The sequence below is a fragment of the Paenibacillus sp. FSL M7-0802 genome (genome assembly GCF_038004945.1).
Lineage (GTDB): Bacteria > Bacillota > Bacilli > Paenibacillales > Paenibacillaceae > Paenibacillus > Paenibacillus polymyxa_B.
The window spans coordinates 2,133,843-2,362,500 of sequence record NZ_JBBOSD010000001.1 but is presented as its reverse complement, the minus strand read 5'-3'; the positions used below and the strand labels follow the sequence as shown (position 1 = coordinate 2,362,500).

Annotated in this window: 197 protein-coding genes, 23 tRNA genes, 5 rRNA genes, 3 pseudogenes and 3 riboswitches (1 of these 231 running past the window's edge); of the genes and pseudogenes, 147 read left to right on the top strand and 81 right to left on the bottom strand. The window is 46.7% G+C overall.

Annotated elements, in window-relative coordinates:
• The 23 genes from MHB54_RS11120 to MHB54_RS11010 all read left to right on the top strand — a co-directional run.
• Window positions 1–1,540: ribosomal RNA gene (locus MHB54_RS11120) — 23S ribosomal RNA — on the top strand; it begins 1,386 nt to the left of the window's first position.
• A gap of 150 nt (window positions 1,541–1,690) precedes the next feature.
• A 5S ribosomal RNA gene (gene rrf / locus MHB54_RS11115) occupies window positions 1,691–1,807 on the top strand.
• Window positions 1,808–1,843: 36 nt separating this feature from the next.
• Window positions 1,844–1,920, top strand: a tRNA-Ile gene (locus MHB54_RS11110).
• 22 nt (window positions 1,921–1,942) lie between these two features.
• Window positions 1,943–2,018 (top strand) — tRNA-Ala (locus tag MHB54_RS11105).
• A gap of 4 nt (window positions 2,019–2,022) precedes the next feature.
• A tRNA-Asn gene (locus MHB54_RS11100) sits at window positions 2,023–2,098 on the top strand.
• 34 nt (window positions 2,099–2,132) lie between these two features.
• Window positions 2,133–2,206, top strand: a tRNA-Met gene (locus MHB54_RS11095).
• Window positions 2,207–2,209: 3 nt separating this feature from the next.
• Window positions 2,210–2,301, top strand: a tRNA-Ser gene (locus MHB54_RS11090).
• A gap of 32 nt (window positions 2,302–2,333) precedes the next feature.
• Window positions 2,334–2,405: transfer RNA gene (locus tag MHB54_RS11085), tRNA-Glu, on the top strand.
• A gap of 6 nt (window positions 2,406–2,411) precedes the next feature.
• Window positions 2,412–2,487, top strand: a tRNA-Val gene (locus MHB54_RS11080).
• Between the two features lie 30 nt (window positions 2,488–2,517).
• Window positions 2,518–2,591 (top strand) — tRNA-Met (locus MHB54_RS11075).
• A 25-nt stretch (window positions 2,592–2,616) separates the two neighbouring features.
• A tRNA-Asp gene (locus tag MHB54_RS11070) sits at window positions 2,617–2,693 on the top strand.
• Between the two features lie 66 nt (window positions 2,694–2,759).
• Window positions 2,760–2,832: transfer RNA gene (locus tag MHB54_RS11065), tRNA-Phe, on the top strand.
• Between the two features lie 26 nt (window positions 2,833–2,858).
• A tRNA-Thr gene (locus MHB54_RS11060) sits at window positions 2,859–2,934 on the top strand.
• Window positions 2,935–2,938: 4 nt separating this feature from the next.
• Window positions 2,939–3,024, top strand: a tRNA-Tyr gene (locus MHB54_RS11055).
• 19 nt (window positions 3,025–3,043) lie between these two features.
• Window positions 3,044–3,116: transfer RNA gene (locus MHB54_RS11050), tRNA-His, on the top strand.
• Between the two features lie 17 nt (window positions 3,117–3,133).
• Window positions 3,134–3,208 (top strand) — tRNA-Gln (locus MHB54_RS11045).
• Between the two features lie 4 nt (window positions 3,209–3,212).
• Window positions 3,213–3,288: transfer RNA gene (locus tag MHB54_RS11040), tRNA-Lys, on the top strand.
• Between the two features lie 14 nt (window positions 3,289–3,302).
• Window positions 3,303–3,389: transfer RNA gene (locus tag MHB54_RS11035), tRNA-Leu, on the top strand.
• Window positions 3,390–3,395: 6 nt separating this feature from the next.
• A tRNA-Gly gene (locus tag MHB54_RS11030) sits at window positions 3,396–3,470 on the top strand.
• Window positions 3,471–3,480: 10 nt separating this feature from the next.
• Window positions 3,481–3,551, top strand: a tRNA-Cys gene (locus MHB54_RS11025).
• 26 nt (window positions 3,552–3,577) lie between these two features.
• A tRNA-Arg gene (locus MHB54_RS11020) sits at window positions 3,578–3,654 on the top strand.
• Between the two features lie 22 nt (window positions 3,655–3,676).
• Window positions 3,677–3,750: transfer RNA gene (locus MHB54_RS11015), tRNA-Pro, on the top strand.
• Between the two features lie 9 nt (window positions 3,751–3,759).
• Window positions 3,760–3,830: transfer RNA gene (locus MHB54_RS11010), tRNA-Gly, on the top strand.
• Window positions 3,831–4,030: 200 nt separating this feature from the next.
• Here the strand turns inward: MHB54_RS11010 and MHB54_RS11005 are convergent.
• The 3 genes from MHB54_RS11005 to MHB54_RS10995 form a co-directional block, all read right to left on the bottom strand.
• Entirely contained in the window at window positions 4,031–5,134 is a 1,104-nt protein-coding gene (locus MHB54_RS11005; RefSeq protein WP_023986656.1) for a PAS domain-containing sensor histidine kinase, read from the bottom strand.
• Window positions 5,127–5,780 carry a response regulator gene (locus tag MHB54_RS11000; RefSeq protein ID WP_023986657.1) on the bottom strand — a complete coding sequence of 218 codons (654 nt, stop codon included), beginning with the start codon at window positions 5,778–5,780 and terminating at the stop codon, window positions 5,127–5,129. Before MHB54_RS11000 ends, MHB54_RS11005 begins: the two co-directional genes overlap by 8 nt.
• Window positions 5,781–5,923: 143 nt before the next feature.
• Window positions 5,924–6,373 (bottom strand): GAF domain-containing protein, encoded by a 450-nt coding sequence (locus tag MHB54_RS10995; protein WP_028542674.1) that lies wholly within the window; start codon window positions 6,371–6,373, stop codon window positions 5,924–5,926.
• A gap of 299 nt (window positions 6,374–6,672) precedes the next feature.
• Here MHB54_RS10995 and MHB54_RS10990 point away from each other — a divergent pair, with 299 nt between their 5' ends.
• From MHB54_RS10990 to rrf (MHB54_RS10975), 4 genes are all read left to right on the top strand, one after another.
• Window positions 6,673–7,413: a Crp/Fnr family transcriptional regulator gene (locus MHB54_RS10990; protein ID WP_023986659.1), complete on the top strand. Its 741-nt coding sequence runs from the start codon at window positions 6,673–6,675 to the stop codon at window positions 7,411–7,413.
• Between the two features lie 582 nt (window positions 7,414–7,995).
• Window positions 7,996–9,551: ribosomal RNA gene (locus tag MHB54_RS10985) — 16S ribosomal RNA — on the top strand.
• 404 nt (window positions 9,552–9,955) lie between these two features.
• Window positions 9,956–12,881, top strand: a 23S ribosomal RNA gene (locus MHB54_RS10980).
• Between the two features lie 146 nt (window positions 12,882–13,027).
• Window positions 13,028–13,144, top strand: a 5S ribosomal RNA gene (gene rrf / locus MHB54_RS10975).
• The 16S, 23S and 5S rRNA genes sit together here, the layout of an rRNA operon.
• Before the next feature lie 179 nt (window positions 13,145–13,323).
• Here the strand turns inward: rrf (MHB54_RS10975) and MHB54_RS10970 are convergent.
• Window positions 13,324–13,482, bottom strand: a complete 159-nt coding sequence (locus MHB54_RS10970) for a hypothetical protein (protein WP_023986660.1) — start codon at window positions 13,480–13,482, stop codon at window positions 13,324–13,326.
• A gap of 294 nt (window positions 13,483–13,776) precedes the next feature.
• Here MHB54_RS10970 and MHB54_RS10965 point away from each other — a divergent pair, with 294 nt between their 5' ends.
• The 5 genes from MHB54_RS10965 to MHB54_RS10945 all read left to right on the top strand — a co-directional run bounded on the left by MHB54_RS10965 (window position 13,777) and on the right by MHB54_RS10945 (window position 20,058).
• Window positions 13,777–15,108: an extracellular solute-binding protein gene (locus tag MHB54_RS10965; RefSeq protein WP_023986661.1), complete on the top strand. Its 1,332-nt coding sequence runs from the start codon at window positions 13,777–13,779 to the stop codon at window positions 15,106–15,108.
• Window positions 15,109–15,336: 228 nt separating this feature from the next.
• Window positions 15,337–16,227, top strand: a complete 891-nt coding sequence (locus MHB54_RS10960; RefSeq protein WP_023986662.1) for a carbohydrate ABC transporter permease — start codon at window positions 15,337–15,339, stop codon at window positions 16,225–16,227.
• Window positions 16,228–16,232: 5 nt separating this feature from the next.
• Window positions 16,233–17,066, top strand: a complete 834-nt coding sequence (locus MHB54_RS10955) for a carbohydrate ABC transporter permease (protein WP_370671150.1) — start codon at window positions 16,233–16,235, stop codon at window positions 17,064–17,066.
• A 30-nt stretch (window positions 17,067–17,096) separates the two neighbouring features.
• Window positions 17,097–18,893 carry a sensor histidine kinase gene (locus tag MHB54_RS10950; RefSeq protein WP_340981602.1) on the top strand — a complete coding sequence of 599 codons (1,797 nt, stop codon included), beginning with the start codon at window positions 17,097–17,099 and terminating at the stop codon, window positions 18,891–18,893.
• Window positions 18,874–20,058: a response regulator gene (locus tag MHB54_RS10945; RefSeq protein WP_068940999.1), complete on the top strand. Its 1,185-nt coding sequence runs from the start codon at window positions 18,874–18,876 to the stop codon at window positions 20,056–20,058. The genes MHB54_RS10950 and MHB54_RS10945 overlap by 20 nt, the downstream gene beginning before the upstream one ends.
• A gap of 72 nt (window positions 20,059–20,130) precedes the next feature.
• On the opposite strand, the gene MHB54_RS10940 is transcribed toward MHB54_RS10945, so the two are convergent.
• On the bottom strand, window positions 20,131–21,036 hold the full coding sequence (locus MHB54_RS10940; protein ID WP_053324464.1) for a LysR family transcriptional regulator: 906 nt from the start codon (window positions 21,034–21,036) through the stop codon (window positions 20,131–20,133).
• A gap of 160 nt (window positions 21,037–21,196) precedes the next feature.
• Between MHB54_RS10940 and MHB54_RS10935 the strand changes: the two genes are divergently transcribed.
• The 6 genes from MHB54_RS10935 (at window position 21,197) to MHB54_RS10910 (ending at window position 27,910) form a co-directional block, all read left to right on the top strand.
• Window positions 21,197–21,787 (top strand): flavin prenyltransferase UbiX, encoded by a 591-nt coding sequence (locus tag MHB54_RS10935; protein ID WP_023986667.1) that lies wholly within the window; start codon window positions 21,197–21,199, stop codon window positions 21,785–21,787.
• Between the two features lie 28 nt (window positions 21,788–21,815).
• A complete protein-coding gene (locus MHB54_RS10930; protein ID WP_068941001.1) occupies window positions 21,816–23,234 on the top strand; it encodes a non-oxidative hydroxyarylic acid decarboxylases subunit C in 1,419 nt (472 codons plus the stop codon).
• Between the two features lie 41 nt (window positions 23,235–23,275).
• Window positions 23,276–23,500 (top strand): non-oxidative hydroxyarylic acid decarboxylases subunit D, encoded by a 225-nt coding sequence (locus MHB54_RS10925; RefSeq protein ID WP_053324466.1) that lies wholly within the window; start codon window positions 23,276–23,278, stop codon window positions 23,498–23,500.
• Between the two features lie 71 nt (window positions 23,501–23,571).
• The gene (locus MHB54_RS10920; RefSeq protein ID WP_068941003.1) at window positions 23,572–24,033 is read left to right on the top strand and encodes a pyridoxamine 5'-phosphate oxidase family protein; all 462 of its coding nucleotides are present in this window, start codon (window positions 23,572–23,574) and stop codon (window positions 24,031–24,033) included.
• Window positions 24,034–24,197: 164 nt separating this feature from the next.
• A complete protein-coding gene (locus MHB54_RS10915) occupies window positions 24,198–25,358 on the top strand; it encodes a serine hydrolase domain-containing protein (RefSeq protein ID WP_068941005.1) in 1,161 nt (386 codons plus the stop codon).
• 215 nt (window positions 25,359–25,573) lie between these two features.
• Complete coding sequence (locus MHB54_RS10910; protein WP_068941007.1) at window positions 25,574–27,910, top strand: Ig-like domain-containing protein; 2,337 nt, start codon at window positions 25,574–25,576, stop codon at window positions 27,908–27,910.
• A gap of 70 nt (window positions 27,911–27,980) precedes the next feature.
• Here the strand turns inward: MHB54_RS10910 and sdaAA are convergent, their stop codons facing one another.
• Complete coding sequence (gene sdaAA / locus MHB54_RS10905; protein ID WP_013308429.1) at window positions 27,981–28,880, bottom strand: L-serine ammonia-lyase, iron-sulfur-dependent, subunit alpha; 900 nt, start codon at window positions 28,878–28,880, stop codon at window positions 27,981–27,983.
• The gene (gene sdaAB, locus MHB54_RS10900) at window positions 28,870–29,559 is read right to left on the bottom strand and encodes an L-serine ammonia-lyase, iron-sulfur-dependent subunit beta (RefSeq protein ID WP_013308430.1); all 690 of its coding nucleotides are present in this window, start codon (window positions 29,557–29,559) and stop codon (window positions 28,870–28,872) included. The genes sdaAA and sdaAB overlap by 11 nt, the downstream gene beginning before the upstream one ends.
• A gap of 209 nt (window positions 29,560–29,768) precedes the next feature.
• Window positions 29,769–29,884: riboswitch (glycine riboswitch) on the bottom strand.
• A 214-nt stretch (window positions 29,885–30,098) separates the two neighbouring features.
• On the opposite strand from sdaAB, the gene MHB54_RS10895 reads away from it, so the two are divergent.
• The 8 genes and pseudogenes from MHB54_RS10895 (at window position 30,099) to MHB54_RS10860 (ending at window position 38,734) form a co-directional block, all read left to right on the top strand.
• Window positions 30,099–31,688, top strand: coding sequence for a DUF6359 domain-containing protein (locus MHB54_RS10895; RefSeq protein WP_023986672.1), 1,590 nt, complete (start codon window positions 30,099–30,101; stop codon window positions 31,686–31,688).
• A gap of 325 nt (window positions 31,689–32,013) precedes the next feature.
• Window positions 32,014–33,045 carry an ABC transporter ATP-binding protein gene (locus MHB54_RS10890; RefSeq protein WP_053324471.1) on the top strand — a complete coding sequence of 344 codons (1,032 nt, stop codon included), beginning with the start codon at window positions 32,014–32,016 and terminating at the stop codon, window positions 33,043–33,045.
• The gene (locus MHB54_RS10885; RefSeq protein WP_028541233.1) at window positions 33,023–33,949 is read left to right on the top strand and encodes an ABC transporter ATP-binding protein; all 927 of its coding nucleotides are present in this window, start codon (window positions 33,023–33,025) and stop codon (window positions 33,947–33,949) included. Before MHB54_RS10890 ends, MHB54_RS10885 begins: the two co-directional genes overlap by 23 nt.
• A gap of 13 nt (window positions 33,950–33,962) precedes the next feature.
• On the top strand, window positions 33,963–34,931 hold the full coding sequence (opp4B, locus tag MHB54_RS10880) for an oligopeptide ABC transporter permease (RefSeq protein WP_023986675.1): 969 nt from the start codon (window positions 33,963–33,965) through the stop codon (window positions 34,929–34,931).
• A gap of 28 nt (window positions 34,932–34,959) precedes the next feature.
• The gene (locus MHB54_RS10875) at window positions 34,960–35,868 is read left to right on the top strand and encodes an ABC transporter permease (RefSeq protein WP_023986676.1); all 909 of its coding nucleotides are present in this window, start codon (window positions 34,960–34,962) and stop codon (window positions 35,866–35,868) included.
• A 42-nt stretch (window positions 35,869–35,910) separates the two neighbouring features.
• The gene (opp4A, locus tag MHB54_RS10870; protein ID WP_028541232.1) at window positions 35,911–37,731 is read left to right on the top strand and encodes an oligopeptide ABC transporter substrate-binding protein; all 1,821 of its coding nucleotides are present in this window, start codon (window positions 35,911–35,913) and stop codon (window positions 37,729–37,731) included.
• 121 nt (window positions 37,732–37,852) lie between these two features.
• A pseudogene (locus MHB54_RS10865) lies at window positions 37,853–37,972 on the top strand (LysR family transcriptional regulator); the annotation flags it as partial.
• Window positions 37,973–37,978: 6 nt separating this feature from the next.
• Window positions 37,979–38,734: a LysR family transcriptional regulator substrate-binding protein gene (locus MHB54_RS10860; RefSeq protein WP_256704500.1), complete on the top strand. Its 756-nt coding sequence runs from the start codon at window positions 37,979–37,981 to the stop codon at window positions 38,732–38,734.
• A 27-nt stretch (window positions 38,735–38,761) separates the two neighbouring features.
• Here the strand turns inward: MHB54_RS10860 and MHB54_RS10855 are convergent, their stop codons facing one another.
• The 4 genes from MHB54_RS10855 to MHB54_RS10840 form a co-directional block, all read right to left on the bottom strand.
• On the bottom strand, window positions 38,762–39,412 hold the full coding sequence (locus tag MHB54_RS10855) for an amino acid ABC transporter permease (RefSeq protein WP_028541230.1): 651 nt from the start codon (window positions 39,410–39,412) through the stop codon (window positions 38,762–38,764).
• Between the two features lie 14 nt (window positions 39,413–39,426).
• A complete protein-coding gene (locus tag MHB54_RS10850; RefSeq protein WP_023986681.1) occupies window positions 39,427–40,086 on the bottom strand; it encodes an amino acid ABC transporter permease in 660 nt (219 codons plus the stop codon).
• Window positions 40,087–40,157: 71 nt separating this feature from the next.
• Window positions 40,158–40,988 carry a transporter substrate-binding domain-containing protein gene (locus tag MHB54_RS10845; RefSeq protein WP_340981600.1) on the bottom strand — a complete coding sequence of 277 codons (831 nt, stop codon included), beginning with the start codon at window positions 40,986–40,988 and terminating at the stop codon, window positions 40,158–40,160.
• Between the two features lie 41 nt (window positions 40,989–41,029).
• A complete protein-coding gene (locus tag MHB54_RS10840; RefSeq protein WP_028541228.1) occupies window positions 41,030–41,767 on the bottom strand; it encodes an amino acid ABC transporter ATP-binding protein in 738 nt (245 codons plus the stop codon).
• 327 nt (window positions 41,768–42,094) lie between these two features.
• Here MHB54_RS10840 and MHB54_RS10835 point away from each other — a divergent pair, with 327 nt between their 5' ends.
• Window positions 42,095–42,562, top strand: a complete 468-nt coding sequence (locus tag MHB54_RS10835; RefSeq protein WP_068941027.1) for a cupin domain-containing protein — start codon at window positions 42,095–42,097, stop codon at window positions 42,560–42,562.
• Between the two features lie 89 nt (window positions 42,563–42,651).
• On the opposite strand, the gene MHB54_RS10830 is transcribed toward MHB54_RS10835, so the two are convergent.
• The 3 genes from MHB54_RS10830 to MHB54_RS10820 all read right to left on the bottom strand — a co-directional run bounded on the left by MHB54_RS10830 (window position 42,652) and on the right by MHB54_RS10820 (window position 48,155).
• The gene (locus MHB54_RS10830) at window positions 42,652–43,317 is read right to left on the bottom strand and encodes a class D sortase (RefSeq protein ID WP_023986684.1); all 666 of its coding nucleotides are present in this window, start codon (window positions 43,315–43,317) and stop codon (window positions 42,652–42,654) included.
• Window positions 43,318–43,433: 116 nt separating this feature from the next.
• Entirely contained in the window at window positions 43,434–46,949 is a 3,516-nt protein-coding gene (locus MHB54_RS10825; RefSeq protein ID WP_264454267.1) for a collagen binding domain-containing protein, read from the bottom strand.
• 193 nt (window positions 46,950–47,142) lie between these two features.
• A riboswitch (cyclic di-GMP riboswitch) is annotated at window positions 47,143–47,223 on the bottom strand.
• Between the two features lie 50 nt (window positions 47,224–47,273).
• Window positions 47,274–48,155 (bottom strand): AraC family transcriptional regulator, encoded by an 882-nt coding sequence (locus tag MHB54_RS10820; RefSeq protein ID WP_023986686.1) that lies wholly within the window; start codon window positions 48,153–48,155, stop codon window positions 47,274–47,276.
• A 593-nt stretch (window positions 48,156–48,748) separates the two neighbouring features.
• Here MHB54_RS10820 and MHB54_RS10815 point away from each other — a divergent pair.
• Together MHB54_RS10815 and MHB54_RS10810 are read left to right on the top strand one after the other, a co-directional pair.
• Entirely contained in the window at window positions 48,749–50,005 is a 1,257-nt protein-coding gene (locus MHB54_RS10815) for a DUF445 domain-containing protein (protein WP_023986687.1), read from the top strand.
• Window positions 50,006–50,038: 33 nt separating this feature from the next.
• Complete coding sequence (locus tag MHB54_RS10810) at window positions 50,039–50,419, top strand: TIGR02328 family protein (RefSeq protein ID WP_023986688.1); 381 nt, start codon at window positions 50,039–50,041, stop codon at window positions 50,417–50,419.
• 104 nt (window positions 50,420–50,523) lie between these two features.
• Here MHB54_RS10810 and MHB54_RS10805 read toward each other — a convergent pair whose 3' ends face one another.
• Entirely contained in the window at window positions 50,524–51,198 is a 675-nt protein-coding gene (locus MHB54_RS10805; RefSeq protein WP_028541224.1) for an NAD(P)H-dependent oxidoreductase, read from the bottom strand.
• A gap of 189 nt (window positions 51,199–51,387) precedes the next feature.
• Between MHB54_RS10805 and MHB54_RS10800 the strand changes: the two genes are divergently transcribed.
• Complete coding sequence (locus tag MHB54_RS10800) at window positions 51,388–51,771, top strand: winged helix-turn-helix transcriptional regulator (protein ID WP_023986690.1); 384 nt, start codon at window positions 51,388–51,390, stop codon at window positions 51,769–51,771.
• A 98-nt stretch (window positions 51,772–51,869) separates the two neighbouring features.
• Here MHB54_RS10800 and MHB54_RS10795 read toward each other — a convergent pair whose 3' ends face one another.
• The 5 genes from MHB54_RS10795 to MHB54_RS10775 all read right to left on the bottom strand — a co-directional run bounded on the left by MHB54_RS10795 (window position 51,870) and on the right by MHB54_RS10775 (window position 58,828).
• A complete protein-coding gene (locus tag MHB54_RS10795) occupies window positions 51,870–53,117 on the bottom strand; it encodes a stalk domain-containing protein (protein ID WP_053324480.1) in 1,248 nt (415 codons plus the stop codon).
• A 236-nt stretch (window positions 53,118–53,353) separates the two neighbouring features.
• The gene (locus MHB54_RS10790; protein WP_028541222.1) at window positions 53,354–54,097 is read right to left on the bottom strand and encodes a YcnI family copper-binding membrane protein; all 744 of its coding nucleotides are present in this window, start codon (window positions 54,095–54,097) and stop codon (window positions 53,354–53,356) included.
• 31 nt (window positions 54,098–54,128) lie between these two features.
• Window positions 54,129–55,847: a copper resistance CopC/CopD family protein gene (locus MHB54_RS10785; protein WP_264454266.1), complete on the bottom strand. Its 1,719-nt coding sequence runs from the start codon at window positions 55,845–55,847 to the stop codon at window positions 54,129–54,131.
• Window positions 55,848–56,101: 254 nt separating this feature from the next.
• Window positions 56,102–57,952, bottom strand: a complete 1,851-nt coding sequence (locus tag MHB54_RS10780; RefSeq protein WP_209940848.1) for a bifunctional diguanylate cyclase/phosphohydrolase — start codon at window positions 57,950–57,952, stop codon at window positions 56,102–56,104.
• Window positions 57,953–58,234: 282 nt separating this feature from the next.
• Window positions 58,235–58,828, bottom strand: a complete 594-nt coding sequence (locus MHB54_RS10775) for a DUF5317 domain-containing protein (protein WP_068941042.1) — start codon at window positions 58,826–58,828, stop codon at window positions 58,235–58,237.
• A 202-nt stretch (window positions 58,829–59,030) separates the two neighbouring features.
• Here MHB54_RS10775 and MHB54_RS10770 point away from each other — a divergent pair, with 202 nt between their 5' ends.
• From MHB54_RS10770 to nfsA, 5 genes are all read left to right on the top strand, one after another.
• Complete coding sequence (locus MHB54_RS10770; protein WP_028541219.1) at window positions 59,031–60,260, top strand: multidrug effflux MFS transporter; 1,230 nt, start codon at window positions 59,031–59,033, stop codon at window positions 60,258–60,260.
• 116 nt (window positions 60,261–60,376) lie between these two features.
• The gene (locus MHB54_RS10765) at window positions 60,377–60,727 is read left to right on the top strand and encodes a metal-sensitive transcriptional regulator (RefSeq protein ID WP_013308456.1); all 351 of its coding nucleotides are present in this window, start codon (window positions 60,377–60,379) and stop codon (window positions 60,725–60,727) included.
• 58 nt (window positions 60,728–60,785) lie between these two features.
• Window positions 60,786–60,986: a copper ion binding protein gene (locus MHB54_RS10760; protein WP_013308457.1), complete on the top strand. Its 201-nt coding sequence runs from the start codon at window positions 60,786–60,788 to the stop codon at window positions 60,984–60,986.
• A gap of 112 nt (window positions 60,987–61,098) precedes the next feature.
• On the top strand, window positions 61,099–63,555 hold the full coding sequence (locus tag MHB54_RS10755) for a heavy metal translocating P-type ATPase (RefSeq protein ID WP_264454265.1): 2,457 nt from the start codon (window positions 61,099–61,101) through the stop codon (window positions 63,553–63,555).
• A gap of 280 nt (window positions 63,556–63,835) precedes the next feature.
• The gene (gene nfsA / locus MHB54_RS10750) at window positions 63,836–64,579 is read left to right on the top strand and encodes an oxygen-insensitive NADPH nitroreductase (RefSeq protein WP_023986699.1); all 744 of its coding nucleotides are present in this window, start codon (window positions 63,836–63,838) and stop codon (window positions 64,577–64,579) included.
• Window positions 64,580–64,761: 182 nt separating this feature from the next.
• Here nfsA and MHB54_RS10745 read toward each other — a convergent pair whose 3' ends face one another.
• From MHB54_RS10745 to MHB54_RS10725, 5 genes are all read right to left on the bottom strand, one after another.
• Window positions 64,762–65,634, bottom strand: coding sequence for a TatD family hydrolase (locus MHB54_RS10745; protein ID WP_254348728.1), 873 nt, complete (start codon window positions 65,632–65,634; stop codon window positions 64,762–64,764).
• Entirely contained in the window at window positions 65,627–66,577 is a 951-nt protein-coding gene (locus MHB54_RS10740) for an ABC transporter ATP-binding protein (RefSeq protein WP_264454786.1), read from the bottom strand. Before MHB54_RS10740 ends, MHB54_RS10745 begins: the two co-directional genes overlap by 8 nt.
• A 44-nt stretch (window positions 66,578–66,621) precedes the next feature.
• Entirely contained in the window at window positions 66,622–67,398 is a 777-nt protein-coding gene (locus MHB54_RS10735) for an ABC transporter permease (RefSeq protein WP_264454264.1), read from the bottom strand.
• Window positions 67,395–67,688 carry an MTH1187 family thiamine-binding protein gene (locus tag MHB54_RS10730; protein WP_053324485.1) on the bottom strand — a complete coding sequence of 98 codons (294 nt, stop codon included), beginning with the start codon at window positions 67,686–67,688 and terminating at the stop codon, window positions 67,395–67,397. Before MHB54_RS10730 ends, MHB54_RS10735 begins: the two co-directional genes overlap by 4 nt.
• A gap of 431 nt (window positions 67,689–68,119) precedes the next feature.
• Window positions 68,120–69,163, bottom strand: a complete 1,044-nt coding sequence (locus MHB54_RS10725; RefSeq protein ID WP_023986704.1) for an ABC transporter substrate-binding protein — start codon at window positions 69,161–69,163, stop codon at window positions 68,120–68,122.
• Between the two features lie 191 nt (window positions 69,164–69,354).
• A riboswitch (TPP riboswitch) is annotated at window positions 69,355–69,464 on the bottom strand.
• A gap of 270 nt (window positions 69,465–69,734) precedes the next feature.
• On the opposite strand from MHB54_RS10725, the gene MHB54_RS10720 reads away from it, so the two are divergent.
• From MHB54_RS10720 to MHB54_RS10695, 6 genes are all read left to right on the top strand, one after another.
• A complete protein-coding gene (locus MHB54_RS10720) occupies window positions 69,735–70,169 on the top strand; it encodes a pyridoxamine 5'-phosphate oxidase family protein (RefSeq protein ID WP_023986705.1) in 435 nt (144 codons plus the stop codon).
• 220 nt (window positions 70,170–70,389) lie between these two features.
• Entirely contained in the window at window positions 70,390–72,492 is a 2,103-nt protein-coding gene (locus MHB54_RS10715; RefSeq protein WP_264454262.1) for a bifunctional 2',3'-cyclic-nucleotide 2'-phosphodiesterase/3'-nucleotidase, read from the top strand.
• A 275-nt stretch (window positions 72,493–72,767) separates the two neighbouring features.
• Window positions 72,768–73,829, top strand: a complete 1,062-nt coding sequence (locus MHB54_RS10710; RefSeq protein ID WP_264454261.1) for an EAL domain-containing protein — start codon at window positions 72,768–72,770, stop codon at window positions 73,827–73,829.
• A 396-nt stretch (window positions 73,830–74,225) separates the two neighbouring features.
• Entirely contained in the window at window positions 74,226–75,239 is a 1,014-nt protein-coding gene (locus MHB54_RS10705) for a zinc-dependent alcohol dehydrogenase family protein (protein WP_053324489.1), read from the top strand.
• Window positions 75,240–75,392: 153 nt separating this feature from the next.
• A complete protein-coding gene (locus MHB54_RS10700; RefSeq protein ID WP_023986709.1) occupies window positions 75,393–76,550 on the top strand; it encodes an SMP-30/gluconolactonase/LRE family protein in 1,158 nt (385 codons plus the stop codon).
• A gap of 18 nt (window positions 76,551–76,568) precedes the next feature.
• On the top strand, window positions 76,569–77,357 hold the full coding sequence (locus MHB54_RS10695; protein WP_075153607.1) for an SDR family oxidoreductase: 789 nt from the start codon (window positions 76,569–76,571) through the stop codon (window positions 77,355–77,357).
• 307 nt (window positions 77,358–77,664) lie between these two features.
• Here the strand turns inward: MHB54_RS10695 and MHB54_RS10690 are convergent, their stop codons facing one another.
• A complete protein-coding gene (locus MHB54_RS10690; protein WP_023986711.1) occupies window positions 77,665–78,756 on the bottom strand; it encodes a hypothetical protein in 1,092 nt (363 codons plus the stop codon).
• A 272-nt stretch (window positions 78,757–79,028) separates the two neighbouring features.
• On the opposite strand from MHB54_RS10690, the gene MHB54_RS10685 reads away from it, so the two are divergent.
• On the top strand, window positions 79,029–80,726 hold the full coding sequence (locus tag MHB54_RS10685) for a glycoside hydrolase family 13 protein (RefSeq protein WP_069080464.1): 1,698 nt from the start codon (window positions 79,029–79,031) through the stop codon (window positions 80,724–80,726).
• A 71-nt stretch (window positions 80,727–80,797) separates the two neighbouring features.
• Here MHB54_RS10685 and MHB54_RS10680 read toward each other — a convergent pair whose 3' ends face one another.
• Window positions 80,798–81,565 carry an HAD-IIB family hydrolase gene (locus MHB54_RS10680; protein ID WP_053324493.1) on the bottom strand — a complete coding sequence of 256 codons (768 nt, stop codon included), beginning with the start codon at window positions 81,563–81,565 and terminating at the stop codon, window positions 80,798–80,800.
• 161 nt (window positions 81,566–81,726) lie between these two features.
• Window positions 81,727–82,524, bottom strand: coding sequence for a delta-lactam-biosynthetic de-N-acetylase (gene pdaA / locus MHB54_RS10675; RefSeq protein ID WP_023986714.1), 798 nt, complete (start codon window positions 82,522–82,524; stop codon window positions 81,727–81,729).
• 263 nt (window positions 82,525–82,787) lie between these two features.
• Between pdaA and MHB54_RS10670 the strand changes: the two genes are divergently transcribed.
• Window positions 82,788–83,810 carry a methionine ABC transporter ATP-binding protein gene (locus tag MHB54_RS10670; RefSeq protein WP_023986715.1) on the top strand — a complete coding sequence of 341 codons (1,023 nt, stop codon included), beginning with the start codon at window positions 82,788–82,790 and terminating at the stop codon, window positions 83,808–83,810.
• The gene (locus tag MHB54_RS10665; protein ID WP_023986716.1) at window positions 83,807–84,472 is read left to right on the top strand and encodes a methionine ABC transporter permease; all 666 of its coding nucleotides are present in this window, start codon (window positions 83,807–83,809) and stop codon (window positions 84,470–84,472) included. The genes MHB54_RS10670 and MHB54_RS10665 overlap by 4 nt, the downstream gene beginning before the upstream one ends.
• Here the strand turns inward: MHB54_RS10665 and MHB54_RS10660 are convergent.
• Window positions 84,469–84,843 (bottom strand): MerR family transcriptional regulator, encoded by a 375-nt coding sequence (locus MHB54_RS10660; protein ID WP_023986717.1) that lies wholly within the window; start codon window positions 84,841–84,843, stop codon window positions 84,469–84,471. The genes MHB54_RS10665 and MHB54_RS10660 overlap by 4 nt on opposite strands.
• 99 nt (window positions 84,844–84,942) lie before the next feature.
• On the bottom strand, window positions 84,943–85,923 hold the full coding sequence (locus MHB54_RS10655; RefSeq protein WP_023986718.1) for an aldo/keto reductase: 981 nt from the start codon (window positions 85,921–85,923) through the stop codon (window positions 84,943–84,945).
• Window positions 85,924–86,198: 275 nt separating this feature from the next.
• Here MHB54_RS10655 and MHB54_RS10650 point away from each other — a divergent pair, with 275 nt between their 5' ends.
• The 4 genes from MHB54_RS10650 to MHB54_RS10635 all read left to right on the top strand — a co-directional run bounded on the left by MHB54_RS10650 (window position 86,199) and on the right by MHB54_RS10635 (window position 94,621).
• On the top strand, window positions 86,199–89,615 hold the full coding sequence (locus MHB54_RS10650) for an S-layer homology domain-containing protein (RefSeq protein ID WP_340981597.1): 3,417 nt from the start codon (window positions 86,199–86,201) through the stop codon (window positions 89,613–89,615).
• 161 nt (window positions 89,616–89,776) lie between these two features.
• The gene (locus MHB54_RS10645; protein WP_075153612.1) at window positions 89,777–92,920 is read left to right on the top strand and encodes an ATP-binding protein; all 3,144 of its coding nucleotides are present in this window, start codon (window positions 89,777–89,779) and stop codon (window positions 92,918–92,920) included.
• 156 nt (window positions 92,921–93,076) lie between these two features.
• Window positions 93,077–94,228, top strand: a complete 1,152-nt coding sequence (locus MHB54_RS10640; protein WP_069080461.1) for a response regulator — start codon at window positions 93,077–93,079, stop codon at window positions 94,226–94,228.
• Between the two features lie 240 nt (window positions 94,229–94,468).
• Window positions 94,469–94,621 carry a hypothetical protein gene (locus MHB54_RS10635; protein ID WP_167348614.1) on the top strand — a complete coding sequence of 51 codons (153 nt, stop codon included), beginning with the start codon at window positions 94,469–94,471 and terminating at the stop codon, window positions 94,619–94,621.
• A 163-nt stretch (window positions 94,622–94,784) separates the two neighbouring features.
• Here MHB54_RS10635 and MHB54_RS10630 read toward each other — a convergent pair whose 3' ends face one another.
• Window positions 94,785–96,554, bottom strand: a complete 1,770-nt coding sequence (locus MHB54_RS10630) for an alpha-glycosidase (RefSeq protein ID WP_071559414.1) — start codon at window positions 96,552–96,554, stop codon at window positions 94,785–94,787.
• A 151-nt stretch (window positions 96,555–96,705) separates the two neighbouring features.
• Between MHB54_RS10630 and MHB54_RS10625 the strand changes: the two genes are divergently transcribed.
• The 5 genes from MHB54_RS10625 to MHB54_RS10605 are packed head-to-tail and all read left to right on the top strand — an operon-like array spanning window position 96,706 to window position 101,228.
• Window positions 96,706–97,380 (top strand): response regulator transcription factor, encoded by a 675-nt coding sequence (locus MHB54_RS10625; RefSeq protein ID WP_023986723.1) that lies wholly within the window; start codon window positions 96,706–96,708, stop codon window positions 97,378–97,380.
• Window positions 97,380–98,810: a sensor histidine kinase gene (locus MHB54_RS10620; protein ID WP_053324498.1), complete on the top strand. Its 1,431-nt coding sequence runs from the start codon at window positions 97,380–97,382 to the stop codon at window positions 98,808–98,810. Before MHB54_RS10625 ends, MHB54_RS10620 begins: the two co-directional genes overlap by 1 nt.
• Window positions 98,811–98,869: 59 nt before the next feature.
• Window positions 98,870–99,787, top strand: a complete 918-nt coding sequence (locus tag MHB54_RS10615; protein ID WP_023986725.1) for an ABC transporter ATP-binding protein — start codon at window positions 98,870–98,872, stop codon at window positions 99,785–99,787.
• Entirely contained in the window at window positions 99,784–100,500 is a 717-nt protein-coding gene (locus MHB54_RS10610; protein WP_264454258.1) for an ABC transporter permease, read from the top strand. The genes MHB54_RS10615 and MHB54_RS10610 overlap by 4 nt, the downstream gene beginning before the upstream one ends.
• On the top strand, window positions 100,500–101,228 hold the full coding sequence (locus MHB54_RS10605; RefSeq protein WP_075153614.1) for an ABC transporter permease: 729 nt from the start codon (window positions 100,500–100,502) through the stop codon (window positions 101,226–101,228). The genes MHB54_RS10610 and MHB54_RS10605 overlap by 1 nt, the downstream gene beginning before the upstream one ends.
• A gap of 72 nt (window positions 101,229–101,300) precedes the next feature.
• On the opposite strand, the gene MHB54_RS10600 is transcribed toward MHB54_RS10605, so the two are convergent.
• On the bottom strand, window positions 101,301–102,257 hold the full coding sequence (locus tag MHB54_RS10600) for an L-lactate dehydrogenase (RefSeq protein ID WP_023986728.1): 957 nt from the start codon (window positions 102,255–102,257) through the stop codon (window positions 101,301–101,303).
• Between the two features lie 537 nt (window positions 102,258–102,794).
• Here MHB54_RS10600 and MHB54_RS10595 point away from each other — a divergent pair.
• From MHB54_RS10595 to MHB54_RS10585, 3 genes are all read left to right on the top strand, one after another.
• Entirely contained in the window at window positions 102,795–103,619 is an 825-nt protein-coding gene (locus MHB54_RS10595) for a MerR family transcriptional regulator (RefSeq protein ID WP_069080456.1), read from the top strand.
• A gap of 144 nt (window positions 103,620–103,763) precedes the next feature.
• Window positions 103,764–104,585 (top strand): serine/threonine protein kinase, encoded by an 822-nt coding sequence (locus MHB54_RS10590; protein ID WP_069080455.1) that lies wholly within the window; start codon window positions 103,764–103,766, stop codon window positions 104,583–104,585.
• A 114-nt stretch (window positions 104,586–104,699) separates the two neighbouring features.
• Window positions 104,700–104,819 (top strand): hypothetical protein, encoded by a 120-nt coding sequence (locus MHB54_RS10585; RefSeq protein WP_013369112.1) that lies wholly within the window; start codon window positions 104,700–104,702, stop codon window positions 104,817–104,819.
• A 179-nt stretch (window positions 104,820–104,998) separates the two neighbouring features.
• Here the strand turns inward: MHB54_RS10585 and MHB54_RS10580 are convergent, their stop codons facing one another.
• The 4 genes from MHB54_RS10580 to MHB54_RS10565 all read right to left on the bottom strand — a co-directional run bounded on the left by MHB54_RS10580 (window position 104,999) and on the right by MHB54_RS10565 (window position 109,055).
• Window positions 104,999–105,184 carry a hypothetical protein gene (locus MHB54_RS10580; protein WP_071559410.1) on the bottom strand — a complete coding sequence of 62 codons (186 nt, stop codon included), beginning with the start codon at window positions 105,182–105,184 and terminating at the stop codon, window positions 104,999–105,001.
• A 92-nt stretch (window positions 105,185–105,276) separates the two neighbouring features.
• Complete coding sequence (gene gntK / locus MHB54_RS10575; protein ID WP_028541194.1) at window positions 105,277–106,824, bottom strand: gluconokinase; 1,548 nt, start codon at window positions 106,822–106,824, stop codon at window positions 105,277–105,279.
• 42 nt (window positions 106,825–106,866) lie between these two features.
• Window positions 106,867–108,228, bottom strand: a complete 1,362-nt coding sequence (locus MHB54_RS10570; RefSeq protein ID WP_025722432.1) for a GntP family permease — start codon at window positions 108,226–108,228, stop codon at window positions 106,867–106,869.
• 131 nt (window positions 108,229–108,359) lie between these two features.
• Window positions 108,360–109,055, bottom strand: a complete 696-nt coding sequence (locus MHB54_RS10565) for a GntR family transcriptional regulator (protein ID WP_069080452.1) — start codon at window positions 109,053–109,055, stop codon at window positions 108,360–108,362.
• Window positions 109,056–109,248: 193 nt separating this feature from the next.
• Here MHB54_RS10565 and map (MHB54_RS10560) point away from each other — a divergent pair, with 193 nt between their 5' ends.
• Complete coding sequence (gene map / locus MHB54_RS10560; protein ID WP_013308498.1) at window positions 109,249–109,995, top strand: type I methionyl aminopeptidase; 747 nt, start codon at window positions 109,249–109,251, stop codon at window positions 109,993–109,995.
• A 319-nt stretch (window positions 109,996–110,314) separates the two neighbouring features.
• Here map (MHB54_RS10560) and MHB54_RS10555 read toward each other — a convergent pair whose 3' ends face one another.
• The 3 genes from MHB54_RS10555 to MHB54_RS10545 form a co-directional block, all read right to left on the bottom strand.
• On the bottom strand, window positions 110,315–110,812 hold the full coding sequence (locus tag MHB54_RS10555; RefSeq protein ID WP_023986735.1) for a CcdC family protein: 498 nt from the start codon (window positions 110,810–110,812) through the stop codon (window positions 110,315–110,317).
• A gap of 165 nt (window positions 110,813–110,977) precedes the next feature.
• Window positions 110,978–111,454: a disulfide oxidoreductase gene (locus tag MHB54_RS10550; RefSeq protein ID WP_053324504.1), complete on the bottom strand. Its 477-nt coding sequence runs from the start codon at window positions 111,452–111,454 to the stop codon at window positions 110,978–110,980.
• Window positions 111,438–111,590: a hypothetical protein gene (locus MHB54_RS10545; protein WP_023986737.1), complete on the bottom strand. Its 153-nt coding sequence runs from the start codon at window positions 111,588–111,590 to the stop codon at window positions 111,438–111,440. The genes MHB54_RS10550 and MHB54_RS10545 overlap by 17 nt, the downstream gene beginning before the upstream one ends.
• A 99-nt stretch (window positions 111,591–111,689) precedes the next feature.
• Here MHB54_RS10545 and MHB54_RS10540 point away from each other — a divergent pair, with 99 nt between their 5' ends.
• Window positions 111,690–112,316 carry a nitroreductase family protein gene (locus tag MHB54_RS10540; protein ID WP_023986738.1) on the top strand — a complete coding sequence of 209 codons (627 nt, stop codon included), beginning with the start codon at window positions 111,690–111,692 and terminating at the stop codon, window positions 112,314–112,316.
• 106 nt (window positions 112,317–112,422) lie between these two features.
• Here MHB54_RS10540 and mprF read toward each other — a convergent pair whose 3' ends face one another.
• A complete protein-coding gene (mprF, locus tag MHB54_RS10535) occupies window positions 112,423–115,065 on the bottom strand; it encodes a bifunctional lysylphosphatidylglycerol flippase/synthetase MprF (protein WP_023986739.1) in 2,643 nt (880 codons plus the stop codon).
• 212 nt (window positions 115,066–115,277) lie between these two features.
• Between mprF and MHB54_RS10530 the strand changes: the two genes are divergently transcribed.
• From MHB54_RS10530 to MHB54_RS10520, 3 genes are all read left to right on the top strand, one after another.
• The gene (locus tag MHB54_RS10530) at window positions 115,278–116,039 is read left to right on the top strand and encodes an AAA family ATPase (RefSeq protein WP_023986740.1); all 762 of its coding nucleotides are present in this window, start codon (window positions 115,278–115,280) and stop codon (window positions 116,037–116,039) included.
• A 247-nt stretch (window positions 116,040–116,286) separates the two neighbouring features.
• Window positions 116,287–117,489: an MFS transporter gene (locus MHB54_RS10525; protein WP_028541191.1), complete on the top strand. Its 1,203-nt coding sequence runs from the start codon at window positions 116,287–116,289 to the stop codon at window positions 117,487–117,489.
• A 222-nt stretch (window positions 117,490–117,711) separates the two neighbouring features.
• Window positions 117,712–118,764, top strand: a complete 1,053-nt coding sequence (locus MHB54_RS10520) for a lactonase family protein (protein ID WP_053324505.1) — start codon at window positions 117,712–117,714, stop codon at window positions 118,762–118,764.
• A gap of 119 nt (window positions 118,765–118,883) precedes the next feature.
• On the opposite strand, the gene MHB54_RS10515 is transcribed toward MHB54_RS10520, so the two are convergent.
• Window positions 118,884–119,840: an ArsR/SmtB family transcription factor gene (locus MHB54_RS10515; protein WP_023986743.1), complete on the bottom strand. Its 957-nt coding sequence runs from the start codon at window positions 119,838–119,840 to the stop codon at window positions 118,884–118,886.
• Window positions 119,841–120,111: 271 nt separating this feature from the next.
• Window positions 120,112–121,077 carry a hypothetical protein gene (locus MHB54_RS10510; RefSeq protein WP_340981595.1) on the bottom strand — a complete coding sequence of 322 codons (966 nt, stop codon included), beginning with the start codon at window positions 121,075–121,077 and terminating at the stop codon, window positions 120,112–120,114.
• 273 nt (window positions 121,078–121,350) lie between these two features.
• On the opposite strand from MHB54_RS10510, the gene MHB54_RS10505 reads away from it, so the two are divergent.
• A complete protein-coding gene (locus tag MHB54_RS10505; protein WP_023986745.1) occupies window positions 121,351–121,983 on the top strand; it encodes an NAD(P)-dependent oxidoreductase in 633 nt (210 codons plus the stop codon).
• A gap of 33 nt (window positions 121,984–122,016) precedes the next feature.
• Window positions 122,017–123,732, top strand: coding sequence for an NAD(P)H-hydrate dehydratase (locus MHB54_RS10500; protein WP_340981594.1), 1,716 nt, complete (start codon window positions 122,017–122,019; stop codon window positions 123,730–123,732).
• On the opposite strand, the gene MHB54_RS10495 is transcribed toward MHB54_RS10500, so the two are convergent.
• Window positions 123,716–124,210, bottom strand: coding sequence for a hypothetical protein (locus tag MHB54_RS10495; RefSeq protein ID WP_023986747.1), 495 nt, complete (start codon window positions 124,208–124,210; stop codon window positions 123,716–123,718). The genes MHB54_RS10500 and MHB54_RS10495 overlap by 17 nt on opposite strands.
• A 170-nt stretch (window positions 124,211–124,380) precedes the next feature.
• On the opposite strand from MHB54_RS10495, the gene MHB54_RS10490 reads away from it, so the two are divergent.
• A complete protein-coding gene (locus tag MHB54_RS10490; RefSeq protein WP_023986748.1) occupies window positions 124,381–125,217 on the top strand; it encodes an HAD hydrolase-like protein in 837 nt (278 codons plus the stop codon).
• A gap of 184 nt (window positions 125,218–125,401) precedes the next feature.
• Here MHB54_RS10490 and MHB54_RS10485 read toward each other — a convergent pair whose 3' ends face one another.
• From MHB54_RS10485 to MHB54_RS10475, 3 genes are all read right to left on the bottom strand, one after another.
• Window positions 125,402–127,153, bottom strand: a complete 1,752-nt coding sequence (locus MHB54_RS10485; protein ID WP_023986749.1) for a methyl-accepting chemotaxis protein — start codon at window positions 127,151–127,153, stop codon at window positions 125,402–125,404.
• Window positions 127,154–127,317: 164 nt separating this feature from the next.
• Complete coding sequence (locus MHB54_RS10480) at window positions 127,318–128,349, bottom strand: ribonucleotide-diphosphate reductase subunit beta (RefSeq protein WP_023986750.1); 1,032 nt, start codon at window positions 128,347–128,349, stop codon at window positions 127,318–127,320.
• 20 nt (window positions 128,350–128,369) lie between these two features.
• Window positions 128,370–130,703: a ribonucleoside-diphosphate reductase subunit alpha gene (locus MHB54_RS10475; protein ID WP_028541188.1), complete on the bottom strand. Its 2,334-nt coding sequence runs from the start codon at window positions 130,701–130,703 to the stop codon at window positions 128,370–128,372.
• Window positions 130,704–131,229: 526 nt separating this feature from the next.
• Between MHB54_RS10475 and MHB54_RS10470 the strand changes: the two genes are divergently transcribed.
• From MHB54_RS10470 to MHB54_RS10460, 3 genes are all read left to right on the top strand, one after another.
• Window positions 131,230–131,577, top strand: a complete 348-nt coding sequence (locus tag MHB54_RS10470) for an MTH1187 family thiamine-binding protein (RefSeq protein WP_013308518.1) — start codon at window positions 131,230–131,232, stop codon at window positions 131,575–131,577.
• Between the two features lie 73 nt (window positions 131,578–131,650).
• Window positions 131,651–131,722, top strand: a tRNA-Thr gene (locus tag MHB54_RS10465).
• A gap of 256 nt (window positions 131,723–131,978) precedes the next feature.
• A complete protein-coding gene (locus MHB54_RS10460; RefSeq protein WP_340981592.1) occupies window positions 131,979–133,400 on the top strand; it encodes a transcriptional regulator in 1,422 nt (473 codons plus the stop codon).
• A gap of 318 nt (window positions 133,401–133,718) precedes the next feature.
• Here the strand turns inward: MHB54_RS10460 and MHB54_RS10455 are convergent, their stop codons facing one another.
• Window positions 133,719–134,894 (bottom strand): MFS transporter, encoded by a 1,176-nt coding sequence (locus MHB54_RS10455; protein WP_076158847.1) that lies wholly within the window; start codon window positions 134,892–134,894, stop codon window positions 133,719–133,721.
• Between the two features lie 24 nt (window positions 134,895–134,918).
• Window positions 134,919–135,737 carry a MerR family transcriptional regulator gene (locus tag MHB54_RS10450; RefSeq protein ID WP_023986754.1) on the bottom strand — a complete coding sequence of 273 codons (819 nt, stop codon included), beginning with the start codon at window positions 135,735–135,737 and terminating at the stop codon, window positions 134,919–134,921.
• Window positions 135,738–136,046: 309 nt separating this feature from the next.
• Between MHB54_RS10450 and MHB54_RS10445 the strand changes: the two genes are divergently transcribed.
• Window positions 136,047–136,107, top strand: a tRNA-Thr gene (locus MHB54_RS10445).
• A gap of 298 nt (window positions 136,108–136,405) precedes the next feature.
• Here MHB54_RS10445 and MHB54_RS10440 read toward each other — a convergent pair.
• On the bottom strand, window positions 136,406–136,924 hold the full coding sequence (locus MHB54_RS10440; RefSeq protein WP_023986755.1) for a DUF3231 family protein: 519 nt from the start codon (window positions 136,922–136,924) through the stop codon (window positions 136,406–136,408).
• A gap of 291 nt (window positions 136,925–137,215) precedes the next feature.
• Between MHB54_RS10440 and MHB54_RS10435 the strand changes: the two are divergent.
• From MHB54_RS10435 to MHB54_RS10425, 3 genes and pseudogenes are all read left to right on the top strand, one after another.
• Window positions 137,216–137,865: pseudogene (locus MHB54_RS10435) on the top strand (glycosyltransferase).
• Between the two features lie 494 nt (window positions 137,866–138,359).
• Complete coding sequence (locus tag MHB54_RS10430; RefSeq protein WP_254348740.1) at window positions 138,360–139,241, top strand: glycosyltransferase family 2 protein; 882 nt, start codon at window positions 138,360–138,362, stop codon at window positions 139,239–139,241.
• Between the two features lie 146 nt (window positions 139,242–139,387).
• The gene (locus tag MHB54_RS10425) at window positions 139,388–139,495 is read left to right on the top strand and encodes a hypothetical protein (protein WP_023986758.1); all 108 of its coding nucleotides are present in this window, start codon (window positions 139,388–139,390) and stop codon (window positions 139,493–139,495) included.
• A gap of 276 nt (window positions 139,496–139,771) precedes the next feature.
• Here MHB54_RS10425 and MHB54_RS10420 read toward each other — a convergent pair whose 3' ends face one another.
• From MHB54_RS10420 to MHB54_RS10410, 3 genes are all read right to left on the bottom strand, one after another.
• A complete protein-coding gene (locus MHB54_RS10420; RefSeq protein ID WP_076295426.1) occupies window positions 139,772–140,893 on the bottom strand; it encodes an SPRY domain-containing protein in 1,122 nt (373 codons plus the stop codon).
• Between the two features lie 184 nt (window positions 140,894–141,077).
• A complete protein-coding gene (locus MHB54_RS10415) occupies window positions 141,078–141,719 on the bottom strand; it encodes a hypothetical protein (RefSeq protein WP_076295425.1) in 642 nt (213 codons plus the stop codon).
• Window positions 141,720–141,997: 278 nt separating this feature from the next.
• On the bottom strand, window positions 141,998–142,993 hold the full coding sequence (locus MHB54_RS10410) for an SPRY domain-containing protein (RefSeq protein ID WP_023986763.1): 996 nt from the start codon (window positions 142,991–142,993) through the stop codon (window positions 141,998–142,000).
• 292 nt (window positions 142,994–143,285) lie between these two features.
• Here MHB54_RS10410 and MHB54_RS10405 point away from each other — a divergent pair, with 292 nt between their 5' ends.
• Complete coding sequence (locus tag MHB54_RS10405; RefSeq protein ID WP_081047439.1) at window positions 143,286–143,579, top strand: hypothetical protein; 294 nt, start codon at window positions 143,286–143,288, stop codon at window positions 143,577–143,579.
• Between the two features lie 196 nt (window positions 143,580–143,775).
• Window positions 143,776–144,591, top strand: a complete 816-nt coding sequence (locus MHB54_RS10400; RefSeq protein ID WP_023986765.1) for a DUF2935 domain-containing protein — start codon at window positions 143,776–143,778, stop codon at window positions 144,589–144,591.
• Window positions 144,592–144,725: 134 nt separating this feature from the next.
• On the opposite strand, the gene MHB54_RS10395 is transcribed toward MHB54_RS10400, so the two are convergent.
• From MHB54_RS10395 to MHB54_RS10385, 3 genes are all read right to left on the bottom strand, one after another.
• A complete protein-coding gene (locus tag MHB54_RS10395) occupies window positions 144,726–145,625 on the bottom strand; it encodes an alpha/beta hydrolase family protein (RefSeq protein WP_264454251.1) in 900 nt (299 codons plus the stop codon).
• A 77-nt stretch (window positions 145,626–145,702) separates the two neighbouring features.
• The gene (locus MHB54_RS10390; RefSeq protein ID WP_025721907.1) at window positions 145,703–146,068 is read right to left on the bottom strand and encodes a cupin domain-containing protein; all 366 of its coding nucleotides are present in this window, start codon (window positions 146,066–146,068) and stop codon (window positions 145,703–145,705) included.
• A 17-nt stretch (window positions 146,069–146,085) separates the two neighbouring features.
• Window positions 146,086–146,628, bottom strand: a complete 543-nt coding sequence (locus MHB54_RS10385; RefSeq protein WP_264454250.1) for a GNAT family N-acetyltransferase — start codon at window positions 146,626–146,628, stop codon at window positions 146,086–146,088.
• A gap of 160 nt (window positions 146,629–146,788) precedes the next feature.
• Here MHB54_RS10385 and MHB54_RS10380 point away from each other — a divergent pair, with 160 nt between their 5' ends.
• From MHB54_RS10380 to MHB54_RS10370, 3 genes are read left to right on the top strand one after another with little or no spacing between them, the layout of a single operon-like run.
• A complete protein-coding gene (locus MHB54_RS10380) occupies window positions 146,789–147,643 on the top strand; it encodes an aminoglycoside 6-adenylyltransferase (RefSeq protein ID WP_264454249.1) in 855 nt (284 codons plus the stop codon).
• Window positions 147,627–148,220, top strand: a complete 594-nt coding sequence (locus MHB54_RS10375; RefSeq protein WP_264454248.1) for a dienelactone hydrolase family protein — start codon at window positions 147,627–147,629, stop codon at window positions 148,218–148,220. Before MHB54_RS10380 ends, MHB54_RS10375 begins: the two co-directional genes overlap by 17 nt.
• A gap of 58 nt (window positions 148,221–148,278) precedes the next feature.
• Window positions 148,279–149,433, top strand: coding sequence for a hypothetical protein (locus MHB54_RS10370; protein WP_264454247.1), 1,155 nt, complete (start codon window positions 148,279–148,281; stop codon window positions 149,431–149,433).
• A 23-nt stretch (window positions 149,434–149,456) separates the two neighbouring features.
• Here MHB54_RS10370 and MHB54_RS10365 read toward each other — a convergent pair whose 3' ends face one another.
• Complete coding sequence (locus tag MHB54_RS10365; RefSeq protein WP_264454246.1) at window positions 149,457–150,146, bottom strand: ArsR/SmtB family transcription factor; 690 nt, start codon at window positions 150,144–150,146, stop codon at window positions 149,457–149,459.
• 98 nt (window positions 150,147–150,244) lie between these two features.
• On the opposite strand from MHB54_RS10365, the gene MHB54_RS10360 reads away from it, so the two are divergent.
• The 11 genes from MHB54_RS10360 (at window position 150,245) to MHB54_RS10310 (ending at window position 161,956) form a co-directional block, all read left to right on the top strand.
• On the top strand, window positions 150,245–150,874 hold the full coding sequence (locus tag MHB54_RS10360; protein WP_264454785.1) for a flavin reductase family protein: 630 nt from the start codon (window positions 150,245–150,247) through the stop codon (window positions 150,872–150,874).
• 152 nt (window positions 150,875–151,026) lie between these two features.
• Complete coding sequence (locus tag MHB54_RS10355) at window positions 151,027–152,319, top strand: homocysteine synthase (RefSeq protein WP_264454245.1); 1,293 nt, start codon at window positions 151,027–151,029, stop codon at window positions 152,317–152,319.
• A 190-nt stretch (window positions 152,320–152,509) separates the two neighbouring features.
• The gene (locus MHB54_RS10350; protein ID WP_264454244.1) at window positions 152,510–154,162 is read left to right on the top strand and encodes a CoA-disulfide reductase; all 1,653 of its coding nucleotides are present in this window, start codon (window positions 152,510–152,512) and stop codon (window positions 154,160–154,162) included.
• Window positions 154,163–154,299: 137 nt separating this feature from the next.
• Complete coding sequence (locus tag MHB54_RS10345) at window positions 154,300–154,629, top strand: hypothetical protein (protein ID WP_023986776.1); 330 nt, start codon at window positions 154,300–154,302, stop codon at window positions 154,627–154,629.
• A 339-nt stretch (window positions 154,630–154,968) separates the two neighbouring features.
• A complete protein-coding gene (locus tag MHB54_RS10340; protein WP_023986778.1) occupies window positions 154,969–155,091 on the top strand; it encodes a hypothetical protein in 123 nt (40 codons plus the stop codon).
• 99 nt (window positions 155,092–155,190) lie between these two features.
• Window positions 155,191–155,499: a hypothetical protein gene (locus tag MHB54_RS10335; protein ID WP_023986779.1), complete on the top strand. Its 309-nt coding sequence runs from the start codon at window positions 155,191–155,193 to the stop codon at window positions 155,497–155,499.
• A 784-nt stretch (window positions 155,500–156,283) separates the two neighbouring features.
• The gene (locus MHB54_RS10330) at window positions 156,284–157,786 is read left to right on the top strand and encodes an HD-GYP domain-containing protein (RefSeq protein ID WP_023986780.1); all 1,503 of its coding nucleotides are present in this window, start codon (window positions 156,284–156,286) and stop codon (window positions 157,784–157,786) included.
• A gap of 172 nt (window positions 157,787–157,958) precedes the next feature.
• Window positions 157,959–159,404 (top strand): ATP-binding protein, encoded by a 1,446-nt coding sequence (locus MHB54_RS10325; RefSeq protein ID WP_264454243.1) that lies wholly within the window; start codon window positions 157,959–157,961, stop codon window positions 159,402–159,404.
• Window positions 159,405–159,450: 46 nt separating this feature from the next.
• Complete coding sequence (locus MHB54_RS10320; RefSeq protein WP_264454242.1) at window positions 159,451–160,170, top strand: NAD(P)H-binding protein; 720 nt, start codon at window positions 159,451–159,453, stop codon at window positions 160,168–160,170.
• 217 nt (window positions 160,171–160,387) lie between these two features.
• The gene (locus MHB54_RS10315; RefSeq protein ID WP_013308546.1) at window positions 160,388–160,768 is read left to right on the top strand and encodes a RidA family protein; all 381 of its coding nucleotides are present in this window, start codon (window positions 160,388–160,390) and stop codon (window positions 160,766–160,768) included.
• A gap of 123 nt (window positions 160,769–160,891) precedes the next feature.
• Window positions 160,892–161,956, top strand: a complete 1,065-nt coding sequence (locus MHB54_RS10310) for an undecaprenyldiphospho-muramoylpentapeptide beta-N-acetylglucosaminyltransferase (protein ID WP_316243232.1) — start codon at window positions 160,892–160,894, stop codon at window positions 161,954–161,956.
• Window positions 161,957–162,054: 98 nt separating this feature from the next.
• Here the strand turns inward: MHB54_RS10310 and MHB54_RS10305 are convergent, their stop codons facing one another.
• On the bottom strand, window positions 162,055–162,810 hold the full coding sequence (locus MHB54_RS10305) for a tryptophan-rich sensory protein (RefSeq protein ID WP_053324525.1): 756 nt from the start codon (window positions 162,808–162,810) through the stop codon (window positions 162,055–162,057).
• A 244-nt stretch (window positions 162,811–163,054) separates the two neighbouring features.
• Here MHB54_RS10305 and MHB54_RS10300 point away from each other — a divergent pair, with 244 nt between their 5' ends.
• The 3 genes from MHB54_RS10300 (at window position 163,055) to MHB54_RS10290 (ending at window position 166,080) form a co-directional block, all read left to right on the top strand.
• The gene (locus MHB54_RS10300; protein ID WP_023986785.1) at window positions 163,055–164,005 is read left to right on the top strand and encodes a bile acid:sodium symporter family protein; all 951 of its coding nucleotides are present in this window, start codon (window positions 163,055–163,057) and stop codon (window positions 164,003–164,005) included.
• A 250-nt stretch (window positions 164,006–164,255) separates the two neighbouring features.
• Entirely contained in the window at window positions 164,256–165,380 is a 1,125-nt protein-coding gene (locus MHB54_RS10295; RefSeq protein ID WP_264454241.1) for an NADH-dependent flavin oxidoreductase, read from the top strand.
• A gap of 112 nt (window positions 165,381–165,492) precedes the next feature.
• A complete protein-coding gene (locus MHB54_RS10290; RefSeq protein ID WP_071559390.1) occupies window positions 165,493–166,080 on the top strand; it encodes a GNAT family N-acetyltransferase in 588 nt (195 codons plus the stop codon).
• On the opposite strand, the gene MHB54_RS10285 is transcribed toward MHB54_RS10290, so the two are convergent.
• Window positions 166,046–167,680: a response regulator transcription factor gene (locus MHB54_RS10285; protein WP_053324528.1), complete on the bottom strand. Its 1,635-nt coding sequence runs from the start codon at window positions 167,678–167,680 to the stop codon at window positions 166,046–166,048. The two genes, MHB54_RS10290 and MHB54_RS10285, sit on opposite strands and share 35 nt — an antisense overlap.
• 7 nt (window positions 167,681–167,687) lie before the next feature.
• Window positions 167,688–169,502: a sensor histidine kinase gene (locus MHB54_RS10280; protein ID WP_340981590.1), complete on the bottom strand. Its 1,815-nt coding sequence runs from the start codon at window positions 169,500–169,502 to the stop codon at window positions 167,688–167,690.
• Window positions 169,503–169,710: 208 nt separating this feature from the next.
• Here MHB54_RS10280 and MHB54_RS10275 point away from each other — a divergent pair, with 208 nt between their 5' ends.
• The 3 genes from MHB54_RS10275 to MHB54_RS10265 all read left to right on the top strand — a co-directional run bounded on the left by MHB54_RS10275 (window position 169,711) and on the right by MHB54_RS10265 (window position 172,952).
• Window positions 169,711–170,592 (top strand): carbohydrate ABC transporter permease, encoded by an 882-nt coding sequence (locus MHB54_RS10275; RefSeq protein ID WP_023986790.1) that lies wholly within the window; start codon window positions 169,711–169,713, stop codon window positions 170,590–170,592.
• Window positions 170,593–171,429, top strand: a complete 837-nt coding sequence (locus tag MHB54_RS10270; protein WP_025721894.1) for a carbohydrate ABC transporter permease — start codon at window positions 170,593–170,595, stop codon at window positions 171,427–171,429.
• 227 nt (window positions 171,430–171,656) lie between these two features.
• Window positions 171,657–172,952, top strand: coding sequence for an ABC transporter substrate-binding protein (locus MHB54_RS10265; RefSeq protein ID WP_264454239.1), 1,296 nt, complete (start codon window positions 171,657–171,659; stop codon window positions 172,950–172,952).
• Window positions 172,953–173,034: 82 nt separating this feature from the next.
• Here MHB54_RS10265 and MHB54_RS10260 read toward each other — a convergent pair whose 3' ends face one another.
• A complete protein-coding gene (locus tag MHB54_RS10260) occupies window positions 173,035–173,574 on the bottom strand; it encodes a dihydrofolate reductase family protein (protein ID WP_023986793.1) in 540 nt (179 codons plus the stop codon).
• Window positions 173,575–173,680: 106 nt separating this feature from the next.
• Here MHB54_RS10260 and MHB54_RS10255 point away from each other — a divergent pair, with 106 nt between their 5' ends.
• The 9 genes from MHB54_RS10255 to MHB54_RS10215 all read left to right on the top strand — a co-directional run bounded on the left by MHB54_RS10255 (window position 173,681) and on the right by MHB54_RS10215 (window position 183,953).
• Window positions 173,681–174,634, top strand: coding sequence for a helix-turn-helix transcriptional regulator (locus MHB54_RS10255; RefSeq protein ID WP_340981589.1), 954 nt, complete (start codon window positions 173,681–173,683; stop codon window positions 174,632–174,634).
• A 157-nt stretch (window positions 174,635–174,791) separates the two neighbouring features.
• Entirely contained in the window at window positions 174,792–177,917 is a 3,126-nt protein-coding gene (locus tag MHB54_RS10250) for a DEAD/DEAH box helicase (protein ID WP_340981588.1), read from the top strand.
• A 20-nt stretch (window positions 177,918–177,937) separates the two neighbouring features.
• Entirely contained in the window at window positions 177,938–178,663 is a 726-nt protein-coding gene (locus MHB54_RS10245; RefSeq protein WP_071559387.1) for a phosphoribosylglycinamide synthetase, read from the top strand.
• 151 nt (window positions 178,664–178,814) lie between these two features.
• Window positions 178,815–179,720: a M15 family metallopeptidase gene (locus MHB54_RS10240; RefSeq protein WP_071559386.1), complete on the top strand. Its 906-nt coding sequence runs from the start codon at window positions 178,815–178,817 to the stop codon at window positions 179,718–179,720.
• Window positions 179,721–179,810: 90 nt separating this feature from the next.
• A complete protein-coding gene (locus MHB54_RS10235; protein ID WP_226887799.1) occupies window positions 179,811–180,368 on the top strand; it encodes a hypothetical protein in 558 nt (185 codons plus the stop codon).
• Entirely contained in the window at window positions 180,368–180,706 is a 339-nt protein-coding gene (locus tag MHB54_RS10230; protein ID WP_023986799.1) for a hypothetical protein, read from the top strand. The genes MHB54_RS10235 and MHB54_RS10230 overlap by 1 nt, the downstream gene beginning before the upstream one ends.
• A 1-nt stretch (window position 180,707) precedes the next feature.
• Window positions 180,708–182,141 (top strand): glutathionylspermidine synthase family protein, encoded by a 1,434-nt coding sequence (locus MHB54_RS10225; protein WP_071559384.1) that lies wholly within the window; start codon window positions 180,708–180,710, stop codon window positions 182,139–182,141.
• Between the two features lie 94 nt (window positions 182,142–182,235).
• The gene (locus tag MHB54_RS10220) at window positions 182,236–182,649 is read left to right on the top strand and encodes a DUF350 domain-containing protein (RefSeq protein ID WP_023986801.1); all 414 of its coding nucleotides are present in this window, start codon (window positions 182,236–182,238) and stop codon (window positions 182,647–182,649) included.
• A gap of 227 nt (window positions 182,650–182,876) precedes the next feature.
• Window positions 182,877–183,953, top strand: coding sequence for a Gfo/Idh/MocA family protein (locus tag MHB54_RS10215; RefSeq protein ID WP_071559383.1), 1,077 nt, complete (start codon window positions 182,877–182,879; stop codon window positions 183,951–183,953).
• Between the two features lie 166 nt (window positions 183,954–184,119).
• On the opposite strand, the gene MHB54_RS10210 is transcribed toward MHB54_RS10215, so the two are convergent.
• Both MHB54_RS10210 and MHB54_RS10205 read right to left on the bottom strand, forming a co-directional pair.
• Window positions 184,120–184,620, bottom strand: a complete 501-nt coding sequence (locus MHB54_RS10210; RefSeq protein WP_076158748.1) for an NAD(+) diphosphatase — start codon at window positions 184,618–184,620, stop codon at window positions 184,120–184,122.
• Between the two features lie 135 nt (window positions 184,621–184,755).
• On the bottom strand, window positions 184,756–186,225 hold the full coding sequence (locus MHB54_RS10205; protein WP_068941241.1) for an MFS transporter: 1,470 nt from the start codon (window positions 186,223–186,225) through the stop codon (window positions 184,756–184,758).
• A gap of 164 nt (window positions 186,226–186,389) precedes the next feature.
• On the opposite strand from MHB54_RS10205, the gene MHB54_RS10200 reads away from it, so the two are divergent.
• On the top strand, window positions 186,390–186,815 hold the full coding sequence (locus MHB54_RS10200; RefSeq protein WP_023986805.1) for a MarR family winged helix-turn-helix transcriptional regulator: 426 nt from the start codon (window positions 186,390–186,392) through the stop codon (window positions 186,813–186,815).
• A gap of 94 nt (window positions 186,816–186,909) precedes the next feature.
• On the opposite strand, the gene MHB54_RS10195 is transcribed toward MHB54_RS10200, so the two are convergent.
• Window positions 186,910–187,488 carry a TetR/AcrR family transcriptional regulator gene (locus tag MHB54_RS10195; protein WP_023986806.1) on the bottom strand — a complete coding sequence of 193 codons (579 nt, stop codon included), beginning with the start codon at window positions 187,486–187,488 and terminating at the stop codon, window positions 186,910–186,912.
• Between the two features lie 188 nt (window positions 187,489–187,676).
• On the opposite strand from MHB54_RS10195, the gene MHB54_RS10190 reads away from it, so the two are divergent.
• On the top strand, window positions 187,677–188,900 hold the full coding sequence (locus tag MHB54_RS10190; RefSeq protein ID WP_068941243.1) for an MFS transporter: 1,224 nt from the start codon (window positions 187,677–187,679) through the stop codon (window positions 188,898–188,900).
• A gap of 17 nt (window positions 188,901–188,917) precedes the next feature.
• Here MHB54_RS10190 and MHB54_RS10185 read toward each other — a convergent pair whose 3' ends face one another.
• Window positions 188,918–189,346, bottom strand: a complete 429-nt coding sequence (locus MHB54_RS10185; protein WP_071559378.1) for a DUF3995 domain-containing protein — start codon at window positions 189,344–189,346, stop codon at window positions 188,918–188,920.
• Between the two features lie 21 nt (window positions 189,347–189,367).
• On the bottom strand, window positions 189,368–189,922 hold the full coding sequence (locus tag MHB54_RS10180; protein ID WP_264454235.1) for a TetR/AcrR family transcriptional regulator: 555 nt from the start codon (window positions 189,920–189,922) through the stop codon (window positions 189,368–189,370).
• Between the two features lie 554 nt (window positions 189,923–190,476).
• Between MHB54_RS10180 and thrS the strand changes: the two genes are divergently transcribed.
• Window positions 190,477–192,390 (top strand): threonine--tRNA ligase, encoded by a 1,914-nt coding sequence (thrS, locus tag MHB54_RS10175; protein ID WP_053324540.1) that lies wholly within the window; start codon window positions 190,477–190,479, stop codon window positions 192,388–192,390.
• A 144-nt stretch (window positions 192,391–192,534) separates the two neighbouring features.
• Here the strand turns inward: thrS and MHB54_RS10170 are convergent, their stop codons facing one another.
• The gene (locus MHB54_RS10170) at window positions 192,535–193,335 is read right to left on the bottom strand and encodes a GTP pyrophosphokinase (RefSeq protein ID WP_061829985.1); all 801 of its coding nucleotides are present in this window, start codon (window positions 193,333–193,335) and stop codon (window positions 192,535–192,537) included.
• 274 nt (window positions 193,336–193,609) lie between these two features.
• Between MHB54_RS10170 and MHB54_RS10165 the strand changes: the two genes are divergently transcribed.
• Genes MHB54_RS10165 through MHB54_RS10155 form a run of 3 tightly spaced genes read left to right on the top strand, consistent with a single transcriptional unit; the run spans window position 193,610 to window position 195,757 of the window.
• Window positions 193,610–194,071, top strand: coding sequence for an S-ribosylhomocysteine lyase (locus tag MHB54_RS10165; RefSeq protein WP_029515967.1), 462 nt, complete (start codon window positions 193,610–193,612; stop codon window positions 194,069–194,071).
• 5 nt (window positions 194,072–194,076) lie between these two features.
• Window positions 194,077–194,847 carry an SDR family NAD(P)-dependent oxidoreductase gene (locus tag MHB54_RS10160; protein ID WP_165178874.1) on the top strand — a complete coding sequence of 257 codons (771 nt, stop codon included), beginning with the start codon at window positions 194,077–194,079 and terminating at the stop codon, window positions 194,845–194,847.
• 25 nt (window positions 194,848–194,872) lie between these two features.
• Window positions 194,873–195,757, top strand: coding sequence for a MetQ/NlpA family ABC transporter substrate-binding protein (locus MHB54_RS10155; protein ID WP_023986814.1), 885 nt, complete (start codon window positions 194,873–194,875; stop codon window positions 195,755–195,757).
• Window positions 195,758–195,920: 163 nt separating this feature from the next.
• Here MHB54_RS10155 and MHB54_RS10150 read toward each other — a convergent pair whose 3' ends face one another.
• On the bottom strand, window positions 195,921–196,760 hold the full coding sequence (locus MHB54_RS10150) for an AraC family transcriptional regulator (protein WP_340981586.1): 840 nt from the start codon (window positions 196,758–196,760) through the stop codon (window positions 195,921–195,923).
• A gap of 239 nt (window positions 196,761–196,999) precedes the next feature.
• Here MHB54_RS10150 and MHB54_RS10145 point away from each other — a divergent pair, with 239 nt between their 5' ends.
• Window positions 197,000–199,183, top strand: coding sequence for an alpha-galactosidase (locus MHB54_RS10145; RefSeq protein WP_023986816.1), 2,184 nt, complete (start codon window positions 197,000–197,002; stop codon window positions 199,181–199,183).
• Window positions 199,184–199,425: 242 nt separating this feature from the next.
• Here the strand turns inward: MHB54_RS10145 and MHB54_RS10140 are convergent, their stop codons facing one another.
• Window positions 199,426–200,319 (bottom strand): AraC family transcriptional regulator, encoded by an 894-nt coding sequence (locus MHB54_RS10140; protein ID WP_071559375.1) that lies wholly within the window; start codon window positions 200,317–200,319, stop codon window positions 199,426–199,428.
• 157 nt (window positions 200,320–200,476) lie between these two features.
• Here MHB54_RS10140 and MHB54_RS10135 point away from each other — a divergent pair, with 157 nt between their 5' ends.
• Entirely contained in the window at window positions 200,477–201,382 is a 906-nt protein-coding gene (locus tag MHB54_RS10135; protein ID WP_071559374.1) for a DMT family transporter, read from the top strand.
• A 56-nt stretch (window positions 201,383–201,438) separates the two neighbouring features.
• Entirely contained in the window at window positions 201,439–201,771 is a 333-nt protein-coding gene (gene csaA / locus MHB54_RS10130; protein ID WP_053324545.1) for a chaperone CsaA, read from the top strand.
• A 266-nt stretch (window positions 201,772–202,037) separates the two neighbouring features.
• On the opposite strand, the gene MHB54_RS10125 is transcribed toward csaA, so the two are convergent.
• Window positions 202,038–204,464, bottom strand: a complete 2,427-nt coding sequence (locus tag MHB54_RS10125; RefSeq protein ID WP_076295408.1) for a UvrD-helicase domain-containing protein — start codon at window positions 204,462–204,464, stop codon at window positions 202,038–202,040.
• Between the two features lie 311 nt (window positions 204,465–204,775).
• Here MHB54_RS10125 and MHB54_RS10120 point away from each other — a divergent pair, with 311 nt between their 5' ends.
• Window positions 204,776–205,627 (top strand): zinc ribbon domain-containing protein, encoded by an 852-nt coding sequence (locus tag MHB54_RS10120; RefSeq protein WP_025719789.1) that lies wholly within the window; start codon window positions 204,776–204,778, stop codon window positions 205,625–205,627.
• Between the two features lie 65 nt (window positions 205,628–205,692).
• A complete protein-coding gene (locus MHB54_RS10115) occupies window positions 205,693–206,481 on the top strand; it encodes a TrmB family transcriptional regulator (protein WP_340981585.1) in 789 nt (262 codons plus the stop codon).
• A gap of 7 nt (window positions 206,482–206,488) precedes the next feature.
• On the opposite strand, the gene MHB54_RS10110 is transcribed toward MHB54_RS10115, so the two are convergent.
• Window positions 206,489–207,121 carry an NUDIX hydrolase gene (locus MHB54_RS10110; RefSeq protein WP_053324547.1) on the bottom strand — a complete coding sequence of 211 codons (633 nt, stop codon included), beginning with the start codon at window positions 207,119–207,121 and terminating at the stop codon, window positions 206,489–206,491.
• Window positions 207,122–207,293: 172 nt separating this feature from the next.
• Between MHB54_RS10110 and MHB54_RS10105 the strand changes: the two genes are divergently transcribed.
• Window positions 207,294–207,587, top strand: coding sequence for a hypothetical protein (locus MHB54_RS10105; protein WP_023986824.1), 294 nt, complete (start codon window positions 207,294–207,296; stop codon window positions 207,585–207,587).
• Window positions 207,588–207,659: 72 nt separating this feature from the next.
• Window positions 207,660–208,361 carry a histidine phosphatase family protein gene (locus MHB54_RS10100; RefSeq protein WP_023986825.1) on the top strand — a complete coding sequence of 234 codons (702 nt, stop codon included), beginning with the start codon at window positions 207,660–207,662 and terminating at the stop codon, window positions 208,359–208,361.
• 85 nt (window positions 208,362–208,446) lie between these two features.
• Here the strand turns inward: MHB54_RS10100 and mscL are convergent, their stop codons facing one another.
• Window positions 208,447–208,941, bottom strand: a complete 495-nt coding sequence (mscL, locus tag MHB54_RS10095) for a large conductance mechanosensitive channel protein MscL (RefSeq protein ID WP_023986826.1) — start codon at window positions 208,939–208,941, stop codon at window positions 208,447–208,449.
• A gap of 151 nt (window positions 208,942–209,092) precedes the next feature.
• Between mscL and MHB54_RS10090 the strand changes: the two genes are divergently transcribed.
• Both MHB54_RS10090 and MHB54_RS10085 read left to right on the top strand, forming a co-directional pair.
• Window positions 209,093–209,536: a carboxymuconolactone decarboxylase family protein gene (locus tag MHB54_RS10090; protein ID WP_023986827.1), complete on the top strand. Its 444-nt coding sequence runs from the start codon at window positions 209,093–209,095 to the stop codon at window positions 209,534–209,536.
• A gap of 18 nt (window positions 209,537–209,554) precedes the next feature.
• Complete coding sequence (locus MHB54_RS10085) at window positions 209,555–210,514, top strand: sigma-70 family RNA polymerase sigma factor (RefSeq protein WP_028541124.1); 960 nt, start codon at window positions 209,555–209,557, stop codon at window positions 210,512–210,514.
• 56 nt (window positions 210,515–210,570) lie between these two features.
• Here the strand turns inward: MHB54_RS10085 and MHB54_RS10080 are convergent, their stop codons facing one another.
• The 4 genes from MHB54_RS10080 to MHB54_RS10065 all read right to left on the bottom strand — a co-directional run bounded on the left by MHB54_RS10080 (window position 210,571) and on the right by MHB54_RS10065 (window position 213,803).
• A complete protein-coding gene (locus tag MHB54_RS10080) occupies window positions 210,571–210,909 on the bottom strand; it encodes a DUF4870 domain-containing protein (protein WP_023986829.1) in 339 nt (112 codons plus the stop codon).
• A 348-nt stretch (window positions 210,910–211,257) separates the two neighbouring features.
• Window positions 211,258–211,539: a hypothetical protein gene (locus MHB54_RS10075; RefSeq protein WP_023986830.1), complete on the bottom strand. Its 282-nt coding sequence runs from the start codon at window positions 211,537–211,539 to the stop codon at window positions 211,258–211,260.
• Window positions 211,540–211,570: 31 nt separating this feature from the next.
• On the bottom strand, window positions 211,571–212,722 hold the full coding sequence (locus tag MHB54_RS10070) for an MGDG synthase family glycosyltransferase (protein ID WP_023986831.1): 1,152 nt from the start codon (window positions 212,720–212,722) through the stop codon (window positions 211,571–211,573).
• A 43-nt stretch (window positions 212,723–212,765) separates the two neighbouring features.
• The gene (locus MHB54_RS10065) at window positions 212,766–213,803 is read right to left on the bottom strand and encodes a serine hydrolase domain-containing protein (RefSeq protein WP_071559370.1); all 1,038 of its coding nucleotides are present in this window, start codon (window positions 213,801–213,803) and stop codon (window positions 212,766–212,768) included.
• Window positions 213,804–214,168: 365 nt separating this feature from the next.
• Here MHB54_RS10065 and MHB54_RS10060 point away from each other — a divergent pair, with 365 nt between their 5' ends.
• Window positions 214,169–214,357: a hypothetical protein gene (locus MHB54_RS10060; protein ID WP_007428354.1), complete on the top strand. Its 189-nt coding sequence runs from the start codon at window positions 214,169–214,171 to the stop codon at window positions 214,355–214,357.
• A 105-nt stretch (window positions 214,358–214,462) separates the two neighbouring features.
• Entirely contained in the window at window positions 214,463–215,245 is a 783-nt protein-coding gene (map, locus tag MHB54_RS10055) for a type I methionyl aminopeptidase (protein ID WP_080751590.1), read from the top strand.
• A 66-nt stretch (window positions 215,246–215,311) separates the two neighbouring features.
• On the opposite strand, the gene MHB54_RS10050 is transcribed toward map (MHB54_RS10055), so the two are convergent.
• Window positions 215,312–216,598 (bottom strand): hypothetical protein, encoded by a 1,287-nt coding sequence (locus MHB54_RS10050; protein WP_254348754.1) that lies wholly within the window; start codon window positions 216,596–216,598, stop codon window positions 215,312–215,314.
• 147 nt (window positions 216,599–216,745) lie between these two features.
• Here MHB54_RS10050 and MHB54_RS10045 point away from each other — a divergent pair, with 147 nt between their 5' ends.
• Entirely contained in the window at window positions 216,746–217,258 is a 513-nt protein-coding gene (locus MHB54_RS10045) for a GNAT family N-acetyltransferase (RefSeq protein ID WP_254348755.1), read from the top strand.
• Here MHB54_RS10045 and MHB54_RS10040 read toward each other — a convergent pair.
• A complete protein-coding gene (locus MHB54_RS10040) occupies window positions 217,247–218,506 on the bottom strand; it encodes a DUF438 domain-containing protein (protein ID WP_028541119.1) in 1,260 nt (419 codons plus the stop codon). The two genes, MHB54_RS10045 and MHB54_RS10040, sit on opposite strands and share 12 nt — an antisense overlap.
• A gap of 14 nt (window positions 218,507–218,520) precedes the next feature.
• Window positions 218,521–218,748, bottom strand: coding sequence for a DUF1858 domain-containing protein (locus tag MHB54_RS10035; RefSeq protein ID WP_160788823.1), 228 nt, complete (start codon window positions 218,746–218,748; stop codon window positions 218,521–218,523).
• A gap of 235 nt (window positions 218,749–218,983) precedes the next feature.
• Between MHB54_RS10035 and MHB54_RS10030 the strand changes: the two genes are divergently transcribed.
• The 6 genes and pseudogenes from MHB54_RS10030 (at window position 218,984) to MHB54_RS10005 (ending at window position 223,888) form a co-directional block, all read left to right on the top strand.
• Complete coding sequence (locus tag MHB54_RS10030; RefSeq protein ID WP_254348756.1) at window positions 218,984–219,703, top strand: hypothetical protein; 720 nt, start codon at window positions 218,984–218,986, stop codon at window positions 219,701–219,703.
• A 41-nt stretch (window positions 219,704–219,744) separates the two neighbouring features.
• Window positions 219,745–220,146 carry a GntR family transcriptional regulator gene (locus MHB54_RS10025; RefSeq protein WP_340981583.1) on the top strand — a complete coding sequence of 134 codons (402 nt, stop codon included), beginning with the start codon at window positions 219,745–219,747 and terminating at the stop codon, window positions 220,144–220,146.
• A 41-nt stretch (window positions 220,147–220,187) separates the two neighbouring features.
• Window positions 220,188–221,123, top strand: coding sequence for an ATP-binding cassette domain-containing protein (locus MHB54_RS10020; RefSeq protein WP_081376928.1), 936 nt, complete (start codon window positions 220,188–220,190; stop codon window positions 221,121–221,123).
• 2 nt (window positions 221,124–221,125) lie between these two features.
• On the top strand, window positions 221,126–222,028 hold the full coding sequence (locus MHB54_RS10015; protein ID WP_023986841.1) for an ABC transporter ATP-binding protein: 903 nt from the start codon (window positions 221,126–221,128) through the stop codon (window positions 222,026–222,028).
• The gene (locus MHB54_RS10010; RefSeq protein WP_264454227.1) at window positions 222,021–223,340 is read left to right on the top strand and encodes an ABC transporter permease; all 1,320 of its coding nucleotides are present in this window, start codon (window positions 222,021–222,023) and stop codon (window positions 223,338–223,340) included. Before MHB54_RS10015 ends, MHB54_RS10010 begins: the two co-directional genes overlap by 8 nt.
• Window positions 223,341–223,586: 246 nt before the next feature.
• Window positions 223,587–223,888, top strand: a pseudogene (locus MHB54_RS10005) (recombinase family protein).
• Between the two features lie 316 nt (window positions 223,889–224,204).
• Here the strand turns inward: MHB54_RS10005 and MHB54_RS10000 are convergent.
• Genes MHB54_RS10000 through MHB54_RS09990 form a run of 3 tightly spaced genes read right to left on the bottom strand, consistent with a single transcriptional unit; the run spans window position 224,205 to window position 226,921 of the window.
• Window positions 224,205–225,482, bottom strand: coding sequence for an MFS transporter (locus tag MHB54_RS10000; RefSeq protein WP_264454226.1), 1,278 nt, complete (start codon window positions 225,480–225,482; stop codon window positions 224,205–224,207).
• Window positions 225,483–225,535: 53 nt separating this feature from the next.
• Window positions 225,536–226,015 (bottom strand): GNAT family N-acetyltransferase, encoded by a 480-nt coding sequence (locus MHB54_RS09995; RefSeq protein ID WP_028541114.1) that lies wholly within the window; start codon window positions 226,013–226,015, stop codon window positions 225,536–225,538.
• A gap of 54 nt (window positions 226,016–226,069) precedes the next feature.
• On the bottom strand, window positions 226,070–226,921 hold the full coding sequence (locus MHB54_RS09990) for an MBL fold metallo-hydrolase (protein WP_053324553.1): 852 nt from the start codon (window positions 226,919–226,921) through the stop codon (window positions 226,070–226,072).
• Window positions 226,922–227,109: 188 nt separating this feature from the next.
• Here MHB54_RS09990 and MHB54_RS09985 point away from each other — a divergent pair, with 188 nt between their 5' ends.
• Window positions 227,110–228,021 carry a LysR family transcriptional regulator gene (locus MHB54_RS09985; protein ID WP_264454225.1) on the top strand — a complete coding sequence of 304 codons (912 nt, stop codon included), beginning with the start codon at window positions 227,110–227,112 and terminating at the stop codon, window positions 228,019–228,021.
• The last annotated feature ends 637 nt before the right edge of the window (window positions 228,022–228,658 follow it).

Sequence of the window (228,658 nt, the reverse complement as noted above, 5' to 3'; positions counted from 1 at the left end):
TCGGGACCTAAGGCGAGGCCGATAGGCGTAGTCGAAGGACAACAGGTCGAAATTCCTGTACCACCGTAATCCGTTATGAGCGATGGGGTGACGCAGTAGGGTAGTGACGCGGACTGATGGATGTCCGTCTAAGCAGTGAGGCTGGTGTGTAGGCAAATCCGCACATCGTTAAGGCTGGGCTGTGATGGGGAGCGAAAATTGTAGTAGCGAAGGTCATGATCTCAGACTGCCAAGAAAAGCCTCTAGCCAGGAGAAGGTGCCCGTACCGCAAACCGACACAGGTAGGCGAGAAGAGAATTCTAAGGCGCGCGGAAGAACTCTCGTTAAGGAACTCGGCAAAATGACCCCGTAACTTCGGGAGAAGGGGTGCCTCGGTAGGGTGAATAGCCCGAGGGGGCCGCAGTGAAAAGGCCCAAGCGACTGTTTAGCAAAAACACAGGTCTGTGCGAAGCCGCAAGGCGAAGTATACGGGCTGACGCCTGCCCGGTGCTGGAAGGTTAAGGGGAGTGGTAAGCCTTCGGGCGAAGCTATGAACCGAAGCCCCAGTAAACGGCGGCCGTAACTATAACGGTCCTAAGGTAGCGAAATTCCTTGTCAGGTAAATTCTGACCCGCACGAATGGCGTAACGACTTGGGCGCTGTCTCAACGAGAGATCCGGTGAAATTTTAATACCTGTGAAGATGCAGGTTACCCGCGACAAGACGGAAAGACCCCATGGAGCTTTACTGCAGCTTGATATTGAATTTGGGTACGATCTGTACAGGATAGGTGGGAGCCGTTGAACTTTGAGCGCCAGCTTGAAGGGAGGCATCCTTGGGATACCACCCTGATCGTATCTAGGTTCTAACTTGGTACCGTGATCCGGTGCGAGGACAGTGTCAGGTGGGCAGTTTGACTGGGGCGGTCGCCTCCTAAAGAGTAACGGAGGCGCCCCAAGGTTCCCTCAGAATGGTTGGAAATCATTCGAAGAGTGCAAAGGCAGAAGGGAGCTTGACTGCGAGACCTACAAGTCGAGCAGGGACGAAAGTCGGGCTTAGTGATCCGGTGGTACCGCATGGAAGGGCCATCGCTCAACGGATAAAAGCTACCCTGGGGATAACAGGCTTATCTCCCCCAAGAGTCCACATCGACGGGGAGGTTTGGCACCTCGATGTCGGCTCATCGCATCCTGGGGCTGAAGTAGGTCCCAAGGGTTGGGCTGTTCGCCCATTAAAGCGGTACGCGAGCTGGGTTCAGAACGTCGTGAGACAGTTCGGTCCCTATCTGTCGTGGGCGTAGGAAATTTGAGAGGAGCTGTCCTTAGTACGAGAGGACCGGGATGGACGTACCGCTGGTGTACCAGTTGTTCCGCCAGGAGCACCGCTGGGTAGCTATGTACGGAAGGGATAAGCGCTGAAAGCATCTAAGCGTGAAGCCCCCCTCAAGATGAGATTTCCCAATTAGTAAGACCCCTTGAAGACGACGAGGTAGATAGGTTGGGGGTGGAAGTGCAGTAATGCATGGAGCTGACCAATACTAATCGGTCGAGGGCTTATCCTAAATAAAACGCAAATGAGTTTCGGATCCAGTTTTCAGGGTGTAACCTTGAAGGTATGTACAAGTGACATACGACAAGCGCATGGCTATTCATTCACACGATATGTGATGAAGCGAATAACCGTACGATAGAATTTACGATGTAAATTCATGTTTGGTGGCGATAGCGGAGGGGTTCCACACGTACCCATCCCGAACACGACCGTTAAGCCCTCCAGCGCCGATGGTACTTGGACCGCAGGGTCCTGGGAGAGTAGGACGTCGCCAAGCGATATCCTTTAAAGGATGATGAAGTTTTACATGTTAGGGCCTTTAGCTCAGCTGGTTAGAGCGCACCCCTGATAAGGGTGAGGTCGGTGGTTCGAGTCCACTAAGGCCCACCACTTCTAGAATAACAAAAAGATTGGGGCCATAGCTCAGCTGGGAGAGCGCCTGCCTTGCACGCAGGAGGTCAGCGGTTCGATCCCGCTTGGCTCCACCAATATTCCCTGATAGCTCAGTTGGTAGAGCACTCGACTGTTAATCGAGTTGTCACAGGTTCGAGTCCTGTTCGGGGAGCCATGTTTTGAATATTTCTGACTTTTATATATAAGGTGGCGGCGTAGCTCAGCTGGCTAGAGCGTACGGTTCATACCCGTGAGGTCGGGGGTTCGATCCCCTCTGCCGCTACTCGGAGAGATACCCAAGTGGCTATAAGGGGACCCTCTGCTAAGGGGTTAGACTGCGAAAGTGGTGCGAGGGTTCGAATCCCTCTCTCTCCGCCATAAATTTATTGGAATCAGAACTTATTTTGTAAGGCCCGTTGGTCAAGGGGTTAAGACACCTCCCTTTCACGGAGGTAACAGGGGTTCGAATCCCCTACGGGTCATAATATGGAGGCTTAGCTCAGCTGGGAGAGCATCTGCCTTACAAGCAGAGGGTCGGGGGTTCGAGCCCCTCAGCCTCCACCATAAGAAAATTTGATAAGTCCCTTTTAATGTCGCGGGGTGGAGCAGTTCGGTAGCTCGTCGGGCTCATAACCCGAAGGTCGTAGGTTCAAATCCTGCCCCCGCAATTAATTTCCTATTGGAAATGCCTCTGGAACTGTGGTGTAGAGGCCTAACATGCCTGCCTGTCACGCAGGAGATCGCGGGTTCGAATCCCGTCAGTTCCGCCATTTTAATCTCATATATAGTTGACATATATAGTGTGGATTATATGGTGTAGTAATAAAACAAAATATGGCTCGGTAGCTCAGTCGGTAGAGCAGAGGACTGAAAATCCTCGTGTCGGCGGTTCGATTCCGTCCCGAGCCACCTTTCAAGTGGGAAATGAGTAATGTGCCGGTGTAGCTCAACTGGTAGAGCAACTGACTTGTAATCAGTAGGTTGGGGGTTCAAGTCCTCTCGCCGGCACCATTTTGGAGGATTAGCGAAGTGGCCAAACGCATCAGACTGTAAATCTGCTCCCTTACGGGTTCGGTGGTTCGAATCCATCATCCTCCACCAGTCTTTTCATAATCATATGGCGGTCGTGGCGAAGTGGTTAACGCACCGGACTGTGACTCCGGCATTCGTGGGTTCAAGCCCCATCGGCCGCCCTTTATTCTTAATTTATTGGGGATTAGCCAAGCGGTAAGGCAACGGACTTTGACTCCGTCATGCATAGGTTCAAATCCTATATCCCCAGCCATTAAGAGCCATTAGCTCAGTTGGTAGAGCACCTGACTTTTAATCAGGGTGTCGAAGGTTCGAGTCCTTCATGGCTCACCATTTATAATTATTTTGCGGTCGTGGCGGAATTGGCAGACGCGCACGGTTCAGGTCCGTGTGGGCTAACCCCCGTGGAGGTTCGAGTCCTCTCGACCGCACCATATTTTGCGGACGTGGCTCAGCGGTAGAGCATCGCCTTGCCAAGGCGAGGGTCGCGGGTTCGATTCCCGTCGTCCGCTCCATTATCCATACGGCGCCATAGCCAAGTGGTAAGGCAAAGCTCTGCAAAAGCTTCATCCCCAGTTCAAATCTGGGTGGCGCCTTGACTGCTCATTATGGATTTAAATATGCGCCCTTAGCTCAGCTGGATAGAGCGTTTGACTACGAATCAAAAGGCCGGGAGTTCGAATCTCTCAGGGCGCGCCATTTCTTAAAAAAAGTATAATGTCGGGATGTAGCTCAGCTTGGTAGAGCACCTGGTTTGGGACCAGGGGGTCGCATGTTCAAATCGTGTCATCCCGATACTGATTTGCGGGTGTAGTTCAATGGTAGAACTCCAGCCTTCCAAGCTGGTAGCGTGGGTTCGATTCCCATCACCCGCTTTTTGCTATAGCGGATTCTTGTTGCCTCAGTGGTGACACCTTATAAATAAAGAGAGCCTGTCTGGGGACAGAGCTCTCTCTTTTTTTGTATTTATCTTCATGTACCCACAATGTATTGATTATTCATAATCTCGGTATCGGTGTATATCGTTCTGATCATACAACTGGTATACACCGATAACCGATCTAGTGGACAGTTTTTACACGGGAATGGTCAGCTGGATGGAGGTTCCCTCATCTGGAGCAGAGGTCATGCTCATAAATCCCCCTACCCCTCTAGCTCGTTCTTCCATACTGAACAATCCAACTCCCTCTCCTTGGGACTTTCCAGAGAATCCAATGCCCTCATCCCGAATGGTCACTTGTATCATTTCATCTTGATCCTCAACGTCGACATATGCCTCCGCTACATCTGCGTATTTGGCTACATTCGTTAATGCCTCCTGTACAATCCGATAAATTGCTATTTCCTTGCGAATATCAAGGCGTTTACGTAGAGTGCATTGAAAATGCACCTCAATCCCGTAATGAGAACAGAAGTTTTCAATATAGGTTCTTATAGCTGGGACGACACCCAAATCATCCAGAACTGAGGGACGAAGTTCCCACGCTAGACCACGAACATCTTTGATGATGTCGGTCACCTGCGAACGAAGACTCTCCAGAGCAGCACTAGGTTGTTCGGCAAGTTGGCTATCTAACTGAATAATAAGTGAAAACAAGCTTTGTCCTATCCCATCATGTAGCTCTCTTGAAAAGCGTTTACGTTCTTCTTCCTGTATTTGCATGACTTGCGTCATCATAGACTGGAGTTCTGCTTCTACTTTCTTCAGTTTAGTGACCTCATTGCGGATCGCTAAGTACTGATAGGGTTTACCTTCCTCGTCCATAAACGGAACGATCGTAGTATTCACCCAGTAGTAGCTGTTATCTTTAGCACGATTACGTATTTCTCCTTGCCATACCTCACCTGAACGGATTGTAGTCCACAGGTTTTTCATGAAGGCAGGGGTATGATAGCCTGAATTAATGAGACGATGATCCTGACCGATCAGCTCTTCACGACTGTATTGCGAAATCTCACAAAACTTGTCGTTCACGTACTGAATAATACCTCGATGATCGGTCAAAGCAACAATGGAAGACGTATCTAGAGCAAATTTTAGATTGGATAGTTGGTGGAGTGAGTTACGTAGTGCATGGAGAAAAGGGGACTCTGGTATATAAATTTCTAGATCATTCAGCAATGTATCGGTTGATTCACCAAAGGCATGCTGCAGTAAAGGATTAGAAGGTTCATTCATAATGGAGCAGCCCCTTTTTTAGTGCGAATTTGACTAGCTCAGGTCGTGTTTTCAAGTTAAGCTTCTCCATAAGGTTACTTTTATGGGACTCTACGGTTTTGACGCTAATCACTAGGTGCTCGGCAATTTCCTTGTTGGCATATCCTTTGGCTACCCACGATAGAATCTCCTTTTCCCGCTCAGATAGGGATTCATAGGGTCCGGCTATGCCTTCCTGTTTGATTTTGTCCAGATATTCACTCATCAGTCGTTTGGTTGCATTCGGGTACAAATAGGCACTACCCTCGGCTACAGACTGGATGGCAGCGAGCAACTCCTCGTGAGGTGCGCTTTTTAAAATATATCCGGATGCTCCAGCCTGAATGGCCCGGAACAGATATTCTTCATCATCATGCATTGTTAAAATAAGGACTTCTGTGTCGGGCAACTTTTTTTTTAATTCAGTGGTTGCCGTGAGACCATCTTTGCCAGGTGGCATGCTAAAATCCATGAGCACCACATTAGGTTGTAGCTCCACTGCCTTGTGGATTGCCTCATCCCCGTCTGCTGCATCTCCTACTACCTTGATACCGTTTTTGCCGTCCAATAGGGCCATGAGGCCAGAACGTACGACAACGTGATCATCCACTACTAGTATACGAATCAATTTGTCATCCCCTCGAACGGTAAAAAAACCGTGCGTTTTGTCATAATCATAGCAAATTTTAGGGATTTCAATCAACAAAGATAGTTAGGGACAGTCATATCAAGTATTTTATGAGTTTCATTATCTACAGAAACATTGTTGATCTATGGAGTAAGAGGGTAAGCACATAGTTGGCTAAGGCGTTGAGCGACTTGAGTGGCCTCGGCTACATCAGACTCTGTGAACATCCTCACATCACGATTACCAAGAAGCAGCACACCGTTGGGCAGATCCCCTGTGCTGGAAAAGGGAATAGCAACAGCAGAGTGAAGCTGCTCGGCCAGCATTAGTGCACATTCCTGACGCAAACGTATACTACCTGATAGCAAAGCACTTACAGTCACGGTACGTCCCAAGCGAACAGCCATCCCGGCAATACCATGGCCAATCTTAAAAGAAATAAGACGATAGCGATTGCTTCGGCTACCGGAGGCGTAATACCAATGCAACTTACCACCCGACTTGGACATAAATGCAAGGGCAGTGAGATCACCATAAATAGTATCTCTCAACTGATTCAGTTCTTTTCGCATTTCATCCGTTATTTGTAGCATAGAAGACACATCCTTTTTCATAACCAAACTATATCTCTAATTCATTGTAGTTCCGACAGTTACAAAAGTAGATCAGGGAACCCCCTGATCTATAGGCGCAGGAAACACTGACTTTTCATCTGGTCGGGTAAGGAGTAGGGAAAAGGCCGATAAATGGGGCATTAGCTTACCTCGGAAGTGATATTTATCACAGTAAATCAGGGAGTAGGAAGGTATAAAATCAGGTGTTCTCCCGATAACAACCCAGGCATTAAAACATTATGATATAGATATCAGGTAAACACGAGGAGGACGCTAACATGCAAGCCACTTGTATGGAACGGTTTGGGGACGAAGCGGAACGCACGGGAATTCAGATTTATTTGACAGAAGAACATTTGGATCTGCTAAAAGATATTATGTCCTGGAAGAAGGTAAAGGCAGGCGTTATGCTTTTCCGAGAGGGCGATGATGCAGAGCAGCTTTATTATATACATTCAGGTCATGTTAAACTTCGTAAATCGACAGAAGATGGTAAAGAACTGATTCTGACCATTCAGCATCAAGGTGACTTAATTGGGGAATTTAGCGGGATAGATGGAGAAGAGTATAGCTGCACTGCGGAAACAGCCGATGTGTGTGAGTTAGGCGTCGTGCTTGTTAAGGATCTGGAGTCGCTCTTGTCCAAAAATGGGGAAATGGCACTTCAGTTCATCCAGTGGATGGCGATGAAGCAACGCATTATGCAATCGCGCTTTCGGGACTTACTGTTGTATGGTAAAACTGGAGCGCTAGCGTCTACATTGATCCGTGCTAGCAATACATGTGGCGTGGCTGTGAAGGATGGCATTTTACTAAATATGAAGCTTAGTCACTCCGAATTAGGTGAGATGATTGGAGCGACACGAGAGAGTGTGAACCGGATGCTGAGCGCGCTGAAAGAGCAGGGAACCCTAGATACAAGGGATGGAAAGATTGTCATTCACGATCTCAAGGTATTACGTGGCATGTGCTGCTGTCCTTCGTACGGCCAATGTGCCCATGAAATTTGTCGCCTCTAATATTATGAATACCATTAGGCGGGGTCCAAGAGGCTTCGCCTTGTTGCATGTCTTCTAACAATCTAGCACATGGGGTAACGGGGTTAACGAACAAAATAGATTACAAAAAAACTAATTAACGTCGTATAGCGGTTAATTACCAATAATATATTTATATTAAATGGAACTGAACACATGACATTTTATGAACTAGCTGTTTTGAAATAACATTGGAGCTAATAATGGTTGACTAAACGGTGAAAGGGATTTTAAGTTTGAAAAAGGGATTATTTACAAGTTGCTTTCTTTTGCTGAAAATGATATATTATTTGAGCTGACAATAAAACAGCAGTTTCAAAAGCGAAAAACTTGGGTGAAACGATCTTCAAAAAAAGAAAAAATAACCCTTGTATTTTTGAAACGAACATGATATGATCTTATAGCTGCTGAAAAACGCAGCGAAAGAGAAATGTTTGATCTTTGAAAACTGAACAACGAGTGAGTAAAACGATTTTGTTCGCAAAATCAAACAAGAGATATTTTTATCTCGTCAGTTTCAAAATGAGCTTATCGCTCTTTCTATAAACCAACTTCGGTTGGTCTTTAATGGAGAGTTTGATCCTGGCTCAGGACGAACGCTGGCGGCGTGCCTAATACATGCAAGTCGAGCGGGGTTGATTAGAAGCTTGCTTCTAATCAACCTAGCGGCGGACGGGTGAGTAACACGTAGGCAACCTGCCCACAAGACAGGGATAACTACCGGAAACGGTAGCTAATACCCGATACATCCTTTTCCTGCATGGGAGAAGGAGGAAAGACGGAGCAATCTGTCACTTGTGGATGGGCCTGCGGCGCATTAGCTAGTTGGTGGGGTAAAGGCCTACCAAGGCGACGATGCGTAGCCGACCTGAGAGGGTGATCGGCCACACTGGGACTGAGACACGGCCCAGACTCCTACGGGAGGCAGCAGTAGGGAATCTTCCGCAATGGGCGAAAGCCTGACGGAGCAACGCCGCGTGAGTGATGAAGGTTTTCGGATCGTAAAGCTCTGTTGCCAGGGAAGAACGTCTTGTAGAGTAACTGCTACAAGAGTGACGGTACCTGAGAAGAAAGCCCCGGCTAACTACGTGCCAGCAGCCGCGGTAATACGTAGGGGGCAAGCGTTGTCCGGAATTATTGGGCGTAAAGCGCGCGCAGGCGGCTCTTTAAGTCTGGTGTTTAATCCCGAGGCTCAACTTCGGGTCGCACTGGAAACTGGGGAGCTTGAGTGCAGAAGAGGAGAGTGGAATTCCACGTGTAGCGGTGAAATGCGTAGATATGTGGAGGAACACCAGTGGCGAAGGCGACTCTCTGGGCTGTAACTGACGCTGAGGCGCGAAAGCGTGGGGAGCAAACAGGATTAGATACCCTGGTAGTCCACGCCGTAAACGATGAATGCTAGGTGTTAGGGGTTTCGATACCCTTGGTGCCGAAGTTAACACATTAAGCATTCCGCCTGGGGAGTACGGTCGCAAGACTGAAACTCAAAGGAATTGACGGGGACCCGCACAAGCAGTGGAGTATGTGGTTTAATTCGAAGCAACGCGAAGAACCTTACCAGGTCTTGACATCCCTCTGACCGGTCTAGAGATAGACCTTTCCTTCGGGACAGAGGAGACAGGTGGTGCATGGTTGTCGTCAGCTCGTGTCGTGAGATGTTGGGTTAAGTCCCGCAACGAGCGCAACCCTTATGCTTAGTTGCCAGCAGGTCAAGCTGGGCACTCTAAGCAGACTGCCGGTGACAAACCGGAGGAAGGTGGGGATGACGTCAAATCATCATGCCCCTTATGACCTGGGCTACACACGTACTACAATGGCCGGTACAACGGGAAGCGAAATCGCGAGGTGGAGCCAATCCTAGAAAAGCCGGTCTCAGTTCGGATTGTAGGCTGCAACTCGCCTACATGAAGTCGGAATTGCTAGTAATCGCGGATCAGCATGCCGCGGTGAATACGTTCCCGGGTCTTGTACACACCGCCCGTCACACCACGAGAGTTTACAACACCCGAAGTCGGTGGGGTAACCCGCAAGGGAGCCAGCCGCCGAAGGTGGGGTAGATGATTGGGGTGAAGTCGTAACAAGGTAGCCGTATCGGAAGGTGCGGCTGGATCACCTCCTTTCTATGGAGAATCGTTTCCTGCAATGGAAACATTCAAATAAGCAAGTACAATGTACCTGCGACCGGATATTCAATTCGGTTCATCACGTTCGTGTGAATGAAATGAATATCCTTAACTTACTCACTCGTTGCTCAGTTTTGAGAGCTCAAACTCTCAAGCTTCGACGAATGTTTCATTCACACATCCGTGTGGAATCGAAATATTCATCGGATTTCGCTTCGAAGAGGCGAATTGCACCTTGAAAACTGGATACCGAAACGAAATTGCGTTTTAGAATATTCCTTTAAGCTGATCTTGTGTAAACAAGTGAAATAAAGGTAGCAGGTAAGGAAAGATCTTTTGCCTTTGGCAAAAATCATTCTTTATCGAACATCGACATTTTCTTTCTTTGAAAGAAAAGTCTAGGTTAAGCTACAAAGAGCACACGGAGGATGCCTAGGCGCCAGGAGCCGACGAAGGACGTGGCGAACAACGATAAGGCCTCGGGGAGCTGTAAGCAAGCTTTGATCCGGGGATGTCCGAATGGGGAAACCCGGCTGTCTTCATCGACAGTCACTTTCTGCTGAATACATAGGCAGAATAGAGGCAGACCAGGGGAACTGAAACATCTAAGTACCCTGAGGAAGAGAAAACAATAGTGATTCCGTCAGTAGCGGCGAGCGAACGCGGATTAGCCCAAACCAAGGAGCTTGCTCCTTGGGGTTGTGGGACGTCTCACATGGAGTTACAAAGGAACCGGTTAGATGAAGAGGTCTGGAAAGGCCCGCCAGAGAAGGTAAAAGCCCTGTAGTTCAAAACTTGTTCTCTCCGAGACGGATCCCGAGTAGTGCGGGGCACGTGAAACCCCGTATGAATCCGGCAGGACCATCTGCCAAGGCTAAATACTCCCTGGCGACCGATAGTGAAGCAGTACCGTGAGGGAAAGGTGAAAAGCACCCCGGAAGGGGAGTGAAATAGATCCTGAAACCGTGTGCTTACAAGAAGTCAGAGCCCGATCTATGGGTGATGGCGTGCCTTTTGTAGAATGAACCGGCGAGTTACGTTCCCGTGCAAGGTTAAGGTGAAGAGCTGAAGCCGCAGCGAAAGCGAGTCTGAATAGGGCGAATGAGTACGTGGACGTAGACCCGAAACCGGGTGATCTACCCCTGTCCAGGGTGAAGGTGCGGTAACACGCACTGGAGGCCCGAACCCACGCATGTTGAAAAATGCGGGGATGAGGTGGGGGTAGCGGAGAAATTCCAATCGAACCCGGAGATAGCTGGTTCTCCCCGAAATAGCTTTAGGGCTAGCCTCGGAAAAAAGAATCGTGGAGGTAGAGCACTGATTGGGTGCGGGGCCCGCAAGGGTTACCAAGCTCAGTCAAACTCCGAATGCCATAGATTTAGTTCCGGGAGTCAGACAGTGAGTGCTAAGATCCATTGTCGAAAGGGAAACAGCCCAGACCATCAGCTAAGGTCCCCAAGTGTGTGTTAAGTGGGAAAGGATGTGGAGTTGCACAGACAACCAGGATGTTGGCTTAGAAGCAGCCACCATTGAAAGAGTGCGTAATAGCTCACTGGTCGAGTGACTCTGCGCCGAAAATGTAACGGGGCTAAACACACCACCGAAGCTATGGCTTGATGCTTGCATCAGGGGTAGGGGAGCGTTGAATGCGGGTTGAAGGTGTACCGTAAGGAGCGCTGGACTGCATTCAAGTGAGAATGCCGGTATGAGTAACGAAAAGATCTGTGAGAATCAGATCCGCCGAAAGCCTAAGGGTTCCTGAGGAAGGTTCGTCCGCTCAGGGTAAGTCGGGACCTAAGGCGAGGCCGATAGGCGTAGTCGAAGGACAACAGGTCGAAATTCCTGTACCACCGTAATCCGTTATGAGCGATGGGGTGACGCAGTAGGGTAGTGACGCGGACTGATGGATGTCCGTCTAAGCAGTGAGGCTGGTGTGTAGGCAAATCCGCACATCGTTAAGGCTGGGCTGTGATGGGGAGCGAAAATTGTAGTAGCGAAGGTCATGATCTCAGACTGCCAAGAAAAGCCTCTAGCCAGGAGAAGGTGCCCGTACCGCAAACCGACACAGGTAGGCGAGAAGAGAATTCTAAGGCGCGCGGAAGAACTCTCGTTAAGGAACTCGGCAAAATGACCCCGTAACTTCGGGAGAAGGGGTGCCTCGGTAGGGTGAATAGCCCGAGGGGGCCGCAGTGAAAAGGCCCAAGCGACTGTTTAGCAAAAACACAGGTCTGTGCGAAGCCGCAAGGCGAAGTATACGGGCTGACGCCTGCCCGGTGCTGGAAGGTTAAGGGGAGTGGTAAGCCTTCGGGCGAAGCTATGAACCGAAGCCCCAGTAAACGGCGGCCGTAACTATAACGGTCCTAAGGTAGCGAAATTCCTTGTCAGGTAAATTCTGACCCGCACGAATGGCGTAACGACTTGGGCGCTGTCTCAACGAGAGATCCGGTGAAATTTTAATACCTGTGAAGATGCAGGTTACCCGCGACAAGACGGAAAGACCCCATGGAGCTTTACTGCAGCTTGATATTGAATTTGGGTACGATCTGTACAGGATAGGTGGGAGCCGTTGAATCTTGAGCGCCAGCTTGAGAGGAGGCATCCTTGGGATACCACCCTGATCGTATCTAGGTTCTAACTTGGTACCGTGATCCGGTGCGAGGACAGTGTCAGGTGGGCAGTTTGACTGGGGCGGTCGCCTCCTAAAGAGTAACGGAGGCGCCCCAAGGTTCCCTCAGAATGGTTGGAAATCATTCGAAGAGTGCAAAGGCAGAAGGGAGCTTGACTGCGAGACCTACAAGTCGAGCAGGGACGAAAGTCGGGCTTAGTGATCCGGTGGTACCGCATGGAAGGGCCATCGCTCAACGGATAAAAGCTACCCTGGGGATAACAGGCTTATCTCCCCCAAGAGTCCACATCGACGGGGAGGTTTGGCACCTCGATGTCGGCTCATCGCATCCTGGGGCTGAAGTAGGTCCCAAGGGTTGGGCTGTTCGCCCATTAAAGCGGTACGCGAGCTGGGTTCAGAACGTCGTGAGACAGTTCGGTCCCTATCTGTCGTGGGCGTAGGAAATTTGAGAGGAGCTGTCCTTAGTACGAGAGGACCGGGATGGACGTACCGCTGGTGTACCAGTTGTTCCGCCAGGAGCACCGCTGGGTAGCTATGTACGGAAGGGATAAGCGCTGAAAGCATCTAAGCGTGAAGCCCCCCTCAAGATGAGATTTCCCAATTAGTAAGACCCCTTGAAGACGACGAGGTAGATAGGTTGGGGGTGGAAGTGCAGTAATGCATGGAGCTGACCAATACTAATCGGTCGAGGGCTTATCCTAAGAATAAAACGCAAATAAGTTTCGGATCCAGTTTTCAGGGTGTAAGTTTTGTATTGTATAAGCTCAAGTAGCTTATATGAAACAAGCGAACACACAGCATTTGGCGATGCTGATTCCTGTTAAAGAATTTACAATGTAAATTCATGTTTGGTGGCGATAGCGGAGGGGTTCCACACGTACCCATCCCGAACACGACCGTTAAGCCCTCCAGCGCCGATGGTACTTGGACCGCAGGGTCCTGGGAGAGTAGGACGTCGCCAAGCAAGATAAAAGAGCACAGCCTTAACGGGCTGTGCTCTTTTTCCTATAACCGATTCATTTATCATTCACATGAAAGACCATTATCGTGGATTCGGTCAAAAGTTTTATGGTATTCTGGTTGTCCTTTGTATAGTGGTGCCTAGTCAGCTTTTTTAACTGAGGACAGTATTAACTGGGGAAGTTAATCTATTTCAACCTGTTCTGTCTGAAGGACACTCAAGGTTTGAAGTTTACGGGTAATTTCTTTTTGCCACTTTGTATCTCCGACTTGTACGGCAAGATTGAGAAGATCCAAATAATCATCAATATGCAGGGAGGTTTTATTAAAAGTTTCTTTCACTGCGGTCCTGCCTCCTTTAAAGTCTATGTGTATTTATCATTTAATAATGATAATCATTATCAAACTATGATCTTATTCATATTATGCCTGTGTTCTAGATAAATTGCAAGTTATGATATGAATGAATTTTGAAGCACGCAAATGAGGGCTTGAAAAAACAAACCCTTCTCCTTAAGTTCACGCATTGTTCACGTCTTTTCTATGGAACATAATGAAAAGAACAAGCGGGCATTGAGTGTCCACCAATAAGGAGGGCAAATTGCGCAATGCTTCAACAAGAGGAGGAAAAAGACCATGAGCAGAACAAAAATGAAAGCGTTTGCCATTGTGATGGCGAGCGCCTTGGCATTGACGCTGGCAGCTTGTAATAACGGACAAAGCGCAAGTCCGGGAAATTCAGGAGAACCGAGCAGAGGCACCGCAACGAAAGATGTTACGATTACCTTTCAGAACATTAATCCTGATCCGAGCACCCCTTCGTACAAAATGATTAAGCAAATTGTAGGTCAATACGAGCAGGATCATCCTCATGTCAAAATTGAATTGGATTCGCTAAATACAGATCAACAAAAGCTTAAGCTGAAAACACAGGCAGCGGCGAAGGAAGTACCTGATATCACGATTGTAAACCCAGCTGCACAGATGAAGCCATTCGTAGATGCCGGGCTGCTGGCTCCATTAAACGATGTGGCTGATAAAGAGGGGTTAAAAGATACGTTTCAGAATGGACTTCTTAATTACTATAGCTTCGACGATAAGCTCTATGCTTTTCCGGACGGTAACAATATAGAAGTGGTGTTTTACAATAAAGAACTGTTCAAGCAGGCGGGAATCCAGAAGTTGCCGACCACCTTTGACGAGCTGATTACGACGGTCAAGACGTTGAAGGCGAAGGGAATTACTCCGATTGCCATTGGGGAAAAGGATTCATGGACGGGTTCCCTCCTTTTTATGAATATTTTGTTGCGTACAAATGAAGGGCCGAATTTTCTCAATGATGTACTGGACGGTAAAAAGACGTTTAACGACCCAGCTTTTGTGGAAGCGGTGGATGCATTTCAGGAATTGGTGCAGGCAGGAGCTTTCCCGGATGGAGCTACATCTATTGACTATAATGCAGGCGGTAATATTTTTAAAACAGGAAAAGCCGCGATGTATATCATGGGTACATGGGAAACGGGGTCAATTGATGCTTCTTCGGTAGCAGGTAAGGTAGGAGCGTTTCAATTCCCTACGGTGAATGGCAAGGGTGATGTGAATGAGTATGTAATTGCGCCGGGCAGCGCATTTGCGGTATCTGCGAACAGTGAACATTTACAGGAGACGAAGGATTTTCTGCACTATTTTATTACGGAGATGCCCAAAATTCAGTTTGATCTGAAAAATGCGATTGGCAGTGGTCAGAAAATGAAAGGTGATCTGAAGGAAGCGGGCTACTCCGAGTTAGCGATTAGTCTTAATGAGCTGTTCAAGAATGTAAAAGGGGGCGATCTCGCTTTTGATAATACGATGAATCCGGCTATTGCGCAGGCGCATCTGAGTAGCATTCAAAACCTGTTCGTGCAAAAAGAAGACTCTGCACAAGTTGCCAAGGAACATCAGAACACTTTTGAAGCGAATAAATAAGTGAGGATTTTGCAAAAATCCAATAAGCGACTCCCAATGAACAATATATAGATCGAAATGGCCTAGTTCGTCTAGATATTGCACTTTGGAGCGACTGGAATCGAATTTTGCAAAATCCTGAAGTAGCTGACACTAGGGAGGGGGCAGAGTGCTCCTTCCCTGATTGGAAATCATGTAGGTTGTGCATCCTCAGAAGATGTTCAGAATCAACACAAAGGAGATTAGAGCATGAATGTACTGAAGGTGCCAGCACGTACCATTGCCGTTTTCGTGCTACCCTGCCTGTTGTTGTATACCTGTATGGTATTTGTTCCGATTCTGGTGTCGGTGTATTGCGGATTGCTGGATTGGAACGGAATCGCCGAGGCAAAGTTCGTGGGGCTGGCTAATTTTGAACGGATTTTTACAGCAGATTCAGTGTTCTGGCCGTCCGTGAAACGGACTATGATGTTCGCTGTGTTTTCCATGCTGGAAATTCCGTTCTGTCTGTTGCTGGCGATCTTGCTTAATCGTTATGTGCGTAAGGCCAATACGCTGGTTACGATGTATTTTCTGCCGGTTATTCTATCGGTGGTCATTATCGGGCAGCTGTGGAAGACGATCTATAATCCAGCTTCGATGGGTGGAATGCTGAACGGTATTTTGCTGGCGATTGGGCTGGAAAGCTGGACGCGCTCATGGCTGACGGAACCGCAGATAGCGATGTACGCCCTCTATTTTGTATCGTTGTGGCAGTATTTTGGCTATCATTTACTTATCCAGTTTACCGGTGTACAAAATATACCGAATGAGCTGTACGAAGCAGCCAAAATTGATGGAGCTGAAGGATTCAAAGCAGACCGCTATATTACGCTGCCGCTCATTGTACCTATTTTCAAGATATCAATTGTATTAGCATTTATCGGCTCCCTGCAATCGTTTGATTTGATCTGGGTGATGACGGGTGGAGGACCAGCTCATGCAACGGATACAGTATCTACGTATATGTACAATATGTCCTTTTTATCGATGAAATACGGATATGGCAGCGCATTAGCTTCAATTCTCGTAGTGATTTGCTTGTCATTTACAATTGTGATAAATTTTGTTTTCAAACGAATCGAAAATAAGGTAAGCTAAAGGAGATGGAACTGTTGAATGCCTTAAAAAAAACGGGAGTCTTTTCCTTATTGGCAATCTTAATTGTCACGCAGCTGTATCCACTCTTTTGGCTGCTGACCTATTCGTTGAAGACGAATGAAGAGATATTGAGCTCAAGCTTCTTTGCACTCCCTCAAGTGCCCCAGTGGCACAACTATCAGGAAGCCTATGAATCAGGGAGCTACTTGCGTTATTTAGGAAACAGTGTACTGGTGACCGGGGTTACGATGATTTTCGTCATTTTGTTAAGCTCAATGGCTGCTTATGCGATTACACGTTTTCGTTGGCGCTTCGGGGCTGTTGTGCTGACTTTGTTTCTGATCGGGATGATGATCCCGATGCAAGCTACGCTGCTGCCGCTGATGGTGATGTTTAAAAACGTCCATATTCTGAATACGTATTTCTCACTGATTTTACCCTACATTGCTTTTCAGACACCGATTGCGGTCTTCATCCTATCCGGCTTTATGCGGTCCATTCCCCACGAAATTGAAGAATCCGCTTACATTGACGGAGCAAGCATTTATCGTATTTTCCGCAGTGTAATCTTACCCATCTCGATTCCGCCTATCATGACGGTATGTATTTTAACTTTCATTAACATCTGGAATGAATACATTATGGCTGCCACCTTTATCTCGTCCGAGAAGCTCAAAACTCTCCCTTTCGGCGTATATACGTTCGTCAGCCAGTATTCTGTGAACTACGGTAATATTGGTGCTTTTCTAGTCATGGGTGCCTTACCGGTCATTATTATTTATTTTGTTCTGTCCGAAAATATCACCAAGGGCATGGTTGCGGGAGCGGTTAAAGGATAGGCGGCCGATGCGAAAGGAGCGCACGGAGGTATGCTGCGCCGTTTTCAATCCATTCAATACCGCTTGTTTGTTCTGTTCCTGTTGAGCATGTCCGGCATTGTGCTGGCGGTCAGTCTATTATTTTACAACCGTACTACGGTGCAGTTCCATGATAAGGTCAGCGAGCTGGCGCGTAAAAATGTATCCCAGACGGCAGGCCTGTTCGAATTGCTACTCGGCAGCTATAACAGTCTCTCCAAATCGATCAGCAACAATATGGATTTGGTTCGTCTGTTGACGACGGATAGTAGTGATTTACCTGCTGTCAATTACATCAACGAACGTACGATTACGAATATTCTGGGCGCTATCTATTATTCGCGTGAGGATCTGATTGGCATCCATGTCATCACAGACACAGGCAAGGTATATAACTATGGCAATTATATGAATGTCATTGATACTCATTACGAACATACGGAATGGTATAAGGAAATTCGAAAGTCGGCGGGCAAAATTGCATGGCTGGGCGTGTATCCTCACTCTGTCATTGATCAGGTGGAAACCAGACCCGTGTTTGCGTTTGGACGGCAGCTCTATGATCTGGATGAACACAAGCCGATTGGTATTGTCCTGTTTGAGGCTGAGCCGCGTTCTGTTTTGTCCGCTCTCCACAATTTGCGGTTAGGCACCAATAGTCAGGTATATTTGTTGGGTCATGAAAATCGAATTGTGTCGGCCACTTCCTCTGATCCGCCACCGGATTTGCAAAATCTAGAGCAGCAGGTACCGGAGGAGGATGTTATTGTAAATCGAAGTAATGAAAGAGTTGTAATCGCTTCCAAGTTGCCGTTTGCCGACTGGTCTGTGATTAGTGTGACACCTAGTGAGGATCTGAACGTGGAGTTGGTGCAAAATCAAAGGTACTTATTTATCGTGGCACCTATACTTATTATTGTGTCGGCGTTAATTGCATCTATCGTCTCCAGAGGCATTTCCCTTCCACTCAAGCGAGTCATTCGGGAAATGAAGCGGGTAGAGACAGGAAATTTCCGTCATACGGTAAACACCAAATCCTATGAAGAAATCAACCAACTAGCTACCTCTTTTAACCATATGGTAAGACGGATTGCAGAGCTAATCGAGCTGGTGCGTATATCATCGGTCAGTGAAAAAAATGCGGAGCTGCACGCGCTACAGACGCAGGTCAATCCACATTTTCTGTATAATACGCTGGATATGATCTATTGGATGCTGGATGAAAAGGGACAAGATCAGCTCGGAGAGGTGGTTCTCTCCTTATCCCATATGTTCCGTTACAGCAGCCATTGGGAAGAGGGGGCCGATGTAAGCCTTCGTGAAGAAGTGGAGCAGGTTGGGCACTATCTCACCATTATTCAAACTCGGCTGGAGGGTAGGGTATCTGTAGACATTAGCATTGATGAACGATGGATGGATATCCGCCTGCCGAAAATGACCTTACAGCCATTGATTGAAAATGCAGTGAAGCACGGACTGGAGCCTCTTCATGCGGATACAGGTGGCAAGCTGCTCGTCAGAGCGGAGGAATATGGCGGTGTATTGAGCCTGCACATCATCGACAACGGTGCAGGGATGGAGCACGAACGATGGGAGGTGGTCCAGGTCGCTTTGGCAGAACCCGGCAAACAGGCGGGCAGCGGGCAGGCGGGAGGCATCGGCCTGCAAAACCTAAATTTACGGCTACGGCACATGTTCGGAGAAGAGTACGGCCTACGGATCTCTAGCGCACCTGGGGCCGGAACAACAGCCACTGTAAGTGTGCCTCTGCCACAGAAGGAGGAGAAACATGAATATTCTGATAGCTGACGATGAAAATATGATTCGGCAGGGGATTCGGCGTACCATTGGCCAAGCTCTACCAACCTGCGGCATTCATCTCGCTGCTTCCACCGAGGAGGCAGCAGGCATTCTGGCGGAGCATCCTGTAGATATTGTATTAACTGATATCCTGATGCCCGGTATGGATGGTCTGGAATTCATGCGTATTTCTAAGCGAAAGCATCCTCATCTGCAGTGGGTTGTCATTTCGGCCCATTCCGACTTCCATTATGCACAAAGAGCAGTAAAGCTGGGTGCCAAAGACTACCTGTTAAAGCCGATTGGTAAAAGAAAGCTGCTGGAATGCATTGAAATACTGGCAGCCGAAGCGCTTGTGGCCTCGCAGCAGGCGAACGAGGGTAGGCTTCTCAAATCCAATATGGTTTATTTGCGTGAAGCCGTTTTCCAACGCTATGCCCTTGGACTGGATACGGGCAAGCTGGATATACAGCCTTTTGTCGAAAATTATCCGGAATTCCATCTCTTCATGGTTCGCATGGAACCTGATCACAAGCAGACACATCTGGAGCATTTTATGATTGAAAATGTACTGTCCGAGCTCATTGAGGCAGGAGGCAGCGGCTTTGTCGTCAGTCTAGACCGCCATAGTCTGCTGGGCATTGCAAGGGTAAGAGATGAGGCAGAGGCCGCACGGCTAGAGACGTTGCTCGAATCCCATTTGAAGCGTTATGTGAAGGTGCCCCTACAAATTACACGTTCGGGTGTTCATCACAATTTTGCCTCCATACCTGAAGAGGTGGCGCGACTAAGACGTACGCCAGAGGAGATTGCAGCCGCAGCAGCGGATACAGGAGAATGTCTCCGCAAAGGCATGCATACGGTAGATGTGGCATTGCAATACATTCGGGCTCACTTTACAGAGGAGCTGTCGCTGGAGAAGGTGGCTTCAATCGTATTTTTGAATCCGGTGTATTTCAGCCAGTTATTCAAGCAAAAGACGGGACAAGGCTACAAGGATTACGTCATTTGCTTGCGTATGGAGGAGGCGAAGCGGCTGCTCAGTGATCCTCATCTGCGGCTGGCTGATATTTCAGAGCGGATCGGTTATCAGGATATGAGGCATTTTACACAGGTATTCCGGCGCAAATGTGGAATGACTCCAACCGAGTATCGACATCAGGGAGTCAAATAAGGCGGTATCAACGACCGAATGAAGGAAGTTTTTCAAGCATCAGACTGTTTCAGGAGTAGAGCGGTGGAGCATCTACTCGGGAACAGTCTTTTTCGTGTCTCCAGCTTGTAGCAGTTCAACAAATTTGCGAGCTGCATTGGATAAATAACGATCCTTGCGCCATACGACGGCAGGCTGTGTGAAGGGGAATGGCTCCTTAATGGAGAGTGTGCGAAATCTGTCCCCGTATTCTTGTCCCAAGCCAGCGTCTGGAATAATGGTAATTCCCATGCCTGTGGAAACGAGCGAGAGAATGGTCGATATTTCTGGACAGTCCAGTACGACGTGCGGAATAAGATGGTGTTCCTGAAATTTGCGGATGACGGTTTCGTATAGTCCGTGTCCTTCTGTTCGACGTCCCAACAAGAGGTCATAGCTGGCAGCTTCCTGTAAGGTAATTTCCCCACTGGGATGGCGATCTGCCCATTCACACGGAAGAACCGCAACAAAAGAAACTCCCTCCAGTTCAATCGTATGGTACGATTTGTCATCTACCGGAAGCAGCAGCAGGGCCAGATCCACTTTATTTTGGTGCAGCAGTTCTTCCAGATGATGTGTGTCTCCGTGTCCTATTTTAACGTATACCTCTGGAAAATCCTGATGAAAGCGGCTGAGTTGTTCAGTAATCAGAGACATACAGGCGGATGACGTGCCTATGGAAAGTGTACCAGTTACTTTGTTTTCAAACTCCCCAATTTCTCTACAGGTGTCCTCCATTTCAGCCAATAATCGCTTGGCGCGTGTATACAGTGTATATCCGGCCTCGGTTACCTCCCACTTCTTTCCTTCACGGTAAATCAGCTTTACGCCAAGCTCGTCCTCCATATTTTTGAGTTGTTGACTCAGCGGAGGCTGGGCCATGTTGAGCGTTCTGGCGGCCTTGGTGATTTGCCCTTCCTCCACGATGACGCAAAAGTAATGCAGATGCTTCATGTCCATTGGGATTCCTCCTCATTTCTAAACAATGCTTCAACTTGAATACTTTTAAAGTATGTATTCCATATATTATATATATTTTTCGTGTGCAAGGAACAAGCGTATAATTTTTGACAGTAATGCATGGGTGAACATAAAACGATGGGATGGAAGGAGGGGACATATGAAGAAAATCATTGTAGGAATATCGGGAGCGACAGGGTCGATCTTTGGTATCCGTATATTACAACAATTACGAGAGGCTGGAGTCCAAAGCCATCTGGTGCTATCCCCGTGGGCTATTGCGAACATTCCCTATGAGACAGGCTACACGGTGAAGGAAGTGGAGGCAATGGCGGATGCAGTCTACTCGTATAAGGATCAGGCTGCGCGTATTTCCAGCGGCTCCTTTCGAGTAGACGGCATGGTCGTCGCTCCTTGCAGCATGAAGACCCTTGCCTCTATTCGTATAGGTATGGCGGACAACCTGCTTACCCGATCAGCGGATGTGATGCTGAAGGAGCGAAAGAAGCTGCTGCTCATGACCAGGGAAACACCATTAAGCAGTATCCATCTGGAAAATATGCTGGAGCTGTCACGTATGGGCGTGATGATCCTGCCGCCGATGCCTGCCTTTTATAATCATCCTGCAAGTATCGAGGAATTAGTGGATCATATTGTTTTTCGTGCATTGGATCAGTTCGGTATTGTCACAACCGCAGCCAAACGCTGGGATGGAATGAAGCAGAATGACTCCAGGCTGCACCAGAATTGAGAAATCGAAAGACGAAGGAGAATGAACAATGGCTTATAAAGACTTTCGCGATTTTCTACACACCTTGGAAAAGGAGGGACAATTACTCACGATCAGCGATAAGGTAAAGCCGGAGCCGGACCTCGCAGCAGCTAACAGAGCATTAAACAATCTTGGAGATAAGACGCCTGCTCTCTTTTTCAACAACATCTATGGATATACGGATGCTCGTATTGCAATGAATGTGATGGGCTCCTGGCCCAATCATGCCCTCATGATGGGAATGCCCAAAAACACGCCGCTCAAGGAGCAGTTTTTTGAATTTGCCAGACGCTATGAACAATTTCCGGTGCTCGTGAAGCGGGAAGAAACCGCTCCTTTTCATGAAGTCGAGATTACAGAGGATATTAATTTGTTTGATATTTTGCCGTTGTTTCGTTTGAATCAGGGGGACGGAGGGTTTTATCTGGATAAAGCAATTCTAGTTTCACGCGATCTGGATGACCCTGACACCTACGGTAAGCAAAATGTCGGTTTGTACCGGATGCAGGTAAAAGGCAAGAACCGTTTGGGCATCCAGCCTGTACCACAGCATGATATTGCGATCCATATCCGTCAGGCTGAGGAGCGCGGCGAAAATCTGAAGGTCGCTATTGCCCTCGGATGTGAGCCTGTGATTACAACGGCTGCTTCTACGCCGCTGCTGTACGATCAATCCGAATATGAGATGGCGGGCGCCATTCAGGGTGAGCCTTACCGTGTGGTCAAAGCGAAGGATGCAGATTTGGATCTGCCTTGGGGAGCTGAGGTCATTTTGGAAGGCGAAATGTTAGCAGGTGAACGTGAGTATGAAGGTCCATTCGGTGAATTCACAGGTCACTATTCCGGCGGTCGCGCGATGCCAGTCATTCAGATTAATCGTGTATATCACCGCAAACAGCCTATCTTTGAGCATCTGTACATCGGGATGCCTTGGACGGAAACGGATTATATGATCGGTGTGAATACAAGTGTACCGTTGTTTCAGCAGCTTAAGGATGCTTTTCCTAATGAAATCGTAGCCGTTAATGCCATGTATACGCATGGGCTGGTCGCTATTATTTCCACGAAAACCCGGTATGGCGGCTTTGCAAAGGCTGTGGGAATGCGTGCGTTAACGACTCCGCATGGATTAGGGTATTGCAAGCTGGTCATTGTGGTGGATGAGGATGTCGATCCGTTCAATCTGCCGCAGGTCATGTGGGCTTTATCCACCAAGCTTCATCCAAAGCATGATGCTGTCATTGTTCCTGGCTTGTCTATTTTACCGCTTGACCCCGGCTCTGATCCGGCAGGTATGACGCACAAAATGATATTGGATGCGACGACACCTGTAGCACCGGATATTAGAGGACATTACTCGCAGTCGCTCGATTCCCCGTTGGGTGTAGCAGAATGGGAGAAAAAGTTGAGCCAAATGCTTCGTTGAATATTTTTAAAAACAAAAAAAGATTAAAGGAGTGCTGACAGATGCATATTTGTCCCCGTTGTGAATCTAATCGTTCGGAGGTTGTTACCCGCTCGCCAGTTAAAGGCGCCTGGGAGGTTTTGTTGTGCCCTGTATGCCTGTTCACATGGCGGACCTCAGAACCGGATAGCATTACTGATCCAGCAAAGTATAAATCGGCGTTCAAGGTAAACCCCAAAGATATTCCGAATGCTGCTCATGTTCCTCCTATTCCAGAGCGGATATAGGGTCGTTCGTAAGTAGCCGTAAATTATGGTACTTTGAAGTTATAGGCCAAATGTAAAGGGGATTATACTTCATGCAGACACCAAGGATCGGTAAGGAACTGTTCACGCTACTGGACGGTAAGGTATTGGAGGACAAGCAGCATGAAGCAATGATGCTGCTGACGGTCACGGAAGATCAGTGGCCGCACATAGCGATGATTAGTGTGGGCGAAGTTGTAGCGCTGGACGAGGGGAATTTGCGTCTGGCACTATGGCCAGGCACGACCACGACGGGCAACATGATTCGTACCGGGAAGGCGACGCTTGCGGTGTTTACCGGGGGGAAGGCGCATTATGTGCGGTTGTCGCTGGAACATCTGCCTGCTTTGCCCGAAGCCAAGCATGTACGTGAGCGATTTGCGGCTCATGTTGTTGCATCCAGAGAAGATTCGGCCCAATATGCGGATATCTTGACGGGTGTCACGGTCCGTCTCAAGGAACCGGAATCGGTGATCCATCGTTGGAAGGAAACGGTGGCCGAGCTGTTAATGTAAAGCCATCTGATTATGACAAATAATCTATGTATTTACCAAGTTTACCGTTAAAATAAATGCGGGGAATAAGCGCTTACAAGGGATCGCGCTGAGCTTGTTGGAACAGGAAATTAGAGCGCGAGGGGAAGCCTGTTTCTTTTGAAGGAAAAATAGGAGGGATGAATATGTCTCGTTTTGACAAAGTAGATCAGCTATTGAAACATTTCGTAGCAAATGGGCCAGCAGGTTGCGGTTGTGCCATTGCCCAGAATGGTAAAGTGTTGTATGAAGGGTATCATGGATATGCTGATCTGGAAGCCCGAAAACCAATCACTGAGGATACAGTGTATCGCTTGTTTTCCATGACAAAGGTTGTTGTCTGTGCGGCTGCACTTATGCTGTACGAACGCGGGCAATTTTTGTTGAATGAGCCTTTGTATGAATATTTTCCCGAATATCGTAATGCGCATGTATTCAAAACCGCTCCTAACGGATACACCTATGTGGATAAGGCGGAGAAACCCATTTTAATTAAGCATATATTCAATATGAGTGTGGGTCTTCCCTATGCTTCCGAGTCTTCAGAGACAGGACGGGCCATGCAAAAGGTCCTTAGAACGTTAAAGGAAAAGCAGGGGAAATATGATCTGCGCACAGAAATTAAAGCGCTTTCTGAGATTCCACTTTCATTTGAGCCGGGAACACGCTGGTTATATGGATATGGACATGACCTGGTTGCAGGTCTTATTGAAGTGATTTCAGGTAAATCATTAGGGCAATTCCTAAAGGATGAAATATTTGATCCGCTTGGAATGAACAATACAGGTTACCGATATCGTGGAGATATTGAATCGCGAATGGCCTCCTTTTACCAACGAACAGACGCCGGAGAGCTAGAAAAAATAGAGGGTTTCTTGGATGAATATCATCAGCCCGATGCTATATATGAAAGTGGGGGCGCAGGTCTGTATTCGACAGTTAAGGAGTACCTTACATTTTCACAAATGCTGTCGAATGGAGGTATGGTAGATGGTGTGAGGCTATTAGGGAGAAAAACTATTGATTTAATGCGCACCAATCATCTGAATACAGATCAATTATTGGATTTTACTAATTCTTATCATACAGGTTATGGTTACGGACTGGGCGTGCGCACGTTAATTGATAAAGCGGCTGGGCATGCAAATAGTTCTATTGGAGAATTTGGCTGGACGGGAGTAGCAGGCACTTGGGTTTCTATAGATCCAAGCGAACAATTCTCCGTCGTTTATATGCACCAACTGGCTCCTAATATGGAAGAATACCATCATTTGAGAGTTCGCGCAGCAGCTTATAGCTGTTTGTAAATGCGAGGTTGTGGGTCTGTTGGGTAAACTCTTCACTATGGCTCTGAAGCTACACAAATTGTAATGTCTAATCTTTATCAGAAATGATCTAGTTAATAAGGACCAAATTTCCTTCGAAGCCTAAACTATTCTTTTCCATATGACGACATAAAACGTAGGTGTAAGGATTTTGCGAAATCCTTAATTTAAGTTTTGGAATGGGAGGGAATTAGATTTTGAAGAATAGATGGTCCGGTTTTCTGGCGTTGGTCATCCTGATTTCAAGTTTTACATCATATGCAGGGTTTGCATCTGCTGCGGATGCGGTGCTTTCCAAGATTGTCCTTTCCTCTAACGAGGTAACTTTGCAGCAGGGAGATACGGCTGCGTTGACAGCTACTGCTGTTTTTAGCGATGGGACAACCTCGAATGTAACCGTAAGCACGGATTGGAAAAGTGATAATACAGCTATTGCTACTGTGTATAACGGTACAGTTTCGGCCAAGGCTGAAGGGGAAGCCACCGTGGTTGCGACCTATAAAGAGAAGGTGCAATCGGTTCAGGTACATGTAACGAAAAAGGTTAAGGCGCTGACATCCAGTGTACAAAGCCTGAACTTGCGTTCAAGCGGTACAGGACAGGTTGATTTGACAGCGACATACAGTGATAATACAACAGCTCAGGTTTCGGGTGATGCTACTTGGACCTCCGATAATCAAAAGGTAGCCACAGTAGTTAACGGATTGGTTACCGCTCAGGGAGCAGGTACAGCCAATATTAAGGCCGTATATGGTCAACAGACCGTAACCATTGCTGTGCAGGTGGAGCAGGTTAAACGTCTCGATGTCAGTTCATCAGAGGTTTCTCTTTTGCTGAAGGATACTGAGAAGGTTAAACTTACGGCGACGTTCCCGGATGGATCGGTACAGGACGTAACAGAGTCCGCTGAATGGAGCTCCAGCAATGCAGCTGTGGCGGATGTACTGAAAGGCACCATTACCGGCTACAGCGCGGGAAAGGCGACAATTACAGGTAAATATGGCACGATGTCCGCTACGATTTCGGTAGATGTCGATCAAACGAATAAGCTGAAAGCCAGCGAATCCAATATTTTTCTCCGTCTGGATGAATCTAAAAAAATACAAGTTTCTGCCGTTTATCCGGATGGGACGGTAACGGATATCACAGATAAAGCTACTTGGACATCAAGCGATGAAAAAATTGCGACTGTGAATAAGGGAACGATTATGGCCATTGGAGCGGGTTCGGCTACGGTGACCGCTAAGTATGGAGATAAGACTGTTTCGATCAAGACAGATGTCGAAACCTCCAGATATTTGGATTTGAGTGAGGACAAGCTGAGCCTGAATGCCAAGGAATCCAAAAAGCTCAAGCTGACCGCAACGTATGTAACAGGTACGGAAGAAGATATCACAAGTAAGGCAGAGTGGAAGTCCAGCAATGAAGATATCGCTTTTGTCAGTGCGGGAGAAGTCACGGGTTATAAAACAGGTGAGGCTACGATCACCGCTTCTTATGGTGGCAAAACAGTTACAGCTACGGTATCCGTAAATGTACCCGGTGATCTGTCTCTGTCCTCCAAAACGGCAACGATTGATATTGATGAGGACTATACTGCAACTTTGACGGCTACTTATGCGGATGGGCGTAAGGAAGATGTAACACAGGATGCAGAATGGGCTTCAAGCGCGGAAGATATTGCTTCTGTGTCCAAAGGAACGATTACGGGTAAATCCGCTGGTAAAGCGGTTATTACAGCGACCTATAATGGCAAAAAACTGACGATTAACGTACAAGTAGGCCTTGTAGACCGTCTGGAAACAGACTCGCGTGTAATTGCGCTTGGTGCTCAGGAAACGAAGCAGCTGAAAGTAACAGGAGTTAAGAGTGGCGGTACAAAAACAGATGTAACCAAGGACGCCACCTGGACAACGAGCAATGTAAAAGTGGTTGAAGTTAGCGAAGGTTTGATCAAAGCGAATGGTAGCGGTAAGGCAACGGTGACTGCTTCATATGGCAAGCAAAACATTACGTTTACGGTAGAAGTGGACGTAGCGCAAAAGATTGAAGCGGATGCAATCGCGTTGTCACTTAAATCCGGAGATCAAAAAACCATCGCGATTGTGGTTAAATCGAGTGATGGTAAAGAAAAGGACGTTACGGCCCAAGCTGAATGGAAAACGTCTAATTATAAGGTAGCCACTGTTAAAAAGGGTCAGGTTACTGCGGTTAGCTACGGTAAAGCTAACATTCAGGCGAAGTTTGGCGGGAAGGTAATCAGCGTACCCGTGGATGTTGATACGCTTAAATATCTGCAAACAGACGAAGTTGCTTTGAATTTGAAGGCAGGACAGCTGGCCAAGGTTACGGCTACAGCCACGTATAAGGATGAGTCGGAGAAGGATGTTTCCAAACCGGCTGTCTGGTCCTCGTCCAGAATTGTTGTTGCGACCGTCAAAGACGGTAACATTAAGGCACAGGGCAAGGGCAAAGCAGTAATTACTGTGAAATATGCAGGTAAAATGACGAAGATACAGGTAACCGTTCAGTAAAAAAGAGAGCAAGCATACGTCCAAGGACGACATGCTTGCTCTTTTTTTTAAGGAGGCTACCGCTTATAAATTATGACTTATCCTTCTTGGTCGGTGTGTTGCGTGTAAGTGATTCAGTCAAACGCTTGCCAGTCGGCGTCTGGGCCAAGCCGCCTTTGGCGGTCTCGCGGTGCTTCGACGGCATCGCACTGCCGACTTCAAGCATCACGTCAATGACTTCGTCAGACGGAATAGCGCTGCGCACACCCGCCAAAGCCATATCCGCTGCGGCAAGCGCAGTCACGGCTCCCAGCCCGTTGCGCACGATGCACGGAATCTCCACGAGTCCGGCGACGGGATCGCAAATCAGGCCGAGCGTGTTCTTAAGAGCGAGGCCCACGGCGTGAACAGCCTGTTCAGGCGTACCACCACGCAGCTCGACCATAGCGCCAGCAGCCATCCCGATAGCTGAACCAATCTCAGCCTGACAGCCTCCCTCCGCGCCAGAAATGAAGGAGTTGTTGGCGATCACGTAGCCAATGGCTCCAGCGGCGAACAGGCCGTTCACCATATGCTCATCATCCCAGCCGAACCGCTCCTGCGCACTGATGAACACACCAGGGATAACCCCACATGAGCCTGCGGTAGGCGTGGCGACAATGCGACCCATGGATGCATTAACCTCCGACACGGAGAGGGCATAAGCCATGGCGAGCGCGGAGGCATCACCGGAGCAGGTTTCCCCTGACCGCAGATACTCGGCTAGGCGCTTGCCGTCACCGCCTGTCAATCCACTGCGGGATACGGTGTCTTGTGTTTGACCGCGATGAACGGCTTCCTTCATGACTTCATAATAATCAGACATTTGGCGAAAGATTTCTTCCTCCGTTGTATTCGTCTCTTGTACCTGCTCTTGAATCATCAAGCGGCCAATTGTGGTGGATTCTTCAGCGCATAAAGCGCTGATTTCATGCAGATGGCTAAACCGCATCGGATTCAGCTCCTTTTTTCAAATTAATCATCTTAATTTCATACATATGAGGTAAAGAACGCAGTTCCGCAATCAGTTCAGCTGGAGCAGAACTGTCCGTTTCAATGGCGGTGAGTGCTTCACCATCCCGGCCTTTGCGATCTACGTGCATATAGGCAATGTTAATGTGGGCCGCGCCCAGCGCTGAAGTTATCGCGCCCAATGTACCGGGCTTATCCGAGTGGAGAAGCACCAGCGTAGGCAGCTCCCCGGTCAGATTGACCCGGAATTCGTTAAGCTGCTGGACATGGATGCTGCCGCCGCCGATGGAGGAGCCCAACAGTGTGCGCTGATCCTCGCCCTTCCACAGCTCGAAACGGACAGTGTTCGGATGAGGCGCGGGGAGTCCGCTGACGGCGAATTCCACGGCCATCCCGGCTTGCTCTGCCCATTGCTCGGCATCCGGAATCCGGTGATCGTCCGTATCGTAATTAAGCAGCCCTGCGATGAGCGCCAGGTCTGTACCGTGTCCTTTATACGTGTCGGCAAAGGAGCCGTACAGCGTCATGCGGGCACGGTCAGGCTGCGTCCCGAGCCAGTGCCGGGCAACGCGTGCAAGCCGCACCGCGCCTGCGGTGTGTGAACTGGAAGGTCCGGTCATGGCCGGACCGATAATAGAAAATACATCTTTGAAACGCATGGTGTGGCCCCCTGTATGTTCTAATACCATACTATATGGTATTTCCGCGTCTTTGCGCGGTTAACGGTTCCTAATGCTGACGCACAATGTGAGCACAAAAAAGGACAGGATAAGGAAGTTTCCCTTATCTCTGTCCTCGTTACCTGAGAGTTTCGTGCGGTGTTCTTACCGCCTTACCCCTTGGGTGGCTTGCGCTCTCTCCAGAGTTGCGTCAGATGACGATACATGGACCTGAGAGATTATCCGTCAGCCGGGTGCTGACGTCTTGCTCCTTCGGTGCCGCCAGAGTGTAGGCTCCCTGGACAGACTCTCCCGTCATCTTCATTCGCGTATACCGTTCTACATGTCTTCCTTAGCGTAATGTATGCCGTGCTCGGTGTCAATCACAGGTTTAATTTTTACATAAACAGGTGCGTTTCCAATAAAAAAGATTAAAATTTACATAATTATGGATGAAACCAGGAAGGAATTAGAAGATTGGCGGCTAATCTGATAAAGGACAAGTATATTTATGGAAATCATAGGAGGGATATTGACGTATGGTAAAAGGCTTGCGATTCACAGGTTCACGCTTAAAAGGGATGTTGCATCTAGCAGCGATCGTATCACTGCTGATTGGGATCTTCGTTCCATTCGGTCAGGTCAAGGCGGAGGGAGCATTGACAGTAGCCGAAGCACTTCAGCGCCAAAGCAGTGGAGGTACGGTGACGGTGGAAGGTTACATCGTCGGACATGCTACCGGATCGAAAACGGCTAACTTTTCTTCCCCGTTCGCGAATGATTTTAACGTACTGATTGCCGATCAGGCAAATGAACGTAATACGTCTAATCTGTTGGATGTACAGCTGACTTCAGCGTACAGAGGGCAATATGGGCTATCAGGCCATCCTGAGCTGATCGGCAGCAAAATTCGTGTGACGGGTACACTCGGCGCCTACAATAATTTTGGTGGAGTGAAAAGCCCAAGCGCTGTTGAACTGGTGAGCGGAAGCGAGCCGGGGGAACCAGGCGAACCTGGCAACCCGGGTCAACCCGGTACTACACTGCCGGATGGAAAAGGCAAAAAGGTGCTGTTCGATAATACGCACGCACAGACCGCTGGTGCAGCAGATTGGGTCATTGAAGGCGCCTTCTCCGACTTTGCCAATGGACTGCGTAATGTAGGCTTTACGGTAGACCAATTGAATCGTCCCATTCCTTTTACTTATGGAGAGCAGGCTATAACATATGATAAGTTGCGCCAATATGATGTGTTCATTATTGGTGAAGCGAATGTTGCCTTTAAGGCATCCGAGCAGGCTGCCCTGCTGCAATACGTGAATAGCGGGGGGAGCGTCTTCTTCATCTCCGATCATTATAATGCGGACCGTAACAAAAACCGTTGGGATTCCTCCGAGGTTATGAATGGTTACCGTCGTGGAGCCTATACTAATCCGGCCAAGGGCATGACTGCAGAAGAAGCTGCATCACCGGCGATGCAAGGATTAACAAGCTCCGATTGGCTGGCGACCAACTTTGGCGTTCGTTTCCGTTACAATGCGCTCGGTGACGTGAATGCTACCGACATTGTAGCCGCAGATCAATCTTTCGGCATTACCAAGGGTGTGCGCTCGATTGCAATGCATGCAGGATCTACGCTGGCTATTATGGATCCTACCAAGGCTAAAGGCATTGCTTATATCCCTTCAGGCACGAAAAAATGGGGTAATGCGGTAGACCAGGGAGTTTATAACGGCGGGGGCCGTGCGGAAGGACCTTATGCTGCTATTTCCAAGGTAGGTCAAGGCAAGGCAGCGTTCATCGGTGATTCTTCCCCTGTAGAAGATGCTACACCGAAATATGTGCGTGAGGAAAACGGACAGTCGAAGAAGACATATGATGGTTTCAAGGAAGTGGATGATTCCACCTTCCTGGTGCAAACGGTCCAATGGCTTGCATGGAAGCAGGACTATTCGAAATTGTCTGATGTGGCAGGTTTGACTCTGGATCAACCCACGAAGCTTCTGCCATTCGAGGAGCCTGCGGCTTCTACGGAACCGCAGGCTGAGCCTTGGTCTGCTCCGGCAGCAGGCTACAAATGGTACGATCCTAGAACGTTCAAGTCTGGCTCCTATGGAGCGGCTTCATAATTATCGCCAGAAGCTCAATGTGAGCTGGTATTAGTTAGTCGTTTGATCCCTGCAGAGGGATCAGGCGACTTTTTTTGTGATGAAAATTAACCTGTGGTTGGTTATTTCATTACATTTTGTGCCAGAAAGGCCGCGCTACTGCTGGATCATTGATTTTTTAAATGATGTTGATAGCATAATCTTAATTGATATATCCATATACTGGTGATAGGATGTATTCAAATTATTCCGACAAAAACGGTATGTAATGTTCATGAGAGGTTTTAAACATCAAACATGGTGAGAATAAGCGGGACAAGACCATGGAGAATGGAGGAAGCGCGCATTGAATACCGGACCCGTGTTGGAAATTAAAGGATTATCCGTATCTTTTCGCATCAAGGATCAATATCACCCCGCAGTCGACCATCTGGATCTGACGGTCAACCCCAATGAAGTGCTGGCTGTAGTCGGAGAATCCGGCTGTGGCAAAAGCGCGCTGGCGCTTTCGATCGCACAACTGCATGACATGGAACGCACGCGTGTAGAGGGAGAGGTCCTTTTTAAAGGCACGGACCTGAACCGTCTTTCTTCAGGGCAAATGAATAAAATCCGCGGAGCGGGCATTGGCATGATCTTTCAGGACCCGCTGACAGCACTCAACCCGTTAATGAGCATTGGTAAGCAGATTGAGGAAAATCTTGATTATCATACGTCACTATCTACGAAGCAAAAAAGGGAACGTGTGCTGGAGCTGCTGGAAAGCGTAGATATACCGAATCCTGTGCGTGTGTATGAGCAGTATCCGCATGAACTGTCAGGAGGGATGCGTCAGCGTGTGATGATCGCGATTGCCATAGCTTGCCGACCTTCTCTTATTATCGCAGATGAACCAACTACTGCGCTCGATGTAACGATCCAATCGCAAATTCTCGACTTGCTCAAACAGCTTCAACAGGAGAGTGGGAGCGGAATTATCTTGATTACGCATGATCTTGGTGTTGTGGCAGAAGTAGCCGACCGCGTGGTGGTCATGTATGCCGGAGAAATCGTGGAGAGCGCTGATGTTTTTGAATTATTCAGGCATCCACAGCATCCGTACACGCGTTCTTTGCTTGCTTCCATGCCGGGATCGCATACCAAGGGGGAATCACTGCATGTCATCGGCGGCATTGTTCCCTCATTACAAGATATTCCCCGCAATAGCTGTCGCTTTGCCCCGCGTATTCCCTGGATTCAGCAGGGAGTGCATGAAGACCATCCCCAACTAAATGAAATTTCCCCTGGACATTGGGTCCGTTGTACATGTTACCAGCATTTTCATTTTGAAGACGAGGCAAAGGGGGAAGCTGCTCATGGCACTACTGGAGTTAAATGATTTGAGGGTCCACTATCCGGTGCGCGGTGGTTTCTTCCAGCGTGTTATCGATCAGGTGAAAGCAGTGGATGGCGTGTCGATCAGCATTGAGGCAGGCCAGACATACGGGCTGGTGGGAGAATCCGGCTGTGGAAAAACGACGACAGGCAGGACGATCATCGGTCTAAATAAGCTGACGAGCGGACGGATTCTTTTTAAGGGAAAGGACCTTGCGGCTCTGAGCCGTAACAACCGTCATCCGCTGCGTAGAGACATTCAGATGATTTTTCAGGACCCCTACTCTTCGCTCAACCCGCGCAAGCGCGTATTGGATGTCATTGCTGAACCGCTGCGAAATTTTGAAAGGCTGAGCAGTGAGGAGGAACGGAGGAAAGTACAGACGTTGCTGGAAAAGGTCGGCTTGAACGCCGATGCAGCCTACAAATATCCGCATGAATTTTCCGGGGGGCAACGGCAACGGATCGGGATCGCGCGTGCGCTGACATTAAACCCCAAGCTGATCATTGCTGATGAGCCGGTGTCGGCACTGGACGTTTCCGTGCAGGCACAGGTGCTGAATTTTATGAAGGATGTGCAACGGGAATTTAATTTGACGTATTTGTTCATCAGTCATGACTTGGGTATTATCCGCCATATGTGCGACCAAATCGGTATTATGTATCGAGGCCGTCTAGTGGAGCAGGGGAGCGAGCAAGACATTTATGAGCGTCCACAGCATCTGTATACCCAGCGCCTCATTGCAACCATTCCCAATATTGATCCTACAAAACGGCTGGAAAATGCCCAAAAAAGGCGAATGCTCTTATCCTCCTACAAAACAGAGCTGCCCAAACATCTAGACGTGAGTGGAAAGCCGTTTGCACTAAAATCAGTAAGTCCATCCCATCAAGTCGCGCTACCATAAGGGGGGTACAGAAATGTGGAAATTTACACTGCGTCGGCTGCTGGTTATGATCCCTCAACTTTTTGCACTGAGCGTGCTTATATTTTTCCTGGCTAAGGCTATGCCGGGGGATGCACTGACAGGACTTATTACTTCGACACCCAATCTGAATCCGGCCGTACTGGAAGAACAGCGACAAAGACTGGGACTGAATGACCCGGTGTGGGTGCAGTATGGGAACTGGCTCGTCCAGCTTGCTCACGGGGATCTGGGCAAATCTTATGTACATAAAATTAGCGTTACCGATCTGATTGGCAGCCGTCTGGGAAACACGTTCTTTCTGGGCGTAGTAATTCTGGTTCTGACGTATCTGATCGCCATTCCGCTCGGCGTACTCAGCGGTCGTTATCAGCATAGTCTGCTGGACAAAACCGTAGTGGGCTATACCTATCTCAGCTTTGCCACACCTCTATTTATACTCGCGTTGTTGCTGCTGTACGTATTCGGATTCAGGCTCGGCTGGTTTCCAACCAGCGGCAGTGTGGATGTAGGCGTGGAGCCGGGGACATGGTCATATTACGTGAACAAGTCGTATCATCTCATTTTACCGGCGGTTACAGGCGCATTGCTCAGTACAACGGCTACGATTCAGTATTTGCGCAATGAGGTCATTGACACACGACTGAAGGATTTTGTGAAAACAGCGCGTTCCAAAGGGGTGCCCGAAGGTAAAATTTATTCCCGCCATATTTTCAAAAACTCTCTATTGCCGATTGCTGCCTTTTTGGGCTATGACCTGACGGGAGTAATTGCAGGTAACATTTTCCTTGAATCTATTTTTGGATACCCGGGGTTGGGCCAACTATTTCTCCAGTCCATCACTCAACGGGATTTTTCAGTCGTGAACGCACTGGTCATGGTCTCCGGCTTCTTGGCGCTATTAGGAACCCTTTTATCTGATGTCATCCTGAGCAAAGTCGATCCCCGCATTCGAATTGAATAGCGAACAAGTCTAGAGAAAGGGAGGGATTATGGTGTCTATACAGGTGGAGGAGGTCTTCACGCCGGAAATCATTCGTAAATCACCATCCAGTTGGTCTGTACTGCGTCGTGAGCTGGTGCGTGACAAAATGGCCTTGGTTTCCATTGGCTTTGTAATTCTGTTCTTGATCTTTATATATGCCTCTGTCCTGTTTGTAAATCAGGATGTAGTCACGACGGTGGATTTGGGCGCAATCCGTGAAGCTCCCGGCTCAGTGCATTGGCTGGGCACAGATCGAGCGGGCAGGGATATTTTTGGCCAGCTGGTCATTGGAGCCCGCAATTCCTTCACGATCGGCTTTACGATTACATTGTTATCTGCCGCTATTGGCTTAACGTTAGGTTTGCTGGCTGGTTTTTATGGGGGGCTGGTCGATAACATCATCATGCGGATCATTGATTTTATTCTGGTACTTCCATTTCTGATGTTGGTCATCGTATTTGTCAGCATTGTACCCAAAAGCGGCATAGGGTCCTTTATTTTTATCATGACCGCCTTTTTATGGATTGGAAAAGCACGTCTGATCCGGGCCAAGGTGTTGTCGGAGCGCGAACTGGATTATGTGCAGGCTTCCAAAACCCTTGGCACACCCAATTGGAAAATCATCTGGTTTGGCGTGCTGCCTAATCTTAGCTCGGTCGTGATCGTCAATCTGACCCTCAGCTTAGCGGGAAATATCGGGATTGAGACGGGGCTTTCTTATCTCGGTTTTGGCTTACCGGAATCTACGCCAAGCTTGGGTACACTGGTGAGTTATGCGAATGACCCGGATGTTTTGCAGAATAGTTGGTGGATGTGGTTGCCTGCCTCACTGCTTATTTTGGTGCTAATGTTGGCGATTAACTTTATTGGCCAGGCGCTCAAACGCGCCACGGATGCCAGACAACGATTGGGTTAACCGAAGTTCAAGGATAAGGACAATGACAAGGAGGGATTTACAATGGTTAAACACTGGAAAAAAGGAATTCTGCCTGTTCTATCTGCAATTTTGGTGCTTTCTCTGGCCGCATGCAGCGGTTCGCCTTCCGCTTCGAATGGAGGGAAATCGTCTGACGGTACAGGCGGCACAGGGTCCGACAGCAAGCAGGTGAATGCCACAGCGCTGGAGAAGGCGATCAAGAACGATAAGGCCCCGATTAAGGGTGGCATCATCAATTATGCACTCGTGTCTGATACCCCTTTTGAAGGTATTCTGAATCCTGTATTTTATGAAGGCAATCCTGATTTTGAAGTCTTCCAGTTTTTCTACCCTTCTATGTTTTCGATTGACTCCAATCTAAATATTGACAATAAAGGAGCGGCGACGATTTCCTTTTCCCCAGACAATAAGGCGGTGACTGTAAAAATTGATCCCAAACTGAACTGGACGGATGGTAATCCCGTAACGGCAGAGGACTATGCTTTTTCCTATGAAGTGATCGGTCATAAAGACTACGAAGGTCCGCGTTATGATAGCTTTATGACCAACATTGTGGGCATGGAGGATTATCACGCGGGTAAGGCCAAAACCATTTCTGGCATCAAGGTGCTGAATGAGAAAGAGGTTACCATTCACTTCAAGGAACCTAATCCTTCGGTGAAATCGGGACTTTGGTCTACACCACTGGAGAAAAAGGTATTTCAGAATATCCCCGTGAAAGATATGGCCGGATCTGATCCTGTCCGTAAAAATCCGATTGGCTATGGACCGTTCAAAATTAAATCAATGGTCACAGGTGAATCTGTGGAATTCGTCAAAAATGAAGATTATTTCCACGGTGAGCCCAAGTTGGATGGCCTTCATCTGAAGGTGGTGAACCCGAATGTCATTACCGAGGCGCTGAAAAGTGGAGAAGTCGATTGGGCCAGCTATCCAACCACCCGTTACAATGAGGCCAGTAATCCGAAAAATGTACAGTTTCTCGGTCAGGAGGAATTATCTTATAGCTATGTGGGCTTTAAGATGGGCAAATTCGATCAGGCCAAGAATCTAAATATCATGGACCCGAACGCCAAGCTGGCGAACAAGTCATTGCGTCAGGCCCTCGGCTATGCGCTGAATAATGAGCAGGTCGGCAAGCAGCTCTATCATGGACTTCGGATTCCAGCAACATCCCTGATTCCGCCTGCCTTTAAGGGATATCATGATATAAATGCAAAGGGCATCGCGTATGACCCGGACAAGGCGAAAAAGCTGCTGGACGAGGCAGGCTATGTGGACACCAATGGAGATGGATACCGTGAGGACCCTAAGGGCAAGGAACTGGTTCTCCATTATGCGGCAATGAGCGGAGATGCGACAGCTGAATCGCTGGCAAAGTTTTATTTGCAAAACTGGAAGGATGTCGGACTTCATGTCGAGCTGGTGGACGGTCGTCTGCTTGAGTTCAATTCTTTCTATGATCGTGTGCAGAAGGATGACCCCGGCATTGATATTTTTGGCGGCGCATGGAGTACAGGTACAGATGTAAACCCTAGTGGGCTGTATGGACGCGGAGCCAGCTTTAACTACTCGCGCTTTACCAGTGAAGAGAATGATAAGCTGTTGCAGGAAGGGGTGTCTGTGAAAGCCTTTGACGACAATTATCGTAAAGATATATACAATCAGTGGCAGGCGTATATGAGCGAGGAGGCGCCCATTGTACCGACGTTATTCCGTTATTCGCTGGAGGCAGTGAATAATCGGGTAGCTAATTACGATATTACCCGTGGCAAGGAGTATGATGCAGACACGTTTGCGAATATTACGTTGACTGCGGAAAAAGCCGAAGTAGCCCAATAATCTAAAAAAGCGCAACAACCTGAAGAAGAAGCGCGAACCGGATGGATCCGATTTTGCGCTTCTTTTGACCTTTTAATGCAATCATTCTGGGGATTCTCGAAGGGAGAGAAGGAAGACGGAAATACGTCAGCTTCAATACTTCATTGCCGTATGCGAGGAACTGCATTTTACGAAAGCTTCGGAAAAGATCGGAATCTCCCAACCCACGCTTAGCTTGCAAATTAAGGCGTTGGAAGAGGAATTGGGCATGACGCTTTTTGACCGTGCAGGCAAGAAAATTAAAATGACAGATGCCGGAAAATTGTTGCTGCAACACAGTGCACATGCGCTCAAGGATTTACAGCAAGCAAAGGCTTCCATTGAGGAGTTGCGCACCGAGCAACGCGGGAGTTTGCGGATTGGTATCGCATTACCGGAGCTGGAGGAACCATTGCAAGAAATGCTTATCCATTTTCATCAGTCATTTCCTAAAGTCAGCCTGCACATCCATCCATCATTTGATGTAACAGAACAGCTGTTGGATAACCGAGTGGATGTTGGCATTACGCTGCATTCGGGTACGGATGAAAGGCTTGTCCAGCTTCCTCTTCGTACGGAGAACTACTGTCTTGTTGTTCCGGTAGAGCATGTGTTTTCCAACCGTACTTCCATTACGCTGGACGAATTGAGGCATGTACCCTGGGCGATGCAGCCAGAGTGTCATCCCGGCAGGAAACTGATTGAGAAGTGCTTCCGTGATCGCGGGTATCCCTTTGCAACCGTCTTGGAGACAAATTCCATACCTTCAATCCTGCGCTGGGTACAGGAGGGACTTGCCGTAACCCTACAGACGGAGTCCCTTGCGGCAGAATTGGATCGCTCACAATTTTGCACTGTACCTATTTTGTGCGGCGTGCTCCAGGGTCAGCTAGAGTTGATTTATCAGTCTGGCCGTTATCAGGGAGAAGCGTTGAAGCGATTGATTGAAAAGATACAAGCTGTACTAACAGTGCGTTCCAACTAGTGGCACCCCTGATGAGTATCAGGAGCTTTAATGTGTACGAACTTCCAGCCTGCGTGCAATCAGTGACATACTGTAATTGACAGCAAAGTACAGGAAAGCTGCGAACAGCAGGGCTGGAATGACAAAAGATTGATTTTGCCCACCGACAATCTGAATGTTATGCGTCAGCTCCGGCAAACTGATAATGACAGCCAGTGAGGTATCCTTGAATAGGGAAATGAACTGGCTGACAATCGGGGGCACCATGCGACGAAGCGCTTGGGGCAGAATGATATGCCATAAGGTTTGAGAATAGCTTAAACCGGAGGAACGTGCGGCTTCCACCTGTCCTTTATGGACCGAATTCAGACCGCTGCGCACAATCTCGGCGATCATGGCTCCCTCGAAGATCGACAGGCCTGTAATGGCTGCCCACTTGAGGGAAATCGAAATTCCGATGGATGGTAAAACCATGCCGATGAAGAAAATAATGAGCAATAATGGAAGATTGCGAATGAGATCAATGATAAAGGCTGCAACCTGTGAAATAACAGGTAAGCGGGTATAGCGCAGAATGCCGAATAAGATACCAAGAACGAAGCTGAACACGATAGAGTAAATAGCAACCTCCAGTGTGAGCAGGAAGCCCTCCAGTATAAAACGCACATTAGGCCACACAAACAATCCACCGAAATCCATACGGGCTTCCCTCCTTAGGATGTTTTGGACAGACGCCGTTCCATATAAAGTACAAGAAAGCTAAGCGGAACCGTCAAGATAAGATACAACAGCGCCGTGATGGCGTAGACTGTGATGGGCAGGAAGGTATCCGAGTTAATGAGGTCCGAGTAATACATTAGGTCCAGTCCGGCCACAATAGCCAGCACGGAAGAGTTTTTGACCAGATTAATGAATTGGTTGCCGATCGCAGGCAGTACAATTTTGATGGCTTGCGGTAAAATAATGCTGATCATCGTCTGGTTGTAACTCAACCCGGAGGACCTTGCCGCTTCAAATTGCCCCTTGGGCACAGATTGAATGCCGGCACGTATGGCTTCAGCAATAAAGGAGGCTGTGTATACAGTCAATCCGAGCGTTCCAGATACGAATCCGTCCAAAGGGATGCCCAAAGTAGGAAGCCCGAGATAAAAAAACAGTACGACGATCAGCAATGGGATATTGCGGATGACCTCTACATAGACGGTACCAATCCAGTTCAGCCATTTAAAAGGCGCAATTCGGAGGATGGCAATAATAGCCCCCAGAATAAAGCTTCCGATCAAGGCAATGACACTAGCTTGAACGGTATGAAGCAAGCCTTCTCTGAAACGGTCGCTATGATCGAAAAGTACGTTGATATCAAAAGTAAGCATCTGCGAATTTACCTCCTTATCCAGACTTAAGAAAGGAAGGAGCTCGCAATCGCGGCTCCTTCACAAGAATATTATTCGGGTTTAACCCCAAGCCATTGCTCGTGGAGCTTATCGTATTCACCGTTGCTTTTCAGTTCCTTGAGCGTATCATTAATAGCTTGTAGCAGTTCGGTTTGCCCCTTCTTCACTGCGATGCCGTAAGGTTCCTCTGTGAAGTTCCCGCCTACAAGAGTATAATTCGGGTCTTGCTGCTGCATGCCGAGCAGAATAGAGTTATCAGTAGTCAAGGCTTCTCCTTTACCTGCTTTGAGGGCGTTGAAAGCATCCTGATAGTTTTCGAATTCCAATATCGTTGCTTCAGGTGCTTTTTCACGGATATTTTTGGCGGAGGTAGAGCCTTTCACGGCGAGCACCTTGGTATTCGAGGTCAGAGACTCCAGCCCGGTGATGGGGCTCCCTTTTTTCACAAGCAGAGATTGCCCGGCGTTAAAATAGACGTCGCTGAAATCAACCTGCTTTTTACGTTCGTCCGAAATGGTCATCGTCGCGATAATGGCGTCGATGTCCCCATTTTGCAATAAGGTAATTCGTGTTTTGGACGTGACTTCTTTTAGTTCAAGTTTGGTTTCATCGCCAAAAATATATTTGGCTACAGCCTTAGCGATGTCGATATCAAAGCCCTCTACTTTTCCGCTAGCCGGGTCTTTCAGTCCGAACAGCTTGGTATCGTATTTCACACCAACGACCAGTTTGCCACGCTGTTTGATCGCTTCCAGCCCGTTGGCTGCTGCCGGCTGATTCCCCGACGTTGCCGCTCCTTCTTTGCCTCCACAGCCTGCCAAGACGAGCAGACAAGATAAAGCTACCAGCACCAAAGTACTCCATTGAAATCTTTTTCTCATCAGAACATTCCCCTTTCGATTTACGCTACATTGGTAGTCTATTAATGATGAATCAGACGGCTCAGGAACAGGCGAGCCCGTTCTTCACCCGGATTCTGAAAAAATTCGACAGGTTGGCTGTCTTCCAAAATTTGTCCTTTGTCCATAAAAATCACGCGGTCCGCCACTTCACGTGCAAAGCCCATTTCATGAGTGACAATGACCATTGTGATGCCCTGATGGGCGAGCGAGCGCATAACATCCAGTACCTCTCCGATCGTTTCGGGATCAAGTGCTGAAGTAGGCTCGTCAAACAACATAATTTTTGGATTCATCGCGAGCCCGCGGGCGATCGCGACCCGCTGCTGCTGTCCACCGGACAATTGAGCGGGGTAGCTCTGTGCCTTTTCTTCGATTCCGACGCGCTTTAGATAGGTGATGGCTGTTTGAGTAGCTTCTTCTTTCGAGATGCCCAGTACCTTCATAGGTGCCAGTACAATGTTTTCAATCACCTTTTTGTGGGGATACAGATTGAAATGTTGGAACACCATCCCGATATTGCGGCGGAAGGCATTGATATCAATCTTTTTGTCATGTACAGGGATCTCGTTAACGATCAGCTCCCCATCCGATATCGTTTCCAGACGATTGATGCAGCGAAGCAGGGTGCTTTTACCCGAGCCGGAGGGACCGATGATTACGACGACCTCGCCCTCCTTAATCTGAAGATTAATGTCTTTGAGTACATGGAAGTGACCGTAATGCTTGTTGACGTTGCGAAACTGGATCAGAGAGCTCACCCCTTTTTAGGCTTGGATACATAGCTTAGTAGACGGATTGACATGATCAAGCTCTATTAGAATTTAAAAATTTCTCTCATGATACTATAAGCTTACAATAAAAAACAAGATTTTATGTCACTAAACTTTACGTGTAATGTATTTTGGTGTGTTTTTTGCTAGTAAACTGTTATTTATATGTTGAAAACGAATAAATATCCGTAATTTTATGTTATTAAATTTGACACAAACTATTGATCCTCGACATGCCAAGGGAGAAACGTGACAAAAGCAACGCTATGTTTTACAGTAGGGAAGAAGGAATTTAGGGTAAAGGAAGGTTAGACAATGACGAAAGCTATTTCACCGCTAGTAACGGCATTGGGCATGGAGCCCCATCCAGAAGGCGGCTGGTACAAAGAGATGTGGAAGGCCCATTTCCAAATTCCGAAGCCTGTACTGCCGGATGTGTATTCCGGTCCGCGCTTTGCAGCTTCGTCTACGTATTTCTTGCTGCATCCGGGTGAGTTCTCCGAGTGGCATGTGGTCCATTCTGATGAGCTGTGGTTATATCATAGCGGAAGCCCTGTAGAGTTGAAATTGGGTGGAAGCGGAGAAGAGCCTGGTGAAGAAACTGTGATTATCGTCGGTGCGGATGTGGGGGCAGGACAGCATCCACAAGCACTCGTTCCAGGAGCAGTATGGCAAACGGCACGTCCGCTTGGGGATGAGCCCGTGCTGGTAACCTGTGTGGTTGCACCAGGATTCCACTTTGATGATTTCAAGCTGATTGCCAAGAATCCAACTGAATCATGATGTGAGCATTGGCGGGTGTATTTCTGTAATGAACAGGAATGGCCCGCCTGATTTATGTTTACTCATAGAAATAGGGCTTTAAAATAGCTTTAGGTGCTTAGTTTCGCCTGAACAATGAGACGATGGGTGGGGTTTACGAGAGGGTCACATGTAATCAGTGTAAGCAGCTTTTGTTTTTTGAAGCTTTTCAGAACAGACACGTCCGTAGGATCGACCACCTTCAGGCTATAAACGCTATATACATATTGGTTACCCCGAGCGTTAACAACAATCTTATCCCCGATCTTCAATTCATTTAGACGATTAAATAAACGTCCAGAGGTACGGGCTCGATGAGCAGCAATGGCGGCATTCCCTGCTTGTCCCAGCGTCCCCGTTTCCGGCATATGTACAGCCGCGTGTCTCATATTTATCCTCGTTGCGCCTTCCAATACAGGGAGCTTTAAAGCAATACGACTTATACTAATAGTGGCTATGGGAGTTTGTTCATTAGCGCTTACCATGGGAGCAGGGGATGGGGAAGTATTTTGTCGTGCTTCACTAACCGGAACTTCTGTAAGACGAGTGGACAAGCGAGCATAGCTGTCCGTAAGACTGGGGGGCCATAGCGCGTCGCTTTTTCCAGATGGTAGCTCTGCTGCTTTTAATAGCTTGCTTTGTTCCTGATCCTCATTCCATTCTGTCGCTTTAGGAAACAAAATAAAAAGTAAGCCTAACACAATAAATACGTAGGAAAGTTTACGCAGACTCAGCAATCTCGCCTCCCCTAAGCAAAGTACGGATTATACATATTTTTTGGAAAAATGCCCCATTCCCGACTCATTCCAATCGGGAATGGAATGAGCCGGGAGATCAGGGCAGGTGATCGGTTTTATTTTTTGTTTGTTCGTCTGAATTTCAAAAATACGCCCCATATAACCATCGCTATGCCTGTCAAATAGAACGGAACGGGGCTGCCTTCACCTGTTTGGGGCAATTGGTGTACCGCAGGTGTATCCTCCGGATCTTCAGGTTCTTTTCCCGGAACCTTGAGACGGATCTTAGGTTCGGGATCGTCTTTCGAATCCACCGGAGGAGGAGGATCTTGATGAGGCATGACGGCTGGCGGCTCCGGCTCCGGCGGTATAGGCGCAGGTTCCTCCTGTGGAGGGACTATGTCCTCCGGAGACTTTGGCAATGACGGAGGAACGGTTATAGACGGAGTATCGGGTATTTCCGGATCTTTGTCATGTTTTTTACCTGAGCCTCCGGACGGGGGTGAAGGGTCTGGATGAGTAGGCGTTCCTGGTTCGTTTTTCTTTTCTTTACGATTGGTGATCACAACCCTCTTTACACCAGAGCTTTGTCGCAGTGTTGCGTCTATTTTGATCTCGAGCTTGCCCTCGGTGACTTTATAGCCCTCCGGTGCTGCCAATTCTTCCAAGATATAATCGTCATGAAGCAAGGAGGAAAAGATGATTTTGCCTTCCGCATTGGTGGTCTGAATGAGCGGGGCTCTTTTTTGACCTTTATCATAGAGCGCAAACTGTGCGCCAGGCAGTACCTTGTCAGGCATATCCTGATCTACCTTGGTCAGCTCAAGACTTTCGGTCACACCCCCGCCAGAACCGGAGCCGGAAGACGTTCGTACGATGATTTCCTGGCTGGTTTCCCGCATCTCTGTCGTCAAGCGATCCCCCTCAAAGGCAACCTTATTACTCACCTTGGCTTTGTCTTCAGCATGAATGAACGATTGGTATTCAAGTATAAAAGCAGTGGAAATATCCTTGGCAAAAGTAACTTCAAAAGTTTGCTGGCCTTGAGCGTCTGTCTTGATATACAGCTTGTAATCTTGGTTTCTAATCAACTCGGTGCTTTTGGTGGTATTTCCGTTGGCAGCGATGATTGTAGAGTACAAATGAAAGGAATCCTCAATTAGGATTTGATTGTTGCTAGGCTGATCTATAATTTTAGTGTTGGATACATGGGACTGTCCTTCATTGATGCGGATGCTCCAATCGATCTTATTTCCATTTTGTGTACCGACTTTAGATACATATTCTCCGCCATGAGGTACCGCGACTTGCGCTGCCCATTCAGAGACTATTTTTTGTCCATCCAGTAGAAGGGCTTGATTGTGGATTTCTTTTTCAATCAGTTCTCCTTCCAATGAAGTTTGAAAGGTAATCCAGTAGGGAGTCTGTATCTGCTCCTTGAACTGGATACGCAACTCATTACCATTTTGCTCGGAGGGAGGAATAATGGTGTATTGATCTGCCGGGATTTCAGCCCCTTTTTGTACGCCATCCCACCATCCCAGCAAGGTCATATCGTATACCTTTACGGAGGCGGGCAGTAACTTCTGACCTTGCAACAAGGGGTCTCTCACTTCCGCGTGATTCAGGATCTTGCGATTGTAGTTAGCTTTAATGTCCCAGGTAATGAGCTTGGAGGTTGCATTATAGCTTCCTTGCTTGGCACCGTTTCGTTGTGTCATAAAGTCCGGCCAGATCGGGCACTCCACTCCTTGCGATGATCTTTCTCCGTCTTCAAACTGGTATTCTATATGGGATTTATTACGAAACTCGGGCTTCGTCGTATCCGTTTTCCAGTCATTATTATAGGTGGTTGAATACTTGATTGTATAAGCCTTCTGAATGGCTTTATGAAAAATGAGCGTAAATCCTTGTTTATAGTCCTGTGATAGCGGAACCAGCTCATAATCCGTGGGCGCACGTAGCTCCGTTGTTCCGTCAACACTTTGAATTTTCAGGGTGTCCGGTAACAAAGCCAAGCCCCCGTTTGGAAACACATCCTGAATGACAATATTTTTCATGATGTACAAGTCTGTATTGATGGTAATCACCCAAGGTATGATTTTGGTGTTGTAATTGGGTGTGTCATACATTTTAGTCATAACTCCGCTTATGATTTCCGTCGATACAATCTTCTGCGTTCCATCCGAGGTTATGATGTTTATAACTTTTCCATTATCATAGACACGGCCTCTGGCTTGAGTCTGGTATCGGATGGTATAGGCTGAATCTACGTCGAAGTTGAATTGAAGTTTGAAGCCGTTGCGGTCCGGATAATCAACTGGGATGACAGTATACGCCCACGATGGGAGCTCCTCCAGTGTGTTTCCCTTAAATACTTTCAAAGAACCGGGCAGCAATTCTTGAGTTTTATTGAAATGATCAATTAAAAGAGCTTTGGCTTCGGGGATTTTTGTCTCGCTGAAGTTATATCTTATGGCCCACGAGAGTGTTTGTGTGGCATGATCATATTTTTCAACCTTTTTGGACAAAAATTCACCACGTTCCACCTGAACAGTAGCGGTAGCAACAACGTTCTCTATCGCATCTCCTGAAAGCGTTGCTGTGTTGGAGAAACGAGTTTTATCGCCAATAATACGCGTGGAATATTGAATCTGATAGGCCGTGTTAATGCTATCGTCTTGAAAACGAATCACAAACCCTGTCCCGGCTTGATCTGCTTCAATGGCATATTCACTTGCATTCACTAGGTCTCGAACAACGGTCGAGCCGTCGATATTGACTTGTAGATGATAGAGCCGGATAGAGTCTCTTCTGAGTTCCAGCCCTGAAGGAATTGGATCGGTGATGAGGGCATGCTTTACGGTGTTTAGTTGTTTGTTCACATCAATGGTCCAGTCGATCTGATTGGTGCCCTCTATTTTCCCTTGTTTGCTTAGGGTTGGCCCTGACTGGGGTTTTACATTCACGATGACCGTTTGTACCCCGCCTTTGATCGGAATCGCAATGATGATCTCTGTACTGCCTTTCACCGTTTCTTTCGTAAACTCGGTTTTAACTTGTAGTTTGCCGCTGACATTGGAGTGATTCTCTACATATTGGTTAAAGGTCATGATAACCTTGCCCTGACGATCTACTGTGAAGTATCCCACGGTTCCATCGGTAGTGACTAACGGAGATGAGATATCAGTGTAGATGACAAACTGTTCTGGTAAATGAAAGGTGAAGGTGTCCCCTGACTTATAGGTATTGTCAGGAAGCTCCCATTCATATCCTAGTTGGATGGCTGATCCGATGTCGAATTGGCTGCCGGGACTATATACCGCATCAATGACACGCCCTGTTTCGTCGGTCAGGTTCAACTTCGTTAGTATGCTCTGCGGAGCTGCATCATGTTGAGACTTTGAACTGACTGCTCCTTGAACGAAGGGGACCGTGTTTGAAGGAATCTCCCCAGGAGGTTCAAGGTTTGGGACAACGTATACAGCATCTGTAACGGTAGGTGTAGGATCAGATACAGCACTCTGCGGCAGTTCTGGGGCTGGAGCATCTGCGTAAGCCAGCGTTGCGCTGAAAAAGCTTTGGACAATGAGCAATAAGGCAATGATCATTACATTTATTTTTGTTCTCATGCTCCAAGTGATTCTCCTATTCATCGTAATATGGCAATGCTTCGTTCGAAATTAGTATATTCAGCATGCTAGGCAGACATGACTATCCCAATAGAAAAAAAGCCCTGATCATAGCGATCAGGGCTTTCTTCGAGAGAGGCATAGCAATTTGTGATGGATCTATGTAAAAAAGACATAATAAAAAGCTCGTTCATCTGGTAGCTGGCTGCCATCCGGATAGGAAGGCCCTATAGTTTTGCGTCACTGCCTTTCGACAGTTTTGCCATTAACTTGAATAGCTTGTGCGTCTATCATCTATCAAACTGATTTCATGTAACCTCTCATTTACAACTTGGAACGGTTCCCCCATTTTTTGCGGAAGGAATGAGGTGTTTCTCCTACATGCTCCTTGAATAGGTTAATAAAATGGCTCGTATTGGGAATCCCTACGTACCTTGCGATATCCACAATGGACATGTCACTGGTTTTAAGCCAGCTTTGAGCGGCTGTGATACGGACATTAATGAGATAATCAATCGGAGAGAAACCGATCTGCTTTTTGAAATTTTTAGCCAGATTAAACTTGTTTAATTCAAACATGTCTGCCAGCGAGTCCAGTGTTATTCGCTCACAGTAGGACTGATCCAAATATTGCTGTACCCGGCGTACTTCGCTGAGGGTTTCAGCATTCACATGCGGATGATCATAGGGATGTTGCAAAATGCACATTAGTATTTCACCAATGAGCCTGGACGTTAGCAGCTCAGCGGAAAGACTTCTGTCAGACTGCCCGCAAATCAGAGCATGGAGCTTATCCAATATAATATGCGGATTATGCATGGAAATGACCGGTTTATTATGCTTGGCAAATTGTTCGTAAAAATTTTCGATCAGGTTGCCATACAGGTACAGGCTGATATACTCCCAGGATTCATGACCGGAGGTGCTGTATTGAACATATTCCTCGCAATTAATAAAGAACAAATCTTGAGGTTTTATGATATATTTCTTGTCCCGGTACAGTAATTCTCCCTTACCAGACAACGTAAAGACAAGCAAAAAAGAGGCAAGTTCTTTCCTTTCCATCGTAAAAGCAGAAGTTTTTTGAAAGTAGCCTAATTCCTGGATATATAAAAGGGATTGCTTGGCAAAAGCGGAGGGAGTGCGTACAATTACGACCGGATCGCCATTCCAGAGGCCCACGTTGTTTTTTTGGTCTGTTGTCATATTCAATTCCTTTACAAAAAAGCAATTTTATCTAGCATATCTTGGTTTGATTTACCAATATATAATGGCTGATTAAACATGATTTCCTATTTATAAAAGTTTATTTTATCACAACAAATATGTCTATATATCAAATTATGTGTGTGAGCTTTATGGGAGTCTCGCTTTTTATGGATATTTAATCTGATAATCCATATGAAAAAGTCGAATGCTGTTGAAAGAATCTGGGGTTATCATGGATTCAAATCCTTTCTGAGGTCAAATACCAAAATGGTACTGAAAAAAGGTATCTTATGCCCATTCAACTTTCTTGTTCACTTCTCCTTTCGGTTTAAAAAAATTGGGACTTGGTTTTGTTAAAATGGTTCGTAAGGCTTATTATTGAAAATAAGAGTTTGGGCCCAGTACTGTGATTTTGTTCACAAACATGAATGTAAAAAAGAGAGATATATGCATAAAAAATTACGCAAAAAGTGCCCTTGCGCGTTTCATCAAAAGTGCTTTCAACTTTGGAAATGACACGGGCAATGATATGATGGGTAATACAGGTATAGTGCTTTACTTACTCGACAGTCAGTTTGGAGGATTACAGGATGGGAAAACCAAAAAGTACGAAAACCGCAGCGGCTTGGTCGCTCGTTATTCTAGGGGCAGGCTTTGCAGCCACATTGCCCTTCCAGCAATATGGCTGGGCTCGTTTATTAGCCGGAGCTTTTGAGGCAGGACTTGTAGGGGGACTGGCAGACTGGTTCGCTGTCACTGCTTTGTTCCGTCATCCGCTAGGCATTCCGATACCACATACAGCGCTGCTTCCTAAAAATAGGGACAAGCTCACGAATGCATTGGTGAGTACCGTGGAAAATAACCTGCTAAACAAAGACAGCATTGCGTCTAAAATTGCAGATATTCGTTTGGCCGATTTGGTACTGGGCGGTGTGGAAAAAGGAATGCGCAAGCCGGAGGCGGCGGCATCCATAGATGTTCTTGCCAAGCGTCTCGTCCAGTCGCTCCCGCTCGCGGAATTGGCTCCGGTCATCGTGGCAGAGCTCAAGCGGCAGGTGACTGACTTTGACACCGGACCGCTGCTGGAGGCGCTTGCTCGTCAAACCAGCGAGAAGGGCTATGATCGCCGCGCACTGGATTACACGCTGGAGCAAGCCGAGTCCTGGCTTTTGCGACCCGAAACGGGTTATACGCTGGGCACCTTAGGGATGCAGGCTGTTAGCGGTTTGCAGGTGAGCGGGCTGATGCAGTTTGCCTTGAACGCATTCCTCGGCTATCTGAACGAAGAGCGTATGGGTGAAATGATTCGTCATTTCCTGCTGGATCAGGTAGCAGAACTGCAAAGGGAAGAGCACCCGCGCCGCCAGGCCGTGCTGGATGGTCTGAGAACACAGGTGACCCGATTGGCGACGAAAGATACGGTTCAGGAAGGGTTGAACGGCTGGAAGGATAGCCTTGTTGAAGCCTGGGAAGGCGATGCGTCAGTGCTGGGCAAAATGGAAGAACTGCGTATACGCTTATTGGACTACATGGAAGACGGAAGCTATGTGCAGACCTATATTTTACCGCTATTGGATCGGATGCTGACTGATTTAAGAGGGAATACCGAGCTGCTGGACAAGATCAATGTGCGAATTGTGGAAGGTATTACTGGACTGGTGGAAGCCAACCATAGTCGAATTGGTAACTTGGTACGCGAAAATGTAGACAAAATGGATAACAAATCCCTGATTGCACTGATGGAGGACAAACTGGGACAGGATTTGCAGTGGATACGTATTAACGGCGCAGTTACAGGCTTCCTGATCGGCATTGTGCTGACAGGTATCCGTATGCTAATCCAATAGACCAGAAAAAGCTACAGATAGGGTTGTGGAAGCATGAGGCTTTGGCATGAACATTTAATCGACAGGTTACCCCGTCCGCAACTGCTGGGGCAACATCGTGAGTGCTGTGCCCTGCGCGGGAATGGGTGGGGCAAGCCACACGCCACCGTGAATTATGTGTTCGATTATCACCCAATGCTGCTGGTGCGCTATCATAGGCTCATTATGGACGAAATGAAAAGCAGAGGGTACAATGTTGATCCACTATGGGAACAGCCGTTGTATCGCGGTAAGCAGTGTGAGCCTTGGGAGGCGGAGCTGGGTGAGGAACTGGCAGGCGCGGGTGCATATGTGGAGCATGACGATGAGTATATGAAGGAGTGCCTGGATAACCTGGCTTCCAAGGGTATTTTAATAGAGATTGAAGTGACCTAAAAAAGACGGGCTGCGGTATGTTCATCATTCAGATGAAGTGCCGCAAGCCCGCTTTTTTGATGCTTCAGTGTTCAGTGCTTGGGGGAGAGACTCGGGATATTAGATTACAGAATCCAGCGGGTGACCTTTTCCAGCGGTTGTCTGGATTTTTCCCGCTTGGGTTCATGAGCGCGATAACCGAAGGCAGCAATGACTGAAATATCGAGCAGCCCGTTTTCTAGCAGTCCTTCTTCCTCCAAAATGGCATGCACCTGATCGTAGTTAAAGCCCTCAATTGGACAGGAATCAATACCGATCTGAGCCGCCGCTGTCATCATATTGCCTAAGGCAATGTAGGTTTGCTTGGAAGCCCAGTCAAATAACGTACGTTCGTTTTCTAGTAAGCGTTGATTTTCACCCTGGAAAATCTTATAGCGGCCTGGCAGTGAGGCAAAGTCCTCCTCAGACATACCTTTAACCTCTTTATACATATACTCCACGTAAGGAGAATCATAACGAACATCCTTGCGCGCCAAAATCAGGACGACGTGGCTAGCCGCAGGAATCTGCTTTTGACCGCCGCTGGAAACTGCAGCCAGCTTTTCTCTCAATGCCTGATTTTGTACAACTACAAACTGCCATGGTTCAAAACCAACGGAGCTTGGAGAAAGTCGCCCGGTTTCGAGAATGAACTGAAAATCCTCTTCTGGTATGATGCGATTGGGATCGAATTCTTTCGTGGCGTGCCTGAACAGAAAGGCGTCCAGAATTTCCTGTTTTTTAGCTGATGTATTAGACATAAAATGTACTCCTTTTGATATGGGTTTAGTTGGTACTCTATGGGTTTTCTGCTACTATAATGAGAGCTGATATCGAATATATAGTTATCATATAGAAAGTTTTTGCAGGGAACAAGTACGCACATATTTGTTCCTTGTCATACGTCTGGGGCTATTGGTTTACACATTCTACAGAAAGAAGGGGTATACATGGCACAGGAGATGGAACATGCAGTTAGCGTTAATTTTGGATGTCCGGTAGCGAAAACCGTCGGGGTTATAGGCGGAAAATGGAAGGGAGTCATCTTGTATCATTTGACGACAGGACCGCGGCGCTATAACGAAATTCGGCGGACCTTGCCTAATATTACACAACGGATGCTAACCTTGCAGTTGCGTGAACTGGAGAGAGATGGCATTGTGCACCGTGAAATTTATAATGAGAACCCACCGCGTGTGGAATACTCGCTTACCCCGTTGGGAGATACGTTAAGGCCGTTGCTGGATTTTATGAGAGACTGGGGGATCTTCTATGGAGAACAGGGTTGCGAGCCTGTGACGACAACTTCCAAATCAGGCAAGCACTTTTGTTAAAGGGCATGAAGAAAGCCCGCCAAATGATTTCATAGAAGACGCATAAGAAATCATTAGCGGGCGGAATAAGGTCTGGGTTATTTAGATAAAATGTACACTTATTTAAACTCGATGGCTTCGTTCATCTGCGTCCAGGCCGTTTCTCCAATGATGCCCAAGCGCCAGATAGCGATTCCTTTGAGGTCATAACGTTTGGCTAAACCGATCTTGGCGTTAACGGTGCTATCTTTTTCACTACCCATCGAAATCCCCAAAATGAGCTTGTCCCGCGAGGTTTCCTTCAAGGCCAGTTGTATGGCTTCGTCCACTTTATCCAAAGGCTCAGGCGTAGCCTTTTGTCCGTAATCATAGGCCATGATGATCAGATCGTCCGCCAGATTGCCCAGCGTTTTGTAGTCATAGCCAGAGTAAGAGCTGTTCAGCGGATGTAGAACGACGGTGAGCTTGAGTCCAGCCTGATGCGCTTTGGCCGATAACTTTTGAATAAAGGCGTTGTAGTCTGAACGCGCTTTGGCTTTATCGCCGCTCCAGCCCAATCCTTCCAGATCTAGCGTAATGCCTTTAAATTGTTTGTCGGTGGCGGTACTGACGATTTGGGAAATGGTTTGTTCTTGAAGCTGCGCATTTTCCAAAACCTTGGTCAGTTCGTGATTGCCATCTCCGGAATAGACCATCAGGTAAGGGGAAGTCCCCTGGCTGTCTGCCTCCTGCACAATGGACTCCGGCGTTACGGTTCCAGCGGCTTGAGGCCATTTGTATTCTTTGCCGTTTGTCGTAAATTGTCCGTTCGTATCAATTCGACTCCAGCCGAAGGCAACTGCGTTAAAATCCGGTATTTTGGATTTTTGGTCAAAGGAAGACAGCGCATAGAAGCCTACTGTATACATAGCTTCACGTGGCGATGTAATGGAGACCGTCCGTGTTCCCTGGTTCCAGTTCACCGTGGCTCCAAACTGCTGCCCGAAAAAGCCCAGCGGAATCATGGTGCTGCCGTGCACGGTTTGCGGAGCGGCTGTTAGTTGAACCGTTTGTCCGTCCACTGTGGCATTGCGGCTACCCATCTTTAGAACCACCTGTTTGGTAGCAGAGCCTTGCGCTTTGGTAGCAGTGATGCTTTGGCTGGCTTGATCCCATTTCACTGTAATGCCGAGAGCCTCAGAAATAGCGCGAAAGGGAACCATGGTCGTGCCGTTCATCATGGCAGGTTGTACGGGGAACGGTAATGGATATCCGTCCAGCATAATGCTGATCTTGCCGGTCTCGGCTTGTGCCAAGGGGCTATAGATGCCCGCTGCGGTACTCAGGAAAATAGCGCTAGATAACAGAGCCTTATTTACGATTTTCATCCTATGATCTCCTATGCTCAATAGATTGCAATGCTATCATGTTAGAATCGTGAGGTATCTACCATTTTACCAAAAAAATGATAGAAAGGTGAATGTGAAATAATAGGATGAGATGAATTTGAATATGTATTAAAGCTGAATATTAATCGTGTTCTTTCATACAAAAAAGCTGACCCCTTTAACTAGGTGTCAGCTTTTTCTTTTTAAAACGATCTTAACTTCATTCGTAACCCAGATTACTTGCGGCGCTTGAGTGCAATGCCGACAGCTGCGGCACCAAGAACGACTGCAATGATCGAGAGGACGAGTGCTGTCGTTTGTGCAGTAGAGCTGGCAGGAGCAGAAGCAGCAGGGGCAGCTTCTACAGCATTGTTCGAAGCAGGTGCGGGACTGCTGCTATCTTTAGTCGTATCTGTGCTCGCGTGGCCTGCTGCCGTACCCGCTGAATCGTGTCCGCTGTCTGCGGCAGGGGTTGCGGACGTGGCTTCCGCCGTGATTTCGGTAATGGAATGAGGGTTGTTACTTCCTTCGTCGCCTGTCCATTCCACAATACTTCCGTCACTATAATATTGGAAGGCGTCCCAGGCTGCTGCGGTATTCTGGTCTGCATTTTGCGCTACAAAGCTGAAACGCTGATACTGACCCGCTTGAATGCCGTCTTTTTCAGTCGTCCAGGTCACGGTGGTTACTTTGCCAGAGCTGTCTTTTTCGGTGGCTACCTTCCAATTCGGTACAGGCTCGTATTGTTTGAAAACGACCTCTTTCGGAATTTTCAAGGCGACTTTGGTGGTTGGAATGTTTTTTTCCACGGGTACTTTCAATGTGTACGTTTCCCATGCATTAGGTTGTGAAATAGAAGGCTTAACTGTCACATGTGCACTGGCCATGCCTGCAAAAAGTAAGGCACCCGCCGCAATTAGACCCACAGAGGTTGCAAACCTGGAAAATCTGGATTTTGCTGTTTGAATCGTTGTATTCATATTCATTTCGCTCCTTTTAAGTATAAAATAATTATTTTTTACCGCCTACATACAGGGTAAATTCAGCATCAACCGCATCGAGTGATGCCGTCAGAGCATGTACTTTTACCGCCCATGTTCCTTCGGAGGTCATCAATTCCTGACTGCGGAATGGTTGTTGTTGCTTTACGGGCAGAACAAATTCCTGTTGATCTTGGTCAGGGTCTGCTGGAGTGAGCGTTAACGTGACCTGCTGGATTCCCGAAACGGCAGCACCCTTGCTATCCTGAACGGATACCTTAAATTCATTGCTGCCCACAGCATTGGGGCTGACTGCCAGTGTAACGTTATATTCGCCCGTAGTGCGAGTCTCCTCAAACGGTACAGCAGGTGCCTGGCCGGGTGACAGGTGAGTGAGCACCGCGGTCAACAGCATCACGAGCAGGCCGACGGACAACTCGGCACGCAATCCCCCAGCGGCTCGCTTACTCGCCGCCGCTTGCCGTGCGCTGCGGAACTGGCTGGCCGCGAAGACCAGCATGACTAGCAGCAGCGCTGCTTTGCCGAGCAGAACGAGTCCATAGGACGTGTTCAGCAGCATGGAGGGAGCCGGAATGTACAGCACGGCTCCATATATACCGGTGGCGAGTAACGCTGCCACCATCGCAATGCCCCAGCCGGCGAAGCGGCGCAAGGCGGCTTGTCGCAGAGTTGCCCGTTCGGATACGGGCAACTCTGCTCCGGCAACCGGCAGGCACACGACCATGACGGCAAGTGAGCCGATCCAAAAGGCTGCTGCCGCGAGATGGACGAAGTCCGCCGCAATGGCTGGAGCTGGATGCGTAGCCGCTGCCGGATGGCCGACAAAGGCCTTGGACAGCATGAGGCATAGCGTTAGGAGAGCCGAGCTGTATCCCCAAAGACGGCGCTGGCGATTCGAAATGCTGTGATCCAGCGCGTAAATCAGCGTTACGCTTAGGAGTAGCACGAGAATCATCTGGATAAACCAAATTTGTCCGGCTCCAGTAAACTGGAGAGCTTCTCCCAGAATCGGGAATGAGAAGCCCTCCCTGATGGAAACTCCGGCATCCCATGAAGCCTGAAGTGGCAGGCTGATCAGAATGGCGGCAGACGTTATGCCGTAGCCGCTCCATAGCAGCTTAGTCCAGCGGGGCAATGTTTCAAAGGGCCGCTGATTTTGCTTATGCTGTTCACTTCGATTCTTGTCTTGGCTTATGCTCGGTAAGATGAACAGCCGGAAACAAATCGCTCCAAAAAGCAGCGATAGTCCTATGTAAAGAAACCAACGGACAGCGATTAAGTCGATTCGTGATGTCCCTGAGCCTTCAGGTGCGGTAGCTTGATGGGTAGGCGCATTGGAACCACTGCCCACTTGGAATGGAATAACTCCATTAACCGGATGTCCGTCTGCGGATAAAGCTCTCCAATTGACGGAGTAAATTCCATTTTTCATCCCTTGAATCAATTGAATTTCCATGGTGGCTTTGTGATTCGGGTCAAGCTGTGCTTTTCCTGTGTCGACCCGCTTGCCTGTTTCGTCGGTCACTTTGATCGACATGAAGGCAGATTGCAAATCTTCATTGAAGGTGATGGTCACCTGAGAAGGCGACTTGTCCAAAACCTGATTTTCGGTCGGACTGGATTCAATGACAAATGCATGAGCCCACGAAGAGTGAGGAAACAGGATCAGAAGGGGGAGACACAGCAATAAAAGACAAGCCACACGGGCTGGTCTGGACAGGTACAACATGCCTGTGAAGTCACCTTCTCTCGATTACTTGAAGCGAGGATATCCCCATTTGTAACATTTTATACGGACAAACCCCTTCCTATCTTAATCATAGTGCATATAGCGTGAATAGATGGAGCGAATTATGACATTTATATGAAATTTGAAATAATAAGCATTATACAAAATGCCAATCATATGAAAACCCCTAGCGTGGTTGAATTCAGGACGATTTCAACCATGCTAGGGGCAAAGAGGAAGAGCCTATGAAGGAATTAGAGCCCTGTTTCCATGAGATCCGTGAAAGCAGGTTGCTTATGTTGAATATAATGGATAAAAATAGCCGTTAGTTTGGGATCGAATTGGCTACCCGAGCAGGCACGTAGTTCTTCAATGGCCTCCTCGAACGTTTTGGTGGGTTGATAGGGGCGCTCGGTTGTCATCGCGTCAAAAGAGTCGATGATCGTCAGCATCCGACATAAACGTGGAATTTGCTCGCCCTTAAAGCCAAACGGATAGCCTCCTCCGTCATAACGTTCATGATGCAGCTCCACAAAAGGAACCAAATCTATGAATCGTTCGTTGGCTTCGACAATACGTTTGCCCCACATGACATGCGCTTGCACCATCTGCCATTCCTCACCGGAGAGCTTCTCTTTTTTATTGAGGATATTCCAGGGAATCTCCAGTTTACCAATGTCATGAATGAGGGCACCTAGTATGAAACGCCGCTTATCCTCTGGTCCAAGCTGAAGCACATCGCTCATGTCTGCTGCATATCTGAATACCCGCTTGGAATGCTTGAAAGTGTTAATATCCTTGTACAAGAACAAATTAAGCTGCTGCTCGAGATCACGAATATCCTGCCCCAGATCGACCTCGCGCTCCACTTCATTTAAACTTCCGTGCGTATGAACGATGTTTTTGCCCTGTTTCTTGGCGTAGTACAGGGCTTTATCCGCCAGATCGACCAGCTGTGACTTGTCGTAGATGTCAATGCGGCTTTGTGCAATACCTGCGGAGAAGGACAGACAGCCGTGTGGAAAAATTTCAACACCCTCATAACGAGAATCATTTAATCTTTTTCGAATAGTATTGACTGTTTCATATGCTTGTTCAGCGGTATGACCGGGCATAAGCAGGGTGAATTCTTCTCCACCATAGCGGGATACGGTGATGTGGGTGCCGGAGGTTTCCTTCTTAAGAAACTCACCGAGAAATCCCAGTAGCTGATCGCCTTTAAGATGACCGAAATGATCATTGTATTTTTTGAAATCATCAATATCAATCAGCGCCAGACTGAGAGGAGTATTCTCGGATCGGGATATATTCAATTCAGCTTCAAGTGTATTTTCAAAGTAGCTGTGATTGTATAGCCCTGTTCTGCGATCCATGTTCGCTTTTTCTTCGATTTCCCGATACAGTGTGAACATTTGCTTGAATGCGTGAGACAGGAGCATGCTTAGCCCAAGGAACAGCAAAAGTCCTAAAATGCCGTTGTTATAAATCAGTGTAGTCAATACCAAAGACAGAATGAGTGTACATAAGTATACGAGCAGGGATTCAGCCAAAAAAGCCTGTTTAAGCTCATTGAAGGACCCTTTGTATGCGATATAAAAGTAGATGCCCAGTGTGATGGTGTTCACCGCAAAGTAGCAAATCAACGCCAGCAGGTAGGAAGCGAAATGATCTTGGTTTAAAGCCCCCTGCGTTCCGCCGCTTAGTTCAAATACTGTTGAAGACAGGAAAATGGAAAGGGCGTAAATGGAAAAATTGGCGGTATGCTTCCACCAGGACAGCTCTGCGTGCCGGAACATGGCAATGATTACATTTAACAACAAAATCAGAATAGCAATTTCGGTGCCATGCACAAAAATACAAGCCAGATACACGGAGGAATCCATGGACTGTTTGTTACTGGCCGGTGGTAGCTGGAATGTAAAATGCTCCAGAATCAGAACGGCTCCCAGTAGGGAATAGATCGTGACCCACTCTGTTGTCGTATAGTGCAAAAAGGACCATTGGTTCGTATACAGGAGGACGATCACGCCTGCCAAACATATGAAAAACACATATATTCCCGTCGCGGTAACCCGTTCTTGCAGCTTTTTTATTATACTCATCATTTCTTCTCCTGCCTTGTCGTATCTTGATGTCAAAGCTACCAGGGGTGAATGGGATAATTTACAATTTTGTAATCGAAAATTTCACATGAAAAAACAGGCCGGAATCCAGCCTGTTTTGTTGAGCCTGTGCTTCCTTTTTTTCTTATCGGTGACTAGCCCCCGATTTTGTAACCGGAAGTCAAAGCAATTATGACAGAAGCTACGATAATAGCATTGATAATCACACGGGAGTATTTCAAGTTTTTCATAGGGTTCCCTCCCTTCCTTGGAATAAGGTGTGCACTAGGCGTGGCGGGGATTGGTTTCTTGCTGCTTATCCTTAGTTCTCTTCACGACCATAATGCTTTGGATAAACAGGAACATCCCGAAATTCATGACAACATCTCCAATACTAATTACCTGCGTGCGGGGATAGGGCTTGGAGAGAGGAATAATGTCACCAAGCAATGATAGACGCGTGCTCGCATCCATCATGTAATGTTTCGAGATGACACTTCCGGATTTAAGCATATCTGTATAATAGGGACCCAGCACCTCCGAAGCGCTCAACGAGACCGGCATCCTGCCGCCATTCACCGCCATAACGATAAAATTCATCAATACGCCGATTATAATAAGCTTGAATCCCTTATGATGTCTGTTCAACCAGAGAAATATCAATCCAACCACGTAGACTCCCATAAATAGATACCCGTTAATGGCTGCCAGCCAAGCCCACTTTTCCTGGAAATAAAAAATAATGAATTGTACCAGCAGCAGCAAGGGGAACATCCAGCCGGCTATAAGGCGAATTTGACTGAAACGGATCAGACCTTGCCGCCAGCCTCCTCTGAACAGACCTACAATGAGACCTAGTAGCACTCCATCATAGACCATTATCATTCTCCAGATTCCACAAATTTTTTGTTTTGGTTACCGTATAATTCGACCTGAAATTGGTAAATTCCTGCCTGATATATAGCAGTTTTGAAAAAAAATTGCGGATTAGCGTGTAATTATTCGAAGCCAGACGAAATGAGTGATATCATGATACATTGAAGTAATTATTTATATTTTTTTGAAAAGGATGATTATTATTATGAACCGGTTATCCAATACTGTTATGGTTGCCGCAGATATGACCAAATCGCGAATATTATGGATCGCCTTTGTCCTGGGTGCATTGAGTGCTTTCGGGCCGTTGTCCATAGATATGTATTTGCCGTCGCTGCCTACATTAGCCGACAATTTGCATACGACCACTTCGCTGGCGCAGCTTAGTTTAACCGCCTGTCTGTTGGGACTGGCCGTTGGCCAGATCGTTGCTGGTCCGCTTAGCGACGTAAGGGGTCGCAGAGGACCGCTGGTGATCTCGCTCATTCTGTACGCTGCTGCTTCGCTGTTATGTGTGTTTGCGCCGAATATCGGTATGCTCATTGTGCTTCGCTTTATTCAAGGGCTTACGGGGTCGGCGGGGATCGTGATTTCCAGAGCTGTAGCCCGTGATCTATACTCGGGCAAAGAGTTGACACGTTTTTTCTCACTACTTATGCTGGTGAACGGCGTGGCCCCCATCGCTGCACCAGTACTGGGCGGTGTCATTTTGAACTTTGTTTCCTGGCGTGGTGTATTCATGGTGCTTTGTGTAGTCGGCGTGGCTATGCTGATTGCCGTCGTATTGGGTTTGCCAGAAACGTTGCCAACTAACCGCCGCTCATCCGGTGGCTTGAAGCAGACGCTAGGAACACTCGGTCACTTGTTTGCCGATCGACGCTTTATGGGCTATGCCTTCTCACAGGCGCTGATTACAGGAGCGATGTTCGCGTATATCGCTGGCTCACCATTCGTGCTTCAGGATATTTTCGGGGTTTCTCCTCAGACGTATAGCATCATTTTTGCAGTGAATGGTTTGGGGATTGTACTGTTTTCGCAGTTGACGGGTAGACTCGTGGGTCGCTTCAGCGAACGACAGTTACTCTTGTCGGGTCTGGTAATTGCGGCTGTAGCCGGAATTAGCTTGCTTACTGTAGCCTTTACCGGAGGCCAATTGTTTGCTGTTTTAGTTCCTCTGTTTTTTGTCGTTTCCTGCGTAGGGATTGTGAGTACAACGACGACTTCATTGGCAATGCAGAGTCAGCAGCGCTCCGCAGGCAGTGCGTCCGCCATGCTTGGTTTGTTGCCTCTATTACTTGGCTCCATCGCTTCACCGCTAGTAGGCTTGGGGAGTGGAACAACCCCCGTACCGATGGCGGTCGTTATAGCTATAGCCGAGGTTGGAGCGCTATTAAGCTTTGTCGTACTTGCTAAGGAAGCACGCGCGAAGGCTTAAAATAGGGCGAAAAAGTGACATTTTTCTAGAATGTTGACATACCCCGTGGGGGTATATTATGATAAGGATATAACAAATGCATAAATGCATATATACACCACACAGGAGGCTGATGTATGGCTGAGGAGCAACCTGTTTCCCACACTGAAGTCCATGAGAATCACTGTGGAACAGACGGGGAAAAGACAGTTAGAAAAAGTCATCATTCGGCAGAGTTCAAGAACAGCCTCGTATCCCGGTTGAACCGTATTGAAGGTCAGGTTCGCGGAATTAAGGGTTTGATTGAGAAGGATACCTACTGTGACGATGTACTGAACCAGATTGCGGCTGTCCAGTCCGCGCTGAATGGTGTCGGCAAGCTGCTGCTGGAAGGGCATATGAAAAGCTGTGTCATTGAGCGCATGCAGGCAGGAGAGCAGGAAGTGATTGACGAGCTGCTGGTTACGGTCAAGAAGCTAATCCGCTAAAAGTAATACCCATACACATAATCGGGTGCATAAAGTACCCCCTGAGGAGGAAAAGAAAATGGCACAAGTTACATTGAACGTAGAAGGCATGAGCTGCAATCATTGCGTGAAAGCAGTAGAAGGGGCTTTGGAGAAAGTTGGCGCTACCGGCAAGGTCAGCCTCGAAACGAAACAAGTGAATGTAGAGTATGACGAGTCCAAGCTGAACGTTGAAGCTCTGAAAACAGCCATTGAAGACCAAGGCTATGACGTTGTTTAAGCTGAAGATGCTTTATGTGTGACAGACTTGTTTCGAAGGAGAAGCTTCCATATTAGAAGCTTTTTCTTTTTGGATATGATATACCCCACTGGGGTATAGGAGGAGGGTTATCATGGAAAACCGTGCGACCGACGGTGACAAGCAGACAACGCTTCATATTACGGGGATGTCCTGTGCCGCCTGCGCAAGCCGTATTGAGAAAGGTTTAAATCGAATAGATGGTGTGGCACAGGCTAATGTGAATTTGGCTTTGGAGCAGGCGTCGATATCCTATGATCCCAAGCAGGTGGAGATCCCTGAGTTTCGCGATAAAATTGCTTCTCTTGGGTTTGGAACTGTAAGTGAAGAAGCCAATCTGAATGTGACGGGCATGACTTGCGCGGCCTGTGCAACCCGGATTGAAAAGGGATTGAATCGGATGCCTGGTGTAACAGGTGCCACGGTAAATTTGGCGATGGAAACAGCTCATGTGGAATATGCAGCGGGAAGTATTGCGGTTGGTGATCTGGTGAGCAAGATTGAACAGCTAGGCTACGGAGCGATTCCGCAGAGCGCTGAGGACAATATTGCGGATGTGCGCAGTAAGGATATCCATCGTAAAAAATGGAAGTGGATTGTGTCTGCAGTGCTGTCATTTCCGTTGTTGTGGGCAATGGTGGCTCATTTTTCCTTTACATCATGGATTTATGTGCCAGAACTGTTCTTGAATCCATGGTTCCAACTAGTGCTGACAACGCCGATTCAGTTCGTCATTGGTTGGCAGTTTTATGTGGGCGCGTACAAAGCGCTTCGTAACGGCAGTTCGAATATGGATGTGTTAGTTGCACTGGGTACATCTGCGGCTTATTTTTACAGCTTGTACCTTACTCTGCGTCCGTCTGATGTCATGGAGGGAATGGCGGGAATGCCTGTCATGACTATGCCAGAGCTGTATTACGAGACAAGCGCGGTGCTAATTACGCTTATTTTGGTTGGTAAATGGTTCGAAGCGGTAGCCAAAGGGCGTTCGTCCGAGGCGATCAAGAGCCTGATGAGTCTACAGGCAACGACGGCACGTGTAGTACGTGATGAACAAGAGCTTGATATACCAATCGAACAGGTACGTGTGAAGGATATCTTTATTGTACGACCTGGCGAGAAAATTCCTGTCGATGGTGTGGTCGTGGACGGACGTTCGGCAGTGGACGAATCTATGTTAAGTGGTGAGAGTCTTCCGGTTGAAAAAGAAGCAGGTTCCGCAGTTACAGGGGCGACGCTCAATAAAAACGGGGTACTACGTATCCAGGCTGAGCGTGTGGGTGGTGATACGGCGTTGGCCCGTATTATTAAGGTCGTGGAAGATGCGCAAAACTCCAAGGCTCCGATTCAGCGGATTGCGGATCAGATTTCCGGTATTTTTGTCCCCATTGTTGTTGTTATCGCTGTGTTGGCCTTTATCGTCTGGTTTTTCCTTGTGACGCCGACTGATTTTGCAGGCTCACTGGAGAAAATGATTGCAGTTCTCGTCATTGCTTGCCCTTGTGCGCTCGGATTGGCAACCCCAACGTCTATTATGGCAGGATCGGGACGTGCCGCTGAATACGGTATTCTGTTCAAGGGCGGCGAGCATTTGGAGATGACCCGTTCAGTCAACGCAGTGGTATTGGATAAGACAGGTACAGTTACGAATGGCAAGCCAGAGCTGACGGATGTTATGCTTGGAGCAAGCGGCTTGGCTGAAAAGGATTTGCTGCGTTTGCTCGGTGCGGCAGAAAAAAGCTCGGAGCATCCGCTGGCGGAAGCCATTGTAAAGGGGATTGCAGATCGAGGCATTGAGCTGGTAGGACCGACAGATTTTGAAAATATTCCGGGTTATGGTGTGAAAGCGCATGTGGAAGGTAAGCAGGTATTGGCGGGTACACGCCGATTGATGAGCAGGGAAGGCATCGCGATAGATGACTCAGCTGAGCAGCATATGAATGAGCTGGAAAGCGCAGGGAAAACCGCGATGCTTGTTGCTGTGGATGGTGCCTATGCTGGACTGGTGGCCGTGGCGGATACGATTAAAGAAACGTCACGGGAGGCAGTTACCCGTCTGCGCGCGATGAACATTGAAGTGATCATGATTACGGGTGACAATGAACGGACTGCGCGGGCTGTTGCCGCCGAGGCTGGAATTGAACGAGTGCTGGCGGAGGTGCTGCCTGAAGGAAAGGCTGAAGAAGTGAAACGGCTTCAGGAGCAGGGCATGATCGTAGCTATGGTTGGGGATGGTATTAACGATGCGCCTGCGCTGGCTACTGCTAATATTGGGATGGCGATGGGCACGGGAACGGATGTGGCCATGGAGGCGGCGGATATTACCCTCATGCGTGGCAACCTGAACAGCATTCCTGATGCGATCGAAATGAGCCGCCGGACCATGACAAACATACGGCAAAATCTGTTTTGGGCGCTCGGTTATAACGTGATCGGTATTCCGATTGCCGCTTTGGGCTTCCTTGCCCCATGGTTGGCGGGAGCAGCCATGGCATTTAGCTCTGTTTCGGTCGTGCTGAATGCACTGCGTCTCCAACGGGTGAAGCTGTAAATGTATGGATGTATTAGCAGGATAGCGTACTGTCGGACATCTGTTGCGAGATAAAGTTATTATCAGAGTATAGAGCAAGTACGCACAATTGTTGCGTACTTGCTTTTTGTTGCGTTTGTTTTTTAAAACCATTCAACTTTTATCACGTCAGGTTGCTTATCATTAGCGAAAGTTCCATAATATTTGTAGGAGTGCCAAGCAAGCATGCAAGAACTTCTTCGTATACTCACAGCTTGAAGTAGATAAAGAGCTTATATTATGGATTAGGAGTGAAGCAGTCATGAATGATACGATTTCCTTGTTGATGAACCACCGGTCTGTGCGAAAATTCAAGTCAGACCCCATTACCGACGAGCAGCTCGCAGCTATTGTGGCAGCTGGCCAAATGGCTTCCTCGTCCAGTAATGTGCAGGCATATACCGTTATTGCCGTTACCGAGCCTTCTTTAAAAACAAAACTGGCCGAGTTGGCAGGAGGACAGGCTTACGTTGAGCAATGCCCCGCGTTTCTGGTATGGTGCGCAGATCTGTACCGTCTGAAGCAGGTCACACTACACCATCAGCCAGGTCAGCCTTCCTATGAAGGTTCCGTTGAAAATTATACGGTTGCGACCATTGATGCCGCGTTAGCCGCACAAAATGCAGCGGTAGCCGCTGAATCACTGGGCCTGGGCATCGTCTACATCGGCGGCATTCGTACTAAAATAGCAGAGGTATCTGAGTTGTTAGGGTTGCCAGAGCTGGTGTATCCAGTGTTCGGTATGTGTATTGGTGTACCGGATCAGGAAACGGGCTTGCGTCCACGTCTTCCACTGTCCGGTGTTTTGCATATGAACGGTTACGACAAAAATCAGACGATGAAAGCTGTAGAGGTATACGATCACACATCAGCGGAATATTTGAAGGAACGTACAGGCGGTCAACGCTCTACGCCATGGTCTGAGCAAATGGCTGCGAGACTGACCGAGCCAGCGCGCTTGCAGTTGAAGCCATTTTTGGAACAGAAGGGTTTCTTGAAGCAATAAAAGCTGAGTGGCGACAAAAAACTCTGCAAAATACAAGTAGTATTTGAGCTATATACGTTTGAAAATACAAGAACCTCCTTATTTACGTATGATGAAGTCCCGCGTAAATAAGGAGGTTCTTTGCTTTGGTTGCATGTTGTGGTTGTAAACCTTCCAGTCAGTAAATAGCTGGTATGCCTTTATCAATCAGATAGTGAGTAAAAGCGTCTCGTATTTTCATAAAATAATTGACGGACGGCAGATTCATCTTGATGGGTCAGTTTGCTGTACGCATGAATGACGTCGGCAGTCATCCGGGGATGTGTCTCTTGTCCAGTAAAAGGTCCCTCGAACGGCCAAGGACCATCTGTCTCTGCCATGATCTGATCAGACGGATACTGTCTTGCCAAACTGCGGATCTCTTCTTCGTACAAGAGATCCGGTGTGAAGGAGACATAATAGCCGTTCCGGGCCATACGTTCGATCGTGGCGGTAGAGCCCTTGAACCAGTGAAAATGCGCCTGTGTGATGCCATGACGTTCCAAAAGGTCACAGGCGATGTCTGCGTCCTCATAAACGGCGTGCAGGACAATGGGCTTGTTATGCTTGCTTGCAAACTGGATAAAGCGCTCTAGTAGCACTATGTAGGGAGCGAGGTCAAAAGGTGAACCGCTCTGTGAGGCTTCCAGCCGATTGTAATAGGGCAAGCCGACTTCACCCACGGCGACCATCTGCTGTACATGTTCGTCCATCCAGTTGAACAAGAGTTCAAGCTCAGCTTGCGGTGGAAGAGCCTGTTCGGGATGAAAGCCAAAGGCTGGTCGTACCAGCCCGGGGTAACGCTTGGCTAACTGCAGATTGGCTCGGCTGGAGCCCAGATGCATCGACACGGCTATCACGGCTTGGACGCTGCTATTGGCAAGTGAAGCGAGCAATAATTCCTGTTGTTCGGGCGGGTAGCTGTCTACATGAATATGCGCGTCGATCAATGGAGCGGGTCCAATTGCGGTCAAATCCAAGCCTGGCTTTGTTTGGCTGTTCCATTTCAATGCACATCGAACTTTTACGTCACTCATGTCGATTCAATCCATCTTCCGGGATATTCTTGTGGACGCTCTGAGCATTGTCCATGTCGCCGTCCAGTTTATGTTTTTCCTCGCGCATCCAGCTGGTCATGGTCCGCTTCCATTCAATAAAGAGCGGATCGAGGGTGATTTCTTCCCTACGCGGGCGGGGAAAAGGGACATCTACGACATGCACCACTGAAGCAGGTCGCGCCGACAGCACATAGATGCGGTCGGAGAGCAGCAACGCTTCTTCAATGCTGTGGGTAATAAACAGCACAGAACGGCGGTTCTTTTCCCACATCCGTAATAACCATTGCTGCATGTCTGCACGTGTCAGCGCATCGAGTGCGCTGAACGGCTCATCCAGCAGCATTAATTCCTGTGGGCTGAGCAGTGCGCGAAGAAAGGCTGCGCGCTGTTGCATTCCACCAGACAGCGTATGTGGATACGCCTTGGCGAATTTACCAAGTCCAACCTGTTCGAGCCATTGCAAGGCTTCTTTGCGACGCTCACGTTCACTGGCGTACTGAGGGGGTACTGCTGTATTTTTACGTGGAGCATTTTCCTGCCCAAGCAGTACGTTGTCCAGCGTGGTACGCCACGGGAAAAGGGCGGGCTGCTGCGGCATATAGCTGATATGCCCACGTTCACCAGTCATGTCCCGTCCGTGCATACGGATACGTCCCTGCTGTGGTTTGAGTAGCCCGCCGATGATGTGAAACAGCGTGCTTTTGCCGCTGCCTGACGGACCGATGAGGGAAACGAATTCTCCTGGCTTGACTGTGAGGGATACATCCTGCAGTACGGGCAGTAGGCTTCGCTTTTCGCGGAAGGCGAGGCTGATCCCGTCCAATTCCAAAGCAGGAGGAGCAGTTGATCGTCTCTGCTGTTCCCCGGTTCGTTGTTCATTAGCCACGTTGTGTGATGATAAGTCAGTCGGATGCAGACTCATACGCGCCACGTCCTTTCTTTGCTGTATGTAATTCAAGGAGGAAGCTACTCTCGATCGGGTTTCCAGCGAACCAGCCATTTCTCCAGTAGTAAAATAACCACAAACATGAGTAAGCTGAGTGTAACAATAATGCCGATGGCGGCAAAAATGAGGTCCGTGCGATAGGCTGATTTTTGCAGCAGCATATAATATCCAATTCCTTCACTAGCTCCGATCCATTCCGCAATGATCGCACCCATCACACTATAGGTAGCAGCAATTTTAACGCCAGAAAAGACTTGCGGCAGGGAATGTGGCAGCTCCAGCTTCATAAAAATAGCCATGCGGCTTGCACCCGACATCTGCATATAGTTCATCATCGTACGGTCTGTTCGAGTCAGCCCGTCCATGGCCGCTACAGCCACGGGAAAAAAGCATACTAGGGTAATGACCATCAGCTTGGGCAGCACGCCAAAACCAAACCACACCATGAGCAGCGGTCCCAGGGCGATGATTGGAATGTTTTGGCTCAGAATAAGCAGCGGATACAGGGCGGATTTGAGAAAAGGAATCGTATGAAGAACGATGGCGATCAACAGTCCCGTTGCTGTCCCTATCGCGAATCCCGCAAGTGTCAGACGAATCGTAGCCCATGTATGGGCACCAAGCAGCGCCGTCTGGGCTATGCCCTCTTGTACGATGAGGGATGGAGCAGGCAGCAGCCAGGATTCAACATGCAAATAGGAAACCGCCCCCTGCCAGGCCGCTAAAAAGAAGAGGACCGCCACAAAGGGCGGCCATACGCTTTTCCACCAGGATGCGTTCTTGCCTTTCGGATTCATGGGCGATATTTCTCGGTCAGCTTGTTCATGCTGATGCCTTGTGGGTTATGTGCGATTTTGATCTGTGAAATGACGCTGGGACTGCCCGCTTCCGTCAAAGCCTCGTGCATTTCTTTAACCACTTTCAGCAACTCGTCGAGCTCGCCCTCCATGGTCGTATCCAATGGATTCACCTGATGTTTGACACCGGAGCGCTGAATGACCTCGATCGCCTTATCTACATACGTGTAAGAGTCCTCGTTATTAGGAGTTTTAGGGATTACTTGAATACTGAGCAGTGTGTTAGCCATGCAAATTCACCTGTCCTTTATTTGGAGTGTTATTAAAAAAATATGGTGGTTTAAGGCGGGGAGACCGCTTCGCGGTTCATTTGATCTTACGATCGCTGCGCTTCTCCAGATTCAAATGAACCACTACGCTGCCAACCGCCTTAAAAGCACCCTATTTTTAAAGCTGGTTTGTGTGGCATTTTTAACACACAAGCGCACCTACTTAGCGCTTAGATAATATGAAAAACTAAAGAATAAACCAAGTAGAACGAGAACGAAGTGGGCGGAATGGTGCTGTACAAGCGTTAGCGTTCGCCTTTGTACCCAGATTTCAACCTCTGGATATTCATAAAAGAAATCTGGGTACAACAGCGATGGGAAGCACCATCCGACTGCGTAGTGGCGCTTCGTTCACTTCTCTAGTTCAGTCTTATTTAGCGTTTAACAAATGATCAACGCTTGGGCAGGAAACCGTTTGTGAAGGCTTTATCGACTTCCAAAGGCTTGCTGAGCAGCTTGCGTTCGTACATCCAGTCCGAATAGTTTTGCCATACCTCCGGTTTTTGCACACCCCATTGCGCGGCATCGTCCTGATAACGCGGGCTTAGCCATTTTTGGCTGGCAAGTACCAGTTTTTTATCCAGCTCCGGTACAGCTTTGCTTAAGATGTCTGCGGCTTCTTCCGGATGAGCGATAGTGTATTCATAGCCTTGTGCGGTAGCGTCCATGAACGCTTTGACCAGCTCGGGATCATTTTTTATTGTCTGTTCGTTGCTCACAATTACAGGTGTATAGTAATCGAGGCTTTTGGAATAATCTTTTACATACAGCATATCCAATGGCTCACCTCGAAGCTGGGCCTCGATTCCGGTCCATGCGTAGAAAATCCAGGCAAAGTCGATATCCCGCTTCACGGCTGTAAAATAGTCTGCATTGCCCATGTTGATGATCTTCACTTTGCTCACATCGCCTTTGTCTGAATCCATGATGGATTTCATGACCGCTTCTTCTACGGGAGAGCCCCAACCGCCGTATTTTTTACCTTCAAAATCTTTCGGGCTCTTAATTCCACGATCTACCGGGGCTGCGAAGCCTGAGGTATTATGCTGAATCACCGCAGCGATGGATACAAGCGGCACGCCTTGCGTACGAGCCTGTGTGACGCCTTCTTGGTAGCTGATACCAAAAGGTGCAGCATTAGAAGCAACCATTTGATCAGCTCCGCCTGAACCAGGTTGAACAATTTGGACATTCAAACCCGCTTTTTCGTAAAATCCTTTGTCCTTAGCGACATAGAGTCCCGTATGATTCGTATTGGGTGTCCAGTCGAGCACGACTTTAACATCTTTGAGCCCCTTTGCCGGAGTAGACGTTTGAGTGTCGGTAGCGGGAGCCGCTTCTTGGGATGTGGGGGGACTTCCACCGCAAGCGGTCAGGGTCAGGGCCATGAGCCACAGACTGATCAGTCCCAGGCTTAATATTTTCATGCGCTTCATCGTTGTGTTCTCTCCTTTAATTACCCGTTATCCGTCCAATCAGACAGCTTAAGTTCCCCATTTTCTAAAAATAACATCTGCCGGATGCGATCTTTCCAACAACTTAATCTTCAACAAAAAAAGCGCCCCGAGTTTCCGGGACGCTTGCGCTTGTATATACCAAAGTAAGGGATGGTCCTATGTAAAAAAGGCACATCTTGCTTAAGCATTCCTACGCTGGCATTACCCAGATCAGGTTGTAAGGGTCAGTGTCTTGGGACACACTCTCAGCCGGCCGATTCCAGCACCCCTGGCATTGTATGGTTTAATGGGTTCATTTATTCGGGTTTACTACGACGATTATATGCCTTGAATGCGGGTCTGTCCAGCATGAAGGGAGAGATGACGGTTCATTTGCCGAACCACAGGGTACACTTTTACTGTGAGCTTTGATCTGAAAATGAGCATGAATCAATTCGATTCGATCCGGTCATGTTATTTTCAGAACAGCTACGCAGGTAGGTTCAGATGGGCTGGTGCCCAATGGCGTGGCCGTAGAGAATTCAAATTCGTGAAAAGGAGTTGTTGTACTGTGGGTAAAACGGGAACATTGGATCGCAACCAACTGGAACAAGCCATTGTGAAGGCTTTGGATAACAACAAATTTTGCTCGTTAGGTACGGTAGAGGGTGGCAAACCGAAAGTACGCTATATGGCCCTTTTTAACGATGGAATGAACATTCATCTGGCGACAGATCGCAAAACTCATAAAGTGGATGAGCTAAAGGACAATCCGAATGCTTATCTGCTGCTGGGTTATGAAGTTGGCGGTACGAAGGAAGTCGTAGAAGTGGAGGCTACCGTCCAGATCACAGCTGATGAGGGGCTGCGCAAACAAGTGTGGAACGATTCCTTGAAGGAATGGTTTTCCGGACCGGATGATCCCGATTATGTCATTCTGGATGTGAATCCGACACGCATTGAGTATGTGGGTCAGCAATCTGAGCGCCAAGTGTGGAATAAATAATTAAGAATATAAATGGACAAACCAGTAAATCTCCGAGTTTTTTAGGAGGTTTGCTGGTTTTTATTTTTGAGGAAATTAATTATTTTTTCATAAATAATTTAAGTAAATGACTACTCTTTTATCTGGCGTTGGATTAAAATAGAAATGGTGGGTTCAAGGCTTACGTATATGTGCAAAAGTATGTATATGAGGCATACACCTTAATGAGGAGGGGTATATTTTGTTATTTCGTAAAAATTGGTTTAAAGGGTTTACAGCAGCAGTTGTGGCTTGTAGCATGCTGGTGTTTTCGGCCGCTCCATCCTGGGCAGCTAGCGATTCTCGCGATAGCGCTACGGTGAATTTGCGGATCATGGAAACAACGGATATTCATGCGTCGCTGATGAACTATGATTACTATTCAGACAAAGAAACCAACGAATATGGCTTGATTAGCACAGCCGGACTGATCCAACAGGCGCGTAGTGAAGCAAGAAATAGCATGCTATTCGATAACGGTGATTTATTGCAGGGCAATCCATTAGGCGATTATATGGCCAGAAACAAAACCTTTGAGAAAGAAGGCGGTGTCCATCCTGTCTACAAGATGATGAACCTGATGGGCTATGATGCGGCTACAGTGGGCAACCACGAATTCAACTACGGTCTCAGCTTTCTGGAAAAATCGCTCAAGGGAGCCGATTTTCCTTACGTAAATGCAAATGTGTATATAGACAACGGGGGTCAAGGTACTAAAAATTACTTTACTCCTTATCGGATTCTCGATAAAACGATAACGGATGAGAAGGGTGACAACCATACGCTCAGAGTGGGTGTAATCGGCCTGGTAACTCCTCAAATCATGCAGTGGGATGAAGCCAACTTAAAAGACAAGGTTGTTACGAAGGATATTGTGGAAACGGCGAAAAAGCTTATTCCTCAAATGAAAACGGAAGGTGCTGACATTATTGTTGTGCTTGCGCATACAGGTTATGAGGATGTGCCGCAAACACCAATGATGGAGAATGCCGTTAAATATTTGAGCCAGGTGGACGGAATTAACGCTATTCTGTTTGGGCACGCTCATAAATCTTTCCCCGGCCCCGATTTTAAAGGGATGAGCGGTGTAGACCTGGATAAAGGAACCATTAATGGCGTACCAGCTGTAGAAGCTTCCTCATGGGGCAAGGATCTGGGCATTATTGACCTGAGCCTGGAAAAGAAAAAAAATGAGTGGCACGTAACGAATTCTCAGTCTGAAGTGCGTCCGGTTGTGAGTACCACAAACCAGGTTTTGCAGTTTACTCCTGACTACAAACTGACAGATTCGATCAAGGAAGAGCATAAAGGAACGCTGGATTATATTCGTCAACCTGTCGGAACAACGACTGCACCAATTAACAGCTATTTTGCATTAGTGCAGGACGACCCTTCCATTCAAATAGTAACGAATGCACAGAAATGGTATGTTCAAAACCATCTTAAAGGAACTGAATACGAAAATCTCCCCGTATTGTCGGCAGGCGCTCCATTCAAGGCCGGCGGTCGAAATGGAGCCGAGTATTACACCAACATTCCTGAAGGTACGGTAGCGATTAAAAACGTGTCCGACCTGTATGTGTATCCGAACACGGTTCATGCTGTAGAAGTGACCGGAGCTGAAATTCAGGAATGGCTGGAGTGGTCTGCGGGTCAGTTCAACCGCATTGATCCAAAGCAAACTGAGGAGCAATTGCTGATCAACAAAGATTTCCCAACCTACAATTTTGATGTCATTGACGGTGTGAATTACCAGATTGATGTAACTCAGCCTGCACGATATGATGCCAAGGGAACGATTATTGATTCTTCAGCGCATCGTATCAAGGATCTGCAATACAATGGGAAGGCTATTGATCCTGCGCAGAAATTTATCGTAGCCACCAATAACTATCGTGCTTCCTCATCCAAACTGGCCAACCCTGATGGCAAACGAATTGTGATGGCAGCACCGGATGAAAGTCGCCAGGTCATTATTGACTATATCCGTACGAACGGAACGATTAATCCATCGGCGGATGGCAATTGGTCTATTGCTCCTTTTGGTCAGGCAAAGGTTACTTTCGAGTCCTCTCCTGATGCCAAAGACGTGCTGGCAGGAAATCAACAAATTTCATACTTGAGCAGCGCGGCAGACGGCTTTGCCAAATACAGCTTAAAAGCTGGCGCTAAGCCTAGTGCAGCAACGACTCCTGTAAAGGAAGCTGTGGCTCCCGTGAAAGCAACAGCAAAACCAGCTGTTAAAACGACCAAACCTGCAGCTGTTAAACCAGCTAAAACAACGAAGCCGAAGGCGTCCAAATAACTTCGGATTTTAGTTTCCACTCAATATCAGAATGAAGCAGCAAGTCTCTTTAACCAAGAGATTTGCTGCTTTTTTTGATACCAAAAACAACAGCCCCGAATTTATCATGATTGCAAAAAGTTTTCTGATTTTTGTCGAATATGTACTTAAGTCCTAAGTTGTCGTTAAGAATAAGCTACTTTTTTGTAAAAACACGTAATTATATAGTGCTTTTGTTCTAGTTATTTGTGATATAATGGTGAAAAAACCGGAAAATTGTTCCGAGGAGGACCATTATGACATGCAGCAATTGCAGCATCATATTACCTATTAAGGATCAAGGATTGCTCAGAATTAGGCATTCCAGGGTGTCGCTTACTCCAGCATTAGATGGTTTGGGTATGCTATCGGAACAACTGAAGCAGGAACATGGGCGTGAGGGCAGCATAGAGTTTCGCTTTGACAGCCGTTCAGAGCTGGAACAGTTGGTTAACGGACTGGCTCGTCTGCCGCAGGAATACCTGAACCATATGCAAGTTGTGGTAACGGGCTTGTATTATATCGAAGGATATGAGGACTGGCTTCTATTTAGTCAATTGCAAGCCAGACTGCAACATCCAGATATCGTGAGTATTATTAAGGATCAAAGTTTTTCCAGCCATATGCAGCCTATTGTTGACCACAAGCTGGATATTATCGGGTTTGAGTTTTTGCTGCGTCCGTCACATGCAGAGAGACCTTTTCAGCCTTTCCGGCTGTTTGAAATCGCCCGTGAAGCTGGCTTGCATGCTCATCTGGATCGCTCGGCTCGTATTTCCGCTATTGAAAAAAGTGCAACATGCCTTCCGGCGGGAATTAAACGTTTTATTAACTTTCTCCCTTCCACCATTTATAATCCGGCTTATTGCTTGAATCACACCTTTGAGACGATTGATCGGTTATCCATGAGTACGAAGGATTTTGTATTTGAGGTCGTAGAAACGGAAGAGATAGACGACCTTAATTTTTTGCATCATATCTTTGATCAATATCGCAATCGGGGAGTTTCGGTAGCCCTGGACGATGTGGGGGCAGGTTATTCTACGACAGAGCTTATGAATTGCCTTCAGCCGGATTATGTTAAAATTGACCGCAGTATAATTGACGGCTGTCATAGTAACAGTGATCAGAAGCGGCAAATTACAGGGATTGTAGAATCGGCTTTTCGTTTTGGAGGCCAAGTGTTGGCTGAAGGCGTAGAGCAGATGGAGGATTTTGAATTTTGTCGTGAAGCAGGTGTGTCACTGGCTCAGGGTTATTTGTTTGGCAAGCCGGAGTCTGGTCCGCCCTCCAATTTTATGCTTAGTAGCGTAATATAGTCAGGAACAAATTTAAGTAGACGTAGTTTATAAAAATTGGAGCTTAAATAAGGCTGTGGCATAAGCAAATTCCAATTCTATTGGACAGCGCTTTATCACCATTAATGTAAAAAACGCGAGTTGCAGAGGTTATTTCACCCCTGCAACTCGCGTTTTTTGGTCTGCTTGCCCACCTGAGTAAGTCCTGGACAAGCGAAGCCACCCAGTCTCCAATTTTACTTGGTAAGGAACGTCAAAAGCCCGGAGGCAGTTTACGACCGTTTTTATTTTTAAAGTAAAGATTGACGTCTTGAAGACAATTGGATACAGTGTATTGTATAAGAAACGGTGTTTCTTTCGCAATACACTGTATCCATACTAGGTAAAAAGTTTAACATTACAGGGAGGACAACCAAAATGAAAGCAGTGCAACTGAAAGACGGTTTTGGCTTTGAAGAGTTAACCTTGACGGAACTTGACATACCGGTGCCGGGACGGCTGGAAGTTCTGATCCGCATAAGGGCAGCGTCCCTGAATTACCGTGATTTGGTGATTATCAACGGGCTAATGCCGATCGGCATTCAATTTCCCTTTATTCCGTTATCTGATGGAGCGGGTGAAATTGTAGCTGTGGGCGAAGGGGTGACAAAATTTCAGATTGGACAAAGGGTAGCGGCAAATTTACAACAGAAATTCATTGGCGGGAGCACGAGAGCGGAGGTCTTAAAGGACAGTCTGGGAGGCCCGCTCAGTGGAGTGGCGTCTGAATATATCGTTCTGCATGAAGAAGGGGTCGTCGCCATTCCGGATCACCTTTCTTGGGAGGAGGCTTCCACCTTGCCGATTGCAGCATTAACCGCATGGAGCATGCTGATGGAATCCGGTGGGCTGCGAGCGGGGGATACGGTGCTCTTGCAAGGAACAGGCGGTGTTTCCATCTTTGGGCTTCAATTCTCTCTGATGGCGGGAGCAAGGGTAATTATCACATCGAGCAGCAATGACAAGCTGGAACGGGCAAAGGATCTCGGCGCATGGCAGACAATCAACTATTCGGAAGTTCCCGAGTGGGATAAGGTGGTTCTGGAGCTGACAGACGGCGGAGTCGACCATGTCCTGGATGTAGGGGGAGCGGCAACAATGGCGCAATCCATCAATGCACTTCGTACCGGAGGGACTGTGAACATGGTCGGCTTCTTATCGGGCTTGACTATTCCTGAGTTTGATGTCACCAGCATTTTGCAGAAGGCTGCGACGATTCGCGGCAGCCAAGTCGGTAACCGGGAACATTTCGAAAACATGAATCGTGCCATTTCCCGCCATCGTTTACATCCTGTCATTGACCGGGTATTCCCGCTCAGCCGAATCGGCGAAGCCTTCGCACTTTTGGCTGAAGGAAAACAGTATTTCGGTAAAATCGTCGTTCAAATATAAATGAGCATTTTGCATAAATCCCAAGAGCGATTTCAAATCAGCAATATATAGATCGAAACGGTTTAGTTCGTCTATATAGTGTACTTTCGAGCGTTGGGAATCGAATTATGCAAAATGCTGAAATATTATTCACATCACATAGGAGGCACTCTAATGCCCAGTAAACCCGATTTATCTGTCAAAGATTCTCAAGGAAGAAAGACTAAGAAACCGCGTAAATGGGTACGCAGAACCGGATTATCGCTGTTGGCGGTAATCCTTCTGGGAATGGTTATTCTTATGCTCATCCCTTCCCCTGTCCAGCCTGCAAAATGGCTTGCACCTTCGGCCCCCTCTTTTGAACAAGCGGGTCCATGGCAACAAAACAACAAACTCAGCTCCGCAGAGCTTGTTACAATTGCCCCTAAGTTTCCGGAATTTATCACCTTTGACAAGGAAGGAAATTTATATACGGGAGACTCCGACGGGAAAATTTATAAGGTTGCCTTTGATACAAAGGGCAATCCGCAAAAGGCCCAGCTATATGCAGATACCAAAGGAACGCCCAATGGACTTATGTTTGACGCAAGTGGAAATCTGATCGTTACGGATGTTAAGAAGGGGCTGCTGTCGGTAGATCCTTCCGGAAACGTGACGGTGTTGGCCAATCAAGTCGACGGCACACCGATCTATTTGGCCAACGAGCTGGATATTGCCAAAGATGGTACCATTTATTTTTCTGACACCTCCAATTATGGCAGTGTAGTCTTCAAAGAAATCGCCGAGAACAAGCCACATGGACGTTTGCTGAAATATGATCCGGCGACCAAGCAGACGACAGTTCTGTTGGAAGGCCTTTATTTTGCGAACGGGGTTGCCTTGTCTGCGGACGAAGATTTTGTGCTTGTGGCAGAGTCGTATCACTACCAATTGACCCGATATTGGCTCAAAGGGCCGAAGAAGGGAACTTCGGATATTTTTGCGGATAATCTCGCCGGTTTTCCGGATAACATTACGCGTGATGATCAAGGCCATTTCTGGGTCGGTCTCTTCACGACACGTATTCCCTTTGTAGATCAGATGCATGGAAGCCCATGGCTGGCTGGAATGATGGCCAAATTGCCTCAATCGCTGCTCAGCGGTGCAAGCGCACCTGTGAAGCATGGGCTTGCTATAGAGCTTAATCCGCAGGGTAAACTTATCGGAAGCTGGCATGATCCTGAAGGCTCGCTTTATGGGGTAACCACGGCTGTAAACCATGACGGATATTTATATATAGGTACAGCTCCTGGAGGCAGCCAGGGTGTTCATCGTGTGCTTTTAACCAAATAAGCTTGGGGAGGGTATAATATGATATTGGATGAATTGAGATTATCCTGGAAAGCGAAGGAAAGCCTGGCCGGGAAAGTAGCTTTGGTAACAGGCGCAAGCAGCGGCATTGGGGCATCAATTGCAAAAAAACTGGCAAAGCGAGGCGCGTATGTAGCTGTATTGGCACGCCGTCAGGAGCGATTGGATGAATTGGTTCGCGACTTGAACCAAGAGGAGTTGTACGAGGTCATGGCAATACCTGCCGATATCCAAAAAGCTGAAGACGTACAGCAGGCGGTCCACGCCATTCTTGAACGCTGGGGGCGGCTTGACATTATCGTTGCCAATGCCGGCTTCGGGTATCGAAGCCCACTGGCAGAAGTGGAACTGGAAAGGTGGGAGGAGCTTTACAAGACGAATGTGCACGGTCTTGTTCTGACACTGAAGTACGGACTTCAGCCAATGAGGGAACAGGCCAAGGGGGATGTTGTCATTGTCTCCTCTATTGCAGCGAAGGAAGTGGTTGCCGGAGGAGGACTATACAGCGCTACCAAGTACGGCGTTAGTGCCATAGCCTCCGCATTGCGTTTGGAGACCAGTACGCAAGGAATTCGTGTAACTGCGATTCACCCCGGGGCGGTGGCGACGGAATTTTCGCAGGTGGCCGGATATCCCGAGCAGGAAATTCGGGCGTTTGCTTCGAGCGTTTTGCCGCTGCATCCCGATGATGTTGCAGAAGCTGCCCTTTATGCACTAGAGCAACCGGAGCATGTCAATATTCCAGAGTTGACCATTATGCCTTCGAGGCAGGTCCAGCGGTTCAAATAGAGCGATATTTATTCTGACACAAACCGGGTAACCGGGGATGGTCATCGCCGATGCCGGGTATGGCGGCGAAGAGGACTACAGGCCTTCGCTTGACCATAACCTGCTCAAATGGGTGAGCATGAACCAAAAAGCGCGAGCTACAGGGGGGAATAACCCTTGCACTCGCGCTTTTTTATACTAATGACGAAGCGTGACTGTCCAATAAAGTTTAAAACCAGCTTTGGGACAGCTCCATTTACTATAGAGCAGACCATATTCTGTGAAAATTTTGGCTCCACGTTCGCTCATTCAGTCATCGTGAGCACAGCTATAGTGTAATGACGTATAGCCCCAAGGGTGTGGTTGCGCTCCCTGCAACCATGAAGCTGAGATCATAGCTAGATCTGCCGGGAGGGACGCTGATATCAGCCAATCGGCATACCTTGGTATTATCTCGTAGCAGAGGGATACCATATACACGATCATCCACACGCACAGACCCGGCGAACGCGCCCCCACGTGGATTGGCATAGATTCGTACGATACGTACCTCGTCACTGTCATTAACGATGGGAATCGTCGCGTTGTATATGGTTCCGAATTGTCCGCGATTATCTAGCGCAGGCCCCAGCTCGCTGCGTGCCCCGGTAAACAGCAGATCGGCAGGAGTCTCGCCGTTCAGCTTTTTGGTGGCACACGCCCGGTAGTTGGCGCTTTGCCCGACCACGTACTCTGGCATCCGCGCATTCGTTTCGGAAAAAGACCACACCCCTCGTGGATGCGCCTGTGGTGGAGGTACGGGAGGAAGCGCATCCGTATGAATCTGGCGCAGATCGGTCTGCGTATCCTTGCTGATCACGGTGCGAATCACATAATCCAAGGTACCGTGGCCTTCAGCAAATTCTACTGTGAGGTCATAGATGAATCCGGCCAGCGATCCTTCGGGCAGCTCAAATTCCTCCAGCAGGGCGGTGCTTTTGCCGAATTTATGACGGTCTGCTGGCTTCAGACGTTCCATCGTACCCGCCAAACAGCTTTTGGCAATAGACTGCCCGACATCTATAATCCAGTTGCCGTCCTCAGGCACAATCTTAAGGGCACGTTCAATATGTCGTACTTCTAGTTTAGCGGCGCTTCTGTTCTCTACGGTGATGCCCAGTTTAACAGCGCTGCCGAGTTTGTTATAATGCCAGCCGAAAATGCGATGTTTGACTGTTCGGGTTGTCGTGCGAACCACATCATGCCACAGGGTGGCTTGCTCGGTAGGTACCGTCACGTGGGTAAGCGTCTCCGGGTTATCGCTAAGCATCAGGCGGCGTGTTCCCCCCTCAGTGGCTGACTCCACATCCACATGGATGTTGGGCGGGATCACAGTAGTTTCCACAATCAGATCCTTTGGCTCCTTGGGTCGATGGTTCATGTAAATTCCTCCTTTTATTCAAAAGTGGCACCGCTTTGAGTACATGTATATGGGCAGTTCATAAATATAGGTAACGCCAGGTCCACTTTTACAACCTGTTTTGCAAAATATTTTTTTAAAATAAATCTCCGTAGGTTATAGCGGCTCTGCTAATGCGTCGAAGCAAGCTTACAAGACTCTTGTTCCCCTACACCAACGATTCGCAGACAGGTATTGCGTGTATGTTAAGAGCATAAGCTATTGGATGTACAGAGAAGCTACAGGAGGGAAACATGCCTAGAAAAATATGGTGGAAGGAAGCCGTTGTATATCAGATTTACCCGATCAGTTTTCAGGATTCTGACGGAGACGGTAAAGGAGACTTGCGAGGCATTTTGTCCAGGCTGGATTATTTGTGTGAGCTGGGTATTGATGTAATCTGGATTTGTCCGGTATATAAATCGCCTAATCACGATAACGGATATGATATTAGCGATTATTATGCCATTATGGATGAGTTTGGAACGATGGAGGATTTTGACGAACTGCTTCACCAGGCGCATGAACGAGGCATCAAAATCATGATGGATTTGGTATTAAACCATACATCGGATGAGCATCCGTGGTTTACGGAGTCACGCTCGTCCAAGGATAATCCGAAGCGGGACTACTACATATGGCGAACAGGCAAAAATGGCGGATATCCGAACAACTGGGAATCGTATTTCTCCGGTTCAGTGTGGAAATATGACAAGCTTACAGACGAATATTACATGCATCTATATTCCGAGCATCAGCCAGATCTGAACTGGGAAAATGAAGAGATGGTGGGCGAGCTCTACCGCATGGTGGAATGGTGGCTGAAAAAGGGAGTCGATGGCTTCCGTTTTGACGCCATTGCCCATATTGTCAAAGCGGAGGGGCTGCCGGATGCCGATAATCCTGACAAACGAACCTTGGTACGTGCCTATCAGCTCTTTTCCAATCTAGAACAGGTACATGTACTTCTACGGATGCTGAATGAAAAATTACTGGAGCGTTATCCCTTAATGACAGTTGGCGAAACGTCTGGTTTAGGACCGGAACAGGCGCTTGATTATGTGGGGGACCAGCGGCATGAGCTGAATATGGTTTTCCAGTTTGAACACATGTTTATTGATGCACAAGGGCTAGGGACGGAAAAATGGAAATCCAAGCCGTGGACACTGGTGGAGCTGAAAAAAATAATGAGCAGCTGGCAGACAGTGCTCCATGAGGAAGGATGGAATGCCAATTATCTGAACAATCATGATCAGCCGCGGGCCCTCTCGCGATTTGCTAATGATGGACAATATCGCGTAGAGTCAGCCAAAATGCTGGCAACCTTCACACATATGTTAGAGGGTACGCCTTATATTTATCAAGGTGAGGAAATTGGCATGACCAATATCGCATTCCCGTCAATTGATGATTACCGGGATGTGGAAACATTGAATTATTATGAGCAGCAACGGAAGATCGGTGAGTCTGAGGAACAGATTATGGCGGAGATCTGGCGGAAAAGTCGGGATAATGCGCGTACTCCCATGCAATGGAATGCTGGCCCTTCAGCCGGATTTACCGATGGAGAGCCGTGGATGAAGATTAATGATAACTACACGCACATTAATGCAGAGGCAGAAAGAAATAATCCGGACTCGATTTTCCACTATTATCGCAAGTTGATTGCTCTGCGCAAACAACATGAGGTCATAGTCTATGGCGAATACAAGCTGCTGTTGCCGCTAGATACGGAGCTGTATGTATTCACTCGTTTGCTGGGAGAAGAGCGTTTGCTGGTCATTTTGAATTTCTTTGATCGTGATCCGGTGTACCACTGGCCCGAGGAGGACTTTCCTGTTGCTAAAGCGAAGTTGCTGCTGTCCAACTACGAGCCGGTACAAGGGGAACAACTGCACGCCTTGAAGCTGCGCCCCTATGAAGCCCGAGTGTATAAGCTAAGCGTGCAATAGGCGTTGCTATCTGTAGAATGGTAAAAGGAAGGGAAGGTTCATAGAGAGACCTTCCCTTTCTTGGCGTTTGGCTAAATGGTAACTGTTTCAGCCAACTCACGTATTTTGGCGATAATCAGGTCTTCTTGATTTTCCCCCTCATTAGGGATCGATTCAGTCGCGAAGGCAGCCAGTTCAGCATGTTGATGAATCATGACAGCATGGTGTGCCTCCCTGAACATCGGTATATCATTCGCATCATTGCCGAAGGCGATAAATTGACGGGGCTGCACACCAAGCTTCTGAAGTGCGTTCCATTTATGGATATTTTGCGGGCTGATGTCCAGCACTTGTTCATTACGGTGTTGATGGATGACCACGCCGAGCGGCGAAAGCTTGGCGGCCAGCTCATCCATATCGTCAGCAGTTAAAATGAGCATTTTTACGATGGATTTCAGGGAAGCCAAAGGCAGCTTTTGCGCCAACTTGCTGATATCCACATTGTTGAGTATAGGATGATCAGCTGCACCCGTATATGCATAATCCCACTCGCTGTCAATCAGGTAGGTGGTTTGGTGTTCCTCCAGTAGTGCGAGCAAGGCATTCTTCACATCTGGTAAAAAGGATTCCACGTGAGTTATACTGCCTTGTTGGGAGATCATAGAGCCGTTGCCACCAATCAGAGCATAGGTGTGAAAGCGTTTAGGAAGTACGGGTAACATGTCGCGAATCGGCCGTGCCGAGGCAAAAATGACTTCATGTCCCGATCGGGACAATTGTTCCAGACAGCTTGCGATCTTATCCGACACACACTGACCCTTAAAGCAAATCGTTCCATCCAGATCAAATACAAAATGCATGATATACCTCCAAAAAATAGTGCTTTCCAATTCATTTCTTACAGTCATTATATCCATTACCTTCCTTGGTCGTAAACTAAAAAGCCCGATTCACACTGGCTGCCATGGGCAGGTGTAGATCGGGCTCATTATGATATCGACTCATTAAATTCAGTTACTATTTAGTGATAATGTTTCACCTTAAGGTCGTCTAGACTTTTAAACTCATACCCTTGCTTGCGAGCCTCGTCGATGATAGAAGCAAGCGCCTCGGCATTGTCCTTGGATACGGAATGAAGCAGAATAACCGCACCAGGATGGAGCTGACGCATGACTTGACGATAGGCATAGTCCGTTCCTTGCTGAATATTTGTGTCCCAGTCCTTGTAAGCTACAGACCAGAATACGCTCGTATATCCGGCTTCTCGACAGGAAGCCAATGCTTTTTCACTAAAAATGCCGCGAGGCGGCCGGACATATTTCATTTCTTTTTGCCCGGTTAGCTCTGCCGATGCATTTCGTACCCGATCCAGCTCAGACCGGATCTCTGCCGAAGAAATGGTGCTCATATCAGGATGGCTCCATGAATGGTTTCCGATAATATGACCCTCACTTGCCATGCGTCGCATCAAAGCAGGCTGGTCTTTTACAAAATGCCCTGTCACAAAGAAGGCGGCTGGGACCTTTTTGGCCTTCAATACATCCAGCACTTTCGGAGTATACCCATTCTCATAGCCGTTGTCGAATGTGAGAAATAATTCTTTTTTAGTCGTATCTCCCAGAAAGATGCCACCTTGTCTTTCGATCAGGTGCATAAAGCCTTCTTGTGCGATAGAAGGCAGCTCCCCTCCCTTACTTTTTTTAAATCCAAAATGATAAGGCTGTCCGTCAACAGTCTGAGTAGCCCATGCGGGTTCCGCCGTAACTGCCAACATTCCCATAACTGCAACGCATAGCCACAAGGTAAATATTCGCTTCATCTATGTTCCTCCGCTTCCGTCCCGTTCGGGTAAGGTGTGTATGCTTCGGCATATTTCATACCATCTGCAATATCATGCTGATTTATGCAAGGACATGGACTAACCAGACTCAAAACACATATTGACATGAATATTAAATCGAAGTAGTATACTTTATAAAACTTACTAGAATACTCGGATTTAATTCGATCGTTCATGCCAAAGAAAAGCAATCAGCTCAGAGACATCTTACATACTTGTGAGAACGGAAGGAGTTAGGACTCATGATTGAACTTAGGAATGTATCCAAAACCTATGTGAGAAAAGGTCTAAGTATTGAAGCGTTAAAAAATATAAATATCAAAGTGGATAAAGGAGATATTTTCGGATTTATCGGATTCAGTGGTGCAGGGAAAAGTACGCTGATCCGTTTGGTCAATCGTCTGGAGAAGGTAACCAGCGGAGAGGTTCTTGTTGAGGGGGAGCAGTTAAATACCTACTCGACCTCTGGGCTTCGGAAGGTAAGGAAGAAGATCGGAATGATTTTTCAGCATTTTAATCTGCTGGAATCGAAAACAGTGTTCGACAACATTGCAATTCCGTTGGTGCTGCTTAAGCGCAACAAACGGGAAATAGAGGGGCGTGTAAAAGAGCTCTTGGCGTTCATAGGATTGTCCGACAAGGCGAATAGCTATCCCAACGAGCTTTCCGGCGGACAAAAGCAGCGTGTAGGGATTGCACGGGCGCTTGCGAGCAACCCGTCCATTTTGCTCTGTGATGAGGCAACCTCGGCACTTGATCCGCAGACCACACAGTCAATTCTCGACTTGCTTCGCAAAATCAATAAGGAATACAAGATCACCATTTTGATCATCACCCATGAGATGTCGGTGATTCAGCGAATTTGCAATAAGGTAGCCGTAATGGAAAAGGGGGAAATCATCGAGCAGGGCAATGTCCTGGAGGTATTCGGGCAGCCGCAGCACCCAACGACACAGAGCTTTGTACGCACGGTCATTCACGATACGGTACCCGAGAGTGTGCTGCAAACGTTCGAACAGCAAGAATCGCAGCGAATATACAAGCTGGAATTTATAGGGCAGGTTGCTTCTGATCCGGTGGTTCATGAATTGATTCGGCAGCATGATATCCACGTGAACATTTTGTTTGCCAACATGACGGAGATTCAAGAAACGACAATTGGCTATATGACGATCCAACTGCGCGGCGGACAGCATGCCGTTCAGCAGGCTGTTGATTTTCTCAAGAGCAAAGGAGTCCATATTCAGGAGGTAGAGAGTCTATGATGATTACAGGAACTACGATCACCTGGGATCAACTGTGGGAAGCTTTGTATGAATCCGTGCTCATGGTCAGCATATCATTATTCATTGGTGCCCTGATCGGTATCCCTATCGGTATTTTACTCGTCATCACTCGTCCGGGTGGAATTCTGGAGAACAAATGGCTGCATAATATTTTGAATCCGATCATTAATATTGTTCGTTCCTTACCGTTTATTATCTTGCTGATTGCGATCATTCCGTTAACCCGTCTGATTGTGAATACATCCATTGGGACCAGTGCGGCAATTGTCCCCTTGATTGTATATATTGCGCCATATATCGGCAGGCTGGTCGAAAACTCGCTGTTGGAGGTGAATCCGGGGATACTGGAGGCAGCAGATGCGATGGGGGCGACTCCATTCCAGGTCATTCGATACTTTTTGCTTCCTGAGGCATTCAGTTCTCTGATTTTGTCGTTAACGACAGCATCTATTGGTCTGATTGGTGCTACTGCTATGGCTGGTGCGGTCGGTGGAGGCGGAATTGGCGATCTGGCGATCGCGTATGGCTATCAACGTTTTGATACGCTGGTTATGCTGATTACCGTCATCATTCTAGTCTTGTTTGTTCAAGGTGTTCAGTCCTTGGGGAACCTGCTCTCCCGCAAAGCACGTAGGGGTTAAATTAGATGTTTTTCTTTTTTACCTATTGTCTGTTCATAGCTTGTAATTTTATAATCCATGCGTTCCAATACGTTGTTCATATCTGCCATTTTTGCAATGAGCTGCTTACGTTGCTCCATTAGGAGTTCTTTTCTAGCATTTATCGTTTCATCACCCTGCTGGAACAACCTAACGTACTCAATCAAAATTTCAATGGGAAGCCCTACGCCTCGCATGCATTTGATATATTCAACCCATCTGCAGTCTTCTTCCGTGTAATCCCTGATTCCACTTTTATTACGGTTCACACGCGGAATAAGTCCGATGCGTTCATAATAGCGGAGTGTATCCTGAGATAGTTCGAATTTTTTGCTTACTTCTGCGATCAACATGCAGACTTCACCTCCTGATTTCTGATCAAGAAACGCCCTATGTAAATGGATAGGGCATTCTTGTTGTTTCTTATTTCGAAACTTTCATTTCATCCATATTTACTGAGCGCCAACTACCGGATGAGGAACATATGGCTCTTCCAGCAATGCAATTTCTTCAGATGTTAACGTAATCGAAAGAGCAGCTACTGCATCTTCGAGATGAGACGTTTTCGTAGCACCGATAATGGGAGCTGTTACCGGTTCTTTCTGTAGCAACCAGGCAAGTGCGATTTGAACGCGAGGAACTCCACGTTTTTCTGCGATGGCCGCAACCTGCTCCACGATCAATCGATCGGTATCGGCAGTCGCATCGTATTTAGATTTCGCAACCTGATCGGTTTCGGAACGATGTGTTGTTTCCTGCACATCACGCGTCAATCTTCCACCTGCAAGCGGGCTGTATGGAATCACACCGATTTTTTCTTCTTTACAAAGCGGCAGCATCTCTCTTTCCTCTTCACGATATAAGAGATTTAAATGATTCTGCATTGATACAAATCGGGTCCATCCATTCTTTTCAGCAACATGTAACGCCTTCAGAAACTGCCATGCGTACATGGCAGAAGCACCAATATATCTTGCCTTCCCGGCCTTCACAACATCATGTAATGCTTCCATCGTCTCTTCAATAGGGGTATTGTAATCCCAGCGATGGATTTGGTACAGATCCACATAATCTGTCCCCAGTCGCTTAAGGCTCTTATCTATTTCACTCATGATAGCCTTTCGGGAAAGTCCCGCACCATTCGGGCCTTGATGCATACGGAAATGAACCTTTGTCGCGAGGACAATTTCATCTCGATTCGCATAATCCTTTAAAGCCCGTCCAACAATTTCTTCGCTAGTTCCATCTGAATATACATTCGCGGTATCAAAAAAATTAATACCTAGCTCCAGGGCATTTTTTATAATTGGACGACTGCGCTCTTCATCTAGTATCCATGGGTGAATCCACCGTTCTGCAACCCCAAAGCCCATACACCCAAGACAAAGCCGGGATACATCCAAACCGGTATTTCCAAGTTTCACATAGTCCATTTAATTATACCTCGCTTTCCTAGATATTGTTTTCTTCAAATGTAGTCTACTCCAGCTACTTACACCGGATATTATTACATTTGGAGTTCACTCCAAGTCAAGCGATTTTGTAGCGTGATGCCATCATATAGGTCTTATTGTTCAGAATCGGTTCAGTGGGGTTTCGTATAATTTTCTTAGCATAGTTCCTTGGTTGCATAAATCGTAGAACTAAACATGACTAAAGCCTTTGGAAAAACAGGATATATGCCAATAAATAGCGTCTAGGAGTGGAAATGTTGAAACTTGTAAATCGAAATAAATGGATTGCATCTGCGATGGTATTGGGTATTGCTTCAGGTTCAATCGTATCTCTGCCTTGGGTGGGCGGCGTCCAGACTGCTTATGCAGCGACAGCAGATTCGCAAAGCGAAACTGGATTTGTAGCACAAGCTCGCACCTTGGGTTTGATGACAGGCGGTAAGCAGGGCGATTTTATGGCGCAAAAGAATTTGACCCGCGCAGAGGCGGCTAAAATTTTGTGCAGTCTGTTCCAGTTGGAAGTTAACAATCAGCCGCAGACTTCTTTTATGGATGTGTCATCCGATGCATGGGGTGCTCCCTATATTGAGGCTGTACGTGCAGCCGGGTATATGACAGGTAACGGGGAACTGTTCCGTCCGGGGGATGCCATTACCAAGGAAGAACTGATCGTATCGCTAGTACGTGCAATGGACTTACAGGATGCCAGCACAGCGAATGCACAGCAAAATGCAGTTCAGGTTGCCCGCTCTTACGGTCTTTTATCAGAGGATGCTTCTGCAACGGATTTGAAAAATCCATTGAACCGGGAGAGTGGTGCAGAAGTATTCGTCAGCCTGCTGGATCATCCGGTAGGAGAAGTGAAATCAGAGGGCAATACCGTTCGCATCGGAAATATCCCTTACCAGTTGGAAGGGTCTTTGCAAGGTTTGTTCGGTGAAAATAACAAAGCTGTATTAAAAGGGGCGAAATTCAACCTTAACCGTAACTTGCGTACACTGACAGGTGTGAATAAGCTGGAAATTAACGCAGACGGTGGCGTTTTTGACGGCAAGGGTGTGTCTTTTGAGGGGCGCCTGATCGTTAATGGCTCGGTAACCTTGAAGAACATGTCCTCCACAGGGGTATTGGAAATCAAAGGTACAGGGAATCAGCCTGTATCGGCCATTTTAGAAAATACGGCATGGTCCGGTGTGGAGCTGGGCTCTAAGGATGCCAAGCTGACAGCAACCGGGACAACGAAGATTGACAACCTGACGCTGAAAGATGATGCATCGATCGTGACCGAAGGAAATGCCGCGATTAGCCGCGTTTCTTTGCAACAGGGACTGGGCAAGCTGTTGGTTAGCGGTAGTATTGGTTTGCTGGATGCATCACAATATGTGGGCGTTCCTTTTATTACGCTGGCTAAGGGAGCTGCAATCAACCAGCTTAACCTGCCGGAACAAAAACAGCCGCAGGATGTTATCATTAACTATGATGCGATGAAAGAAGCTGTTAGTCTCGTAAATGGTACGAAGAACTCATCCTCTGCTGGATCGGTTGTCACGGACACAGATAGCAAAGATAAGAAAAAACACGATAGTGACATTATCAGCGTAGACCGCAGTCAGCTGGAGACAGAAGTCCATGCAGCCAAAGAACTACTGGAGCGTGCAGGTGAGAGTGGAACAGATCAGGCGCTTTACACGGCCGCAGCGAAGGAAAGCCTGTCCATAGCAATCAATCAAGCTATGCTGGTACTGAACAATACAGCAGCTACACAGGCAGAGGTAGATCAAGCGCTCAGCACATTGAAGCAGGATGTTTCTGTGTACACAGCCTCAGCCACAGAACCAGTGATTGGGACACAGGAATTAACTAGACTGATTCAGGTAGCTTCGACTACCCTTGAACAAAACCGAATGGTTGGCGACGAATTCCCGCCTCTTTGGGATGAATCACTAAGTCAAGCTATTCAATTTGGCAACAATGTGCTGGAAGGGAATGCTCCTCAAAATATTGTGGATCGGGAAGTAGTAAGCTTGCGTCGAGTAATTGAAGTCTACAATGCATCAGTAAAACTCAGAGATACCTATCTGCATTTTCTCGATGTAACGGATCGTGTGGAGAATATGAAAACTGACAAAGCGCGTTACAAGTCCTTAGTGAGGGAAGGATTAAGTGTATATGTGAACCCATTAGCTACAACTGAGCAGTTGGACGAATGGACACGAAAAATAAAAGATACGACAGAAGCATTTCTGGCATTGCAAGCAGCAGACTTTTCAGTGCTTAAAAATACTTTACAAGAAGCGCAGGTTATCTACGATCAGAGTGGCTCTCAAAATGTTGAACTGGGCAACCTCATTCAGGAATATACAGAGAAGATGCACACCGCTATGACGCAGCAGGACGTATTGACCTTGAACATGGAGCTGAGTCAAAGACTTGCGGAATTCACTGCTCCAGTGCCTGCTACAATTCGGGAAAAACTGCAGCAGCTGGTTCAAGACATTCATCTAAAACTGCTGTCTAACCCTGTAGCTCGTAATTACTTGAATACGGAAATGCTGTCTTTAGAGCAACAAACAGCACAAGCCAACTTTGCACTCATTATGCCGTTTACTCCTGAGGAGCAATTGGTGATCTCTTATAATCAATTAAGTCAGGCTAAAGGGACCTATATTGAAAAATATAACGAGAAAAGACTACAATTGAGAGCCGAAATCATTGAAATGCAGGCATCGATCAATGGAATTTTGGTGCAAAATTCAGGCGCATTAAGCGCTGAAGCCCAGCAAGCCTTGTCTTCTGCATCAGAGCATGCCTCCATTTTCTTAGGTCTGCCTAGATTTGAATTGCAAGACGTGGTTCCTGTATACGAGGAGTTGCAACAGGTACAGAGCCAGTATGCTGTACCAATAGCAGTGGATACTACGTTGTTAAGTTTCAACATAAATTTAGCTAATAATGAAGTTCAGACGTTCGGCCGTCATTATACCGAACAAGATAACGAGGAACTTCAAGGGCAAATTAATCAGGCAAGCCTTGTGCTTAATACTCCGGATAGCACACAGCTGCAGGTAGACCAGGCTAACACGGATTTGATTACAGCGTTTGCGAACTACCAATCCAAATGGATAGTAACTGATTATGATATCAATGAGCTCAAGACCATTGCGAACAATCTGCTCACAGCAAATGGTACAGATCCTACGACGGTCTACTTTCACAGAGTAGTGGATGCATTCAATCGTCTGGACCAGTATTATCCTATGCCGGAAATTAAGAAAAATTATATGAATCTGGAAGATGCGATTCAGGAGTATAAAGATTTTGTAGCCAGCCAGCAACAAAACAGCGGAACAGGAAGCAGCGACAGCAGTGGTGGAGCAACACCGCCAAGCGATAGCAGCGGAACAGGAAGCAGTGACAGTAGTGGTGGAGCAACACCGCCAAGCGATAGCAGCGGAACAGGAAGCGGCGACAGTAGTGGTGGAGCAACGCCGCCAAGCGATAGTAGCGGAACAGGAAGCAGTGACAGTAGTGGTGGAGCAACACCAACAAGCGATAGCAGCGGAACAGGAAGCGGCGACAGTAGTGGTGGAGCAACGCCACCAAGCGATAACAGCGGAGACGATTCAGGCTCGATTCCTGGCGGTGGTAATGATGAAGGCATGATTCCTTAATAAGGGAAATAAAGGAAGTAAAGGATGTATAGAAGGGGACGATTCCGCACAGATTTTTGTCTGCGGCGGGCGTCCCTTTTTGCATGGGGGGCGCTTCTAATACAGCTGGTTAGAATAACCGATACTAAAAGATAGACGATATTGAAAAGAGCGGGGGATTTATGAAAAAACAGGGTGTTTTATTTTTTATTATACTTCTGCTTGCGGTTGCGTTGCCGGTGTATCCGTTGGTGTCGGGTGTATTATCTGGAAACAGTCATTGGAAAGCTCATAACGGCGTTATAAATTTGCGTAATTGGCATCCCGAAAAGGAAGGCCCTGTACAGCTGGGAGGGGAGTGGGAATTTTACCCCAACCAGCTTGTGCAACCTTCAGCCTTTCATGAATTGCAAGATAAGGATTGGGTAAATCATCAGAGTTCTTCAGAATTGGGGATGGAAACGGGATATTCTACCAAGATTGTGGATGTGCCTGGTAGATGGAATCAGTGGATGCCTGAGGGACAGGCGACCGGATATGGAACCTATCATATTCGTATCCTGTTGCCTGAAAAAGCGGAAAATCTGTACGGCATCTATATGCAAAACATTCGGAGTTCCAGCCGAGTATGGATTGACGGAGCAGAGGTAGGAGCGAGTGGTATTCCCTCTGTTTCTGCCGACAAAGGCAAGCAGGGCAATGCTCCTTATGTTGGATTTGCAGCGGTAGATGGACAATCGGTAGATATTACCGTGCATGTGGCTAATTATAGTTATTCCTCCGGTGGGATCATTTACCCATTGTTATTTGGGGATTACGAGAGTATTACGCATAGCCGGGAAGTTGCAATGGCAGAGGACACCGTACTGATAGCGGGTTTTTTTATGCCTACCGTATTTTTTATCATGCTGTATCTTTTACGTAAAAAGGAGAAGGCATTGCTTTACTTAGGATGCTTTTGCATCGCGGCTTTATTTTACATTCTGACACATGGAGAAAAGCTGCTGGTCTGGGGAATTCCGGACTTACCTTATGAATGGATACTGAAAATACAGTCGTTCTCTTCAACGCTGTTCTACTATTTTTTGATCCGGTATGTTCATCTTTCGACGCAGATTGTTATGAATCGGATCGTGCTGCGCCTCTATAATATTACAACCGCACTGATGCTAGGTATGGGTCTAATGTTGCCTACACTGATACTCTCATCCTTTGAAGCGTTTATTCTTCTTTTTGGCGTAGTTAGTGTGGGATATGTATTACTGATCTTGATTCGTGGACTTCTTCAACGGACGGATGACGCTGCACTGCTAGTCATTAGTATTATGAGCATACTTATGATTGTAGTGACTAGTTTTGTGTATATTTTGGGCTGGGGAGATGTGCGCGGGGTGACAGCCTATGAAATGCTCATATTCGTATTGGCTCAAACGCTTCTGCTGGCCAAACGTTTTGTACATTCGTTTATGGAGGTTGAGAACCTGTCACGACGGTTGCTAACACTGGATGGGTTAAAGGACGAATTCCTGGCGAACACGTCACATGAGTTGCGCACTCCTCTACATGGAATTATTAATATCGCTCAATCCATGCTAGATCGTTACGGGGCACAATTCAATGAGCCGCAAAAGCACAACTTGTCCTTGATTGCGAATGTAGGACGCAGACTTTCTTATTTAATTAACGATATTCTGGATTTTTCTAATTTGAAAAATGGAAGATTAGCCTTAAATCGTCGGCCTGTTAATGTACAGGCAGCTGTAAATTCCGTGCTGGAGGTATTGGGTCATACGGTGGGTAAGAAAAAGCTGCAATTCGTCAAAGAATGGCCCAATTCGTTACCCAAGGTGGATGCGGATGAGGATCGGCTGATTCAGATTTTGTACAATTTGTTGGGTAATGCGGTGAAATTTACGGAGGAAGGCGAAATCGTAATCTCTGCCAAAGCGGGGAACCGCGAAATGGAAATCAGTGTGAAGGATACCGGGTCCGGTATTGCCCAGGAGCATCTTTCGCATATATTTGAACCTTTTAACCGAGGGGCGAATGCTGAGGATGAAGGATACAGTGGGACAGGGCTTGGATTAGGAATAGTCCGTCGCCTGGTGGAGTTGCATGGTGGTCATATCCGGGTAGAATCTAGATTGGGCAAGGGTTCGACCTTTTATTTTACACTACCCTTGGCGCAGACCGGAACGTTGGCACATGAAGCTCAAAAAGATGTTTCGTCTGCGGTTATATTGCAGCCTGGCGTGACGTCGGGTCAGAATGTGATTCCGCATGAAGAGGATGCACTGGAGCAAGTTCAGACTGTTCCCTACAAAGTGCTGGCTGTGGATGATGATGAGGTTAATCTTCGGGTGCTGGAGGAGCTATTATATACCACAGGTTGTAGCGTGGTGGCAGTGGATCATGCCGAGGAGGCACTTCACATGCTGAATGGCCGTACCCGATTTGACCTAGTCATTACGGATTGGATGATGCCGGAAATGTCCGGTATTGAGCTGTGCCGACGGATACGGGAACGGTATTCCCTGTCCGAGCTACCAGTGTTGCTGCTGACGGCACGCGACCTGCCCGGCGATATCCGCGCGGGTTTTATGGCGGGAGCTAATGATTTTCTACGTAAGCCTGTTGATGCTGAGGAATTAAAGGCGCGTGTGCGCACGCTGTTGAACATGCGTCATTCGGCGGAGGAAGCGGTGCGTTCGGAAATGGCCTTTTTACAGGCACAAATCAAGCCACATTTTCTGTACAATGCATTGAATGTTATTGTATCGACCGTAGCCGTAGACCCGGATAAAGCAGCGGAGCTGCTCATGGAGCTGAGTCAGTATTTGCGGGGCAGTTTTGATTTTCAGAACAGGGAGAATACGGTACCGTTATCCAAGGAGCTGGAATTGGTAGAATCGTATGTGGCACTGGAAAAAGCACGATTTGAAGAACGTTTGCAGGTGACCGTAGAGGTAGGAAGGAACATCCGGTCGCTTATCCCGCCATTAAGCATTCAGCCCATCGTGGAAAATGCGATACGACATGGTGTGATGCAACGGGCAACAGGTGGAACCGTGCGAGTGGTTGTGCAGGAGGATGGAACCGATTTTGTAGTCAGCGTGACCGATGACGGCGTAGGGATTCCGTCCGAGCGACTGGAACAGCTGTTGTCGGAGGATCATGTATCTTCCAGCGTGGGACTGCGGAATATCCATCGCCGTCTTATCCATATGTATGGAGAAGGATTGCGGATTGAAAGTAATTCAATGCAAGGGACGACGGTAAGCTTCCGTGTGCCGGAAACGATCTCGCCCCGGAATACCGATGAATAAAAAAAGTACAGTACATTTGTCGGAAAAGCTAATGTCGCGTCCGCGATGATACGATATATAAAATATAAGGAATTAAAAATTGTAAGGATAAAGCAGATAGCATGTAAATAGAGCATCATGATGGATGGTTGCAGCAGGAAGGGAGTACAGACACAAATGAAGGCGATTTTGATTGATGATGAGCGGTCGGCATTAACCTACTTGGAACGGTTGCTGGAGGCGGACGGACGGTTAACGGTAATGGGCAAATATACGTCTGCACAAGCGGGGCTGGATCATCTGGCGGCAGAACGTGCGGATATTGTTTTTATAGATATCGGAATGCCAGAGATGAACGGTCTGGAGGCCGCCGAGTGGATTCAACAGCTGGATTCCCATATTCATATCGTCTTTGTGACCGCGTACTCGGAATATGCTATTGAAGCGTTCGAGCTGCAAGCACTGGATTACTTGTTAAAGCCCGTTCATGCCCGGCGGCTATCCAAAACGTTAGATCGGATTGCAGCCACGCTGGCTGATCCCCGTTCTTCCAGCTTGGGAGTTACAGCAGAGCAATCCCCCAAGGTACGTTGTTTTCAAAAGCTTGAAATTTTGGAGGATGGACAGGAAGCCGTAGGAGCGAAACCCTTCAAATGGCGCACATTAAAGTCACAGGAGCTATTTTCCTTTTTACTACACCATGAAGGGGAATGGGTGAGCAAAGAACAATTGCTGGATGCGCTATGGCCTGAATATCATTTGGACAAGGCTGTTGTTCACCTGCACACGTCCATTTACCAAATCCGCAAGGCATTGAAAGAACGGATGCAAGATACGAAGCTGGAATACAATCTGGATCGCTACCGCTTGAACCGCAATGGCTGGATTACAGATGTGGAGCTATTCGAGCGGGGAATATCCGAATGGGCTGCATCCGGTAGCGGCGGTACGCCGCGTATTGAGAGCCTGTTGGCTCTATACCGTGGCAACTATCTGGAGGAGTACGATTACCCGTGGGCGTATGCAAAAAGGGAGAAGCTGCGCAGTATGTATCTGGCATGTGCTTCTGAGCTGGCGAGAGACGAGCTTCGCTCAGGTCGTACCCGGCAGTCTGTTCAGCGCTTACTCAGCCTCCAGCAACGGGAGCCGTACTCAGACGATATCTGCGGTCTGCTGCTGACCGCCTATGCCCAACTGGGCGATTATACCGCTGCTCAAAAGCATTATGAAAGCTTCGTCAGAATACTGGAAGATGAGTTGGGTATTGAGCCGCAGCAGGTGACGCACCAGTTGTACGTGCAATTGAAAACACAGACGCTACCTGCGTAAACTGCTGTACTGGCTCAGGTAGCGCTAAAAAACCGCTTCAAGGTATCTCCTTGGAGCGGTTTTTTGCATGGATGGAAATTTCGTTTTTTTGTGTGAATCACCGAGCCTCTTTTCTCTATGATCCGCTATTCGCCGCTACCTGTTTTCTACAGTGGCATATTCATATAGCATATCTCTTCACGGTTGAGTCGTAATTGAGAGGTTTAAGGAACTCACGTATATATTTAAGGAGGTATTGCATTGGGGAGAACAAGACGAACTGGATTTAAGAATAAAAGAGTTTCGGTGGTCGTCAGACAATCTTCTTCAGCTCAGACAGGACAAGGCGGTAACCCCATTTCGATCAATGCTTCGGATGTTGGGGTAGTAAGAACAGATGTTAAAAATAAATAAACGGCTTGGATAGAAGTTCTTATTCGACGTAAAGAGACCATCAGGAACAAGTAAACATCTTGTTCCCGGTGGTCTCGCTTTTTTTGCCGTTATTCGGCAGGTACCTTCATCAGCATCCGCCTATATAGGCGGATGCCTTGCTTCCCGTCTTGACATCGTCCTCTTAAGCAGGTTTTACTGACCGAGCAGGTGCTGCCTTCAGTACAGCGTATCCGTAGGGTGGAAGCTTGGCGTGCAACCCCTTCGCTCCTTTGGACCACTGGCTTTCGCCAAAAGCTAATTGCCATTCCTGCTCAGGAATGTCCAGTTCAAAAACGTGCTCCTCATCGGAACGGTTGAGCAGCACGAGCAGCACCTCTTCCTCGCTGCGGCGCTCGTAGGCAAGTGAGGTGCCCTCTGGCTGTGCCTCCAGAAAGGTGATGCTTCCCTGATCACGGAGGACCGGGTGCCCCTTACGAAGCGCAATCAGTTCGCGGTAAAAGTCGAACAGCTCGCGGTCCTGCTTGTCGGTGTCCCACTCCATGCACTTGCGGCAGCCTGGATCGGCATCTCCATCCAGACCGATCTCATCGCCGTAATAGATGCAGGGTGCGCCCATGTACGTGAACTGGAACAGGGCGGCCAGTCGCATCAGCCGCTTGTCATCCCCGCACAGTGTCAGCAGGCGTGGTGTGTCGTGGCTATCCAGCAGATTGAAGGCAACCTCGGATGCTTGCTGCGGATAGCGGGCCAGCTGTCGTCCGATGGCGAAGGCAAAGTTTTGGGCATCGGTCACTTTTTTGACGAAAAAATCATTCACCGCGTAGGTGAACGGATAATTCATCGTTGCATCGAATTGGTCCCCCTGAAGCCATTCAGACGATTCATTCCACATTTCACCCAAAATGTACGCATCTGGATTGGCCTGCTTGACCGTAGTACGGAATTCCCGCCAAAAGGCGTGATCCACCTCGTCTGCCACATCCAACCGCCAACCATCGATGCCGATTTCTTCGATCCAATGTTTTGCTACATCCAGCAGGTACTTTTTCACCTCAGGATGTTCGGTGTTCAGCTTGGGCATCATTGGTTCCAGCCCGAATGTATCGTACGTCGGTGTGCCATCCACCACTTCCAAGGGAAAGCTATGTACATGGAACCAGTCCTTGTAAGGCGAGGCTTCGCCTTTTTCCTGCACGTCAACGAACGGTTTAAACGTACGCCCTGAATGGTTGAATACCGCATCAAGCAGCACACGAATTCCTCGTTCGTGGCAGGCATCGACCAGTTTTTTTAATGTCTTTTTGTCCCCGAAGTGCGGGTCCACCTCCATATAATCCTCGGTATCATATTTATGATTGGTCGTTGCCTTGAACACAGGGGTCATATATATGGCGTTAATCCCTAGCTCGTTCAAGTGATCCAGGTGATCCAGAATCCCCTGTAGATCGCCACCAAAAAAATTGTCTCTTTGTGGCGTTCCGCCCCATGTCTCTGCACCTTCTGGGCTGATGGAGGGGTCACCGTTCGCAAAACGTTCCGGGAAAATCTGATAAAATACAGCATCCTTCACCCATGCAGGTGGCTTCAGAATATCAATCGGGTTCAAAAACGGATATTGGAACAGACTGTCTGCGTTCTGAGGTTCCTGGGTGGTGAAGTCGTCCTCGTTCATCCAAATACGTTCCTCACCATCTTCTAGCAAAAATCCATATTTCAGCCGACGGTGAGTAGGTTTTACGCTGCATTCATAGTAATCAAACCTGCCATCGGTAGCGAATTTGGACATCGGAACAAGCTGTCTAGTGCGGTCCCAATCGTATTTATCTCCGGTGAGAGCATGAACGGTATTCAGGTCATTTTTCTTCGCACGTAGCCGTAGAAATATCGTTTCATCATTATAACCAAAAGCCCAATTGCGTTTCGGGTGATGGTATATCGCTTCCAGCAGCATCGGGTAGGCCTCCTTTTTTCACGAGCATTCAAATTTGAAAATGTGAAGCGTATGTCGTATAAGGTAGTTATTAACCTTTTTAAGTGGGTCATGTACCATAAATGCTATAATGCCCATTACATAAAAGAAAAACGATAAGTAGGTGCCCATGATGAAAACAAATGTGTTATACATCGAAGATGACCAGGATATTGGTGCTTGGACGCATCAGTATTTGGAAGAGCGGAATTACGCTGTAGTATGGCTTCGCAGCGGGGAGGGGGCTGTGGAAGCAGCCCGTACGTGCCAACTCGTGATTTTGGATGTGATGTTACCCGGTCTGGATGGATTCACCATGGGGAAGCGGCTCAAGAAAGAGTACCCGGAGCTTCCCATTCTCATGTTGTCTGCCCGTACATCCATTGACGATAAGCTGCAAGGACTGGATTTCGCCGACGATTATGTAACCAAGCCCTTTCACCCGGACGAGCTCATAGCACGTATGGAGATTTTGCTGCGCCGATCGGGAACCGTGCCCGAAGAATCCTTACAACTGGGGCATCTCTCTGTCTTCTCTCCTGATAACCGTATTGTGAACCGTGATACCGGGGAGGAAATTACTCTGACAGGTAAGCAATATCACATTTTTGCTTATTTGCTGCGGCATTTGGGCCAGATTATGACGAAAGAGCAAATGTATGAAGCAGTGTGGGGGGACCCATATATTGACGGAGACAAAACTTTAATGGTCCACATCCGACACCTTCGCGAAAAGCTGGAGATTGATCCTGCGACACCCCGCATCATTGAGACGATCCGTGGTGTAGGATATCGGGTGAAAGCATAATGAGCAGGACGCGCAAGGATTGGAGGAGGCTGTACCCCAGCTCTAGGCCAGGTCAGGGAGGTCGGTTTCGCAGTTCACTGTTGTTCCGTTATCTGGTCATTATTGTGGTTGCTATGATGCTGTTGCCCATTGTGTTGCCTGCTACAGCCTTGATATATAGCGTGTTATTGAATTGGGGGGCGGAGCTCAAGCCTAAAAACGCTTACTATCCCTCTACTACCCATACCGAAAATAGCTGGCATCACGAAGCTGTAGCTTTGAAGGGAGCCACACCAGAGCAAATCTCAGCCCATCTGCGCAAAATACAACAAGATATGTTCCCTAAATCACAAATATTTTGGGTGGATACCGCAGGTAGAACAAGGTTGGAGTTACCGACACAACCTAACATGCCAAAACAATGGAACGCTGCGCAGGCTATAGCTTTTATGAAGCAAGCAAGCTATGAGGGGCCGTTTACGGTAGTAGCCTTTATTGGCGGGGGCAAGAATGATGTGAATCAGGGCTATATGGTGTTAAAAGTGCCTCGTTCGTTCTTTGAACAGCCACCTACAGATAGTAGCATGTTGATGTACTATCTCTTTTTTATCGTATTGATTCTGGGCACTTTTATATTCGTATCTCTTCTGTTTTTTGGAGGCATTCGGCGAAGACTGTTGCAGCTTCAGGCCGCCATGTCGCAGCGAGGAGAGGATGGCTTGCCTATTCTTGTTACCACTGGACGCCCGGATGAAATCGGCAAGCTGGAGGAAGCATTTAATCAGATGGTTGAGCAGTTGGCCGAGAGTCGGGGACGTGAGCGTCAGGAGGAAGAGCTGCGGAAGAGACTGGTCGCGGATCTGTCACACGATATTCGAACGCCGCTTACGGTCGTGCGTAGCCATCTGTATACACTAGATGGTGAAAATCTGAGCAGCAGAGGGAAACAGTCGATTACACTGATGGAAAACAAGCTAAAAGACCTTGGGAGTCTGATCGACAATCTGCTCACCTATAATCTGCTAGCTAGTGGAAAATACACTATGAATAACACACCACGTGATATCCTGCGGCTAGTGCGGGAGTGTGTAGCCAGCTGGTATCCGGTGTGGGAAAAGGAGGGCTTTGAAGTGGATATCGACTTGCCCGAGCATAGTATGGTGTGGAATGTCGATGAGCAAGGCTTCCGTCGTCTGCTGGACAATCTCTTTCAAAATGTAGTTCGCCATGCTGCCTCAGGCCGATTTATCGGTGTTCAAGTACAGAAAGATAATGGGACAGAGGCATTGGTTATCACAGATAAAGGGCCCGGTATGGAGCAACAGTCCAGTGAAAAAGGGGCAGGGATTGGTTTGGCGATTACAGAACTGCTGGCTCGCGAAATGAATTTGGAGAGGGAGATTTTCAGTTCATCAGCCGGGACAAGAATTCGTTTTTTAAACAAAACTTAAACTCAGAGTTCCCTTGGCTTTAAACTTGGCACGTTACGATAGGTGTCGAGGTGAGGAACTTGAACGAATACATTATTGAAACGAACAGTCTCAGCAAAATATACAAAGGCCGCGCGGCGGTTAATCAGCTGGACCTGAAAATAGCTCGAGGAGATATTTACGGATTTCTGGGTCCCAATGGAGCGGGGAAAACGACAACGATCCGCATGCTGCTTGGACTTATTCGCCCAACTCGAGGAACGATCCGTATATTCGGCAAAGATATTCGCAGACATAAGCTTGATATCTTGCGTAAAGTCGGCTCGTTGGTGGAGTATCCTTCGTATTATGGTCATTTGAACGCAATTGAAAATCTGGAGGCCATTCGCCGTATTTTGAATGTACCCAAGCAAAACATTGCGGAAGTGTTGGAGGTCGTCCGACTGACCAAGCATGCCAAACGTCCAGTCAAAGGCTACTCCCTGGGCATGAAGCAGAGACTGGGTATTGCAGCAGCCCTGCTTGGGAATCCCGAAGTGCTCATTTTGGATGAGCCTACGAATGGTTTGGACCCGGAGGGTATTCAGGAAATGCGCACATTGATTCAGGCGATGCCCAAGCAACGGGGGATCACCGTGCTGGTATCCAGCCATCTGTTGAGCGAGGTAGAGCATATGGCGAATACTGTGGGTATTATCCGTGAAGGAGAGCTGGTCTTTCAAAATACGATTCATAATCTCCGTCAGGAATCTGCGGGAGGAATTCGGATCGTAGTGTCGGAACCGGAAGCAGCCCAGTTGATTGCGCGTGAGCAGGGGTATCATTCGGTGAAGGACGGCTCGGCGCTGGATTTCGAGAACATGAATGATGCGGCTGTTGCGCTGCTGGTCAGAAGATTGGTCGAAAATACGCATGCCGTATACCGTGTGGAGGAACGCCGCAAATCGCTGGAGGATATGTTCATGCAAGTGGTGGGCAAAGGAGGAACTTCCTTATGATGCTGCGGGCGCTCACGGCGGATCTGCTCAAAGCACGCAGAAAGGGAATCTGGTTCCTGGTGTTTCTCGGTCCCCTTGGGCTGGTGGCGATGCAGGCGCTGAACTTTGGACTCCGCTATGACTATCTGATTCCGCGATACAAGGGCCATTTGTGGGAATCCTTGATGGATAACATCGCTATGTTTGTCCCCCTTGCGCTGGTGTTAGGAGCCACTATGGTCGCTTCCATGTTGGCGAATGTGGAGCATATGTCTAATTCCTGGAAGCAGCTACTGGCCTTGCCGATTTCCAAATTCAGCGTCTATATGGCCAAGCTGACGCTGGCGATCGGGATGCTGTGTGTGTCCTGTGTACTCCTGACGGTAGGGACGTGGGTGTTGGGCATGCTACTCGGCTTCGGAGGAGAGCCGGCGCCGATTGGAGAATTAGTGCGGCTTGGATTTTGGCCTTTAGGCGGCACGCTGCCTATGCTCGTATTATTGTTGTGGTTAACGGTCACGTTCCATAATCAGGCTCTGCCTGTAACACTGGGCATTACGTTAGGCATCGGCAGCTTGTTTGCTTCACAGCTGTCCGAATGGTTTCCGTTGGCCTGGCCTCAATTCGCATGGGTTGCACCTCAAGCGTGGATGTTTGCGTCCGTCGGGTGCGGAACGGGTGTGCTTCTGAGCCTGCTGACAGCGGCCCATTTTAGCCGAAAGGATGTGGCGTAATGTTCGGAGGATATGTACGGCTGCTTTCTGTTGAACGTATGAAAATGGCGAAATCGCCCGTCTGGCTCCTTGCGCTCGTCAGCCCGGCGATTGCCGTCCTGATTGGTTTGCTGGCAAACCCGGGAGGGAATTGGCAGGTGTTGTTGTCTGCCATGCTTACAGTTCATGCGCTGCTGTTCATGCCGATGCTGACCGCCGTATTTGCATCTCTGGTCTGCCGATTCGAGCATGGGGGCGGCGGTTGGAAGCAGCTGATGTCATTGCCATTGTCCCGCACGAGTCTGTATGCGGCCAAGCTGACCATCATTATGGCCTTGGTCGGATTGACCCAGCTACTGTTCGGAGGAGCGTTGCTGGGTGTTGGAGTTGTGCAGGACATGAACGGACCGATTCCATGGGCCGTGATCGCTCAAAGTTTGCTCGCCGGCTGGGTAGCCTGCCTGCCGCTGGCTGCGTTGCAGTTGATGGTGTCCTTCCTGTGGTCCAGCTTTGCCGCACCGCTTGCGTTGAATTTCGTCTTCACCGTGCCGAATATTCTGGTCGCCAATTCTCAAACCTACGGTCCGTACTATCCATGGACACAGCCTTTATTGGCGATGATGCCGAGTGGAAGAGACAACTTCGGGGCGTTCATGGTGCCAACGGATACACTGTTGACGGTTATAATAGGTAGCTTTGTCGTATTTACGTTGGCGGGACTGACAGTATTTCGTTATAAAGAGATATAGGGCGAAATACGGGGATTGCAAAAACTCCTTATCCTCAATGAGGGTAAGGAGTTTTTTTACTGTGCTATTGGTTTACACTAGGCCTGAAATGGCACGAATATTATTGCTGATAAGGTGGCAAGAGGCGTCGAACTTCGCTTGTTCCTCCGGACTTAGCTCCAGCTCGATGACCTCTTGAATTCCTCTGCTGCCGATAATTGCCGGAACGCCCGTGCAGACATCGGTGTGCCCGTACTCGCCGTCCAATACAGCAGAGACCGCTATAATTTTACCATCATCATTTAAAATGGAACGTGTAATGTATGCCAGCGCATTGGCAATACCAAAATAAGTGGCGCCTTTGCGGGTGAAGATCTCCCAGCCTGCATCCCGAGTTTTACGGGCAATGTCGTCCAGATCGACGTGGCTGAATCGTTCTTTATGCTGACGCAAAATGTGCAAGAGTGGCTTACCACCAATCGTGACGTGTGACCAGGCAACGAATTGGGATTCGCCATGCTCGCCAAGCGCATATCCTTGTACGCTGCGCGGATCTATGGAAAACACCTCAGAAAGCAACGTCTTGAGTCGCGATGAGTCAATGGAGGTGCCCGTGCCGATCACCTTGTTGCGTGGCAGACCGGATATACTTTGTACCATATACGTTACAATGTCGACAGGATTAGCGGCAATGACGAATATACCGTCGAAGCCACCCTCCATAATCGCTGTTACAATCTCTCTGGTAATAAGCACTGCGTCATCCAGCACAGATAGGCGGTCTTGACCCGGTTTAGGGTTGGCTCCAGCCGTTATAATCACAACGTCCATATCCGTGCAGTCTGCATACGTGCCTGCACGTACCTTGGTACGTGTGGACGTAAAATCCATACAATGGGACAGATCCAGTGCATGGGCCAAAGCCCGATCATACGTGCGGTCAATCATCATGATCTCATCACAAATGGACTGATTAACCATTGAGTAGGCACAGCTCGAACCGACCATTCCCGCGCCGACAATAGCTACTTTCCTTGCCTTCCCCTTCATCTATGTTGCCTCCTCGTTCCAGCGAACGTTAATATGCTACAAATTATGCCTGAAATCCATTTTACGTTACATAACATAACATATTGCTGATCTTTTGAAAATATCCATTTTTTTGTCTCCATTCTGGAAAATTAAAAATGAACTGTAAATAGAGGTGTCTTTCTAGGATTAATTGTAGAATGAACGTAAATTATCAATACTTTTACTGGAAGGTAGGAGAGGACGTTTCAATTTATATTTAAGGTGACCGCTGTATAAATTATAACATGGACCATGTTGATGGAAGGAATGGTGCCATAGAAATCATGAAAGTGTGACATTTATGTGACGCTCTTTAAAGAGTCTGAAGGGTACATAAAACGAAAGTATTCTCTTACAATGTCGTTTCTTGTATTTCTACAAATATTCCGTTATGACAAAGGTTCTTAGCAGTCTGCAATATTAGAACATTTTTGCCAAAGGGTTTCCAATGGATTTCGCGAATTCTACATATACAAGCTAATTTCTTTCCATACCATCCGGGGAGGTAATGATTAAATGGAAGAAAGCAAATCGACGACGGAAGCAGCAAAGCAGTTGGGAATCGGGGCGAGTACCCTTCGTAAATATGCAGCGGCGCTGGAGGAGCAAGGGTATGTGTTTCAGCGTTCCGCGAATCAATCGAGAATGTTCAGTGCTGAGGATGTTGAGTGCTTGAAGGTGATGCGGTGGGCATTGCGTGAACAGCATATGACGATGGAGCAGGCGGTTCAGGTGGTGCTTGAGAGAGTGACCGCTCCCTTTCAAATGGAGGATGAGGAATTCCGCTTGCCCCCCATCTCGGATGCTGAGTCACTGACCGCAACCTGGGAAGAAATAATGGCGGCGGCTGAGGGCAGGGAAGAGACGGTCATGCAGGCGCAAGCTGCTGCTACGGTTGAACTGACAGAGTTACAGGATGAAATGAATGCTCAGGAACTGTCAGAGGAACCCATGATGCAGCTACAGTCGCAGGAGGAGTTCCAGACTTTGGCATCTACCATTGAGTATAGATTGGAGCAAGCACCTGTATCCGTACAAACGCAGGAGTCCGTAGAGCCGCAAGAACTGGCGCAGATGCAGGACATGGTGCAAAACGCTTTGTTGGAAATGCGGAGCCGTTTGGAGGAGCTGGAAGCAGAGCACAGCCGTTTGGTGGAAAAGAATATCAGCCTGTCTAACCAACTGGAGGATCAAAAACGCTGGATGAAAGAAAAGGTTGACGAGGAACGAGACCGGCAGTTAATTACGAATTTGCGTACCTACCAGGGCAGGCAACGCAAATCGCGCGGTTCGTTGTTGTCCTGGCTTGGTCTGACACCGCGCAGACGCAGAGAGGCATAACCAGCATCTTTTTTGATAAAGACCATCAGACCTTCCCGGTTCTGATGGTCTTTTATCGTGGATGGTATAATAACGGAATATAAGAATACGAGAACAAGCCGCATAAGAAACGTTGCTGCGGCATGTAGAGGAAAGGATATAAATATGTTTGCTTGGTTGCGGAACGCATATGAATCATGGATGGATTATCCGAAACAGCCTGGCGATTTACTGAGCGGACGTTATGATGTTCGTTCGCTTTTAGGCATGGGGAGCTATGGTCTAACCTACCTCTGTCTGGATCGGCACAGCGGACAAGAGGTGGCAGTGAAAATGCCCAGACCGAGCAAACGGGCGAAGGCAGTTCAGCTATTGCAGCGCGAGGCTCATATTATGCGGCAGATGGAACACCCCTATATTCCGAAGCTGCTCGAAATTGTCGAGCATTCGAACGGAATAGTTGTGGTCATGGAATACATCTCTGGCATGACGCTGGAGGAGCTTATATTTGAACAGGAGCGTTCCTTTACAGAACAGGAATGCGTTGTCTACATTTTGGAGTTAATGGAGCGAGTTCTGCATGTGCATGAACGGGGCTATATCCATCGGGATATCCGCATTCCCAATGTGATTCACCGCGAGGGGAAGCCTTACCTGATCGACTTTGGTCTTGCTCTGGCGATGGGAGAGCGACAGGAGGATGTATTTACCGAATCCATGCTGGAAAAGCGCGCACCTGAGCGACAAGACGTCGCCGTCTACAGCGATTTGTACGATGTCGGACATTTAATGCTTTTTATGCTGTATAGCAGTTACGAGCCTCAGCCAGATCAACCGCCAGCAAGCTGGCAGGAAGAATTGAAACTGAGTTCACCTGTGCGTCAAATGCTGGAGCGTCTTTTTCAGATTCGGCCACGTTATGAGAATAGCCGACAGTTTATGCAAGAGCTGGAGGAAGCATTGTTGCTGCTTGAGATTAACCCATAGATAGTCCCTAAAAATAAACAGGCATTCGCCGCAAAAATGGGGGAATGCCCCCCTTACGCATTTGACCAGGTCTACATACAATGATTCTGTAAATGAGCGAAGGGAGTGTTGTAAATGAGTCATATGTGTGGAGTAGGCGGTATGGGTTGCGGCGTAGGAGCATGGACCTCTGTAGGAGCGATTCTTGTTCTGTTTATTTTGCTGGTGATCATCTCTAAAACCCTGTTTCTGTAATTTCGGTCATAACCGATTTCCTGTAAAATGCACAGATGTTGCCCTGCATAACGAAGGGCGCACAACAATAAAGCGAAGGCCCTTGAGATGAGAAGGGTCTTCGCTTTATAGGGTTTGAAGGAGCCTGTGGCATGCTTCTTGTGGTACGCTCTATTCCGTCGCTACTTCTTGTTGTTTGGCTAAGAACTGGAGTAATGACGGCGTTTATCTTTGTAATATCGGTGCCCATTGTGGCTATTCTTGTAACCGTCTGAAGAAGAATGGTGTTTACGTTCACGTTCGTAATAACGGTCTGAGCTGCTGTATCGCCGCTTATGAGAATGAGAGGTGGAATGTAGCAGGCGGTGCAGTAATTGTTTAAGCATCGTCTAATCCTCCTTCTTACCCTGCCCAACTGACATAGACAGGTTTTTATAAAAAGGTAATACGCAGCAGCGTTAGAACAGGTTCCACTAATTTAAGATTGTAGGGACTTGGCCTGAAATTCCGCAATATCCTTGAACTCTTCTTCGAATTTACGTGAAATGCGGATATAAATCGGTAGTAAATCGCGATAAATATCCACGTGTTCTGCTACAGGTTTGTGCTGGTGAGTGGTACCGATCATACCGGACACAGCATCCAGCGAATCAATCCGTCCCAGCGCGTACAAGCCCAGAATAGCTGCGCCCAGACATGAGCTTTCCAGACTTTCGGGGATAATGACTTCCTGATCGAAAATATCCGCCATGAGCTGTCTCCATAGCTCCGAGCGTGCAAATCCACCAGTGGCGTGAATGACTGACGGTCTGTCGATGACTTCTTCCATGGCGAGCATGACGGTATACAAATTGAACAGCACACCCTCCAGAGCGGCGCGAATCATATGCTCTTTTTTGTGACGCAGGGACAGACCGAAGAAGGAGCCGCGAGCATTTGGGTCCCACAGGGGCGCACGTTCACCGGATAAGTACGGAAGAAAGAGCAGACCGTCGGAGCCAGGACGTACCTGTTCCGCAATTTGGGTCAGCACATGATATGGATCAAGTCCCAGTCGTTTGGCCGTTTCCACCTCGGAGGCTGCAAATTCATCCCGGATCCAGCGGAAGACTATACCTCCATTGTTCACCGGGCCGCCGATGACCCACAGCTTTTCGGTTAAGGCGTAACAGAAAAAGCGCCCTTTGGCATCCGTGAGCGGCTTATCAACTACGGTACGGATGGCTCCGCTGGTGCCGATGGTAACCGCGACAACTCCAGGTTTGATCGCATTCACACCGAGGTTGGACAAGACACCATCGCTGGCCCCGATTACAAAAGGAGTCGTCTTCAGTAGACCCATGTCATGCGCATAGGTCTCATCCAGCCCTTTGAGCACATGAGTTGTCGGCACCAGCTCGGATAGCTGCTCCTTCGTCACACCTGCAATGTGCAGTGCTTCCTCATCCCAGTCCAGCTGCTGCAAATTCATAAGTCCGGTTGCAGAGGCAATCGAGTGGTCCACGACATATTGGTGGAATAACCGGGCAAAAACGTACTCCTTAATGGAAATGAATTTATACGTCTGGGCCGCAATATCCGGTAAATCCCGTGTAATCCACATCAGTTTCGTTAGCGGTGACATGGGATGAATGGGCGTTCCGGTACGTAAGTAAATGTCGTGTCCGTTGTATTCATGTTTGAGCGCTTCGGCCCATTTGGCGCTACGGTTATCTGCCCAAGTGATGGAGGCGGTCAGCGGTTTGCCGTTCTTATCCACCGCCAGTACACTGTGCATGGCCGAACTAAAGGAGACGAACAGCACATGCTCGGCTGACACTCCGCTTTGTTTCATGATCTCTTGCACCGTCGTTACGACAGCTTTGAAAATATCTTCCGGGTCCTGTTCTGCCGCATCCGGCTCAGGTGTATGGAGCGGATAGCCCACATGGTGCTGGGCGGCAATATTGCCGTTTTCTTCGAAAAGCACCGCTTTGGTACTGGTTGTGCCGATATCGACGCCGATCATATATCGGGTGTCTGTCATATTCAATCTCCCCCTTCACTTACCGTTATTAGCTCATTATCGTTAAATTAACACACTCAGCAGCATAATCAAACCGAAAGCGACCAGGGAGAGGATGGTTTCCATAACGGTCCATGATTTTAGAGTCTGCGGAACCGTCATATTGAAAAACTCTTTAATCATCCAAAAACCGGCGTCATTCACATGAGACAAGATCAGCGACCCGGCTCCTGTAGCAAGGACGACCAGTTCGACATTCGCGCCGGGAGTAAGTGCCAGCACAGGTGCGACAATACCGGAGCCTGTCGTCATCGCGACTGTCGCTGATCCAGTGGCTACACGAATGAGCGCAGCGACCAGAAAAGCAAATACAATCACATTCATATGGGCTCCTGTAGCGACCGCTGCAATGGCCTGACCTACACCGCTGTCGATCAATACCGTTTTAAATGCACCGCCGCTCCCGATAATTAAGATAATAGAGGCTGTTGGTGCCAGACATTCACTGGTAAAACGGGACAAGTCCTCTTTCTTTAGACCACGTGCATAGCCTAGCGAGAAAAAAGAGAACACAGCCGCAATCAGCAATGCCATAACCTCATCACCAATGAATTTGAAAAATACAGTGAGCGGATGTGTATTGGCCGGGTCTACGATTTCAGCGACTGATCCGCTAAGCATTAGAATAACAGGCAACAAAATAGTGAACAGAGTAATCCAAAAAGGAGGCAACGACCGTCCCGTCGTATTTCTGAACTGCTCGTCCAGCCTCTCGGAAGGTCTGACCATGATTCTTTTGCCAATCCAAGCGCCGAAGACCGGGCCTGCAATAATGGCGGATGGAATGCCCACGATGAGTGCATATCCTATCGTGCGTCCAATATTGGCGTTAAAGGCTTCAATCGCGATCATCGGAGCCGGGTGGGGCGGTAAAAGGCCGTGTACCGTCGATAGTCCTGCCAGCATTGGAATACCGATTTTCAGCAGAGACATATTCATTTTACGGGCAACCGTGAACAGGATGGGAATTAATAAAATAATACCAACCTCAAAAAATACTGGAATACCCACGATAAAGCCTACGATCATCATCGCCCAATGAACGCGTTTTTCACCAAAACGATCCATCAGTGTGGTCGCGATGCGTTCGGCACCGCCGGATTCTGCCATCATTTTACCGAGCATGGTGCCTAAACCGATCACGATGGCGATGGAGCCGAGCGTACTGCCGAGCCCCTTGGTGATGGAGGCAGTAACTTCATGTCCCGGCATCCCGTTAACCAGTCCGAGAAATACCGACGAAAGCAGCAGTGAAACGAAGGGATTCCATTTGAATTTGGCAATCAGCAAAATCAAAAGAATGACGGTAACTAGCGCCCATATGAGCAGGGACGCGTTATGACTCAAGCCGAGTAATGTGTTCATGAAGGTATGCCTCCTTATTCATATAATGTAGCTAAATGTATACTTGTCGACAACTTTAATGTAAAAGAGAACCGCGCCAGCAAGAAACGCATGAAGCGCGGTACATCGACTCTTTGTCACGCATGTTGCGGCTAGGACGATGTCTTTCTGTAGGGAGACAGAACGCTATCGTTAACCGCGTTGCGGGTATCTCGGTAATGATCCTCAATAAATCCCGATAACTCCTGAGCATTCCCTTGACTTAAAGCGTTTGCAAAGGTTCGATGTTTGTGAATCGTGACTTGCGATTCTTCGATGTTAGACGCAAATCGTTGTTCTGTCGCAGCTAACATGACCGTCAGGATTAGCTGTCTCATACCGTTCCAGGTATGAAGAATACGGGTATGGCCTGCTTCCAGAACCAGAGCCTCATGAAAATTAAAATCCTGAAGAGAAAATTCAACGACATCCCTGTACTTGAGAGCGACTTCCATTTTGTCAATCATCTGATTCAGAACAGTCACCAATGTGGCATTATCACTATGTACATACCTTTGTACAACAAAATGCTCAATCAGCATTCGCACATCGAATAGCTCCTCCATATCACCGGGTGTCATGCCGACGACAACCGCCCCCATGCGCTCCAAACGGATCAGTCCTTCGCCCGAGAGTGCCTTCAAGGCTTCACGCACCGGAGAACGACTGGTACCAAAATCGGCACCAATCTGATTCTCAGATAGCACAGTACCTGGCGTCTGAATGCCCCGTATAATCTGAAGCCGGAGTTCACAAGCAATCCTTTCCCCAAGCGATGCGCCCTGTAACCAGGTTGTTGGATATTTCATAGGATACTCCTATCTTGGAAATAATTTTGCATACTGGTATACAAGTTATGGAGTATTATATACCCCGTTTAAGATCCTTGTAAACGGTGTCAGTTGACATCGGTTCCATTTCGCTGCTTTTAGCGTTACAATAGAAGCAGAAAAAAGAAGCAGTGAAAAGTGGAACGAACACGGAAAAGAAGGAGACCGTTTAATGATTATCATTAAAACCAAAGAACAAATTGAAAATATGAAAAAAGCTGGAGACATTTTGGCTGCTTGCCACCGGGAAATTGCCAAAATGATCAAGCCAGGCATTACGACACTGGAAATCGACGCTTTCGCAGAATCCTTTATGAAGAAGCATGGCGCAACACCGGAGCAAAAGGGCTATAACGGCTACCAGTTTGCAACATGTGGCTCACCTAACGATGTGATTTGCCACGGCTTTCCGAATAAGACACCGTTGAAGGACGGGGACATCGTGACGATCGACATGGTTGTGAATCTGAATGGCTGGCTGGCAGATTCCGCTTGGTCGTATGCGGTAGGTAATGTGTCTGAGCAGGCGCAAAAGCTGCTGGACGTTACCAAGGAATCACTGTATAAAGGGATTGAGCAAGCTGTTATCGGTAACCGGATCGGAGATATTTCCCATGCGATACAAACCTACGCGGAAGCGGAAGGCTTCTCGGTCGTACGCGAATTTATTGGGCACGGCATCGGGGAAGAGATGCATGAGCAACCGCAGGTTCCACATTACGGACCGCCGCACCGTGGACCACGCTTAAAAGAGGGCATGGTCATTACAATTGAGCCGATGCTCAACACAGGCACATACCGCAGTAAAATTGATGCGGACGGCTGGACCGCACGTACGTTGGACGGCGGCTTGTCTGCGCAATACGAGCATACGCTGGCCATTACAGCAGAGGGTCCGATCATTTTGACCCAGCAATAAAGGCAGGCATTCATCGGTAGCATACAGACTAACGGGTTGAATGAGCTAGACATGTTACAGAAAAAGGGGCTGTCCAGAGGACGGTCTCTTTTGCTATAAGCATCCGCTGCATGTCCGTTCCAGTCCCAGGCATGTTCAGGCAGATCGAATGCTGTACACTGCGAAGACAGAGGGATGCAATCGAGTAGCTCCTTTTTCCCGGAATGCATAATGTAGACCTGATAGACTAAAAGACCAAAAAGACACGGCTCCTGTTAGGAGAACGTGTCTTTTTGGTCTATACAGCAACATGCGAGCATGCATGTTAAAAACCTGTTTGTCAGATGCGAACTTCCGCCTCGTTCGGAACGAACTGACGATATTGGAAATACATACGAAGCCGCCAGTGTAACAAGGTCCCGAAGGCTAGGATGAAAAATAGCCCTGCTGTCTGCGGAATGGTAATGTAATGCTGAATAAATTCATGCAACAGCAATCGGATGATCAGCAGGCTGATCAGGATAAAAAAGAAGGTACGTGAGCGTTGCACGAAAACCAGCCCTTCTTGCAATTCAAATTTGGTGCTGCGGATCAACGGGTAAGAAAAAATAAACCAGCCGACCAGAAAAGCGCCTAGCGCCCAAAGCCAGGGAACCCGTACTTCCGGCACCACAAACATCATAAAACCGGTGCTCATGCCGAGCGGTGGGATGATGATTTTTTTGGCATTAATCGGGCGATGACCTGTCTTCATACGGATGAAAATAGCCGATATAGCGATTAAGATCATACCGAAGGTTGCGCCATATTGCAGCAATGGGGTGCTAATATGAAACATGGACTGGCCCCCTCTATAAGGAATATAAGCGTTATTGGACAGACTGCAAACCTTTTACATTATAGCACATATGCAATGGATATATTTAGTTACAGTCTTTCCTTGGGCAAGCGGATTATACGCCTCTTGGTGGTAACGGGTCCTATAATTAGGTCTCTTTCATACTTATGCGAGTTCCTTTGCTTGTACCTCTCCTTGAGCTGATTTTTTCTCCTGACGCATAATATAACCCATGGCTGCAATAATAAGGATAAAGGCGATCAGTGCGAGAAAAGGAATGGTGATAAAATCGAACCAGTTCAGGTAATCCTGTTCACAGGATACTCTGCCGCAGGAAGTTGAAGTTTGCGCAGCTGCTTTGGCGGCTGCATGGATGCGCTGAATGATAAAATGATAGGCCGAAATCGCGCCTCCAATGATAGCCAACGGCATGACGTAACGACGTATCCCCGAATCTCCTCGAAAATATGCAATTCCGAGCAGAAGGGTCAGGGGATACATCAGAATGCGCTGAAACCAGCACAGCTTACAAGGCTCATACCCCAAAATCTCGCTGAGATACAGACTGCCCAAAGTTGCCACACAAGCTACAACCCAGGCGGCAAACAAAGCAATATCCGTTTTTTTAAACGATCCAATCATAGTAACGCTCCTTTTTTAATTCAAATGAGAACAAAATGAACTCACCCGTGTCTTGTCCCATCGGCAGACATATGCCGATATGCATGTCTTTATCCGTATTGTACTGTATTTTGAGTGCAGGGTCATACTTAAACATATTGACATCATTCACTATCATTTTTATAATTGCAGTAGTTTGGGAAGTTAATGAGGATTCAAGTTAGATATATATTAAGAAATTAGGAGAGTGCCTAGAATGTCGAGCAGTCCAAAAAATGAAACTCTATCTACTATTAGTGAAAGACACGCGGTAAAGAGCTATGTTAAGGATTTTAAATTGCCAGAGGAAGATTTGGAGGCTATTTTGACTGCCGCGATAGAAGCTCCTTCCGCTTGGAACCTTCAACATTGGAAATTCCTTGTCATCGAAAGCGAAGCGGACAAGCAAAAATTGCTACCTATCGCCTACAATCAGGGTCAAGTAGTGGAAAGTTCCGTTACGATTGCTGTATTGGGTGATTTGGAAGCAAACCGTAACACCGTCATTTATGATCAAGCGGTAGAAGCAGGCGCACTGCCAGCGGAAATCCGTGACGCATTGGTAGGTCAAATCAACGGCGCGTACCAAAACCCGCAAGTAGCTCGCGATGCCGCCATCCTGAACTCTGCTTTTGCAGCACAAAACATTATGCTGGCTGCTAAATCTCTGGGCTACGACACTTGCGCAATGGGCGGTTTCATTCCAGCACAATTGATCGAGCAATTCAATATTCCGGCACGTTACCTGCCAACCCTGCTTATTAGCGTAGGTAAGGCACAAGTACCAGCACGTCCATCAGGACGTTTTCCACTGTCTGAAGTTGTTGTAAAAGGTAGCTTCTAAGAAGATTTGTGAATGTAAAAGGGTGTTCCTGCAACCGTTCGTGGTTGGGGAACACCCTTTTTTACGTCGTGTTAGGCTGTCAAAAGCCTTTTGGTTAGCCCTTTGTTTAGTCCGAGCGTTTGGACACGAGATATACCAGCTCCAGCGTCAGGATCGGTAGAAAGACAGAAGCCGGATAGGCCAGATAACGCGGCTCCCATTGCGGCTTGAACTTATCCTTAAAGCGCCGAAGCCCCTGAAAGCCGTAAAAATGTCCCCCGTATTGAAAAACAAGTCGAGCCAGCTTTTCCTCGCGCAATGCCTTTTCACTTTGTCCTACCTGGGACAGCGGTGCCATTCCCAGATTAAATGTCGTATATCCACTCTCCTTGGCCCACTCAATGACCCGTGTGAATAAATAATCCATCGTGCCATTTGGTGTGTCAGGCAAGTGGCGCATCAGGTCAATGGAGACCGTCCGTCCATGATCATAGGCAGGGGCCATCGTAGCGAAAGCGATGACCTTCCCTTCAGAGTCCTTTAGCAATGCAATCGGAGCCAACTGAAGATAGGGCTCTTTGAACCAGCCGAGTGAATATCCCTTCTCCTTGCGCCCGTCCAGCCAAATATTCGAAACATGTCGCATCTCCTCAATCAGTGACGCCTCTAGAGGAGGTTGGATGATTTCGAACGAGTAGCCATCGCGGTCAAAGCGGTTTTTGGCGCTGCGTAGCGCTTGATTGCTTTTGCCCGTCAGTGTAAAGGATTCCAGCGGCACCAGTGCTTCCTCGCCCAGTTTGAAAAAGCGATAGCCGTTCTCGTGATAGATGGACAAATACTCCGGTGATGCCTGATAAAATACAGCCGTTAACGCATACCGATCTGCGAACCGCTGAAATTCCTGAATCGCTTCACTCACGCGTTCTTTTGGACCGAGTGGGTCACCTAATACAATCAGTTTGTCCCGACTGCGAGCATAGGGAATGACGACCTGTTCATTTTTGGTCCAATACAGATATTTATCGCCCAGAAAAAGCATGTGGGAAACGAGATTACCACCCTGTCGTTCCAAAAATTCTTTTAGCTTATCCAGCTCCTGCGCGTCGGGTAGATTGCTGATACCACGCTGAGGCCGAAGAAAGAAGTACACCGTCAGGAATACCCATGCCAAAATCAGACTAAACACGGCAGTAACTCCGTAATCGCTGCGGTTCATAAAAAAGTCCAGATGGACCTTGGCGTGCAAATGGCGCATAAACGGAGTATTGGAGCCTGCCCCAATGATAAAATAAGCCCCAGTTACGAGTAGAGATAATCCGCCCCATATTAAAATATTGTGCCGATTCAGTGGTGCACTGACCCGATAAAACCGCGAGCGCGAGATCCATAGCATTAACGCCACGAATAGTAGGAATAAGGCTTCTTCAAAATCCAGACCTTTAATGAAGGTGAAAATGGCGCCGGCCAGCAGCAGTATCAATGTCAGTCGTAATGCTCTGCGAATACGCAGAGAGATTCCGTGGGACAGGACGACAAGCATAATCCCGATGATGACTGAGATTTCATGCGACAAGCGCATGACGGGCAGGCTGAGCAAATGCTCAGCAAAACGGAGCCGATATAACAGACCTGGCGTAGCTGCCGACAAAAGAAGCACCACGCCGGAGATGAGTACCAGCTTACCAAGCGCCCATACTCCTAGATCTGCCAAAAACCGGAATTGACCAGGCCAGCCCCATACCTTCTGCCACGCATTAAGGGAGTAGTCCCAGCCGGTCTCAGCTAGCTGATTCAGGCGCTCGTTACGCGGAATCATTTCCAGCGCGGCTAATACCAAGCCGATGAGCCACGGGATGATGTAATAAAAGACACGAAAGACCAGCAGCACAGCCAGTGCCCGATCTGAGTTGGCTCCCGCCATTTGCAGCCCGAGCAGGGCAATGATGTCGAATGCCCCGACCCCTCCGGGTGCAAGACTGATCAACCCAGCAATCGCGGCTATCACATAAATGCCGAACACAGCATGCATCGGCAGTTCATGGAGCAAGTGCGAGCCGATCCATGCAAAGGTAAGGCCAGCTAACAGCCACTCCAGCAGGGAAGCACTGATGGAAGCGGAGATGGTGGACCAGGAAAGCTGTCCTTCTCCCTTGTTGAACCATGTGGAGTACCGTTTGGAGCGCTGCATGATCAGAAATAGCGGCAGGTACAATGCCATTCCCCACAGCGCCCAATGAAGCCACGGATGAGCATCCAGTACAGGCTGTACCGGATACAGATGGACAATGGCTCCCCAAGCCAGCAAAGATAGTCCGGTAATGACGACTGGCGAAAGAAATACGACCGCAGAGGTGATGACACCCAACGGCACCCCGCTTTTTTTATACAGCACTGTGCGAAGTCCCGCTCCTGTAAAGCCTGCAAAACCAAAGACATTATTGAAGGTATTGGAGATCCAGGCATAGCGAAATGTCGTTCCAGGCTTGACCTGAAGCTTGAAATGATGCCTGATTACGTAATCGTATGCGCTCATAGCCGCCACGGCAGCTAGTGAGAACAAGCCAATCTCGATCAGAAAGGTGGCATCCATTCGCCGCAGCTCATGAAGCATACGCGCCAGATTAAAGTCTTTTAGTTCTCGTCCGGCCTCCCATATAATAAAAGCCAGTACAGCCAGTGGTAGCAGAATACGTGTCAATCGTTGCCTGTAGACGGTCATCACGAACTGTACGATTTTAAAGGATTGAATCGGTTTGTGATTAGATTTCATAGATTCACCTGCTTGGAAAAGAATGAGATGTACACGGAATGAAGTGCTTAGATTTCATGCCCGATGAACATTACTATATATTATACCTGTAATAATCGTTTGAATAACAACAGAAGGGTTACGAAATGGGGTTTCAGTTTGATTGCTGTAAATAATTCCAATATAATAATGGAAAACCTAGTGAATTGCTTGGCAATGGAGCTGAACTGGACATGAGTATATGGGATCGTAATCTTTTTATACGTCGCCTGGAGCTGATATGGCCTCCAGATGCTGACAAGAGCCAATATCCGTTTAACTTAAAAGCCTTACACCAGTGGAATGAACTTAAATTCCATCCTTCCGTTACCTATATTATTGGAGAAAACGGTGTAGGTAAATCGACGCTTATGGAGGCAATCGCGGTCGCGTGGGGATTTAATCCAGAGGGCGGTACTAAAAATTTTAATTTTTCTACACAAGCCACGCATTCCTCACTGCATGAGCATATCCGGCTGGTGAGAGGGATAGAAAAGCCGAGGGATGGCTTCTTTTTCCGGGCGGAAAGCTACTATAATGTGGCGACTCATATCGACGAGCTGGATCGCGAAGGTGGAGGCCCACCTATTCGAAACTCCTACGGAGGCAAATCGCTGCATGAGCAGTCGCATGGCGAGTCTTTTTTTGCTGCCTTTGTGCATCGGTTTGGAGGACAAGGATTGTATATTTTGGATGAACCGGAGGCTGCGTTATCGCCTTTGCGCCAGATGGCCATGCTTGCACGGATTCACGAGCTGGTGCAGCAGGGCTCACAGTTTATCATTTCTACTCATTCCCCCATTTTGATGGCGTATCCAGATTCCATCTTGTATCATCTGACACATGAAGGGATCGACATCCGGACACTGGAGGAAACCGATCATTTTATCATCACCAAGCAATTTCTGAATAACAAGGAAAAGATGATACAGGAGCTATTCGAAGATCCACAATAGGGATCGTAGGGACCGCCAGACCGTTCGAGAAATTCACCCTGGTCGTTCGTATGAGAGGGACAACATCGCCATTTCAGGTTGTTCCTTTTTGCTGTCCTGTCAAAGGAAAGATTCAGGGTTATCGGAAGTATTTTATGATTGTTATTTGTCTCTCGCTCTATTAATATAATGAAGAGTTTTGCTGAAATGGTTGCAAAATAAGATTTTCGTATACGAAATAAAGAACCTGAGGAGGACAAAACGCAACATGTCAGATTCACAACAGTTGAAAATGGGACCGCTGGTCATTTTGATGATTAATATGTTTATTGCCATGCTGGGAATTGGCCTCATTATTCCGATCCTCCCTAAGTTTATGAGCTCCTTGGGAGGCAGTGGTGAAACGGGTGGTTATTTGGTTGCTGTGTTTGGCTTAACCCAATTCCTGTTTTCGCCGCTAGCGGGAGAATGGTCCGATAAATACGGACGTAAAAAAATGATTATTATCGGTTTGGTAATCATGACGGCTTCTTCTGTATTGTTTGCTATTGGGGAATCGTTGACCACATTGTATATCTCCCGTTTACTGGGTGGTGCAGGGGCAGCCTTTATGATTCCTCCGATGATGGCCTATATTGCTGACATTACAACGGTCCACAATCGCGGTAGAGGAATGGGGCTGTTGGGTGCCGCCATGTCTCTTGGCTTTGTGATCGGTCCTGGTGTGGGCGGTTTGCTGGCAGATATCTCGATTCGTACGCCCTTGTATGTTTCGGCGGCCGTATCGGGCGTAGCTGCACTGATTTCCTTGATTATGCTACCCGAAACCTTATCGCTGGAAAAACAGTTGAAGTTTCGGAATGTCAAGGCCAAACGGGACAATGTGATTAAACAGTTTGCCCTTTCTTTCCGCAAGCCTTACTTTATGCTACTGATTATGATATTCACGTTAACCTTTGGACTGACACATTTTGAAACGATGTTTCCTTTCTTTGTGACGGGGAAGTTTCATTATAATGAGCGTGATATTGCTATCATTATTACCGTAGGTGCACTGGTCGGAACCGTGATTCAAGCTGTGGTAATCAGTCCGATGTTAAACCGTTTTGGCGAAAAAGGTGTCATCATCGGTTCCTTTCTGTTTTCGGCGATTTCCCTTGTGCTTATGCTGCTCTCTGGCAACTTTTATTATGTACTCGGGGTATCGCTCATCTTCTTTACCGCTACGTCGTTGCTTCGGCCAGCCATTAATACTGCTTTATCCAAAATGGCGGGGGATGAGCAGGGAGTTGCAGCTGGCATGAACAATGCTTATATGAGTATTGGTAATATTCTAGGACCTGCGCTTGCGGGTACATTGTTCGAGGTGCATATCAATTTGCCATACATTTTTGGGGCAGCCATTCTCATTCTTAGTTTGGGTCTGGCTGTAAAATGGAAAAGCAGAGATACGCAAACCACAGCGGTTTAATGTTGTTCTTTTCGTGAAATTAGTCTCTTTTGGTGTGAACTGTGACGTTCTTGTGAACCGCAGATGGCGCCGAAGGAGGCTATTTTTTTTGCATACATCGCGAAACGTTAATGAAACGACAGAAACTTGGGTAATAATGCATGATGAGTTTACAACAAGACAAATAGTAGAGCTAAAAGCCAGATAATATGTAAAAAAACAGCTAGAAGGAGATGAGAGCCGATGGAAGAGCGGAATGAGCAGTTATTTTATACAGGAACTTATGCGTCTCGTCAGGAAAGAGGAATATATGTATGTGCTTTGCGTGTGACCAATGGTGATCTGCGCATTGTTGGAGGTGTGGAAGGAATGGAGAGGCCTTCTTTTCTCGCTCTACACCCGGATGGGACGAAGCTGTATGCTGCCAGTGAAACAGAAGGAGGCGAGCTGTATGCGTATCAGGTGAATACCCAGACGGGGGAATTACATCCTTTGGATCGAAAAGGGACGGAGGGAGCGCATACTTGCTATGTTTCCGTAACAACCGATGGACGATATGTGCTGGCTTCTAACTATTCAGGCGGCAATGCCGTTGTGTTCCCTGCGACGGAAGCAGGAGGATTAGGAGACATGTCGGGGCAAGTTCAGCATACCGGCTCAGGTATTCGCCAGGACCGCCAGGATGCGGCACATCCGCATTCGATTATTCCAGATCCTTCAGGACAGTATGCCATGGTATGTGATCTGGGACTGGACCAGATTGTGGTATACCGTTTGACAGAGGATGGAAAACTGGTGACCCATCGTGAGACAGATTTGCCACCCGGTTCTGGACCGCGTCATCTGGTTTTTCATCCTTCGCGTCCATATGCTTTTGTCGCCAATGAGTTGAACAATACAGTCGCTGTGTTTAGTTATAACGAACGTAATGGTGAGCTTACATTGCTGCAAAGCCTGTCCACACTGCCAGAAGGCATTATAGATGTAGAAAATACAGCAGCCGATATTCGGATTACGCCCTGTGGACGCTTTTTGTATGTGTCAAACCGCGGCCATGATAGCATCGTGCTATACCATGTCGATCTGGACAGCGGCAAGCTGAAGGTGGTTGAATGGGTGGAAACCTTCGGCAGCACACCGCGTAACTTCAACATCTTGTCCGGTTATCTGGTAGTAGCGAATCAGGATGGAAACAACATCGTATCCTTTGCCATCCATAGTGAGGATGGACGGCTGACCCGAACGGGATATGTGCTGGAGGTTCCTTCACCTGTATGTATTGAACCTGTTCGCTAATCGGATAGCATGTGGCAAAAGAGTACGATATAAGTGGATGAAAAATAAAACACGGCGCTTTGTTTCCCATGAAAGGCATGGGCCAAACGCCGTGTTCAGGTCTTGAAGTGGTCTAAAAGCTATTTGCTGCTATCGCCAGCTTCTACCGCTACTGTTTTGGCATGATTTTCTGTATGTTTGTAGTACAAACGGAACAGGATATCCTGATTGTAGTTACCGAATCCGGTACCGAACAGGGTAACCCCTCCAACATGCTGGGCATCATCCAATATGGCAATGCGGAATTTCCATTGCTTCTGATCAATCAGCACTTGGCTTAAAGTCACGTCGGATATTTGCTTGCCATCCATAAAGGTACCTTCGGAGGTAACGCGAAGTCTTTTAAGGAGACCATATTGATTGATAAAATCAGGCCACCATGCAGGTGTGTATTTACCACGGTTATCCCCGAAATCCCCTGGGCTGGTCCATGTACCCAAATTCACATCATTTAGGAAAAAAGTGATATCTGAAGGCCAATTATCATTGGTAAAAGGGGCCTCGGATGATAGTTCCATCGAAATTTCCAGTTCCTCAGCTTTTTGGCTGGACAGTAGGAAATTTGGCACCTTATAATCCATATATCCCTGGCTAAACCACAGAATTTTGGAATTGAAGCGCTCAGGGTCCAAGAATGAACGAGGCTCATCGAATTCACCAATGATCTTTTCGACGGTAGCCAGTCCGCAGGTCGCCTGTATTTCAAAATCTGTAAAGTGTCCGACAGAAATCTCCGTCTGATGGAATTGTCGTACATCCTGCTGATAGCGTGGCATGGCGATTTCAATTTTGTCTGTAGCCAGTGAGCACACTTTCTGTACCCCGCCTCGTCCAGGCAGCATTTTGGTCGAAATAATGGACGCTCTCTCCAGTTTCTTGACATGCATCGTCATAATCGCACTGCTGAGCCCCAACGCTTCCGCCAGCTCACGTATATTCATAGGCTTCTCCGCAAGCAGAACAATCATGTTTAGCCGAACCTCACTGGCCAGCGCTTCATAAACGGGAAGTGATTTTTCAGAAATGTCCAGTTGCATAGTTCCTCCAATTCTAACGCACATCATAAATTGATGGTAGTTTAACATATATGGATTTTTTTCAATAATCATACATAAAAAACGATATGATTTACATTTATATAAACAATATACCCTTTCCTTGATCACTGGCACAAGCCTAACCCCTCAAAAAGCCGGAAATTGTTCAAAAAACAGGACACCCCATGAACTCTTTCTTTGTTGTTGGGATGTCCTGTGATGGTATGTGATTTGCAGGGTGGATACGGGATAGAGTCATGTGCCATTGGTGTTAGGACCGGATATGTTCTTCTGCCAAAGAAGAGTCAGCCGTTTTATCTTTATCTGCTGTGTGTAAATCCTGATGTTGAGAAGCATCTGCCTTGATCAAGCCGGGGTGACCAACATAAGGACGATCACTGCGCGAGCGGCCTCGGGTAAGTCGGAAGCCAATCAAGAACAGCACAAGCTGAACAGCCAGTATGTAGGGAGACGCTTCCGGTCCGATCCATTGAAACAGAGCGACAGCGGCGATCACCATGCACAACAGGCTTGTTGGAAAATGGGATGCCGTCACGTCCAGATCATTTTGCCTGCGCAGGGTCATCAGCCGGTATACATACAGTAGGGCGATCAAGCCAGAAACGAACCTCATCCATGCACACCCTATGAGCCATGAGGCAGATTGTACAGTGTCGGGCAGACTAACATCGACATGGCTGGAGGCTATCAGTTCCACAACCAGCCTTGAGACCAACCAGACGATTCCTGTCAGCGCCAACGGACCAGCTGCTGGACGTAATAGCTTCCACAATGCTGTTCCCCAGCCCGGAGCATGAGATTCCAGCAGAACCAGACGCCGTTCCTCGATGAGTTTGTTCATTTCACGCTCCAGTGATTTGAGAAGCAATTCTCTGCGGAACGTATCACACTCCCGAAGGGATGCTTGAACCTGCTCTTGAAGGTGAGGGGTCAAATAGGGAGCAGCTTTGGCTTCCTGAAGAGCGTGGATGAGTCCGTTCTGGTACTGCTTTTCGCTGTTATTGAACCCATTCTGGGTAGCGGTTTGGAGACAACCAGCTAATCGTCCATAGATACGCAGCGATTCCTGTAATTCTTCCAGCCGCTGCTGACGCGAATTTCGAAGCTGGGCTGCACTGTGAACATACAGCCATACCAGCAAAGATAACGCCAGCAGGAAGGCAATCAGACCGGGTGAGATATATGCGACTAACGCCGCGAAGTCCGTCGGGGACACCCGCAATCCCTCCTTCCATTGTTCTTTCTACACTATTGCACAGACTACACAGGCATTTCAAGGGCTTGTATACCTTTGACCAGGATATATGAAGTATTTTTTGGTAAAATAGACAAGATACAAGCAGGAGGGTAGATTCGGTATGGATAAAAATATAAAAATTGCAACAGAAGATCATGAGACATCGAATCGATATCTTGCACGGGTTTAAGCTGGAGATAAAACGGATAAATAACAGTAAGTAAATTATAGACAGGAAGAAGGCATATTTATATGAAAGTTATTATTTTTGGAGCAACTGGAACCATTGGTCAAGCGTTAGTAAAGGAAGCAATCAAGCGCAAGTATGAAGTGACAGCAGCGGTCCGCGACCCCCAACGTGTGACGGAGCGAAGTGAATACTTGACGGTGGTTCAAGCAGATATTCTAAATCCGAATTCCGTTACGGAAGTGGCCAAAGGGCACGATGCTATCATTAGCGCGTACGGTCCCAAGTTTGGAGAAGAGGAAGAACTGCTCGAAGCGACTCGTTCTTTGCTGGAAGGAACCCGGCGTTCCGGCGCGGAGCGCATACTTGTCGTTGGCGGAGCGGGAAGTCTGAAAACAGAAAACGGTGAACGCCTCATGGATACCGCCGAGTTTCCGGAGGAAGTGAAGCCGCTGGCGGCTGCCCATGCAGATGCACTGGAGCTGTACCGCGCTGCGGATGTAGACTGGACCTATTGTAGTCCTGCCGGAATGATTGAATCGGGAAAACGTACAGGACAGTTCCGTATTGGCTTGGATCATTTGGTGGTTGACGAATTAGGCCATAGCCGTATCTCGGTCGAAGATTATGCGGTAGCCCTGATTGATGAGTTAGTAGAAGGGGAATTTGTCAATTCCCGTTTTACAGTCGGGTATTAATAAGCAGGGATAGCCATATGGGAGGCGAAAAGCATGTATATGGTGACCGCCGAAGAAATGCGGCAATTGGATCGGTACACAATTGACAGGCTGGGTATCCCGGCCCTTACGTTGATGGAAAATGCCGGGTGCGCGGTAGCTGACGAGGTATTGAAGCTATGTGCCGAGAGAAGTGGGAAGAGCAATGGCGGCTTCTCAGTAGGCACTTCTGATCTAACACGTGGGGTTGAGTGTGCTGAAGTGTTAGGGCCGCAGTGGGCAGAAGAGGTTACACATACAGGGCCGGGGGATATACCGGGACATGGCGGTGTTATACGGACAGAGTCGTGGAGTCAAGGACGACATGACTTACGGGAACGAGAACACTGGTATATCCTCGTAGGTAAAGGCAACAACGGTGGTGACGGACTGGTAGTAGCCCGCCATCTAACGGATGCAGGGCTGCGCGTCACCGTTGTGTACGTCGAGCCGCCAGACACGCTGCGCGGTGAAGCGGCTGCGCAGCGCGACATCATCGTGGCTCTGGGTATCCCGGTGATCCTCTATGGCCGGGATACCCTGGACCTGCGCGGCGCCTCCGGCATCGTCGATGCCCTGCTGGGCACGGGCACGCAAGGCCCGCCGCGCGAACCCTACGCCTCGCTGATCCGCGAGGCCAATGCCAGCGGCGTGCCGCTCGTGTCGGTAGACGTGCCTAGCGGCCTCGACGCCGACACAGGTACGCTGCACGAGCCGTGCATTCGTGCGCGCGTCACCGTATGCCTCGCCTACTTGAAGCGTGGGCTCGTCCAATATCCGGGCGCCGGGACTGCAGGCGATGTGGTGGTACGCTACATCGGTATTCCACCCGGCCTTGCACGTGAGTGTGGCGTGCAGCTGCGGCTCTTGACCCGTGACACGCTGCGCGCTGCACTGGATGTGGATGTAAGCCGCAGCCGCGTGCCGGACGGGCACAAGGGCACCTACGGCCATGTTCTCGTCGCGGCCGGAAGCCTGCGCATGAGCGGCGCGGGCTTGCTGGCCGCACGTGCCGCTCTGCGCATCGGCAGCGGCCTTGTCACGTGGGCGGTGCCCGAGGCGTTGTTGCCGCGCGTCATTGGCGCCGCGCCGGAACTGATGCTCGCTGCCGCAGCAGCAGGCGGAGACGGCGAATGGAATGCCGACTCCGCAGACGAGCTGCTACAGCTCGCGCAGGCACGTGATGTGCTGGCCGTCGGCCCCGGCCTCGGCCGCTTTGCAGGGGACACCGGCTGGCTGCGCCGCCTGTGGGAAGAATACGGCGGTCCGCTCGTGCTTGATGCGGACGCCTTGAACATCCTCGCCTCGGCGGGGCCTGAGCTGGAGGCTTGGAAGCCGAGAAGTGCGGCGGTCGTACTAACGCCGCACCCCGGTGAAATGGCTCGTCTGCTGGGCATACCGACAGCAGAGGTGCAGCGTGACCGCATCACCCATGCCCGGGAGTACGCCCGAACACGTGGGGTCACGCTGGTGCTCAAAGGAGCGCGCACTGTCATCGCTTGTCCCGACGGAACAGCCTACGTCAATACCACAGGCCATGCTGGGATGGCGACAGGCGGTGCGGGCGATGTGCTGACAGGCATCATCGCAGGTTTGCTGGCCCAGGGTCTGAATGCTGCGCAGGCAGCAGCCTTTGGCGTGTATCTGCATGGTGCGGCTGGAGAAACAGCCGCACGTCATCGCCAGCATCCTGCCTCTGTGATAGCTGGCGACATTATTGAAGCCCTATAGGCCATAGCAGCAGTGGCAGGAGGAAGGCCAGCATGATCTGTAATCCATATTCACGGTTCAGCCAGTACCTTCCTCCATAATACAGGAGTGTAATCCCTGCACCTGCTATGCCGTTGCTCCATGAAATGCCCGTTCCGGCAGGCGACATCAAAGAACCTAGCAGGAGAAAGACACTGAATCCTGCAGCGAGGTATAGGGTGAGCTGCTCGGGCTTACGAAGCCAGGGTAAAAGATCGCGTAGCGCATCAGCGGCAAGAGCGGCAGGAAGGGCAAAACCATAGGCCCACAGCTGCGCGGTCAGTTCACCACTATTGCCTGCTATAGTCAGAGGAATTCCTGTTATTTCCTCTGTCAGATAGCAGTAGACCCATAAGAGACCAAAAACCAATCCTCCACAGGCCAGTTTATTCAGCGCATAACAACCAAGCTCCATCCGCCAAGGCATTTTGGAATTAAATTCATTCCAAGGCTGTCTCATGTTGCGACTCCTCCTCTTATCACACTCGGTATTCATAACCAATCAAGGAATTTATTTTCAATTACAATCCGCTTACCGTTTACGACACTTCAGTTTACGTTAGCTGTGTATCATGTTCCTAAGCAAAATAAAGATTGCGGATAGCCGCGGTACGGAAAGGCGGGGATTGCATGATACAGGCGGTTATTTTTAATCTCGAAAGTACATTGTTAGACCCCGGAGGACGAGGCTTAACCCAGGGAATGCGTGACATTTTCAGATGGAAAGGTATACAGGTAACTGAAGAACAGGTGTCTCATGGGCGAGGAATGCCGATCCGGGATCATATTGCGAATGTGCTGGGACTTTCAGAGGTTCGGAAAAAATGGCTGGAGTGCTTTGGTGCGCATCCTGGCAGAGCGGATATTGAGCATATTTATCTTGAGCTTGTCCCTGTTCTCCGCTCCTTGATCCAAGGGGCTGAGCCTGCTATCGGTATAGACAGGGCGCTGCAGGAGTTGCAGGATCGTCGCATTCAGTCAGGCGCCACTGCATCCTGTCCGATGGAAATGCTCAGTCACAAGTTTACGCCTGCACAGTCACCCTATACGTTGGATTGTATGGTAGCCCCTTGTGAAGTTTCGCAGGGGAGGCCTTATCCGTGGATGATCTATGAAATTGCACATCGCTTGCAGGTATTCCCACTTAGCGATATTGTGAAAGTAGGAGATACAGTAGCCGATATGCAAGAGGGACGGAACGCCGGTGTATGGACGATTGGTGTGTTGAACCATAACGAAAGCGTGACGACCGCAGCTCAAACGACCAGCCATGAAGCGGATGACAGAGTGGCTGAGGAACGGCGCAGACAGAGTGTATATGGTTTGAAAAGGGCAGGAGCCCACATCGTGATGAACTCGGTCGCTGACTTGCCGCGTATTTTGCGTGAAATCGAAATGCTCCAGCATACGGGAGGCTATCCTTCTTATACGAAACAGGTGAAAACAGCCGCGCTACCTCCATCATAAGAACAGGTATGAGTCTGGAGTGCTTGAATACACACTTCTAGGTTATATGTATGCACCTACTCGGATAAAGGTGAACTCTGCTTGGCTTTCAAAACATAAAAATGGAGCACTCGCTACGTTTGCGAATGCTCCATTTTAGTTTACTTCTTTTCGTTCAGTTGAACTGAACCCAACGTAATATTTATTATTCAGCGTTTTTTACCCGGAACTGGTCAGCATGACGCTGCAGATTGTTTGATAGTGTGGTCAGATTGCGGGCTACTTCGGATAGTTCTTTTACCGCTAGAGCCTGCTTCTGAGCGCTTGCTGATACATCTTCTGTCATTCCGGCAGTCTGCTGTGCCGCGCTGGCTGTGTGATTTAAATGTTGATCTACGCTGTGACGTACCTCTTGCATCTCTGCCGTCAATTGAGCCAGATGTGCAGCTAACTCCTGAACTTCCTGTGAAACCTGGGTGACTTTGTCAACAGACTGTAGACATACCGAAATTTGTACTTCTTGTTCATTGACGGTCTTTATGTTTTCATCAAATTGATCACCCATTTGCTCAATTTGCTCAACAAAGCTTCTTAAGATTTCATCGATTTCACGAATCGATATGGCGGATTGCTGGGCAAGTTGTCCCATTTCATGAGCGACCACAGAAAAACCCTTGCCAGCTTCGCCTGCACGTGAGGCTTCAATAGAGGCATTAAAGGACAAAATCTGCGTCTGCTTTACGATGCCCTGTACCTGCTGACCGATGTTAGCCGCCTCGCGGGATTTTTCGGTTAACGCGTGTGACATGCGCTGCATCTGCTTGATACGCAAGGCGCTTTCTCGTCCTTTCTCTAATAACAGTTCATGCTCACTAGCTACCTGATTACGAACCTCATTGAGATGATGGGCCGTATCCGTAAATTGTTGCACATGGCTTCCGACTTCATCCAGCGTTTGTCCTAATCGATCAGATTGTTGAACCGATTCCACCGCTTGATCCGCTTGGTTAATAGAGACATCGGCAATTTGCTGGAGTGTACGGGACAGTTCCTCAGTCTGGTGGAGTGTTCCTTCCGTTGTCACGACGATATTCTCCGATGCGTGCTGGAGTGTACTTGAACTGCTTTGAATATCCACAATCATATTCGACATGGCTTCCACCATTTTGTTCGTCAATTTGCTGATTTCGCCTAACTGATCATATGTTACTTGCGACGATGTAACCGTAAGGTTGCCGTCGGCTACTTGCTCCAGTGTATTTTTAATAAATCTCACCTGACGCAGTATCCGTCGGGTTACCAGCATCATAGCCGCGATTGAGATGATCAGAATGATGGAGATAACAGGGATAACTAATCGGTAGGCCTCGGGCAAGGTATGTTCGTATACTTCAGTCACAGAGGACAGGGATCTGTCGATTCCCAAATATCCAATGATGGTTCCATCGGTATCCTTAATGGGAGTAAAGGAGGAAAACATCGTCCCCCACTCAGGGTCCGTTGTAATATCTGTAGTTACCGTTTCCCCTTGTTTTAATTTCTCTTCCGTTTCTTTAAGGGTAAAACTTACAGGAGTTCCGAATGGACTGTAGTCTTTGTCGTCCCATGCGGCTCCATCCACTGTAATTTTCCACTCATTTCCAACCCGGTTGTACATATAGATGTACAGGATTCCAGTTTGCAACCTGAGCGTATTTAACTCGTTCCGAAGCTGCTTATACTCGCTGCTTTGCTCAGATGAATTAGTGTTTAAGCTCTTGACTGCGGACTTGTCCAGTAACTGGGCCGTGTTCTTTGCCAGCGTTTCATTGTTTAGCTGCATGGTTGATAGAGAAGCATTTTGGATAGATTGATTGGTCGTCCACAGAACAATAACGCCAATCACTATTAAAGGAATGAGCAAGATGAAGTAGAGTTTGGATTGTAATCCCATTCTTTTTTTAACGCTGCTTTTCATAATATGCTCCTTACTATGTTTTTTCACCTTCATATATATCGTGTACAAATAGGAAAATATGAATAGTAATTCAGATGTTTCATGATTTTTTTGCGTATTTGCGTAAATTCTCATGAAAAAAGCCTTAGCCCGGTAAGTACCGAGTTAAGGCTGTATCTTATAACTTACAAATCGTCAAATCCGTTGTCATCTCCGACCTTGCCATAATTGCGTGATTTTGCTTCAAAAAAGTCCGTTTTTGTCGCATTTAGCGCTTCGTCTGAGAATGGTTTAATCCAAGGCATACAGTTTACATCTACGCCTTCGTACGCTTTGTCCATACCAAGCAATCTCAGGCGCATATTTGCCATGTATTTGATATAATCGCTCAGCTCGTTCAAGTCGATGCCGCGAACCTCTTTGAGCGTATAATGCGCCCAATTCGTTTCCAGCTCCACAGCGCGGTTAATCATACGATAGACATAGTCCGTATTTTCCTTGGTGTTCAGCTCAGGGAAGTCAGACAATAGCTGCTTAAACACTTCAGCAAAAAAGTAGCAATGCTGATTTTCATCACGCTGAATATACGAGATCATTTGGCTGGTTGCCATCATTTTCTGATCACGGGCCAAATTGTAGAAGAAAGCAAATGTACTGTAAAAGAAAATGCCTTCCAGAATCAAATCGGCTACCATCGCTTGGAAAAAGGTTTGTGGGTTCTGCTCATCGCGGAACTCTTGATAAATGTCCGAGATGAATGTGTTACGCTCCAGCAGGACAGGATCGTTTTTCCAGTATTCAAAAATTTCCTTCTGTTCCTGATCTGACACCAAAGAAGACAGAACGTAGGAGTAGGACTGGTTATGCACCACTTCCTGCTGCCCGATAATCGCCGAAATAGCTTCCAGCGAGGAATCGGTAAAATAGCGTTTTACATCCCCGACAAACATCGTTTGCATGGAATCCAGCACAGCCAGCAGGCCGATGTTAATTTTGAAGGTGCGCTGTTCTTCGGCATCCAGCACAGGGAACTGGGACGCGTCCTTGGACATCGGAATTTCATCTGGAATCCAGTGGTTCAGCAGCAGCACTTTATACAGTTTGTACATATGCGGCATCCGAATATCGTTCCAATTCAAAATACCGGAGCTTTCGCCTTCAATAATACGGGTAGAGCGATTTGGCGCTTCCGTGTTAAAAATCTTCTGTAACTGCATGAGAGCTTCTCTCCTTTAGTTTAGGATGCGCAGCTATCACATTCTTCAATCGTCAGTGCGCGGCTGCGTACATAATAGGTCGATTTCATACCTGATTTCCAGGCATGGATGTGCAGCTCTAAAAATTCAGTTGCTTTAATATCGGGACGTACATACAGGTTAAAGCTTTGGCCTTGGTCAATATGACGCTGACGTGCAGAAGCCATGTTGATCGAAGCGTGTTGATCCAGCAAGAAAGCTGTCTTGTAGTACCAGATGGTTTTCTCGTTCAAATCCGGTGCTGGGTTAGCGATCTTGTAAGTTGTTTTCTCTTCATAGGAAAGCAGCTCGTACAATGGATCAATGCTGGCAGTAGAGCCTGCGATGATAGATGTGGAACCGTTAGGCGCGATGGCGAACAGCCATGCGTTGCGGACACCGTTTTGTTTGACTTCTTCCGCAAGCTCGCTCCACTCGGACGTAGTGACAAATTTGCCTTCACGTGTACCGTCCGTATAGCCACGGGAAGTGAAATAGTGCCCGCTAGACCAGTCAGAACCCTCGAATTTCGCATAACGGCCTTTTTCTTTCGCTAGCTCCATGCTGGATTTGACTGCCAGGTAGTTAATCTTTTCATACAAATGATCGTTATAGGTTACCGCTTCATCGGATTCCCAACGGATACCTTCCAGTGCGAGTAGATGATGCAGTCCAAATGTACCTAGACCGACAGCGCGATATTGGCTGTTCGTATATTGTGCTTGCAGCACTTCAATGTTGTTGATATCAATAACATTATCCAGCATACGTACCTGAATCGGTACGAGGCGATCCAGCACACCTGCCGGAACCGCACGAGCCAGATGGATGGAGTTCAGGTTGCAAACAACAAAGTCGCCAGGAATTTTGGAAATAACAATGCGTGTTTGTCCGTCCTTGGTGACCAGTTCTTCTTTTTCCACTACAGTTGCAGATTGGTTTTGCATAATTTCCGTACACAGGTTGGAGGAATATACCATACCATGGGCGCGGTTCGGGTTGGCCCGGTTTACCGTATCACGATAGAACATGTACGGTGTACCTGTTTCCAGTTGTGATTTCATCAGGCGCTTCATGATGTCGATGGCAGGCACTGTAATACGAGAGAGAATGGGATGCTGTGACGCCTCCTCATACTTTTCGCGGAAGGTACCTGAACCGAAGGTTTCATCATAAAAATCTTCCAGGCCCAGTGGACGACCCTTGTCATCTTTCCAGCCCATCACCTTCTTCACTTCATGCGGACAGAACAGATTCCATTCGCCCCGTGCTTCGACCCGCTCCATGAACAGATCGGGTAGACATACGCCGTGGAACACGTCATGTGCACGCATCCGCTCGTCACCGTTGTTCAGCTTCAGGTCAAGGAACGCGAGGATGTCCTTATGGAATACGTCCAGATATACGGCAATTGCACCTTTGCGAGTACCCAATTGGTCTACGCTAACAGCTGTATTGTTCAGCTGACGAATCCACGGAATGACGCCAGAACTTGTATTTTTATGTCCACGGATATCGGACCCGCGCGCCCGTACTTTACCGAGGTACACGCCGATGCCGCCGCCCATTTTGCTAAGACGGGCTACATCCGTATTGGAGTCGAAAATACCTTCCAGCGAGTCGTCTACGGTGTCGATAAAGCAGCTGGAGAGCTGTCCGGCCACCTTTTTTCCGGCATTGGACATGGTTGGTGTAGCTGCCGTCATGTACATGTTGCTCATCGCCCAGTATGCTTCCTTGACCAGCTCCATACGCTTGTCGGCAGGCTCTTGGTGCATCAGGTACATCGCGATGATCATGTAGCGTTCTTGCGGCAGTTCCATTACGCGTCCATCAAAATCATTGGCCAAATAGCGCTCAGACAGCGTTAATAGCCCGATATAATCGAACAGCAGGTCATTTTTCGGCAATATGGAATCGCCCAGCTCATCAATCTGCTCCTTGGTATAGTAGTCGAGCAGTTCTTGACGGTAAATTCCTTTTTGGACCAAATCGGTAATCAGCGGATAAAAAGCGCCGTAAGGCTCGTCCGCATAGGATTTGTAACGTCGGTGAGTAGCAGCTTTTTTATACAAGGAAGTGAGCAAAGCACGTGCAGCGGCAAATTTCCAGTCCGGTTCTTCCTTACTAACCAATTCAAGGGCAGCCATCGCAAACGCGTTGCTGATGTCATCCCCCGTGACTTCGTCCCGGCGCAGCTTGCTAGTTACACCGCGAATGAGACGATCTTTATCCAGCTTGTCCAGCCCGCTGAGTACACGGTCGGCATATACGGAAATGCGTATTTCATCAAAAGCCAACTGGCGATTGTTTGGTTTGGTTACGAGTTGTGGCATAGGATTAATTCCTCGCTTTCCTGATTTGGAATCATACTTGGGAATAGCATGAAAATGATCATGATGAGAAGATAATGGCGAAAAAAGCGATGGTCAGACAGCATTTGGGGGCTGTATGTAATCCAATAACATAGAAATAGCGATGCACCTGCCAATGAAGGGGGAAAAGATGGTTCCCGTACGATTTATCGGCTACATCACTATATTTAGACGTGTTATGAATATTTAACCCAACATATTGTGTGTATAAACTTAAAATTTCAAATAAGTGCAAGGAGTATTATAGCAACATTCGAAGCCATACGTAAAGGAAAAGGAATGGAAAATCAAAATATGCAGAGAAGTCGCGGGCTGTATTTGAATTGAGGCAGTTTGAACGGTACAATGAATGATAAAGATGTTTCCTACAGAAACAAGCAGCATACATATGAACTTTTTTTGTGAAATAAGGTTGCTCGTTCTATCGGACTGAGGTTTTAGATTTTTAAAGAAGTGACGATTTTAAATTAAAAGGAGGAACTTGGCGATGGCTATTGCAGAAGTGACAGTGATCCCGATTGGAACGGGGAGTACAAGCCTGAGCGACTACGTTGCCCAGATGCAAAAAGTGTTGAAGACGCAAAAAGGAATTACCTATGAGCTTACCTCCATGAGTACGATTATTGAAGGTTCGTTGGACGATGTGTTCACCGCCATTGCTGCGCTGCACGAAGCGCCATTCCTGTCTGGAGCTAAGCGTGTTTCCACCTCGGTCAAAATAGATGATCGCCGTGACAAGCCTTCCTCCAGCCACCAAAAGCTCCGTTCCGTCGCAGAGAAACTATCGGGCACCGCGACAGGAAATGTTACCGAACTAAATCCAAATCCTAGTTGAAAAAGTTGATGTAAGTGATTGATTTTTATGTAACTAAGAGTATAATAGTTTTTGTTGTCAGTTACACTGACCTGCTGGTGTAGCTCAGGGGTAGAGCAACGCACTCGTAATGCGTAGGCCGGGGGTTCAATTCCCTTCACCAGCATAGCTATAAACTCAAGCACAGCGCGGCTTCCAAGCTTTTGGAGGGCGCGCTTTTTTGTGGTTTTGGACAATCTTCTACGCTGAGGTCTTTTTAGTAGGATTATTATGCTATATATAATTAGTTCTTTGTTTTGTTTCATGCTAAAAATCGAATTCTTACATTAGTTGCATAGTATATTGACAGGTGGTTAATTTTGGTGAAAAATGAAGTATGTTTTTAAAAATTATGGAAAGTTTATGCGAAGGGTGGCTATGGCATGAAGCATACACCTACGATACGAGCAGAATTAGACAGATACTTAAAACAAGAGAGCATGAGTCTAACGCAATTCGGGCATATAGCAGGCATGAATAGGGGAATAGTAAGTGCTATTGTGACGGGGAATAAGTCTATGTCTGTTAACCAGCTTGACCTAATTACTGAAGCTATGGATTTACCGGAGGGCTACTTTTACGACTTATTTATAGAAAACTACATCATCGACACTCCCCCGAATATGAGACGAATCGAGCCGTTTTTGTTTCGCTGTGGGGAGTTGGACAAGCTGGATGCGATCCGTCGAGTGGTGGGAAGCATTATGGACAACGTACTCTATTCGCCTAAACTATTTGATATAGCAGAAGTACTATTAGCACAGGGACGACATGAGGCTGCATTGCTGCTCTATGAGGGCGTAGCTGAAGCGGAGAAGTACCAACATTCTGAACGTTTAGCCATCTGTCAATATCGTATATTCACGATTCAAGTTGGAGACGATCAAAGTCGCAATCTCAGTGCAGCTACGATATTTGAAGCTTTTATTGAACGCCTAGATGAAATAGACCAGCTTGATGCATTGAAGGACTTGGCTAATGTGTACAGGTCTTTGCGTAAATGGAACAAGGTAGATGAAGCGGCGAAAAAAATGAAGCAGAAGGCGAAAGCTCAATATTCGCTAAAACATCAACAAGAGAGTCGAGAGCGTGATGAGTCTGCCAAGAAGCTAAGTCGCCCGTTGTTTGTATATATTTCATATGCCGATTTATTGTGTGCAAGTGTCTGTGAAGCCCAAGGCGACTATCAACAAGCTCTAGATTATACATACACCTACGCTAATCTAGATTGGGTCAAAGAGACTGACGACGACACTCAACACTGGGTTAGCTTGTTTAAAAGTTGGGCAGAAGGTAATACTTACGTATATAAACTGTTGTCAGGAGATATAAGTGTGCTTCAAGATTATGTTGAATATATTGCAGTGACATCAGCCACTAACGAGAATGAGAAAATCTCAAAACTGTTGAATGTTATAATTTCAGCAAACCAATATAACATAGATGTGGAAGGTATACTTCAACAATTTGAAGCCGAAATAAACGCTTTTGCACAACAGCAACCATCATCAGATGATATGTATACCCAACAGGTGATACCGGATTATATCGCGTGGTTTGGTTACGAGTTAGCTTATTATTATTTACATCGAGGCTCTTACATTGATGGTTTTAAACATTTGATGTATGCAATGGTAAGTTATCATACATTAAATAATGAGACTAATTTTATAAACTGTATGGGTTTGTTTTTACATTTTCGGGATTATGCAGTTTCAGAAACTAAAGCAGCATTTTTAAATTTCATTGAAAAGGTGTGGATGACCAATGTTAAAAAAAATGGTACTGCTGATCATCGCGGCTAGCTTTTTGTTTATTGTTACTGTGCCGGATCAAGCCCTTAACCACCACAATAGTATTCAGCCTTACGTTACCATTGGAGGTGCTTAAACGTAAGCAAAGCAAATCCCCGCTAACCTTAACTGGTCGGCGGGGATTTTTGTTGAAGGAATTACTACATCGTTCACCGAATGAATTATCAAGGTGATCAGCATGAATCATACATATAAAGTGTCAAAATCGGATATAGAACTGTTTGCAGCTACATTAAGCTAGGATCTGTATTTTAAGACGATATATACCATCTTTGAAATTGCACTGGATGTGGGTGTCCAGTCCATTTCTTATTTAGTAACAATAGGGGTTCCAGTCCTACTGCTCATTTTTTTAAATAGTAAGATGGCAAGAAGTAAAGCTATGCTTACAGCGGCAAAACCCAGCCAATTCAAATATAGGACAGATGTACGACTGATGACTAGCCCGCCTAATCCAGATCCCAGTGCAAAACCAAATTGGATGAACGAAGTATTTACGCTAAGAGCAATGTCCGGATTTCGAGGCGCCAGAGTAACCAGATAAAGTTGCTGGGCCGGGGAAATACTCCAAGTTGCTAACATAAAAATCATTAAAACCAAGATTAATACCAAGAGATTGACTCCGGCTAGAGCGAATAAAAGAAGAGTCGCCCCTTGTAAGATGAGCCCGAGACAAATGGTAAATTTCGATCCCTTTGCATCTGCCAATTGTCCGCCCACTCTTGATCCGACAAAGCTGCAAATGCCCGCCAGGAACAGAACACCGCTAATTTCTGTCATGGAAAGAGAGGACGTGGCTTGCAAGAAAGGCGTAATATAAGTAAACAGTGTAGAATAGCCGCCGACATAAAATAACGTAATAACCAAGGCCATCAGAATGGTTGGATTTCTTAAAATAGAGAGCTGCATTCTTAGGGTAACCTTTTCTTCTTCTTTGATTGCCGGAACTTTTTTATAGATGATAAGTAATGGAAGAACACTTAATAATCCGATTAAAACAAATAGCACTCTCCATCCAAACATCTCACTAAAAAATGTGCCCATGGGAACACCGAGCACGAGCGAACTGCTAAGCCCCATCAAAATAATACCGATGGCATTGCCCCTTTTTTCTTTTTCAACGAGTCGTGTCGCTACTGCCATGGCTACAACGGTAGCGATTCCTCCGCTAGCCCCTTGGATAATTCGTATCCATAGTACTGTTTCATAAGCAAGATCTACAAACATAAGTCCGTTGCTGGCAATAAACACACCAAGGGTGGTCATTAGTAGTTTCTTGCGATCTGCATTGATCGTTAATGCAATCAAAATCGGAGCGACAATGGCCGCGGCGAGAGCAAACACAGTCACCAATAACCCAGCTTCTGAAGTAGATACTCCCAAGTCCACAGCGATCATCTTAATGACTCCCGTAATAATATATTCAATGGTTCCAATCAGAAAAACAGCCAGTGCCAGGACATAGATGATCCGTTTATTTTTCAATTTACCCCACTCCACCTTCTTCAGTTATCTATTTATAATGGGAATTTGTATTTCTATGAATTGTGCATCTCGTTCTGGAGTTAACGGTAAGTATAGTTCCCTACCTAATTCGTTTTCCTTGATCTGATAGTTATTTTTCTCAATCCATTTAGCTAAATGAACACAGGCCGCACCATCAAATTTTGAATTTGAATGAAAAGCCATTGTAGCCATCATCGGTTCAGGAGGAAGAGTCCGTAGCCGAAACGGTTCTGGAAATGACCGCAGCTCACAGGTTAAAAAATAACCGACTTCAAACTCAAACTCATCCTCTTTTCCGTCGATGTCTTTCCACAAAACAACCTGAGGGCCTTGGATCAGCTGGCGAATTTCCGTTGTTAATAACTGATCAAATTGACGAAACAAATCCGGAATGTCCTCTTCTTTCCCGCATGTTTTCTGATAAAAAAACGATTGAGCACCATCTGCTTTGACTCTGATTTCTTGACCCGTTTCGAATTGCCCCTCTTTTTCTATAAGCTGCATACGTTCCTCAATCCTGACGAGTTTGGCTTGTTCCGTATCGATGATATGCTGGATTTCGCTTCTTTTCAGCTTAAACATGCCTTGAATATTCTCCAATGAAATATCTTCCTGAAGCAGCTGTTTAATTTGGGGCAATGTAAAACCCAATTCCTTATAGATTAAGATTCGGTTGAGCTCAAGAAGCTGATCTGCGGAATAGTAACGGTAGCCCGTATCGTAATCCACTTTTCTCGGCTTAAGTATGCCAATCTGGTCGTAATAACGCAGTGTTTTTAAGGAGACCTTGCTTAGCCTGGAAAATGCACTGATTTTGAACAAAATATCATCTCCAATCTATAACATAATGTGAGTATACAGTTTCCCGTGCAGGGGAAAGTCAAGGATGTGAATGCTTTTCCTTTTTATAGCTAAGATCGACTGCCATCCTTGTCACCACTCTATGGATTTTGTTGGTTCAAGCCTTAGTAATTGAGTTAATCTATCTATTGAAAAATACTTCCAAAAGATGCTTTTATTTATTCGAGAAATTTCTCTCATGCCGATTGTAGCACTAGCTATGGCCTAACTGTCCTTTAGCGAACAAAAGGATGCCACTTATCACGGCATCCTCTAGATATTCATTAATCTATCTGAACTGTACCGGAACGCACTCGTAATGCGTAGGCCGGGGGTTCAATTCCCTTCACCAGCATTCAATGAAACTCAAGCACAGCATGGCTTCCAAGCTTTTTGGAGGACGTGCTTTTTTGTTAGAGGGAGCATTCTTCTCCCAATCAATTCATATTATAACTACAATTGCATGCGCCCTTAACTTTAGGATTGTTATCTCCTTATATCTTACAAAGGAGACATCTACTCAAAATATCAAACGGTGAAGTTAAGTAAATACTCTAAATAAGATTAAATCCCCGCAAACCTTAACTGGTCGGCGGGGATTTTTGTTGAACAATCTAAGGAACGGTGTGTTGAAGAATCGTACAGGAAATTTAGGCTTTAACTGGTTCAGGTCTTTTTAATTGAAGAGGAGGAGGTATTAGCCAACCCTTTTCTTTGTTCATTTTTAGAATACGGACTCCCAAAGCAGTCTTAGTTAGATGATATTTTGCAAATAAAGCCCCGATGTCTTCTCTAATGGATTGACCCATAGCTTGGCTGCAAGATGTCAATCCCACAGAGGTATCTAATGCGATTTTAGCTGCAATTTCGGGATCAGTAAACCTTGCACCAACCGGGATATCCTCAAGTTTCACAGGGGGTCTTTCAGGCAAAATAGGAGCTGGGGCAATCCCATTATCAGTAAGCATTGCGTCGCATTCTTGGATTTCCAGTTTAGCTTGATCAATAAGATCATCCAGTATTTTTTTGAGTTCCTTGTCTCCTGCGTGGTTTAAACATGCTTGGTAAAATGAAACGCTGCCTTTCGCTAACGCTGACAACTGCCACACACTATAAATTTCTCCGTAATGCATGGGCTCGTCTTTTGGATTCCCGCTTAGGATACCCATTATAAAACCACTCCTTGTTTATTTTAATGATGTACAAATTTATGATTCCCAGTAGTAAAGAATTAATGTGTGTATATGAAATAAGTTCTATTGGGCATGCTAAATACGTATGTTGAAAAAATGAAGATAATGGTTGTTGTTGCATTAATGATTTCATGTTTTGAAGCGTATATAAAGTCGCTCTGCTGGCTAATCACCGGCAGGCTTTTTTTGTGTTTTGAATTAAAAACGGATATTTGAACCATAATAAGACAGCCTGTTTTATTCCAAAAGTACAGAGGAGCAGATGAATTGAAAAACAAATGGCTGTTGGCATTGCCGTTAACCTTGGCGCTCGTTTTTAGCATGACTCCGTTAGTAGTCGCGCAAGCGAAGGTAGGGGAGGAGAAGGATTCTACTTGCCTAAGTTCCAAAATGGTGCAACTGAAAGGCGATATGCAGAAGGTATGGATCGACCATACGATATGGACGAGGAACTATATTGTCAGCGCCATATCTAATCTTCAAGATCAGAAGGACGTATTGGACCGGCTTTTACGGAACAGCAAGATATAGGCAATGTGATCAAGCCTTATTATGGGGAAGCCGCTGGTAATAAGCTGACTGATCTTCTGAGGGAGCATATTCTAATCGCAGGGAAAATTGTAGCGGCTGCTAAAGCGGGTAATCAGGCGGATGTGAAAAAGCTAGAGGCGGATTGGCGTACAAACGCCGATGATATCGCCAAATTTTTAAGTGCAGCGAATCCGAACTGGCAGTTTAAAACACTACAAGATATGCTGTATACGCACCTTCAGTTGATTACGGAATTAGTCCTTGACTATATCAAAGGAGATTGGAAAGCGGGTATTGCATCAACCGATAAAAACGAGATCCATATGATTCATTTAGCGGACATCCTGACAGAAGGCATTGTCAAACAGTTCCCTAGGAAATTTTAAGTGAGCGCTATAGCTGCAAAGCAGATTAGCTTTCTATAATCACCCCAAAGGGTGGTATAGAAAGCTTTTTTATCGGTTTAATGAATCGTTAATACAACTATGAATGCAGTCGGTATGTCGAACCGAAATACGTTCTCCCACAAGCTCAGTTCTATTGATTCTATTACGAAGCACTCGTAATGCGTAGGCCGGGGGTTGAATTTCCTTCACCAGCATACTATGAAACTCAAGCACAGCGCGGCTTCCAAGCTTTTGGGGACCGCGCTTTTTTGTTCGAGTAAGGATTATTAAACGATAAATCAAACCAGAGTAAGAGTTTGAAGATTTCACTTTATTAGGACCTTTTTTACCAAGAAGCCGCCTCGAAACGTATTCCAATACATATACTTAGAACATAAATATATGAAGAACTAGTTTTCGAGAAAAATAGGGAAGTTGCTTTTATGTAAAATAATATTTTCTTAATTTAAAATGTAGAATGGAGGGAACTTCTTGTGCCACGAGCTTCAGTTATACTGCCAGTTTATAATACTGTGGCTTTTGTTTGGGAAGCAATCCACAGTATTTTAGTTCAAACCTATTCCGATTTTGAATTAATTATTATTGATGATGGCTCAACAGATGGATCTGCTTTTCTTATTTCACAGATAACAGATCCTAGAGTGGTTAAAATCTTTCATAGTACCAATCAAGGTTTGGTCGCTACTTTAAACGAGGGATTCAATAGGGCAACTGGTGAATATATCGTTCGTATGGATAGCGATGATATTTCTACGCCAGATCGATTGGATGTGCAAATATCATTTATGGATCAAAATCCCTTAATTGATGTATGCGGTGCTGCTTTTACTACTTCTAGTGGAGGAGTACTTAAGGTGAATCCGGCCAGTCATGAAGAAATTAAAACATGGTTGTTATTTCATTGCTGTATCTGCCATCCTGTCACAATAATACGCAATAGCATGATACATCGGCTAAACGTTCAATATGATAGTAATTATCCTCATGCCGAAGACTACGAAATGTGGAACCGATTAGCTTCACAGGTACAAATAGCGAACCTCCCCATAAACTTATTGTATTATCGTCAACACAAAGGACAAGTGTCCAATCAACACAAAGCAATACAAGACGCCACTGCTCGGAGAATTCGACAAAGACAGTTTAGCCAGTTGGGTTTGGAATTATCAGATGAAGAGAATCAGATTATGCTGGATATTCTTGAGTTTAAAATTAATCCCTATGATTATCATTGCTACACTAAAGCTGTAGGATTTGCGAATTGGGTGTTGGATCAAAACTGTAAGTATCAGATTTACAATCAGGAACTATTAAGCATGGCTTTTTCACGGTGTATATCCCATCTCCCATATTAACAAAGATATCAGCAAGCGATTGGAAAGTATCCTAATATTCCGCGGGCATACGTAAATAGGGTGTTTTATGTTTACCTGAATGCCCGGTCATAAAACATATTTACACATATATTAAAATGACGACAAAATAAAGGAGGGCTAAAGCTATGAGCGGATGTGCAGGTGCAGCTGTTTGCGGTGTGTGGACTTCTACAGCGGCCATTTTGGTGCTCTATATCCTCTTGGTTATCATCCTTAAATCATGTTGGGTTTAATTTTGTGAAAAGAATTGTATGATAATGACCCATCAATCAAATTCAACGACTTCTTTCTTTCATAATCTACCCGAAATTAGATTAGATAAAAAGCTCTGCTAACCTTATGGGTCGGCAGAGCTTTTATCTTTTGAACAATTTCCTAATCACTTTAAATATATCAAACATGCTGCGATTGTACACCTTATTGTAAGCAACCTTGCGTGGGTTTCTGATCCACTTAAGCCGCGAGGCATCTTGAGTCCTGCACAGTGGACAGTCTACCTCTCTTGTTGTTTATTTCGTTGAATACTCGCTTACTTCAAATGTAAGGATTTTATTGAATATTACGTAGTCCTTACGGTTACTGAATGGACCTTTGTTATTATTATGCTTATCAATGGCAAAGAAAGAAGCACCTCTACCGGCATCTTTAGCATCATACCAAGCGACAAAGGCATTCAGTTCTTTTTTACTCAGATCGAATTCCTTATCCAATCCATTGTCCATCGTTACAATCAAGATGGCACGGTCACCACTAGGTTGTTCTGGTTCGGTTGGATCAGACGGATCGGGCGTGGATTTCTTTACAAAAGCATTTGCTTCATTGGATACAACTTGATCCATGGAGATATTCGCAGAAACTACGTAATAATAGGTAGTGTTTTCTTCAACTTTATTATCAGTATAAGAAGTACCAGAAATATCTGAGGCAATTTCTTCATACGGACCCCCAGGGGCTAGTGCTCTTTCAATTTTATAAGTAGTGACTCCTGTTATTTCATTCCACTGCAATTGAATATTTTCTTCATTCCCTGTTGCATTAAGAGTTAATGAATTTTCAGGTTGTTGGTAGGGGAGGAACCCTTCGGGAATACTGTGCGTGAATGGAGTCGCACCAAAATTTGTGTCAAACGAAAAGCTGCCAGCTGAACCACCTGTGATCGAAGGAGTCACAATCTCTCCTGGAAGATCGCTTGGTTTAAAGGTACTTGTATAAACGAATACACCATTCTTATACCAGCTTATCTTGTCATCATCCATATTCAAAGCCACACCAATAACGTCCTTTAATGTGTAGGTCTTTCCAGAAGAAACGATCCCCGGAAAAGTGTTTCCGTTTGCAGCATAATACATCCAGTTCTGAAGAGCTCCTGCACCTGGTCCATTGTATTGCTTACCTTCACCGACGATACCAATGCCAGTTGTGGTACTTGCTTGAGCTGTTACTGTGACTTCCCAATACCATTTTCCTTTGGTTTTTCCCACACTTGCTTTAGTTCCACTTGAATCTACGGTGGCCGAAACAGACTGGCTCTTTTCCCACACTACGTTTTTTGTAGCAGCGTATGTCGAGGAACTAAAACATATTAGAGTAATAAATCCCAGTAGCAATAATGACGAAATAACTCGTTTCAAAATAATCTCTCCTTATTTATGTATTATTTATGCGAGTTTAGCAGTTTCAATATGTATCGTCTAAACATTTTAATGCATATATTAAATAATAAGTAAAATAATAACTTTTTAACAATGAAACGTAACAGTTTAATTCTGTTTTTGCTTAAAAGAAAAAGCCCCGAAGGGCTTACATGATTAACATTTATTGATTTTCTTTCGCGAGAAAAGAAGCTGCTAACAGTGTAGTATTCGTATAGCCACCTGAAACATTTTCATATGAAAAATTAGCGATAGGAACTCCAATAACTGTAGCAACGTCTCCTTCAAAAATTTCTCCACTTGCTCCCGGATAAACTGCCATTACTGTATTATCATTTTCATCACTAATATAAACGATAGCCGTTGTCCCTATAGGAATGTTATCTTCTTCTATATCTATTACATCCCCGCTTATTTTTACAAATTTGTTTAAGTATAAGTTCAAATTTTTATTTAAGTGTTTTGTTGTTACGGATTTGTCTACTAGATTAATGACTTTGCTTTTATCTGTGGAAGGAAATAAGTCACTGTTTTTAGCAATGAAGTCATAAGAGGTTTGTTCCATAGAAGCTTGATCTTCTGTTAACACGGGTGTTCCATCTTTCAAGAATTCAGCAAATAAATATTGTTTATCTGTGACCTCATTTGTAGATGCTTGCTGAGCAGTATTTTCATTGCTTACTGTTTGTTCAGTAGCAAAGGATGTACTTGAAGACTCAGACCTTGTCGTTGTTTCTTTAAAATTGCTTCCACAAGCTGTTAGAGCTACAGAAAGTAGAGCAATGAATAGAACTTTTTTTAACATGACGAATTCTCCTGTGAGTATCCTCATCGGTTGAGGTAGTTGCTCATTTTATCTTGTTACCTTTATTATCGAATATTAGTGTTGAGTACATAAGCAAAGCACAGCTTCCAGACTTTTTGGAAACCGTGCTTTTTTGTTGAAATAAAATGATTTGCAAACTTTTAGTCTAGAAAACATGTGTCGTCCAGTATAGCAATTTAGGCGTGATTTTGAGATTAGAGTAAATATCAAGAAGGACTTCATTAGCATATTAGCCGATATGAAGTCCTTCATCATGTTTATTTAGTTGAATATTCGCTTACTTCAAATGTGAGAATTTTGTTGAAGATTACGTAGTCTTTGCGATTGCTGAATGGACCTTTGTTGTTATTGTGCTTGTCAATGGCAAAGAAAGAAGCACCTCTACCAGCATCTTTAGCGTCATACCACGCGATGAAGGCATTCAGTTCTTTTTTACTCAGATCGAACTCTTTATCAAATCCATTGTCCATCGTTACAGTCAGAATAGCACGGTCACCAGCTGGTTGGGACCCATCTGTATCCGACGGATCCGGTGTTGTAGACGGATCTGGTGTAGTAGATGGATCAGGCTTTGTAGACGGATCCGGTGTAGTAGATGGATCAGGCTTTGTAGACGGATCCGGTGTAGTAGATGGATCAGGCTTTGTAGATGGATCTGGTGTTGTAGATGTACCCGATTCTTGATAAGGCAAAAATCCTTCAGGAATAGGAGATTTAAAATCACTTGCTCCAAAATTAGCTTCGTAAGTCATTTTTCCACCAGTTCCATTCATGACCATCGGGAAAACCTGTGTTCCTTCTAGTTCAGATGGTTTAACGGTGTTGGCTCCCAGGGAAACGCCATTCTTGTACCAAACAATTTTATCGTTATCTAAGTCCAGTGCAACACCGATAACATCATTAAGTCCAAACATAGGACCATAAGCTGTTCGTACGTCTGATGTAATGTTATTTATAATTTCACCACTATAACCGTAGTATGCTTGATATTTCGGACCAGATTCACCTGTTATTCCTACTACTGAAATACTGTGGCTAACCTTTACTTCCCAATACCATTTTCCTTTTGTTTTTCCCACTGTTGCTTTGTCTCTTGCTCCTACTTCCCCAAGAGAAGTTACTACAGATCCGTTTTTCCAAGTCACATTTGTAGTCTCTGCTTTTGTAACGGTAGGGAACAATGAGAACACCGAAGCTCCAATGAGAAGTGCTAGCACTATTGTTCCTAGTTTTTTGAATATAATATTGTTCATGACTTCCTCCTAAATATATGTAATAACAAGTTAATTATAGAATTAGATTGGGATAATTGTCCAAACATTAAATGATATAAATTCAAATATGAGTATTATTATGGGATTTAATTTTTTTGATGAATACTCTCAATAAATTATAAAATAACTAGTCATTAAATTAGGGGAAACTAGTTGCATCTCTTGTACGATGTGGGTCGAGGGTACGATACTTGATGTTCTGATAGGATCACGGCAGTTTAAGGAGACATCCGGTTAAGCTTCGTAACAAACAATGGATACATACACAGAAATGTTTAAAGCAGAAGGAATCCATTATGGTTCACCGAATGGAATATTTGAGGTGATCATCGTGAAACGCACATATAAAGTATTGAGGACAGACATGGAGTTGTTTGGAGCTGCTTTGGTCCAGGCACATGTATACGTTGTATCCGTTGATGAGGAATTGCGTGTGGCATTTGAGGATTATGGGGGAGTAGTAGAGGAGGTTAAGCCAGAATCAGTTAAGATAGCGGATAAAATTTTTATGCGAGACCAGCTTGAATTTCGAATACACCTAGTATCAGGAGAGCGCCCGGAATGATTAATAACTCCGACGGTCAATAGCTAGTACAGAGAAATATTTCACGTACATAAATAAGGCAACAGAGTTACGAGTCTCAATAGCTCAACTTCGGAATTAGATTAGTATGAGGCGTAAGAATCAATATTCATAATGACAGGGCATATTCCATATGACTAAGTAAGTGCTTTTTTGCTCACATAGAGGAGGGATATGATTGGATGCATTCGTTTCACGCTCATTAGATGAAATACGATTTTGGTCCAGGATCATGAAGGAGCATTCCTTTTTTCTGGGGTTAGGTTTTAGAGCGGAAGATACTCAACTTAAAACAGAAGCCAATCAGTTTTACACTATTTTTGAGGATATCGAGAAAAGGTCGCATGAATTTAATATCGAGACAGATCCTTATACAATCAAAGAGTTTAATACAGAGGTTCAGAATGCGGCGACGAATATTTGGGCATTTAAGAGAATGGTATTGGGCCTTATATTACAATGCAAGCTTCCTGGACAAACCAATTTTCCTTTACTGGTAGATCACATAAGCCGGGAAGCCAATTATTTCAGAAACCGTTTAGGAGAACTCAATTCAGGAAAGCTCGAACCATTACCCGATGCAATTATTGATGAAAATGTATTTTTCTTAAAAATTATGGCCGATCACGCAAAATTTATAGGCCATTTACTTGATCCATCCGAACGTAAACTGGTTGAACAAGCTAGGGAGTTTAGTAATGATTTTGATATGCTGATGTTTCAAGCGATTGACCTAAGTCATATGCGGCCACAGTCACAAACCGTTCCACTCCTGAGTCAATTTGTTGATGAGAACCGTATCTCTGTGAAGTCTTTGCGTGATTTTAAGAAAACAGCGCGTGATTTAATCGACGAGTGCCGAATAAAAAGCATTATCCATCCTTTATTGGCCGATCATGTATTTCGTGAAGCGGAGAGGTTCCTTTTTATTCTCGATATGTTTGATCAATCCTTATCAGGTGTTAAGGTAAATAAGAAAGAAATTATGCACTGAGAGAGCCCTGAAAAAAGAATACAGTTTCTGTAAAATATCCAGTGGAAATAAAGCTTTAGACTGAACAAAAATCAAACAGCGGCAGACCAAGACTTGAAAAATAAAGTTCTTAGACAGCCGCTGTTGTCATCCAACTAACGTGTATGAGTACATAGAAAATCCAATATGTCAGCATTAAGCATCCGATGGAAATGTTCGCGATCAAAGCCGGGAGGGTCTTGCGATGGGAGAAAGGCCGGAGTCCTCATCGATTCCGGGAAAGGACTCAGAAAGGAGAAATGCCCGGCGTTTTTTACTGTTTTGTATTGTACCTTCTTAGGATCTGGCACGCCATCCAATATTAAACGAGCGTGTAAAGAAGGAGTGTACTGATCCTTCTCTGCATCCACCATTAAGATAGGTAGATTAACTGCACGCAAGCTACCTTCAGCTCGAAACCAGACCGACGCTGGCGCTAGTAAAACGAGACATTTTACTCGGTAATTTGGTGTAACCTCTATAAGCTGGGGCTTTCCGTCCGAGGTCTCGTGAGGCAAAGAAGTCGGCACGCCACCCGCCGCCGTTAATGCCGTGTAACCGCCCATGGAATGTCCGATGAGAGACACAGCATTCTGTATTAATTTGTCCTTGAACAGCATACTATCGAAAAACCAGTCGGTGACCATATTAAGGTGTCTAGGTCTATAGGTAAGATTCTGTGCTGTTCCTTCCAAACTATTGTCATTTCGATTGTTAAATGGATGCTCTGGAATGCCGACAATAAAACCATTGCGTGCTAAATGCTGCGCCAAAATCCGATACACAAGCGGCGTACTGCCAGTACCGTGAGAGATGATAACCAAAGGGAATCTTCCTTCTGATAGATCTGCCTCTCTCGCCAACTCTAACTGGTATGGACCCAATCGCTCTATTTGTTCGGGTTCGTCCGCTGGATACATTGCCATCATGGGAAATGTAATGCCTAGGGAGGAATCCTTTATTTCTACTTCTCGCCATCCTGCATAACTATTCTTAAATTCTGCGTTTCTTATCATCCACCATACCTTTCCTTTCTCGAATTAGCACAAAATACGTATGTTTATTCTGTATTAAAGCTCGTCATTATTGCATTTTAAATCCAAATATCATTGACTGCCGTTAATTCTGACTCTGCTCCTCCAGTATTTACTACACCTCTCGGCTCTACTAGCATGATATGGCACTCCTGATGTGCGAATGGCTTGTGTTCGACCCCCTTAGGTACAATAAACATCTCTCCCTGAGAAACCTGTACCCGTCCATCTCTAAAATCAATGAACATCTCGCCTTCAAGTACAATAAAGACCTCGTCGGTATCTTGATGATCGTGCCATACAAAATCCCCAACTATTTTCACCAATTTAAATTGATAGTCATTCATTTCACCAATAACTTTCGGAGACCAATGATCACTAAACTTAGATAACTTTTCATTCAGTTTGATTGATTGATACTTCATAATACCCTCCTTTTAAACTAGATATCCTCAGACTTATTTATAATCGCCAGTACCTGGTGATCCTCCCACTTTCCGTTGATCTTTACGTTACTTCGAGAGATGCCTTCTTTGTGAAAGCCAGCCTTCTCAAGCACACGGATGGATCCTGGATTCCGAGGAGAGGCTTCCCCGAAGATTCGGTGAAACTTTAGCTCATCGAAAGCATAGCGAACCACCTGCTTGACCGCCTCCGTCGTATAGCCCTTGCCGTTATATGCTTGGTCTAGGCTGTATCCGATCATACAGCTTTGAAGCGGTCCTCTCACCACAAAAGATAAATTTATGCTGCCTATAATCCGGTCGTTCTCCTTGTGACATACCACGAAGGAATATTTCCGGTCCTCCATCATGTCGGCCTTGCTCTTAATAATCGTCTGGAGCTGGTGCTCCTCCGTATAGTACTTCTCTTGGGTGTTTGGCGAAAACTCCTCAAAGAATTCCCGATTGCGCTTGTACATTGCTGTCAATTCTGCGGCGTCCGTCTCCTCAGAGAACCGGATGTATACTCGCTGCTCCGACATCTGCACCATCCTTCCAAACTGTAATATTGAAAGAATTATATCACAGGCTGAAGATTGGGAAATTGATTTGATGAATGGTGTATATCAATGTTAACTAAAAAATATATACCGTAATTATTGGATTAGATATAATGTTTTCTAAAAAAGGAGGATATATCGTATGAATAATGCTTACGAAGTGCTTGAGGAGCGTATATCCGAATGGGGAATCTCTAATGAAGAAATTATTGCGGTTTATATCGTTGGGTCCCGGGCAAGAGAGGACAAACCTTTTGATGAGTTTTCTGACTTGGATGTAGTCGTCTTTTCAACGAATCCAGATTACTATCTTCAAAATGATCAATGGTTACTAAACATCTGCAAGGTTTGGACCAGCTTTATGTTTCGAACGGCAAAAGGAGATCCGGAAAAACTCGTTCTCTTTGACCAAGGGGCTGAGGTTGATTTTCTATTCCGTCATACATCCGATCTGGATCATATAATCAAAAATGGGCGTATTCCTGAAGGGTTTCAGCGGGGGGTTAGGATGCTGTTCGATAAGATGGGAAATGGAAACCAAATCATCCCTCAAACCACTACGATCCCGGGTACTCCTCCGATATCTGAAGGTGCTTATCTACAGGTTGTTAATATGTATTGCTTCGCCTCTCTATATGTGGCTAAACAAATTTTGCGCAATGATCTGTGGGTAGCTAAGCAAAGAGATACGGACTGTAAACAATTATTGCTGCAAATGATAGAGTGGCATGCAAAAGCTGTACATGGATCGGAATATGATACTTGGCATGCAGGGAAATTCATAAATGAATGGGCTGATCAAGATGTCGTTGCTGATTTGAAAAAATCTTTTGGGGAATACGACCCCAATCATAGTTGGGAAGCACTGATCGTATCCTTGGAGTTGTTCAAACGGTTATCCTCGGAAGTAGCAGCTAAGTATAAATACGCGCATCCGAATGAATTATTTTCCCATATTCAAGCCTGGTTAGGGGGACAATATGATAAGCATAGATAAAAAGTCGGACACCCTAATTGTTGTGCTGCATGAGATTTATGGGATTAACCAGCATATACAAAATTTTTGCAGCCTATTATCGGATCAGGGTTATGACGTCATTTGTCCAAATTTACTAGGCAAGGAAACACCTTATGACTATTCGCAAGAGGAAACTGCCTACACCAATTTTATGGATAATATAGGATTTGACCGCGCTTTCTATCATATCGAAAGTTTATTATTAAGTATTCGAGCTCGTTATAAAAAGGTATTTATCGTCGGCTTTAGCATAGGGGCAACGATTGCCTGGCTGTGTAGTAAAGAAAAGTATGTTGATGGAATCGTAGGATACTATGGCTCTCGTATTCGAAATTATTTAGAAATAGCTCCACATTGTCCAACATTGCTTTTTTTCCCACAGGAAGAACCATCATTTAATGTGGATGAGCTCATTTCAATTTTAGACAACCGTAATATCCGGGTACATAAATTCAGTGGACAGCACGGATTCAGTGACCCGTACTCTCCCCGATATAACGTACACTCAGCCCAGCAATCATTTAAAGAAATGGTAGGGTTTTTCAAGGAAGGTTGATCAATGAACAGTTCATCTAGCCCACACCTTTTTCATTGTTCTAGGGAAACGCACAGTCATGATGTGCCGATTAGTCATATGTATATACATCATTGACTATGAAAAGGGGATGTATGTGGCTGTGGCTACCTTTTATCAAGCCTTCAAGTTGAAGAGTCGGATTTGGCGAACGATGCTAAAGCGGAACGGAGTAACAGGGATTGGCGTAGGTTATGCTGATCCCAATAGACCGGCAAAGGGCGCGGCGATTGTGTTATATACCTTGAGAAGTCTTTCGGCTGTGACGCAAACCAAATTGCAAGCAGTAACAAAAGATATAAGTCGAGCTTCTGCGGTACCTATCCGAATTTTAGGTGTGGGTTCCTTCAAAAGGGAAGCGGCGGCTCCTACCCAAACGAACCCTCGCCAAAGATGGCGCCCTGTGCCCGGTGCGGTCAGTGTAGGAACGACGGTTCCCACCACTTCCGGAGGGACCGGTGGGCTCATTGTCATTAAGAATAATACACTGTTTATTTTGAGTAATGCCCATGTTCTAGTCCCGACGAATACAAACCAATTTCACAATACCATTCAGCCTTCTCCGGCAGATGGGGGCAGAACGGCGGATCAGATCGGGAGAGCTTTTCAATTTGTCCCGCTTACTACGACAGGTGTTAACTTTCAGGACTCCGCCATTGCTATTGCCAATTCAAACAGTCTGCTTAACCCAAGGTATCTGATTAACCAAAGTGGTGGCCTCATTACCGTACCCGGGCACTTATTAAGCTACCGTCTGGGAATGACGTTTAAAAGAATGGCAAAAACCAACGGCTTCGCCAGAGGGGTCGTGGAGGCGATTGGCGTGGAACAAAGGGTGAGAGGCGATTCGGGAATCAAGATTTTCCGTGATCAAACCGTCATTCGTTTTACCCAGGGACGAACTGGGCCTGGAGATTCGGGTTCCGTATGGCTGAATGACAGTAACGATCGGTTGAATAACTATGCGGCCGCGGTCCATTTTGCCGGATCTACCGACGGAACGCGTTCCGTATCTTTCCCGATTGAACGTGCGATGAGAACGTACGGAACCTTGGTCGCCGTCCCGGCTGGAGCTGGAAGATATAAAGCAGGTGTGACAAAAGGAAAGGCTCCAAAAAACAATTATGCCTATGTCCGTCCGATGACGAGAAAACAACTGGCCTTGTCTCCAATCATAAAATCCGACGCGGATTAAGAAATGATTAGAACTATGATGATCTAGTCAACCTCTATCGAAAATATCTCTTTAAAACCTCTTTTACCATCGGCTGTAACACGTATCGCTCGGGTTGTAGGCAGACGCTCGATCCAATTTAATTCGAATAATCTGTCCAGAAGTGCATTTCCTAAAGCACCTGCAAGGTGATGGCGTCGTTCACTCCAATCCAGGCATTTATGTGAGAAGGAGCGGCGCTTGTGTCTTGTTTGTGTAAGGTCAATCTGAAAGTCAGTGAAGAAAGTCTCTCCTTGTTCCGTGATATGAAGCCCATCCTGATCCTCGGAAAGAATCCCCTTTTGAATGAAAAAACTCATGAGCTGCACGCCTAATTGACCCGCAACATGATCGTAGCAAGTTCTTGCCAACCGTAGGGCCTCGTTTTCGGAGGCATGTTTGAATGAATGAATGGGAACAGGTGGAGCTATGGATAAAAGTGACTCCATCACCCGGGCAACTTCGGGGTCTTGAATGCCATAGTAACGGTGACGCCCTTGTTTTTCCACAGTAATGACTTGTGCCTCGGTCATTTTAGCCAGATGGAAGCTGGCCGTTTGCGGTTTGATGCCTGCCATATGGGCCAATTCACTTGCCGTGTGGAACCTGCCGTCTAATAAAGCGGTGAGTATAGCTGCACGGGAAGGCTCGCTAACAAGAGAAGCAATCATGGCTACATTTGACTTGGTGCTCATGGCACGGTTATCCCCCTTTGTAATCCATACTTCGATGAAGGTTGAAATATTTATATTTTACAATAGGGAGGCAGATCTGAATAGAAGGAGAAGAGATGATGAACCCAATAAATCAGATGAATCATAGCCCAGACGTTAAAACGATTAACCCTAGCATTTTATATTACGGAACCCCTGTGATTTTACTCAATACGCTGAATGAGGATGGAACGACCAATATTAGCCCCATTTCCTCTTCGTGGGCATTAGGAGATTGTGTGGTACTAGGCATTGGAATAGGTGGCAAAGCATTTGAAAATATGAAGCACCATCCCGAATGTGTAATCAACGTCCCGGGGCCTTCAATGTGGGAAAATGTAGAACGTTTGGCTCCTTATACAGGCAAGAATCCTGTTCCAGCGGAAAAGAAGGAACATGGATTTATGTACCATAAAGATAAGTATGAGATCAGCGGACTAACTTCGATTGAGTCGAATAGGGTCGAGCCCGCCCGAATCAGGGAGTGCCCTATTCAAATTGAAGCTAAGGTGAAGGATGTGAGAATCCCTAACCATTCTTCTTATTTTGCGATCGTCGAAACTCAAGCCATACAGGTGCATGTTCATCAGGATATCATCCTCGGTGAGAACCATATTGATCCGACAAAGTGGAGCCCACTCATCTATAATTTCCGTCATTATTTTGGTTTGGGGGAGCATTTAGGTAAAACATTCCGATCTGAAACCTGATATTTCAATAAAATTATAATATCCTACCTGAATAATGAGAATTATCTTCCCAAATCGTTCTTTTTGTGCGAGAATGATTGAAAAATCATCCATGAGTACGCATACAGGAAGAGACGATTCATACAGCACGTATAACAAGGGAGGAAATAACCATGTCAGAAGAACGCAAGCTGTCATTCGAAACTCTCGCTGTCCATGCCGGACAACAAATTGATCCTACTACCTTTGCCCGCGCCGTTCCATTGTATCAAACCACTTCATATGGATTTCGGGATGCGGAGCATGCGGCTGATTTGTTCTCGCTGAAAGAATTCGGCAACATTTATACGCGTCTGATGAATCCGACCACGGATGTATTCGAGCAACGGATCGCCGCGTTGGAAGGCGGGGCTGGCGCGTTGGCAACGGCTTCGGGAGCGGCGGCGATTTCCTTCTCCATCCTGAACATTGCGGGAGCTGGGGATGAAATTGTGTCGGCCTCCAGTCTGTATGGCGGTACATATAATCTATTTTCTACAACACTGCCGAAATTGGGCATTAAAGTACATTTTGTCGATTCGGATGATCCAGAGAACTTCCGTAATGCCATTACGGATAAGACGAAGGCATTATTTGCCGAAACGATTGGCAACCCACAGGGCAATGTGCTGGATGTGGAAGCTGTAGCGGCGATTGCGCACGAATATGGTATTCCGCTGATTGTGGATAACACGTTCCCAAGTCCTTACTTGTTGCGTCCTATTGAATACGGAGCGGACATTGTCGTGCATTCTGCAACGAAGTTTATTGGCGGACACGGTACGTCTATTGGTGGGGTGATCGTGGACAGCGGCAAGTTTGACTGGAAAGCGAGTGGTCGTTTCCCAGGACTGACTGAGCCGGACCCGAGCTACCACGGAGTTGTTTACACCGAGGCGGTGGGACCTATCGCATATATTATCAAGGCACGGGTCCAATTGCTGCGGGACTTGGGAGCTGCCATTTCTCCGTTTAATTCATGGCTGCTGCTTCAGGGCTTGGAGACACTTCATCTGCGGTTGGAAAGACATAGTCAAAATGCCTTGAAGGTAGCGCAATATCTCGAAGGCCACAAGGATGTGGAGTGGGTCAGCTACACCGGGTTGCCGAGCCATCCGTCCTATGAATTAGCTCAAAAGTATTTGCCGAAAGGACAAGGAGCAATCCTGACCTTTGGTATTAAAGGTGGAAGCCAGGCGGGAAGCAAGCTAATTGCGAATGTAAAGCTATTTTCTCATTTGGCGAATGTAGGTGATTCCAAGTCTTTGATTATTCACCCGGCAAGCACAACGCACCAGCAGTTGAATGTGGAAGAACAGGTTGCTGCAGGAGTCAAACCAGAGCTGTTACGCCTATCTGTCGGGACAGAAGCGATAGACGATATATTGTACGATCTGGAGCAGGCGATCACGGCCAGCCAGCAGTAGTAGCAGTAGATCCTTCTTAGACTAAGTGTGACAGAGCATTCGTGTAGCATTCGCAAGTGATTTTTCGACCCAGATCAGTATTCGTTCAATGTTTATCAGGCGGGGGGCAACCTCCGTCTTTTTTGCGTATTGACAACATACCCCCATAGGTATATATTATACCCCGTAGGGTATATAAGGAGGGGAAGAAATGGGTAGGAAAATAGTTATTATTGGCGGGGTAGCAGGTGGAGCTTCTGCTGCTGCGAGATTACGTAGATGGAATGAGGAAGACGAGATTATTTTGTTTGAACGCGGAGAGCATGTTTCTTTTGCAAACTGTGGCCTTCCTTACTATATTGGCGGGGCAATCCATGCGCGGGAGAAGCTGTTTCTTCAGACACCTCAAGGGATAAGAGACCGCTTTAATATAGATGTACGGGTACTGAAAGAAGTGATACAAATAGACCGCGAGCAGAAGCTCGTCCATTTCCGCGATATGATTACAGGGGAAACAGATGAGCAGCCGTACGATATTGTGGTATTGTCGCCGGGAGCCAAACCGATGATACCGGACATTCCTGGATTACATGAAGCTATGAATTTATTTACATTAAGAAATATTCATGACACGGACGTTATTAAGGCATATGTAGATGAAAGGCATCCAAAGCACGTCACGGTGATCGGGGCCGGATTTATTGGGCTGGAGATGGCCGAGAATTTGCGGGAGCGTGGACTTGCAGTAACCATTATTGATATGGGGCAACAATTATTGAATCCGCTGGACCCTGAAATGGCCAAATGGGTAGAACAGCATATGAGGCTGAACGGGGTGGAGGTGCGTTTAGAGGAAGGAGTCACAGCTTTTGAAGAGCAGGGTACACAACTTCGTTTGACCTCCGGGGGTGTGCTTCAGACGGACATGGTTATTCTCGCGATCGGTGTTGTTCCTGAAAATGAGTTGGCCAAGCAAAGCGGATTGGAACTTGGTTTTCGCGGCGCTATTCAGGTGAACACCCAACTGCAAACCAGCGATCCGGCCATTTATGCGGTCGGGGATGCCATCCAGGTCAAAGACCGCAATCATGGGTTTGCAACGATGGTATCGCTAGCCTGGGGAGCCAATCGTCAGGGGCGTTTGGCAGCGGATCATATTAACGGTCAGGCAATTTCTTATGATGGGGCGCTCGGAACATCCGTAATTAAGACCTTTGCATTGACTTCAGCTTCTACAGGTAATAATGAAAAAACATTACAGCGGCTGGGCGTTCCTTATCAGGCTGTTCATATTCATCCTGGTTCACATGCCGGCTATTACCCTGGCGCATCACCCATTGCTATGAAGCTGCTCTTTAATCCCGAAAACGGGATGATCTATGGGGCGCAGGCTGTTGGAGCTGATGGAGCAGACAAAAGGATTGATGTCATTGCGACGGCTATTCGTGGCCATTTGAACGTCCGTGAACTGGCTGATATTGAACTTGCTTATGCACCTCCTTATTCTTCAGCGAAAGACCCTGTGAATATGGCGGGTTACGTGGCTTCGAATATCATGGATGGGCTGGTCCAAACGATACAGTGGCATGAAGTTGATGATTTTCACCGCAATGGTGGTCTTATTATTGATGTTAGGGATGCGGTGGAGCTACAGGCAGGGGCCATTCCAGGTTCGATTCATATTCCTCTGGCCGAGATTAGAGAGCGGATGGCAGAAATCCCCAGTGATCTAGAGATCGCGGTATCCTGCCAAGTCGGTCTGCGAGGCTATATTGCTGCCCGAATTTTGACTCAATACGGTTATCGGGTGAGGAACGTTGATGGTGGCTATAAGACGTATTCGGTTATGGCTGAACGTGAGTGAACATTTCCTTTCATGTCTTTGGTGTAGGATCGCTACTGTACATTATTTACGTTATCCGCAGGGTTTACCCCTTTTCTGATCAAATTATGGCTTGGTTCACTGTGTGACGTCTGTTACAATAGAAGAGGCATATACGAATGGATAGAAAAGAGGTTGAGCAGGTGGGCACTTCAGTGATTTGGGAAGCAGTTATATATTGGGTGATCTTGGTGATTTCCGCTCTGTGCGTGATCGCAGTATCTGGTACTCGGAAGACAGCAAGCACGATTATTTTAGCGCCCGTTGTTTTGTTCTGTACCATATTTATGATGCAGGGATCAGTGTTTACTGCCATGAATCACCCGACGATGGGGTCTAATGTCGGTTTGGGTATGGCATTTCTGACAACATGGGTGGTCAGCGGAATATTGTTTGCTGTAGCGCTTGTAATTGCTTTTATTAAATATAACAAGAAGAACAAGGCGTAATTTAGCCTTAACCTCAGATGAATAAAGGCTTTCGGTGATGTGCCGAAAGCCCTTTTTGTATTCCTTTTTAACCATGCAGGATGTCTCCGCTTATCTGCGTCTTCTCATAAGCAACACAACGATCAGCACGACGATGATTATGATCAATAGGAATTTCATATTCGATAACCTCCTTGGTCTGTCTCTTATTTGGTATTAACCACTTTTAGTTAGTATGCACCGATGGATCTCAAGCAAGTATCTATTGTCGAGTTTTTGGGGAAATTTAGAATGTGGGACTAAAAAGAGGTTTACAGGCTTAGCTGGAAAGTGTATACATAAAGTAAGGAGGCGATTGCCATGAGTGATCGTGCATTTCATTTGTTCTATATTATTTTCTTAACGGTTCTGGCACTTGGAAGTGTGGGTGGAATCGCTTGGTGGCTGCGCTCTGTCGGTCGTCAGGAGAAGGAAAAAAACTAAATTCAACATGGGCATACAAGCCCGAATGCATCTTCCAGTAGGAGGGTGCATTTTTATATGTTATAATGGGAACATATGTTCTTTGTAGGGGGGAAGACGATGTTGCCAGATTTGGAACGAAAGCTGCTACGTATTTTGTATAATTATTTCGCCCAGCATCGCCACATGCCCACAATGGCGGAATTGACCGTAAAAACGGGCAAGCGAGATGCTGAAATTACAGTCGCCTTGCGACATATGGAACAGGAGCGCTACATCACTTGGGAAAACAATTCGGGTACCCAGCATGTTGTTTTACTGGAAGGGTGGGAGCGTCCCTCGACCCAAAGGCGCACCCAAGCGGAAACAAGACGTTCCACTACGCAAACGATGCCGCCCGATGGTACAGAATACTGGACGAATTATTAGAAGGTATATAAAACTGGAAAATTAATGAGTTTTTAAGGTGCATATCATTTAGTTTTAAGAAAGCGAGACTATAATGACCCTATTAACCCCTTTTTGATCAAGCTATAGGCCCTGCCGATGTATCGGCAGGGCCACTTTTTTGTTCATAGATACGCTTATGTATATGAAAAATCCCCCGGGGATCATCCGGAGGATGGTGCAGTTTGCATATACTGCACGGCCTGCTCAAACTTCATCGTTTGATGGCAAAATATATATTCAACCCCTGCTACCTTGCATTATATGGTCAGCATGTTCATAAGGGGCAGTGTGATTCCACTGTTCATTTTCCAAACGACAAAAGCCCTACCTCTCTTTCGTCCTTGCGGCTCCGATGACCGCGCCAGTGTGAATGTGAAAATCTTCGGCAAAAGCTCAAAATTCTACATTAGGGTTATACATAAAATTAGGAGAAGCTCCATACGGTGATTAGGAGTAATAGCTTGTTGCGTGGAATCTTATGGGGTTAATACATACTCCAATAGTATAGCAAGAATGATTATAAAACACAAGTCATTTTTGGCTTTTTGATTATAGACTGGAAAAAATGTTGGCTAAAATGCTCTTCCCTCGAGAGTTTCTTAGTTAAGAATAAGATGATTTCCCATCTATAAATTGCAGATTAAAAGCCATCCTCGTATTTATGTAAAATGCTCGAGCAAGAAGGTAAACTTTTGATGGTTGGACTCCGATATTGAATACACAAGATATTTTAGAGTGTACGGATGAAAAGAGGGGTAGCAATTTGCCGACCTATAAGCGCTTTATTCAGCATGTTATCCTGAACTATATTATAGGTTCGTTTATCGCTGTATTGTTGGTAGGTATGATTTTTGTATTTTCCACGTTAAATGTAGCCCACTATGAAATTCTGGGTCTTGTTAAAATTATTGCATTTTCCAGCGTCATTATGATTGCTTGTGAAACCATAGTGTTTCGAATGCATTTGAGACCGGTTCATCGTTTTTTTTACGGCAATCAGGAAACACTCAAGGATGTAGAAGCGGTGTATATCCGGGTTCATCATCTGCCTAATTTGTCAGTTTTACGTATTGTTGGACCGCATTTGTTGGGTTTCTCTATCCCGGCAGCCGTCATTGCCTTATGGATGATACATACTGGACAACTTACCTTTCCCTTGTATTATGTAGGAATCGCCTGTATAGGAGCTTGTCTGGTTGCTTCGATGCACGCACTGGTTGAATTTTTCCTGACAATGAGAGCAATCAAGCCGCTGCTGGAGGAAATCCGTGATCGAACCTATCAGCAATATGGATTAAACCTGTCCCTGCGAGGACGAGTCCTACTATCGCTTCGGCATAAATTTCAGTTAAGCGCGACGCTCATTGGTGCTTTTCCTCTGTTTTTATTTTGTCTAGCTACACAGATTCGCCTGGAACGTTTGGAGGCGACGGATTCGAGTTCCTATTGGGCATGGGCGGGTACGATTTTAATTTTTGGTGTAGCCTTTGCTTATCTGGGAGGAAGGTTGTTGACCCGTGAGATCGAACAGCCGATCCACCACCTGCTGGAAAAAATGAATGCAGTGAGGGAAGGCCGCCTGAACAGTAATGCCAGCGACTTGTACTCCGACGAATTTGCCGAGTTGGTTGAAGGCTTTAACATGATGATCGAGGGCCTGAAGGAACGGGAAGAAAAGAACGGTCAGCTACTGGACAGCTACTTCGCCACCTTGGCGGCAGCGCTGGATGCGCGAGATGCCTATACCGCAGGACATTCTTTGCGTGTGGCTGAATACTCCGTACTCATTGGGCGCAAGGGCGGTTTGAATGAGACAGACCTCGACTTGCTGCGCAAAACAGCTTTGCTGCATGATATCGGTAAAATCGGCGTGGCTGACGCTGTTCTGCTCAAGGACGGCAAGCTGACGGACGAGGAGTTTGATCAGATTAAAATGCACCCGGTTATGGGAGAGAGTATTCTCCGGCAAGTTGAACCAGCTTATGCTATGGCCCCTTATTTGCCCGGCGTGCGATCGCACCATGAACGTTATGATGGCAAGGGATACCCTGACCAGCTCGCTGGGGAAGATATCCCCTTATTTGGGCGAATCATTGCTGTAGCGGATGCTTATGATGCGATGACGTCTGATCGTCCCTATCGGCAAGGTATGAAGGAAGAGAAGGCGGTTATGATATTGGAAGAGGGAAAGGGAACCCAATGGGACCCTTATTTTGCCGAATTATTTGTCAAGGAGTGGCGCCGGAACAAAGGCATCACAAGCTGACTCTGTATATATCAGCACAACAGGGCGAGCCATTGAGGTTCGCTTTTTTATATAGGAATGTAAGCATCTTTTATGTCGAAAGATGGGGCTTCATGTTATGATGTACAAGAAAGGCAAACGCGGTTAACATAGGCCTGGCATCCAATTTTTTGCGCTATGGGAGTGTGAGTCCATGCAATTTTCAATGATGTTTTTAATGAATTTAGGGATGCTGATTGCCGTTGCCTATGTGGCGAACGTGATTTATAAATATGGTTTGAGTCGTACCTCTTCGCGGTTCAAATATGTCAGCTCGGTGCTGCTAGTGATATTTGGCGGATGGGTCAGCTCTTGTTTTGGTTTTAACTTTAGTGAAACGGTTATTTTTGATTTGCGTTTTGTACCGCTGATTATCGCGGCATTGGTGTATCCCCGCTCCTATACGCTTATTATTATTGGGGTCGCAATCGGACTAACGAGATTTACCTTCGGTCTGCATATGGCGGCGTGGGTCGGCTTTTTGAATATGAGCATTCTGGGCGTCCTGTGCGCCGGATTGAACTACTGGATGCGCCGTTCCACCTGGCGTTTGATTATTAAGGCATCGGTGACCATTTTAGCGGTTAATATCGTAAATACGTTAAATATTGCCTGTCTGGGCGTCATTCCCTGGCGCTATTATGTAGCGGAGGTTGTTCCTCTTACACTGCCAATCGGCATCGTCCTCAGTTTTTTATTTGCTCTGATTTTAAGGGACTTTCAGATGGAGCAACAGCGGAATCATCAGATTAAGCAGGCGAATGAGTTGTTATCAGAGCAGCGAGATGAGTTGCAGAAAGCAAAGGTCATTCTAGAGGAACGTGCCAAGCAACTGATGATGGCTTCCCAATATAAATCGGATTTTATGGCAACGATGTCACATGAGTTACGTACACCTCTTAATAGCATCATTAACCTGGCGCAGATTATCAACGAGCAGGGAAAAGAATTGGATGAGGACGAGTTATACCAATACAGCGATCTCATCTATGCCTCAGGGCATGATTTGCTCCAATTGATCAACGACATTCTGGACTTGTCCAAGGTCGAGGCTGGTCACATGGAAATCGTAAGTGAGCCAGTCAATGTGCGTGAGATTGCGCAGGTGATGATGATGCATTTTGAAGTCACTGCGAAGGATAAAAACCTGGAATTCAGCTTAAAGGAGCATGAGCCTATACCGAATGAAATTCGGTCCGATTCTAAACGTGTACAGCAAATTTTGCGTAATCTGTTATCCAACGCCTTTAAGTTCACTCATGAAGGACGTGTATTGCTTGAAATGAGTACACAGCATCTGAATCGAAAGGGACAGGAGGGAGATTGGGTTGTATTTGCTGTAAAAGATACGGGCATCGGTATTTCCAAGCTTCAGCAACACGTTATTTTTGAGGCATTCCAGCAGGCGAACGGTTCCATTAATCGTAAATATGGAGGAACCGGGTTGGGATTGTCCATCAGCCGTGATTTTTCCCGCTTGTTGGGCGGGTTTATCCGTTTAGAAAGTGAGGAGGGTAAGGGAAGTACGTTTTCCTTGTACCTACCCATGTGTCCGTCCGTAAGCAAGGAGGCGGACGAACAACCCTTTAAATTAACCTAATCGCTATTGTAGGAGCAGGAGCGTTATGGCACAAAGGAGGTCTATCATGGAACGTAAAGCGGTCGTTGTGGGTGCAACAGGGCTCGTCGGGGGTTATGTTGTACGAGAGCTGCTGGTGCAAAAGGAATACAACCGCGTCATGGTTATGGGCAGACGTCCGTTGGACATCAAGCATCCCAAGCTGGAGCAGGCGCTCATCAATTGGGAACAGCCACAGAAAGCGGCGTTCGCCTTCGAAGGGGTGGATGATGTTTTTTGTTGCCTTGGGACAACGATGAAAAAAGCTGGCACCAAGGAGCAGTTTCGTCTGGTGGATCTGGACTATCCGGTGCTGGCTGCCCAGTTGGGCAAAGAGGCTGGTGCTGTACAGATGCTAGCTATCTCAGCGATGGGGGCCGATCCAGATTCACGCGTGTTTTATAACCGCACCAAGGGTGAGGCTGAAGAGGCGCTTGCCGCTATCGGACTGCCTGCGCTGCATTTGTTCCGTCCGTCGCTGATTTTGGGCGCGAGACCTGAACGACGTTTGGGCGAAGCCGCTGCAGCTGTTGTCATGAAAGCGCTGGACGGTCTGATGACGGGCAAGCTCGCTTCCTACCGCGCTATCCCGGCCTCGGTCATCGCACGAGCCATGGTACGAATTGCTCTTGCGCAGGCGAGCGGCGTACATATTTATCCGAACGACATCATTCGGGTCATTGGTGCAGAGCTAACATCCGAAGATGAGGAACCTGTTACAGGAACGGCTCCTGATGAGAACGTGTAAAACCACGGCAGGATTAAAATGACAATAACGCCGCTGCTGCCCAATGATTCGGACAACAGCGGCGTTATTTGTGTTTTATTGGTGGTTTGTTTTTTGCGGCACATCCACCGTAATCTCTAATTCATCAAGTGCGTTAATCCGTCGCACGGAATAGTGGCTTTGGACTTCACATGCTATAATACGGTGAACCAGTATCAGGAAGGAGAATCCAACCCATATGAAAAAAACAATTGCTACTGAAAAAGCACCCGGTGCTATCGGCCCTTATAGCCAAGCGGTAGAGGCAGGCGGGTTTATTTACACCTCGGGACAGCTTGGACTAAATCCGGCAACAGGTGAGTTTGGTAAGGATGTACAGGAGCAGGCACGCCTGTCCTTGAGCAACGTACAAGCCATTCTGGAAGCGGCAGGCAGCAACATGAACCAGGTTGTGAAAGCGACTGTATTCCTGAAGGACATGAACGATTTTGTCAGCGTCAATGAGGTGTACAGTTCTTTCTTCGAGCAACCGTACCCAGCGCGTAGTGCGGTGGAGGTAGCTCGTCTGCCTAAGGATGCACTGGTGGAGATTGAAGTCATTGCATTGAAGGGCGAATAGTCTGAAAGGTCCGTTCATAAAATAAAAAGTTTGTATGGCAACCGGGTGTCCCTATTAAATAGAGGCACCCGGTTGCTTAAATTTAATGTGTTTTGTTTTTTTGAATACAGAGTGGAGGTGGAGATGATTAAAAAAATAATTTTCACTGGTGGAGGCTCTTCAGGACATGTAGCAGTAAACCTAGCTTTGATTCCTCACTTACTGGAACAACATTGGAGTGTCCAATACATAGGCTCTGAACAAGGGATTGAAAGAAAATTGATTTCTGGGCTAGAAGATGTGTGTTATTTCAGTATCTCAACTGGGAAATTACGCAGATATTTTGATTGGAATAATTTTAAGGACCCTTTTAAAGTGCTGAAGGGGATTTCTCAAGCGTACCGGATTATAAGAAAAGAAAAACCGGATGTTATTTTTTCAAAAGGCGGGTTTGTTTCGGTTCCTGTGGTATTGGCTGGGTGGTTGAATAAAGTCCCTGTAATCATTCATGAATCAGATATTACCCCTGGATTAGCTAATAAGATTTCCAGCATATTTGCTACAGAAATTTGTACTACCTTTCCTGAAACCACTCAGTACTTTCGCTCTAAGCATACCCGGTATGTAGGTGCTATTGTGAGAGATGAACTAAAAGATGGGGAGGCAGCCAAAGGTTTGACCTATTGCGGATTTACTCGAAATAAGCCGATCATTCTAATCATGGGTGGGAGTTTAGGTTCTAAGAAAATCAATGAGATGGTCTGGATGAATTTAGAGGCTTTGCTCGTTCATTTTCAAATCGTGCATATTTGTGGTAAAGACCAAGTGAATCATTCCATTCATATGTATGGCTACAAGCAGTTTGAATACATAAATGATGAACTGGCGGATGTTATGGCGATGGCAGATATGGTTGTTTCTAGGGCGGGTTCAAATTCCATTTTTGAATTCTTGACGCTGCGGAAGCCGATGCTATTGATCCCTCTTTCAAAGGCGGTTAGCCGGGGAGATCAAATTCTAAATGCCAAATCATTTAAAGCGCAAGGCTTTTGTGAGTTTTTAGAAGAAGAAGAGTTGGAATCTGAACGATTTGTTGACATGATTCTTGGTTTGTATGAAAAAAGGTCGGATTATATTATCAATATGAAGAAAATGAATGCAGATCACTCGACAAGCAAGCTTATAGATTTGATTAAAGTCTATACCTAATCACATGGTTAAAATGAATAAACAAAGCAAGCGAGCTTGGGCTAGATGATTCAGACCCAAGCTCGCTTGTTCTGGCTAGGAGATCATATTCGTTTTCTTTAATCCCGTTCTCGATTACGGGCAAAGAATAGCCATAGCGCGTACACCAGAATGATTGCCGCCAAGATCAATGCAGCCAGCCGTACATTTTCATTGTTCGGATGCTCGACGGCGATGGCGACATAGGCCCATACAAATACGAGAGGATAAATGCTGTCGCGATAAGGGAAGCTGACCATGATGGCCAATACGGTGCCGATGAGCAGGATAATGATCGCCCATGTCGTATCGCTGAGTCCCCAGCCACTCCATTCATTCTTTTCCAGTGCCACTGCAATATTGATAATAGTAGCAACAGATACCCAACCGAGGTTCAGGCTGAACGGTAGCTTGACGAACCACATTTCTCCGCGGGTTGGCTGCGGCGTGCGGGTACGTACATACACGACGCTCAAGGAAAGCAAGTATAGAATAATGACGATGACGCACAGCTCTACGTATACATACTGCCAGAGGAAAATCCAGATGATATTGAAGAGACAGCTTAGAATAAAAAAAATACCGATGGACTGAACGCTTGTCTTGGCTTGCCCTGTAGGTGTAGCTTGGTACACGACAAAGCAGGCGAGCAGTACGTAGATGACCGACCAGATGGAAAAAGCGTAACCCGCTGGGGTGATCAAGGTTGGGTACATGTTGGATACAGCAGCAGTGCTTCTGCCACCGATAGGAAGTGTAGAAGCCAGAACGTTAACGAGAACGACAGCGATAAATGCAATAATATTCCACCATTTATACGGATGGCTTCGTGACATAGGGATATCTCCTCCACAACGAATGATGATCCAAAAATGACCGACTGGTCACAAGCTTCTATTATGAATATACCCACTTTGCTTTCGAATATGTCCTAACCGGAAAAAGTTTCTTGATCCCGGTAAAATCATAAAAAGTTGTATGTATATGCAGTCATATGTAGTACAATGGTGAAAATTTTAAGCACTATATAAGCTGAATTTCCTCAAATTCAAATTATATAGAAGTAAGGAGATAAGTAGAATGAATGGCTTGGAGAAAGTAGGGAAATTTGTAGGAGGAACCTTTTCCATCTGGGTACTTTTATTTGCATGCTTGGGATTTTTCTTTCCTGCGGCGTTTACAGGGTTGAAAGGATACATACAGTTATTTTTGGGCATTGTCATGTTCGGGATGGGGCTGACTTTATCTGCGGCTGACTTTCGTGAAGTATTCCGGCGTCCAGTGGATGTGGCTATTGGTGTGGTCGGACATTATCTGATTATGCCGTTTCTGGCCTTTGGATTGGCATTAGTATTGCAGCTGCCACCGGATATTGCGGTAGGTGTCATTTTGGTAGGCTGTTGCCCGAGTGGAACCGCGTCCAACGTAATGACGCTCTTATCCAAAGGCGATGTGGCGTTGGGCGTGTCGATTGCTTCGGTGTCGACGCTGATTGCTCCACTAGCTACCCCGGCCATGATTAACCTGCTTGCTGGACGTTGGATGAATATTGATGCGAAGTCGCTGATCATGGATATTCTCATCGTGGTTATTGTCCCCATAGTGCTGGGTGTTATCGTCAAATCGCTATTTCGCAAACAGGCAGAAGCCAGTGTCCAGGCGCTGCCGCTCATATCAACACTGGTGATTATGCTCATCGTGGCTATTGTGATTGCAGGCAGCAAAGGCAAGATTTTGGAGACAGGTCCGATTATTTTTGGTGTGGTTATTTTGCATAACGGTATCGGGTTCCTGCTCGGATATTGGTTTGCCAAGCTATTCGGTATGAATCTTTCCAAGCGTAAAGCTGTTACGCTGGAAACGGGAATGCAGAATTCCGGACTGGGCGCTGCGCTGGCAGCAGCTCATTTTAATCCGATTGCTGCTGTACCGAGTGCGATTTTTAGCGTGTGGCATAATATTTCCGGCTCGTTGCTCGCGACCTGGTTTTCCCGCCGGGAGGAGAAGAACAGCACATCCGGGAACCATTAAGCTTTGTCAGTGGCTTGTGACAAGTGGCTGCGGTTCAGCTTTTTCGAACAGTTTGGGGAAGGTCAGAAAGGATAGATTTGACTTTATAGTTGCGGATCATTATACTGTGGTTGTTACAACCACTGTATTTAAGTAAGCAACAGTAGTTTGAGTTCGTTATGGAAGGAAAACTGCATCCAATTCATATTCGGCTTCATGCTTAACAGCCTTATATTATCTGATCTGATTTAAACTGAAGGAGAGAGAACGAATGAACCCAAAATATAATTCTCTATTTGAAGCTTTTACCCTGCCATCCGGTGTTACGTTGAAGAACCGTATTACCATGGCACCTATGACTAACTTTGCTTCCCACGAAAATGGTGAAGTCAGTGACGAGGAACTGGCATACTACCGTGAACGCTCCGGTGGTGTGGGCGCGGTTATTACCGCTTGTGTGTATGTAACTCCAGATGGTAAAGGATTTGTTAATGAGTTTGGTGCGGACAAGGATGAAATGATTCCTAGCCTGCGCCGTCTGGCAGATACGATTCATCAGGAGGGCGCGAAAGCGATCCTGCAAATTTATCATGGTGGCCGCCTGTGTCCACCAGATCAAATTCCAGATGGACAGCCGATCAGTGCAAGCGCAGTAGCCGAGGAAAAAGAAGGCGCGCCTGTGCCGCGTGAAATGACATCCGACGATATCCACCGCGTCATTCGTGCCTATGGCGAAGCGACTCGCCGCGCGATTGAAGCAGGCTATGATGGTGTGGAGCTTCACGGAGCGAACGGTTACCTGGTGCAGCAGTTCTTCTCCCCGCATTCCAACATTCGTACTGATGAATGGGGAGGAAGCCTTGAGAAACGCTTGGCCTTTCCGCTGGCGATTGTTCACGAAGTGAAGAAAGTGATCGCAGAGCATGCGAAGCGTCCATTCATATTCGGCTACCGCTTGTCTCCTGAGGAAGGACACACGCCAGGCATTACGCTGGATGATACGATGGTGCTTGTAGAACGTCTGGCGGATCAAGGGTTGGATTACCTGCACATTTCCGTAAATCATTTCTTTGGTGGTTCGTTCCGTGACCGTAGTGACGAACGGTCACGTACCGTTCTCATCCATGAGAAGGTAGGTAACCGTGTGCCGATTATGGGAGTCGGGTCGCTGAATACACCGGACGAGGCGCTTGCAGCACTGGAGACAGGTGTACCGCTTGTATCGCTGGGACGTCCGCTTTTGATGGAGCCGCAATGGGTTCAGAAGGTGCAAAACGGCACAGAAGATACCATTCGCACGACATTATCCAAACAAGCTCAGCAGGAGCTAGTCATTCCTGACTATTTGTGGAATGTATTGACGACCCTTCCAGGCTGGATGCCTGTTACGGACTAAATTTTGAATGATGGAGATACCCTAGGCTGCTCTCATGCACCTGGGGTATTTTCCTGTCTCATGACCATGAACACAATAATATAGGAATAACGGAGAAAGAAGGAAACTGACAATGTTGCATGAAGCTAATGGCGTAATTTTGATTAAGTCTACCCATCCGGGGCTACAGATTCGACTGTTACAAGTAAATGATGCAGAACGTTTATTAGAGATCAGACGTGAAAATTTTGATTTCTTCAAACCGTTCGAGCCAGAACGACCTGAAATTTACTTTACGCTGGAAGAACAGGCGCGTCTGATTTCCAACGGTTTGGAAGCGGCACAAGCCGGACAGGGATATACGTTTGGACTTTTTTTGCCGGAAAATGATAAGCTGATTGGCAGAATGGAGCTGTCGGGTATCGCTAGAGGCCCCTTTCAAAACGCCAATCTGGGCTACTTTGTAGATCCTGCATACCACGGACAAGGCTATGCCACTTCCGCAGTGAAGGATATTGTACGCTACGCCTTGAACGAGTTGGAATTACACCGTATTCAAGCTGGAGTGATGCCAAGAAATACGCCTTCCAATCGAGTGATGGAAAAGGCAGGATTTCGCCGCGAAGGGCTGGCTCTCAACTATTTGAAGATTAATGGTGTGTGGGAAGATCACGTGCTGTATGCGGTCACGGCTGAGGATTTGCAGAATGGCGTCTTCTGAATTCGCCAGGCGTGACCCCCTCCAGTTTTTTGAACACCTTGCCAAAATATTTTTCATCCTGATACCCGACCATACCGGCAATATGATGAAGGCGCAGCTTGTCATTTAGCAGCAATAGCTTTGCCTTGCTCATCCTGATCTGACACAAATAGTCTGACAGATTAACCCCGTACTCCTGCTTGAATTTACGAGAAATATATTCCCGACTGAGATAAAAGCGGCTCGCCATATCCTGTAGAGAAATGTCCTCGTTATAGTGTGCATCCAGATAGCGGGCAATATCACGGATGGTCGGGTTGTTTGGGCTATGGCTTGGTGTAAGCGCCTGACCGGCTGCCAGCAGTCGGTTTTCAACCTGTCTTTGCCATAAGGGCAGGGAAAGCATGCCACGGTTGTCGACCGGCAATGCATGAATGGAGCCGGACTCATCTGCCAGTTCCTCGCCATCGGTATCTCCAGGTCTGTCATTCAGCCAGCGGGCCAGCATCCAGTCCAACTCCTGATTCCAACTGGCTAGCTGCTCTGCTGTCACCGAAGGCAACTCGGCTACGGCTGCTATCCAATGGCCTACCGCTATCGACACACGATTGGCATTACAGCTGAGCGCACTAAGCCGCAGTTCCTCTTCCATCTCAGGCAACTGGGGAAGACGAATGCTCTGCCGTGTCTGGGAACTCTGGTGCATCCAGTCGGCGGTTTGCAACACATCCCGTTTCCACAACGCTTGCCGTGCCTCTTGGTAGGCAGTGGCTGCCGCTATGGGAAAAGCGCCAAAAGAGCCAAAAGAGCCAACCCCGATGTGCATGTAACACCGCAAAGCCGTTTTGATCCCTGTGTGAATATCCTGCAAGAGCAGCGGCCAACGAGATGGCTCGCCCCAATACAGCAGAATAATTTCGTCCATACGCTCCAGATGACGGAATGCAACTCCGGTTTGAGAAGTTCCGAGAAATTCGTTACAGATGTTAATGAGGGAAAAGCTCAAAAGCGCACGGCGCGTTTTATATTTGTCCAGTATATCGGCATCCAGCTGAGTGGTACTCATCACAGCTGCATTACATATCTGAATAGCTGCAGGAAGACGTAGCTCCTCACGTAAGGGCGTAATGGATAGAGGGGTATTCGCTATACCGGAAACGATTTCAGTCAGGAGCTTATCAGCATAGTGCGGCCTCATCCGATTGACCTCCATGGCCTGCATCGTCTGCCTATTCCGGTCTTGCTCCGCCGTCCGCCAGGCTTGAGTGGCTTTATTTAGAGCCTCGTTAATCTCCACTGGATCCACGGGCTTAAGAATATAGTCCATGCCTCCCCGGCGGATGACCTGTCGAACCAAGTCAAAATCATCATAGCCACTGACCACCACGACTCGGGTTGCTGGGGAATTGACTTGAATCCACTCCATCAGTGCTACTCCATCCTTGCCGGGCATCCGCATATCCGTGAGTACAACAGGTGGGGAAAGGGCGGTAATGACCTCAATCGCCTGATCGCCCGACTCAGCCTCAATCACCTCGCTCACACCGCAAGCTTCCCAATGTACGAGCATCCGTATGGCATGGCGTACATGCTTCTCATCATCTACAATCAGGACTTTCATTGACAGATCACTCTCCCTTAATATGAATTTCCGTAGGGACTTCAGTACGAATTTCGAGTGTATAACGGACGCCATGAGGCAGAATATTGTCTACGCACAGGGTGTTAGAACCATCCTCCGAGTGAAGCTGAATACGCAATAGAACATTACGAAGGCCAATGGAGTCCTGCTCACTAGTGTCCGGCTCCTCGTAGGCTTTCAGCGGACGTTTTAACATATGCTGGAGCTGCTCCAAATCGGCCTGTGGAATGGAAATTCCGTTATTTTCCACTGTTATTTTCACAATGCCTTCCCGGATTCGGCTGCCTGTAATGCGAATTTCACCGGGCCCCAGCCGGGGATCGGCACCGTGTTTAAAGTAGTTTTCCACCAACGGTTGGAGAATCATTTTTGGCACCCGATCATTTAGCACCTCATCTTCCCACTGGTAAGTGACCTCTAATTGCTCACCGAAGCGTTCCTTTTGTAAATCAAGATATTGTTTTACATGTTCGGCTTCTTCCTTGAGTGTAACGACCGTATGGTCCCGCATGTTATAACGCAGCATTTTGGCAAGGGAAGAGAGCAGAGAATAAATTCGCGGCACCTCATGCTGTAGGGCCAGGGTTCCAATAGACTGTAGCGTATTATATAAAAAGTGAGGATTAATCTGTGCTTGAAGCGCTTTCAATTGATGTGTCTTGTTAGCCAGCTCCAGCTTGTATTCCCGCAAAATGAGGTTATTGATGGTATCCATCATCTGTCTGAAACGGCGCGACAGTACTCCGATCTCATCGTTACTCATGGCCCGAATGTCTACATCCAGTTGACCGGACTGAATCTGGTTTATGTAGCGAGTCAGTCGCTTAATAGGTTCCGTGATTTTTATCGAAATCCATAACGTGGCAACAATGACAAGTAGCAACGCTGCGCCTGTAATGACCGCATTAATCTGAGTCAGGCGGGTAGCCCGTAAATACAGCGTACGATGTGGAATTTTCTTGACGAGCGTCCAGCCTGACAGATTGGCATCCAGCTTGCCGTACACGTGCAGTGCTGTATCATCCTCAATCACTCCGTGCTCGCCTTCTTTAGAAATTCGATTGAGCAGGCCAGATTCCTTCCAGTGTGTTCCAATCGATGCTTCTTTTCCGCTATATACGATCGTTCCGTTCCGATCGATCAAAAACAGCTCCTCTGTATCCGCATCATACAATTGACGGCAAATACTGCGCAGCGGCTCCAGATCAACATCTATAGCGAGTACCCCAAGCGTCTCTGAGGCAGGAATGTTCCGAATCGCCCGATGAAGTGTAAATACCTGCCGCTTTGTGCTGTGCTCCGCATAGGAAACCGCCGAAAAGCCGTACAAATGCTTCATGTGCGAAGGCTGTATGAATAGTCCGGAAGGGCCGTAATGAATAGAACCAGTAAAGGGCTCCAGTCGGAATTCCCGTAGCGGGACTGTACTGGTAATCAACGTGGATTGCCCCGCGTCAAAAGAATGCAAATACACTTGGTCAATGCCTGACGAAGCATTCATCATCGTTTGCAGTGTGGTGTAAATTTCAGCGACGGCCCGGTAATCATCCGGAATTTTGGCCAGATTACGCAGAAAATGGGGGTCATTATAGACTCCGATGGACGCGCGATTCAGTCCCTGTAAATAGTTATCCAGATTCGTAATTCCCTGAAAAATAAGCCGTTCATTTTCTTGTGTGGCCTGCTCCCGCAAGGATTGCTTGGTGAGAACAAAGGTCATAGTCATCGACAGCAGCAGCGGCAGAGTGACCGCAATGAGCAAAAACCAGATCAGGCGGGAACGAATACTGTGAAATTTCATGCAGTGAGCTCCTTTCACAATTCAAGGCGAGCCAGAGGTCAATATTTTCCCCCCTAATGGTTCACGATCCTACGTGTTTTCCAGAGCGCTTATTCGACATAATGAACATGTGAATCGCATATCCGTACGGCCCAAGCATTATGCTGCTGAAAGAAAGCCGTAAGGGAGCGTTCCAGACACCAACAGACAACAAAAGGGGGGGATCGGATTGAATCGCGCCAAGTCGTCGCAATGGCTCCAGCAATGGATTTTTGTAGGGCCGTCGACGTTATTTTTCGTTATCATTATTGTAATCCCTTTTATGCTCGGAATGTACTATTCTTTTACAGAGTGGAATGGGGTAGCCAATGAGGCAAAGTGGGTCGGGCTGGATAATTTCAGTCACATTTTATGGAATGATGACAAATTTGGGACAGCGTTCTGGTTTACGGTCCGTTTTACGGTGGTAGGAGTGGTGGCTGCGAATATTTTTGGCTTTCTGCTGGCGTACTTTCTAACCAAACCGCTGAAAACAAAAAATGTACTGAGGACCATCTTTTTTATGCCTAATGTGATCGGAGGTCTGTTGCTGGGCTTTATCTGGCAGTTTATTTTCGTCAAGGGATTTGCAGCAATCGGAGAGAGCACGAACTGGTCCTTCTTCAACCTGTCCTGGTTGGGAGATGAGATCACGGCCTTCTGGGGCATTGTCATCGTGTTTATCTGGCAAACTGCCGGGTATTTGATGGTTATTTATATCTCTTCCCTGACCAATGTGCCCCGCGATATGCTGGAAGCAGCCGAAATTGACGGAGCAAGCCGGATGCAAATTTTGCGGTCGATTATACTTCCTTTGATCATGCCTGCCGTTACAGTTTGTCTTTTCCTGGCGATATCATGGTCATTCAAAATGTTCGATCTCAATTTGTCACTGACCAAAGGCGGTCCCTTCGGGTCCACAGAGTCGGTTGCACTCAATATTTACAATGAAGCGTTTGTGAATAATCGATATGGGCTGGGAACAGCTAAAGCACTCATTTTCTTTATCATTGTTGCTCTGGTTACGAGCCTTCAGGTACGACTGACGAAAAGTCGGGAGGTGGAAGCGTAAATGGAAACAAGCAAGCGCTACCGCTTTGGAACATGGGCGACCGAGATGGTGATGATCCTCGTCGCATTGTTATTCCTCGTCCCGTTTTACTTTTTATTCGTGAATTCGGTCAAAAGCTTTGGTGACCTGCTCACCGATTCTGCGGCCTGGCCACAAACCTTTGTATGGAGCAACTATGCTAGAGCGTGGAGCATCACGCGTTTTCCCGAAGCTTTATGGAATTCACTCGTGGTTACGGTAGTTAGTAATCTGCTGCTCGTACTGATCAGCTCAATGGCAGCTTACCGAATGGTCCGGCGTCCGACGCGTTATAATCGAGTGTTGTTCAGCCTGTTCGTAGCTGCCATGGTCATTCCTTTTCAATCGGTGATGATTCCTTTGGTCAAGGTTGTAAGTACATTGGATTTAATGAACAGTATAAGTGGTCTGGTAATCTGTTATCTGGGATTCGGAGCTCCAATGTCGATCTTTCTCTTTCATGGATTCGTCAAAGGTGTGCCAGTCGAGGTGGAAGAAGCAGCTACGGTGGACGGATGTACGCCTTACGGGGTGTTTTTCCGAATTGTGTATCCGTTGATGCTACCGATGATGGTAACTGTTATTATTTTAAATACGCTCTGGATTTGGAATGATTATCTCCTTCCTTCTCTGGTACTGCAAAAGGCTGAACTGCGCACGATTCCGATTGCTACCTATGCCTTTTTTGGACAATACACGAAGCAGTGGGATTTGGCTTTGCCTGCTCTGGTGCTGGGCATCTTGCCTGTCATCGTATTCTTTCTGGCCATGCAAAAATATATTATACAAGGTATTATGGCTGGTTCGGTCAAAGGTTGAGTGTGGGATGAGCTGAAAATGTACACGGTGGCCACTCCGCAAACGGATGGTGCTTACCATCGCTGTTGCCTCCAGATTCCCCTGAATAAACGAATAAAGGTGGGAATCTAGAGACAAAGGCGAGCGCTATCGCTTGTTCAGCACCATTCCGTTTTCCGTTTGCTCCGTTTCTACATGAATTTTTCGAGTTCATCTGATATGAATTTAGAATAGAAAGGAACATGAAAATGAAAACGCATACTTTTAAAAAGAAAGCTCAAGCACTAATCTTGCTCCTCGCGGCCTTTGCCCTGGTTTTGGCAGGTTGTAACAGCAGTGGCGGACAAAACGCAGGCAAAGAGGAAGTGAAGGAAAAAACAATTCACATTTTTCAGTTTAAGGTAGAGATTGCAGAAGCGCTGAATCGCATGAAGGCGGAATATGAAGCGTCTCATCCAGGGATCAAGCTCGACATTCAGACCGTGGGCGGGGGCAGTGACTATGGTGCGGCGTTAAAGGCGAAGTTCGCCTCCGGGGAGCAGCCGGATATTTTTAACGTAGGAGGTTACCGCGAGCTGGATACGTGGCTGGAATATTTGGAGGACCTGTCTGACCAGCCTTGGGTTGGCGATGTGGTGGATGTCGCCAAAGAGCCGATGACCAAAGACGGCAAGCTGTATGGCCAGCCGATGAATCTGGAGGGTTACGGCTTTATTTATAACAAGGATTTGTTCAAGAAGGCGGGGATTACGGAGACCCCTAAAACATTGTCCGAACTGGAGGGAGCTGCGCAAAAGCTCCAAGCTGCAGGGATTACTCCATTTTCTAATGGATATCAGGAGTTTTGGGTGTTAGGCAATCATTTGCTGAACGTGGCATTTGCCAATCAGCCAGACCCTTCGGCCTTCGTTAAGGGACTGAATGATGGAACTGCAAAGATTCCGGGCAACGCTGTATTCGCCGAGTGGGTTAAGCTGTTTGATCTGACAATGAAGTATGGCAATTCGAAGCCGCTCACGACCGATTACAACACGCAGGTAACGAACTTCGCCACTGGAAAGGCTGCCATGATGCAGCAAGGGAACTGGACTCAGGTCCAAATTGATGGTATTAATCCGAAGCTGAATTTGGGTATTTTGCCTATGCCGATTGGTGAAGACGCAACAGCCGGAGATAAGTTGTTTGTAGGTGTCGCCAACAACTGGGTGGTTAATAAAAATTCGTCTGTCAAACCCGAGGCGAAAGAGTTCTTAAACTGGATGGTGACATCCGAGCAGGGTAAAAAGTATATCACCAAGGAATTTAAGTTTATTCCAGCGTTCAAGAGCATCGAAGGGGCAGAGGCTGATATGGGCCAATTGGGTGCTGAAGTGGTGAAATACAGTAAGGAAAACAAACTGTTGGGCTGGTTCTTTAGCCGCTATCCTGAAGGAGCACAGCAAGAATTCGGAAGTCAGATGCAAGCCTATGTGGCAGGTAAATCGGATGCTGGGAAGCTATTCGAGGATTTCCAGAGAACATGGGATAATTTGAAGACCAAATAATGAACAAAAGCACGCGATAAAGCCTTCATATTTCAGGAAGATTGCATGATCCTGAAATATGAAGGCTTTTCTGTAAACAAAATTATAAATGGTAATGGAGCAGAGCGATATCCCCGCGGCGTTCTATTTCTTTAAGCTTAAACGTACTTGGCAGCGATCCTTCTGGAAATAACGGTATTCCTTGTCCAAGCACTTTGGGAATGATCGCAATGATAGCCTTCTCCAGCAGTCCAGCTTGTAAGAAGGCCTGGAGTAACTGGCCTCCACCGACTAGCCATACCGCACCTTCCGATTGTTCTTGTAGACGTGGAACCAGTTCAGTCAGAGCTTCGTCCGTAAATGTAACATGTGGCGCTTGCTGTTGCTCCGTTAATGCTCGTGTGAGCACATAGCATGGCTTGCCAGCATAAGGGAAATCATCTGAGAGCTTCAACACTTCCTCATACGTCAGCCTGCCCATCAGCACTGTACCTACGGTGTCGTAAAAGTCGGCATATCCATTGTCCCCGCCATCCCCTTTAACATCATACAGCCAGTCCACCGAACCGTCCGGCAAAGCTATATACCCGTCGAGACTCATGGCAATATACAGCACAACTGCGTTTGATTTCAAATCCTCCATAGTTCATTCACTCCTTTCTATTTCCTAATGTTACAATGTATTTATGACATCCTATGTCGTAGTTAAACGGTCATTTTAAATTAATTTTTGAATCGAGGGGTACCTTATGAACGAACGCAGGATTGCTCTTATGAGGATACTGGATTCCCGAAAAAAATATACGGCGCGTGAGCTGGCTGAACGTTTTGGTGTCTCCGTCAGGACGATACAAAGAGATCTCGACTATTTGCAGCAGACCGGGTTACCCCTTTATACCGAAATGGGTCCTCATGGCGGGTATCGGGCACTCCCCAATCGGCTTCTTCCTCCCCTTCATCTTGCTCGCGACGAGGCTCTGGGTCTTTTCCTCATGCTGCAACTGTTGGAGAACATTCCAGATATCCCTTTTGGCTCGGTTCGTGGACATTTATCCGAGCACTATTATGCCGAGCTTCCACAGGATGTGCAGGACAGTATTGATCAATTAAAGGAGTACATTTCTTTTCGTATGCTACCCACTCACGCAGAGTCACCCTACACCTCAATCATTTTGGAGGCTGCGTTGAATAAGCGCCGGGTGAACATGCATTACCGCTCCGCTTCCGGTGAAAAGTGGACTGAAGTATATCCGATTGGACTGTATTTTGATCACGGATATTGGTATATGCCAGCGCATAGCAGAGATCGCATCATTCTGTACCGTTCAGATCGGGTGATGACAATAACGGTGCTGGAGGAAACCTTGGACAGCCTTCCCACACTTCAGGAATGGTTGGCTTCGGAGGATTCTCGTATAGGAATTCCGTCCAAAATAAAATTTACCGCATTGGGTGCCAGGCTGGCCGGATCAGATGCCCTCTTCCAAAATGTTTCCCATCACGAAGGGAAGAGTCAGGAATGGCAGGGGTATATTCCGGTCGAAGAGTTTAGATATGTGTCCCGACTTTTACTAAAATACGGGCCAGAGGCCGAGGTCGTATATCCCAAAGAACTGCGAGTACAGGTCAAGCAACTGTTGCAAGACAGCCTGAACCCTTATCTGAAGGATGCAAAAGCGGATGATGAAGAAAAAGACAATTAATCCTGTAAATTGATTCTCTTATTTATAGTTAACCACATGAATATTTAAGGTTATTAACTTATGACTTTCCATTTATTTTTGTGATAAAGTTTTGAAAAGAGCCCGTTTTCGTATATGATGAAGAGTAATAATTCAAAAGGCTGGACGGGAGACAGATATGAATCAACCGCTTTATGGAATATGGCTCGGAGATGTGTTTTTTTGCTTTTCTGGTGAGACGTCGGAACCACGTATCGATGCGTGGAGCAGTGTAATCCGCAGGCTGACGCTAAAGGGAGACCTTCGGCCGTTTCGGCAGGCTGCGTTGCGTCTTGCTGAGGTACGGATACCGAACACTGCTCGTGTGGAAACCGCGGGCAGAGGTGGCAAAAGACGTTCCATGCTGGGGCGTACATTGGAGGGTTTGGCGCTGGAACCGCGCGAGACGATGGCACTGTTGACCCGCATGGACGAGAAGGGCTGTGCGGCATCGGGCATTACGCTGGGCGAGGAAATGCAATATTGGCAAAAAGCTGCTTATTTCGCGCTAGAGCTGATGCAGCGGGGCGAAATTGCGCCATCGCTTACAGAGGCGCGTCCATCGGGACCGCGCCGTCGTGGTCCGGAAGCGGCTGTCGGGGTGTGGATTCCTCGACTGTGTCAAGAGGAGGACATACGCCGCTTTTATGAGCTGGCTGCTGCAATGCCGGCTGTTTGTATGGCGGCTCCGGCTGTTTTTGCGGGCAAGGAGCCTGAAACACGTGAGGATGCAGCCGGAATCGTGCTGTACTCCTTCTTGTGTGCGGTCATCCATGCGGAAACGACCGCGGTGCTGGCAGCCTCAGACCGTGAGCTGGGTCGATATCGCGCAGAGTATCGGCGCGGAGGATCGCCGCTGGCAGAGCTGTGGTGGAACAGTCTGCTGACAGGTTCCCGCCCGGTGGCGATTCAGGGAACGCCAGCGGAGATGGAGGAGCTGGTGCTTCAAGCGTCCTCTCTTGAGGGAAGCGCAATGCCTGTTACGGAACGGGAAGACAAGGAGCCGATAGAAGGGCAACTGCGGTTGTGCCTTCGTTTGGAGCCTTCGCTGGAAGAGAGTGTCAAGGATTGGCGCATTACCTTTTGGGCAGAAAGCGATGCTGAGCCGGGGTTGCGACTGCCTGCTCTGGCACTGTGGGCGCATCCTGAACGTGATCTGGTTCGAGGCGGAATTGTATATCGTCAAGTGCAGGCGCAACTGTTAATGAGGCTCGGACAGGCGGTTGAAGCGGCACCTATATTGCAGGAAGCGTTGAACCGTCCTTATCCCGAGGGGCTGACACTGGAGCCAGAGTTGTTCTTCCGCTTCCTGACGGAAGCCGTTCCTGCACTACAAAAGAACGGTATCACCGTGCAAATGCCTTCGCGCTGGAGCCGGGAGGGCCGAAGACGTGCAGGCTTGCGGCTCAAAATGCGTTCGACAGAGCAGGGTGCCAAGCCAGATGGTGTGATTGCCGATACATCGTCTGTCGGCATTAACCGCATGATTTCGTTTGATGCCGAGGCTGTGCTGGGTGATACGATTTTGACGATGGAGGAACTGGAAAGCATCGTCGCGGCCAATTTGCCGTATGTACGTCTCGGAGGGGAATGGATCGAGGTCGATCCCAAGGAAATCCGTCAGGTGCTGCGCTTTATCAAGCGCGGGGAAAACGGTGAGATGAGCTTGTCCGAATGGATGCATCTAGCTGCAGAAAATGAAAGTGCAGGCGAGGCCTCATGGAAGGGCTTGTCCATCTTTGGCGCGGAATCCGCCGGATTGCTTGCGTCCTTGGCTGAGGGCGGCGTACTCCGTTCGGTAGAGCCACGGCCTGTGCCGGAGACGCTGCATGGCGCATTACGGCCCTATCAAGAGCGCGGCTTTCAATGGCTGGCTGCGATGCGTGGATTGGGCTTTGGCGTCTGCCTTGCGGACGACATGGGACTTGGTAAAACGATTCAAGTCATCACCTGCCTGCTCGACGGTGGCATCGGCGCAGATGATCAACGTCCGGCGTTGATCATCTGTCCGACGTCCTTGCTTGGCAACTGGCAGCGCGAGTTGAAGCGCTTTTCACCGGATTTGTCACTGTATATTCACCATGGCAACCAGCGACTCCACGGCGAGCTGTTTCAGGAAAGTGTACGTGAGTATGATATCGTCCTCACTACCTATCATTTGGCGGGCCGGGACGGCAGCGATTTATCTGCGGTATACTGGTCGTCCATCGTGTTGGATGAGGCGCAATATATAAAAAATGCACGAACAAAGCAAGCACAAAGCGTCATGAAGCTGTCTGCTCCACATCGGATTGCCATGACGGGTACCCCGGTAGAGAATCGGCTGAGCGAGTTGTGGTCTATTTTTCAATTCCTGAATCCAGGTTACCTTGGTACGGCTTCTTCATTCCGCCAGCGTTACAGTCTGGCAGGAGAGGAGCGGGGGTCCGCGTTGCGTGAGCTTCATCGCCTCGTCTCCCCGTTCATGCTGCGTCGTCTCAAAAGCGACCCAGATATACGCAAGGATTTGCCAGAGAAGCTGGAGTTGAAATCCTACTGTGTACTGACACCAGAGCAGGCCGGATTGTATCGGGGCGTGGTGGATCAATTATTGGGAACACTGGATGGGCAGATCGGTATGGCTCGCAAAGGGCTTGTTCTATCTTCGCTGACCAAGTTGAAGCAGATTTGTGACCATCCGGGTCTGATCATTCCGGGCCGGGCTGATAGTGGTAAAACTGAAAACTCGGGCAAAATGGAGCGACTGCTGGAATTGGTAGAGACGATTCGCGAGAACGGCGAATCGGCGCTGATATTCACCCAATATGTGTCGATGGGAGAATTGCTGGTCTCTCGTTTGGCCAAAATCTTCGGGGAAGAGCCGTATTTTCTGCATGGAGGACTGGCGAAAACCAGACGTGATGAAATTGTTCACAACTTCCAGCAGGGAGAAGGACCGAATATATTCGTACTTTCCCTGCGTGCAGGTGGCGTGGGCCTGAACCTGACACGCGCCAGCCATGTCATTCACTATGACCGCTGGTGGAATCCTGCAGTGGAAAACCAGGCGACGGACCGCGTATTCCGTATTGGTCAAAGCCGCAATGTACAAGTGCACAAGCTGATTTGCCAAGGTACACTGGAGGAGCGGATCGACGAGCTGATCGAGAGCAAAAAGGCACTTTCCGAGCAGGTTGTCGGCTCCGGTGAACATTGGCTCACCGAAATGTCTGATGATGAATTGCGCGGTCTGATTGCGCTGCAAAATGATGTATGGATTGAGTGAGCAGAGAAAGGATGAAGGCGATGACGAGGCCGCGAGTGAAGCTAAAAGTAACTGACGGTCAATGGATAGCGGAATTAGACGGATTGGGGTTGGAAGGCGAATCAACGGGTGTACCTTCCACACATGCTGTCCAATGGACTGGCCCAGCGCCTGTACTAAACCCCGAACAGCGGAAGGCATGGCTGGAGCAGCTAAAAGCAGATCCTTTGGATATCTATCGTTTTTTGCAAGGGGAAACCTGTCTATCGCTGGATGAGATCGTTCAGCTAGCAGCTGAGACAGCCACTTCCAGCATGGAGGATGGCGTGGGTGTAGTCGACGATGTGAAGAAAGCTCTTCAAGCCGGTCTGGAAAGCGATCCGCAGACCTGTCTGGAACTGATCGGAATGTCGCGGGAAGAGCTGCTGGAGTACGTATTTAGTGCTTGGGCCGGAGAGTTATCCCATGTGCAGGGGACATCCCCCGCGCTTGAGTCTACCTCACGGCCAGAGGGCGGACGTAGCGGATCGGCAGCGATTAGCGAATGGATTGCAGAGTCTGCGGCAGAAGGAGCATTGCATCGTCCCGGTGCGGGCTTTCACGCGATTGAGATTCGTCTGCCGCAGAAGCTTGCTCCTAAGAAGGAAGCGGATATTACGGCTTTACTGCCGGGTTTACCCCGTGCGGAAGAGGCATTGAAACTCATACGTGAACGGGTAGCCGAGCGGGCCCGAGCTGCAATCCCGCAAAAACGTCATACTCCGTAACAATTCGGGTATATACTTCCTTTTTCGAGTCTATTCGCCTTCATCGAACGGGATAACGGCTTCGAAGAGTGCCAAAAGTTCAGTTACAATGGGGAAACGGAAAAGTGACGGCAAGTCATGCATCAATTGCAATATTGGAGGAGATACCAGCATGAAACGACATATACAACAGACGCGAGCATCTAAGCGCTGGACCAAAGCGCTCATTCCAGGGCTGATCCTGCCAGGGCTATTACTGGCAGCCTGCCAGCAGGGAGGATCAGGTGGACAGGAAAGCGAGCCGTTGAAGTCATCTACAGCGGTACAGGAGAATGTGCAGCCTTCCACCCAGCCGGATGCGGACAATGGCAGCACTAGCGCTGGACAAGCCTCTGCGGGTACAGAAGGCGGACAAGCCGACCCTGTGATGGCGTTGCGGAGCCAGAGTGCGCTGCAAGCCACGGTTAAGGAAGAGGATGGAACCGCGATCGTCACCAATGCGACTTCTGATACAGTCGTTGTGAACAAAAAGCGCAGCTTGCCTGTAGGCTATGTCCCCGATGACTTAGTGGAGCCGCAGGTGCCATTTTCCTTCGAGGGACCGCATGAAAAGCGGCATTTGCGTAAGGAAGCGGCAGAGGCACTGGAGAAGCTGTTCGACGGTGCGGAAAAAGACGGCATTGAGCTACGTGCGGTATCGGGATACCGTTCCTATAAGCGTCAGGTATCTATTTTCAACAACAATGTAAAGACAAAGGGGCAGGAATATGCCTCTAAAGTTAGCGCTGTACCGGGTACGAGTGAGCATCAGACAGGATTGTCCATTGATGTATCCAGCCCAAGCGTAGGTAATGTGCTGGAGCAATCCTTCGGAGCTTCCAAGGAAGGCGAATGGCTGGAAAAACATGCACCGGAATACGGATTTATTATTCGTTATATGAAGGGTAAGGAAGATGTAACCGGCTATGTGTACGAGCCTTGGCATATCCGTTATGTGGGAATAGACATTGCGGAGGATGTAGCCAAGCAGGGGATGACGCTGGAGGAATATTTCGACGAGAACAATATCAAGCTGTAGCAGCTAAAATCAAGCCGTAATCCTAGGGATTGCGGCTTTTTGTCGTGTTTTTCTTCCAAATTGAACCTTTTCAAGGTAGAATCTCGTATAGTGAACGACGACAGAAGCGCTTTGATTTGTTGCAAACCTCATGACAGAAGCGTACAGGAAGGGAAGGGAATCATCATTTATTATTCATTAACGTATCGCGAATGGTCGGAAGACACTCAAAAGGAACTGCGCAGCCTGACACGGGAATCCGTATCGGGAGATGAGCTGTTTCTACGCAAGCTTGTAGACGCTACGCGTCTCCATGACAAACTATGGTCGCATATCTCGAATGAAAGTGAGGAACATACGGATCATTCCGTCTATGTGACTGAATTTACAGGGGAACGCGCAAAGCCTTACGGTGCCTCCATCACAGACCTCGTGCTTGCCAGTGAGGGAGGTTACACTTCCACATTCAGTGCAATGTACTGGATATGGCATGAACCTGCATTCCGTAGTATGGATCAGCGGGAAGGTTCGGTATTTACTTTGGAGTTGGCCCAACGACTATTAGATCACTATACAGTACTGGGTGGCAAAACATATGAATTTATATATTCGGTACTGGACCCTCAGCTGAAAAAGGTACATCTGTTTGTGAAGGAGGTCGATCTGTGATGGAGCATTCTTGGGAAAAAATGAAATCCAAGCCCGGCTCTCGTACACGGATGGCGGCCTTTGCCCTGATGTTGGCTGTCCCGGCCGCTCTGACGGGTTGCGGTGACGACGAGTATTATGACTGCGATGAGCTTCCTGTATCGGAACAAACGGCGTGTCGGGATTCAGGCAGCAGCGGGTATTACTATGGTGGATCGACATATTATAGTGGAGGTTCCTCATACCATAGTAGTCGTTCATCTTCCAGTTCTTACCGCAAAAGCTCATCCTCATCTTCCAGCTCACACAGCGGTTTTGGCAGCAGCGGCTCACGCAGCGGCTTTTTCTCTGGGGGTTAAGATGAGCATGCGTACGATTCGGCAATTGCCTTATGAACATGATGAGCTTTTTAAGGGTGAAATCAGCCGTAGAATTCCGTATCATCGCATGTATGGTAAATCCTATTGCGTGCCAGCCTTAACGGTATATCGGGAAAGCGAGCTGGCAGAGCTTCAGACTGCTTCTGAGGCGGTACATCGTATTTATCGCAAGGTTCAGCAATTCGTCCAGTGCTATATGCCGGATGAATACCTGGTGGAACGGTTGGGGATTCATCCAGGCTTGCTGCGTGCTGCACGAATGGAGGCCGAGCCGGATGGGATAACCCGCCAGGACTGGATTGTGGGGGAAGCGGGTATCAAGTGCATAGAGAATAACACCGATACCCCAACCGGGATTCCCGAGGTGGCTTATCTCGAAGGAAAGCTGCTGGAGGTGCTGAGTAGGGATGGAATATCGGCGGATGACAATGCATTACATGGACCCTCATCTGGAATGGACGAGGCGATTCAGTCTGCCTTGACGGAGTTCATTCATTTTTATAGCAATAAGGGATTAGGAACAAAGGTGTATTTCACTTGCTATGACTGGCACATCGAGGATCAGACGAACACCAAATATATTATGCATTTATGTGAACAAGCCGGGTTTGAAGTGGTTTATGCGCCTTTGGAAGAACTGGAGATTATCCCGAATGAAGGATTGTATCACCGGGGAGAGCAGATCCACATTCTCTATCGCCTGTATCCGCTGGAATATCTAATTGATGACCGGGAGGAGGATACGGGGCTTGAGGTGGGGCAGGCGCTAATGGATATGGTGGCAGACGGGAAAATAGGATTAATCAACCCGCCGCAGCATATCATTACCCAGAGCAAAGGGTTCACCGCAACCGTGTGGTCGCTATATGAGCGCAATGAGCAGACACCAGAGTTCTGTGGTTTTCGCTTGTTTGACGATCGCGAGCTGGAGGTGATACGAACCTACCTGCTGCCTACGTATTTTGAACCCTCGGTGTTTATGCAAAATAAAGAGCCTTATGTGGCCAAAGGTATATGGGGGCGGGAGGGTAAAGGGACGCACTTGATTGAACATCCTCAATCCGAAGAGATGCTGAAAGGTGCTTTGGGAGAGGTTGAACCTGCGCAGACTGACAACCCTGATCTGCTTCACCAAGCTGATGGTCCACGAACGCCTGAGCAGGAGGAAGCCGCACATATTGCCGCTTATTACGAGGGACAGCCTAAGATTTATCAGCGGCTGTGGCCGATGCAGAGCGCAGAGGTACAGACCGAGGAAGGGCTATTTCACGGCTATGTGCTGACAGGCATATTCGTGATCGGGGGGCGTTTTGCGGGTGTCCTGCCGCGAATCGGTGAAAAGGTAACAGGTGATATGGCCTATTATTGCGCCGCCGCTGTTGCCACCGTACCTCCTAATCCGCCCGTTATATAAGCTGAATTAAACAATGTACCATATTCGAACATATCTGTTATTTTCACAAGTGAGGATTTTGCAAAATCCTGAAGTATCATAAGGAGGAAGAAAATTGGACTCTCATATCAGTTTGGGCAACGCATTGGGCAATGTAGGTATCGGCCTGCTTATCCTGTTTGCCATCTTAATCGTAGGTTATTTTGTGTTCAGCTTGCTGACACGTTATAACGATAATCAAGAAATCGCACGCGGCAATGAGGCGGCAGGCATCTATATGGGTGCAAAGCTGCTAGGTCTGTGTATCATCGTGGGAATGGTGTCGTACAGCAGTCATTCATGGCTAGATATGCTAACCTGGTCGGCTGTGGGCATTGTAGTGCTGTGTCTGGTCTATGTGATTTTTGATCTGGTGACGCCGCGTACCAAAGTGTGTGAGGAAATTGCCAACGGCAATGTGGCTCTGGCACAGCTGCTGCGCTCGGTCATCGTCGGGGTGTCTTTTGTGGTAGGTACATTTTTGATGTAGTCGATATAGAGAAGGGATACAAAGGATCTGCAACACCGGACAACGGAGCTGCAGATCCTTTTTTATAGAACATTGTATTCACTGCCCGGCATCAGACTGTTGAATTGAAGGTTGTGACGATCACTTCCTGTGGGGACTATTCTACAAAGCAACGGGTGATACTGCATAGCAAAAAGGAATTTGCTACAGAGTTCAAACCAAATAGAAGAGAAGGGAATTCTGAACATATGAGTACCTCCACCTCCCCAACCAAACAAGTTCGGATGGGTATCATTGGCCTGGGTCTGATCGCTGAATATCACATGAGATCACTGCACACCATCTCGGGGGTATCTATTGTGGCCGTTAGTGATGTGAATCCCAATCGCCTTCAAGCCATCGGAGAACAATTGCAACTACCTGCTTCCAAGCGGTACGCCCATTATGAAGCATTAATCCGTGACCCAGAGGTAGATGCGATTCTGTCGCTGACACCCAATGATGTGCATTTTGACATTATTCGTATTGCGCTGGAAGAACACAAAGCTGTACTGGCAGAAAAACCATTGACTCTTACATGGGAAGAAGCGGATCAGTTGAAAAAGCTATACAAAGCGAATCCGGTGCCTTTGCTGGTTCACTATAAGCATCGCTACGGGGCGGCCTTCCAATATACCAAGCAACTGCTGGATGAGCAAAAGCTGGGTAAAATCTATAACATTCAATTTCGTTATCTAATGGATGCATTTGCGCCATATCGTCAGCATCCATATACATGGCGTCACAATTTAGCCAAGGCTGGTTCTGGAGTAGTGGGGGATACAGCCTCACATATCATTGATCTGGCCCGTTTTTTGGTGGGTGAATTTAAAAGTGTCGCAGCGCTGTTACATACCATTACACCCGAGCGGTTCGATCCGATCACGGGTCTGCCTGTAAAAGTAGATGTGGAAGATCTTGCTGCCTTTCATGGCATCGTAGGCGACAATACCGTGGGAACCTTTATCACTCATAAAAATGCCATCGGCATACGGCACGATATCGAAGTCGATATCTATGGAGAACTTGGTACGCTGCACGCCAGCCTCAATAACCCGGAAAGTATCCGCATTGTGCTGCGTGACTTGGAACACCCAGGTACCGAATACGAGACTTGGGCTGTCCCTGTAATCTATAATCATACGGCTTATGAAGATTTTGTTGAGCTGGCAAGGGGAAAATCTGTGGATCGTGCTCCCATATTCGAGGACGGCTACAAAAATCAGTGGGTACTTGAAAAAATACTGCAATCCTGGAAAGAGAATGGACGTTTAGTAGAAATGTAGGGGATGTGAGGGGAATAGCTGAAATTCCAGCAATGACAAAGAGTATAAACATGCTGTGACCCGCAAGAGGGTTCCTTTGAAGAGCAGCCATCTTGCGGTTTAGCAATTCAATATATCTGTAAAGCCATCTTTTTCATCATTTTTGCATTGCCACGCTTGTATCACTTCAAAATAAGCCTGCCTCAATCTTTTCAATAATGGTCAGCAAGAAGGATTCAGCTAAGCTGTTTTTCAAAATAGCTTGCTTGGCTTCCTCCAGTGTAAACCAACGTGCTTGATCTACCTCCGTACTAAGAACATCCAACTGATCGTCATTCACAATGGATACAAAATTCAGCATCAGTGTATTGCTTCGTTCAAAATACTCACTGCGCATATATTGATACTCATCGACTTGTAATCCTACTTCTTCCTTAACTTCACGCACCAATGTCTGCTCTGCGGATTCACCCTTGCTCACATAACCTGCCAATAAAATGAAGCCCTGAATATTGTACTGCTGTATGAGCAGCACCTTATCTCTTTGACTATTCAATACAGCGGTACTGATCGCAGTGCTGAATATCGGGAAACGAAAGACCTGACATGTATGACAAAAGGGGATAGGGCCCTCGCCTTCACACTCCTTCACTATCAATTTTGTTCCGCATTCATAGCAATATTTCATGTAAGCGCCACCCTTGTATCACATTTTTAAAATTGTAAATGTTGCTTTTAATGCCGTGTTTGTACTGCAATACTCATCATCTTAATTCTACGATCACTGTTCTGTCTACGGACGCTTTATTTCTTCTCTTGGTCTTTATCCCTTTTCTTGCTGCGTTTTTGCCCGTCTAGCCCCAATCAGCCGCCAGCCTGTTAACAATGCCGCCACAAGACAGATGGACGCGGACGTCATAAAGACTACATGCATGCCTGCCAGAAAAATTTCTGGATGACCCGGGACCAAGCCGGTGACCCGATAACCAGCCTCTTTACTCATAATATAAAAGAGGATGGAAGTAGCCAAAGTGATCCCCACAACCATACCGACGTTGCGAACCAGCGAATTGACACTCCCGGCTGAGCCGAGCTGTGTGCGGGGTACCGTGGACATAATCAGCGAGTTGTTCGGCGATTGGAATAAACCACTGCCAATGCCCAGCATGGCAATCCACAGACCCACGAGCGGGATGGAGCTGCCTGCATGCAGTTGGGCCAATCCAATCTGGGCAATGACCATAACGACCAGCCCGGCGAATGTAAGCAGTTCAGATCCGATTTTATCGGAAAGCGCACCGCTGAGAGGGGCCACAATAACCATCGAGATGGGGAGCAGCATCAGCAGGAAGCCGGCATGAAAAGGCGACAAGTTCAGCATATTCTGCGCATAGAAAGGCGAAATGATGTTAAAGCAAAAGTTAGCGACGAACACCAGAAAAGCACACAAAATACTGAGCGAAAATAACGGATTTTTGAATAGCGCGAGCTGTAACAGCGGCCCAGGACGACGAAGTTCCAACCTAATGAACATGGCAAAAGCAACTACAGCCACCACCAGCGAAGCAACGATACGTTTGTCTCCATACCCGACCTGCTGTCCCAGCAACAATCCGACGAACAAAGTGAGAATAAAAATAGCAAACACCAAGCTACCGGGAACGTCAATTTTATCTTTCACCTTGATCAAATCCTTCGGCAAAAGCTTCCAGCCAAGAAAGACAGCGACCAGCCCTACCGGTACATTGACCCAGAAAATATACTGCCAGCCCAGCGACGAGACAATAATACCGCCCAAGCTTGGCCCGGCGATACTGCCCAGAGAAACGAAGGTTCCAATGAGGCCAAGTGCTTTGCCCCGTTCATTGGACGGGAAGATATCTGTCACGATCCCCTGGCTGTTCGCCATGGTCATGGACGCTCCAAACGCCTGAATAATACGGGAAATCAGCAGCATAGAGAGCGAAGAGCTAAGACCGCACAATAGGGAGCCAAGAATGAATACGATTGTGCCGATTTTGAATATTTTGATTTTACCAACGATATCTCCAAGCTTGCCAAAAAATAAGATAGCGGTACATATCGCCATTAAATAGGCGGTTGTCACCCATTCAATCTGTGCCACGGGTAAATGTAACGTGCGAGACAACACAGGAAGAGCGATATTGACGATGCTTCCATCCAATGTGGACATAAATGTAAACAGATTCAAAACAATTAAAATCAGCCAACGTTTCTTCTGGACGTCGATATTCTCTTGATAGGTTGTAGCCGTTATAGCAGTTGAACTCATCATTACACCTCGTTATCGTTAACAATTTCTATTTAGTTGCACGCGCAACTAAATGAACGGTTCTAGTGTACAGCAAATTAGTTGCGTGTGCAACAATATTATTGTAAACTTTGCTTTGGTCCCAACTGGGGATGTGTCATTTTTAAGCCAATGAGGTGTATTTGATGAGAAAAAAACAACCGATTGGAAAGCTAATTTCCCACCTGTACCGTCGTAATCAAAAAATATTGTCCAAAAAACTGACTCCTTACGGAATCGGCAGTGGAGGACAACACAGCTTTTTAAAGCTCATTTTGCAGCGGCCGGGCATTACACAAGAGCAGTTGACGAATGAACTTAAATTTGACAAGGCAACCACGGCACGCTCTGTGAAACAATTGGAGGAATCAGGCTACATTGAACGGAAAACAGACCCAAATGACCGCCGTTCCCATCTTTTGTCTCCTACGGCCAAGGCGCTAGAATTTTCCCCTGTCCTACAAGGAATATTGGACGAGTCCAATGTCAGCCTTGTCTACAATCTATCCGAAGAGGAAGAGGAGCTTCTTATCGATTTACTGCAAAAAATTAGTATAGACCCTGACGAATAAACAAATCAGGAGTTAGCCAGAGGATCGTGGCAGGTAAAAGAAAAAGCAGCCCTCACAGAGGATACTCTGTGAGAACTGCTTAATGCCACGTCATTCAGTCCAAGCCAATTCCTTTGAACGCATGTATGACTAATTGTCGCACATAGGAATCGTCTAATGGATAACCGGTTACCAACAATCGATAAAAAACCGGCCCATAAATGAGATCGATACATAATTCAATATCGAGATTTTCCTTCAATTCTCCGCGCTCTATTCCGCGCTCAATAAGAAGCCTAGCCTCAAGTCGCCGAGGGTGGAAATATCGGGTCCGGTATGCCTCTGACAATCCTGAATCAAGTTGCCCTTCGCCTATTAACTCTGTAATGATTTTACCCTCTCGGCTTATTAAGAACCGCACTAAATTCGTGGCATGAATGAGAATGTCATCTAATACACAACCCGTGTCGGGCACGGGCAATCTTGCTATGGTGGCTGACAGGAAACCATCCATTACTACTGCAGCTTTGTTAGGCCACCATTTATAAATGGTGGCTTTGCTAACTTTCGCTCGCTCAGCAATTTTTTCTACCGTAACCGCCCCAAAGCCTTGCTCCAACAGTAGATCATAGGAAGCGTTAAGGATAGATTTTTGCGTCTCGACATTACGTGGACGTCCTCTTTTGCTCTGCACTGGAATGCTCACCTTCTTAACGGATATAAGTAAACGCGAAAAATAAACTATACGTTCAGTATATCAAATATTATGTGAAATAAAAAAGTTGATTTCGCCTATTTACAAAACGAAACGTTCAGTATATTATTTGATTATCGAATTAATGAACTATACGTTTAGTATTTAAATTAATGAGGAGGATTATCATGCAAAGAGAACAACAAGCCTTAGAAAGTAACCGTATCTCAAATTGGATGATGTTTTTGTTGGCAGCCGCATGCGGCCTTATTGTTGCCAACCTGTACTATGCTCAAACCCTTGTAGGACCTATTCACATTGCTATGGGTCTTTCTTCTACAGCAGCGGGCTTCATTGTCACCTTGACTCAAATCGGTTATGTGGTGGGATTGCTATTTATCGTACCGCTCAGCGACATTATTGAAAATCGACGGCTCATGGTCATATCGCTAATCATCACAGTCTGTGCATTGGTTGTTGCCGCTTTTGCCACCAATGCCCCGTTGTTCCTGACCGCATCCTTATTCATTGGAATTGGATCTGTGGTAGCCCAAATACTGGTGCCGTACGCCACCTATTTAGCATCCGAAGAGCAGCGCGGCCGCGTTGTTGGGAATGTCATGAGCGGACTCTTGCTAGGCATTATGTTCGCACGGCCAGTAGCAAGCTTTATCACCAGCATCTGGGGATGGCAAGCCGTATTTATTTTGTCAGCCATTGTCTTGACGCTGTTGACGATTCTGCTCTCGCGAGCTCTTCCAGAGCGCAAGCCTGTGCCTACGGTATCTTACAGTAAATTGATTTTCTCGTTAGGCACTCTTTTAAAACAAACGCCTGCATTGCGTCGCCGTGCCCTCTATCAAGCCTGCCTATTTGGGGCCTTCAGCCTATTTTGGACTGTTGTTCCTTTACGATTGGCGGATGATTTCGGAATGTCTCAACAAGGGATTGCATTGTTTGCTTTAGTAGGCGTAGGCGGTGCAGTAGCTGCTCCGATTGCTGGGAGATTGGCTGATAAAGGCTGGAGCAAAGGTTTAACCGGGTTAGCTATGATCATTGCAGCCTTGTCTTTTTTGCTCATCTATCTTTTTCAAAGTCATTCGACCGTTGCGCTCGTACTTCTCTTTATTTCAGCGATTACACTGGATATGGCTGTATCGGGAAACCTTGTACTTGGACAACGTGTGATTTACTCCTTGGGAAGTGAAGCGAGAGGGCGTTTGAACGGATTATTCATGTCTATTTTTTTCATAGGCGGAGCGATTGGATCATCATTAGGGGGTTGGTCGTATGCGTTAGGAGGTTGGAATTTCAGTTCTCTGATTGGAGTCGTCCTGCCTGTACTGGCTTTGCTGTACTTTTTCACTGAGAAAGAAACGAGTGGAGACGTGCGAAAGAGACAAACCACCTGATAGAGGTCAGCTTTAAGCTATGCCGTACGCAAAAACATAATGATTAAAATGGCTGTTCCCAAGAGAAAACAAAGGGGCGAGTAGAGCACAGTGTCCCACTTTGCAAAAACAGTTCCTTTTTTTCTCTTGAAAAGCCCTACCCATTTGAAATCTCCTATAGAACGTAAAATAAATACGCACGACAACAAGCCTGCACCGTAGGAATGAAAGGTACTGAAAAACAGGAATTGTGTAACTCCACCTAGTTCTAGTACGAACCAAGCGGCTAAAGCTAGTAGAATAGCTACAATTGATGTCCCTATCTTGGAGGGCTCAAAGAGCAAAGCCGTTCCTGTGCTTGGGATCGCTGCCTTTGCACCTTTTTGTCCGCCGAATACCCAATATAGATGCATGCCGCTCAGTACCCATAGAATTCCGCCAACTGCCCATGTAAGTAACTCCAACATGTGGCATCCTCCTTAATTGAATTAATTTGAAATCCACTCTGTCCAAATCATGTGAATATGCTGTTGAATGGCTTCGTCACTTAACGTCTCTTGCTTGTGACGCTCATACCAACCTAAGTAGTAATGGTACAACATCCATGATCTCTGAAAGGCTTTCTCTGGTTGCATTCCCTTCTGTATTAAAAGCTGCTTCATAAACTCCATTCTCATCTGTTCGACTTCATTGAGTAGGGAATGGTAACTATCATCCTTCAATGACAGTTTTCGCAGATAAAACAGAAAATCTCCTCGTTTCGTCTTTCCGAACATCTGGGTTAACAACTCTCTGATCCGCTCATCTGCGGCAGCATGGATGATGGACGCTGCAATAATCTGTTGTGTCGTCTGTTCCTTCCATGTCTCCACAATCTGTCTAATGTAGCTGCTGCGATTGTTAAAATACCAATAAAAACTACTCTTACTGCACCCTAAAGCAACGGCCATTTTCTCAACTACGAGTTGATCAATCCCACCCTGTTCAAAACGTTCGATTCCTTTCTGAATCCATTGTTCTTCTGTGACAATAATTTTAGGCATCTCTCCCTTTCCCTCTCCCTTTCTGTACGGTATCGTCTAGATGAGTATATATTATAGTGTTTTTAGAGCTGTGTAAATATGGGCACATTAGCTCCCTGAGCCAGCTGATGCATAGGAGGCATGAACTTACATAAACGCCCACTTGAAATACCTGCGAATTTGATCTATAATGCTGTAGCATATAGTGATATTCAAGGCATTGACCAAAGACATGATTTCCTTGAAGGGCCGTTCAGAGAGAAAAGACGAGGCTGAGAGCTTTTCCGGCAACCGCATGTGAAGTTACCCCTTTGTAGCCGTGACGTTGAACATGTAGCTGTGCAATCTGGCAGTAACATCAGTAAACGCCTACCGCTTTATCCCCGTTAACGGATACCAATGGAGGGTCACGCATGTCGTGCATGAGTATGTTCCGATGAACATAAATGTACGCACAGGAGCGGGCCGAACTAGGGTGGAACCACGAGCTGAACGCACTCGTCCCTTGAGGGAGAGAGGCGTTTTTTTGCGTTCAATTTTGATATAGCACACAATTTGAAATGGAGGCTTTAATCGTGAGTATTCAAGTGAAATTGCCGGATGGAGCCGTACGCGAGTACGAGCAGGGCGTAACGATCGCCGACGTGGCGGGTTCGATCAGCTCCGGGCTGAAAAAGAACGCAGTAGCAGGTAAAGTGAACGGGAAGGCTGTAGATCTGAACACCGTTTTGGATCAGAACGTTGACCTTGAAATTATTACGCTGGACGGTGCAGACGGTCTGGAAATTTACCGCCACAGTACAGCGCATTTGCTCGCTCAGGCGCTCAAACGCATTTACGGTGAGAAAAACGTGAAGCTGGGTATCGGTCCGGTCATCGACAGCGGCTTCTACTATGACATTGATATCGAAAACCCATTGTCCGTTGACGACTTGGCCAAGATTGAGAAGGAAATGACGAAGATCGCACAGGAAAATCTGCCGATTACACGTCGTGTGGTTAGCCGAGAGGAAGCCACTCGTATTTTTGGAGAGTTGGAAGATCCACTGAAGCTGGAACTGATTCGTGATTTGCCGGAAGAAGCGGAAATTACAATCTATGATCAAGGCGAATTTTTTGACCTGTGTCGTGGCCCGCATTTGCCATCTACTGGCCGCATCAAAGCTTTTAAACTGTTGAGTGTAGCGGGCGCATACTGGAGAGGCGATTCCAACAACAAGATGCTGCAACGTATCTACGGAACAGCATTCCCGAAAAAAGCACAACTGGATGAGCACCTGCATTTGCTGGAAGAAGCGAAAAAACGCGACCATCGCAAGCTGGGTAAAGAGCTGGAACTGTTCATGTTCTCCGAAGAAGCACCGGGCATGCCGTTCTACCTGCCTAAAGGTATGGTTGTCCGCACTGCATTGGAAGATTACTCCCGTGACATTCAACGTCTGCATGGCTATGAGGAAGTACGTACACCGCTGATGATGAACAATCGTCTGTGGGAACAATCGGGACACTATGAGCATTACAAGGAAAACATGTACTTCTCCGAAGTGGATGAAACTACATTTGCTCTGAAACCGATGAACTGTCCAGGGCATATGCTTGTGTTTAAAAATGAGCTTCACTCCTACCGCGATCTGCCAATTCGTATAGCCGAATTTGGACAAGTGCATCGCCATGAGCTGTCCGGCGCGTTGAACGGTATGATGCGTGTTCGTACATTCTGCCAGGATGATGCGCATATTTTCGTCACACCAGGCCAGATTGAACAAGAAATCACAGACGTAATTAAGCTGATTAACGAAATGTATAGTGTGTTTGGCTTTGACTTCACAGTGGAATTGTCCACACGTCCAGATGACTTTATGGGCGAGCCAGTGCTGTGGGATCAAGCGGAACAAGCTTTGCAAAACGTGCTGGATCACCTGGGCATCAACTACCGTATTAATGCGGGAGATGGAGCATTTTACGGTCCAAAAATTGACTTCCACATTCTCGATGCGCTCAAACGCAGCTGGCAGTGCGGAACGATCCAATTGGACTTCCAAATGCCTGAAAAATTCGACCTGACTTATGTGGGCGAGGACAACCAGAAGCACCGTCCAGTCGTTATTCACCGTGCCATCTATGGTTCGATTGACCGCTTCATGGGCATCCTGACTGAGCATTTTACAGGTGCATTCCCATTGTGGTTGGCTCCTGTTCATGCGAAGCTGTTGCCAGTATCCGAGAACTATATCGAGACTGCCAATGAGATACAGGATGCGTTGCTGAAAGCAGGTCTGCGCGTCGAAGTGGATACTCGCAATGAGAAGCTTGGTTATAAAATCCGCGAGGCGCAATTGGAGAAGGTTCCATATATGTTCGTTATCGGGGAAAATGAAAAAACAACCGGTACTGTAGCGGTTCGTAAACGCGGCGAAGGCGATCTGGGATCACTCAGCATTGCGGATATCGTTGAGAAAATCAGCACAGAGATTCGCGAGAAACAGTAATATTTGATCAGAAAATGTGTAAAAGAGCCATCAGAACCATGATGAACGTGGTTTTGATGGCTCTTTTTTGTACCCAATACATAAGAATCCAGCGTAAGAATGAACCATAGTTGTTGCAGCCTCGACTGAATTCTTAAGTTATCTTTAGCAGGTTTGTGGCCGTGAAGTGGCGTGATCTGCAGGGAGGGAGAGTGTCTTCAAGGACGTCTCTTCGGATTGTTTCGCCGGGGATTCTTCCGCATCCTGTTCCTCGCTAAGCGATAAAATTTCGCCGCGCAACTTCAGCATTTTCTGATCCAACTCGTAGGTTGCACGTGCGGCTTCGGTCAATCCATTAACGACATGTTCAGGCACTTTCTTATCGAACTTATAGTACAAAATATGCTCCATACTAGCCCAGAAATCCATAGCCAATGTGCGCAATTGAATTTCAACCTTGATCCAGCGTGTGCCTTCAAACAGGATCAGCGGAATTTCCACAATGACATGCAGGCTCTGGTAGCCGTTGGGCTTAGGATGGGCTATATAGTCCTTGACCTCCAGAATACGAATATCTTCCCGTGTGTGAAGATGATCCATCAGACGATAAATATCTTTCACAAAAGCGCATACCACGCGCATTCCAGCGATATCATGAATTTCACGCAATATATTGTCCAAGGTCACTTCATGCCCTTTGCGCCGAACCTTTTCCACGATGCTGTGGGGCTCTTTGATCCGGGTTTTAATATGCTCAATCGGGCTAAAACCGTCTAACAGCTTCCATTCCGTCTGGATTAGCTTAATTTTATTCTTTAATTCCTCCAGAGCCAGCTGATAAAGGACGGGAATCTTTCTCCACTCCTCTAGTTGCTTGGCGTCGACACTGTTTTGATCCAGCTGTAGCTGAAATTCCTGCAAGGGTAATGGGACAGCATTCAGGTGCTTCCAATCCGGTTCATTCACAGAGCATTCTCCTAAATGAGGCTTATGATGTCCTCGATCTTTTTCGTAAAAATGCATTATCGTATACATTGTACACTATGTCAAAACCTACAGGCAAAGGAGAGACGTTCAAAGAAAAAAGAAATACGACAAGAATTATAGTGGTAAAACCGAGTAATCCGATGTATAATTACAAAAATGCTGATTTGGAGCATTTAATTCTTTAAAAAAACACAAATGTAGAGTATCCATCATTAGATTAAAAATATAAATTACAGAAAAGAGGAAAAGAAAAATGGCAAAAGTAGAAAGTTTTCAATTAGATCACACGATTGTAAAGGCTCCTTATGTAAGAGCAGCGGGAGTAGAGCATGACGAAAAAGGAAGCACAGTACAAAAGTATGACTTGAGATTTTTGCAACCCAATGAAGATGCACTTCCGACGGCAGCTGTACATACGCTGGAGCACTTATTAGCAACGTACCTGAGAGATGAAATCAAAGGAATTATTGATATCTCTCCTATGGGATGCAGAACGGGGTTCTACTTGATTTTGTGGAATGAACACGAGCCAGAGGAAATTGCACTCGCTTTGGAAAAAACTTTGAAAAGAATTCTGGAAACGACAGAGGTTCCGGCTGTTACTGCTTTGGAATGTGGGAACTACAAGGACCACTCTCTTTTTTCCGCGCAGGAATATGTGAAGATTGTATTGGAAGCTGGTATTAGCCGCGATCCTTTCGAAAGAGTACTTTAAAATCTATGATTTCGATTGACCTATCTCATCAGACAGCGGTAGTGACAGGCGGCAAGTCAGGCATAGGCAAGGGAATTGTAGAGCTTTTCATTCAAAGCGGAGCTAAAGTGATTTCTGCTGATATTTCTTATGAAGAGCCGTATAGAGTGGTCAATCCACAGTTGGTTGAAACGCAATTGGACATATCCAAACCGGATGATATCGAAAGATGGTGCGATCTACTAATCAGCGAGGCGGGAGTTCCTGATATATTGGTGAACTGTGCTGGTACTTCTACGATGGATTATGTCATTGATAGTGAGTTAGCTGATTGGGAGAAAGTATTTTCGATCAATTCAACTGGGCTGTATGTAGCGTCCAAACGGTTTGCCAAGGAAATGGTGGATGCGCGCAAACCAGGACGAATTATCCAAATTGCTTCGCAGGCTGGAAAAAATGGATATCGGGCCATGGGCGGATACTGTGCTTCCAAACATGCGGTTCTTGGCTTGACCAAGGTGATGGCCATTGAGCTTGCTCCGCATCAAATTTTGGTGAATGCGGTTTGTCCAGGTATCGTAGAAACGCCGATGAAACATCGTGAACGGATTGAAGGGGGCGTCATTCGCGGAATGACCGCTCAAGAAATATACGAAGAAGATTGTTCACAGGTACCTTTGGGGAGAACGGCCGAGGTGGAGGATGTCGCCAATGTGGTGCTGTTTCTGGCCAGTCCGCTCTCAGCATATATGACAGGACAAGCGATTAATGTTACAGGTGGAATGACGATGCACTAGCATACATGATCTGGGGGAAAACAACATGAAGAAATCGTTCGTTTTACTATTAGGGATTAGTTTATTATTGGTTGCCGCAGGATGCGGTAATAAAAGTTCAGACAGCAATGGCTCCAGCGCCGCTTCCGGTTCGGAAACGCAAAAAGTAGTCATCGGCTCCATGGGCTCTGACGCCCAGATCTGGAAGCATATTGCCCAGTCTCAGGCCGCCAAGGATGCCAAGCTGGACATTGAAGTGAAAGAAATTAACGGCGGAATCGAAACGAACAATGCGACCAAAGAAGGCGAAGTAGACGTGAATGCATTCCAATCGTGGGCGTACCTGGTTAGCTATAACAAAGAGAGCAAAGCTGATTTGAAGGCTATAGCCACAACCTACCTGGAACCCATGGGGATTTATTCGCAAAAATTCAAAAGCATCGATGAAGTGACCGACGGGGCTCTGGTAGCTTTGGCAGATAACCCAGCCAATACGGCAAGAGGTTTAAAGTTATTGGAAGCATCCGGTTTGATTAAGCTTAAGGCTGACTTTAATGATGCCTTGGGTACAGTCAATGATATTACTAGCAATCCTAAAAACCTGAAATTTGAACTCATTGATGACAAAACAGGACCACGAGTGATTCAAGATGTAGGCTTGGTGCTAATTGGGAATACGATTGCTTTAGAAGGGGGCCTGAATGTACTGAAAGATTCCTTGTTCCATGAGGAGATCAGTCAGGCAACCAAAAATAATATTAACGTTCTGGTTACTTCATCTGATAAGGCGAATGACAAAGGGCTGCAAAAGTTAGCGGATCTCTATCATAACGAGGATACTCAAAAATACATTAAAGATGAATTTGGCGGCACCAAAGTAGAGGTTAAAGAGCCGGTTTCTTATTTGGAAGGACAAACTACAACAAAATAAACTTATGAGATCAGCCAGTTTTTCTGGCTGATCTTTTTTGTTCGTAAGAGCCCCGTACCGGTAGTCGGGTAGAAGTCATCTCTGCTCTTGGACTCCACGCCGAATATGTGACAAACGTTGAGTTGATGTCTCCCATCTTCCACATGAGCCAGTGATTGTATTTTTAGTAGTCGACTTGAGTTTGAGTATGGGTTTCGGTTCGATAATGTTTGGGGGAGAGTCCCTTTACCTTTTTAAAAATTTTTGAGAAGAGTAAAGGGTCGTTATAGCCGACTGAACGGGAAATATCACCTATCGAAAGTTCAGCGTTTCCCATCATTTCACATGCTTTGTTGATCCTATAGCGAACCAAATAATCCTGAATGCTTGTGTTTACTTGTTGTTTGAATAACGAACATAAATAGCTTCGATTGAGTCCGATAAAATTTGCAATGTGCTCAATGGTAATTTTCTGAGCATAATTCATTTCAATAAAATCCTTCACTTTTTCCACGTAAATTTCCGCCCGGCTTTCCTTTTGTTCGGGGGGCGTTACCGGGCCGAACTCTATAAGCTCCGATAACATTAAGCATAGCAGACCGGTTAGTCTGGTTTCCCGAGCTTTATGGCATCCACTTGATTCATTCATGAGCTGCAAATATTGATAAATCAAATGGTCTCCTTCAAAGTTGAGGATTGGACGCGTCATCGTTAGACCTGCTTGCTTGAGGAGTGTTTCTGCCAGTGCCCCGTCAAATCCAAACCAGCAATAAGACCAAGGATTCACTACATCGGCTTGATAATAAGTAATGACCTGGGGGCAGATTAGAAACCACTGTCCTTTCCGTAAGCGATAACTGAACCCACCGACCTCGAAGGTACCTTCTCCGTCCAAAATATAATGAAGCAGATAGTGATCTCTTATCGCAGGTCCAAAAAAGTGACTCGGTATGCATTCCTCTATGCCAAACTGAGTTAGATACAATTCAGAATGCTGCTTACTACGCGGCAAATATTCTATCACGCTAAATCTCCTTATGTAAATTATCAAGCATTATAACATAAATAGTGAGCACCATGCCATGTACTTCATATCTAAAATTAATATATCATTTCTGTAGAACCTATTGCGACTAACGAGGAGCTTATCAAGCTTTACACCATGTGAACTTAGTTGGTGGTGTTACAAAAAGGTTCTTCTATGTCCTTTTTTAGGTGCGGATTTCCGAGGGGTATGATCTAGAGGGAGGGGTTGTTTTTCCAATGGGTATCATTGTTCAAGAGCAAACGGGGCTGTTTCATCTACAGTCGTCGGGCATGAGTTATATTATTCAGATTGTGGATGGATTTCCTGTGCATGTATATTGGGGAGATAGGCTGAAGCACCGCGAATCAATGACCGATCTATTGCTTCACACTTCTGCGACGGCTGGATTGGATCGGCTACCGCAAGAGTACCCGCAGTATGGGAGTGGGGACTTCCGTAACCCTGCGTATCAAGTAGAACTTGAAGATGGAACTCGTATCACGGAGTTAAAGTACGACGGTTACCGGATCATCAAGGGAAAGCCATCATTAACCGGGCTTCCGGCCGTATATACCGAGAATGAAGACGAAGCGGATACGTTGGAACTGGAGTTAAAAGATGACTTTTCAGGTCTTAAAGTTGTTCTTCTTTACACCGTCTTCGCGGATCGAAACGTAATCGCTCGTTCGGCTCGTTTGAGTAATACGGGAGCCAAGAATCTTCGACTTCTCCGTGCTCTAAGTGCCAGTGTCGATTTTTCAGGTAAAAGCGATTTAGAGTTCATGTATCTTTCGGGAGCATGGGCTCGGGAGGGGAATATTACCCGCAAACCGATTCTTCAAGGTGAAACCCGAATTGATAGTAAAAGGGGCATGAGCAGCCATCAACTCAACCCTTTTGCTGCATTGGTCACTCGGGGAACAACGGAAAGCTATGGTGAGGTATTCGGCTTTAGCCTCGTGTACAGCGGGGGCTTTGAGGCGGGAGCGGAAATAGATTCATTTGGCTCTACACGGTTTAACATCGGCGTGAACTCCTTTGACTTTTCGTGGTTACTGAGCCCAAGGGAGAGTTTCCAAACGCCAGAAGCCGTTATGGTTTACTCCGGTCAAGGACTGGGAGATATGTCGCGGACGTATCATCGCTTGTATCGGACTCGACTTTGCCGAGGGAAATATCGGGACGAAGAACGCCCTATTCTGGTCAATAACTGGGAAGCTACCTATTTTGACTTCAATGCAGATAAGTTGGTATCGATAGCGAAAGAGGGGGCTGAGCTAGGCATCGAACTATTTGTCTTAGATGACGGTTGGTTCGGAAAACGGGATTCCGACAATTCGTCTCTCGGCGATTGGTACGAGGATCGTCGGAAGCTGCCAGACGGACTCGCGGATGTCGCGAACCGTATCAATCGGCTGGGTCTTAAATTCGGGCTCTGGTTCGAGCCAGAGATGATCTCTCCGGACAGTGAGTTGTACCGGGAGCATCCGGACTGGTGCCTCCACGTTCCGGGACGCAGGCGCAGCGAAGCCAGATGGCAGCTAGTGCTGGACTATACTCGCAAGGAAGTGCGCGATTTCATCTACGATTCGCTTGTTGCCATTTTCTCCAGCGTGCCAGTCTCTTATGTGAAATGGGATATGAACCGCTGCCTGACGGAAATCGGTTCCGCTGCTCTGCCGCCGGAACGCCAATCCGAGACTGCCCATCGCTATGTTCTTGGATTGTATGAGCTGTTGGAGCGCATCACCACCGAATTTCCGCATATTCTTTTCGAGAGCTGTTCAAGTGGCGGAGGGCGCTTTGATCCAGGCATGCTTTACTACATGCCCCAAGTCTGGACTAGTGATAATACCGATGCGGTGGAACGCCTGAAAATCCAATATGGAACTAGCCTTGTCTATCCTGTAAGCGCAACCGGGGCGCATGTCTCGGCAGTTCCGAACCATCAAGTTGGACGCATAACGCCCCTTGATTTTCGAGGTGATGTCGCCATGTCCGGAAATTTTGGATATGAGCTTGATCTCACGAAATTCACCGATGAGGAAAAAGAGACGGTCAAACGCCAAATCGCAGTATACAAGCAGATACGTGGCTTAGTACAGAAAGGTGACTTGTATCGCTTAAAGAACCCGTTTGAAGATAACGAATCGGCTTGGATGTTTGTTTCTGAAGACCAAGAGGATGCCATCGTCTACTATTTCCAAGTGATGGCTGTCCCGAACGCGCCTTGGCGAGCCCTGCGCCTTGACGGACTAAATCCAGAGCTCGAATATGAAGTTAAGTCAGGAAATAGCGGGCAAAAGTCTATCCATGGGGGGGATCGGCTTATGAAGTTGGGCCTCCCTCTTCTCTACAGACAGAAAGACTATGAAAGTGGATGGTTCAGGCTCCGGGCAATAAGGTCCGGTAAGGCTTAAGCATCAGTACAACAGTATAATTGCCGAAAGAGAGAAAACAATCGATGGAGTTATGCCCCTTTTTATATGAAAAGGGGCATTTTGCGTACAGCAGCTGTACTGATTGAGGAGGGGGAAGCCATTTTTTTATACGAATGATGAATGACATGAAACTGAGGAAGATGTAGGAGTTACATTTGAATTTTGATTGAAAACAGGATCATCAACAGAGTAAGTCGTTACGCTGACGGCTGCTTCATTCCTTAATTAATGAATTCATTTCTAAATTTCCGGAATTCATTAGGTGTTTTTTTATGATGTTTCTTAAAAGACTGAATGAAGTGATTTACATGATTGAACCCCACTCTGTGGGCTATTTCAGTTATTGTAGAATCTGTTGAAATTAATAACTCACTGCTTTTCTTGATACGGTACTTAATTAAGTAGTCGTAAGGTGTCATATGAATAGTTCTCTTAAAACTACGAGTGCATTCCGAAATACTTAAATGTGCTATAGCAGCAATTTCTTGCAGTGTTATATTGTCTGAGTAGTTTTGATGGATAAAGCTGAGCATTAATTGAAGTCGCTCCTGTTGCAATTTTATGTATTTAGGTGCTTCCTCAGAAGACAGCGAAATATTAGATATTAAGACTAACCATAATTGTACCGTTTTGATGGAAACCTCGTATTCCCAGCCCCATTTTTTTTTCATATCAAATTTCTGTTTCATATCCCAAAGCATTTGCAGTATTTGAATTTGCCATTCAACATCTCCTTTGATTACGAATGACAATAAGAGAGAGTTTGTATAAGGCAGTACATAATTTTTTTCCATCGCACTATCTGCATAAAAGGCCAACAGCTTCTCAGGGAAATTAAAACTGACATATTGACCGTTATGTGTAAGGTGTGTAGTAACGTGAAGAACACCTTTATTAATTAAAATGGCCTGACCTGTTTCTAATTCATGATCAATGCCGTTAACTTGTATCACTAGCTTTCCTTTGGTAACCAAAGTGATTTGTAGTTCCTCATGCCAATGTAAATCGTTGAATCCTCTACCTTCAGGATTACTTGCATGAATAGTATGGGTGTACATGATGTATGGAAATGAAACATCGGGATATAGAATGGTCTCATGCAATTGTTTTTCCATTTTAGCGAGGTCCTTTCTGATGACGATATTTCTATATAAATTAAAGATATAGTTACACAAATAAAATAAAAGTGGTGATATTATTATACCAGATCTTCGGCTTATCATTACAATCCTGTGCACAGGCGATTGGATAAGACATCTTGGAGGCGTACATGTGAAAATAAATCAATCGTCGTTACCATTTCATCCGTATATTTTGCTTTTAATCAGCATACTGTCTGTTTCTATCTCATCCATCATGATAAAATCCTCAGATACTCCAACCTCTGTGGCTGGGATGTACAGATTGTATATGTCAGTACTCATAATGCTTCCTTTTGTACCTTGGAAAATGTTCCGTTCCTTAGAAATGAACAAAAAAGATTGGAGTACCGTTTTCATAGCTGGTCTTTTTCTCGGGTTATATTTCTTATTCTGGATGGAATCTTTAGTATATACCTCAGTTGCGAGCTCCATGGTCATTCTATCGTTACAGCCTTTATTTGTAATGATGGGTTCATACTTTATGTTCAGAGAACGAGCAAACATATTGACCATTCTTTGTTTGATCGCCGCTCTTGTCGGTTCAATCATTATAGCTTGGGGAGACATTGGGATTTCGAGAGAGGCATTAATCGGAGATGGATTATCTTTAGTAGGAACAATTTTGGTTTCAGCATATATGTTGGCAGGACAGAAAGTAAGCCACAAAATAAATGCAAATGTATATAGTGTTATTGTTTTTTTTATTGGTGGCAGCGTCATGCTGGTCTACAATTTGTTGAATCATTATTCCTTGATCGAATATGACTCGTCGGATTGGGTGTATTTCTTTTTACTTGCAGTAATTCCAACTATTTTTGGACAATATATTTTTAATTTGTTGTTGAAATCGATGGGTGCAACTACGGTCTCAGTTGGTATTATTGGAGAGCCTGTTCTTGCCATAATTCTCGCCTACTTATTCTTGGGAGAAATAATCTCTGCATTTCAATTCATAGGTGGAATCATGACTTTATTCGGTATGGGGATGTATTTTTGGGCAAAATCTTTAAAGTATACTACGGTTGCAAAATATTAAATTTGAAATTCATTATCGCGAAATTGAAGAAAACAATCGATGAGGAGAATGTTTAGATGGCAACGATTGATGATTTTTTGAAACTAGATATTCGAGTTGGAACCATAATTAAAGCTGAGTTTTTTGCAGAAGCAAAAGTACCTGCTATTAAACTTGAAATTGATTTTGGACAAGATATCGGAATAAAAGCTTCGAGTGCACAAATCACAAAAAGATATGTGGCTGAAGATATTATAGGGGAACAAATCATAGGTGTAGTCAACTTTCCACCTCGACGGATAGCAGGCTTTAAGTCAGAGGTGTTAGTCCTTGGAGGAATTCCCGAAAAGGGGGATGTGGTTTTATTGAAACCAGATATCAAACTACCTAATGGAACACCTATTGGATGATTGATCGGCTGTTTAATCAGTAAAATATATAACTTCACAACAGGCAGGACATTGAACCTAACGGGATACGATCGTTCAATAGCAAGTTGAAACAGAAAGCGGCAGACTAGGACTTTATTTTCACGTCCTAGTCTGCCGCTTTTTCTATTATTGGTCTGTCTAAAGCTTATTTGATTCATTAAAATCTGCAACAATTAGGCTGGAAATCACGGGTGTCACCAGTCCAGTAAAAGCACAATTCTCCATACCAGCTATATGCCTTATACCTATCTGGCCGGGATGCTGCGCGTCCCCTCTGTCATCGGGGAGGCGCAGAGCGGGCACACCGGCGGTGTGCTTGTGCTAGCCGCGCTTGTACGGCGTCCGCTTGTTGTGTCGCGCCGCATCCACGCCTTGCAGGCGTCGTCGGTGCATTTCCACACGGGCACGTTGATGCGTGGCTCCGCCTGAGACCCTGCCACCGACGAGGTCGTCCGTGTCGTAGCACTGCCTGGTCCCGGCCTGCTGCTCACGCGGGTCGCTGTGCCAGACGCTGGCGATCCAGCGCCAGCACGGCTGCTATACCCGGAAGCACCCTTCGGTTGGCCGAAGCTGCTGCGGCGTGCTTCTGGCTTGGAAACCTCAGGGGTGACCCCATAGGCTTCCAGCAGGAAGCGTGACACGGCGGCAGGCTTGCCATGATTAGAGGCGGGAGAGGTGATGTACAGCAACTCCTTCGCCCGGGTGACGGCCACATAAGCGAGGCGGCGCTCTTCTTCAAGCGCTGCATCGTTATCCACAGCGGTAGTCGGGGCGGCGCCTGCCCGCCGATCCTCCGGCAGCTCGCTGTGCAGCGCCGAGCTGTGCGGCAGAATGCCTTCGCTGGCTCCGATCCAATATACGCAAGGGAATTCCAGCCCTTTGGCGCGGTGGATCGTCATGAGCCGAACAGCATCGCTGTCTTCCTCTCTGCGCAGCGATTCCATTTGGCGGTGACGCTCGGAAAGCTCGTCCGCAAAGCTGACGAACGCCTCCACGGTGTCAAACCGCTTGGCTGCCGTTTCGAGCTCCTCCAGACTTTCTTGCATCGTTTCCTTATAATGAGTCCACGCGCCCGTATCTCCGCTCTCCAAATATTTATCATAAAAGATGCGCCGCATTTCTTGAATGGCATAGGCAGGTTTCATTGTAGTGAGACTGCGAATCAAACGAATACGCTCTTTCACCTGTTCACGCTGAAAATCACGTAGTCGATCCCAGCGGCTGAGATGAATCAGCGGGTATTTTTTAGCCTGCTGTTTCTCCTCGCGCATAATCCATTCCATCCCCGCCTCACGGGAGACGTACAGCGGCCCAAGAGTGCTCGGAATGGATTCCATACGCCGGGGATTCAGCGACAAACGCAGGTGATCCATTAAGGGACGAATCAGGGACTGATCATAAAATACAGCCCCTGCTCCATACTGAATAAATGGAACATCCCGCATAATTAATTGCTCAAAAATAGATCGGCTTCCGCTGGCTGTCCGGTGCAAAATAGCGATATCCCGATAGCGCAGCCGACCTTCCTCTACCTGTCCGAGTAGATGGGTAACAATATGCCCCGCTTCTTCCTCGGGTCCGGATGGGGTGGCAAACTGCGGCGGCAAGCCTTCACGCCCGGCAGCCGAAAGACGTTTGGAGCGTCGATGAACATTTTTGGCAACAATGTTAGAGCCCAGCCCCAAAATCCGCGCATCGCTGCGATAATTAATATCCAGGGTAATGACCTTTGCATCCTTATAGACTTTGTCAAACTCCAGAATGGATTCCTGGCGTGCCCCATTAAAGGTATAGATCGTCTGGTCATCATCCCCCACGACCATCAGATTGCGATGTCGGGCAGCCAATCGTTGCACCATCTCATATTGCAGGGCATTCGTATCCTGAAATTCATCGACCATGATATGTGAAAAACGCCGCTGAAGCGGCTGAAGCACATCCGGGTCACGCAGCAGTGCGGAGGCACGCAGCAGAATATCGTCAAAATCCATTTTATTGCGCTCCTGTTTCCACGCTTCATAGGCGAGCATGGCACGCTTGGCATCCGATTCCTCGCGCACGGTTTCCGGCAGCTCGTCCGCGCTGCGGCCTTCCGCTTTCCAGGCGGAGAGGGCAGACAGCAGGCTTTCTGGCTGGAAAGCCTCGCTGAGTCCAAGCTGCCGCAGCATCATTTTCATAACGGTATGCTGGGCCTGCGTTTCACCGAACACTTCATCTTGCACGCCGCGATGACGCAGCATCGCCAAAGCGAATGAGTGAAACGTGCGAGCCTGAACTGCACGTGCAGCGGCAGGGCGCACACCGGGTAATCCCGCGATGCGCAGTTTCATTTCGGCAGCTGCCTTGCTGGTGAAGGTCACCAGCAGAATGGACGATGCAGGGACATCCCGCATCGCCATCAGGTAGCCTGCGCGGGCAGCCAGCACTGTGGTTTTGCCGCAGCCAGCCCCTGCAAGGGTCAGAAGGGGGCCTTTGCCGTGGCGGACGGCCTGGATCTGCGGGCGGTTCAGGTGAATGCCGGCGTTCTCTAAAGCACGAAAATAGGCCGAGTCTTGGTCGGTGTCGGGCACCAGCGTCATACTGGTATCCATGGAAGCACGACGTGCCTGAGGGCTCGACGTTGAATAAGGAACCCCGATGGGTCGGGGGTAAAAAGAAGGATTTGGGTCCATAATCCTTAAACCCCTTTCGTTCTTAAAATCTTCCATTTTCACAAATGGGGGTAGTTTTTGGTATGATAGAGTTCTAGTCAGCTTTAGCTGACGATAAGAACAAGGCGATGGACTAAAATAATGCTGAAATTCATGCGGATCTTGCCGGAGCGACAGAACGTCAATACGTTGACGCTAATGCCAATAGCCTTCAAACAGGCAATATGACCGCATTCCATTATACAGGAGTTCGAGGTTTGCCAACAGAAAAAAACTTTGGGATATACGGACGGTATAGTGAAATCCGGCTGGATAATGGGGAGGAAATAACGATGAAGCTGATTCAACGTATAAAGGAAGGCGCTAATCGCGCAACAGAAAAGGCGCAGCATGCTGTCGAGATTAGTAAGATCAATTCACAAATTACAACGATTCAGCAGGAAATGGATGTTCATTTCTTACGAATGGGTCAGATCTTTTACGAAGGTTACCGTGCATCTGACATGTCAGTGGCAGAAACCGAGATGACACAGCTATCCACTGCATGTGATGAGCTTCAGGATGAAATTGACGAGCTGCGCAGTAGAATTGCAGAATTGAAAAACGCTCATTTATGCACCTGTGGAGCGGTTGTGCCTCTGGATGCGAACTTTTGCCCCAAATGCGGACGCAAGCTCAATGAAGGACAGGCTGCTTCCAAACAAGTAGCTGCTGTGCGTGAAGAGGTGCCAACGGACGTCTATTCTTTTGATCTGCGCAAGCCAGAGGTAGTGAAGGATGCTGCGCCTGCTTATACGGAGTATGCAGAACATGAAGTAGTCGATCGGCATGAACAGGAACAGGATGAGCGGTATGAAACACACGAACCAGCGGGACTAGACCGCGATTACACAGTATCTGATTTTACACCAGAAGAAAAAGCGGCATTCGACGCTGAATGGGAGCGCCGTCGTCAGGAAGAGTTGGAAAAAGAACACCGTCGTCTTGAAGAACTGGCACGTGAGCGTGAGCGTCAGGAAGAGCTGGACGAGCGGATTCGATATTGGAAGGCCAACAACTCCGGGGCCGAGAAGCCGGCAACACCGTCTGCACAAGTACGTGAAAATGTAAAATGCCAAATCTGTACTGCAGAACTACCTAAAGGGTCCAAATGGTGCCCGCGTTGCGGAGCTGAACAGATTTGACGCAGCCGAACAGGCTGCTGCAGGACACAGACATAACGCCGGGCAGCATAGGGGGAACAGAATATATGGAGCGTTTGCTGCATCATCTGCGGAATCTGGGTTTTACGGAAATGGAAGCCAAGGTTATGGTCGAGCTTTCGAGGCAAAATGCGGCTTCCGGCTATGAAGTGGCTAAGCGTCTGGGTGCATCGCGCTCCAACGTGTACGCGGCTTTACAGCGTTTGGCCGGGCAGGGATACCTCAGAACCAGTGCTGGAGAGCCTGTACGTTACAGCATGCTGCCACCGGGTGAACTGACCCGGATGATCGAAGGACAAATGCAGGAGTCCCTACGCGCAGTGGAGAAAGAAATGCCACGAACAGAACCAACCAAGCCGACCTTTTATAATGCGGAAGGCGATCGGAAGGTGCTGGAAAGTCTGACACGTGAATTGGAACGGGCAGAGCATGAGATTGTGTTGGATTTGTGGCGCGAGGAAGCTGAGCTGCTGCGGACAGAGTTGGAGAAAGCTGAGGGTCGAGGTGTGCGTCTGCTCTGGTCCTGCGATAACGGAGAAAGCATGATGGGACCGTGGTTACCGCTTAGGTCTGGTACAGACGGACAGGAACCAGCAGGGCGGAAGTTTTCTTTTGTTATTGATCGGCGTTGGTGCATGCTGGGTATGCGGGGAGAGAATTGCCCGACACAGGCGCTTATTACCGAGCATCCGGTAATGACAGGCCTGCTGCTTAATCATTTTGCTCAGGATCTTATTCTGTATGAGCTGGAGCATGATATGGGCAGAGAACTGTCGACCCGGTATGGCTGGCGGTATGAAGGCATTATCGGCAAATATATGTCAGCTGGAGAATAGCTAAAGATTACCGGGTAGGAAGTTCCATCAGTGCCCGGCATATAGATGTAATATAGCCCGCCTTATGAGGCACGAATTGATCCGATGTAATCAGGCGGCGGTTTTTTTCTGGATTTGGCCCCGACGTAATGCCATGGGCTTCGATAAAGGGAATATGGCCTTCAAAAAGGGCCAGTGCTTGGTCAAGATCTGCTTCGTACAGTCCAGCTACTTCTTCTTGCTGGAGGTGATAAGCTTCCAATGGCTGGTTCGATAGCAGTCCAAACACCGAGCTAACCTCCCGATCCCAAAAAGAGGTGCCCTGTGCGGTACCTTTGCTTTCATACCGAACGGTCATCAGCGGTGTTAATGAGGTAAAGGGAACATGAATGCCCAGTTCTTCCTCCAGCTCACGAGCCGCCTGAGACATATCTTCGCCTGCCGTCAAGTGACCGGCTGCTGTAATATCGTAGCATCCGGGGAAGGTGTCCTTCGTATCCTGACGCTGTTGGAACAGCAAGCGACGGCCTGTCGAAGTGTCTCGTGCTAGCCAGCAGTGAAAGGTATGGTGCCAGTATCCCTTGGCATGTGCGTCTTGTCGCGAGGCTGTGCCAAGAGGGTTGTCTTCATCATCGTAGATATCCAGAAGCTCGCTAGTCATCGTGGTTCCTCCTATAGTAAGCAGAAATCAAAGGTCTACTTTACAGTATAACGTGTTTTCTGTCCTGACGATATGAAGGCGGGTGTGGAATGTGGAGTGGCATTTGGGGTATGCTGGGAACATGAGGATTTGCAACATCACACAGATTTACGATTGAAAGGAGCGATTTTACATGGAATGTATAGTACATTTTCGAGTCATGCATCCGGAGGAACCCAAGGAACTGCGCGGGTTGATTATGCTGGAAAGCGGAGGCAAGCCGGGGATTGATCAAATCACGGATATGTTCAAAAATATGGGCTATGATGTCCGCCCAGACAATCCGGAGGAATTGATTTTTAAACCAGTCGATGTCAGAGCCAATTATACATATATCCGGGTTATTGAACTGGATACAGGTGAGGAAGTCTACCAGGAAGACAGGGATTTGCGCGCGATTTTGGAAAATTTGCTGAATAAACGTTAAAGATCAGGAGAACTAATCGATGGAATGAGATAAAGTGATCCTGTCGCCATTCATAGGAACGGAGAACCAATAATGAGATTGTATATTATCCGACACGCAGACCCCGATTACCCCAATAACACCATCACGCCGGAGGGGCATTTGGAAGCCCAGGCACTGGCCAAACGGCTTTCCAGTCACGGACTGGATCGAATTTATGCCTCTCCTTTGGGGCGGGCTTTGGATACAATGCGCTACACCGCCGACTCTCTGGGTATGACTCATGAAGTGGAACACTGGACACAGGAGCTGGCTCTAAAGCTGGAGGAAACTCCATACGGCCGTCTTTCCCATTGGGATTTGCCAGGTGAAGTGATCCGTTCCGAAATGCCCCTGCCGACTCATGACTCTTGGCAGGAGATTTCCTATTATCAGGGAACGCAGAGTCCCGAAACCTTCGAGCGGCTGAAGCTTCATTCCGATGAATTCCTGAAACGGCAAGGCTTTGAGCGGGTGGAGGGCAGGTACCGGATTCTGAAGCATACCGAAGATCAGGTGGCCGTATTTTGTCATGGCGGCTTCGGGCTGACCTGGCTTGCTCATCTGTTGGAGCTGCCATTGGCCTTGGTCTGGTCCGGCTTTTGGATGCCGCCTAGCTCCGTAACCACGATCTTGTTTGATGAGCGCTCTCAGGAATGGGCAGTTCCCCGTTGCATCGGCTTCGGTGATGTTTCCCATCTGTACGCTGAGGGCTTGCCCGTCAGACCCCGTGGCATTATCACCAATTTCAACTAATCAGATCTCTCACACCATACCAAAACGGCTTAAGACGGTACATCGTCTTAAGCCGTTTGTTGTAGTCATATAGGTGTGGGTTGAGTCAGCGTGCTTCGACGTACCCCTCCAGCTTGGAAGTGCAATGTGCGCAACGGGTAGCGGCTACAGGAATTTCGGATAGGCAATGTGGACATTCCTTGATCGTTTTTTCCTGAGGAGGTTTTTCTTCCTCTTTGCGTTTCAGCATGTTAATCCCTTTGACCAGCATGAACACACAGAAGGCTACGATCAGGAAGTCCAGCAGGACGTTAATGAACTGACCATAGGCGAGGACTGCAATCCCTGCTTCTTTGGCCTGTGCCAAAGTCATGCGTGTACCGTCAGCATTTAAAGGATCGGCAGCTCGTAAAGCTACATACAAGTCTGGAAAATTCATGCCGCCCAGAAGTTTACCAATCGGAGGCATGATAATATCGTTTACCACAGAAGTGACAATCTTGCCAAACGCTCCACCGATGATAACACCGACCGCGAGGTCAATCACGTTACCCCGTACAGCGAATTCTTTAAACTCTTTTATAATACCTTTTCCGCTCATATGAGTGCTCACCTTCTTTACATAAAATCATTTATCTATAATACATGCTATGTCAATGGAGGGCAATTCCCAATTGATGTATTGCACTTTGTCACAAAATCACATGTTCATTTGTCTTCTATATGTAAACCAATAATGGAGGCGATGTATCGTGAGTTTAAGATTCAATCACAGAGCAGTGAGTCCTAGTACATTCAAGGTAATGATGGAGATGGAAAAATATATTTCCGGTCGTTTTACAGACAAAGTATTGTACGAACTACTGAAAATTAGAGTATCCCAAATCAATGGATGTTCCTATTGTCTGGATATGCATGCGAAGGATTTGCTCAAGCTGGGGGATTATGCTGACCACATTTTGCAGCTAGCCTTATGGCGGGAGGTTCCTTTGTTCACGGAAAAAGAACGTGTTATGCTTGAATTAGCTGAAGCGGTCACTCGTATCTCTGAACAAGGGGTACCTACGGATTTGTACAATAGGGTCAGAGAACATTTTACAGAGGAAGAATACGTAGATTTGATAACCGCGGTTAACGTGATTAACAGTTGGAACCGGATTGCAATTGCAACGGGAATGTATCCGGGCATTCTTTAATGAACAGGGGGCTATGCTTTGTCTGGCAAAGAACACAGAATTGAACAAGAATCGGTGGATTTAAATCTGGAGGAGCTGTATCAAAGATATCGCAAATATTCTTTTGCCATTGCTTATCGCATGCTTGGAACGGTTACGGATGCCGAGGATGTAGTTCAAGACTGCTTTGTCGAGCTGAAGAATAAGCCCTTGGATGATATACACAATCCCAAAGCCTATGTAGCCAAAATGACGATGAACCGGTGTCTGAATCTGCTGAACTCTGCGCGCAAGCAAAGAGAGACATATGTAGGACAGTGGCTGCCGGAGCCGTTGGGTGAAAGCGCAGATCTCCCTGCGGATTGGTTAGAGCGTAAAGACATGATATCTTACGCTTTTCTGGTTTTGCTGGAGCAGCTAAAGCCGATAGAGCGGGCTGTTTTTGTGCTGAGGGAAGCTTTTCAATATGATTACAAAGATATTGCGGAATTGCTGGGGAAGACTGAGAGCAACTGTCGTCAGTTGTTCAGTCGCTCCCGTCGTATTCTATCTTCAGGAGAATCTGCTCTTGAGGCTCAGTCCAGTCGTAATATGAATAACTCATCCCGAATAAAACTACTAGAACGTTTTACAACCGCCTTTCTTGCCTACGATGTGACTGCTATGCTGGAACTACTGGCTGAACAACCTGTATTCGTGTCAGATGGCGGAGGTAATGTGCATACGGTGATGAGACCGATGGTTGTACGCAAAGGCGTTCTTGCCCTGTTGACTTCTCGTCGGGTATTAACCGTTTTACGAGAAAGAGATGTGTTCCACACCGTCATCAATGGCGAGGTCCAGCTGGCATTTCTGGAAGATGGAAAAGTGAGAGAAACCTTATGTCTCAGACTGACACCGGACGGGGAGCATATTCAGAGTTTTTATTTAATGGTCAACCCAGATAAGCTGGGATACATTCATATAGGACAGAAGAAGCGAACATGCGATAAAAAGTAATCATCGAAACAGCAAAAACCTTGAATCCTGCTAAGGATCAAGGTTTTTTGTTGTCTTCACAACTGCCGGGCTTGATGAAGAGCCAGATCACCTACCCAGGGAAGCTTGAGCCACTTGCCTTGTCCCGCGCGAATTAACAGGATGACCCACAATACAAGGCCTGCCAGCGTTAGCAGGGAAGCGAGCAGAGGACCGAGCAGCGGAATGAATCCAACAAGCACATGCCCGATCATGAGGGTGACAAACAGAAATATGGATTGCAGCGCGTGAAATAATACAAATCGACTTTTCTTTTCCAGCATGACAAAGGCCAGTGCGCCAATAAATGCGAACAGATAGCACAGGACAGCTGCTATATTTTCATCCAATCCCGTGGAAGACTTATAGACTGACATGTCAGGCAAATCCCCCTTTATAAGTTATCCGTACTATACAAGCTATGAGGACAGGAATTAAAGATATACCCGAAACGCCAGAAAAAGTTCAATCAGGGAATGTGTATAAAAACACGAAAAAGACTGAACGAAAAGGATTCGCTCAGTCATTCACAGGGTTATACACAGGTTTTGCACATGTTGTACGCATTTTATCCACTACACCCTACTACTTGTCCACAAAATAAGCATGGGTTATGCACAAATTGTGCACAAACTGTAGACAATATAGAGATTAAGCCTACTTTGCACACAGATTGTCCACAAAATATCAACAGATTGGTATTAACCGTGGATAAGTTGTCTTATTTAGCGATCTCCGCGTTGTAAACGACGGCGTGGATGTGTGATTTTACCCTTTTTATCCTCATCGTCCTCTTTGGGGATAAGTCGTTCATCAGTACGTCCTTCATGATGATTATCAAAGGCGTATTCGGTCATTTTCCACTCGGAAGTACCCAGAACAACATCAGCGGGAAAATGCTGACCTCTGTGCAAATGCTGCTCATGTCCATCCTCATCAATATAAACACCATCCACTTCTACCTTTTCTCCTGTTAGTGGGAGCAAATCCTTCCCTTTGTGTTCCATAGGTATCCCCTCCGTCTGACTTTATTCTTCGTTAATTTGTCCGGACGGAAGGTCTTTTATCCACAAGCTGATGCAAAATATCCTCGGCAATCTGGTCTGCGGGATGAGGTTTACGAAGCAGCTCAATCGCCTGCATCATCTCTTCGGCAAGAGAGGGGGTGGAAATCAGGTCGAGACAATGCTGAATCAGCTCCTCCGTAGTGCGAGCAATACGGGCAGCTCCTTTTTGCTGCAAATACAGAGCATTATTTAGCTCCTGACCGGGTACGGGCTTGAACACAAGAATAGGTAAACCGGATGCAATGCTTTCCGAGAGTGTGATGCCGCCGGGCTTCGTAATCACCAGATTGCTCGCACGCATAAGTGCTGGGACAAAGTCCACGAATCCATAGGTGTAAATGTTTGGGTGGTCTGCATACAGCGCATCCACTTCTGCTTTCAGTTGCTGGTTACGTCCGCAGACGATCAGTAGCCGCAACTGAGGAAGCTGGCTTAATTGCCGACAGATATCCAGTATGCCGGATAGCACACCATAGGCGCCAGCCATAATGAGTAGCGTAGTAGTCTCAGACTGTAGTGATGGAATTACCTGTTCCTGAACAGGAATTTCGTCGGCAGACATGTTATAAAAAGAAGCGTGAATCGGAATACCCGTAGCGATAATGCGTTCGATAGGTATTCCCCGCTGGGCGGCTTCCTGCTGAATATCCTCAGTGGCTACATAGTAGCGGTCAATATCGGGATGCAGCCAGCGCCCATGCAGATCGAAATCTGTAACCACGTTGACAATAGGCAAATTCATTCCCATTTTGCGGCGTAACGCCGGGAGCGCGAGCTGCGGGAACGTATGTATCACGAGATCCGGCAACTCCTTTTTCAGAGTGATCGTAAGTTGACGCATTCCGAATGAATGCAATACATGGCCGAAGGCCGATTTAGCCTGCATACCGCGCGTGATGTTATAGACCCAGCCGTAAAGCTGAGGAATGGTTTTGAAGCTTTGCATATATACAAATTTGGTCAGACCGTTCAACCAGGGATGAGATTCAGCCATCAGGTCGAGAAGTTGTACCTCGCAGCGTCCGAGTCTTCGCAAACTGTCCATAATTGCCCGAGCGGCCTGCACATGGCCTTCCCCGTAACTGGCGTATAATATTAGAATTTTTGGTGCTGAGACTTCCATGATTGTTTAGCCCCCTATATTCAATAAGCACATGAAGCTCATATCAGGAACGTTCTAAGTTGAGGGAGGATACGGCTGGCAAAACGTAGCGCTCCAGCAGTGTTCGCGGATTTTTCCAACGGCTCACCTTGCTGTCTGCTGTAAATACCACGACTGCGTTCGCTTCTGGCACAAGATAAATTTGCTGTCCTCCATGTCCGTGCGCACACGCGTAGTTGATGCCGTGGAGTCGTCCTGTCCACCATTGGAATCCGTAATCTCCGAATTCTGGATAGCCTTCAACCTGTCGCTGTGTCGCCTGATGCAGCCAATCGGCCGGAATCAATTCTTTTCCGTTCCAGCTGCCTTGATGAAGGCAGCAATCGCCGAATTTAGCCATGTCACGCGATGTCAGATATAGCCCGATGTGTCCCATGGTGTAGCCCTCTGGATCTTGTGCCCAACCACTTCTTCCAAAACCTAAGGGTTCGAACAGATGCTGGAGAGCGTACGTATAGGCGTCAATCCCACAGCATTGGGTCAGCAGCACGGACAACAGGTGAGAATCAACACTACGATATTGGAATACACCGAGTTGGTCCTCCTGTACAGGTAAACGCAGGGCAAAGGACGGCCAGCTTTTGCTGCGATGAAAACGGTGGATAAAAGCTTCTCCGAGCTTTTTGCCCGTCTGCCAATACAAGCCGGATGTCATGGTCAACAGATGGCGAATCGTAATCTGCTCTAGCAGTGTTTCCTTCCGCCTAGGTAAATACTCAGACAACAGCTTATGCACAGCCGTCTCTGGCCCGGGCATATCACCGCGAGCCATAGCTATGCCGATGAGCGTGGAAGTGAAGCTTTTGGTTGCGGATCGCAAATCGTTCAGAGAGCTTACTTCATGCCCATTATAATAGCGTTCCCAGATCAGTTTGCCGTGGCGCAGCAGCAGGAAGCTGTGCATTTTAGGAAACTTGGCTTGGATTTCACGGTCTGCCTGATCAAGTAGGGAGACATTGATGCCCTCCTCTTCACAAGTTCCTATGTTCAGGGCAGACATACGGGCAACAGGTGCAGTGAACAGCGGAGCATAGCGGCGCATCCTTTTCCCTCCTTGTTATGTTTATTTATTTTACCCCAAACACATACACTCCAAAAACCGATAAATAAGGTATACCTCCTGTGCAACAGCTGATTGAGTACCCCAAATGACATGATGCGTAAAAGATAGGTAAAATCAATGTAAATTTACTGGAAAGCTGAAAGCTGTATCTGAATATGTTATAATGGGGTAGTGATTCAGCCAAAAGAAAATCGGTTAATAATAGTGTCAGGTACATGCCTTGTATAAGGTGTTCCCGACCTAAGCTGCAATTAGACATACTACTTCACTGCATAAGGACATCAATACTTTTCGGCATTCTCTTCAACGGAGCACTTATTTTCAACGTTTTGGGAGGGAGTTACATGGCAACGAAAGGTCACAATGAAGTTAAGGAAAGTCTGCGGGAAATGACTCGAATTTTCCGGCCTAAGGATCCCAAAAAATTTGTAAAGGAATATGTGCGAAAATACCGGATTACAGGAGGGTATGAGGAAGAGTTGACCATGGTGGTGGAAAACGAACTCGGTCGCATAAATTCTTCAGTATCTTAAAGGGTTCGATTACCCGAAAAACTAGAAATACGACTTTTATAAACCGTCTATCCACAGAGGAGACGGTTTTTTTGTGTCCGCCGTGCATACAATGGGATAGGTTTAGTGAATTTGTATGCTCAAAGGAGGCGGATTCCAATAGAGATAGCGATACGAACACCGGAGGAAATCGGCTACATGAGGGAGGCCGGACGTATTTTGGCAGATTGCCATCGTGCGCTGGAAAGTCGTATTCTTCCGGGAATTACAACGCTTGAAATCGATGCTTGGGTGGAGCAGTTTTTAAGCAAGCGTGGAGCCACGCCTGAACAAAAGGGCTATAAAGGTTTCCCTTATGCCACCTGTGCTTCGGTCAACGAGGTGGTATGTCACGGTTTTCCCTCGGAGCGGGTGCTTCATGATGGGGATATTGTGACCATCGACATTGTGGTTAACAAAGATGGTTGGCTGGCTGACCGAGGATGGACTTATGCGGTAGGTAACATTAGCCGCCCGGTAGCACGACTGTTGCGGCAGACCCATAAGGCATTGGTACGGGGTATCGAGGTTGCCCGCCCGGGGAGGACGTTGGGGGATATCGGGCATGCTGTGGAAAAAACGGCAGGCTGGCGGCGGTTCGGCAACGTCAAGCCTCTGATCGGGCATGGCATTGGCCGCCAAATGCATGAGCCGCCAGAGGTTCTGCACTACGGTCGTCCCAAAACGGGATTACCACTGCGCGAAGGGATGGTGATTACCATTGAGCCGGTATTTACCCTCGGAACCGAGGGGGCCGTGCTCTGGGGGGACGATGGCTGGACCATCAGCACAGCAGATGGCAGTTGGGGGGCTCAATACGAGCACACGATTGCGATTACAAAGAACGGTCCTTATATTTTGACCTCATAAAAGAGAGTTGTGCCATAGGGAGTCAATGTGCGGGGCGTTTGCATAAGGCTCTCTAGGTAAGTTTTTTCAGGGTGACACATTCATCGTGGTTGTAGAGATTTTTCGGTAAAGCAACAGATAAATTCCCAGCTCGACAGGGGAGGAAACAGCCATCACAATTCCCGCCACTTTGCCGTCCAGTCCTGGAAAAAAGCAGATACACAGAATAAGCGCGAGAATCGCAAAGCTTACAGAAAACAGCCTGCCGATAAAGATAGGTTTGGTATTACCGATTAATATTGACCTTCCAATAAAATATTCCACCCAAGGATAAAATGCGACATAGACAGCCAGTATGCGAAGCAATCCTCTGGTTTCTAGCAACAATTCTCCTTCCAATCCCAATACATTCCGTAACACAGGATCGCCAGCAAATCCGAAGGAGAGTAACAGTAGTAGCAGCGGCGACAGGATAGACAAAAAGCTCAAAAATATCAGCACTTCCCTGCGCTTGGACGTATAAAATTGAATCACAATTTGATGCAAAGAGCTGCAAAACCAGACCAATAGATTTAGGATTTGCAGTCCTACAGAAAAGGATGCCACGGCCAAAAGTGGATCAGTTGTATTGTTCAGCGCAGCTTGGATGGAAGGATTCAGGATAACCAGCACCAGCGCCGAATATAGCAAAGGAAGATAAAAAGGTAGGAGATGCTTCGCGTGATGGATGGTTTGCTCCGCGTTGTCAGGAGGCAGCTTTCTTTTGAGAACCCGGCCTTCTAAAAAAGTAACGACCAGCTCTATGAGAATACCTGCAATAAAAATGGCGGCACCGACTCGTCCGTCATTCGTCCAGCCAGCACGGATCAAAAACCAGGAAGCAATTAGCATCACGATAATACGTATGGACGAGCTGAATGTCATCCATGCCGTTCGGTGCTTGTTAATAATAAGTCCCTGATATATGTTACGGACAGCTACCAATATGTATAGTAAAGTAAGAACCTGAAATACGTTCTTGGTGGGTTCGATCAATACTGGGGACACACCAAATACATATTGAAAGACCAGATTGCCTACGGGCGTCAACCCGATGCTCCAGCCTATGATCAATACAGCCACAGCGACGAACGTACATAAAATACCGATAGAATGAACGGACTTGCGATCATAACCGAATTTCGTGGTCATTTGCCGTACAGCGGTTAACGGAGTTTCCAACAGTAGGCACAGGCTGACGGCGACCGCATAGCTGCTTAATGTAAACGAAGGATGTTCCGAACGAGCAAGCACAGCATTGACGATGACATGCGTTAGTGCAGCAATTAATGACGAAATGCCAAGCGGCACATAAAATGAAACAATTTTATTCAAGTCGAATCCTCCAGTAATGAACGAGTAGTGTAGTGAACGGTTATCCTATCCAACTTCACTAAACAATGAATATTCTTATTATAGATCAAGATTTGGATCGTCGATATAATAGAGTGCATAATATTGGAAACTAGGAGTGGAACTCACATGAACATCAGGGAAGCAACGATATCAGATGCCGAGGGCATCGCCAAGGTGCACGTAGATTGCTGGAGGACGACGTACAAAGATATAATGCCTGCCCAGGTTCTGGAACAGCTTTCCTATGAGCAAAGAACAGAACTGTGGAATGCGAATCTATCCAGTGAAGACGGTCATCGGGTATATGTTGCTGAAAATGAAAAGGGGGAAATCATCGGATTTGTGAGTGGGGGTCCGGAAAAGTCAGGTGAATATCCCCCGTATGGGGGAGAAATAACGGCTATTTACGTTTTGAGTGAATACCATAGTTTAGGCTTGGGGAAGAGATTATTTTTACGTCTGCTTCAACATTTTAATAGTATGGATATTCACTCTGTAATCGTATGGGTGCTAGCAGATAATCCAGCATGTACTTTTTATGAAGAGCTGGGGGCCAAGCTTATAGTAGAACAACATATTATAAATATGAGTGGCAAAAACCTGAACATGTTGGCTTACGGTTGGACACTATTCGGATAGAATACGCTTTTGTCCTTCCAAGGCACGAATTGGTGCGATATTTTGCGTAAATTCCAACGTTCCCAGATAGTGGCCCTCAGCATCACGGATGGCAAAATAACGGATGTAGACAAATTTGTCCTTGATTGGAATCCAAAAATCTTCAACATCCTTGCGGCCTGCTTTAAAATCTTCCAGTAGCTTCTCAACGACATGCACGCTTTGGGGCGGATGGCAATTCTGTACGGTACGACCAATGACGGCTTTCGTGCGCGCGAAGATTCGTTCCTTACCATGGGAAAAATAGCGAACAACATCATTTTCATCGATAAAAGTCAGGTCAACGGGTAGATGATTCAACAGCAATTCCAATTGTTGTACGGATATAATCCCCGTCTCGAATCTCACGAAGCCTTGCGGTGTTCCGGATGTGCCTTCCGTTTGCTCAAGGGCTTCTGCAGGTTCCTCTGCCCGTTCGGGTATCCATTCACGTTCGGGAGCGGTCAGGCAGAACCCGATTTCCTCGCTTTCCCGGGCTATTTTCAGCCACTCATCCTCTGTCAGCTTACTGAGTGCCATCGGTAGCAAAATATTTTCTTCCTTGAATATCATTTCATTCACTTCGCTCATGATATGGGCAAGTGCCTTCCCAATCTGTTCACGATCTCCGTTATATTCGGTGAGCAGACTCTTTGCCTCCTTAATCGCAGCACGAATGCTGTCGTCCACACCCCACATAACTTTAGTTGGACCAAAAATCCCATAGCGTTCTAGATAAGGAAAGACCAGATTTTCTTTGCGGCTATAGTGCTTGTCGAGATCGAGCAGCAGACTTAAATCTTCCAGTAGCTTGTAGATGATTTTGGGGCTGTCGTCCTTTTGAAATTGGTCCGCGTGCAATGACAACTTGAAGTTGACCAATTGTTCGATCTCCCGATTTTCCAGCTTGAAGGTATGAACGGGATGTCCCGGTTGTTCCTCTGGTCCTGAAGGACGGTGGATATCCTCAATGGAACCCTTGAATATCGATGTATGCACGGAACAAAGACGCTGCACTTCCGATACGGGAATTCCTTCCTCAGTCATCAATGCATGCTCCATAGCCGAAATTTCGGCTACGCTTACTCCGCCAACAGCCTCTGCGAAACGCGCTTTGACTTCCTCCACGCTTTTCCCGGCATGTAATTCTTTTATAATTTCCTTTAGCGTTTGTTGGCGTTCCGTTAATTCCTGTGCTGTATGTTCACGGTTGTTAATTAGCTCGCTCATGATCGTTAGCTCCTTTATTTTTGAATGGTAAAACCATGTTGCAAAAACGTGCGTTCCACGGTTTCCATAGCTACTTTTTTTAATGCAATACCTTTGGACAGTGTCATAAAACGACCTGCGGTTTGTAACATGCCAGGCTTGGCGATATCGTGAAAACCCAACTCTACCATAATGTCCTTCACTTCGGGATAACGGCTAACAAGGTTAAATATAGGCTCATCCCAGTGCAGTAGCTTATCCATTTGTTCATCCCCTTGATTGAGAACGTTTATCATTTACAGAGTAGCATAGGTCCTGGCGAGCTTTTGTGATTGTACGCACAATTTACATTCAGGTGTTGACAGTTGTAATTCATGGTTTATATACTGTGTATAAGGATATATACAGTAATAACACTGATTACTGTAATAACAACTTCGTATGAAGAGAGAATGAGGTCGTCATTACAGGCAGTGCAGAAGGGATCAGGATAAGAAAATGACAATCATCAAACAGGCATGGAAGATTACCCGGCACGATTTTCGCAACAATCCATATGTCATGCTGTGGACATTGCTGTTTATTGCGTATTTGGGATTTACCATGAGTTTTGCTGTAAGTGTGCATTGGGATGAGCGTGGAAACTTGAGTCCAGTAGCCGATTTTATCATGCTGGTGTTGATTCCGTTTCTCGGATTCATTTATAACCGTCGTGCATTTAAATATCTTCAGGAAGATTCCTATACGCATATGCTAGCCTTTTTCCGCACCTTGCCTATACCGATGAATGCGGTGATTATGAGTCGAATTCAACAGGCGCTTTTGGCGTTTGTTATGAATAGTGTAATATTTTTCACTCTCTTTTTTACGTTGTCAGCTACGTTTCGGGTATATGCGAGTACAGGTTTCTTTGTATCGTTTGCACTTACCTGGATAGGCTACGGAATGCTGATTCAAGCCATTTATATTCATTTAGAATTTCTTAAAAAAGGAAAATCCTACTTTTGGATATCCATTGTCATCATGCTTATTTGTGGGATAGTTACGATTATAGTTCAAGTATGTGGGGCCAATCTGGTATCGATAACGGCATTTTATAGCAAGGAATGGCAGCTGTTGTCTCCGGTAATGTGGGGAGCGCTGCTGGCAGGAGTTCTGGGTATGTGCGTGTCCTATAGGGTGACACAGCGTAGGCTTATGAAACGGGACTTAACTTAGCGGTATGTGTACAAAGATAGATAAAAAGGGGGGAGAAGCAGGTGAATATACCAGTGCAAATTGATGAGAATAGCGCGGAACCACTGTATGCGCAGATTGAAAAGCAACTTCGTTCACTCATCGTAACCGGACAGATTGCAGCGGGAACGCTGCTTCCCTCCATTCGGGAGTTTGCAGGGACGCTCCGCTGCAGCGTCATCACCGTCCGGCGGGTCTATCAGGATTTGGAGAACGAGGGCTTGCTTCGTACCCGGCAGGGGACGGGCACCTTCGTAGCTCTGGTTGAGGACGATAAGCGCTCAGGTTACCGCCTTAAAGCAGTGACTGAGGCGTTGGAAACGGCGATTGACACAGGCATCGCTGTGCAGATGACAGAACAGGAATTGTGGGAGCTTTTCGCAAAAATGGTGAAGAGAAGGTATGAAGTCCAAGTGAAGGAGTGAGGCCCGTGAAGAACGATGTAAATCATCATGTGGAAGTTCCTATGGGGATACAGATAAAAACACCCATTATTGAGATGAGCGAGGTCTATAAAACCCGGGGTAACCGGGAAATTGGACCGATTAATCTAACCATTGAACCGGGATATGTAGTCGCTTTGGCTGGACATAACGGATCGGGCAAAAGTACATTGATTCACCTGCTGACTCAGCTTATCCACCCGGATTCCGGTGAAATCCGTTGGTTCGGTCAAGCGTATCCAGACGGCATGCCAGCAGATACACGACAATGGGTTGGGTATGTGTCAGAGCAGCCAACCCGTGAGGAAGATCGACTCACAGCAGAAGCAGCAGCGGCTTTTCGAGCCTTGTGGTATCCCGGCTGGGATGAAACACGTTTTCAGCGTCTGATGGAACGATTTCAGGTTCCTCAGCATACGAAATTATCGCGTATGTCCAAGGGAGAGCGCCGTAAGTTTGAGCTGGCTGCAGCCTTGGCGCCTCACCCCCGTTTGTTGCTGCTGGATGAGCCTTCGTCGGGTTTAGACCCTTTTGCCTGGAAAATCATGCTGGAAGAACTGCGGGATTGTATGGAGAACGGCAAAACGACGGTCATTATTGCTACTCATATTATAGACGAGATTAAGCGTTTGGCGGATTATATTGTTCTGATGCATGATGGCAGGCTGCTCGGCAAGCTGGAAAAAGACCATTTGCTCGAAAATAGCAAGGAAATGTGGTTTGAAGGCACGCCAGAGGAGGCATCGGAGCTTCCGGGAGTGGTAGAGACGGAGAGCGAAGGCGGATTGCAACGAATTGTAACGTTGGCAGCCGGAGAGACCAGCGCCATATTGGAACAAGCGGGCATTCGCCCCATCCGTGTGCGGCGTTTGGAACTGGATGATATTTTAGTACATTGGTCTGCGGGACAACTATCAGAAGATGTGGAGATATATACGCAGAAAAAAGGAGCGGAGTAATCATGAGCATGCTGCAATTGAAAGAGGTCGTGAAGCAATATGGGAACCACACGGCGGTGAACGGAATTTCGCTGAATGTGAACGGCGGGGAGATTTACGGACTACTGGGAGGCAATGGAGCAGGCAAAACGACAACGATGCGCATGGTGCTCGGCCTGATTTACCCTGATGGAGGAAACATTCAATATGAGGGCAAGCCCTACAGCAAGGAGCTCCAACGGACGATGGGTTATTTGCCTGAGGAGCGAGGGTTGTACCCCAAGGTGAAGGTGAGCGAGCAAATTAACTATTTGGGCAGGCTGCGCGGCATGTCGGCCAAGGAGGCGGACAAAAGTCTACGCTACTGGCTGGAGCGCTTTGGGGTGCCGGAATATTACGACAAGCGGATTGAGGAGCTATCCAAGGGGAATCAGCAGAAAATGGGTTTTATTGCTGCTGTAGTGCATCGCCCGACGCTGCTTATTTTGGATGAGGCCTTCAGTGGGCTTGATCCGGTGAACGTTGAATTGCTTAAGGATACGGTGAAAGAGCTGCGGGATGATGGGGCTGCGATTTTATTCTCGACCCACCGCATGGAGCATGTGGAGGAACTATGCCGCCATATTACGATTTTGCATCGCTCAAATACAGTTGTGCAGGGAAGTGTGCAGGAGATTAAGGGCCGTTACCCACGTGAAAAAGTTCGTCTCATTACTACAGGTGAAGTGAACGGACTGGAGCAGCTGCCCGGCGTGCGCCGTGCAGAGCCTATGGATCGCGGCTGGATGCTGCATATTGAGCAGCCGGATGCGGCGAAGTTGATTTTACAAACGGCGTTGGAGCAAACGGATGTGGAGCATTTTGAGATCAAGGAACCTACGCTGAACGAGATTTTCATAAGAGAGGTGGGTGATTCCCATGAATAGACTGGGTACGGTGATCGGTTTTACGTTTCGTCAGAAGGCGAGAACCAAATCTTTTATCATTACAACGCTGGTACTGGCCTTGCTCATTACAATTGGTATGAATCTGCCGTATATGATTTCTTTGTTTAAAGGAGATGGGGCAGGAGGTTCGGGCACAACGGCAGCCGAGCATCATCGCTTGGGACTGATTGCTGGGAGCCGGATAGAAGTGGCGAATCAGCTGGAGCAATTTACAAAGAAGCAATCCAACCCGGCAGCCATCTGGGTGCGTTATGACAACGTACAAACGCTGGCCATGCAGCAAGCCTTGAAAAACGGGGAGCTGCAAGGTTACGTGCAGTTCACGGAGCCTGCCACTAAGGGGGACACGTTTCCTAAAGTGGAGTACGTCTCTGTAGAAAAAGAGCCATCTCCTGCTGTAATTACATTGTTGCAGACGGGACTTCAGGAAGCTAAGGTCAAAGCCATTATGGGCGGCAATGCATTGACCAGCGATCAAATTCGTGAAATTAGCACACCTGTAATGGTGGATAGCAGGGAAGTAGACGGTCCATCTGAGGCAGGAGGAGCTGTGGGGACAGAGGAAAAAGAGACCTCTATGATTAACTATGGTTTGGTCTATGTACTGATGATTTTATTCTTCACCTCCTCCATGATGACGGGGAATATGATTGCTGCAGAGGTGACATCGGAAAAAAGCTCACGTATCATGGAGATTCTCATCACAAGCGTATCGCCGTTGACCCAGATGTTCGGAAAAATTATCGGCATCTTCCTGGTCGGTCTACTGCAAATTGCTGTTTTTGCAGCCGTTGTATGTGCCAACCTTATGCTGCCGCATAATAATGTCATTCTTAGCTCAGCCGGGCTGGATCTGTCGCAACTGAATATCGCGGTGTTGGGTTATGGTCTGGTATTCTACATCCTCGGCTACTTTCTGTACGCAGTATTGTTCGCTGCGGTGGGCTCCATCGTTAGCCGTACCGAGGAGTTGGGACAGGCGATCATGCCGATTACCGTGCTGTCACTAGCAGCCTTTTATATCGGTATCTTCAATATCGCCGCACCTGATACGATTTTCGTAAAGGTTGCTGGGTACATCCCATTTTTCTCGCCGACTGTCATGCTGCTGCGGATTGGTCTGGAGCGGGCGAGCCTGCTGGAAATCTGGCTGTCCCTTGGTATTCTGGTCGCCTCCATTTTGTTGTTCGGTTGGCTGGCTGCCAAGATCTACCGTACGGGTGTCTTAATGTATGGTAAACGTCCTTCATTCAAAGAGTTAAGAAAAGCTATGAAGGCTTACAAGATTTAAGAAGCTGTTGTTGATGTGTGATGTGTGGTGTCATAATTAATGAGAATTTTTTTCGTAATTAGTGAGAAATGTAATTAATAAATGAAATTTTATTTAATATATGTTTTGGACAGAGTGGGGGCCTTGACTCATCAGAAGTACCGATGGATCAAGGCAATTCTACTTTAAATGGTGATGATTAATAATTTGGAGTGAACGAAATTGTAAAAGGAGAAAATTAGTGGTGTTTCTAAACAGAAGCATCAATTGGGTGAACTTCTTTCCAAGATAGCTGCCGATGATACCTTAGTTGTGACTAGAATGGAAGGTCTTGATCGAAATACTGACAGTTGTTGCAGCTGGTTGAACAACTTCGTGAAAGAAACATACATTTTATTATCTTAAACTTAGGAATTGATACAAGAACACCTACTGGTAAATTCTTTTTAACTGTTATGGCAGTATTCAGTGAGCTAGATCGAGAAATGATTAAAGAAAAGCAACGTTCGGGGATAAAATTGGCTAAGCAAAAGGGAAAATATCAAGGAAGGGTAAAAAAATACAGATAAACACCCAGGAATGAACCATGCAATTGAATTACGAAAAACAACAGATAAAACTGTAAAGGAAATAGAGGAAAAAGGGGTATAATAACTGGGGATTATTTTATATGTGGCCTCTCAATCCCCGAATCGTTTCCGTACCCCTCTTAGGAACTAACTACAGGTATTGAACGAATATATTTCATATCCAGTTATCTCCTTACCATTGTTAAATATTATTTTACTATCCAAAGGAATAATATAAATGGGTATGTTGGAAAGCTGATTAACTAACCAGCCAATGACCGATCTGTCTGAAAAATCCCTTCAGTTTCACTCAGTACTAGTTTCCTTTTGCTGTATTAATATTGTTTGACATGAATCCTTTTGTAATCACAGTCGCTAATAAAAAAATAAAACAAATATTTATATTAAATATAATAACTAATTTACTAAATAATGCTACACCAATACTCATACCGATAAAATTGCATAAATTATAAACACCAATACTTATTTTCTTGGATTCTTTCAGTTCCAAATCTAATAAATTATTTAAAGCAACTTGTACAACAGAAAAGGCAATGAAGCAACAAACACTTGTTAAAATGTATACTATGCCTATTTTTGAGTTAAAAATACTAATTAAATAACCTATGAAAAAAATATATAATCCTATTCTATAGAATTTTTTCACATTTTTATTAGTCATATTCTTCCCAATCCCTATACTTGCAAACCCTCCTATTAAAGCACTTATAAAAAATAGGATTCCAGACTGTATGGGATTAAAAGTATAAGAAAAAATATAAGAGAGAAGAAAAACATTTGCTCCTAGCAAAAAAAATAACAAAAAACTAAGACTAGTTATTCTAACAAAAATTGTATTATTAAATATTTTTTTATCAATAATTGGGTAAGAAACGGTATTGATATGGCGAATGAATACTAGGGAAAATAAACTACAAAAAACAATAAAAAGAAAATTAATGTTCAAGGCACATAATAAAAAGAGAATACATAATAATAAATAAAACGTCCCTAACCAATCAAATGGAGTCTTATTTTCTACCTTATTTTCTGGAAAAGTAAAATATAAAATTGGTATAAAAATTATTGCACAACTCATAAATAAAAATAACATGTGCCAATCCATTATGGATAGAATAATACCACTCAGTAAAGGTCCTAAACCTGATCCTAAAGCCATAGCAAAGCTTATAAAAGCAAGACCTATCGGTAATAATGCTCGATCAAGTACATCTATAATTGCAACCATTGTCAGTGAAATAAAGGCTGCCCCTCCGACTCCTTGTGCCATTCTAGATAATACAAGTAAATAAAAATGATCCATAAAAAAGCCCAAGATAGAGAAAAGAACAAAGATAACTAAAGCAAATAGATATAGTTTTTTTAATTGAATGCTTTCAGCAAGCTTACTGTATATTATTGAACCTACTGTAACCATAATTGAATACCCTAAGATAAACCAACTGCTAAAAGATATAGAAATATTTAAGTCTTTAGCAATTGGTACGAGAGCTAAATTAAAAAAGAAACTATTCATTACTCCGAGTAATACAGTACTTAGTAAACAAAACAATATAATCTTATTCTTCAAAGACAAACCCTCCGTTTAACTATTCCATAAAAATAAGACCTTCTTTCCTTTTGTTATAGTTCTAATAGAAATATAATTGAATTGCGGTCAGGATAATCATATTTAATTGGCAAATCTTCTTTATCAATCTCTTTAAATCCAGCCTTTTTATAGAAACCGTGTGACCTAGTGGCTTTAGATGGGGTATCTAAAATTATCTTAGAAAAACCTTGTTTCTTAGCAAAATCAAGCAGTGCTTCATAAAGCTTTTTTCCTGTCCCAAATTCTTTACCACGGTAGTCTTTATAAACAAAAAATTTCTTTAATACAGCAACCTCCTTATTTTTCTTTTGCAAACCAATTGAACCTACGACCTCTCCGTTATCATTTAACGCTATCCAAAAATTACCGCCATCATTTATATAATTTGAATGAATGTCCAGAATGTCCGGTTGTTCTTTAAGACTAATACCCACTTCATATTCGACATTCTGTACATGCAATATTAATTTAATGACTTCTTCTTTATAACTATCATCGTAAACCGTAATCATTTATTAACTCCTCCAACCGTGTTTATTAAAAAATGCTATTATATATACCTTTTATTAAGATTTCGCTGCTTTTGCTGCTCCCCAAAGTGCACCTGGATTAGCTCTATTTGGATAGAGTTCTAACATCTTATGGTAGAGCTCCTGTGCTGTTTCCGTTATTTCATTCAATCGGTTAAAATCTCGGATGTAATTTTGTGTCTCGGCGATAATTTTGGGATTATCTTCATTTTCGGGTTTCTTATGTCCAGCAACCACTGCACGTGGTTTTAGTACCTCAAGTTTGTCGAGCACAGCTATCCACTCAATTCGAGTTTCGTTAGTGGTTTCAGCCAAGTAAAGATGAATGTCGTTATAAGTTGCATCCCCTGAAACGATTAAATCAATTGATGGGACGTGTAGAGACGTTGTATCTCCAGTATCAGTAAACCCAGTATTCACCACGATAAGTTTTTGTCCTTCTAGCTCGAACTCACTTCCTTCAAGTTCCTGAGCGACGACTAGATCCTCAGGTATCTCACCAGGAAAGAGTTTATGCCAGAAAGATTCAGGAGATATTTGTTCTTGCATGGCTTTGACAGCACCTGGAGTTGCTATCGCTCTTGCATCAGGGAAACGATCTAAAAGCATCTTTATACCAAAGAAATGATCACCATGACCATGAGTGATATAGATTGTGGTTAAGTTTTTACCACTTTTGACAACCCAATCTACCAATGCTTGATTTTCTTTAATAGTAAGAAATGTATCAATGAGGACTGCGTCTTGTTCACCATAGATAAGCGTGACCGTATTTGCCACCCACTTCAGCAATTCTTGTCCTTCTGGTAAATCTCTACTGAGACCTTGACGCTTTGACACTAATACATCCCAGTTTAGGGGATTTTTTTTGATTTTAACTTCCGTCATGTCATTTCTCCTCCCTGACTATTTAGCGTTGTAAATACCTTAATTAAAAGGTACGTCCAGAATGGTTTTCACATAATATCCTTCTGTTTTCAAATTTCCTTAAGATTAACCCGGAACTAATTGTTAGTAAAATTGAAATTCGAGAAGTTATCCATTGATTTTTTTGATACTATAGAAGTGAGATTAAATTGAAAGTTGGTGAACTGATGGAAATACGTCATTTTATTACATTTAAAAAAGTTATTCAATTTGGTAGCTTTACACAAGCAGCAGAACATTTAGGTTACACTCAATCCACGGTCACTTCTCATATTCAAGCACTTGAAGAACATTTGGGTGCACCTCTATTTGATCGGATGGGTCGAAAGGTAAGATTGACTGATATAGGCAAGAAATTATTGCACTATACTCAAGAAATTTTGGATACTTACGGGAAAATCGAAAGCATTGTAAATGATGGTGATGAAATAAGAGGCGAGTTAAGGATTGCTGCTCCTGAATCTTTAACGGTTTATCGACTTGAACCTATATTAAGAGAATATAGAAATAAGTTTCCCCATGTAAGCATCATTCTAAGTAACGCTACTTGCGGAGATAACAAGAGAGCAATACTTAATGGTAGTGCAGATATTGCATTTCTTATGATGCCAACGTTTCAGGATTCAGATTTAATCGTACATTCTTTATTGGACGAGCCTATTGTCCTTGTTGGAAGTCATGACAACCCGCTGAATGTTTTAGATCAAAGCTATGAAAACCAAAAGTTAAACGAGTGTTTGATCACGAATGAGAAAGAATGCAGTTATCGAACCATGTTTGAAGAATATCTTCGAGAAAGAGGAATCTTACTTTCCAACACGATGGAACTTTGGAGTATTGAGGCGATAAAACGTTGCGTAATGAGTGGGCTGGGTATTGCTTGTTTACCATTAATAACTGTAAATAATGAAATCAAGGATGGAAGGTTAAAGGTTATTCCTTGCAAAGGTGATCTTAAACAGATCTCAGCCCAAGTTGTTTATCATAAAAACAAGTGGATTTCCCCCGCTCTATCAAAGTTTATCGATATTACATTGAAACACACAAGAGACTGGTCATGAGAGGAAATTATTTGTTAAGGCAACCGGAGGCCTTAGTTACATTTTCTCCTCCATAATAGCAGCTTAAAGCATGAAAAATAGGCAAATGATTCAGACTCAAGCGACCCTCATTTTGAAATCTTAATACCTATAGCTAAACCATAAACGGTTTTTCTTGAAACGGGCGCTGTAATGGAGTAACGAAAAAAGTCTTATTTCCCAGCATTTATTGAAAAATCAGGCTTTTAATATGAGGATTTCCTTAACGTTGTAATTCCGCATTTTCCTGACGTTACCCCGTAAAGAAATATTAGAAAAGGTAAAGACGGGCACACAACTTTATTGTATCCGCACAGGGGGAAATAATTGTAGTTGACTCGCTAGTACACAACTTTATTGTTCGAAGAAAGTGGTGTGATATTTTAAGAAAATTTTTAGATTAAACGAGAAAATTATCATAATTGATGTTCGAAGAAAATAAAGTTGTAGACTGGAGTTGCTGATTTTACGCGATTGTCCATTTCAAAGGTCGTCAGCTTTTGAGAAATATGTTTTTCGACTGATCCGACAAATGCAACAGCGGCAGATAAGGAAGCGAAAATAAAATCCTAGACTGGCCGCTGTTGTGGTCAACATTCAACATCGTGTCCCGTTAGCC

What these genes read in the sequence shown, in the direction of transcription:
- MHB54_RS10590 (WP_069080455.1), top strand. Translation starts at nt 103,764, where the DNA reads ATGTTTGCTTGGTTGCGGAACGCATATGAATCATGGATGGATTATCCG.
- MHB54_RS10215 (WP_071559383.1), top strand. Translation starts at nt 182,877, where the DNA reads ATGAGTACCTCCACCTCCCCAACCAAACAAGTTCGGATGGGTATCATT.
- MHB54_RS10100 (WP_023986825.1), top strand. Translation starts at nt 207,660, where the DNA reads ATGAGATTGTATATTATCCGACACGCAGACCCCGATTACCCCAATAAC.
- MHB54_RS09990 (WP_053324553.1), bottom strand. Translation starts at nt 226,921, where the DNA reads ATGACGGAAGTTAAAATCAAAAAAAATCCCCTAAACTGGGATGTATTA.
- MHB54_RS10245 (WP_071559387.1), top strand. Translation starts at nt 177,938, where the DNA reads ATGACGAGGCCGCGAGTGAAGCTAAAAGTAACTGACGGTCAATGGATA.
- MHB54_RS10035 (WP_160788823.1), bottom strand. Translation starts at nt 218,748, where the DNA reads ATGGATAAGCTACTGCACTGGGATGAGCCTATATTTAACCTTGTTAGC.
- MHB54_RS10925 (WP_053324466.1), top strand. Translation starts at nt 23,276, where the DNA reads ATGCATATTTGTCCCCGTTGTGAATCTAATCGTTCGGAGGTTGTTACC.
- MHB54_RS10805 (WP_028541224.1), bottom strand. Translation starts at nt 51,198, where the DNA reads ATGTCTAATACATCAGCTAAAAAACAGGAAATTCTGGACGCCTTTCTG.
- MHB54_RS10475 (WP_028541188.1), bottom strand. Translation starts at nt 130,703, where the DNA reads ATGCCACAACTCGTAACCAAACCAAACAATCGCCAGTTGGCTTTTGAT.
- MHB54_RS10505 (WP_023986745.1), top strand. Translation starts at nt 121,351, where the DNA reads ATGAAAGTTATTATTTTTGGAGCAACTGGAACCATTGGTCAAGCGTTA.
- MHB54_RS10440 (WP_023986755.1), bottom strand. Translation starts at nt 136,924, where the DNA reads ATGGGTATCCTAAGCGGGAATCCAAAAGACGAGCCCATGCATTACGGA.
- MHB54_RS10345 (WP_023986776.1), top strand. Translation starts at nt 154,300, where the DNA reads ATGGATAGAAAAGAGGTTGAGCAGGTGGGCACTTCAGTGATTTGGGAA.
- MHB54_RS10240 (WP_071559386.1), top strand. Translation starts at nt 178,815, where the DNA reads ATGAAACGACATATACAACAGACGCGAGCATCTAAGCGCTGGACCAAA.
- MHB54_RS10815 (WP_023986687.1), top strand. Translation starts at nt 48,749, where the DNA reads ATGGGAAAACCAAAAAGTACGAAAACCGCAGCGGCTTGGTCGCTCGTT.
- MHB54_RS10930 (WP_068941001.1), top strand. Translation starts at nt 21,816, where the DNA reads ATGGCTTATAAAGACTTTCGCGATTTTCTACACACCTTGGAAAAGGAG.
- MHB54_RS10060 (WP_007428354.1), top strand. Translation starts at nt 214,169, where the DNA reads ATGGCAACGAAAGGTCACAATGAAGTTAAGGAAAGTCTGCGGGAAATG.
- MHB54_RS10950 (WP_340981602.1), top strand. Translation starts at nt 17,097, where the DNA reads ATGCTGCGCCGTTTTCAATCCATTCAATACCGCTTGTTTGTTCTGTTC.
- MHB54_RS10570 (WP_025722432.1), bottom strand. Translation starts at nt 108,228, where the DNA reads ATGAACACATTACTCGGCTTGAGTCATAACGCGTCCCTGCTCATATGG.
- MHB54_RS10290 (WP_071559390.1), top strand. Translation starts at nt 165,493, where the DNA reads ATGTTGCATGAAGCTAATGGCGTAATTTTGATTAAGTCTACCCATCCG.
- MHB54_RS10785 (WP_264454266.1), bottom strand. Translation starts at nt 55,847, where the DNA reads ATGTTGTACCTGTCCAGACCAGCCCGTGTGGCTTGTCTTTTATTGCTG.
- MHB54_RS10745 (WP_254348728.1), bottom strand. Translation starts at nt 65,634, where the DNA reads ATGAGTGACGTAAAAGTTCGATGTGCATTGAAATGGAACAGCCAAACA.
- MHB54_RS10555 (WP_023986735.1), bottom strand. Translation starts at nt 110,812, where the DNA reads ATGTTTCATATTAGCACCCCATTGCTGCAATATGGCGCAACCTTCGGT.
- MHB54_RS10495 (WP_023986747.1), bottom strand. Translation starts at nt 124,210, where the DNA reads ATGAGACAGCCTTGGAATGAATTTAATTCCAAAATGCCTTGGCGGATG.
- map (WP_013308498.1), top strand. Translation starts at nt 109,249, where the DNA reads ATGATTATCATTAAAACCAAAGAACAAATTGAAAATATGAAAAAAGCT.
- MHB54_RS10655 (WP_023986718.1), bottom strand. Translation starts at nt 85,923, where the DNA reads ATGGACTATGTGAAACTTGGAAATACCGGTTTGGATGTATCCCGGCTT.
- MHB54_RS10075 (WP_023986830.1), bottom strand. Translation starts at nt 211,539, where the DNA reads ATGGAACACAAAGGGAAGGATTTGCTCCCACTAACAGGAGAAAAGGTA.
- MHB54_RS10070 (WP_023986831.1), bottom strand. Translation starts at nt 212,722, where the DNA reads ATGGAAGTCTCAGCACCAAAAATTCTAATATTATACGCCAGTTACGGG.
- MHB54_RS10305 (WP_053324525.1), bottom strand. Translation starts at nt 162,810, where the DNA reads ATGTCACGAAGCCATCCGTATAAATGGTGGAATATTATTGCATTTATC.
- MHB54_RS10155 (WP_023986814.1), top strand. Translation starts at nt 194,873, where the DNA reads ATGAAGAAATCGTTCGTTTTACTATTAGGGATTAGTTTATTATTGGTT.
- sdaAA (WP_013308429.1), bottom strand. Translation starts at nt 28,880, where the DNA reads ATGCGGTTTAGCCATCTGCATGAAATCAGCGCTTTATGCGCTGAAGAA.
- MHB54_RS10710 (WP_264454261.1), top strand. Translation starts at nt 72,768, where the DNA reads ATGACATGCAGCAATTGCAGCATCATATTACCTATTAAGGATCAAGGA.
- MHB54_RS10115 (WP_340981585.1), top strand. Translation starts at nt 205,693, where the DNA reads ATGGAGCGTTTGCTGCATCATCTGCGGAATCTGGGTTTTACGGAAATG.
- MHB54_RS10835 (WP_068941027.1), top strand. Translation starts at nt 42,095, where the DNA reads ATGACGAAAGCTATTTCACCGCTAGTAACGGCATTGGGCATGGAGCCC.
- MHB54_RS10285 (WP_053324528.1), bottom strand. Translation starts at nt 167,680, where the DNA reads ATGAAAGTCCTGATTGTAGATGATGAGAAGCATGTACGCCATGCCATA.
- MHB54_RS10875 (WP_023986676.1), top strand. Translation starts at nt 34,960, where the DNA reads ATGGTGTCTATACAGGTGGAGGAGGTCTTCACGCCGGAAATCATTCGT.
- MHB54_RS10530 (WP_023986740.1), top strand. Translation starts at nt 115,278, where the DNA reads ATGAGTATATGGGATCGTAATCTTTTTATACGTCGCCTGGAGCTGATA.
- MHB54_RS10300 (WP_023986785.1), top strand. Translation starts at nt 163,055, where the DNA reads ATGAATGGCTTGGAGAAAGTAGGGAAATTTGTAGGAGGAACCTTTTCC.
- MHB54_RS10700 (WP_023986709.1), top strand. Translation starts at nt 75,393, where the DNA reads ATGCCCAGTAAACCCGATTTATCTGTCAAAGATTCTCAAGGAAGAAAG.
- MHB54_RS10410 (WP_023986763.1), bottom strand. Translation starts at nt 142,993, where the DNA reads ATGAACAATATTATATTCAAAAAACTAGGAACAATAGTGCTAGCACTT.
- MHB54_RS10795 (WP_053324480.1), bottom strand. Translation starts at nt 53,117, where the DNA reads ATGAAAATCGTAAATAAGGCTCTGTTATCTAGCGCTATTTTCCTGAGT.
- MHB54_RS10185 (WP_071559378.1), bottom strand. Translation starts at nt 189,346, where the DNA reads ATGTTGGAGTTACTTACATGGGCAGTTGGCGGAATTCTATGGGTACTG.
- opp4B (WP_023986675.1), top strand. Translation starts at nt 33,963, where the DNA reads ATGTGGAAATTTACACTGCGTCGGCTGCTGGTTATGATCCCTCAACTT.
- MHB54_RS10205 (WP_068941241.1), bottom strand. Translation starts at nt 186,225, where the DNA reads ATGAGTTCAACTGCTATAACGGCTACAACCTATCAAGAGAATATCGAC.
- mprF (WP_023986739.1), bottom strand. Translation starts at nt 115,065, where the DNA reads ATGAAATCTAATCACAAACCGATTCAATCCTTTAAAATCGTACAGTTC.
- MHB54_RS10040 (WP_028541119.1), bottom strand. Translation starts at nt 218,506, where the DNA reads ATGAGCGAGCTAATTAACAACCGTGAACATACAGCACAGGAATTAACG.
- MHB54_RS10845 (WP_340981600.1), bottom strand. Translation starts at nt 40,988, where the DNA reads ATGAGAAAAAGATTTCAATGGAGTACTTTGGTGCTGGTAGCTTTATCT.
- MHB54_RS10610 (WP_264454258.1), top strand. Translation starts at nt 99,784, where the DNA reads ATGATGCTGCGGGCGCTCACGGCGGATCTGCTCAAAGCACGCAGAAAG.
- MHB54_RS10310 (WP_316243232.1), top strand. Translation starts at nt 160,892, where the DNA reads ATGATTAAAAAAATAATTTTCACTGGTGGAGGCTCTTCAGGACATGTA.
- MHB54_RS10365 (WP_264454246.1), bottom strand. Translation starts at nt 150,146, where the DNA reads ATGAGCACCAAGTCAAATGTAGCCATGATTGCTTCTCTTGTTAGCGAG.
- MHB54_RS10295 (WP_264454241.1), top strand. Translation starts at nt 164,256, where the DNA reads ATGAACCCAAAATATAATTCTCTATTTGAAGCTTTTACCCTGCCATCC.
- MHB54_RS10595 (WP_069080456.1), top strand. Translation starts at nt 102,795, where the DNA reads ATGGAAGAAAGCAAATCGACGACGGAAGCAGCAAAGCAGTTGGGAATC.
- MHB54_RS10955 (WP_370671150.1), top strand. Translation starts at nt 16,233, where the DNA reads ATGGAACTGTTGAATGCCTTAAAAAAAACGGGAGTCTTTTCCTTATTG.
- MHB54_RS10895 (WP_023986672.1), top strand. Translation starts at nt 30,099, where the DNA reads ATGGTAAAAGGCTTGCGATTCACAGGTTCACGCTTAAAAGGGATGTTG.
- MHB54_RS10585 (WP_013369112.1), top strand. Translation starts at nt 104,700, where the DNA reads ATGAGTCATATGTGTGGAGTAGGCGGTATGGGTTGCGGCGTAGGAGCA.
- MHB54_RS10650 (WP_340981597.1), top strand. Translation starts at nt 86,199, where the DNA reads ATGTTGAAACTTGTAAATCGAAATAAATGGATTGCATCTGCGATGGTA.
- MHB54_RS10990 (WP_023986659.1), top strand. Translation starts at nt 6,673, where the DNA reads ATGCAAGCCACTTGTATGGAACGGTTTGGGGACGAAGCGGAACGCACG.
- MHB54_RS10625 (WP_023986723.1), top strand. Translation starts at nt 96,706, where the DNA reads ATGAAAACAAATGTGTTATACATCGAAGATGACCAGGATATTGGTGCT.
- gntK (WP_028541194.1), bottom strand. Translation starts at nt 106,824, where the DNA reads ATGACAGACACCCGATATATGATCGGCGTCGATATCGGCACAACCAGT.
- MHB54_RS10685 (WP_069080464.1), top strand. Translation starts at nt 79,029, where the DNA reads ATGCCTAGAAAAATATGGTGGAAGGAAGCCGTTGTATATCAGATTTAC.
- MHB54_RS10810 (WP_023986688.1), top strand. Translation starts at nt 50,039, where the DNA reads ATGAGGCTTTGGCATGAACATTTAATCGACAGGTTACCCCGTCCGCAA.
- MHB54_RS10640 (WP_069080461.1), top strand. Translation starts at nt 93,077, where the DNA reads ATGAAGGCGATTTTGATTGATGATGAGCGGTCGGCATTAACCTACTTG.
- nfsA (WP_023986699.1), top strand. Translation starts at nt 63,836, where the DNA reads ATGAATGATACGATTTCCTTGTTGATGAACCACCGGTCTGTGCGAAAA.
- MHB54_RS10565 (WP_069080452.1), bottom strand. Translation starts at nt 109,055, where the DNA reads ATGAAATATCCAACAACCTGGTTACAGGGCGCATCGCTTGGGGAAAGG.
- MHB54_RS10740 (WP_264454786.1), bottom strand. Translation starts at nt 66,577, where the DNA reads ATGAGTCTGCATCCGACTGACTTATCATCACACAACGTGGCTAATGAA.
- MHB54_RS10670 (WP_023986715.1), top strand. Translation starts at nt 82,788, where the DNA reads ATGATTGAACTTAGGAATGTATCCAAAACCTATGTGAGAAAAGGTCTA.
- MHB54_RS10080 (WP_023986829.1), bottom strand. Translation starts at nt 210,909, where the DNA reads ATGTCAGTCTATAAGTCTTCCACGGGATTGGATGAAAATATAGCAGCT.
- MHB54_RS10370 (WP_264454247.1), top strand. Translation starts at nt 148,279, where the DNA reads ATGATGTGCCGATTAGTCATATGTATATACATCATTGACTATGAAAAG.
- csaA (WP_053324545.1), top strand. Translation starts at nt 201,439, where the DNA reads ATGGCAACGATTGATGATTTTTTGAAACTAGATATTCGAGTTGGAACC.
- MHB54_RS09995 (WP_028541114.1), bottom strand. Translation starts at nt 226,015, where the DNA reads ATGATTACGGTTTACGATGATAGTTATAAAGAAGAAGTCATTAAATTA.
- MHB54_RS10390 (WP_025721907.1), bottom strand. Translation starts at nt 146,068, where the DNA reads ATGAAGTATCAATCAATCAAACTGAATGAAAAGTTATCTAAGTTTAGT.
- MHB54_RS10230 (WP_023986799.1), top strand. Translation starts at nt 180,368, where the DNA reads ATGGAGCATTCTTGGGAAAAAATGAAATCCAAGCCCGGCTCTCGTACA.
- MHB54_RS10470 (WP_013308518.1), top strand. Translation starts at nt 131,230, where the DNA reads ATGGCTATTGCAGAAGTGACAGTGATCCCGATTGGAACGGGGAGTACA.
- MHB54_RS10335 (WP_023986779.1), top strand. Translation starts at nt 155,191, where the DNA reads ATGTTGCCAGATTTGGAACGAAAGCTGCTACGTATTTTGTATAATTAT.
- MHB54_RS10015 (WP_023986841.1), top strand. Translation starts at nt 221,126, where the DNA reads ATGAGCATGCTGCAATTGAAAGAGGTCGTGAAGCAATATGGGAACCAC.
- MHB54_RS10490 (WP_023986748.1), top strand. Translation starts at nt 124,381, where the DNA reads ATGATACAGGCGGTTATTTTTAATCTCGAAAGTACATTGTTAGACCCC.
- MHB54_RS10690 (WP_023986711.1), bottom strand. Translation starts at nt 78,756, where the DNA reads ATGAACCATCGACCCAAGGAGCCAAAGGATCTGATTGTGGAAACTACT.
- MHB54_RS10630 (WP_071559414.1), bottom strand. Translation starts at nt 96,554, where the DNA reads ATGCTGCTGGAAGCGATATACCATCACCCGAAACGCAATTGGGCTTTT.
- MHB54_RS10460 (WP_340981592.1), top strand. Translation starts at nt 131,979, where the DNA reads ATGAAGCATACACCTACGATACGAGCAGAATTAGACAGATACTTAAAA.
- MHB54_RS10485 (WP_023986749.1), bottom strand. Translation starts at nt 127,153, where the DNA reads ATGAAAAGCAGCGTTAAAAAAAGAATGGGATTACAATCCAAACTCTAC.
- MHB54_RS10945 (WP_068940999.1), top strand. Translation starts at nt 18,874, where the DNA reads ATGAATATTCTGATAGCTGACGATGAAAATATGATTCGGCAGGGGATT.
- MHB54_RS10250 (WP_340981588.1), top strand. Translation starts at nt 174,792, where the DNA reads ATGAATCAACCGCTTTATGGAATATGGCTCGGAGATGTGTTTTTTTGC.
- MHB54_RS10775 (WP_068941042.1), bottom strand. Translation starts at nt 58,828, where the DNA reads ATGGTCTATGATGGAGTGCTACTAGGTCTCATTGTAGGTCTGTTCAGA.
- MHB54_RS10605 (WP_075153614.1), top strand. Translation starts at nt 100,500, where the DNA reads ATGTTCGGAGGATATGTACGGCTGCTTTCTGTTGAACGTATGAAAATG.
- MHB54_RS10730 (WP_053324485.1), bottom strand. Translation starts at nt 67,688, where the DNA reads ATGGCTAACACACTGCTCAGTATTCAAGTAATCCCTAAAACTCCTAAT.
- MHB54_RS10850 (WP_023986681.1), bottom strand. Translation starts at nt 40,086, where the DNA reads ATGCTTACTTTTGATATCAACGTACTTTTCGATCATAGCGACCGTTTC.
- MHB54_RS10425 (WP_023986758.1), top strand. Translation starts at nt 139,388, where the DNA reads ATGAGCGGATGTGCAGGTGCAGCTGTTTGCGGTGTGTGGACTTCTACA.
- MHB54_RS10270 (WP_025721894.1), top strand. Translation starts at nt 170,593, where the DNA reads ATGGAAACAAGCAAGCGCTACCGCTTTGGAACATGGGCGACCGAGATG.
- MHB54_RS10965 (WP_023986661.1), top strand. Translation starts at nt 13,777, where the DNA reads ATGAGCAGAACAAAAATGAAAGCGTTTGCCATTGTGATGGCGAGCGCC.
- MHB54_RS10995 (WP_028542674.1), bottom strand. Translation starts at nt 6,373, where the DNA reads ATGCTACAAATAACGGATGAAATGCGAAAAGAACTGAATCAGTTGAGA.
- MHB54_RS10320 (WP_264454242.1), top strand. Translation starts at nt 159,451, where the DNA reads ATGGAACGTAAAGCGGTCGTTGTGGGTGCAACAGGGCTCGTCGGGGGT.
- MHB54_RS10855 (WP_028541230.1), bottom strand. Translation starts at nt 39,412, where the DNA reads ATGGATTTCGGTGGATTGTTTGTGTGGCCTAATGTGCGTTTTATACTG.
- MHB54_RS10765 (WP_013308456.1), top strand. Translation starts at nt 60,377, where the DNA reads ATGGCTGAGGAGCAACCTGTTTCCCACACTGAAGTCCATGAGAATCAC.
- MHB54_RS10735 (WP_264454264.1), bottom strand. Translation starts at nt 67,398, where the DNA reads ATGAATCCGAAAGGCAAGAACGCATCCTGGTGGAAAAGCGTATGGCCG.
- MHB54_RS10385 (WP_264454250.1), bottom strand. Translation starts at nt 146,628, where the DNA reads ATGTCGGAGCAGCGAGTATACATCCGGTTCTCTGAGGAGACGGACGCC.
- MHB54_RS10500 (WP_340981594.1), top strand. Translation starts at nt 122,017, where the DNA reads ATGTATATGGTGACCGCCGAAGAAATGCGGCAATTGGATCGGTACACA.
- MHB54_RS10405 (WP_081047439.1), top strand. Translation starts at nt 143,286, where the DNA reads ATGTTTAAAGCAGAAGGAATCCATTATGGTTCACCGAATGGAATATTT.
- MHB54_RS10415 (WP_076295425.1), bottom strand. Translation starts at nt 141,719, where the DNA reads ATGTTAAAAAAAGTTCTATTCATTGCTCTACTTTCTGTAGCTCTAACA.
- MHB54_RS10665 (WP_023986716.1), top strand. Translation starts at nt 83,807, where the DNA reads ATGATGATTACAGGAACTACGATCACCTGGGATCAACTGTGGGAAGCT.
- MHB54_RS10375 (WP_264454248.1), top strand. Translation starts at nt 147,627, where the DNA reads ATGATAAGCATAGATAAAAAGTCGGACACCCTAATTGTTGTGCTGCAT.
- MHB54_RS10020 (WP_081376928.1), top strand. Translation starts at nt 220,188, where the DNA reads ATGGGGATACAGATAAAAACACCCATTATTGAGATGAGCGAGGTCTAT.
- MHB54_RS10825 (WP_264454267.1), bottom strand. Translation starts at nt 46,949, where the DNA reads ATGAGAACAAAAATAAATGTAATGATCATTGCCTTATTGCTCATTGTC.
- MHB54_RS10780 (WP_209940848.1), bottom strand. Translation starts at nt 57,952, where the DNA reads ATGATGAGTATAATAAAAAAGCTGCAAGAACGGGTTACCGCGACGGGA.
- MHB54_RS10620 (WP_053324498.1), top strand. Translation starts at nt 97,380, where the DNA reads ATGAGCAGGACGCGCAAGGATTGGAGGAGGCTGTACCCCAGCTCTAGG.
- MHB54_RS10280 (WP_340981590.1), bottom strand. Translation starts at nt 169,502, where the DNA reads ATGAAATTTCACAGTATTCGTTCCCGCCTGATCTGGTTTTTGCTCATT.
- MHB54_RS10350 (WP_264454244.1), top strand. Translation starts at nt 152,510, where the DNA reads ATGGGTAGGAAAATAGTTATTATTGGCGGGGTAGCAGGTGGAGCTTCT.
- MHB54_RS10315 (WP_013308546.1), top strand. Translation starts at nt 160,388, where the DNA reads ATGAAAAAAACAATTGCTACTGAAAAAGCACCCGGTGCTATCGGCCCT.
- MHB54_RS10125 (WP_076295408.1), bottom strand. Translation starts at nt 204,464, where the DNA reads ATGGACCCAAATCCTTCTTTTTACCCCCGACCCATCGGGGTTCCTTAT.
- MHB54_RS10265 (WP_264454239.1), top strand. Translation starts at nt 171,657, where the DNA reads ATGAAAACGCATACTTTTAAAAAGAAAGCTCAAGCACTAATCTTGCTC.
- MHB54_RS10935 (WP_023986667.1), top strand. Translation starts at nt 21,197, where the DNA reads ATGAAGAAAATCATTGTAGGAATATCGGGAGCGACAGGGTCGATCTTT.
- MHB54_RS10755 (WP_264454265.1), top strand. Translation starts at nt 61,099, where the DNA reads ATGGAAAACCGTGCGACCGACGGTGACAAGCAGACAACGCTTCATATT.
- MHB54_RS10660 (WP_023986717.1), bottom strand. Translation starts at nt 84,843, where the DNA reads ATGTTGATCGCAGAAGTAAGCAAAAAATTCGAACTATCTCAGGATACA.
- MHB54_RS10340 (WP_023986778.1), top strand. Translation starts at nt 154,969, where the DNA reads ATGAGTGATCGTGCATTTCATTTGTTCTATATTATTTTCTTAACGGTT.
- MHB54_RS10480 (WP_023986750.1), bottom strand. Translation starts at nt 128,349, where the DNA reads ATGCAGTTACAGAAGATTTTTAACACGGAAGCGCCAAATCGCTCTACC.
- MHB54_RS10010 (WP_264454227.1), top strand. Translation starts at nt 222,021, where the DNA reads ATGAATAGACTGGGTACGGTGATCGGTTTTACGTTTCGTCAGAAGGCG.
- mscL (WP_023986826.1), bottom strand. Translation starts at nt 208,941, where the DNA reads ATGAGCGGAAAAGGTATTATAAAAGAGTTTAAAGAATTCGCTGTACGG.
- MHB54_RS10680 (WP_053324493.1), bottom strand. Translation starts at nt 81,565, where the DNA reads ATGCATTTTGTATTTGATCTGGATGGAACGATTTGCTTTAAGGGTCAG.
- MHB54_RS10030 (WP_254348756.1), top strand. Translation starts at nt 218,984, where the DNA reads ATGACAATCATCAAACAGGCATGGAAGATTACCCGGCACGATTTTCGC.
- MHB54_RS10065 (WP_071559370.1), bottom strand. Translation starts at nt 213,803, where the DNA reads ATGCGCCGCTATGCTCCGCTGTTCACTGCACCTGTTGCCCGTATGTCT.
- MHB54_RS10110 (WP_053324547.1), bottom strand. Translation starts at nt 207,121, where the DNA reads ATGACTAGCGAGCTTCTGGATATCTACGATGATGAAGACAACCCTCTT.
- MHB54_RS10920 (WP_068941003.1), top strand. Translation starts at nt 23,572, where the DNA reads ATGCAGACACCAAGGATCGGTAAGGAACTGTTCACGCTACTGGACGGT.
- MHB54_RS10525 (WP_028541191.1), top strand. Translation starts at nt 116,287, where the DNA reads ATGTCAGATTCACAACAGTTGAAAATGGGACCGCTGGTCATTTTGATG.
- MHB54_RS10725 (WP_023986704.1), bottom strand. Translation starts at nt 69,163, where the DNA reads ATGAAGCGCATGAAAATATTAAGCCTGGGACTGATCAGTCTGTGGCTC.
- MHB54_RS10355 (WP_264454245.1), top strand. Translation starts at nt 151,027, where the DNA reads ATGTCAGAAGAACGCAAGCTGTCATTCGAAACTCTCGCTGTCCATGCC.
- MHB54_RS10915 (WP_068941005.1), top strand. Translation starts at nt 24,198, where the DNA reads ATGTCTCGTTTTGACAAAGTAGATCAGCTATTGAAACATTTCGTAGCA.
- MHB54_RS10140 (WP_071559375.1), bottom strand. Translation starts at nt 200,319, where the DNA reads ATGGAAAAACAATTGCATGAGACCATTCTATATCCCGATGTTTCATTT.
- MHB54_RS10705 (WP_053324489.1), top strand. Translation starts at nt 74,226, where the DNA reads ATGAAAGCAGTGCAACTGAAAGACGGTTTTGGCTTTGAAGAGTTAACC.
- MHB54_RS10580 (WP_071559410.1), bottom strand. Translation starts at nt 105,184, where the DNA reads ATGCTTAAACAATTACTGCACCGCCTGCTACATTCCACCTCTCATTCT.
- MHB54_RS10540 (WP_023986738.1), top strand. Translation starts at nt 111,690, where the DNA reads ATGTCGAGCAGTCCAAAAAATGAAACTCTATCTACTATTAGTGAAAGA.
- sdaAB (WP_013308430.1), bottom strand. Translation starts at nt 29,559, where the DNA reads ATGCGTTTCAAAGATGTATTTTCTATTATCGGTCCGGCCATGACCGGA.
- MHB54_RS10885 (WP_028541233.1), top strand. Translation starts at nt 33,023, where the DNA reads ATGGCACTACTGGAGTTAAATGATTTGAGGGTCCACTATCCGGTGCGC.
- MHB54_RS10255 (WP_340981589.1), top strand. Translation starts at nt 173,681, where the DNA reads ATGAACGAACGCAGGATTGCTCTTATGAGGATACTGGATTCCCGAAAA.
- MHB54_RS10045 (WP_254348755.1), top strand. Translation starts at nt 216,746, where the DNA reads ATGAACATCAGGGAAGCAACGATATCAGATGCCGAGGGCATCGCCAAG.
- MHB54_RS10820 (WP_023986686.1), bottom strand. Translation starts at nt 48,155, where the DNA reads ATGACAACAGACCAAAAAAACAACGTGGGCCTCTGGAATGGCGATCCG.
- MHB54_RS10160 (WP_165178874.1), top strand. Translation starts at nt 194,077, where the DNA reads ATGATTTCGATTGACCTATCTCATCAGACAGCGGTAGTGACAGGCGGC.
- opp4A (WP_028541232.1), top strand. Translation starts at nt 35,911, where the DNA reads ATGGTTAAACACTGGAAAAAAGGAATTCTGCCTGTTCTATCTGCAATT.
- MHB54_RS11005 (WP_023986656.1), bottom strand. Translation starts at nt 5,134, where the DNA reads ATGAATGAACCTTCTAATCCTTTACTGCAGCATGCCTTTGGTGAATCA.
- MHB54_RS10800 (WP_023986690.1), top strand. Translation starts at nt 51,388, where the DNA reads ATGGCACAGGAGATGGAACATGCAGTTAGCGTTAATTTTGGATGTCCG.
- MHB54_RS10770 (WP_028541219.1), top strand. Translation starts at nt 59,031, where the DNA reads ATGAACCGGTTATCCAATACTGTTATGGTTGCCGCAGATATGACCAAA.
- MHB54_RS10380 (WP_264454249.1), top strand. Translation starts at nt 146,789, where the DNA reads ATGAATAATGCTTACGAAGTGCTTGAGGAGCGTATATCCGAATGGGGA.
- MHB54_RS10145 (WP_023986816.1), top strand. Translation starts at nt 197,000, where the DNA reads ATGGGTATCATTGTTCAAGAGCAAACGGGGCTGTTTCATCTACAGTCG.
- MHB54_RS10520 (WP_053324505.1), top strand. Translation starts at nt 117,712, where the DNA reads ATGGAAGAGCGGAATGAGCAGTTATTTTATACAGGAACTTATGCGTCT.
- MHB54_RS10225 (WP_071559384.1), top strand. Translation starts at nt 180,708, where the DNA reads ATGAGCATGCGTACGATTCGGCAATTGCCTTATGAACATGATGAGCTT.
- MHB54_RS10600 (WP_023986728.1), bottom strand. Translation starts at nt 102,257, where the DNA reads ATGAAGGGGAAGGCAAGGAAAGTAGCTATTGTCGGCGCGGGAATGGTC.
- MHB54_RS10190 (WP_068941243.1), top strand. Translation starts at nt 187,677, where the DNA reads ATGCAAAGAGAACAACAAGCCTTAGAAAGTAACCGTATCTCAAATTGG.
- MHB54_RS10790 (WP_028541222.1), bottom strand. Translation starts at nt 54,097, where the DNA reads ATGAATACAACGATTCAAACAGCAAAATCCAGATTTTCCAGGTTTGCA.
- MHB54_RS10695 (WP_075153607.1), top strand. Translation starts at nt 76,569, where the DNA reads ATGATATTGGATGAATTGAGATTATCCTGGAAAGCGAAGGAAAGCCTG.
- MHB54_RS10645 (WP_075153612.1), top strand. Translation starts at nt 89,777, where the DNA reads ATGAAAAAACAGGGTGTTTTATTTTTTATTATACTTCTGCTTGCGGTT.
- MHB54_RS10200 (WP_023986805.1), top strand. Translation starts at nt 186,390, where the DNA reads ATGAGAAAAAAACAACCGATTGGAAAGCTAATTTCCCACCTGTACCGT.
- MHB54_RS10395 (WP_264454251.1), bottom strand. Translation starts at nt 145,625, where the DNA reads ATGATAAGAAACGCAGAATTTAAGAATAGTTATGCAGGATGGCGAGAA.
- MHB54_RS10515 (WP_023986743.1), bottom strand. Translation starts at nt 119,840, where the DNA reads ATGCAACTGGACATTTCTGAAAAATCACTTCCCGTTTATGAAGCGCTG.
- MHB54_RS10960 (WP_023986662.1), top strand. Translation starts at nt 15,337, where the DNA reads ATGAATGTACTGAAGGTGCCAGCACGTACCATTGCCGTTTTCGTGCTA.
- MHB54_RS10260 (WP_023986793.1), bottom strand. Translation starts at nt 173,574, where the DNA reads ATGGAGGATTTGAAATCAAACGCAGTTGTGCTGTATATTGCCATGAGT.
- MHB54_RS10860 (WP_256704500.1), top strand. Translation starts at nt 37,979, where the DNA reads ATGACGCTTTTTGACCGTGCAGGCAAGAAAATTAAAATGACAGATGCC.
- MHB54_RS10210 (WP_076158748.1), bottom strand. Translation starts at nt 184,620, where the DNA reads ATGAAATATTGCTATGAATGCGGAACAAAATTGATAGTGAAGGAGTGT.
- MHB54_RS10760 (WP_013308457.1), top strand. Translation starts at nt 60,786, where the DNA reads ATGGCACAAGTTACATTGAACGTAGAAGGCATGAGCTGCAATCATTGC.
- MHB54_RS10105 (WP_023986824.1), top strand. Translation starts at nt 207,294, where the DNA reads ATGGAATGTATAGTACATTTTCGAGTCATGCATCCGGAGGAACCCAAG.
- MHB54_RS10180 (WP_264454235.1), bottom strand. Translation starts at nt 189,922, where the DNA reads ATGCCTAAAATTATTGTCACAGAAGAACAATGGATTCAGAAAGGAATC.
- pdaA (WP_023986714.1), bottom strand. Translation starts at nt 82,524, where the DNA reads ATGAAGCGAATATTTACCTTGTGGCTATGCGTTGCAGTTATGGGAATG.
- MHB54_RS10940 (WP_053324464.1), bottom strand. Translation starts at nt 21,036, where the DNA reads ATGGACATGAAGCATCTGCATTACTTTTGCGTCATCGTGGAGGAAGGG.
- MHB54_RS10120 (WP_025719789.1), top strand. Translation starts at nt 204,776, where the DNA reads ATGAAGCTGATTCAACGTATAAAGGAAGGCGCTAATCGCGCAACAGAA.
- MHB54_RS10550 (WP_053324504.1), bottom strand. Translation starts at nt 111,454, where the DNA reads ATGATTGGATCGTTTAAAAAAACGGATATTGCTTTGTTTGCCGCCTGG.
- MHB54_RS10545 (WP_023986737.1), bottom strand. Translation starts at nt 111,590, where the DNA reads ATGTTTAAGTATGACCCTGCACTCAAAATACAGTACAATACGGATAAA.
- MHB54_RS10165 (WP_029515967.1), top strand. Translation starts at nt 193,610, where the DNA reads ATGGCAAAAGTAGAAAGTTTTCAATTAGATCACACGATTGTAAAGGCT.
- MHB54_RS10325 (WP_264454243.1), top strand. Translation starts at nt 157,959, where the DNA reads ATGCAATTTTCAATGATGTTTTTAATGAATTTAGGGATGCTGATTGCC.
- MHB54_RS10360 (WP_264454785.1), top strand. Translation starts at nt 150,245, where the DNA reads ATGAACCCAATAAATCAGATGAATCATAGCCCAGACGTTAAAACGATT.